The sequence below is a fragment of the Cohnella abietis genome, from assembly GCF_004295585.1.
In the GTDB taxonomy this organism is placed as follows: Bacteria; Bacillota; Bacilli; order Paenibacillales; family Paenibacillaceae; genus Cohnella; species Cohnella abietis.
In genome coordinates, this window is record NZ_AP019400.1 from 2,086,959 (window position 1) to 2,317,644 (window position 230,686).

The following is a 230,686-nucleotide window of genomic DNA, read 5'->3' on the forward strand; positions in this document are numbered from 1 at the left end:
TGGCTTGGCAATGTACGCAAGGTAAAGTGCTGTACGTAAATCTTGAGCTGGATAGAGCCAGCGCCTTGCATCGCTTTAAGGATGTGTACACGGCGTTGGGGGTTGCACCTAACAATATCCGCAATATCGATATCTGGAACTTGCGTGGTAAGACCGTTCCTATGGACAAGTTGGCGCCTAAGCTCATACGTCGATCAGCTAAAAAGGGATACATTGCGGTCATCATCGATCCGATTTACAAGGTACTGACGGGTGACGAGAACAGCGCGGATCAGATGGCCCACTTTACCAACCAGTTTGATAAGGTGGCCACGGAGCTGGGTGCCAGTGTCATATACTGCCATCATCATTCCAAAGGGTCCCAAGGCGGCAAGAAGTCCATGGATAGAGCTTCAGGCAGCGGCGTATTCGCACGAGATCCGGACGCGCTAATCGATTTAGTAGAGTTGGAGATCACGGAGGCGCTGCTCAAGCAAGAGGAGAACAAGGCCGTGTGTGCCGTGTACAAGCGGTACTTTCAGCAGCACAATCCTTCATACCTGCGCGATTCTGTCTCTCAGGACGATGTGCTCAGTGCTAAGGCGATGGAGGATCATGCTAAACGTGCCATCTACGACACAGAGCAAGCAGCCGCCCAAGAAGAGATTAAACGAGTGCTGCAGAGCGTTCGAATCCGATCAGCCTGGCGCGTGGAAGGCACGCTGCGCGAGTATCCGAAGTTTGCCCCCGTCAATATGTGGTTTCAGTATCCGATTCATAAACTTGATCAATCAGGCAGCCTGAAGGACATCGATCCGGAAGGGGAGTCGTCTGCACCACCTTGGCAGAAAGGTGCAAACAAACGTAAGGATAAGGCCAAGGAAGAGCGGCGGAGCAAGGCAGAGGAGTTTGAGGACGTTGTCAACAACTGCAACGTAGGCGATCCGCCAACGGTAAAGGATATAATTGATTGGTATTCCGGTACCGGTAAAGAGGTTGCTGAACGCACTGTAAGGGACTGGGTCAAGAAATTTGGCTACGTAATCGACCGAAATAACGGCAACGTCATTGTAAAAAGTGACGGCGGTGACCTTTAATTCCCCGCAATGAAAATTATGCCGTACGGCGGCGGCAATCATGTCTTTATGGTCAATGCCGTTCGGCGGAATATACGTTTTTAAGGTTTATGCCGAACGGCGGGGATTTGCTACGTCATGGTGGACGCCGTACGGCGGCGGGGAGCCTATATATAAATATATAGGGATAGGGAGGGGCGTGACGCAAGCGCCCCTCCCCCTCCCCCTGATATTTAAACGAAAATCTGCCGCTGACAAAAGTTGAAAATGAAAGTTGGTGACACAACAACACGATGACTGAATTCTTCATGCCTATGAAATCACCGCCAACAATCACGCACCAACAAAAGCAGGTTACAGTTGTGGACGGAAAGCCTGTCTTTTATGAACCACCTGAGCTGAAAGCGGCTAGGGCCAAGTTGATGGCACACCTTGGACAGCATGTGCCAGCGCGTAAATATACAGGAGCTGTCAGGCTGACGGTTAAGTGGTGCTTTCCAATCACCGGCAAACATGTTGATGGTGAATACAAGTACACTAGTCCGGATGCAGGGAATTCTAACAAACTGTTGGAAGACTGTATGGAGGACCTTGGATATTATAAAAATGACGCTCAGATCGCTAGTTTAATCGTCGAAAAGTTCTGGGCGAAGCTGCCCGGAATCTATATCAAGATCGAAGAGCTATAGCCTATGGATTATAAAGCGTTTTTCAGCGATGTGATGTTATGGATTGGACAAGCGAATCAAGCAGCCTCTCGATACGGAATGGAGAGCCCCGACTTTTGGAAGTGGGTTGCCGATTCATCTGGTAAGCTGTGCAAGAAATACCAGGATAACCGACTGGCCATCAAGCAAATGGTTATGCTGATCGAATGGCTCGAAGAAGTGCACGACAAAGGAAAAAATCGTAAAGCAGGGGACTCAACTTAGATACGGGGAGGGATAGAAATGGACAACACGGCATTGGTCGAGCAGATTACGAAGACAGCGGTGCAAGCTGCTCTCGAGTACATGGAAAACGAGAAGCATCGGAAACAGAAAGCTAATCGAGATCAGCGTCTCAGAAATACGAAACTACTGCTCAAGAACTATCGGTCGTTTATTGCTCATTGCGATGAGCTGCAGGAGAAGCTGTCTGCTATTCAAGAAGCTGAAACGCTGAATGAGCTGCATACGGAAGATTATGCGGTCGAGTCGATCAAACGTAGCAAGAAGAGGACAATGGTCATGACGAGGTTTATTCAGCAGATGGTTGGTGTATATCGATCGATGTGTGAATCATCTGGAACACCCGAGGACTCCAGGCGATATAAAATCATTGACGCGCTGTACATTTCAGATGAGAAAATGACCGCAGAACAACTTGCTGAATGTCACAAAATAGATTTGCGGACTGTATACAAAGACATTAATAATGCCGCTAAAGCCTTATCAGTATTGGTTTTTGGGGTAGATGGGATTCAATTTGATTAGTTCGAAATCAGGGCAAAAAGAGGGCATTTTAAGGGCAATCAATACGTGGTAATATGATATTGTGCAATAATAATACTTCTGACTAGGTCGTCCAAATACGGGCGGCCTATTCTTTTTATTCGGCTGCATCGCTGTAACTCCTCCTGCTGCGTATCGGGGCAGTTCGGTGTGGCTCCCGATAATAACAAAAAACCACGGAATTAGTCCGCGGTATCAGTCTGTGGCAGAATCTATCTACGGGCAAGATGATTAATCCATGTGCGAACAGCTTTTAGTTCGCTTTCTAATTGAGTTACACGATTCTCTAAAAGTGCATTTCTTTTTGCATGTCTGCGCCCCATATAGACCCACCTCCAATCTAGTAATATTTTACCAGATTGATAGAGGAGAAACTAGTATATTGTCGACTATGGTCGAAGAGTACCTGAAAGGAGTTGTCCATGATGGCAGGAGAACGGAAATCAAAGTATCATTCACATGTTGAGCCTAAGCTCCTGCTGATCGAAGCGTGGGCGCGAGACGGGGCGATTGAAGAGGATATCTCGAAGAAACTCGGAGTTGCCTACTCTACTTTCAAAATCTACAAGGATAAATATTCGGCTTTATCGGCTGCCTTAAAAAGGGGCAAGGAGGTTGCTGACGTTGAAGTCGAGAATTCGTTGTTCAAGCGGGCAATCGGATATGAGTATACCGAAAAAAAGTATGTTCAAGTTGAGATGTCAGAGGAAGAATACGACTTGCATCAGCAGATAGCCGTTAACAGATACAAGTTAGATCATCCAGAAGCCACTATGATTGAATTACGTGCTATTGAACTAGGTGTAACACGTTACAAGATGATGTTGGTAGAGGAAAAAACAAAAGAGGTTTCTCCTGATACTACGGCTCAAATCTTTTGGCTCAAGAATCGCAGACCGGATAAGTGGCGAGACAAACAGGAAGTCAATCACAGCGGCAGCGTGGATGTTAATAACCCTTATTCCGGACTCACAACGGATGAGCTCAGGAAGCTGATCCGCGATGGTTGATTTAGAGGTAATTAAGCGAGGGGCTAAGATTGAGCTCGCCAGGCGCGAGTTCTTTTATTTCTGTCAGGCAATGGCTCCGGATTTCTACCGGAGTGATCGTCAATATCTCATCGAGCTCGGTAACGAGATGCAGGACTTCTACCAGTCCGATGATGACATATTGATCGTTAACGAGCCGCCACGCCACGGTAAGAGCCGTACAGCTTCCATGTTCGCCCAATGGGTATTAGGCAAAAACGGCAATGAGAAGGTCATGACAGGCTCATACAACGAGACGCTGTCAACCACGTTCTCCAAGGCTGTGCGCGACGGAATAGGTACCGCCAAAGCTGATGAGAACATGATCGTTTATAGCGACATATTCCCCCATACACGAATTAAGCGCGGAGATGGAGCAATGAACCTGTGGAGCTTAGAGGGTGGCTATAACAACTACCTAGCTACGTCTCCTACGGGCACAGCTACTGGGTTCGGTGCAACATTGTTGATCATAGATGATTTAATTAAGTCAGCGTTGGAAGCGAACAATGCCGAGGTCCTGCAGAAGCACTGGGAATGGTTCACGAACACGATGCTCAGCCGGCTAGAAGAGGGCGGCAAGATCATCATTATCATGACCAGGTGGGCATCAGGCGACTTAGCTGGACGAGCATTGGAACATTTCGCAGCTGAGAAAAAGAAAGTACGGCATCTGAGCATGAAGGCATTGCAGGATGATGGCACAATGCTTTGCGCTGAAGTCCTTTCCCGCGAGAGCTACGACATGAAGGTTCGTGCAATGGGTGAGGACATCGCCAGTGCGAACTATCAGCAGATTCCAATTGATATCAAAGGTAAGCTATACAGCAGCTTCAAGACATACGAGCAGCTGCCGGCAGACGCCCAAGGCAGCCCATTATTTACGGGTATCTACTCTTACTGTGACAGTGCCGATCAGGGCGATGATTACTTATGCAATATCATCTGGGGCGTGTACCAAAGAGAGGCATACGTTCTGGATGTCATATATACCAAGCAACCGATGGAGATCACGGAGCCCGCTGTCGCGCAGGCTCTTTTTACGTTGCAGGTTAATAAAGAGCGCATTGAATCCAATAACGGTGGCCGCGCATTTGCCCGTAATATCAAGCGAATATTGGAGCAAGAGCTTAATAGCAATCGGACGGATGTTAGCTGGTTCCATCAAAGTAAAAACAAAGTAGCCCGAATTAACTCGAATGCTACCTGGGTGATGCAGCATGTCTATTACCCAACTAATTGGCGTGATCGTTGGCCGGATTACTATAAGGCGATGACGTCATATCAGCGTGAAGGTAAGAATGCACATGATGACGCACCAGACGCTACAACAGGAGTAGCGGAAACGATGTACTTATTAGGAGGGTGAGAAATGGATTACACTAAACCGCCGCTTGGACTTGTTCCGCGCTATATAAGAGCCCAGCAAAGGCTGGAGGAGATCAAGGATGCGGTATCGAGACGCATGGAAAGGAACCTTGAAATCCCGCTGGAATGGATCGAGGAATACAACAAGTTAGCAGCAAGCGGAGACTGGAGGGGCGAAAGTGGGGTGGTTTAAGAGTATGCTCATGAAAATGCTGCGGATTAACCCAGCTCCTGAGAATAGGATCATTACGATAACGGAGCCGCTAAGCTATCGTACTAACGTTTTACGTAATCGGCTTTGGTATCGTGGTGATCCTTCCGAGTTGGATCAGTTTTACAAACAGACAGCTAATGACGCAGTTAGCAAGTCGCGCTTCTGGGCTGCTGTTCCTAGCCCGGATCTTACCATTCGGAAGATCCATTCAGGCTTACCGGCAATGGTAGCAGAGAGACTATCTGATATCGTTATCGCAGATCTGGACAAGATCGAGTTAAAGCAGCATGAAGCCATTACAGAAATATGGGATCAGATCGAAAATGACAACGACTTCGATGAGCTGCTAGGCGATGCCATTATCGATACCCTCGTGGAAGGTGACGGCGCGTTTAAGATTACGCTGGATCCGGAAGTGACTGAATACCCGATCATTGAGTTCTATAGCGGCGACCAGGTAGAGTACAAACGGACACGCGGGAGACTCCAAGAGGTCTTGTTCTACACGGATTACACGGCCAACTCTAAGGACTATCGGTTGGAGGAGACGTTTGGACGCGGTTATATCAGATATCGGCTGCTGAATTCGGACGGTAAAGAAGTCCCGTTGGCTATGGTTCCTGAAACCGCTGGACTAAATCCGGTGACGTACCCAAGCGATTTTATAATGGCCGTGCCACTTCGATTCTTCAAGTCCAAGAAATGGCCTGGGCGTGGTAAATCGATATTCGAAAGTAAGTCTGACAGCATCGATGCGCTGGACGAGGTAATCAGTCAATGGTTGGACGCTATCCGCGCCGGACGAGTGCAGAAATACATTCCTGAGGATCTGATCCCTAAGAATCCCGAGAACGGCAGGCACATACGTCCTAATCCATTTGATAATCAATTTATCAAGATTGGATCCACATTGTCCGAAGATTCTAAGGGTCAAATCGACATGGTTCAACCTGCTATTTTGTATGAGGCATTTGTCGCGTCCTATGCAAGCGCGCTGGATATGTGTTTGCAGGGGATAATGAGCCCGTCTACGCTAGGGATCGACCTTAAGAAGACAGACAATGCAGAAGCCCAGCGCGAGAAGGAAAAAGCCACACTATATACCAGGGGTAAGATCATCGAGCGGTTAAACGAGGTGATCCCGCAGCTGGTCGATGTCGTGTTAAAGGTATACGACACGATGCGTAACAGAACTGCAGGCGTATACGAGACTACTGTCAAGTTCGGAGAGTACGCCAGTCCGTCATTTGACGCGGTAGTGGAGACGGTCGGTAAGGCACGGACGTATCAGATCATGTCAATCGAGCGTGGCGTCGAAGAATTATACGGTGATTCCTGGACCGACGACGAGAAGGCAGAGGAAGTGGCGCGGTTAAAGGCGGAGCAGGGAATTGTAGTTGTTGATGAGCCGGAGATTAATCGTGATCCTCCTCCTGATGAGCCCGGCGGTTCTGGTGGCGGTGGAGAATGAGCGCGTACGATGTAAAGCAAATATTCATCGATATGGAGCAGGACCTGATTAACAATATGCGCCGGAACCTTGCCCGTCATGAAGCCGAGGAAGCAGAATTGGGGTTCAACTGGGAACAATGGCAGCAACGTAAGATTGAGTCGCTGCAACGATACCGCAAGGAGAACCGGTTAATAATCAACAGGCACGGGACACAGGTCGATGCAGAGACAGGTGAGCTGCTTAAGGGGTCGTTTCTCGGAGGTGCGCAGAAGGCTGATGCAAAATTGTACAAAGCATCATATATCCAACGCATCGCCAGCAAGCTTACTGAGCCGATCACGCGAGTTGACGGTACTGATAGCACATTCTTTCAGATCAACGATCGCCGGCTTAATGCTCTTGTAACTGCCGTCACACAGGATCTGCAACGAGGGCGTTTTGCTATGTTACGTCAAGCTGATGACGTTTATCGTAAGACCATTTTTCGTTCTCAAATGTATTACAATTCCGGAGCAGTGACAGTAACTAAAGCAATCGATATGGCCACTCGGGATTTTCTGGACCGAGGTTTCAATTGCATCACGTATAGCGATGGCCGTACTGTTGATATTGCCGCTTACTCGGAGATGGTGCTGCGTACGTCTGCTATGCAAGCGTCCTTTGCTGGTGAGGGTGCACGGCGTAGCGAGTGGGGTATAAACACAGTTGTCGTATCCACACATGGGAATTGCTCTGATCGATGTATGCCGTGGCAAGGTAGAGTTTACATTGATGACGTTTACGGTAGCGACAATGGTAATGGCGGGGATTACCCCTTACTATCAACAGCTGTTGGTGGCGGGTTGTTTGGTCCTAACTGCCGTCATAATTCAGGGACATACATCCCTGGTGTCAGTTCCGAACCTGAACAGGTAGATGAAGGTAAAGCCGAAGATCTTTACGATGCCGAGCAGAAGCAGCGGTATATGGAGAGACAGATCAGGCAGTACAAACGGCGCGAGATTGGCAGCGTCGACCCGGATAATCAGGCTGCAGCAGCTGATAAAGTCAAACAGTGGAAAGGGAAGCTTACGAACCACTTGGACGAGTATCCGGATCTAAGGCGCGATCGTTCCCGCGAACGTATCGGTAACAGATATGTTCCACCGGTTGCGAATTGATTTTGGAGGTGAGTCTGTTGGCAAATAGTGTCCTTATTACGCTTATCATCTGCTCCACTATAGTGGTTATCAGTTTGATTAATAGACGACGCAAGTAAATAGCTTTTAGGTTAGGCTCTCGCTGAGACTGCGGGAGCCTATTTGCTCGTTAGCCGGAGCATCACGGCCACTCTAGCTGGCACTTACCAGCATAAAAAAGTATGGAGGTCATGGGATATGGAATGGTTGAAAGAGTTGCTTAAAAAAGCAGGGATTGAAGATGCAAAGATAGATGGGCTTGTTGGTGACATCAATAAGGAGATCCCGAAGTATCTCATCCCGAAAGACAAGTACAACGATCTGGCTACAGCCAAGACGAAGCTGGAGACCGACCTGGGTGAACGTGACAAGCAGCTCGAGACTCTCAGTAAGACCGCTGGTGCCAGCGAAGAGCTGAAGAAGGAAATCACACAACTGCAGACGGCTAATACGGCTGCTGCGGAGAAACACGCTTCCGAGCTTAAGGCGTTGACGCTGACTAATGCGATTAAGTCTGCTTTGAATGGCAAGGTGCATGATGAGTCCCTCGTTGCTGGTCTCTTTGATAAGGAGAAGCTGGTCATTGACGGGGATAAGGTCGTTGGTCTGGATGATCAGCTCAAGGGACTGCAAGAGTCCAAAGCGTTCCTCTTCAAGACTGAGAGCGCCGGATCTGGTGGCGGGTCGGGTTTCAAAGTGGGTGGCAGCGGTGGTAGTGGTGGTGGAGCAGCAACAAATGAGCAGCTCGCCAATATCTTCGGTGTAGCGGCTCAGAAGTAAAATCAAATTGAACGAGGAGTGATTTGCAAATGCCTACTAACTATGTAGATAGTTTTCAAACAGTACTAGAACAAAAATATTCCCGTGAGCTCACCTCAGCTGATCTCACGACACAAAGCGCCATTTTTGTTGGCGCGAAGACGATCAAGATTCCTCGTCTAGATGTGGGCGGGTATAAGGATCACAACCGTGCAGGCGGTTGGAACCGCCAGGTAATCAGCAACGACTTCGAGTTTAAAGTTCTCGCGTTCGACCGCGATGTAGAATTTTATGTAGACGCAATGGACGTAGATGAAACCAATCAGATCCTGTCGGCAGCCAATACGACGAATGTTTTCGAAGAGGAGCAGGCGATTCCAGAGCTCGACAAGTACCGGTATTCCAAAATCTATTCTGACTACGTGGCGTTTGGCAAGACTCCTGATAAAACGGTGCCTGACCTCGACAACGTCCTTAAAATTTTCGACAAACTGATGAAGAAAATGGACAATGCCGAGGTGCCGCAGGAAGGTCGGATCTTGTACGTTACGCCAGATATGCAGGAACTATTGAAACAGGCTAACGATCTTCGCCGTGTCGTCCTCGTCGGAAATAACAACGGGGTAGTGGACCGCGCTGTCCGCAGTCTTGACAGCGTGAAGATGGTCATGGTGCCGGACGGCCGCATGAAGACTGTCTACAACTTCACAAGCGGAGCCGTTGCTGGAGTTGGTGCGAAGCAGATCAACATGATCTTGATTCATCCGAAGGCGGTACTAGCGCCGATTAAACACAGCGCGATTTACTTGTGGGAACCAGGCAGTCACACAGGCGGGGACGGATACTTGTACCAAAACCGTCGTTACACGGATCTGTTCTTGATTAATCGTAAGGCAGACGGTATCCAAATAAACGTCGAGGCCTGATAACGGCTAATGCCAAATGAGAGGAGTAATACACAATGTTATATGCAATCAAAGGTAATAAGCAGCTGCAGATCGATCCGGCTGAGAAGGAAACGTACCTGAAGTTGGGCTACGATATCGCTGAGGTTGATGGAGATACGCTGAACGTCGTCGAGACATCGCCGGTTAAGACTATCCCTTATGTGGACTATAAAAGGCTGCAGGACGAGAACGAATTGTTGAAGGAGCAATTGGCCGGCGCTGGTGAAGGGGCGGATAAGGAAATCAAGGCCCTGAAGGAAAAGCTGGCCGAAGCGAACAAGAAGCTGAAGGAAGCAACGGGCGGGTGATCGCATGGCCTACGCAACGGATACTGATTATGCGGAGTACGGTGAGGGTGTAATCCCTGCAGATAAGCTGGATAGTGCGCTTAGTAGGGCCAGTGATCAGTTGGACAGCCTGACATATAACCGGATTGTGGCGAGGGGGTTCGATGACCTCTCGCCGTTTCAGCAGCTCAATGTGACCAAAGCGGTGTGCCAGCAAGCGGACTTTTGGTACAAGTATGGCGACTTTCTTAATATGCCTCTCGCGGGATATAGCGCCGGTAGCGTTTCCTTGTCATTTAAAGCGATCCAAGGTGCAGGCGGCATCCAGACAACGGAGAACGTAGTCAATCTGCTCAAGCCAACGGGCCTGACGAATAGGGGGCTAAGCTAATGCTTGGTAAGCTACCTTTTCCACATTGGATCCTGGTAACACCCGTTAAGGTATACCAAACTGAATTGTCAGAAGACGGGGAGTCTGTCGAGGAGTTAATCTTCGATGGGCTCTCTTGCTATGACGAGAAGATTAAGCAGACGCTTGATGCTGAGCGTCGCCTAGTCTCGCTCTCCGGGAAAGTCATCATCGAAGGTGACATTAACCCGGATAAGCTAATCGAAGGTGTTGTTCAGATCGGCAATGTTAAGAAGACGATCTTTCGTTCTGTTCGCCCGCGTAACCCAGACGGCACCGTATTTTCGACGGAACTGGAGTTGGTGTAATGAAGGTACGCACATCCATGAACAAAGGCGCGATCAGGCAATTGTCCGCAGCTCAAATCCAAGCGCTTAAAATGACGGCCGATGCGCTCAAGACGGAAGTCATGAACGCCGCTGTTGTTCCCAAGCAAAGTGGCGAACTGGAACGAAGCGCCCACATAGACGAGTCCCGAGCAGACCAAGGGCTGGTCAAATTGGTATACGACACGCCATATGCGCGGCGCTTGTATTTCCATCCGGAACTTAACTTCCGAACGGATAAGAATGCCAATGCCCATGGTAAATGGCTGGAGCATTGGATCATCGGAGGTAAGAAGGACTTTGCGGCAAAGGCATTCCGGAAGATATACCGGATGATTACGAGAGGGACTGTACGATGAGGCTGGCAGAGGTAAGGGATTGGCTTAAGACTCAAGTCGTTAGCCCTCAGTGGTACATCGGGAAGATAGACGGTAGCAAGCAGCAATGCATTGGCTTGTACAACGTAAACGGATCCGCGCCAGTGATTGCTGTAGGAGGCTTGGATAATACGTCATACGGGATTAAGTCTATTTCCATCCTCGTCCACTGGACCAAGAATGCGGATACAGCTGAGGTTAAAGCCCAGGAGGTCTATGCTGCATTGTTTGGCCAGTCGGCAACGATCGATGGAAAGCGGGTCGTCATGTTCCAGATGAGGCACCCTGAACCGCTCAGCGTTGGCACTGATTCAGAGGGCGTTTATGAGTACGTCATTGAAACGACAATTTACTATGAAAGGTAGGTTTTGCAAATGGCAGGTTCTGCGCCTACGGGAGTTTTCCCGGTCCATAACAACAAATTCAAAATCAACACGAAGGGGCGGGTTACGGCTCCTTCCAATATGGCTACTATTAAAGACCTGGAAACGTTCGGTCTTTCGGTAGAATCTAACACGGAAGAATGGACTCCAATGGATATGGAGGGCTGGGCACGTCAAGCTGTAACAGGTAAAAAGCTTACGGTATCGTTCTCGGGTAAACGTCATTACGGAGATCCAGGCAATGACTACGTCGGCGGTCTGCTTTTGGCTACAGGCCAGGGCGTTGAATCGCAGTTTGAGTGGGAGCTGCCGAACGGTGCGAAGCTCATTATGGATTGCGTTATCAACTTGACGACTCCTGCCGGCGGCGATTCCACGAACATTGATGCGCTGGAGTTCGACATCCTTTCTGATGGTAAGCCTACCTTCACTCCACCATCAGCTTAATTCACAAATAAAATACGAGGTGATAATCAATGGCTAAAATCATCAATATTACGGATAAATTCAGTTCAGAACAACCGGTCATCCAGATTGGCGAGAAAGAATACCCCATTGAAGCTACTATGGAAGCGGTCTTTATGTTTGAAGAGAAGGCTTCGCAAGGTAATCGGGGGGCATTTGAAGCTATCGAAGCTGCTCTGGGCAAAGAAGCCACAATAGAGCTTAATCTAAACAAACTTACGGTAAAGCAATTCAAAGTCTTGACGACAGCTATTGCGGCGGCCATGCAAGATATGACATACGAGGAAGCCGCTGCCCGATTTCAAACAAGATAGCGATAACAACAGGTCTTTTTACGACTTGCATGAGGATTGGCATCTAATCGAATCAAGTATGGCCAAGCAGTACGGCATTCGGATTAGGCAAGAAAAGCATATGCCCTGGTCGGAATTTGTTTCTTTGGTTTCGGGGTTGATGGCAGACACACCTCTGGGTCAGATCGTAGCGATTAGAGCGGAGAAGGACCCGAAAGCCATTAAGTCGTTCACTGTGGACCAGAGGCGGATCTACAACGACTGGAGAAGCAAGAGCGCCAAGAAACATTTAGAGAATCCAGAGAAGCTGGACCAGCAGATGGACGAAATAAGCAAAATGCTGGCTTTAATGTTCGGGAAAGGAGGTTGATTTATGTCCGCTAGTGTTGGTCAAGTTGACTTAGACCTCGGATTAAATTACAGCAAATTCGATAAACAGCTCAACGGTATATCGAGCACCGCCACCAATAAGGTAGGCGGTGCTTTTAAGAAGTTGGCGGTAATTATCGGCGGAGCTTTTGCAATAAAAAAGATGTTTGATTTTGGTAAGTCGGCAGTAGCTGCTGCTGATGAGGTAGCTGTAAGCGAAACGAAGTTGACAACTATTATGCGCCAGAGAATGGGCGCTACAGATGCGGCAATACAGTCTGTTAAGGATCTGACTGCAGCGCAGGAGGCTTTAGGGGTAGTAGATGCAGCTTCTCAGATTGCAGGAGCTCAGGAACTTTCTACCTACCTTGAGTACAGCTCTACGCTGAAAACGTTGATACCTGTAATTAACGATCTATCTGCTCAACAATACGGCTTAAACGCCTCCTCCGGACAGGTTGTCGGTATGGCCACAATGGTCGGTAAGGTCATGGACGGTCAGGTTGGCGCTCTATCTCGTTACGGCTTCACATTTGACGCAGCTCAAGAGAAGATTCTTAAATACGGCAATGAGGCTCAACGGGCTGCACTCCTCGCGGAGATTGTTAAGGACAGCCTGGGCGACATGAACGCTGCTCTAGGTGCTACTCCCGAAGGTAAAATGAAACAACTATCTTTTACATTGGGGGCAATAAAGGAAGAAATCGGCAGAGGTATTAAGCCAATGCTTCAAGCTGTTCTCCCTTATATTCAAGCAGTCGCTAACGCTTTTCTCAAAGCAGCTCAGTATGCAACGGCCTTCTCCAACGCGATATTCGGAACGAACAAAGCGGTTACTGCTTCAGCTGGAGTGGCAGCAAAGGCTGAGGCAGGTATGGGGGAAGCTGTTAAAAAAGCGGGTAAGAAAGTAAAAAATTCCTTGAACAGCTTTGATGAGTTAAATGTAATAACCCAAGCTACCGCAGATAATATGGACGGTATCGCAGGTGCTGACGTAGGGGGTGTAGATTTAGGGGGCGCTATGCCTGATTTAACTCCTGAGATTGATACGTCAAGGTTCCAGCCCTTCCTTGATATGCTTAGCGACATAAAGAACGGGGCTATATCTATAGCACAATACTTTGCAACCGAGTTTGGTCCTCCAATACAAACAGCCATAGATAGCCTTCTTGTACCTCTTCATTCTTGGAAAACTACGCTATGGGATACGTTCAACGAGATTGGCGGCTTAGGAGAACCGTTCAAAGCTTGGTTATCAGGCGATCTTGTACCATACATGAAGTTATGGATTGTCACAGCAGGAGACTTATGGGCAGGACTTTTGGAAAGTGCCGAAACTGTGTTCAAGGATATCAAGGACGCTGTTATGCCTATATTGTCTTGGTTTGTAACTGATGGACTACCCTTGGTTACAAACTTCGCTACAGGAGCTTTAATAATTTTCAAGTCTATATTTGACGGAGTTAAACACATATTCGATACCTTATGGTCAGAGGGCGTGAAACCGGGACTCGATCTGGTATCAAAAATCATAGTCGATACTCTGGGTATCATAAAAGGCTTTTGGGATACTTTTGGCGGCGATATCGTAGAAGGTATACAAAAAGCAATAGATGGGGTTGTGTCTATATTCGATAGCTTGTGGGAAGGATTCCTCAAGCCTATATGGGACAACTTGATAAAAGGTATGACTTGGCTTTGGGAGAAACATCTAAAGGGTCTAGTCGAGCAAGTAACAATTTTCGTTGGTAAGTTGGTTACCGGGGCTTTAGACATCTTCAATAAATTTATTGTTCCTATTGTTAACTTCCTCGTAAAGACTCTTGGCCCAACCTTCGCTGATATCTTCAGCTTTATTGGAGACGTAATAATGACTGTCGTAAGCGTTGTAGTTGACGTAGCCAAGTCTATATTCAAGATATTAGGCGGTATCGTTGACTTCATCGTAGGGGTATTTACAGGAGACTGGAAGAAAGCTTGGGGCGGAATCAAGGATATATTCAGCGGCATATTTGACGGGGTTGTAGCTATATTCAAAGGCGGTATCAACCTCATAATAGACGGGTTGAACTTCCTGATACGTTCTATGAACAAGATACACTTCGACATACCTGATTGGGTTCCAGGCATAGGCGGTAAGGGTTTCGGCATCAACATTCCTGAGATTCCTAAGCTTGCAAAAGGTGGTTTAGTAGGTGCACCGACTCTAGCTATGGTAGGAGACAATAGAAACGCTGCAGTTGATCCGGAGGTAGTAACTCCTCTCTCAAAACTACAAGATATGCTTGGAGCTAGTAACCAGATGGTTGTAGAGGTCTTGTATATGATTCTGGACGCGCTTGAGCGACTAGATCTCTCCGTGGACATTGACGGTGAGCGGCTAACGAGGGTAATTAGAGGACTGCTGAACAAAGAAAACGGAAGAGTTGGTAAAAGCTCAGTTACGGTAGGAGGCATACCAGTATGATGACTATAGTTAGGAACGGGGTAACAAAAGCAGCGCCTCCCCATTCATTATATGAAGCTATACTCAACCCGCAACAAAAGTCTGCTGAGAGAAACGGAAACGGTAGGTTGAATAGGGAGACTCTGCCCGATAAGTGGTCTATAAATCAAGAATGGGAGTTCGCTACTCCTCAAGAGTTTTACGACTGGTTCAACTATCTCAAGAGCTTAACCAGAATAGACTTCACCGCAAATTTCCCAGCACCAACAGGCAGGATTGAAACAGCAATCTTCTATGTAGCTCCTATATCGGCTAAGATGATCAACTATTCTAGGGGTGCTGGCGGTTGGTGGAAAACTCTGAAATGTAACTTCGTGGAGGTGTAGACTTGTTACCTACTTCTGATCAATACAAAAGAGCGGTAGTATCGGGTAACAGGTCTTCAGCCGCGATAATACTATTTGGGGTATATGACGTAACGGCTAAGGATGACGCTACCTTAACAGCAGCGTCTCAGCCGTTTACCTCGATTAACGCCGTTAAAGGAGATGTAAGAGAACCGGACTACAGAGCAGGTACTTTTGAGCAGGATTACCTAAACTTGGACGGCAGTTTCTATCTGATGCCTGACAACGTTAATCCGGCTCAAGATATATTGGGTTGGTGGTCTCAGCAGATGTCTAATTCACAAGGAACCTTTGATGAAGTTGACTGGGGCTTGAGCTTTAAGCAAACCGATTACGTTAGCGTACCTTACGACAGCAGACAGAACCTGACAAGCGTATTGAGTTTGGAGACTTGGATAAAATTCATAGACCAAGACAACCGCGTAATAATTGAAAAGAGTAATAACAATACTCATTTTCAGTTTCAATCGTTACAAGTTAATCAGGGATCGTTAGGCGCGGCAGGAAGAATAGCGTTTATGGTTTCTACGCAGCCGGGGGATTGGGTTACTAACGGGTCTGTAGCGACTACACTAGCTTTGAATGACGGCAAATGGCATCATTTAGTCGGTACTTACGACAAAGCCTCAAAAACTGCAAAGATTTATGTAGACGGTGTGCTAAACAATACGAATACAAACATCACAAATGTTCCTACATCAAACACAAGCCCGTTGCTAATAGGCTCAAGATCGGGAGTGTCTGGTTTTGGAGGTTCTCTGAAAGAGATAAGACTTTGGAATAAAGCTCTATCGTTGTCTGAGATTCAATACTCCATGACAAATAGCTTAACAGGTAGCGAGTCCGGTTTGGTCGGTTATTGGAGGTTGAGAGAGAAATCAGGCATATACGCAGCAGATTCCTCTCCTACAACAAACAGAGGAACGTTGGTTAACTCTCCTGATTGGATTCAATACATTCCAACGATAACTATACAGTTCGCGTCTCTCCACAGCAGCTTGGGTATCGGTTTATTCTTCGGGTCTAGCGATTGTTGCTCAGAATTTGACGTAACTTGGTACAGAGGCGCTTCCCTTATCGGTTACAAACAAGTAACAGATAATACCCTTCAAGATAGCAACGTGCCAATAGCAATAGAGAACTACAATAAGATCGTCATACGCTTAATCAAGACCGTAAAGCCCTACCGTTACGCAAGATTGATGGAGATAGGGTTTGGCTTGGAAGAAGCTTTTGATAATAACGAACTTACTATTGCTTCTATCACAGAGGAGATTGACCCAATAAGCTCGGCCTTGAGCGTAAATACGCTGAAATTCACGGTTTTGAATAAGAATCAAAGATTCAATATGCTCAACCCTGAAGGGGTATACGCGTTCCTGCAAAGACGCCAGAAGATAATAGCCAAAAGCGGTCTGTGGATGCCGGACGGTACTTATGAATACTTGCCTATGGGTACTTACTACCTGTCTGATTGGAAAAACGCAACAGGGCTAACAGCTACTTTGGAAGCCACCGACGTTATAGGGTTGCTAGATCGGACGACATACAGATCGTCTAAGTTCTGGGTTAATGAGCCAGTCGAGAACGTACTGCGTCATATACTCGACGATGCTGGGCAGTTTTCCTTGATAGTCTCCGCTTCAGCTGCGTCAGAGAAGGTAACGGGGTATATACCAGTGAAGAGCCACCGAGAAGCGATTTCTAATGTCTTAACGGCAACGAGAAACACTCTCAGAGTAGGGCGTAACGGGATTATTAACGTCATAAAAGTAGATTACGATACGGTTTTGGATACTATACGTAACGACACCTTGATAAGCGGCTCCCCTTCGATAGAGCAGAAGCCGCTAGTAACCTCGGTTGAAGCCAAGGAATACTCTTACGTACTATCACCTGATACTACTGAACTTAACAACTCAACGTTCAGCGTAGTAGGTACTCAAACAGTATTTATCGAATACGGCAAAGCAGCAGCAAACGTATCCGTAACGGTTACAGGATCGGGATCAATCGTAGGCTCCCCTGTATACTCAGCGGTATCAGTTAAGCTAACAATAACCGGAAATGGGTCTGTAACGGTTAAAGTAACAGGTAGAGCGTATACAGAAGCAGCAAGAACCGTAATAACTCAATTAGCGGTAATACCCGCAGGTGAGGTTCCCCAAACAGCTACAATCTCAGATAACAAGCTGATAACGGGAAATGGTTCTTTGGTAGCTACTCACGTATTGAACTACCTTCAGCGGCGTATATCGCAAAAGTTTGGCTATTGGAGTAATCCAGCAATACAAGCAGGGGATTGCGTATCAGTAGAGACAATGTTTGGTTCTAACCGTAGCGGCGTAGTGGAGCGTCAAGAAATAACCTTTGCTCCGAAACTAATAGCTACTCTGGAGGTGACGGGATAATGCCTTGGATGGGTACTGTAGTGTTTGACGGCGAAGTAAATAAATACTACAACGCCATAGACCTAACAAGAGAGCACGAAAACATCAAGTATATTCAAGAGCAGCTGGCTGCCAACGGAGTATATATCGCATTAACTTATCCTACTAAGTCTTGGGTAAGAACCGAATACCCAACGGTTACGGCGATAAACAGAACCAGGAAAAATATATTAGATATATATAACGGCTTTTATAAGCCTCCAGGCGCTCCTGATATAGCTGAGAACCCAGCAAGAAAGCAAATATTCAGCTACGCAGAGGCTAACAAACTTGAGCTGAGTTTACAACTTATCTACGATACGTTAAAGAGCTTGCTAGAGTCTTACAAATACTGTGGAACGTTTAGCTGCGGAGAGGAAGGGTTGTTGTAATGGCTTATACAAAAACAACTTGGAAAGATAGAGTTGTACAATTCGCTAGGAGATTTAAAAAGACTGGGGAGACTTCAACCGAAGTTACTCTAACACAAGATCCAGGCACAGTTACGGAAGCAGGAACTCCAGTCAACGCAGCAGCTTTGAATAAGATGGAGCAAGGGATTGCTGATGCTCATACTATAGCAGAGGCTGCACTACCTAAATATGGCGGTCAAATGACTGGGAAATTAACATCCAGAGCTACAACTGGAAAAATAGGAGATGCAACAGGAGATAGAGGCGGTATAGAAGCATATGGCGCGGGCGGTCCAAATGACGGCGCTTTTATTCAACTTCACCGCCCTGGTAATTATGCCGCTTACCTCGGATTAGACTTTGATAATAGGTTAAAGTTCGGAGGGTTCAGCGCTGGTAACAATGCTTGGGAGATATGGCACGACCAAAGATTAAGAGATAACGCAGGAGTGCTTGAATTTTTAACGGGAGGAGTGTGGAGACCAGTGGGAGGGATGAAAAACGTTCAAAGAGGTACTTATGCTTGGGGTCTGACTGCTTACGGCGTACCTCCCGGCGATTTTGATTGGAATATACCTAGAGATATAACGATATCTGCCGTCAACCCAGCAAAGTCTTGGGTACAAATAAGTGTAAGCTCTAGCGCAGGTTATAATAATATAGGGTTAGAGCTTATTAGAGGAGAACTTTTGAACGCAACAACGGTAAGACTTACGAGAGACAGCAGTTATTATTCAGCTGCTCACGGTATTATGAATATAGCATGGCAAGTAATGGAGTCCTACTGAGGAGGGTTGATAATTGAGACATTATGTTACATTAAACCAAGTGGGCTTATGTATAGGTTATCAATCCTCATCAGAGGAGATTTTAGATGATAGCTTAGTAGATGTATCTGAGATGGTAGAGGATGGTACTTCAATAGATGACTTCCTTTGGCGAAAGTATACTGAGGGCATTTGGTCTGAAGAGAAGTTTAAGCCAGATCCTCCAGCGCCTGCACCTGATCCAGAACAGAGAATCATCGCACTTGAAACTGAAAACGAATTGTTAAGAGAGCGCGTCGCCCAAACACAGGACGACGTTCTTTTTATATTTGAAACCATATTTGCATAAGAGGAGAAGTGATTAGAATGGCAGAGACAGCGCGTGAGAGAATGGTAAGAGGTTATGCTAACGCAATTTACTTGGATGGTACGAGACGGTTTGAGACAATCGTAGCAAGCTATGACACCGATGTTAAGATTTACGCCGGCACAAAATTTACATTGCCACAGATCGATGCTGCATTGGCGACAGAGAGAATTACCGAGGGCGAATACCTTGAAACTTTAAGATACACACCAGGCTCCGCATAAGCGGGGCTTTTTATTTTAATGAAGATGAGGTGGCAAACATGCCTGTTGATGATGTGCAGACAGAAATATTGCAACGATTAACGCGAGTGGAAACAAAGCTTGATATGCAGCTCAATGCAAAGGATTTAGCGTCCGAGGCTCTTGATAAGGCAAAGTCGGCCCATCATCGGGTTGATGATATAAACAAACGCATCGATGAGGTTGCAGCAGACATCAAGTGGTTATGGCGTACAGTCATTGCAACTATCATATCCGGAGCCATCAGTGGCGGTATTGCCCTACTCTGGAAAGGAGTCGGTTCGTAGGTATGGAAAACCAATTATTCACTTGGGAAGCTCTTTCCGCAATGGGGGGAGCTTCTTTGCTTACCTTTTTCGTGGTGCAGTATTTCAAGACTTTGCTTGATCGTTTGGTTCCAGCAATACCAACAGATCTATTTGCCGTTCTTGTAGCTTTCATCATACTTACGTTGTCACAACTGGCATTAGGGGCAGATGCAGGAGATTGGCGGGTTTATGCGTTATCCTTCGCAAATGGATTTCTAGTAGCTGCTGCAGCTGGACAGATGCAAAACAAAGCAGTCAATCCACCGGGGAAGAGTGGGAGGAAAGCAAATGGGTAATCTCGTCTACTACAGTCAAAAGGACAAACGATGGGGAGCAATACCCTACACCATCCGTAACGATCCAAAGCAAACCATTGCCACGTCTGCATGTGGGCCTACTTGTATGGCAATGGTAGCAGCGACATGGCGGGATACGTCGATTCTTCCACCGGAGACATCCAAGCTTGCGCTTGATCTCGGATACCGTACTGAAAACAGCGGCACAGATTGGGGCTACTTTAAGGCGGCAGCAATGCGGTATGGTTTGGAACAAAAGCAGACAAATAACCTTGAAGAGGTAAAGAACGCTCTTGCTGCAGGGTCACTTGTAATCGCATCTATGGGTCCTGGTCACTTAACGGGTGGAGGACATTACGTTCTCCTTGTCGGCATTAATGCTAAATGGATCGAGGTCCATGATCCAAACCATAGCTATAGATACCCAAATGACGGATTGGTAACAGGCATCAAAGGTGATGGCAAAATTAAGGTGGACGAGGGTGTATTTCGGCGTGAAGCTAAACAGTATTGGATATTTCCAAAGCCGGATAAAAATGAGGAGGATCAACCTATGACTGCATCAGAGAGAAAAGAATTTGAGGCACAGCGGTTGAAAGTTAACGAGTTGACCAGTATGGTGACCACACTTACGCTGAAGGTGAAGGATATAGAAACGAATATACCGGCTCCAAAGTGGTTTTTAACGGAGTTTGGCGACAAGCTGATGGAGAAGATGAGTGATCCAACCGGGACATTGGACTTTTGGAGGTCACTAGCGGTTTCTCTGAGGGTGCAAGGGTATAAGAAGGTAATTTAAATATTTTCCCGTTGGCTACGGCTGGCGGGCTTTTTTTTATTCTTTAGGACTTATGAAGCAGGAAGATCATAATGGATACAGAATATGTATATGTAAATATCTGTCGTAAAGGGGCGTTAAATGTGCGGTACCTGCTTTGCTTTATACCTCCACTGGCAATTTTATCGTGCGGTAAATTTGGTCAATTCTTTCTCAGCTGTATATTAACTGTGTGCCTATATGTGCCAGGAGTAATACACGCTATTCTGGTAGTTAACGCTTATAAAGCTGACAAACGTACTGATAGGATTGTTCAGGCAATTGAGCGCGGTAGAGCACAATAGTATTTTATTAAATTGATAGTTTACATTTATTTGCAGTTATGATATATTCTTTTTGACCGAAAGCATCGGCATATCAATAACAGCTCTGACAGACTTATTGTCAGGGCTTTTTATTTGCCTTGTTAAGAATGTATGTTCGTATTATAATGGGGTCAAATGTTTGTGATTGGAGGGGGTTACTATGTTTGACCCGACAAACGCCTTAAACGGTCACATTGCACTACTCACAATGGTCAAAGGTGTAGAGGGTGATATGGTAGGTGTTAAGGGGCTCATGCGATCCGTTATGAAAGGCGCGGGGCAATTAATCTATGCGGAGCTCGAAGCGAGTCGTAAACGTATGAGCGAGAATAGAATGTGGGTACAAGCTGAGCCAGTGGGCGATAGGTGCTATTCGTATGCGCTAAACGGTCGTCGTGAACAGATTGAGATATCTCAGTCAGATTTGAATCTACATGTCGGCATGGCACTGAAAAATATAGAACAACAGTTAGATAAAGCAAAAGCCCAAGCAAAATAGCTGGGGCTCTCGGGCTTCTAGCGCTCTCATGTTATTGATTATCCGCAATGAAATTATCTACTCGCTCTACTATGGCTGAAATTTCATCGAGAGATTCCTTTAAGGACTCAATGTCGTTTGTTATCTCATCTAGTTCGGTATGGTACTCTTCCCATTTTTCACGACGATCTACGAAGTTTTCTGGAATATTTTCGCTTGTTTCGTAAACTTCATCACGAATGTAGTCGAAATCAGAGTGCAGGCTTTCCAATGCATCGATAGGAATTTGTTCCTGAATGGCGGCTATGTCCTTAGCCAGTTGTTTCACTTTAGCCATGAGTTGGGTTTTCTTCATCCTCTTATACCCTCCATAGGGAGCCGGAGCTCCCGTGATTATTTAGCCGACTCCAATCTAAACATGTCCCGCTTCCCTTCCACGCAGCCGAATTTATTTTGTGAGATTAAAGACTAATGCCGCGATGCTGAGGACAAGCGCAACCATGGTCAGTGCGTAGGCAACTTTCCGTTTCATACCTTCAGCCCCTTTATGTTATAATGTGAAAAAGAAGAAGCCGCGCCTTTGGATTTCATTTTTGGTAGGAGAGAAGCCGCCTTTCAGCGACTTCCCTTGCCTTTGTGATTACCCTCGAATGAAGGTGATGATCGAGAGCGTTATGCTGATGACTGCAATCACTAGCATAACGTCTGCTCTCCAATCATACTCGCGCTTCTTCTTTTTCTTTTTGGCCATTTCCCTCACCTCCTTATATTCTTATTATACAACGTTTAACGTTATGTGTCAACGTTTAACGTAAAATTAATTACGAATAAATGTTGAAATTTATCGTTAAGTGATGTATATTTGAACGGGGGGCGATGAAATGTTGAGATTACGGCTACGTGAAATCATGTTTGAAAAGCGTTGGAACGCTAGACAACTGAGCGAAGCAACTGAAATACGGTGGAACAGTATTAACGATATGATGGAGAACCAATCAAAACGATGGACTGTTGAGAACCTAGAAATTATTATGAAGGTTCTGGAAATTAAGAGTGTAGCTGAATTAATTGAATATGTAGAGGATGACCCCGGAGAGTGAATCCGGGGTTTTGTTTTGTGCCGATTTCGTGCCGATTCTGTCAGATACTTTGCGATACCGTATGAGTTCAAGATTAGAAATAAGCTCAAATAATAAGCATTTCAAGGTATTGTGAGACTGCATGAAAACTGAAATTTATCAAATTTGAGATGGAAGGTTCGATTGGTTAATAGCAACCAGTTAAAGGTCGATTCCCGTTAAGGGGATCGGCCTTTTTTTGTGGGCAATTTTTGCAAGAAGCGTAGAGAGGACGTTGAAGTGATTTTGTTTGTCTCAGCGTGCAACCCCGCCGGTGCGTTATTGCGGCTGGAAGTGTGGGTTACGCCCGATAGTGAACGCTCGGTGCCTTATTGCGGCTGCCAGTGTGGGTTTGCGCCAGATAGTGAACGTGCGGTGCGTTATTGCGGCTGGAAGTGTGGGTTTGCGCCAGATAGTGAACGTGCGGTGCGTTATTGCGGCTGGAAGTATGGGATTGCGACCGATAGCGAACGCGCGGTGCGTTATTGCGGCTGGAAGTGTGGGTTTGCGCCAGATAGTGAACGTGCGGTGCGTTATTGCGACTGGAAGTGTGAATTTGCGGCTGATAGTGAACGCGAGGTTCCTTATTGCGGCAGAAAGTGTGAATTTGCGACCGATAGTGAACGCGAGGTTCCTTATTTCTGCTGAAAGTGTGAATTTGCGGCCGATAGTGAACGTGCGGTTCCTTATTGCGGCTACAAGTGTGGAATTGTGTCCGATAGTGAATGTGCGGTTCCTTATTGAGGCTGGAGGAGTGAATTTGCGCCCGATAGTGAACGTCCGGTGCGTATTGCGGCAGAAAGTGTGAATTTGCGCCCGATAGTGAACGTCCGGTGCGTTATTGCGGCTGGAAGTGTGAATTTGCGGCCGATAGTGAACGCGAGGTTCCTTATTTCTGCTGAAAGTGTGAATTTGCGGCCGATAGTGAACGTGCGGTTCCTTATTGCGGCTGCAAGTGTGGAATTGTGTCCGATAGTGAACGTGAGGTTCCTTATTGCGGCTGGAGGAGTGAATTTGCGCGAGATAGTGAACGCCCGGTACCTTACTGCGGCAGAAAGTCTGGATGTGCGAAAGCCGTTTATGCTTCGTTAAGCATAAACAGCGTGATTGAAAGTCATTCTATAGGGAGATGTACATCCCGAAGGAAGGCGGCGCAAATATGAATGTACTTAAAAGAAAGTTTCTCCTTCTCGTAGCTGGCGGTATTTTGCTACTTACAGGTTGTGTCCACAATCCAGGAGATACTACGATTGACTTAAAGCGTTCTACTGGTCCTGTGAAGGTGCAGTCAAATGGTGCATCTCCGTCAGATCTAACGGAAGGACGCCACATCGTACCTATTCGACAGCTTCAGCACACTGGGTACATTTCTCTGGAAGATCTGACGAAGGCTACAGGATATCGCGGGGCTTGGCTGAGAGATGGTTCCTATGGGGTAGGAGATCATGATGCTGCATGGATTTTCAAAGCAGGGCAGACTACAGTATCTATAGCGGGTAAGAAGATGAGAATGCCAGCATCAGCTATTAAAGAAGGAGAGCTGCTATACATTCCGGTCTCCGCTTTACAGAAGCTGTATGGAGACGTCACGGTCTTTAGGGTGGAGACCGACGACATCGCCTTTTTTCCAAAGCCTACCCCTAATGAGACGGGTGCTTCCGGCAAGAGCTTGAATTTCTCTAATGGAGAGCCTAATCTGCTGTCCCAATCGTCCACTCCTGCTGAGACCGCTGCTGCAAAAGATAGCAAGGGTGATAATGTCATTACGTTTGCTAAGAAATATCTCGGTGTTAAATATGAATTTGGTACGGGGAAGTACAGCGAGACAGGCAACTTCGACTGCTCATCCTTCACGCAATATGTTTTCAACCATTTTAACGTAGATCTTCCTAGGGTCGCTCAGCAGCAAGCAGATGGGGGAACTTATATTGCGAGGGACAATCTTCGGGCAGGGGATTTAATGTTTTTCTACGTCCCTGGACGGTTCAAGAGCAATGATACAGTCGGTCATGTCGGGATTTACATGGGGGATGAAAATATGATTCATGCAAGCCCATTGCCTGAAGACGGCGTTCAAGTTACCCCGATTAACAAGGCTTACTGGAAAGAAACTTTTATGTATGCCAAACGATTCCCTTTATAAAAAACAATTAAAAAATCAATGAAAAAGGGCTCTATCCTTAGGAAGTTCCTAGGGATAGAGCCTTTATGCGAGCGAACAAAGTTGGGTGCTACATGATAATTTCTTTAATTTCTATCGCACGGCTTACAGACAAATCAATGAATTCATCATCTACTCGAACTAGCGGGCGGAAATAGTCAGTCGGATGGGTCATTATAATGGTTCCGGACTGTCCGTTTGATAGCTCTACCTTCTTCCCAATAAAATTGGGGATCATATGTCTAATAAAAGTATGGGTGAAATCAGGGTCTAGTTCATTAAAGCTAAGCGAGTAGAGCTCCTTTAGAACAATGAGTAAATCTCTTTTCTCCTGATAAACGCGAGATGAGATCATGGCACTATAGACATCAGCTACCGCAACTACCCTAGCCAAAGGATGAATTTCATTCCCGCTTATTCCATTGGGATAACCGGTACCATCCAACCGCTCATGGTGCTGCAGGGCAGCTAGCGCGATGGCAGAATCTTTAAAAGATCTTTCTAATATATCGTACCCGTGCTGGGGATGATTTTTAATTTCCTCGTATTCCTCGTCTGAAAGTTTGGACGGCTTATTTAAGATGGCTTCAGCGATCTTACATTTGCCTACATCATGCAAGAAGCCTGCCTTGCCTGCTCTTACCGTCTCCTCCTCGTCCCAGTTGAGCCAACGAGCAATGTAATAGCTAAGCATGCCGACCTGAACGGAGTGCTGATAAGTATAGTCATCTTGGCTGTTCAGCATAAGAAGCAGGGAAACGACATCTCTTTCCGTACGGAAATTCTCAACTAGCGGCTGAAAGCTTTCTCTGACGTCTTCCTCATAAACACGACCCTCAATAAGTGCGCGCTCGAATAATTGCTCTGCCCCTGCAACTGCATCATGGTAGAGTGGGCGTAGCAATGGATTATAGTAACTATTAGTAGGTTCTGCTGCCGCTACTTCAGAAACCTTATTAGGGCGCAGCTCAATCTCTAAAAAATCTATTTGGTGCTGATACATCCTAGAAAGTTCTTTCTCATTAAGAGTTGTCCCTTTAGATAGGACGTGCAATCCGAAGGAGTTAAATATATCTTCCGATAATCGATCTCCTGATCGTACATCTGTAATATGGACTCGCATGTTACACCTCGACAGGATACTCGAATAATTGAGAGATTTCGATAAAATAATTAATATCTACATGCTACCAACTAAAGCGTTTTCTTGCAATAAAATACTTTATTTTTTTCAAATAAAATCAAAAAAATGATTGTAAATTTCACAACAAATGAAATATAATTTCATTATGTACTTTTCATTTGACAAGGAGTGGTTACTTTGACCAGAGGAATGCTAACACTTCCCGAAATCGGAGGACAGGCCGAAGCCTTATCCGCAGCATGGGAGCACTTAAAAGGGCAACAGGATTGGGTGGAGCAATATATAGGTAATTCAGCTTATGATGAGGTTGTATTCATAGGATCAGGTTCTTCCTATTATCAGGCACAGGCTATGGCTACTACTTACAGATTGTGGATAGGTCGGAGTGCAAGCGCGTTGCCGTCCTCCGATATTTTTCTGTTTCGGGATCAATCGGTTGCGCGGGATAGAAGCATTTTGCTAGTTGGTGTTTCCCGATCTGGGGAATCCTCAGAAGTGATTCTTGCGTTGGATTCGGTTAAGGAGCTGGCAAACTGGTCAACTTGTGGCATTACTTGTTATGAGGAGAGTCGCTTAGGCACCATGACAGCATGCTTAGTATCTCCGCTAGGCAAAGAGAAGAGTACCGTTATGACTAAATCATTCGCCAGCATGACCTACATGATGCAAGCAGCCATTGCGAAGAAGGCAGGAGTAGCTTTCGAATCTCAGATGGAAAGCATTCTCTCGCTTCATGCAGATGTAGTTACTCGCGGTAATAGCTTTGCTGAAAGCTTGGTAGAAGATAATGAATTCAATAAATATATTTATTTAGGGATGGGCTCCTATTTCGGACTTGCGCAGGAAGTATGCTTAAAGCTCAAGGAAATGTCCTATGTATGGACAGAGAGCTATGGCACGCTGGAGTTCCGTCATGGTCCAAAGTCTGTAGTCGAGCCCGGCACGCTTGTCTGCTTGCTCGTCTCTGAACAGGCCCGGTCTTACGAGCTTAAGGTAGCCGAAGAGATGAAGGCTTACGGGGCATTTGTTTTATTGGTTACTGCTGCTCGCGGTGAGGACACAAGCTTTGCAGATGCAGTGTTCGAAGTCGGTGGACAATCGCTTTCTGATGAAGCACGTGCGGTAATGTACCTTCCATTGTTACAGTACCTCGGCTTCTATACGGCTATGAAACGGGGAGTAGACCCCGATCATCCTAGAAATTTAACACAGGTGGTCACTATTTGATTTTAGAGGGAGCTTACTAAGATGGCACGCAACAAAACGGACCGGCAAGAGCTGGTACTCGCCTATCTAGAACGCTATGGAAGTATTTCATTGCCGGAGATGACAGAAAAGTTTGACTGCTCGGAAGCGACCGCAAGACGGGATCTTGAGGAGCTTGAGAAGACCGGTCGGGTCATCCGTACGATGGGCGGTGGGGCTAAATACGAAAGCAATGTAATTAGTCGCGAGGTTCCCTTTCATGAGAAGCAGAGCGAATTGTTTCGAGAGAAGGAAGCCATTGCTTACAGAGCAGCCTCTTTGGTAGAAGAGGGCGATGTCATCGGATTGACTGGTGGAACTACAACCTTTCTCATTGCGAAGGAATTGAAAAAGAGACGTAATATCACGGTCGTAACGAATGCGGTTAACATTGCCATGGAGCTAGCGGATAGCTATGAGCTACAGGTTGTATTAACCGGAGGCGTTCTAAGAAACAGAAGCTTTGAATTATGCGGCCCATTGGCAGAGCAAACCGTCAAAGCATTGAACATCCATAAGATGTTCATGGGAGTTGACGGGGTTACGAAGGATGGGGTCAGTACCTACTCTGAGCTTGAGGCTAATATTGCTAGCTTGCTTATGCAAAGATCAAGTAAAACGATAGCGGTCTTTGATCGCACTAAAATAGGTAAATCCTCACTTTTTCACGTAGCTTCCTTAAAGGAGCTTCATGCTTGTATTACAGATGAACAGCCAGAAAGCTCACTGAAAGATGCTTTGGAGCTAGCTAGTGTAAAGGTCTATATGGCGAATATGGACTAAGTGTGTGCGAGTACGGGAGGGAGGTAGGCTGTTCGATGAGCGTAACGATAGGTGTAGACCTCGGAGGCACTAACATCGTATGTGGTGCGGTCGATGAGACTGGTAGCGTGCTGCGCAAGCTGAAGCAGCCCACAGAAGCCCATCTGGGGCATTCTGATGTGCTTGGACGAATTGCAGCAATGGTACAAAGCATTCGTAAAGAGCTTGCTGGCGAGCACGAAGTGTCGAGTGTCGGTGTTGGAGTACCTGGACTTGTTGACCCACAAGCTGGCATTTCCCGATTCGCTGGTAATTTGAAGTGGCACGATGTTCCAGTTGCTGCAGAGCTTGAGAGTCGGCTTGGCATACCCGTCTACATTGACAATGACGTTAGGCTTTATATTTACGGAGAAGCGGTAGCGGGCGCGGGACGCGGCTTTGATCATATACTTGGCATTACAATCGGCACGGGAATAGCGGCTGCTATTATGATCGAAGGCCAATTTCATTATGGCTATAAGGCGATGGCTGGGGAAATCGGACATGTCCGGATGGAGGGTGTAGAAGAAGCGTGCTCATGTGGCCTGTATGGCTGTCTTGAGACTGTAGCGTCGGCATCCGGCATGGTAAGACAGGCAAGGAAGGCCATTCAGGAAGGGCGCAAAAGTGTGCTGGCCGATTGGTATCCGAGCGAATCCCTACACCTGTTAACGGCTGCGGACTTATCGAAGGCGATGGATCAAGGCGATTCATTGGCCACGGAAATTCTAACGCGAGCTGGAGCATTAAATGGTCGTGCATTAGCTGCTGCTGCTACCGTTCTCAGTCCCGAGATTATTATTGTCGGGGGAGGCGGGGCGCTTGCTGGAGAGAGAATTCTTGCCCCGCTTAGGAAGGAATTATATGAGCTGCTGTTGCCTGATTTTCGTGAGGGCTTAAAGGTTGTCGCTGCAGAAAATAACGACGATGCAGGTATTATCGGAAGCGCTTTGTTTGCGAGACATCGATTATTAAGCTAGTGCTCTATTAACGACATTATATTGGAGGAATATATCATGGCATTAGTATCATCTACTCCACTTCTTGAAGAAGCACGCGCCGGTGGCTATTGTGTTGGAGCTTTTAATGTTCATACGCTTGAAATGCTACAAGCAGTAGTAGAGGCAGCAGAAGAAGTGCAAGCACCACTAATTATTCAATCTACTGTTGGAACGGTTAAGCACTTGGGAGCAGACTATATTGCGGCAGCAGCAACGGTTGCAGCTAATAGAAGCTCGGTTCCAATTGCTCTGCATCTGGACCATTGCTCCGATTTCAATATTATCATGCAATGTATTAGAGCCGGATACACATCCGTCATGATCGACGCATCCCACGATCCGTTTGACTTGAATGTTGCGGCAACTCTTAAAGTAGTTGAAGCTGCAAGAGCGGTTGGTATTAATGTCGAGGCGGAGCTTGGTCGAGTTGGTGGAGTAGAAGACGATATTGTAGTTGATGAGCATGATGCTTTACTGGCAGATCCTGACGATTGTGCTAGATTCGTTGAATTAACGGGTGTTCATACGCTAGCACCAGCAATAGGTACAGCGCACGGAATCTACAAGGGTGATCCAAACATTGATTTCGACCGGATTGGTCGTATTGCATCTAAAGTATCCGTTCCTTTAGTGCTTCATGGGGGATCTGGAATTCCCGAGGCTCAGGTAAAGAAGGCTGTCTCTCTTGGGATGTCTAAAATGAACGTTGCAACTGAATTACGTATTGTATTTTCAGATGCTATTAAAGCGGTTTTTGCGAATAACCCAGATGAAAATGACCCGCGTAAATATATGGTACCTGCCAAACAAGCCTTGAAAGCAGCGGCAATTGAAAAAATGCGTCTATGCGGCTCAATCGGCAAAGCTTAGACGGAAGGTGGCCTATCGAGGATGAAAACTAAAATCACGACCGTCACCTTAAATGCAGCAATCGATAAAACGTATTACGTTCCTGATCTGAAGAAAGGCACTGTTATGCGTGCGGATAAAGTGCTGTCCATGGCCGGCGGTAAAGGTGTTAATGTCGCGAGGGTGCTCCACCAGTTAGGACATCCTGAGGTCGCGGCGACAGGCTTCGCTAGCGGGTATAACGGCAAATTCATCATGGATCAGGTGAAGGAGACTGGCATCGCCTCCGAGTTTGTCGGAGCATTAGGCGAATCAAGGCTTTGCCTGAATTTCCTAGACGGCCAAGATGGCTCTTCAACTGAGGTGCTTGAGCCCGGACCCGATATCAATGAGGAGCATCTGGACAATCTTAAACGGAAGCTGCGTCAGCTTTCAGAGGAGTCCAAGCTTGTTATTTTCTCAGGCAGCATTCCCAAAGGCTTATCATCGGGATTATATGCAGACCTGATTGAAATTTCCCGGTCGGCTGGGGCAGAAGTATTTCTGGATGCAAGCGGAGATCCGCTGCTGCAGGGAATAGAAGCCAAGCCTTCGTTTATTAAGCCTAACGAGGACGAGATTGTCCCGTTGCTGGCGGGTAATGGACAACAGCATTTGTATGATGGAGTGCAGTTACTCATGGCTAAGGGAATTCCTAACGTTGTTGTGACGTTGGGAGGCGAGGGTGCTGTCGCTGGTGTAGGCGGGAAGCTGTATCGTGTTCGGATTCCGAAGATTAATGCTGTAAATACGGTAGGTTGCGGTGATGCTTTTGTTGCTGGGTTTGCTTACGGGTATGTTCGGGACTGGTCCGCAGTGGAATGCTTGCGTTACGCGGCTGCAGCCGGATGCGCGAATGCATTATCAGCAGTCGCAGGTGACGTGCAGCAGACAAAGCACCAGGAGCTTCTAAAGCAAGTACACGTAGAAGAAGGGAATCGGTAGTGAAGTGAGGGACGCTCGTCCCATCATAGTCACGCTAACTGTTTCGCATGTTATAAGCGGGCCTCCGGCAGGAGGCTTCGCAAACAGGCGTTTTGACAAACCCATGTCCTAATAATTGCAGACCCCCCATGAAACCCTCAGCTGTAGTGCTTCTTACAATAAGCTCCATCCACTCTTCTCCACCCATTAAATAGCCCAAATAGTTATTTTCCTTGTGTTCATCTCCCTCCTGTGGAACATCAAATAATCCGTTCTTCCTGCATACCATATCGCCTGTGAAAATGTTATGCTATAGGTGTGCCAAAGCAGGCAATCTTATCCGTTCAAGATGCGTTGGCAGTGTCTTAATTGCTTACTATAATCGGATAAATTTCCACTAGCGATCGTTTTATTTTTACGGCTGATTACGTTTCTTCCTGAAATGTTAGTCACATACTTAAGGAGCGGCTGATGACGCAAATCGGCGATTAGGAGTGAAAATAGTTGTCCGTAAACAATGTGACGCTTACTCTCTTGCATACAAATGATTTACATAGCCATTTTGAAGAGTTATCCCGGATTGCCGGCTTTATTAAACAAGTCAGAGAGACTACAAACTCTGAGCAGCTACTAGTCGTTGATTGCGGTGATTTTCTTGATCGAGTGAGAGTCGAGACGGAAGGGACGCAGGCTTCTGCCAATCGTGCAGCACTAGAGTATATCGGTTATGATGCATTGCTGCTCGGCAATAACGAGGGCTTGAGCTATACGCCAGGACAATTAGAGCAAATATTCGAAGGAATGCCTATTCCGATCGTGTGCGCGAATATGACTCTGAGTAAATCAGGTCAATGCCCCCCTTGGATGATCCCAACATACAAAATCGTAAAGTCTGGAATTCGAATAGGTCTGATCGGCGTTACCGCCCCATTTAATGAATACTATGACCTGTTAGGGTGGAATGCGGCAGATCCGTTCGACACAGTGAGAAAAGAAGCTGAACGCTTGCGGCCGGAAGTGGACGTGCTAATTGTTCTGTCTCATCTTGGTCTGCGCCAAGACGAACGAATGGCTACTTCCATTGAAGGAATTGATTTTATACTTGGTGGTCATACGCATCATCTTCTTGAGGTCCCACTACTCGTAGGGAGTACCCAAATATGCGCAGCCGGTAAATTTGGTGGTCATATTGGTCATCTCAATCTTGAGTTTGATGCTAACAACAAGCTCATAAACATTTCTGGAGGTAGTAAGTCTACAGAAGACTTCCCTCGGGAAAGTGGATTAGACAGCCTAATCGAACGATATCGCGGGGAAGCTAGTCTGAAGATGAACAAGCAAATCGCGTATTTGTCCGAGTCGTTAGAATACCGGTCTGATCAAGAATCTGTGCTGCCAACACTACTTGCTTATGCCGTTCGCCAAGTAACCTCAGCAGAGATTGGGTTAGTAAATGCAGGTCAGCTACTAGAAGGGCTGCCAGCTGGTAAAGTTACCGAAGAAACCATTCACGCTATATGCCCCTCTCCAATTAATGCCTGTGTAACGATGCTACAGGGCTATCAAATCGTTAAGGCACTGGAAGAGAGCTTGCTACCCGAATTTCAGCAACTAGAAATTCGCGGCTTTGGCTTCCGAGGGCGGGTATTGGGGATGCTTTGCCTGGATGGTCTAGAGGTTACGGTTGATCCTTCCAGAGCACCCTTACATCGGATTACAGCTATTAAGGTCAACGGTGTAGCATTAGACGAGAAGAAAATGTATTCAGTGGGAACCCTGGATATGTTCACATTCGGAGTTGGCTACATTGGACTTAAGGAAGGAGTAGACACACGTTACTTCCTCCCTGATTTCATCCGAGATATTCTTTCCCGGGCACTTAACCAAAAGGAGTGGATTACGAACTGCCGGAAGCCGCGTTGGCTTCAGCATTCAATGAATTAAATAACGAAAATAATCTATCGCATCTCATAATGCACGTTAGAATTAGGAGGGAATGGATGTATGCTACATTGGTTTGATTCGATTATTCTCGGGATTGTCGAAGGTTTAACAGAATTTCTGCCCGTATCCTCAACCGGGCATATGATTTTGACCAATAAGCTATTAGGTTATGAGGAAACACCAGAGCAGCTCAAGACATTCGAAATTGTTATTCAGTTTGCAGCTATTCTTGCTATTGCGCTCGTCTATCGTAAAAGAATACTGCAAGTGTTCGGTCTAGGTAAAAAGGAATCCGTACGTGGGCTATCTGTAGACTCATTCCCTAAGAAACGTCTTAACCTCATTCATGTTGCACTAGGAATAGTACCTCCATTAGGCATTGCCTACATTTTCAAAGATTATATTAAAGAAATTGGCTTTCACACTGCACCTGTCCTATGGGCACTTGTCGTAGGCGGGATATATATGTGGATTACCGAAATTTTGTATGATTCGGGTAAAATCAAAAGGACAGCGGAAACGATGGATGATATTTCGTATAAGCAGGCTTTGCTAATTGGTGTGCTTCAATGTGTTTCTGCGGTATGGCCAGGTTTCTCGAGATCAGGCTCGACTATCGCGGCGGGTATGCTAGGTGGGGTTAGCTATCGGGCTTCAGCTGATTTTTCCTTCTTTATTGCCATTCCGATTATGACAGTTGCTACGGGGTATGAGGTGCTTAGCAATATTGACCAATTCCGCTCTGGAGAAATTGATTTAGGCTTTTTATTAACAGGATTTATCGTTTCCTTCTTTGTCGCATGGCTTGTTGTCGTAGTCTTCTTGAAAGCTTTGCAGAAACTCAAGCTGAAGTATTTCGCATGGTATAGATTTGTGATCGCAGCATTATTTTATTTGTTTATAATGAGATGAAAATAGGTTAATGTTGAAAAATGTCGGTTTATGTGGAAAAAAGACATTTTGTCACAAAAGTATCTAAAATGAATAAGGGGAATAACCGATGTATTACATAAGGATTTTTTTCCTTACTTTTAAAAGCATAGAAAGGAGGCTTATTACGGAATGCGCATGATGCCGATTTCTCTTAGTCGGCCGGGCATGAGACTGGCCAGAAAGATATATTCCGATGACGGAATCGTGTTGTTGGCTGAGGGAGTTGAGCTAACTGCTTCTCTCATCCGTCGATTGGGGGAATGCGGAATCAGTTTTCTCTACATTCAGGATGCTAGAACGGAAGGATTGGTCGTTCCGGAGCTGCTAAGTGAAGAAACCCAGCGTCGAACAATTAATACTATACGTCAAGCATTTCGTGATTTTACTGATCAGCCTCACAAAAGCAAAAGTACGACTTATCCATATATAGGTCGAAATATGCGTCAAGTCATGCAGCTTATCATGGATGAATTAGGCCAAAGTGAAGATGCAATGATTATGCTCATGAATTTGCATACGGTTGATCATTATTTATACATGCATTCGTTGAACGTTTGCGTATATTCAACCTTGCTTGGAATGGCTAGCGGCTATAATCATGATCAGTTGGTCACTTTAGGTCTTGGTGCCATGCTCCATGACATCGGAAAGACTCAAATTTCAATGCAGGTATTATTAAAGCCAGGCGCATTGTCGGCTTACGAATTTGACGAGATGAAGAGGCATACCGAACGAGGCTATTATCTTCTTAAAGACGAGCCTAACATTCCATTATTGGCAGCCCATTGTGCTTATCAGCATCATGAGAGAATTAATGGTTCAGGGTACCCAAGAGGAATTAAAGGGAATGAAATACATGAGTTTGCCAAATGGATTGGAATCGTTGATTCCTATGATGCCATGACAAGTCAAAGGACCTACAAGGATGCGATGCTTCCTCACCAAGCGGTAGAAGCCTTGTATGCAGGGAGTGATATTTTGTACGATACCTCAATGCTGCAGCTGTTCCGCGATAAAGTGGCAATCTACCCTATTGGTTTAACGGTGAAACTTAATACGGGACAATACGCCGTCGTCAGTGACATTAATTCAACTTGTGCGCATCGCCCTGTAATTAGGATATTAACGGATGAGGATGGCGTGGAGCTTAAGGCTCCATTCGATATGGACTTGTCCAAGCAGCTTAATATTCTCATCTCCAAGATTGAAATCGGTACTGAGGAAATCAATCCTATGCCCGCGTAACTTCCTCCATTTTAAGGCTGCCCTTCGGGACAGCCATTTTAGTCCCTCGTGGTTTCAGCCCCTGCAGGTTTCTGCTATATATCTTTAAGTAACGAAAGTTTGTTTTTATTGCTTCCGGACAGTACAATAAAAGGAACGTAATAAAAGACAGGAGTATTGATTATGCAGGCAATTTCCCAACAGGCAGCAGCGGGGCCCTTCGCACCGCCCTCAGGTTGGAAAGTATTAAATCCATCGTACGACCCATGGGATCCCATCCGTTCTTTGCAGCAGTTCGGCCAACACGAGCTGACAAGCGTCGAACTCACGGTAACCCATCTATGCAATATGAGATGTGAGCATTGTGCAGTAGGCGATAGCCTAACGATGAAGGAAGCACCCCATATCCCTATGGATCTTATTTTCAGAAGGCTGGATGAAGTAGAGCATTTGGAAACGATTAGTATGACCGGTGGGGAACCAACCTTCAGCATGGAGACGGTCAATAATATATTAATTCCTTTATTGAAATACGCTCGTGCACGTGGCATACGCACGCAGTTAAATTCAAATGTAACAATGGATTACGAAAGATATGAGCTTATCGCTCCTTTTTTGGATGTTATGCACATATCCTTTAACTATACAGAAGCACAGGATTTTCATCAGGTGGGGTTTGCTCGGAGCGGAAGGAATGTTGGAATTAATACGACTTCCAGAATGTACGAGAGAATGATTAATAATGCATTAAAGCTCTCGCAGGGTGGATTATTTGTTTCTGCTGAATCCATGATCAACTATCGTACGTATAACAAGATAACAGACATTCATAGGTTGATTGTCGAGATGGGCTGTCAGCGACATGAAGTGCATCCTATGTACCCAAGCTCCTTCGCTGCTGGACTTCCGGCTGTGACGCGGGATCAAATGTTTGAAACCGTGGAGACGCTGCTCGACAATCGCAATGAACATATTTGGATGCTGTTCGGTACGTTGCCGTTTTTTTCTTGCAGCGATAATGAAAAAGAAAGGCGGTTAGTTAGGAGACTGAGGGAAGAAACTAATGTTACCGTTCGTAATGATCCTGATGGACGAAACCGGATTAATGTAAATATGTTTAGTGGGGACGTTTATGTTACGGACTTTGCTTCAGTGCCTCCCTTTGGAAACATTAAGGACGATAAGTTAGATCATATTTTTGACAAATGGCGCAATCATCCTATGCAGCAGGCTGTTAACTGTCATTGTCCGGCTGCAAGCTGCTGTGGTCCGAATTTACTAGTTTCAGACATGTTCTATCGTGGTACAGATTTTACAAGTAGGCGCGCAATCCTCTAAAGCATCGGGTTATTAGGGTGCTGGGGGTAGACAAGGAGGAGCTCGATTTATTTTGGAATTACAATGGGATTTAATTTTTTGGAATGTTGTTCTTGTCCTGTTCTTAGTGCTTCTTAATGGTTTTTTTGTAGCCTCGGAATTCGCACTGGTGAAAGTACGGCAAACCAGATTACTTCAATTAAGCAATGAAGGTAATACCCGCGCCAAATACGCATTGAAGGTTAACAAAAGATTGGATGCTTACTTATCAGCGACTCAGTTAGGTATTACATTGGCATCATTGGGGCTTGGGTGGGTTGGAGAGCCTGCCATTGCGGATTTAATCGTTAATCCGATATTGCATAACTTCGGAGTAACCGACGAAAGAGTCATTCATACGGTTGCATTTACAGTAGCATTCTGTGTTATTACGTTCCTGCATATCGTACTAGGAGAATTAGCACCGAAATCTCTCGCGATTCAGCGTTCAGTTGGTGTATCTCTCTGGCTTTCTTGGCCACTGCTTATTTTTTATCGAATATTCCTTCCGTTCATCTGGTTCCTTAACGGTACAGCGAACCGTTTGCTTAAGCTTGTAGGAGTTGAGCCAGCCAGTGAGCATGAAGCGGCACATACAGAAGAAGAAATACGAATTCTCATGAGTCAAAGCGCCAAAAGTGGCATTATCGACAAAGATGAGATGACTTTGTTTGACAATGTATTTGAATTTGCAGACAGGGTTGCTCGCGAGGTTATGCTTCCAAGAACGGATATGGATTGCCTATTCGCGAATTTGTCATATGCAGATAATATGAAGCAGGTTTATGAATCAAAGCATACACGTTACCCTGTTGGTTTAGAAGACAAAGATCAAATACTTGGTTTCGTGCATATTACGGATTTGTTGACTGCTGACCCGGACGAAGAGCATGACCTCAAGGATTTTCTTCGACCGATTCTAAGTGTTCCTGAATCGATGGAAGTTAGTAAAATCTTAAAGCTGATGCAACGGAAGAAGTCACAGGTTGCCATAGTTATCGATGAGTACGGCGGTACTGCAGGTATGCTCACAGCTGAAACTATTCTTGAGGAGCTTGTAGGAGAGCTTCACGATGAATTCGACGATGAGCTTCCGGATGTAATAGTAAAAGGGGAATTAACTTCGGTAGATGGACGTATTCTAATAGAAGACGTAAATGTCCTGCTTGGTCTTGAGATTGAAGACGAAGAAGTTGACTCCATCGGTGGCTGGTTATTTAATCTCCTTGAAGGAAATATTTCCAAAGGGCAGAAGATCATACATGATGGTTACGTCTTCGAAATCACAGAGACTGAACGCTTACGGGTTCAGCGAGTGAGTATATATAAGAACAAAATCGTCATTGCTGATCCTCCTGCTGTTAGCTCAGAATCGAAGGAAAAGTCATAGTCGCAGGGGAATGGGAAGCGGGAAGGGGATAAGCTATGCCCGTTCGGGCTTTGCTTCTAATGGTAGGTTCGCTCGCCTTTTTGTATTTATTGTTTACCGTAGGCTCCCCATTCCTGTTAGCACTTGTGGTTGCGATTTTTTTAGAGCCATTAACGGTACTTTTAATGAATAAGACCAGAATAAATCGATTGGCTGCTTCGACGATCACAAGCTCTTTGTTCACAATAATATTGTTAGGGATGCTCGGGCTGATAGGAATGAAGCTTGTCAGTGAGCTAGGAAGCTTTTTCGAGAAATTACCTGACATACTTAAAAATGCGAATGTTTACATAAGACAGTTAATCGAGCAGGCACAGAAATATTCTAACAATGGCGATGCACCAGTGCCCGATCATTTGGAGCAATGGCTGTCAAATATTACTGCTGCATTGAGTCAGCTGTCAGCGAAGATTTCTGGCATACTGTTTGGATTTGCTTCTGGCATACCTGACTTCTTCATTTTCTTTATCGTATTCTTGGTTGCTGTCTACTTGTTCACCCTAAGCCTACCGATGATGAAAACCTCTTTTCTGTCTTTTTTTGAGGAAAAATCTAAGCGTCAGGTAGAAGAGGTATTGATTAGCTTAAGGAATTCTGTCTTTGGGTTTCTACGTGCTCAGCTTTTACTTAGTGTTATAACCTATGTGTTATCTTTCATCGGCTTGCTTATTCTCGGGACGGCTTATCCATTAGCTATTGCTTTATTGATTGTCGTCGTAGATATTTTGCCAGTGCTAGGTGTAGGCTCCGCGCTTATTCCATGGGCAATCTATCAGATTATTATTGGTGACACCTATACGGGAGTAGGATTAATTCTGCTATTCCTTGTCATTACAATCATCCGCCGAATTGTTGAGCCGAAGATACTTGGAGATGCGGTAGGTATTGGCGCTTTATCCGCTTTGATCAGCTTATACGTGGGCTACGAGCTCGTTGGGCTAATCGGAGTATTCTTAGGGCCTATTGTTGTTATCATGTTCATGGCTATGCATAAAGCAGGATTGTTTGATTTCAAAATTAAGTTTAATTAGGATGCTGTTTTTCCTTGTGCGGAGCGGGTTGGGGAGGTCACTAGCGGTTTCGCTGAGAGTTAAAGGGTATAAGAAAGTAAATTAATCATTCGCCCAGGGGCTTCGGCTTCTGGGTTTTTTCTTATTAAACTGCAGATAAAGCAGGAGAATCGACAAAAAACGCGAAAACATTAACAGTTGGAATATATTCTCAAGGAGTGGACTTGGTGAAATCTGTTTTAAGACTTACTGTACTTGTACTACTTATATCAGCTGCAGTTGGGTGTAGCGGGGGGAGTTTCAAGCCAAATACCTTTTCGTTGTCAGATATGTGTATTGTTAAGATCGATAACAAATCAAAGGTGTGTTACGGGGATACCCGGTCACAAGCTGAGAAAGTTTTGGGCTCCGGGACAAAATCCGTATTTGGTTACGACTATGATTTCGGGGTGAGTTTAGGGTTTCGGGATGACAAAGTTGTTCTCCTCTCTTTCGATGAAGATGCAAAAGGGGTTTACAGAACTGCACGCGGAGCCAAGATTGGAATTCTAAAGAGCGACGTTGAAAAGCTATACGGTGATAAGTATGCAGGCGAAGATGGAGAGTATCTACATTATTTATATGATTCAAAAGGCAATGAGTTTATTAGCGAAGTGCCACCGGGATGGGTAGAAACTGATTATGATGTTGGAGTGAACACTTTTGTATTACAAGTATATTTTGACGATAACGGTTACACAAATCAGATTGAGTTGATTGATTACCTATATTCAATGATAGCGGAATGACATTATCATGTTCTATGCAATCATATTACCAGACATTCGTGTCCATCAAAGAAAATCTATGTATTAAGAAATCTTTTGCAGGGTTCTTCTCGTTAAATCTGTAACTTTTTGTGGCCTGTAGGCTTCGGCTAACGGGCTTTTCTTGTTTTAAAAGAAACCCCCCGTCCAGTGATGAGGCTAAACGGGGGGTTGCATTTATTTAAGTCCAGATTGTGCTTTAGTGACGAGTTTATTGGCCTGAAACATAAAATTTGCATTAGCCCCTGTGGATCCCTTGCCGTTATATTGATACATAACCGTGTGGAGGTCGTCTCCTGGTGAACCTGATTCAGTTAACAATTCTCCCTCTCCACCTATGATCTTGACCACTTCTTTATAACTCATTCCGTCTTTGATTTGCTCAAATTGAGCCTTAGTGACCGTACCTTCACTTGTTGATACTTTGACATCTGTACAAGCAGTCAAAAGTAGTGCAAAGATTAAGATAAAAGATAATTGCTTCATTAATATACCACCCTTTAGCTGTTGTTTAACTGGCTTGCTGCAATTTCCAGATGTCACCATTTTATAACATTTGAATTTATTTGGCGATATATGACAAATAAAGATGGCAAACTCAACGCGAATTGTTCCGTTGATATATTTTGGTGAATTTTATTAAATGAAACAACACCACCTATACGGTCGGTAGGGTGTTTTATGTAGTTCAGGAAAAGTTTCCTTACCTCGTAAAATCATCAATGCAACCATATCTTCAAACGTCTACGAATTTACCCTTCGAAGTAAATCGGGATTTTCCAAACGGTGATGTTATTTCAGCATTGTTGCACAACAAAATCAGATTTACGATTCGTGATAATTTTACGAAAAGATACAAAAAACGCTATTGATTAGCATATCCACTATTGGTAACGTATAGGTGTAAAGCGAGGTCTTGATTTATTTTCTGTCTGAAATTTTTCATTTGTTCTCTTACTAATAAGAAGAGGTGTGTTCAGTTGACAAAAGTAAAAAAAATATTCGCAGCTGCAATTGTCTTTACTTTACTGGTAGGGATATTAATTAATAGTTCGATTGAAAAAGCAAATGCTTCAATTCAAAATATAGATGATTCAGAAACACAAATTAACTATATTCCAATTGAGGTTAAAGATTATGTTAAAGTACCTGACTTTATAAATAAATTATCACCAAAAGAGAGAGAAAGGTTTTTACTGGATTTAGAACTTTCGGAACAAATATCAAAACTTTCTAAATCAATAAAAGATAAAAACATTGATATTGGTGGGATTTACCAAGATAATACAAATCGAAAAATAGTCATTCAGGTGCTAAATGATAATCAGAAGCAAGCGATACAGGATCTAGGAGTAAGTGATAAATATCTTATATACGAATATGTTAAGTATTCAAATACTGATCTTAAAAAATTTGAAGCTAGTATAAACGACGCTGTAAGAAGTAAATTAATAGAAGGTGTAACAGCTTATTGGATTGATGTAAAAGAGAATAAATTAGTTGTAGCAGTTGATGATTACTCCTCCGAGAAGACACTGATTAATTATGTAAATCAAGATGCATTGAAGTTGGCTAAAATATCGTTAGTGACGGATTAAGTAAAATCTGGGGATGCGGTATCAGACAGTGGATTACGGGACTTCCTGTTCGTGGCTTTCCAAAGGAAAGCCTAGAGGTTGCTAGGCTTCGCTTGCGCATAATCTACTCAAGCAAGCAGCAGTTGATCAAAAACGAAAGGTGTTGGCACAGGAGTAACCTCCTGCACCAACACCTTTTCGTTTTGATAAAATTGGAAATAAGTTCAATTTTTTATAATTTAATGTTATGCTAAGAAAAGACCAACAACCATTTCGTTACCTACCGCAGGGGTGTATATTTTTGATCCAAGTATGATGATGACCGGATTGTCATCAACAACATGTCGCTTTCGAAGAGTAATGTTGTCCCAGATTTTTGGACCTGGACTGCATAAGGAGGAATCAAAATGATAAAAAAATTAAAATATCTATCGATAGTTGCAATAATCATTGCAGTTACGGCAACTGTAGCAACATCAGTTTTTGCTTCATCCCCAATTTCAATTGATTCATTATTCTCGGGCATGAAAGCTAATCTAAGTAAGCCTGGGGATTTGCCTGACGGAAATGTAATTGCAAAAGTTGGTTCAAAAGAAATAACTTATAAAGAATTTCGTGAGAACAGTGAAAATGTGAAAATGTTTGAAAAAAAAGCGGGGGCATCATTGAATCGAAGTAACAATGATATTCTCAACGATATGATTAAAAAACAATTGACTGTGCAATATGCAATTGAAAAAGGCATTGTGGTGTCTGATGAAGAGGTACAATCTTATGCAAACGAGCAAAGAGAGGCCCTTCAAACTGTTTCAGAAGAAGCAAAGGAAGCATTGAAGAACTTAATCAACATAAGTGGTCTTTCCGAAAATGAGTATTGGAAGAGTGATGTTCTGCTTTCCAAATATCGAAACTGGATAATAATTAATAAACTAATTGAATCTGATAACTCACTCTATACTCTCGAAGCATTTAACTCTTTCCAAGAATCACTACTGAAAAATTCCAGTCAAAATGTAGATATTGATCAACAAAATTTTGCCGCAATAAAATAGGTTAATAATGATTGCAGTTCGAATCCACTGGATAATTGCCGCAATCATTATTTTATTATCATGGAAGTAATTAAAAGTATAGCACCAATAACAATTACTACCATGACGGAAATGAAAAACCATTTTACAGGAGCTGGCATCGCGTTTAAATCCGCCTTCTTATTTGGCAGCCCAACGATGTTCTGCAAATGGTCTGTAGCATCGTTAAAGGGTTTGTAATTAAAAAGCTGCCCTCAGAAATGTGTGTATTACGCTTAAAGCGCGATACGTGCATTGAGAGGGCAGCTTTTATTGTGTATCCATTTACGGACAGAATGAATGATTACATACGTTCGAGGAGCGATTCCCTTAGAAAGGAATATTCTTTATTTTTACGAAGTGAGGCTATGCTCCCGCCATCTTCAAAGATCGGGTTAGCGATATCCGTACCGATTCTTCCTGGTGAACCATTCATGACGATGATTCGTGTTCCCAAGAATAAGGCCTCATCCACATCGTGAGTAATGAAAAAGACTGTTCGACGACTATTTTTCCAGATAAGCTTGAGCATGGATTGCAGATTTTCCCGAGTAATGGCATCCAGGGCGCCGAAGGGCTCATCCATGAGCATAATCCGGGGATCAGCCGCTAACGTTCTTGCAATAGCCGCCCGCTGCTTCATACCCCCAGATAGCTGGTAAGGTAAATAATGAGCGAATGGAGCTAATCCGACTTGGGCTATAATTTCGGAAGCAATCTCCTCACGTTGCGGCTTCGGCAATCGTTTCATTTTTAATCCGAATTGCACGTTATTCTGCACACTAAGCCATGGGAACAGGTTAGCGTGCTGGAAAACGACTCCGACGTCTGCATTGGGGGAAACCCGATCCTTGCCCAGTACATTGATTCGACCGGCACTTAGCTGCTCGTACCCAGCGAGAATACGGAGGAGCGAAGTTTTGCCGCAGCCAGATGAGCCTAACACGGCAACAAATTCTTGCTCGCGAATTTCTAAATTAATATGGCCAAGCACCTGTTTATTCCGTTTGCCTGAGCCGTAGCTCAAGGACAAATCCTCTACGGCTATGAGAAGCTCTCCATCAATAGATGGAGAGGCTTCAGGTAGCTGTGTGTGGGCAATAGAGAGAGCCATGCCGATCGCCTCCTATTTCTTTAATGCTTCCTGACGAATGGCTGCTTGGAAATCCTCCAGCTTAGGAACCGATGGAATTTGCTTCTGGTCAACTAGAAACTGTGCCGTTTGGAGAAGGACGTCAGCAAAGCCGCTTTCACTCTTTTTACTGCCCAAGTATTTGGCATTGCTTTGTTCTGCAGATGTCAGCCATACGAGCTGTTTCGTCTGGGCAAGAGCATCTTTCTCATCTGTGCTAAGCACAGGGGCTAAATCTTTTGCTACCTCTTCAGGCTTATCGCGGTAAAGCTTAACTGCCTCGTCGAGGACGGACACATAATCCTTTAAGAAATTAGGATAGTCATTCGCGAATGCAGTCCGAACGACACCTACGTCAGCGGTAATGCTACCTTTGTCTGCCAATTGCTGTGCAGTCACAAGAATTGAGCCATCATCGGCAATGAGCTTACTTAGGATCGGATTCCATACGAAGGCGCCATCGATATCTTTACGCTGCCATGCAGCAAGAATATCCTGAGGCTGAAGATCAAGTATCGTAACCTTAGAGGCGTCTAAGCCCTCTAATTTCAATGCGGACAGCAGGCTGAAATGCGCGGTGGAGCCGAAAGGTACGCCTACCTTTTTACCTGCTAGATCTTTAACACTCTTGACACCCGAGCTATTGCGAACAGCTAGAGATTCGGCTTCGCCGATAATATCATGTAGAAAATAGACCTGGTAGGGAAGCTTATTAGTAACTCCGATAGCGACGGGAACTGATCCAGCAAGGCCCAAATCAATACTATTTGCTGCAATAGCCGTATTCACATCACGTCCGGAATCGAATGCCTTCCAGTTAATTTTCACATTCGGAAACTTTTTCTCAGCTAACCCTTTTGTTTTAACCAATAGCTCTGCGTTAGGAATGACTTGATAGCCGATAGTCACTTCTTTCGGATATTTGTCCTTTCCTCCTGATTTGCTCGAATTGCAGCCTGATAGAATAGTGGATAGTACAACAATAATGGCAAGAATCCCAAGTAAACCTTTTCTTCTTAATTTGTTTGCTGGCATGATAGACCTCTCCTTATTTTTTGTATTATTCCTTGCCTTTCCAAGGAACGCGGTTATATTCGAGCCATCTAATCAACACGTCGATCAGAACGGCAATTAACCCCATGAGAATGATGCCTACGAAAATAATGTCGCTACGTAAAAACTTACTTGCATCTAGTACCATCCAGCCCATACCCGAAACGGCCGCCACCATTTCTGCTGCTACTAGTGTCGTATAGGTCATACCAATTGAGGTACGGATACCTGTAAAAAGATCCGGTAGGGTGGAGGGAAAGATAACGTGGACGAAAATGTCCCAATCCTTCGCGCCGAGAGATCTGGCCCCGTTAATCCTATCCTTAGGTACCTTAGATACGCCGGAAACAACGGCCAAGTAAAGCGGAGCGAATGCAGCCAAGGCTAATAGTGCAATTTTCGAGGAATCACCAATGCCCAGCCATAGAACAAGTATTGTGTAATAAGCAAGAGGAGGAAGTGGCCGGTAAAACTCGATAAATGGATCGACGAATGCTCGTACTTTGGCGAAATATCCACTTAACATCCCAATCGGAATGGCAGTAAGAAGAGCAATGGCAAATGCAATAGCTAATCGCTTGAGGCTTTCACCGATATGAGTAACTAAAGGACTACCCTTGTAGCCTTCGTTAATAACCTCCAAGAAAGCTTTCCACACTGCAACTGGGGTTGGGAGGAATAAATGGCTAACCGCTCCGCTTACGCTGACGATCCACCAAGCTGAGAAGGCGATAATGACTGCTAGCAATGATATTCCAAGATTGCGGGTATTCATCGACATAACACCTCCCTACCTCTGCAGAAGGGTGAATTCCTGCATGTTATTTCAGTTAGCTTTTGGAAAATGCTCATAAGCTACGATCTCCCCCAAAGCATTTTGTGTAGCTTGTTCTTTCGTCGGAGATGTAGAAGATTTCCGCGGCAATAACGGGAACAGAAGCTCCGCTACTCGATGCGCTTCTTCCAAATGAGGATAGCCAGAGAGGATGAATGTTTCGATACCTAAATCGGCATATTCTTTAATCCGCTCTGCTACTTGCTCCGCGCTTCCCACGAGTGCAGTTCCCGCGCCCCCGCGAGCTAGGCCGATGCCTGCCCATAAATTCGGGCTAATAACAAGGTTGGAGCGGTCTCCTCCATGCAGATCAGCCATCCTACGTTGCCCATGTGAATCCATTCTTGCATACACCTTCTGAGCTTTGGCGATTGTATCATCATCCAAATAGCGGATTAGGTTATCTGCAGCCTCCCAAGCTTCCTGTTCGGTTTCTCTGACGATGATATGAAGTCGAATGCCGAAGCGCAGCTTTTTACCACGAATCTCGGCTTGACGGCGAACATCATCGATTTTCTGCTTAACCTTTTCAGGAGGCTCCCCCCAAGTTAAGTACACATCGCAGTGATTTACAGCAACCTCAATTCCTGCCGGTGATGAGCCACCGAAAAAGAGCGGCGGATGTGGCGCTTGTACAGGAGGATAAAATATTCTCGCTCCAGTAACCTGTAAATGCTTCCCTTCAAAGTCAACGGCTTCTCCACTAAGTGTGCTGCGCCAAATGTGCAGAAACTCCTCAGTTAAGGCATAACGAGAGCTGTGATCGAGATAAACTCCGTCTCCCTCTAGCTCCTCTGGATCCCCTCCTGTTACTACATTGACAAGCAGTCTACCTTCCGATGCCCTATCGAACGTGGACGCCATTCTTGCTGCTAACGTCGGGGACATCAGACCGGGTCTGACAGCGACTAAAAACTTTAGCTTGCGTGTAATCGGAATTAGTGTAGATGCTAGCACCCAAGCATCCTCGCAGGCTCTGCCTGTCGGCAGTAGCACACCTTCATAACCCAAATCATCAGCTGCCAGTGCGACTTGCCGGAGGTAGGCGGGCGTTATTGCCCTGGCGCCATGGTTCGTACCAATGTGGCGACCATCTCCGTAGGATGGGATAAACCAGAACAGTTCCATGAGGTTTTCCTCTCTTTTCTCAAAATACTTAAATTCCAATTGGTTAAGTAAGAATTATGGCCATAAAAAAAGATTCATCCCCAAAAGCCAATTATGGCAATTACAGGGACGAATCTCCAGATAACTGGTAGATCCACTATTCTTATGAAAATGATGTTACCAAGATATTCCGATAAAGTCAATCGGAATTTAATTTGACTATCAGAAGGAATAAAGTTTGATGTCTTTATGCTCATCTGATAACTCGATACAAACGTGTATAGCCGTCCTAAGGATGGCAAAGCCGTTTTACTTGTACTATCAGAAAGTATAAAGTTCTAAGTCTTAATACTCATCTGATAGCTCGATACAAACGTATATAGCCGTCCTAAGGACGGCAAAGCCGTTTTACTTGTAACAAAAATGTCTGAATAACTTGTATTAGTGCATAGGATATAAGCGGGTATATGGGATGCCGTGAGCGCGTGATAAACATCAGAGGAGGAATAGACCATATGTATGATGCCCAGTGGCGAGATTACATGCCTTATGTCAGTCAGAATGATCCGTGCCCCCCAATTCGTGTAAAATGGTTCATCGTTCCACCGAATCAATTCATCAATTTTCAGCCAATGAATCTACCCCAATTTCCTTTAGAAGAAGCACTTCGTCGTGGTACGTTATGGCCAGCGCTGTACAGCCCTTATCCTTCTAGAAGATCGGCTAAGGGAGGGAAGGTAAATGGTTGAGCGATATAACAGAAACGATGATCGAAATGAACGAAACGTTCGGAATGATCCGAGCAATTACAATGAGCGGAACGATCGGAGTAATTTCAATGATCGAAATGATCAAAGTAATTACAATGAGCGAAATGATCGGAACGATCGTAATGAAAGAAATGAACGCAATGAACGCAATGAACGTAATGAACGCAATGAACGTAATGAACGTAATGAGCGAAACAAAAAGGCAGACAAAGGCTTGCGAGGAGACGAAAATTATTGTCAGGAGCTTGAAGAGCTTCAGAAGGTTGATTTTGCACTCGTTGAGCTAACCTTGTACTTAGATACCCATCCTACAGATATGCAATCCGTCCAACAATTTAATCAGCTTGCTCAGCGGCGTCAACAAATAGCCAACGAATTTGAGATGAAGCATGGTCCTTTACTGCAGTATGGTCATAGCTACAGTCGATTTCCTTGGCAATGGGTCGATAGTCCGTGGCCATGGCAGGTTTAATAAGGAGGCGAGAAGATGTGGATCTATGAGAAAAAGCTGCAGTATCCTGTTAGAGTAAGCAAGTGCGATCCTCGTATGGCTCGTTATTTAGTGGAACAATACGGGGGAGCAGATGGTGAACTGTCGGCTGCTTTACGTTATCTGAATCAACGTTACACCATTCCTGACAAAGTAATAGGTCTTTTGACAGATATTGGAACAGAGGAGTTTGCCCACCTCGAGATGATTGCGACGATGATTTATAAGCTGACTAAAGACGCGACACCGGAGCAGCTTGAGGTTGCTGGACTGGGGGCGAACTTTGTTAATCACGACGGCGCTATGTTCTATAATAATGCTTCTGGGGTACCTTGGACGGCTGCTTATATTGGAACCAAAGGCGATCCTATTGCCGATTTGTATGAAGACATAGCTGCGGAAGAGAAGGCCAGAGCTACTTATCAATGGCTTATTGATTACACGGATGACGTGGATCTCCAAGATAGTCTTAGATTTCTTAGAGAACGTGAAATCATACATTCCTTACGCTTCAAAGAAGCGGTGGAAATACTTAAGACAGACCGCGACCAGAAAAAGGTGTATTAAGAGAAGCTAAAGGCAATCTCCATTTGCTCAGGGGATTGCCTTTAGCGTACCCACGATCCACAAACTCTTCCACCAGCTTGAAAAAAGTAACAATAGAAATAAGCATGCCCACCGTTAACTAACCCTGCCGTCCGCCTATAAAAAAGAACCAATAGAGAACTCCCCGTTCGCTAACACCCGCACCAGCCAGCAAAAAGAACCAATAGAGAACTCCCCGTTCACTAACACCCCCGCCAACCAGCAGAAAGTAACAATAGAGAACCCAGCGTTCACTAACGCCCCCGCCAGCCCGCAAAAAAGAATCAATAGAGAACTCCCCGTTCACTAACACCCCCGCCAGCCAGCAAAAAGTAACAATAGAGAACCCAGCGTTCACTAACTCCCGCACCAGCCAGCAAAAAGAACCAATAGAGAACCCAGCGTTCACTAACACCCTCGCAAGCCAGCAAAAAGAACCAATAGAGAACCCAGCGTTCACTAACGCCCCCACCAGCCAGCAAAAAGAACCAATAGAGAACCCACCGTTCACTAACACCCCTGCCAGCCAGCAAAAAGTAACAATAGAGAACCCAGCGTTCACTAACTCCCCCTACAGCTAGCAAAAAGAACCAATAGAGAACCCAGCGTTCACTAACTCCCCCGCCAGCCAGCAAAAAGTAACAATAGAGAACCCACCGTTCACTAGGTCCTCCACTAGTCTCCGCTTGAATATCGACAAGCTCGTCAAACCTCCCGTAAGGGTGGCGAAAGTCGGGAAAGTGGTAGTAAGAAGTCGTAATTCGAGCAGAGTCGTTCGCGTGAACGTCTTACAATGAAATTAGTCTCAATAGACAAGGAAAAGGCGGGGAAGGACAACCAGGTTCCGATGATGGTAGGTGCGCTGTTCTCAACAACAATTAAAAGGAGGACTAATATATGAAGGAAATAAGGGATATTAAGGCGCTGATTGCTCAAATGACGCTGGAGGAGAAGGTGAGTCTGTGCTCGGGGTTGGATACGTGGCATACGCGAGGCATTGAAAGGCTAGGCATTCCATCTGTGATGGTGACGGATGGACCGCATGGCTTGCGTAAGCAACGAGCATCTTCGGATCATCTCGGGCTATTCGACAGTGTGCCGTCAACTTGTTTTCCATCTGCGGCTGGTGTAGCAAGCTCATGGAACCGACAGCTTATCCAGCGCATGGGCGAAGCGCTAGGCCGAGAGTGCCAGGCTGAAAACGTAGCCGTGCTGTTAGGTCCAGGGGCGAACATCAAGCGTTCCCCACTCTGCGGACGGAACTTTGAATATTTTTCTGAGGATCCATTTCTGTCATCAGAGATGGCGGCTAACCATATTATCGGCGTTCAGAGTCAAGGGGTAGGCACTTCACTAAAGCATTTCGCAGCGAACAACCAAGAGCATCGGCGTATGACATCCGACTCAATTGTAGACGAACGAACGCTACGTGAAATCTATTTGGCATCCTTTGAGGGAGCGGTGAAGCAAGCTCAGCCATGGACGGTCATGTGTGCTTACAATAAAGTGAATGGCGAATTCGCATCAGAGAATGAGACGTTGCTGACGGATATTTTGAAAAATGAATGGGGTCATGAGGGCTTTGTCGTCTCAGATTGGGGCGCTGTGAACGATCGGGCAAAGGGACTTGCTGCGGGGCTTGAGCTAGAGATGCCTGCTAGCTACGGCGAGGGTGATAAGCAGATCATTGAAGCTGTACGAAGTGGTCAATTGGCAGAGAAGAAAATTGACGAAGCAGTCGAGCGGCTTCTGAGTGTCGTATTTAAGTCGGTAGACAGCCGACGTCCTGATATTGTATTCGATATCGAGGAGCATCATCAATTGGCTCGCGAGGTCGCACGGGAAAGCATGGTGCTTTTGAAAAACCAAGACAACATCCTGCCACTGGCAAAGGGAGGCAAGATTGCGGTTATCGGAGCGATGGCTAAGGAGCCGCGCTACCAGGGCAGTGGCAGCTCTCAGATTAAGCCTACTCGGCTTGAGGACATTAGCGAGGAACTCGCAAAATCAGCCGGCGAGGGTGCTGAGCTACTTTACGCAAAGGGGTACAATTTGGACGCGGAGGAGTTAGACGCTGACCTGACCGCTGAGGCGGTGAGAGTTGCTTCAACTGCTAACGTTGTCGTGGTGTTCGCTGGACTTCCGAAGCGATACGAGTCCGAGGGCTTCGACCGTCAGCATTTACGTATACCAGCAAATCAGGTTGCTCTTATTGAGGCAGTAGCTGCGGCACAGCCGAATGTGGTTGTGGTGCTGAGCAACGGCGCACCAGTTGAGATGCCGTGGTTGAGCAGTATAAAGGGCGTACTAGAAGCGTACTTGGGAGGTCAAGCTCTTGGCGGGGCCATTGCCGATCTACTGTTTGGCGATGCTAACCCTTCTGGGCGGCTTGCCGAGACATTCCCTGTGAAGTTAAGCGACAATCCCTCTTATTTGTCCTTTCCAGGTGAGGGGAATAAGGTCGAATATGGCGAAGGGATATTCGTCGGATACCGTTACTATGAGAAGAAGGGGCTGGCACCGCTGTTCCCGTTCGGTCATGGGCTTAGCTATACGACCTTTAGCTATGCAGACCTAACTATAGACAAGAAGACATTGAAGGATACCGAATCACTGAAAGTATCAGTAAGAGTGACCAATACAGGTCTGCGGGCAGGTTTAGAAGTCGTGCAGTTGTACGTTCGTGACGTGGAGAGCTCAGTTATTCGGCCAAATAAGGAATTGAAGGGCTTCGATAAGGTCGAGCTGGAGCCTGGTGAGTCCAAGACGGTAACATTCAAGCTGGATAAGCGTAGCTTTGCCTATTACGATGTCGAAGTTAGCGAATGGACTGTGGAGACAGGGAATTTCGAGTTAATGCTCGGCCGTTCTTCACAGGATATCATCTTGTCCGAGACGGTGACTGTGCAGTCAACAGCAGTTCGCAAGACGGTGTTTCACCGCAATTCGACTTTGTCTGAGGTGGGCAAGACCCCGTTAGGAAAAGTACTTGTTCAACAAATTCTTGCCAATCTGCCTTTTGCAGCTGCAATTGGCTCCGAGCATGAGGCTATGGTGAAGGCTTTCATGGAGCACATGCCGCTTCGCGGACTGCTTTCATTCAGTGGAGGCAAGTTCACGGAGATTAGTCTCGCAGCAATGCTAAAGAAATTGAATGATGAGTAGGGCTAACGATGAAGTCTCCAGTCTAGTTGTATTAACATTCGCGTCTTTATAGAGCAACTATGGAAGCTTCCACAATTTAGATAGCGAACGAAAAAAAGTTGCATTTTCAGTATTCCGATTTTATCCATATTCTGAAAAAAATAAATCCTTCCGGCGTATTGCTCGGGAGGATTTATTTTTTAAAACAAACTACTAAATATCCTTGATTGAAACAAAATAGGGGTAACTTTCCAGCGGATTATGCGTATTACTTAGAAGAACCATCATCCTTAAGGGAGGGGGGAGGGAAAGCTTGGAAACTGTATTGATCGTATTGTTCGGAATCGGAGTTGGTTACGCAATTATTTCGGCTGTTGTGGGAGATTTATTCGGCTTGGAAATGCATACGGGAGACCTACCGTTCTTATCTCCAACTATTATTGCGACCTTCTTAACGGTATTCGGCGGTGTCGGTTATATGCTGTTACATAATACGAGTTGGTCCGCGCTTTCAGTGGCAGGCTTGTCGATGGTTGTAGCGCTCGGCGTCTCATCCCTAGTGCTTTTCCTAGTCGTTATTCCGCTTCATGCGGCACAGAAAGGGACAGCGCTATCGGCTAAAGCAATGATTGGGCTTGAAGCTAAGGTGGTTACTTCCATTGAAGCGCTGCGACTTGGGGAGATCGTCTATGAGCAGGGGGGAACCCGACATAGCGCTCCTGCCAAAGCCATCGAGGATGCCGTAATCCCGCAAGGCACTCAGGTCAGAATTTTGGATGAAATGGCAGGAACCTTCGTGGTCGAGAAAGTCTAATAGATTACACACAGAGAGGAAGATCATATTGAACTTGGACTCAACGATCTATATCCCAGTAGGCATTGTAATTGTCGTTATTTTACTGGTAATCGTATTTGCATCAAGATATCGCACGGTCAAAGCAGATGAGGCGATGATCGTGACAGGGGCACTAACTAAGGATGGTATGAAAATCGTCAAGGCAGGAGGAACATTTGTATGGCCTGTCGTGCAGAATGCATCCTTCCTAAGCCTTCAAGTACAGACGGTTGACGTACATACACCTGAAGTGTACACCGTCCACGGGGTTCCTGTTATGGTCGACGGAGTAGCCCAGATTAAGATCAAAGGTGATCAGGAGTCTATGGCTACCGCGGCAGAGCAGTTTTTAGGTAAGCCTGATGTGGAGCTGAAGAGTATCGCCACCCAGACGATGGAAGGTCACTTGAGGGCCATTCTCGGTACAATGACAGTCGAAGACGTTTATAAAAACCGCGAAGAATTTGCAAGAAATGTACAAGAGGTTGCGGCAAGCGACTTGAATAAAATGGGACTGCAAATCGTCTCCTTTACTATTCGCGACGTTAGAGATAAGAACGGATATTTGGATGCCCTTGGACAGCCACAGATTGCCTCTGTAAAGAGGGATGCGGAAATCGCCAAGGCTAATGCCTACCGGGATGAGCAGGTTGCCAAATCCAAAGCTTTGGAGGATGGCAAGAAGGCAGAGTTTACAGCTGAGACGAATATTGCCGAGGCCCATAAGACAATGGAAGTGAAGAAAGCGGTATTTAAGCAGGAGCAGGACATGAAGAAGGCTGAGGCCGATCAAGCCTATAAGCTCCAAGAGGCGCGTTCCATGCAGTCGGTAAAAGGTGAGGAAATGCAAATCCAGGTCATCGAAAGAGAGAAGCAAATCGAGCTAGAATCGAAGGAGATAGAGCGCCGGGAGCTTGAGCTCGTGGCTACGGTGAAGAAACAAGCGGAAGCTGAACGTTTTGCTCAAGAGCAGCGGGCTGAGGGTGACCGCTATCAGATTGAAGCGAAAGCGAAAGCAGAAGCGGAATCAGTCAGGTTGGCAGGTAACGCGAACGCAGATAAGGAAAGAGCAGAGGGAACTGCAGAAGCGGATGTTATTAGACTCAAGGGATTAGCAGAAGCGGAAGCTAAGGATAAAATCGCTGATGCTCTCAAGAAATATGGCGAAGCAGCTATTATTGAGCTTATTGTGGGCAAATTTCCGGAAATTGCAAGAGCAATCGCAGAGCCTCTCTCGAAGACGGAGAAAATCGTTATCGTTGATGGGGGTGGCAGCGGTCCAAATGGTGGTGCAGGTAAGGTAACAGGATATGTGACTGACTTGCTTGCTAAGATGCCAGAAACGGTTGGAGCATTAACTGGTGTGGATGTGAACCAGTGGCTTCGTAAGCTGGCGCAGGGAGATAATGCGGTTAAGAAAGATATTACTGGAGAAAGCACATCAAGCACTCCAAGCAATCCAAGCAATCCGCAATCATAGTGGTAACTTAGAAGGCAGCAGTAAGGACCCTTGAGGTCTTTGCTGCTGTATATAGTATCCCAAATAAAAGAGGCTGCCCAAAGCGTATCGCTCGGGGTCAGCCTCTTTTTACTTAATTAGAAACACATTCCCATATGTCCCCTTAAATACGGGCTGTCCATACTTCTCAATCATTTTATTGAATGGCCTGCCATAAAATTTGTTGCTTGTAATGACATATTCGGGCTTATCGTAAGCTACAATATCCGTCAAATAGTCTGAGAAGCCATTCATGGAGCGTTCGAAAGCCGTCCACCCGAATACTCCCTTGGATTCATCGGTGACGAATGGGTCCTGTCTACCATCGCACAATATGTCACCACCTCGGAAATTGACGTACCCAGATGAGCCATAAGGTGCCAGTACCTTAGGACGAACTCCATCTGGCTTTTGTTTCAAAATGTATGTCATTTCTTCAACTGGATAATCATGCTTATTGGTTTGTACAGGATACACGCTAACGAATATCAAATTTACGGAAAGGGCGGCAGCTAGAAAGATAGCTATCGATTTAGTGCTTAATTGAATGCGAATCTTATTCGTATAGGGCACGAGATCCACGACAGTTGCTGCAAAATAAGGGATAAACAGCCACATGAACAAATTCTGTTTGTAGCTAGCTATTCCCAAATAAACGATACCGAGCATGAACATGAATCGAAATAGCTTTTTATGCAATACAAATGGGATAATACACATAAACAGTAGCAGGAGAACGGTCCGCGGCAAGTTAATCCATTCACCGAAATTGATAGGCTGCCATTCGTCTATTCTCATGTTAAAATTATTTTTCGTCACCGTAAGGATATAAAAAATACTTTTTAGACCACCTACGTTAATAAGACCAGCTATATATACAAAAGCGAAGGCGATAATATTCCGTTTACCCAGCCTCTTTTCTGCCCAAGCTTCAATAATAGCCATTGCTGTAAACACAGCAATTACAGGCCAAACCCCTGCGTGGATGTTTGCGACACCCATAGAGATCAAAGCCATCAATATAGCGTATTTGCTTGACTGCTGCATTCGAAATTCCCTAAGGTAAACGAAAAACCAAACAATCAAAAAGGCAGATATCATTTGAGGCCTTGCTGTGAAATAGTAAAAGTAAATACAGCAAGTTACGGCCAGAACAAATAGATACATAACGGAATGGTGCTGCTCCAACCCCATTTCTTTCCGTGAAACGCGGGTCAATCGATATAAACCGAGTGTAAGCAATAGAAGGCATAGGGCGGTTAATATATAGGTTCCCGGCCATCCGAATGCCTTGTATAGCAATGCGATGATGATCTGAAAACCAAACTCATGAGGAACATAAGGCAATTGATCGTTATAGAACGTATTAATGGCATGATGCAATACTGTTCCATTCTGTAACATGTACTTTCCAAGCTCGATATGCCAAAATGTATCTGGGTCGTTGTAAGAAAATTTCGGAAATAGGCACAATACGACAATAAAGGTTAGAGCGGCATACACAAGTGTAGCGATTCGTTTATTTTTCATAGGCCATATGTATTCGAGCGAAATCTTTCATTTAGTCGTACTCCTCTAAATAATATTATGAATTTATTTCCATTTACCGGAAACTTGGTGCTTTAGCTATTATAGGGCATTAAAGCCCTCCAAAGCATCTTTTATAAATAATTCAATTGAATTTGTCATTGTGTGATGAAACTGCTCCATAGACAGGAGAGAATGGAAATCAGTATAAAAAACATTTTTGCACGTTCCTACATTATAAGCATCATTTGTGCATTGGGCTTTGCGGCTATCGCAACCTTGATTGGAGTGCATAAAATTGCGTGGTTTGATGATCGCATAATTACAGTAGTACAGGGTCAGGAGTCAGCTGGCCTTACGGCTTTTATGAAATTTTTCACTTTTATCGGAGAAGGAATACCTGTTGCTATAATAACTGTGGTTGCGATGGTTATTCTTTATTTCGGTTTGAAATTTCGTAGTGAGCTTATATTCTTCGTGGGTGTTGTGGTTGGCTCCGCATTGTTGAATACCGGATTAAAGCTAATCTTTCAACGTGCTCGTCCAACATTGCATCGGATTGTCGAAGCGAATGGATTTAGCTTTCCGAGCGGACACTCTATGGCAGCATTTAGTTTGTATGGTGTGCTATGTTTTTTGCTTTGGAAACACATGAGAAGCGCTTTTGCTCGAGTTGTACTCATTATTGCAGGCTGTCTAATAACTGTGACGATCGGAATCAGTCGAATTTATGTTGGCGTGCACTATCCAAGTGACGTTATCGGAGGATTTCTAGCAAGTGCTGCTTGGTTAGTCGCATCTATCGCTTATTATCAATATTGGATTGAACGTCGCAATCGCAAGCAGTCAGATGCCCAATAAGCATAATACAGCCCGTTTCTGTCTCCTTGTATTACGTCATTACATAAACTGAATTCAGATGGAGCAATCTGAGTTCAGGGAGAGTGAAAAGTGCCTCAGTATGTAGGTAGTAAATGGAGAAAAACAGCTGCTCTGCTGCATAGCACACAATTCAACAAAATCATTCCGAAAACCGTCCGATTTAATCGTCTACAGCTCAAGAGCATGCTTCAGAAGTTTTCTATGGTTTACGTGAAACCAGATATGGGTTCTCATGGTAAGGGTGTTATGAAAGTTGAACATTCCAATGGACAATACCGGTTTCAACTGGGGGAGCATCCTCGCACATTTCGAACGTATGAAGCGCTGTATGATGCGATTCGAAAGGAAACTAAGGGCAGGAGTTACTTGGTACAAAGAGGTGTTCATTTACTCACTCATAAAGGGCGTCGCTTCGATTTACGTGTCATGGTCCAATGGAGCCCGCGCAGGGTCTGGGAAACGACAGGCATTATTGGTCGGGTTTCTGCTCCCCGTAAAATCATTACCAACTATCATGGAGGGGGAAAGTTAACGCCGGTTAGAAAATTATTAGGAGGCTACTTAGCCAAACAGGCGGTGGAGAAAAAGATAGCTTCACTTGAAAGAATGGGTGTTCGTGCGGGACAGGCTATGCGTAGGAAATTTCCGAGGGTGTGCGAAATTGGGGTAGACGTGGGAATGGATAGAACGATGACGCCATGGGTATTAGAGGTTAATACCGCACCAGATCCCTACATTTTCAGAAAGCTATCCGACCCGTCCATATTCAAAAAAATTCGACGTTATGCCAAAGCCTATGGCCGATTAAAATAAAATCAGGCTGGGGGCTGTCCCAAAATTGACGAACTTATGGGTGCTTTTTTTATATCGATTATAGTTTTGCGGGGATGTATCTCCTTCCGGTTGTTGCTCCACCCCGTAAAGTGAAGATAAGCTTTGTAGTCATTTCCGAGTACTTTACGGGGACCCCGGGTTGAGATCGTGAAATCTGAATGGGTAAGCTCTTAACAAGGAGATTTCACGATCTCAAAGACAAACGCTTCGCTCCTACAGGAGATACTTCCCCTCTTTTTATCATCGATTAAGTTTTGAAGTAGAAAGGTAGCAATTTACATTCAATATGACAGTATATTTGTCGCAGTAATATTCAAAGGACAGTGCCTATGCGTACTGTCCTTTGACATTAGAACTGACAAAAACATTTACTTTTTTTCGGTATGTGGTCATATTTACCGAAATAAGACAAGGGTCAAGGAATATGAGAATAAAACGTCGAATAAGAAAAATATGTTAGTTTCAACTTGTTTATTGGCTGTAAATGAAACAAAAACCAAACTGCGACGAGCGTCCCTTTCATACTAAAGCTAATAGAAGATGTACCAACATACGTATTTTTAATAATCGTGTAATTTGGAGGTATATTAATGGAAGTTTCGTTGTGTAAAGCAAACTTAAAAGATGCAATGACTATTTATGAAATGCAAGTCAGAGCATTTATGCCCTTATTGGAAAAATATCAGGATTATGACACAAGCCCCGCGAATGAATCTGTGGAAAGAATTATTACTCGAATCAATCAATCCTTTACAGATTATTATATAATAAAAAACTTTGAGCTTGCTGTTGGTGGAATTAGAGTCGTGAAAAAGGATAATAAAGCTTATCGTGTCAGCCCAATATTTATTATGCCAGAACACCAAGGAAAAGGAATTGCCCAAAAGGTATTTGCAATGATAGAACAGATATATGATGATGCTAAGTCATGGGAACTTGACACTATCATGCAAGAAGAAGGAAACTGTTATTTATACGAAAAGTTAGGTTATAAAAGAACGGGTGAAACAAAAGCAATAAATGACAACATGACAATTGTGTTTTATGGAAAATCGTCTTTAGATTAGTAGCAATAAGGATTAAATTAACCGCCCACTGCAAGAGTGGTTAACTTTTGTATACAATCAACCTGCTCGGTTTGTTTTTGATGGATTCAACTATTTTCATTATTTCCCTATGCATTTCCCTGTCAACTCATGGGTCAAAATCGCGAAAAAGCATGGGTATCAAGTAAAACGGCTTTGCCGTCCTTAGGACGGCTATACACGTTTGTATCGAGCTACCAGATGAGTATAAAGACATAGAAATTTATACTTTCTGGTAGTCCAAAAGAAAAATGGCGTTCAAATTGATTGTCAATTTGAACGCCATTTGCTTTGTTAATTGCTGTTTTTCTACTTCAAATGGGAACCCGCAACTTCCTTATTTACGCAAACGGGAGTAAATATGGCTAAGCCGTTTAGCGGAAGCCTTCCAGCTAAAGCGTTCCAGGCAGTCCTTACGCGCTTGAAGGGCCATGCTCTTTCTCGTTTGCTTCTCGTTAATTAACCGTAGAATTGCAGCTCCGAATGCTTGCGGACGATGGTAGCTTTTAATTAGAATGCCGTTCTTGTTATTTCTAACAATTTCTTTGATTCCTCCGTTGTTAGAGGCTATGACAGGCAAGCCGGAAGACATCGCTTCAACATTAACCAAACCGAAGGCTTCGTGCTGCTGGGATGGACAGATGAATACATCCGCTTGGCGATATATTTTATGGATGCGGCTGTGTGGAACGGTACCAAGGAATTTGGTATTAACATGAAGCTTATGAGATAGGGCACGCATACTGTTCAAGTAGCCGGCTCGCGATGATCCTCCAGCAATAACGACATGTATAGGGCGTCTTGATGAGGCTTGAGCATGCTTGACCGCCTTAAGCAGAACAGGAACGCCTTTGCGAGGAATGACCCTGCCTGTGAACAATACTCTGAAAGCTTTGCTTTGCTTCGCATTGCTGGTAGGGTGAAACCGGTTTGTATCTACACCAAGCCAAGCCTTACGGATTTGTCCTGAGACTCTGGGAAACCTTGAAGAGAGCTGTTGCTTTAAGGACGAGCTGTTTGCAATGATGATATCCGCTTGAGCTAAATCTTTAGCAGCTGCTAGCCGGGAGGTAAAGGGTGGGCTAACAAAGGTTAAGGAATGGAGGAATAGGGAAATGGGAGTTCCCTTGAGCATTCGTTTCAATGGACCTACAAATTTTGGCCGATTGTCGACCTGAACTAAGTCGAAGCTTTTGCCTTTAATAAACTTTTTGACATGGGATAAGTAAGTCATTGGACTTCCGGTTGGCACACGGTAAATGTGAATTCCTTCAATTGTGGAGTGACGCGGATATCGGGAATGGGCCCTACTAATAATCGTCACACGATGTAAGCGGGCTAATTGCTTGGCGATTGCCAGTATCGATATTTCAACGGATCCTCCGAGTATTTGGGGAACAGGGATTTGCTCCGGTGCCACTATTAAAATGTGCATTTACATCCACCTATTCCACATATTTTTCTTTAGTATTACAAATCAAAATATGTATCGGACAGCTAATAAGTTTGGGACAAATACCATCGAAGGTGCACAATTGTTATAATAAGCTATATTAACAAGCTTAAAAGGAGCGGACTTGAGATGACGATTGTAAGCAGACTAGCTACTTCGCTTCACCGTAAGGATGAGGAGCCTAACGTGTTATTGGCTCAATTGATTGTTGAAGAAGGGGACAAGGCTGATGTGCAAGAGCTGATAGATAACCTTCGTCACAAGGACAAGGGCATTCAAAGCGATTGTATTAAGGTGCTTTATGAGATTGGAATGCTTAAGCCCACTTTCCTAGTAGAGCATGTTCAGACTTTTGTCGATTTGCTCACAAATAAGAATAATCGCTTAGTGTGGGGAGCAATGACGGCGCTTGACGCGATTGCGTCTGCCGATCCTCAAGCTGTTTATGAGGCGCTGCCATCTATTATGAATACAGCGAACACGGGATCCGTTATTACGAGGGATCATGGAGTAAGCATACTCATCAAGCTTTATTCAGTTGAGCGTTATACTGATCAAATTTTCCCCCACTTGATCAAGCAGCTTGAGAGCTGTCCGACTAATCAGTTGCCTATGTATGCAGAAAATGCTATGCCAGTCATCCATGATCGGGATAGAGCTTTGTTTGTAGAGACACTGTTGTCACGTTTAATAGAAATTGAGAAGGATAGCAAACGCAAGCGGGTAGAGAAGGTCATTAAGAAACTAAGCTAAACTGCAAGTTGTCCCTTAATTACATCAGATTATATTCATGTATGCGAATGCACGAATGTATTATATCGGGCATGATCTACTGGAGAAACCATAGCTGTCATTGATTTTGTAGGACTACATTTATAGGGTATGATGGAAAAAACGCTTTTAAGGAGATTGTTATGACTGCTATTAACTCAACATCTACTACAATGCCTCAAGCTATAATTTTCGACTTGGACGGCACATTATTCCAAACGGAGACACTGCTGGAAACTGTACATCGTCGAGTGTTCGAAACATTACGTGCAGAGGGCCTTTATGAGCAGCCGTTACCACCTATCGAAATTTTACTGGGATCTCTCGGCATGCTTCTGTCAGACATCTGGATACGTGTCATGCCGGATGGCTCACCGGCGGCCCATGAACGTGCAAATGTACTGATGCTGCAATATGAAATGGAAGAGTTGGCGGCTGGACGTGGCCAGCTGTATCCAGGAGTTGCCGATACGCTAAGCGAGCTGCGTGATAGGGGCATTAGGCTTTTCATCGCCAGCAATGGATTAGAGGATTATGTAAAGGGAGTTCCCGCAGTAAAAGAAATCGGGGATTGGTTCGAGGGGATGTACAGCGCGGGTGAATTTGCAACTACAACCAAAGTGGACTTAGTTCGTCAATTACTGGATACTTTCGACGTTCAAAGCGCATGGATGGTAGGAGATCGCTCTTCTGATGTGGAGGCAGGTAAGAGCAATGAGCTGTTCGTGGTTGGCTGCGATTATGCCGGCTTCCGTCGTGATGGGGAGCTGGATGGCTCGGATGCGATCATTCAGTCGTTTCCCGAGATATTAAAGCTTCTTCCTTAACGAAATATAGCCAAAGAAGCTGCCACATAAATAATTATGTGCAGCTTCTTTGCATTGTAAGAAATTAGAGCACTGACGGCTACATTAAATCAATTATCCTCAGAATCAGAATCCAAGTCTGAAAGTAGCCGCTGTTCCACTCCATCGCTATCATTAACAGATACTTTCGGGTTTCGTGCATCCTTGTTCTGACGGTAAGCCCAAAGGGCATATTCAATGGGACGAACAATCGCCCTACGGTATACCTCGTGCTCCCCTGCTTTCTTAAATACTTCACGAGACGGCTTCGGATTGACCTCTATAAGCCATACGTGTCCGCTTCGATCTATCGCTAAATCCAGTGCCAGCTCGCACAATGCATCGTATGAAGCTTCTAAGTGCCGAGCAATGCTTAATCCGAACTTCTCGGCATTTTCTCGAATTTGGGAAAGGGTGGCATCACTGCGTATCCATTGCCGCATAAGGGAGTTCATAGATGCAGCTTCTCCTCCCCCATGCAGGTTGGAGGTAATACTTCTAATAGGTCCAACACGTCCTGCGCATCCCGTTACTTCCCATTCCCCAGAGCTGTTTTTTTGCACCAGCATTCGATAGTCATGAATTCGACCGCTCGGCAGCCTAATATTGAGTCCTTGCTGCACGATGTACTTGTCGCCATGCATATCCCAGCTCCCAAGTGCCGAAGCCAGATTGCTTCGCGCTATTCTTCGAGGCTGCACAATACTTCGCGAATGGTTGCGACCCTGCAAGAGCAGAGCTCCGTCTTTTCCCCGGTCTATGCGTAGAATGCCACGACCGCCGGTTCCGTTAATCGGCTTTAAGTAAACGGTGTTGAATTTCTTTAGCAGCGCTAGTACATCATCTGCAGATTGATACAATCTTGTAATCGGTAGATGTGGTCGAAATAGTGCAACTTTACTAAGCGTGCGGTAAATCGTCCATTTGTTACGCAAGGGGCGATTGAGAAACAACAGGTGGGAATAACGTTTACGGAAAGCAAGCAGACGCTGGAAGCGTTGGCTTCTCTGAATGCGGCAACGGTCATAGATAACGTTGGGGAATCGTACCCAGCGTCTGCCCCAGCGCTTTTCTTCTGAATTGTATACCATCGCATGAATTTTACCGCTGCTTTCCTCAACATCTTCAGGAGTGAAGACAAACACCGATATGCCAATCCGCCTGCCAGCGGAAATCATTTTCTCATAAACGGGTCTTTCCTCTAGTACTTTGGAATCGTTCAAATATAAGGTCAGGATGCCGAGTACGGGCTGAGCCACTTAGGGTTCACTCCCCGACCGGCAAAGCCGGATTACAGATAAAGGAGTCGATACGACGGAAATTGGGAATGAAGTTCACGAGGTAACGCCTCCTTGGGCTACTGTATTCAACCGGTGCAAATAAAGGCTATATTGAAAAATTCGTTCGAGCGATTTGTTACGAATATGTGGCTCGTCGAATTTCATGGGCTTGGAATTAGCCTCGAAAAACCATACGTGTCCCGCCGTATCCACTCCGAGATCCATAGACATCTCGCATAGTCGGTAGCGCGCCGAACGTTCGATTTGCTTTGCAAGTATAAGGGTCGTATTTCGAACCTTACCGAGTACCTTACCCGTTTTTTCCTGTCCAAATATTGATGTGAGTAGCTTCTCTGGTTCATCGATATAGCCACCGCGGGGGACATGGGTTGTTATACTGGAATCTCCAGCAACACGTGCCCCAATTCCTGATAATTCCCACTGACCAGATCCGTTTTTTTGTATTAACGCCCTCAGATCAAAAGGTCGATCATTTACGGCAGCTAGAGTGATGCCTTGCTGCGCGATATAGGGTTCTCCAAGGACCGCAGACTGCTTAAGCACGCGATCCCACAATCTCTTCATCGTTCCGCAGCGATAGGTTCGACTTCCTCGTTCCTCTTGAATCTGTAGACGGTAAGGGAGCGTCTTTTCCGGCTGCACCATTACCGTCATGATACCAACACCTGCTTTGCCTCTCACGGGCTTCAAATAGAGCATTCGGTGCTTTCTCAGCAACTTGGCAAGGACGATCGGATCGGTTAACCTTTTTGTTTCGGGAATATAGGATTTGGTAGCTTTATTCTCATTAAGCCATTGAAACAATGACCACTTGTTGAAAAATCGGCGGTTGAAAAAACGGATTCCTGGTTGCTTCGTTAAAGAAGCCAGCTTCTTTTTCACTCGGGGCAACCGCTCGTCTTCCCTTTGGGGGATTCGATTATAGATGATGTTAGGACGTGGGAACCAGGATTTGACCCAGGTTTCATCATCTTTGCTATACGTAAACCCAAGAACTCGTGGTGCATGGAGCTTCAGATTTTTCACTGTTAAAACATAAGTGACAATGCCCATCACTTGGCCTGTATTAATGAGATCCGCAAAATTACTTCTGTTGCCGCGAAATAACTGGATGTCATCCTCTATGGTAAGAATCGCGACGACCGGTTTCTCGGTCGCCGCCTCCATTGAGCTGTGGTTATTAAAGAGAGATTTAGGAATCATCAAGATTCATCCCTCCTGCGAAATTTACTCAAGTACAAGCAATGATCCAGAATATATTCTAGTGAGGCTTTCCCTTGCTCCTTCAAGGCAGGATGCTTGAAGATGGATCTCCCAGGCTTTGCATTTGCTTCGAACATCCATACTGCGCTATCCCGGTCAATCCCGATATCAAGTCCAAGCTCACCTAAGGTGTGGGAATAATTTCTTTCTATCGCTTCCGATAGCTTGATGGCCACGGCTTTGGCTTCCTTAAGCACTTCCTCGGACTTGGTTCCAAAAGTACGGCTCAGTGCTTGCTCCGGCGTCATGAGGGAGCCACCATTCTTAATATGGGTTGTTACACTGCCACGTCCTGCTTTTTTGGCGCCGATTCCGGCAACGACCCAGTTGTTGTTACCGTCCTTGTGCATGTGAAACCTGAAATCAATCGGGCAACTATCGATTTCCACCAAACGAATACCCTGTTGGACGACGTAGCTGCTCAAATTACCGCCATGTCTGGTTCTAAGCATTTTCATCAAACTATTGAAGTTACTAAATCGCAGCAGCACATTACCGCCGTTGCGGCGATATCGGACAAAATATCCTTTACGTGGGTGATACGTGAGTCGATAAATTCCAATGCCAAGACTACCGGCAGTAGGTTTGTAATACAGGAATTGATGCTTTTCCAGAAGCTCTTTGATTTTTTCGGGTGAAGGATTGTTAATTGATTCTGGCAAATGCTGAAGAGCTTCTAAATCCTTGTCTAGCATGCTGTAAACGTCAGATTTATTGAAGAAGCTCCAATTAAAAAAGGGAATCTTCTTACGAACAAATCTTTCTCGTAATGTTGTCATGGCGGTGCCCGTTTCGGCACGTCGACTTGGGAGCCGGTTGTATACGACGTCTGGAAGAGGAACAACTCTTCGAGTCCAGCCTCCACCGCCGTCAAGAAAATAGCCATGTATCGTTTCTTGCTGCCAATTGATATCTCTAGGTGTAAAGGCGAAGAAATATGCTTTTTTCTGACCAAGATTAAGGAGCTGCTTGACGAATCCGCTTCTCTCTCCGAACGGAGCTGAAGAGGAGCGGGTAGGGCTGTCGGTCAATACACCGATTAACGGTCCAAGCTGAATATCTTCACCCTCGTCATTGGATAAATACACGTTGCCGGATTTAGGAACTCTTACGGAACGCCGAAGACCTGCGGACATGTAGACATGATGACCTTTACGTTTAATGGTCCGCACCGAAGCGGGTACGATGTCTTTGCCGAGCTTGACATTAACCGATTTGCGTCCGCCTAGCTTGAGCAGCTTCGCAAGCGGGCTGGAAAACCATACAATACGTTCCGGCTGCTGTGTGAAATGGACGTTACAGATGGTCAAACTCATGAATTACCCTCCCAGGTGGTCTAAGCAGGATAGATCTGGCGTAGGACAACGGTTGCTCTGCGGCTTTGTGAGCTGCCTCTTTGCCGGCTGAGCCCATGGCGGCACGCCCGGGCTTGGAGTTGGCCTCCAGAAACCATAACTTACCGCTACGCTCAACCCCGTAGTCCAATCCAATTTCGGCAAATCGTCCCAATGATTGTTCCAACCGAGTGACGATCAGGAAACACATTTTGTTTATTTCCTGGAGCAGTTCGCTTCCACGTTGTTCTCCGACGACAGTAGTTAATGCTTCCTTAGCAGATGCGGCAATTCCGCCTCCGTGCAGGTTGGATGTTACCGTACCGGGAGCGCCTACGCGGGCTGCGATGCCGGTTAACGTCCAACGACCTTTATTATTTTTCTGCATTAGCGCACGTAGGTCGAACGGTTCATCATCAAGTCCCTTAAGCTCTAGTAAGGGCTGCATGATATACCTTCGTTTCCCAATCCAACCGTCAAGGCGTTGCAAAGCTTCCGCTTCGTTAACTCGGTTTAAGGTAAAGGGACGGTTATCACTATGTCTACCGGATAAGGTAAGCATTCCGTCCTGTGAGCGGACTATCGCGATAACCCGCCTACCCTGGCTGCCTGCTACCGGCTTCAGAAACGCGGAATTTTCTTGTTTTCTAAGCCATGAAACAAGGGATTCTGGCCCTTTATAGAGCATTGTGGGCGGAAGAATGGGTCTCAATGCCCGCTCCTGTAATAAGAGCTGGTGCACTTTCTCTTTGTTAGGCAATTGATTGTTTAGAAAAGTGATTCGTTTAACGGCTCGAATACGTTGCAAGGCAAGCTGGTAACGCTGCTTTTCCTTTTCGGTTTCAGGCCAGGAGCGATCATACACGACTGTTGGAAGCTTATATTTGGAAGATACCCACAGCTGCTTCCGCTCGTTCCAAACCCAGCCTTTAACGGAGTCGGTGTGTGCATCCCAAGTCCATGGAGAGAAGGCGAACAACGTAAGGCCTTCCGCTGCTCCGATTAAGTTAAGACGTCTAATAAATGAGCTTTCTGCAAAGGGTGGATTTCCGTTATGCTCACATACGAGAACACCCAGAGCAGCAGAAGGACGGCTATGAATGGGAAGTCTAGAATCCGGATATATAGCGGGCATATTGTATGATCATCCGTACGGATGGACGGATTTTCCCTTCTTTAAGTGGTGTATTATCATTCTTAGATGGCTTGGAATTAACCTCTAGCAACCAAACCCGACCTGAGGTATCGAGTGCTAGATCGATTCCCAGCTCACCAAAATGGGCGGGAATATAAGTGTCAATGCCTATAGCTATGTCCAGTGCCGCCTTCGAAAGGCGTGAGGAAGCATCTCCCCGGAATTGGATGGGAAGATTAGACTTGGCTACTGAATCTCTAACGGTGGAAAGTGTACCACCTCTTGCGAGATTGGATACGAAATGGTGGGTTCCCGCCGTACGGCTGACGATAGAGGTAATTGCCCATTTTCCACTCGCATTTTTTTGTGTTAATGCTCGGAAATCGACAGGTCTCCCGCCAATCTCAATCAAAGTTAGACCTTGCTGGATCAGGTAACGAACGGATTTCATTTTCCCGGAAATGGTAGAGAACAGTTTAACGAGACTTGTGAATGACTGTCTCTTCGTTCCACTAACAGTGGCATACAAGGCTTGCCAATTATCCGGTCCAATGCGAGATAGACGAATGATTCCCTTGCCCAAGCTGCCTCTTACTGGCTTCAGAAATACGGAGCTGTATCTAGAGCACATATTCTTTAGCATCGTATAGCTCTGAAGGGAGTGAGATTCGGGCAAATATTTCTGCAAGGAAGCATCTTTCTTGAGCGCATTAAATACTTCAGATTTGTCGAGAAATTTCTCATTGAATACATGTGCGCCATAACGGGTTTTAATTTCCTTCATAAATTGTTGAACGACAGGACGGTTTTCCAGCTTACGGGAAGTTAAGCGATTGTTAACAACATCGGGCGCTGGGAGCATCATTCTGTGCCAACCCTTCGTGTAAACCCAGCCTTCCACGGAGGAAAGAGTGGATCCAATTGCATTCGGAGTGAAAAAATACACATAGGCTCCCTGGCTTCGGCAGGCATCGGTTAACTCACGACAGAACATCGTAATATCCCCAAACGGTTTATCCGATTGCTCTGGATTATCCCGGCTAATGAGGACACCGATCAGCGGACCGAGGGCTAGAGTTCTGGTTGTTGCTTGATACTGGATACGGAGCGGTGTTCCGGAAAAGATACCCATTCTACGAGCAAGCGTTTGGCTAATCCGCAGCCCGTCATACTTGGGAACAGGGACGATTGTGACAGAGTGGCGGAACGATCCGAATTGTAAGGCAAGATGCTGTTGGGCAGGTATTTTCCACTGTTTCATCAGGGATTCACCCAACATTAGGACGTCATCGGACAATATGCCTGAGCTGATGACCTGGACGTCGATTTTCGGGGTGGACATGGTTCGTACTCCTTCCACCTTTGCGTATGTCGTGGCGAAGGCTCTCGTAGGCTTCCTTCCCGGGGGCTAGCGAGAATACTCCATCATATGAGGACATCTATCTATCGGTGATAGCCCTTATTGGATTGGGACTTGGTGTACGAATGATGTTATGATTAGAATAGATAAGCAACAACGCATAAAGGAGTAAGAGTTCTATGGGTGATTGGTTTACTGAAAGCTTCGGCGAAGATTATAAAGTCGTATACCGTCATCGGAACTGGGAAAATGCGATGCAGGAAGTCAGCGCCATGATGGGATGGATAGGTTTAGAGCAGGGCTCCTCTGTTTTGGATGTTGGCTGCGGTATGGGTCGTCATGCCTTGGCGCTGAAGGGTCTCGGATATAACGTAACAGGATTGGATTTGTCAAAAGTGCTCCTAGAGGAAGCAAGAGAGAATGATCCTGAGGAGTCGATTGTTTGGGTGAATGGTGATATGCGGTGCTTGCCCTTTGAAGATCAGTCATTTGAAGCAACTGTAAATCTGTTTACTTCCTTTGGATATTTCAAGGAGCTTGAGGATAATGCACAGGTTCTGGGTGAAATTGAGCGAGTGTTAAAACCTCAGGGACGTTATTTAATCGATTTTCTGAATCCATCTTATCTTATTAAGCACTTAGTTCCTGTGACTGAGCGAGTAGATGAGCCTACAGGACTACAAATCATAGAGAAACGAACCATTGATGCGGAATTTGTTGTGAAGCATATCGAAATAAAGCCCCCGTTAGATGGGGTGGGCAATCAGGCAGCAAGTCGGCATTATGTAGAGCGCGTGCGTCTCATTAGTCTTGAGCAATTTCAAATGATGCTGTCCGATTCTGGACTGATATTGGAAAAAGTATACGGAAGCTACGATGGAAGTACATATGCGGAGGAAAGCTCCGAACGACTTATTTTAACGGGGAGACGCACGATATGATTGCAAATATTCAATCGATTACTCAACTGGAGGATGGCTGGCTCCAAGTTAGGGTTCCACTTCCCTTTTCTCTAAAATGGGTCAATGCCTATTTGTTACCGGAAGCTGAAGGGTGGACACTTATTGATCCAGGACTTCGGACAGAGGAGACAGAAGCGTTCTGGGGAGCTGTATTATCAGAGCAGGATATTGGGTGGCAGGATATTAAAGCCATTGTGCTGACCCATCATCATCCGGATCATTATGGCATGGCTGGTTGGTTTCAAGAGCAAACAGGAGCGAAGGTTTATCTTTCCCAGGCTGCTCTTAATAGTGCGGAAAGGCTCTGGGGGGAGAACGAAATCTTTTCAGAACAATTGACGCAGGCATTTCTCTGCCATGGGCTGGCTCAAGAGCTGACAGAGGATATGAGGGAACATATGCGAGGGTTTCGGGAGCGAGTTTCTCCGCAGCCTGCTGAAACAGTTATTTTGCAACCAGGCACAATTTTCCGAATGGGCTTGGTCGATTGGGAAATCTATAGCGGTGAAGGTCATGCACCTGGTCATCTCATTTTCTATGATCGTGCTAGTGGGAGGCTGCTGTGCGGCGATCAAGTGCTTCCGGATATTTCGCCCAATATTGGCTGGATGCCTGGTGGTGATCCGGACCCCCTTGGTTCATTTCTAATTAGCCTGCAAGAGCTGTTACCGTTAGAGGTGGGAATGGTGTTCCCAGGTCACCGTAATCCATTTCCACAGTATCGGCAGCGAATTCAAGAGCTACTGGAGCATCATGAGCGTCGGCTTGTGAAAATGACGGAGCTTCTCGGTGAAGAGGAGAGGAGTGCGTTTGAGCTGTGTGAGCTGATGTTTGGCACCAAGCTACGGGGTAATACGCATAATTTGCGGTTCGCTCTGGCGGAGACGATTGCGCATCTCATTCAGTTGGAGCAGAGGAAGCTAATAGCTCGGGTTGAGTTAGACGATGAGTCAGCGGGTGGGGTAAGTGAGTCTCTGGGTGAGCCAAGACTAATTAGGTATCGTCGAATTATCAGCTTGGCGTAAAGCTGAGATTTGAATTTCTTCACAATTCTAAAGTAAAGTGTTACGTCGATTGATGAATGCATATTGTGCGTCGGTTTTTCGGGATTTTCCCGGAAGGACCGGCGCTTATTTGTTGTGAAGGGCATGAGAAATTAAAAAGGCAGGTTTGTGGAGGAGCAATGAGCAATGAGCAATGAGCAATGAGCGATGAGCAATGAGCAATGAGCAATGAGCAATGAGCAATGAGCAATGAGCGATGGAGTTTGGAAGAGGCACGATTGGAGAGAGTAGTACGAAATTTTCGAGCAACGGGGTGTGGAAGAGGCACGATAGGAGGGAGCTATACGAATATTTCGAGCAACGGAGTTTGGAAGAGGCATGATTGGAGAGAGCAGTACGAAATTTTCGAGCAACGGGATGTGGAGGAGGCACGATGGGAGTGAGCAATACGAATATTTCGAGCAACGGGGTGTGGAGGAAGCACGATTGGAGTGAGTTGTACGAATATTTCGAGCAACGGGGTGTGGAAGAGGCATGATTGGAGTGAGCAATACGAATATTTCGAGCAACGGGGTGTGGAGGAGCCACGATGGGAGTGAGCAATACGAATATTTCGAGCAACCGGAGTGTGGAAGAGGCATGATTGGAGTGAGCAATACGAATATTTCGAGCAACGGTGTGTGGAAGAGGCATGATTGGAGTGAGCAATACGAATATTTCGAGCAACGGGGTGTGGAGTAGACACGCTAGGAGGGAGTTGTACGAATATTTCGAGCAATGGGGTGTGGAGGAGGCACGATGGGAGTGAGTTGTACGAATATTTCGAGCAACGAGGTGTGGAGGAGCCACGATTGGAGGGAGTTATGCGAATAATTCGAGCAACGGAGTGTGAAGAAGGCACGATGGGAGAGAGCAGTACGAAATTTTCGAGCAATGGAGTGTGGAAGCGGTTCGGTCCCCTAATTCCGGAGAGTATCCAAGTAAAACTGTTGTTATTATAGAATCCCATTCTTTTTCGCCGCTTTGCTCAAAATTACAGCACACGATCGAATTTTTTGAGGTCTTCTTTGGTACCTTTTAACCAGTTCATGAATGCTGCCGGTGAACGCTTCCCTAAGCTGCCGTGCATCCGACGTGCGTTGTAAAATTCGATGTAGTCCCGCACTGCCTGGTACGCTGCTTCGAATGTTTCAAACGACGTCTTGTCCAATACGTCGCGTTCCAATGTGGCATGAAAAGATTCGATGTAAGCATTCATATTTGGTGATTTTGGCGGAATACGCTCGTGAATAAAGGGCTCATTCTCATCTGCACTGAGCGCACCAAACGCCTTGCTTATAAACTGGGGGCCGTTGTCGGTCCGGATAATCGGCCTTGCTTCGCCCTGCGACAAGCGGGCTTTGAATGCAGCTTTCACTGTTTGACAGATATGGATAGCACTGCACGACGAGCCTAAGTGGTAACCGACAATGGTTCGGTCGTAGACATCGATCATGTCTGCCAAATAGAAGAACTGATCATAACCCTCGACGTACCCATACTTAATGTCGAGCTGCCACAGCTGATTTGAAGCAGTGATTGTATGGTTGCGGGCTAATCGCCTTGGGTAGTGAACAATTTTCCTGCGCTGAGGCTTCAAAATGCCTAGCTCCTTGCAAAAACGGTATACCTTCTTATCATTAATCAAAGCCTGGTACTGGACACGTAAGCATTCTGCGAGCATGCGGTAGCCGTAGATATATTCTTCGCCTGAAATGAGTTCCGTCAGCCATTCCTGCACCTGTGAATTGCTGACCTTATCGCCATTTTGCAGCAGGGTATGGGTGGACAGAGGTCTACCACGGACAGGTGGAGTCGAGGCAACGACTTCCAATTGGTTCTTCCTAAGACGGCGCTCATAGTACGTGGAAGAAGCCACTGCAACCAACTGTAATACGACTACAACTGCGTTTCCCCGCTCAATGAAGGTTGTGGCAACCTCTAGTTTGTCATCGAGAGAGGGTTCTTCTTTTTTATAAGTTCACGCAAAATCTCGAGTTCAAGTTCTTTCTCGCCCAAGACCTTCATAGCACGGGCATGTTTTTCCTCGAGTTCAAGATAGCGTTGTTCATCTGCGGCGCGTTCACTGAATGTAGGTATGGCATCATCGCCATGGGTTTCTTGAAACTCCTTCACCCAAGAGCGTATGGTCCCAGATGTAACCTCGTACTTACGTGCAACAATAGCTGGCTTTATACCAGATAAAGCTTCCCTAGCTGCTTGATGTCTTATAGCTTCAAAAGTGCGATTACGTCTCCTCATATATCCTCATCCCCCTATCTTAGTGTACCTTAACTTTGCAGGCACTCTCCAATCTATTTAGGGGGCTTAATAGGAAGAGGCATGATTGGAGTGAGCAATACGAATATTTCGAGCAACCGGAGTGTGGAGGAGCCACGAAATGCGCCTGGAGCTAAGGAAACGAGCGAATAGACCGCAGACAGCGTGTTAAATGGTCCCGGATTCGAGGAAAAGACCGATTAGTCCGTTGACAGCGTGTTAAATGGTCCCGGATTCGAGGAAAAGACCGGTTAGTCCGTTGACAGCGTGTTAAATGGTCCCGAAGTCGAGGAAAAGACCGATTAGTCCGTTGACAGCGTGTTAAATGGTCCCGGAGCCGAGGAAAAGACCGATTAGTCCGCAGACAGCGTGTTAAATGGTCCCGGAGTCGAGGGATCGAGCGAATAGACCGCAGACAGCGTGTTAAATGCGCCTGGAGCTGAGGAAACGACGGATTAGTCCGTTGACAGCGTGATAAATGGGTCCGGAGTCGAGGGAGAGAGCTGTACGAATATTTCGAGCAACGGGGTGTGGAGGAGGCACGATAGGAGAGAAGCGGCGGTCTAACGAGGCCAGAAGGGCCCCAAGCTACGTTTAGCTTAGGGCCCCCCGCTACTATTCTTTGCCTTCCTCCAAAGCTTCTTCAATCGTTTCGCGTTCCGCCTGGTTGCGGTGAGCGATACGACTAGAAGCTGCTGCAGCTATAGCGCCAACGATGTCGTCAAGGAAAGTATGAATTTCACCGCTGTTTTTGTCGTTTAATTTTCTGAGCACGCCTGGCTTAAGCTTATCAACATAGCCGAAATTCGTGAATCCGATACTTCCGTAAACATTAACGATACTTAGAGCTAATATTTCATCGCAGCCGTAAAGGCCTTCATCGTGGGCTATCATATTTTGTAAGGGGGGAAGGAGCTTGCCCTCTTCCGCCAGCATATCTAACTGGATACCCGTAAGTACAGCATTCTGAACCTCACGCTTAGATAATACCGATTCCACGTTAATAACGCATTCTGCCAAGGTTAGATCAGGAAAATAATCTTTTTGCAGCAGCATGACCAGCTGTCCGATCTGTTCCTTGGTCACTCCACGTTTCGTTAGCCATTCTTCCGTCGCTCTGGCTACTTCCTTGCTATTAAGACGGTACACGTTCGGTTGGGACATGAACAACACCTCTTTCCGAAGCCATAGGCCTCCGACATGAACTTGAATAGGACAAACACACATAATTATCCCAAGGGCTCGTATACATAGTACTACAAATAGGATGCCGTTGGAACGCAGCACGCTCTTATGGATACTCAGATGGGAGGATTTTAATGATGAGAACGATGGAGAAACGCAACAAAATGTTTAGAAGATGGGGTGCTATTTTGCTGCTTGTGCCCTTGCTGTCGGGATGCAGCCTAGCATCAACATCCAAGAAGGAAGGGGCAGAAAGTATAGATCCGCCGCAGTCCGCTATTGAGCAGACTCTAACTCAAGGAGACGGCTCTTTGTCAAATTCTTCACAAGACATAGTGACTGTCTACTTACTAGACCGGAATGGTTATCTTGCCCCGATGTCCCTGCGACTAGATTCAGAGCAAACGTCTTCTCAATCATCTTCTCAATCGTCCCCTGCCGAGAAAGCCATCGCTTGGATGACTGCGAAGAAACAATTAACGGATCAGCTACCACGTGGATTTAGTGCGATTTTACCTGAAGGGACAAAGGTAAGCTCTGTGGAGATAGACAAATCCGCAGAAACAATTTCGGTTGACTTCGCAGCTCCATTCCCTAATCTCGTTGCTTCGCAGGAGCGTAAGGTCATCGAAGCGCTTGTATGGACTTTAACGGAGCTGCCTGGAATTAATAAGGTAAAGCTGTCCATTGCAGGAAAGCCGATTCAATCGCTTCCGTCCTCTGGTTTGCCAGTCGACCACGTGTTGACACGCGGAGTAGGTATAAACGTGGAAGCAGCGAAAGGCATAGAAATCAATCGCTCAATGGCGGTCACCCTTTATTTTTCAGCCCACTCTACTGACGGCGATGGTTACTTCGTTCCAGTTACAAGGCTCATTACTCGCCAAGCAGACCCTGCTAAGGCAGCACTTGAACAGCTTATTCAAGGACCCCAAAACACGAAGGCATTAAATCCGGTCCTAACATCTGACATGACGATAGAAAAGCTTTCCCAAATGGCAGACACCGTGAATGTTTCTTTAAATGACGCAGGATGGATGCCTAAATCACCGATTCCTTCGGAAATGATGGAGGCGCTAGTGCTCACTTTAACGGAAGTAACGGGTGCGCCGCAGGTACGTGTCGTCATGAATGGGGACGATTCATTGGTTGACTCAGATCAACGCTCCTACGCTAGTCCTGTCACTCGTCCGACCAATGTGAATACTTTATCGCGCTAACCGGTTATTTTATTAGACCAGATTGCTCGATGAACACTTTGCTGTCCACGTGGAAGGTAACAGTGGGATAGGCACTCTTCCATTGCTCCCATTCCTTGCTCCGCCCGAAATAGGTTGCCAAGTAATGCTCACCGAAGCCATAGGGATCAATTCCTGCGTCACGGATTTTGTAGAGCAGGTCCTCTAGCTGGCTGTTAAACTCCTTTTTGATGAGACTTTCGATTTTCTTCATATCTCCGCCCATGAAATTAGGTGGACTCTCCTCTAAGAAGCCAGACACACGGATATGGTATGTGATTACAGGTATTGCTGCTTGGCTGATGCTAACGTGAGCTTTTACTTTTGAAAGGGCCATAACGATTTTGGTACCGTCGTAAGGGACTGTAATAACCGATTTAGCAAAACGTTTAGCGGATATGTTGAACTGCTGCGTCTCGTCTGGATTTAAGATGAGGCGCAGCTTTTGTTTGTCTAAAAATGCTACTTTATCCGTTCGATAAGAATTGCTGTCGATATCTCTTCTTACAACCGGTAAGTATGCATCCTGACCTGTCTCTTTTAGTCGGCGGACCCAATCGAACAAATATTCTGTCAGAGTGTAGGAGGATTCTGTTCCTTCACTACCGAATGTGAGGAAAAGAGCACTGCCAGGATAACGTTCGGATTTAGGATTTAATTTAAGCACACTTAAGGCATCAGGCTCTGCCATCCCGAGGAAGGCTACCATCTGTACGTCCCGCCGCCGAGTTAACCAATCAAGGGGTTTTGCGAAGCCTTGCTCCAATAAGGATTTACCAAGTAGATAGATTCGGCAGTGTCCAAAATCCAATTCTTTGTCTACATGTGCTTTAATGTGACGCACCCCCTCGGCAATAGTTGGGGCTTCAAAGGTTTCAATCTCTGTATGTGCTTTTCCGCTTTCAATCTTGGAGGCGGGAATCGCCAAGCGAAGCGTAATTTGGTACGTGTTTTCCTTGCTCCCGCGATCAATCCCCATGGCTACGACGAAGAACCTCTTGTCTATGTCTTTGAAGCCACAGCTAGTATTCATACATAGGATCAATATTAAGAGGATGAACCCCATTCCTTTTCGGTATCTCATCCAATTTTCCCCTCACATTTCAGGAATCAGAGATAACAGCGTCCATCGCATTGGGGGGCTGCTTCTTTTTTCTACGAAAGCCCTTTATCGTAAACCAGGCGAGCAGACAGGTTGTAAGAAGATCGCTAAACGTTCTAAGAATTAGCCAGTTTTGGTGTACCAACTGGTTGCGAGTAGAGTTCGTCCAGTAGGCATAGGCCATTGTTATAGCTCCAAAGGCTAAAGTGATCCACCAATTAACGGCAGGAACGGGATATTGCTCTGGCTGTGGCTTATGCTTGGGATGGCAGGCTTTAATGAATTCCATTGCTGTATGCCAAGTGTTCATGGCAAACATGAGCGAAAGTGCGGTATAGAGCAATAGAAAGACGTACAGAACTCTATAAACAAATCCGTACTCCATGATCATTGAGTCTGCTGTAATACTCCAAATATATAAATAATCAGCGGCACCTACTGTACCGTGAAAGCCAATAGGAATAAAAAATGAGACAAGCAAGAAGAATGTACAAAATACCGGAATGATCCATCGATACCGAAGCTTCGTCCCTGAGGGTAGCAGGCGGTTATAAATAGTCAGCGTGTTATATCCAGCAAAAACAAAGGTGGCGGCGCATAAGGAAATGAACGATGGTGGTGTACGCACATACCCGGCAGTAATGCGGATGGCATCCCAATCCAACCAAGAACTAAAAACGGCTTTAAATAAAATCATTAGTATAAGCGGCGCACAAAGTAACATTAATATCTCTTGAGCAAACTGTACGCTACGAGTACAGCGGCTTGCCCCCCACATACCAGCAACGGTCATAAGGAGTAGGAAAAGATACGAATTCATATCGGGATTAAAAAATTGTTGAATGGTCGATGAATACGCATATACGACTAGCATTCCTGCCAGAAACCAGATTAATGCACCAAACAAATTAAAGGCTATTGCAATGCCGGATGGCAGGCGACTATTAATAATATCGGGAAGTCCCATACCGGGAAAACGCAAAAATAGAGAAGTTGTGACATAGGCGAGGACGGTTCCAACGACTACTGCAATCACAATAGCAGATACAGCGCCGTTAAAGCGATGCTGAATGAGCGTCCAAGGCACAAATAACATGACATTGATCATGCCGACATAGATTACGTGGTAATAGAAGTAGCGTGCCATATTTCAGCCCTTTCTCTGACCTGTCAGATCATTAGCACGGGGGGTGAAGAGTGCAAAATAAGGCTCTCCGAAGCTCCGTAGATTGCATAAATAAACAATTAAAACAAAGAACAATACTGCAATACCAGTGATTCCGTAAATCATAGCGATGATAACGAACCAATATTTGATTAGTCGGATGGACTGGCTGAATGTCGAATTGGGGATAACGAAATTGGAAATCGCTACAACTGATGTGACGATGATCATAATGCTGCTGACTAGTCCAGCTTGCTGGGCCGCTTGTCCAAGAATGAGACCGCCTACCGTTGTTGCAGTTGAACCAACGAAACGGGGAAGACGGATGCTTGCTTCAATAAGGGCCTCGATCATAAACAACATAATGAATACCTCGACGAAAGAAGGATAGGGCACACCTGCTCGGCTACCGTCGATAGTAAAGGCAAGCTGAACGCGAAATATTTCTGGGTTGTAGGAGACGATCGCCACATACAAAGCGGGCAGGAGGATAGTTAAAGTAATTGCGCAATATCGCATAACAATGAGAAAGCAGCTAATCCAGAAGGATTCGTAATCGTCGTCCATGGCATGCATAAAGTCAAATAACCTAACAGGCAGAATAACGGCAAACCGACTGCCATTAAGCAAAATGACAACCTTCCCTCTGCGCAGCATGACGGCTACACGATCGGGGCGTTCCGTCTGCAAAAGAGTCGGGAAAAATCGGTGACTCTTATCTGTCAGCTCCTTTACCAGCTGTCCGGAGGCTTGGAGCAAATCGATGTTCATTTTGTCCAATTGCTTGTGGAGCAGCTTAAGAACCTTATCATTCACGAATTTCTTATCATAAAGAATCATAATAGCCGTATGCGAGTAGTTTCCCTTCTCGTACGGTACTGTCGCTAAGGATGGCACGTTATACCGTGTACGGATGAGGTATAGATTGACGTCTAGATCCTCAGTTAATGCAGATTGTGGACCTTGAAGCGAGGCTTCTACCTCAGTGGTATCAGCTTCTGTCACTAAGGAGCGATCAGATTTGAAGGAGTAGCATTGCTCCTCGATTTGGATGAGAACGTATCCTTTAAGTAGAAGGTTCGGCCAATCTTTATTATTATTTGCTTCTTGATATTTCGGATTTGAATGAAGCATTCTGCGAAACTCGTCCGGATCGAAACGGTAGGAGAAAGGGACTAGTAGCCCATCTTTAATTCGTTCATCACACAGGTTTGGAAAATAAGCAATTTCCATCTGCCAGAAGCCATTGTCTAAAGTATCCGTGAGCAAGTCAGAGGAGCCATCGAATAAACTTCTTATGTCCGCGAGCATTCCTTCATCATCACCCTTCATTTTCCATCCTTTGTATATTGCCCCAAGCCATTCGGATCATACGCTAAAGTGTGCACGAATCGAATATGCGACTTAAGATGCTTTTGTGGGCAACCTTTGGTAAAATGAGAAGGATTCAGTTACTGGGAGGCAGAAAAATGAGATCCGACGGCAGACAATACCGTGATCTGAGAAATTTTGCGGTCACGCTTCATCCGAATAAATACGCAGAGGGCTCTGTGCTCATCGAAGCGGGAAATACGAAGGTGCTATGTACTGCATCTGTAGAAGAGAGGGTTCCCCCGTTTCTGAAGGGACAGGGTAAGGGCTGGGTTACGGCTGAATATTCCATGCTTCCTCGTGCAACGCACACTCGTAATCAAAGAGAGGCGGTAAAGGGTAAGCTGACTGGACGTACGATGGAAATTCAACGTCTCATTGGGCGTGCTCTCCGTTCAGTTGTAAACCTTCATGCCCTTGGTGAAAGGACGATTACTCTCGACTGCGATGTGCTCCAAGCAGATGGGGGAACACGGACGACTTCCATAACGGGTGCATACATTGCATTGGCGTTAGCGATACATAAGCTTGCAGGAACTCATTCCTTCGACAAATACCCGCTTACTGATTTCTTGGCTTCCATTAGTGTTGGAGTCATTCAAAATCAGGCGGCAGTGGACTTAAACTACGAAGAAGATTCCAAAGCTAAGGTAGACATGAATGTAGTTATGACCGGCGAAGGCCAGTTCGTAGAAGTGCAAGGTACAGGGGAGGAAGCTCCATTTACTCGTGCTGAGCTCGATAATATGCTTTCACTAGCAGAAGAAGCGATCTATAAGCTCATTCAATTGCAGAAGGATACCTTGGGTGCTGCTGGAGAACGGATTGGCGGAGGAAAAGCATGATTTCGGAAGGTAGCACATTACTAGTCGCTACTCGTAATCGAGGTAAAGCGAAGGAGTTTCGCGAAGCCTTTCAGCAAATCGGGATAACAGTGAAGGATTTGTATGAGGTAGAAGGTATTCCGGATATCGAAGAGACCGGAGAAACCTTCGCTGATAATGCCTACTTGAAAGCAAAAACAGTAGCAGATATTCTAGGCTTGCCTGTGCTTGCCGACGATTCCGGGCTGTGCGTGGATGCTTTAGATGGAGCTCCAGGCGTATATTCTGCTCGTTATGCTGGTGAGGAAGCTAACGATGAAGCTAACAATGCGAAGCTGCTTCAGGAGCTAAAGAGCAGGGTCGAGGGCTATGCTCAGTCAGAGCAAGACGTTTCTGAACAGGATTCGGTACCTGCTCCAGAGCTGTTAAGCTCTGCTCGGTTTGTATGTACGCTAGTTCTATACGATCCGCAAGACGGGAGTAAGCTTGTGGCTGAAGGTACGGTGGAAGGTCATATTCTTCGAGAGGCACGCGGAAGCGATGGCTTCGGATATGATCCATTGTTCTGGCTTCCTGCGCTTAATCGCAGCATGGCAGAGCTATCATTAGAGGAAAAAAATGCGATAAGCCATCGCGGACAAGCTTTACGTCGATTGCTTGAGCTAATTGAGCGATAATGTTGCTTTATAAAATCCTCCAAAACCATTTTTTTAATGGGGTTGGAGGATTTTTATATAAGTGTTGCGGGGCAATTAGGGATGCTTATCTAATATACCTGATCTCCAGGGCAAACAAATATTAGCTCGAATTCGTAGCTTCACTTCTCCATACTAATTAACAGCACAATCTCATACGCGTCCTCTCTTCGCGGTAACCCCTCGAACAAAGGGGCTAGGGAAACGGCATGAATGGTAGGAGATATACAGAAATTTCGAGCAACGAGGCTAGGGAAGGGGCACGAATAGAGTGAGGTATACGAAATATTCGAGCAACGAGGCTGGGGAGAGGCACTTTTGGAGTGAGGTGTACGAAATATTCGAGCAACGAGGCTGGGAAGAGGCACTTTTTGAGTGAGGTGTACGAAATAATCGAGCAACGAGGCTGGGGAGAGGCACGACTAGAGTGAGGTGTACGAAAAATTCGAGCAACGAGGCTGGGAAGAGGCACCTTTGGAGTGAGGTGTACGAAATATTCGAACAACGAGGATGGGGAACGGCACGACTAGAGTGAGGTGTACGAAAAATTCGAACAACACGGTTTGGGAGAGGCACGACTAGAGTGAGGTGTACGAAAAATTCGAGCAACGAGGCTGGGAAGAGGCACTTTTTGAGTGAGGTGTACGAAATATTCGAGCAACGAGGCTGGGAAGAGGCACCTTTGGAGTGAGGTGTACGAAATATTCGAACAACGAGGTTGGGGAGAGGCACGAATAGAGAGAGGTGTACGAAAAATTCGATCAACAAGGCTGGGGAGAGGCACGAATAGAGTGAGATTTACGAAATATTCGAGCAACGAGGCTGGGGAACGGCACGAATAGAGAGAGGTGTACGAAAAATTCGAGCAACGAGTATCGTGAGGTCGGCAAACAAAAACCAGTCTAACACTTACTCGTGTTTGGACTGGTTTTCTTTTTTGGGATTGAATAGCCTTACTAGATGGTCTCATAGTCTAGCCGAATCAGCTTATAAAACAAGCTTCACTTTATAGTGCCTCAGCCAAAAATCCATTTGCAGCAAATAGGCGAATAGCTGTGGGCCGGACATGAGCTGTCCGAACCAGGGGAGGTGGGAGTTGGTATCGGATGCTGAGGCCAGCTCTCTAATTTTAGGTACATTGATAAGAGGCAGCAGGGGGCAGCTTGGATCATCAAGCCTTTCTAATAGCTGTGTCCGGACAGCAGTTAAATAGTTAGGGTTGTGGGTCTTGGGATAGGGACTTTTTTTGCGATACAGCACATCTTCTGGAAGAACACCCTCCAGAGCCTTCCGTAAAATACCCTTTTCACGGTTCCCAGCAATTTTAATGTTCCACGGAATATTCCATACATATTCGACAAGTCTGTGGTCACAGAACGGTACTCGTACCTCAAGGCCAACTGCCATACTCATCCGGTCTTTACGATCAAGCAGCGTAGGCATGAATCGTGTAATGTTCAGGTAGGACATTCGGCGCATTCGGCGTTGTGCTTCGTCCTCTCCGGGTAATTCAGGAACCTCTGCTACAGCCTGTGAATACCTGTCAGATAAGTATTCGTGTGGACGAAGCTTCTCCCTTAGCTCAGGAGAGAGTATGCTGGCTCGCAGGTCTGTTGCTAACGACCATGGAAAAGTATCTGCTTTCAGCGCTTCTTCCCGGTGAAACCAAGGATAACCACCGAATATTTCATCAGCAGCTTCTCCTGAGATCGCTACGGTTGCCTCCTTCTTAATTTCTCGACTAAATAAAAACAAAGAAGCATCAATATCAGCCATACCCGGTGTATCCTTAGCAAGGACAGCAGCTTCGAGTGCGTTAACTAACTCGGGAGTATCGAATTGGACAGGGTGATGAACTGTCGATAAGTGGTCAGTCATACGCTTAATCCAAGGTGCATCTGAATTGGGCTGAAAGTCATGCGCTTTAAAATGCTTATCATTATCGACGTAATCAACTGAGAAGGTGTGCACGTTTCCTTGATTGTTCTGCTTGTAGTAGTTTACTGCTAGTGCAGTTAAAGCACTGGAATCCAAGCCTCCCGATAGCAATGTACATAATGGAACATCAGATACAAGCTGCCTCTCGACCGTATCTTTGAGCAAAGCGCCAACCTTGTCGGCAGTTTGAGCCTCATCCTCCTCATGCTCGTTGCTTATTAGCTTCCAATAAGCGGATATTCTCATCCCATTCCGATCGTACTGAATGAAATGTCCAGGCTTTAATTCATGAAAATTTCGCCAAATTCCGTGTCCAGGAGTTCGAGCAGGTCCAATAACGAACAGCTCGGCAAGCCCCTCAGCGTCGACTTCAGCCGGAACGTCTGGATGAGCCAGTATCGCTTTGGGCTCCGAGCCAAAGATAAATCTACCCTCTTCTCTGCGATAAAACAGAGGCTTTACCCCGAGTCTATCCCGAGCTACGAACAGCTTTTCTTCATCTGTTTGCCAGATTGCAAAGGCGAATATCCCGTTCAGCTTCTCTACACAGCCCGGTCCCCACTCTACGTAAGACAAAAGCAATGCTTCTGTATCGCATGTCGTGCGGAAGCGATAGCCCAAGCCTTCTAGCTCTTTCCGAAGCTCCGGGGCATTGTATAGCTCTCCGTTATACACGATTACGCAATCGTGATTATCCGCGTCTTTGGCGGGTCGTACCATGGGCTGTGCTCCATTAGCAGGGTCCATGACAGACAATCTACGGTGGCCGAAGGCGCAATGCCGGGAAAGCCATGTTCCTGATGCATCCGGCCCTCGGAGCTCCAGTGTTTCGGTCATTTTCTCAATAGCATCCGCCTGAGTTGTCAAATCCTTTTTCCAGTCTATCCATCCTGTAATTCCACACATGTGCCTTCAGCCCTCCTCTAAGCCTAAAAACCGATCAATAAGATGGATATGCGAAATTAGGCATAAAATGTTTGTCCGCAGGGAGAAAATACGTAAAGAGTAACGGTCACTACCGACGGAGGGAGAAAGCTAACAAAATGAACGATAACATTCAAGCTTATGATTCGGAGAAAAAAACTTATTATGTATCGGTTGGAGCGGGACAGGTGCTGGAGGATAAGGAGGCGGCAGCCTTCGAGCTATCGATTTATGCCAATGAGGCGGAGCTGGACAAGCTTAAGGAGCTATTCGAGGAAACTCAGGACGCTGATGAAGACGAGGCTTTTCATTTCAGTGGATTGCCAACGGTAAGTGACTCGCCAGAGAATGATACATACGATGCGTTAATTAGCGATATTTATCGGATGATCTATGAGCTTGGCACAGATGAAACAAAGCGACATATTGAAACGATGGATATTTTGTAAAAGTGGGGAGGCTGGATCATTAAATGGTGAACGTACGAGAAGCTCAATTTCGCAGAAGGCTGGATCGTGGAGGGCAATATTTTGCTGAAGTGGAGGTGTTCACTGATCATCATCGAGACCCGCAGCTGTTAGCTTACTTTCGTAATGGTTCCAAAGGTTCTTATTCACTCGTAAGACTAATAGCCAATAATGCCGACTATGAAATCGATTGGTTTGATAATAATCTACATTCCGCATTTGAAGATTTGACGAAGCCAGTATCCTCTTCTTCTGACCATATGGAGGCAGACGAACGGAATCAATTCGCTGCCCAAATATTGGATTTCCCTGGTGTGTCAGAGGCATTAGAAAGGAATTTGTAACAGATAAGAAAATTGCAAACCTGGGAGGTGAAAAAAGAGATGGCGGATAAATTTAAGAAAAACAAAGGAAATCAAATGGCGAAAAAAGGGGAAGAGTTCGTTGAGCAAACTTTAAAGAACAATACCTTTCATCCTGCACAGAACAGCCCGGCTAACCCTCATAATCGTTAGAGATCGCCTTAATTAACGAATAAGCTGCCATCTTTATAAGGGATAGCAGCTTATTTGTGCTGGCTGGCTTACTTGTTAATCAAGAGTTCAGCCACTTGACCATATGCCAGAAAGGCTTATGCCCTATGGTGATTTCCTTGTCGGCTTCATAGCCTAGCTTCAGGTAAAGGGAATGGGCGCTTTCATTATCTTTATCTACGTTAAGTGCAATTTTAGTGTAAAATCTATCGAATGCTCTTTGCTCGGCAGCAGATATAAGCTCTTTAGCGAAGCCTTTTCCTTGGTGCGCAGGATCGACCGCTAGAGCATCAATGTAGTATTCGTCTTTATCGGCCTCTTGGTCAATGATAATGGCAGCGTCACCGTTGGGACTTAATTGCTTCAAATGCTCAATTATAGGCTCGTTGAGCTGGTCTGCGTCGCTGCCATGGTAGCATAGGATCATACCAGCGGGCTTGTCCTCGATTTGTTTAACGAGTATGCATGACGAGCTGAAACGGTTGCCATCGGCCGCGATAAAGGCTTCTAACTGCTTGAGAACGTCGGGTTCAGTCGTTGCGCCAGTCAACTGATAGGCAATGTCCTGTATAGCTAATAAAATGAGTTTAGCAATAGGGGCAGTATCTTGGGTTGTTGCAGATTTAATTGTAGTCATAGGCTCACCTAAGCTTCTCTAAATTTGAAATAAAAAAACCGCCAAGCGGCGATTTACGACGGTTGACGGGCTCGTTTATAGAAATATGGCGTCCCAGGAGGGATTCGAACCCCCGACCGACGCCTTAGAAGGGCGTTGCTCTATCCAGCTGAGCTACTGAGACACGCGAGAACTAGCATAACATATTATTTTTCGATAAGCAAGGATTATAATTCCAAAATATATTTATTAAAAGAAAAAGGGCTGGATAATGCTCCAGCCCTCAATGCTTGTACCATAAGAAAGCATAAAAATTGCCGTTTATTTTAATTATTTAAGCTTGAAGTATGTGAGGTAATCATCTGAGTTATTGCTCGATTTGTTGTCTTTAGAAATAACGAGATAGTTCTCTGCATTCTTATAAATTGGGAGGATGAATTTACCAGAAGCGGAGAAACTAGCAGATTCCCCAACCTTTAATTTCCTTAAATCCGTTGCAGTGTCAGTCGCTCTACCGAGAGAGCCATCAAATCCGGAAGTATTGCCACCGATAATACTGCTTTTCTCAGTTGTTTTTACACCCCAGATGGAAGGTTTGAAATAAACATTTAAGTATTCATCTTTATTTGAAGATTTAACTAATTTTGCGTTGTTAGCAGAAAATTTAATTGTAACTAGTAGATAGTCAATGGCCGCGTTTGCTTCTGGTTTTCTGAAGCCCAATTCTTGGATTTTATCTCTCGTGATTGGCTCTGTTTTCGTAACCGTGTAGCTGTAGGTTACTGATGTTTTAATGAAATCTTTTTTATCATTGGACTCATAGGAGTAGCTATCATTGAAAGTAAGGGTTTTGCCGAATGGAACTGGCTTGTCAAATGAGCCTAAGTTTCCTGTGGATACTGGTGCGTTATCATCCGAGTTGTCGGAGCTTGAAGAGTTATTCGAACCACTGGAATTAGAGCCACCGGAATTGGAGCTGCCAGAATTGGAACCGCTATTGCTTGATCCGTTAGAACTATTTGATGTGTTATCTCCGTCTAAGTAAGGGATTCCGGATTGGTCGCCGCCGCTATTGATTGTAATAGTCGTCGTTTTTGGGTTCCAGTCAACTTCTGCACCGAGGGCTTCGGATACTGATTTAAGTGGAACGTATGTGGAGCCATTGTAGACAAGGGCTGATAAATTATTGCCTTTTGGGTCTTTTGGCTGCCAAGAAGAGCCATCTAGAACGAATTTAATATTTTTATTTAATGCTGCCGTAATATTCTGTATTCCATTTGATGCTGTAACTCCGACTGTCGTGAATACGAGTGAACACGCTAATAATGTTGATACGAAAACTGATTTCTTGATCTGCACAAGCACACATCCTGTTCGTTATATTTGACCCGCAGCATATTACAATATATACCATATTTCATCAATGTTAGGGGTCATTAGACCCAATATATCATTTGTTTCGACAAATTGGGAATAGATTTGGGCATTTTTCCCGTTTAAAGAATACCTTAAGATTTTGTCGAAAAGTGTAAAAAACAAAAAACACCCTATTACAAATAAGGTGTTTGAGTAAATATTAATGGAGCGGGTGAAGGGAATCGAACCCTCGCCTCAAGCTTGGGAATTTCGATTTCAACACCGGAATAACATGGGGCAAAGCCGTGGATACCTGATTTATATAGGTTTTTGCTTCTTCCTCTTTGGGTTAAATGGCGCTATCTGGGAAGAAACTGTAGAACCTTGTCCCCAATTTGTCCCCACCGTCACCAATGTCTGCGGATCAAATTTTTCGAAATGGTCAGCAACGGCGCGTCCCGCCTTATCTGTAAAGTGGGAATAAAACTCATCGGTTGTTTCGTTCGAGTCATGTCTAAGATGTCCTTGTATTAAACTGAGTGACACACCATCCTCAGCGAGTAGCGTGGCAGCCGTGTGGCGTAGTCCATGAAGTTTGATGTGGCGTAAGCCATGACTTTTAAGAAATCGTCTCCAGGTAGCTGTTGGTGTGTCGTGGTAATAAGGTTTCCCCGATCCACTGTGGAATACATATTGGTACTTGTCGTTCCCAAATTCATCCTGACCACCATACCACTCACCATTAGATACTTTTAGGCGTTCTTCGCGCCACGATAAATAAAAATCTGCTAGGTCACGCATAAACCATTTTGGCATCGCTACCCACTCTTCATTTTCTTCTTTTGTACCCCTCACCATCGGCTTTCCTTTTTCAGTCCACGCAATACTTCTGGATATGTAGAATCTATTTTTTGAAAAATCAACCATGTCCCATTCTAAAGCAACCAGTTCGCCACGTCTGTATCCTCCAAACATAGCTGCAAAGAAATACAACCTCCAGAGCTGCACGTAACGAAGCAAGGCAATCATAACTGTAATTGCTTCTTTTTCGCTATATACATCCTTCGCTTTCTTTTTGTTCTTTGGTACTTTTGGCGCTGCTATCGATTCAGATGGATCTTTTGTGATTACATTAAGGTCTACGGCAGCGCCCAGAATGGCTGTGAGCACCTTAAAGATAAATAACTGCGAACTAGGAGACAAGAGTATATCACGACCATCCTTGCGCGCCTCAGGGGTTGCTAGGTAGTTCTTGAACTCCAAGATGTGCAGCGGTGTTATCTCGCTCATATAGAGACGTTCAAAGAAAGGGTCAACGTGACTGTCTAAGCGCTCGGTATAACCCTTAAATGCTCGAGCCGAATATTTACTGGGCGCATATTCTTTCCGCCATAGCTTAGAAAATTCACTAAACTTCATTCTCTCCGGCTTTTTTTGAGTTTCTCCAGATTCTATTTCAATTTTGAAACGCGCCAGTTCCATATCTAAATGTTCTTGCAGTTTTTTTGCTGCTCGAACGATAGAGACATCATCCGACTCTTGGGCCACCTCTAAATTGCGGATATCTTTTAATAGTTTTGACGCTTTGATAAGGTTTGGATCTTCTATTTTGACCGTTTTCTTTTCTCTTTCTCTTCCCCCTAAGGCGTTAACCCCTAATTCAGCATAGAGCCTCCATGATAACAGTCCGCGCCTTTCGTAGCTCCCTTTAGCCAAATGGATCACACCTCTCGAATGTATGTTAAGTAAGAAATCCTATTTGTCATATTTTGCGTGATGATTCTCTGGATATATGCCCGTACAATTTGCTTAACATCATGCAAAGACAGCGAGGGAATATTGTGAAAATGATAGGCATTAAATTAGATGGAAGAACCGGAGAGGAATCCGATATTGTTGAGTTTAGGTTGTCGGAAGTTAATTACATAACGGTTCGCAGGGCCACAAAACATAATTTACAAATCCCTATTTACCATACACAATCAGATGCGTTGTTGCCTTTAAGGACGATCGGTGAAATGACAAGGGCATATGTGCAATATGGATTCATAGCTGCGGATAAGTCTAACATCGTAAACACAAGAAGGATTAAAAAAATGATCCAGGAACGAAAGGGTTCTTATATAGAGTTTATAGACGGAACAACAATACAAATTTCGAATCGAAGAAAATAGGTATTTAGTCCTGAAAAGTGACATTTCGCTGGTGGTATCTTGTCACTTTATGGCGACACTTATCGACAGACAAATTTATGCAAACGCTATATAATTGTCTTAATATACAAATGATGCGTTTTAGTTTTGTGGGAAGTACACATTATTATGTACTTTTTAGCTGAGAGCAGTTTATAAACTACTCCCTGCCTATCCCAACTACGCCCAAACGTATAAGTCATCAATATGGCAGCCTAAGAGTAATGCAAGCTTTCGTCCCTTCCTAACAGAAACAACCCTTCCATCTCTCATGTTTATGATGTCGGACAATTGTTGTTTACTTTGAGAAGATTTTTCAGCAAGCCATTCTTGAGACTTTTTTATTCGTTGGAGGTGTTCGGGGATACGGCAACGTACGGGATCATCACCCATATCGATGCCACCCTATTTAATTAATTTTACGAAACACGAACACTAGTTCCCAAATTTACAGCCACATGCTATCATGTATTTAACATATTTAAGGCGGCTGCATCACGATAAGGGAGATGAACGAATGGAGGACGAACTAACCATACTCGCTAAAACAGTCATAAATAAGACGAAACTAAACATTAGTGCGCTTGAGTACATACGGAAGGTTGATTCATTCATTTATCCTTCTTCGCTTGCGCCAACATCTCAATCATTTGCTTCATTGCAGCTAATACCACAGGATCGTCTCGAAGATTAACGCCATAATGCGACTCAGTTTCCATAATGACTCTATCAATTTCACTCGAAGGGAGCGCATATACACTTCCTTCCTTTTTTTCATTCCCTGTTATCCAATCAATGGATACTTCGTACAACTCCGAGAGAATCATTAAAGTTTCTAAGTCCGGTTCGCTCACCGAGTTTTCATAGCCGCTCAAAGTCTTATTATTTATGCCTGTCCTCTTTTTTACATCAACTTGTGTTAAATTTTTCCTCTCCCTTGCTGCCCTCAATCTTTTTGCTATCACAGAAAAACCTCCCAAGCGCTACCTAAGAACATTTTAACCGTTTCTTCGATTTTAAGAATTTATTTCTTAAAAAAATTGAATTATGTGTTGACTCTTAGAAATTAAGAATGTATTATTTGGTTATGGTTCTTAAAAACTAAGAGTTGGCGAGGTGATTGAATGAATATGAATCAATGTATCCGAAGCTTCATCGAGGACAATAAACTTACTTTTACTTTAGTATCTGATCGTTCAGGTATTAATATGAAAAAGTTTTCTCGCATGATGACTGGGAAGCAAAAAATTAGTACCGATGACTATGAAACGATTTGCCTTAAAGGGTTAAACATTTCTCCAGCATTTTTCTATGCGAAAAAGTTCTTAGAAACAAAGAATACAGCATGAGGAGGTTCATTTATGAACGAACAAATTTTTGAATATATCCGCCAAGAGGTAGCTCGTCAAGTTGCAGAAGCTACAAAGGTTAAACGAGCTACAATGTCCGCTGAAGAAGCTGCTGTTTATATCGGAGTTTCTATCGACTCCCTGATGTTGGATGTACACGCTAAGAAGGTTCCATTTGTAATGGTACGTCGTCGTTATTTGTTTACCCAGTCCGGTCTTGATGAGTGGATGTCCGAGCAAGCAAGAATTAACTCAGGACGCGCCTCCTAGATGATAAAAGGAAAGCCCACCCATACAGGGCAGGCAACATCAAGGGTGTGGGGTGTTGGGTACGACTTAATCATACAGTCAATGCACTGACAAAAGTATTCCAATATGGAATAAAGGGAGGGAACCAAGGTGAAATACGGCTCGATATTACAAGCTTGCAGAGAGCGAATGGGGTGGAGCCAGGAGGAACTAGCGCATAAATTACACTGCTCACAGAGCGACATCAGCAAGATCGAACACGACCGTAAAGGATTGGATCTAGATACCGTCATCGCATGGACAGAAGCCACAGCAGCCAAAGAGGTACTCGTAGCATTTATTTGCGGCATGGACGGCATTACGATCATGCAACAGTTGTTTCAAAACGTTGTGCAGATTGTAACTGGTTAAGGGGGTGGGAAATTGTTTCAGGGCGTAAATCACACACAGCGTGCTACTAGTCACATAGCTAGCGCCATTGAATTATTGAGGGAAGCGAAGTATAACCTGCTCAAATCGAAGAGTGTCCAGCATGTTCATTTAGCAATGAATCTTGGATCTCTTGAGGAAATCTACGGTAATTTGATGGACCCGGAAATCACGCCAGAAATTATGGAAGGAGTTGAGATTATTGGATTCGAAACTGATCTTGTTGTCAGTAAAGTTATTCCAATTAACGATTGAACTGAATCAAGTTGCTAGCCTTTTCGCTTCTCTTGAATATAGCGGTCCCACGAATTATCTTCATTTTTATCTGTGGAAAAGACATGGTAGACCCAAAATTTTATATCACGTAATAATCAATGTGCCCCAGAGGACTTCCCAGCAAGCTTCAGAGCAGAAGATTTCTTGGTTAATCAACCTCGTCAAGCACCTTATCGAGCTAGAGACGGAGGTGTCATGGAATGCCGAGACAAGAAATACAAGAGCGGATATCAGAGCTTCAAGTGATGAGATGGAGGCTTAGTACGTTCCCGGGCTATTCAGACCCTTCGGTCACTCCGGCCGCTATCGATCTTATTAATTCTGAGATATCTGAGCTACTCCTATTGTTGGATATCCAAGTATTCCGAAAGACGGCATAAAAAAACTCTTTGGATTAAGGCTCCAAAGAGGTCAGGCGTATTACAAAATTTTCTATCGCAATTATACCATATCGTTCGACCGATGGGAACAGGCTCCCAAACGGAGGGGGTGATTTCTTTTGAAAGAGGCCTATTATTTCTCGCATGACAGTAACGCACGGCACGACCCTAAAATCATCCCCATGCGCGGCGTTTATGGCTCAGCTGGATATGGTTGGTATTGGATACTCATAGAGATGATGCGTGAGGCTAATGGGTACAAATTAGACATCCAAGGCAAATACATTTGGAATGCATATGCACAGCAAATGGGATGCAATAGCCCGGAGGAAGCATGTAGTTTCATAAACGACTGTATTAACGAGTTCAATTTATTTTCGTCCGATGAACACTCATTTTGGTCTGAATCACTTATACGAAGGATGGGGAAGAGGGAGGAAGTAATTGAAAAACGGAAGCTCGCTGCTAACGCTAGGTGGAACAAAACGCAGGAAAAAGAGGCGTCAAATCAACCTGTCGGTGCAAATGGTATGCATATGCATGATTCTGACGATGCAAATGGAATGCAAGGAAAGGAAAGGAAAGTAAATGAAAGTAAAAGAAAAGAAAGGAAAGTAAAAAAAGAAGAAGTACCTACTCGGGAAACAAAGCGTTATCCCGAGGACTCGATTCCTTATCAGATAGCTTTATATCTTCACTCCAAAATAATGGTGCATGCAGCTGATTCTAGCGTCTCACACCTGATAGAACGATCTAACCTACAGAAGTGGGCGGACGATTGTCGCAAGCTGCTGGAGATAGACAAAGCCAAGGAAAACGTGATTAGAGATGTAATCGACTGGGCTACATCGGATGAGTTTTGGAAGAAGAACATACTCAGCGCTTCGAAGCTCAGAGAAAAATTCCAAGACCTTGCTATCAAGATGACCTTGGAACGGAAGCAACCCATGAGGTCTGCCGGGTCGTTTAAGTCAGTTAATAGCAGACCCAAGATGTCTGTCGTAAAGGACGATGGACAAGCCCCTCAGGTAACTCCTGAGGAACTAGAGAAGATGCTAGAACTAGCCAGAGAGCTTAAAGGGACAGGACAGGGGGCAAGAGATGGAATACCTACTCATTGACCCCAGACCCGACCTACCAGACACCAAGCAATGGCGACTACTATTCCTACACATCCCTCTGCTAGAGGACAAGCCTAAAGCCTGTAAGATTCACTTAATCCTTTGGTCCCTACGCTGCTACGGTATGATTCTAAAGCTTAATTCAAGCGGTTTCTTTTTCTCAGCAATCATAGATCCCAAACAAGGCTTTGATTCAGCCGATGAGTTCCGCGATATGAGAGATAGATTCCTTCGCCCTCACAGCGAAGAGATAGCATCACTCCTGCGAAAGGTGGCAGGCAATGAGTAACCGACATGTACACAACAGCGCACAAGAAGTATGGGAAAGCTACGAGTGGCTCATACGCCAACGACTAGAAGACCTTGATAACCTTTCGAGAGAAATGTTCAAGGACATGCGACTTGCGCGGATCAATACGAATGTCGCATATCACGTAATATCGCAATCTTTCGCGGATTTATGGGCGGAGGTTGCTGAGGAAAATAGAATAAGTGGCGAACAGCACCAAGTTAGGAGGGAGCGCCTTGCGAGAGACGAAGCAACGCAGAAAAGTTCTTGATGAAAACGATCGGATGGACGGAATTACGTTCGACAAGCTCGGACGCATGAACTATCATCCTGATTTTCATACGAATCATAAGTCTCGAATGTCGCTAGATGAAATTATCTACATGTGCAAGTATTACGAAATCGATGGCCCCAGAACAATATCGTTTGCAATCGGGCGCACTGAACATACCGTTATGAGCAAGGTATATCTCCTTCGTAAAGCAGGAAATTTCGAAAAATACAAATTTATGACCGACGATGAGTGGTTGGAGCTGATATCATGACATCCCGCATACTACACTACCCCGGCAGTAAGTGGTCAATGGCTGAGTGGATTATTAATTACTTTGTCCCACACGTCACGTACTTGGAAGTCTGCTTCGGCAGTGGCGCGGTACTCTTCACGAAAGAGCGCAGCCAGCTCGAGACGGTAAATGACATAAACGGGGGAATCGTTAATCTATTCAAGGTCATCCGAGATAGACCGGACGAGCTGGCACACGCAATCAGATTTACGCCACATAGCAGAGAAGAATATTACGATTCTTACGAAGAGTCCTCTGATGATCTAGAACGAGCTCGCCGCTTAGTCGTAAAGCTGTGGCAAGGCAGGGGGGGTAAAACGTCACACCGAACCGGATGGCGCAGCATGATAGAGCGCAATGGACCTCTGCCCGGTAAAGAATGGGTTCGATTCCCTGAAAAAATTGCCGAAGCCGCAGAACGACTTATAGGTGTTCAAATTGAATGCCAACCTGCAGCAAAATTGATAGAACGTTATAAGAGGTCGGACGTGCTCATTTATGCAGATCCGCCTTACCTACTTTCAACCAGGACAACGAGTAGTTATGAGTGCGAAATGTCGAACGGAGATCATGAGGAATTGCTCGAACTGCTGGATGCTCATCCGGGCCCAGTGCTGCTGTCTGGATATACACACCCGATGTATGATAGCCGCTTGAAGCATTGGAACCGAGAAACAAAGGTGGCCAAAGCCGAAAACGGAGCAACGAGAACCGAAGTCCTTTGGATCAACCCAATAGCAGCAGAACATACCGGGAGGCAATTAACTCTGTGGTAACGAGAAAATCGACGAGAATTGTTCCAAAAATTATTTCCAGAGAGGAAGGAATAGAAGAATGAAAGGACTCATCATAAAACCGAATTGGGCTGACTTGATTCTCTCGGGAAAAAAGACCTGGGAAATACGCGGGAGTAACACAAAGATTCGAGGCACTATAGCGTTAATCAAAAGTGGTACAGGTATGATTTTCGGCACAGCAGTTCTGACGAAGAGTTTCCACGTTACTCAGACGGCACTTGATCAAGGATTCCGAAATCACCGTATACCTGAAACAGTAGAAATAACCTACGAGAAACCGCATGTGTGGGAGTTGACTGCAGTAAAGAGATTTGAAGAACCCATACCATACACCCACCCAAAAGGCGCAGTCATATGGGTTAACCTGCCGGATGAATTATTTTAACCCCCATATAAGGAGATGAAGGATAGATGTCAGTAGAAACGGTACTCATGAAATGCGTTAACTCCGAGTGCGGTGATACTTGGAAAACAGGAAATATCAAACTTTCGGAACACGAATACCAGTTAATCGATCCGAATTGCGATAAGTGCGGTACATCTGGATTTATTGAAGAGTTTCTCAAAGTGATTGAAGAGACTCCCATGAATGAGATAAAGAGGTTAGTAGAAGAAGCGAAGTCCATATACTCAGCTTGGAACTGGGACATGATAGAAGCTGAAATGGGAAGCAGTCATGATCGTGGAGCATTCCGCGAATTGGTCACCATGTATACGAAGATGGTTAAACATATCGAATCCCCATCCAATCAGGGAGAAGCTACAAGGCTGCGTGAGGCATTGACAGAAGTTTTCAACCTCTTAGAGGAGCATCAACCTGACTGGTACTTGGGCGGACATTACAGACGGATGAAGGCAGCCCTCTCCTCCCATACAGAGGATACAGGGATACAAAAGGTACGAACAACCGATGAAGGAGAAGTCGCCGAATACATCATGGACAGCTTAAAGAAAAACGGCTTCAACGGAACTACGTTGGAAATGATCGATCTGGATGAAGAACCAATTGATCGTCTATATGCCGGAAGAATAACTATAGTATTCGATTTCCCAGATCCGAACGCCATACCAGGCATTAACACTGAGGAGGGGCAGTAACATGATGTGGTCCTTATCTAATAGAGCGGACACAAAAGCTAGGTTAATAGCAGACAGGCACTATAACCGTCAAAAGATAGGATCACGTCAATTTGTCCCACCTGGTAGATGCTTGGTCCTGTACACGGATAATGACAAAGGCAGAGCATTTTGGGTAACTTCATTCCCATTCGCTGAGTACGTTAAGCATGAGTGGGCTGGCGCGTGGATATGCTCTGCTTTTCGAAACGAAGGAGCTGGTACAGCTTCGGAAATGATCACACAGGCGATTGCGGCAACTCGTGCACACTTCGGAGATCCGCCAGAGCTCGGAATGATAACCTTCATTGATCGAAAAAAGGTCAAGCCCACGATTGTTCGTGGCAAAGAGATATGGGGATGGACATGGATAAAGGCGGGATTTAAGCAAGTAGGGGAAACGAAGGGCGGTCTACTAGCCTTTCAACTACTTCCTGCTAACATGCCGCAGTCCCAGCAAGCTATAGGCACACAGCAACATTTATTCTAATACCACTGAGGGGGATAAAGGACATGATTAAACTGATCGAGGTTAGCGGTGAAGATCGAAAGTTCAAAACACCGATATGGATTCCTGCTGATGTTGTTGTACGAGACAATGGCGGAGGAACAGCACAGTTGAAGATTACGAATATTCCGGGGTGGATCACCGTAGCAGAATCCCCCGAAGAAGTAACCCGCAAGATACTAGAGTTTAAGTTGGCTATGGTGCGGTATGAGGCATCATCGTATGCGGCGTATGAGCACATAGCCACGGAAGAGTTGGTACATCCTTATGCACCACCATTGGATCAAGTGCTAATACTCAAGGGACTAGCTGGTCTAGAGGGATAGAGTCTATCTGGCGTAGTAGACACATTAAGCGTAATAGAAGGGGGCTGCAAACTTGGCTTATAAAAAACCGATTTGTGAATGCGGGGAAGAACTCTTATTTGAAGTTGAAGAAGTTCAAGTCGTTCAATATGAGATTCTCAAGAACGGATTTGTAGCAAAACGCCCCTTTCACAAAGGAATCCACGGGGACAACAATTGGGGCGTTCTCGTTTGCAACACCTGTCGCAAGCAATATGAATTTAATAGATCGTTTGTAGGTAAGGATAAATTTAAGATGCTTCGAGATGAAGAGATTTCATGACGCAGCACAAAGATCAGCAAAGGAGTGAAGACCTTGAGAAGATATGAATGTCTTGAAAGTTTTTATATCGACAAGAAGGACGACAACGGTTTTTCTACCGATTCTGAAATCGTGATTGAGGCTGGCGGTGTATGGACTGACAGTGAAGAAGAGTATCGTTTCGTCGGTGGGGAAGTTCGCCTTGAAACTGCTGATGGCTTGTGGATTGAGCTTCCGAGACGAATGGTCAACCAGTATTTCAAGGAACAGTGATGAACATATCAAAGATAGCAAAGGAGGGATAGGCATGGATAGCGGGACAGTAACCCAAGTGACCAAACCTAAAGTACAGAGAGCGTGGAATGACTACCAACGTGTAAACAAGACTCGTAAACTCCACCTGTGTGCGATGACTGGTAAAGTCATACCGATAGGATCAAGCTGCTGGCACTATACAGGAGAGTTCGAGGGAGATTTTCAGTCATGGTACTGCACGGACGAGGCGAAAGCCTTTGCTGATACCTACGACAATGGTGAAGGAAGCTGGGAATGCCAAGAGATTGGCGAAGCAATGCGGGAGAAGGGATTGATATCATGACCCAACAATATACACGTGATCAGATACTGGCTATGGAGCCAAAGGAATTGAGCATTGCAGTTGCCGTTGAAGTAATGAGATTCGAACCAGGAACAGTCACGCTCGGAGGATGGAATCCAGCAGAGGACATATCCGCAGCATGGGAAGTTTTAGAAAAATTCGAGGATTATGGCGTATTATTTACGCAAACAAGAGCTTATTACTGTTTTATCCAAACAACGAAACAGAGATATCAATCATCAAGCTGCTTAACAGCCCCCGAAGCCATATGTAAAGCTGCTCTATTGGCGGTGATGGAGCTATGACCCAACCTAATATTACCGCAGTCTATAAACTTGAGGAAACAGGCAGCCAGACGATGGGGTTCGCATCCATGGAAAGATACTTCCTAAATCAAAAGGATGCTGTAAAAGCTTTTATATCAAAGATAAAAGAGTACCGAAAAAGTGAGGATTTGGCTTCTAAAAAAGATTTGGACGGGAAAAAGCCTATCAAGATTACAGAGAATCCCAAGTCATTCGGTGGTCACAAAGTAATAAAAGAGGCTTGGGCGTCAGTGTGGGACTCCTACACGATCCCTGAAGAAGGAACAGAATGGGAAATCGGTTCGTTAAGACTTCAAGTCCTTGAAATAAAGCTGGAGGTATCTCATGACCCAACCTAAAGGAATGATAATCGGCGTAGTCGGACACGGAGGCAATTCTATGGTTCAAGCGATGTTATCCATGGCACAGGAATCTATTAATAGAAGGGAAGAGGATCCGTTGACCCAAACTAATGAGCAGTTAAAGAAATACGAAGTATTATGCCTACTACACATCTACAACGGATTATCAACAACAGTGTCAAAACGCTTAATAACGGTAGAGGCTGAAAGCGAGGAATCAGTCGGAAATTTCGCGAGCGAGAAAATGCGGCTTGAGTATAAAAGTAGTGTGGATTGGAGTTTAAGCGGCGTTACCATTATGTCCATAAAAGAAATTGTACCCAATGAGCAACTAGACCACGAAAAGAAGCTGGCAGAGATAAAATCATACGATGATTCTTGGTGGCTGCGGTATTTGGAGGAAAAAACAATCTTCGATGCAGACAACATAAAAGCTCATAAGCAATGGTTAATCGAAGAAGTTGATCGGCTGCTGGAAGAGAACAAACGACTAAGTGATCTATTGAAAATGAAAGAAACTAATTTCTCTGATGAGGAAGTAAGCGAACACGATTTCACAATGCAACAATTACACATTGAGTCAAAGCGAGTTAGAGAAGAAAACAAGAAACTTCACTCCCGAATCCAAAAGAAAATTCGCAGCATTGATAATTTACAAAAAGACTATGAATACCTACGTGCAGAGCTAACAGTCGAACAAAAGAAGAATATAAACCTTAGCATAGCGTATGGGAAACAATCTGATCATTTAGAACAGGTAATGCAAGAACGGGAAAAAGCAGAGAACAATTTAACTGACGCCCTAAACTCAATCATGCATTCAGACAAAGAATTAGAACAGCTTAAGGCAGAACTATCCGCAAAGGATAAGGTACTGGATCTTCTGTCCAGTTACCTACCCGGGTCGGACGGTGACATTATCCGTACCATCCTATCTCAATATACCAAAGGAGATACATCCAAATGAGCAATCTTAGTGCCACAGTATCTATTGTAGGTAACTCTATATCGATCAAGTCCGATTCAAAGCTTATAGCAATGCCAGCAAATGACTGGGTCAGCCTCGCAGAACGAGCGCACCTAGCAGAGTGGAAGCTCCAACAAATAAAAAATCTTGTCGGACCCATCGAACTAAACGAGCCAATCAATGAAATAGTCCTTAAGATATCAAAGATACTCCCTATCATTAGGGGATAAGGAAAACCCCCGAACCTATGCTGGGGAGCCGGTCGGGGGAACGTATATTCCTACACACCAATTATATCATAAAAGGGTGTGGGGAGCGTGGGTATCTTGCAGCTTGAATTTTACGAAGAGGCAACAGCGGAAGAGGTCAAACAGGCCAAGTCGCTTTTAACTAGGTACAGACGGCATAAGGATCTGATCGCGGAGCTTGAAAAGATAAATGATCTTGCTCCAAAGCAGAAAAAGGCGTACAATGCGTTTTTAGCAGCTAATCAAGCGGTGGAACGAGCTGTAAGGCTTGTTGTAGATCAAGAGATTAAGAAAGCTATCCATATGCGCTATATCGATGGATTTCGTCGTAAAGATGTAGTGACACACTATCGGTTCCTTGATCCATCGACAGTCGATCGCCGCATTAACCGCGGTATCGAATCGGTAGCGAATAGCCTCAAATTCTTCGAATAGTTCGCACCAATAGCGCTTTCGAAAAAGTAGAGGGAATAAAGGAATAAAAATGCGTGTAAAGTGCGCGTTTCATGCTTGTAGGTCGCTTCTCATATGCACGTTTTATAGGGGTACAGTTGAATCAATAGAGGGAAACCTCAGGCGATTCCGCTGTGCCTTTTTGATTTTGCGGACCCGGTCATGCGGTGGGTTGTAGACAACCTTAGGCGCTAGTCGCCAAGCGTGTGGAGATGGGGCTGGGTTTGAGACCCGGTAGGCGATAAATGATCGCTTGCGCTGAAGGTGACTTGTCCCTTCTTCTCTGTTTCGGCACGTCCGAAGTGGAGCAGAGGAGATAAACGTTATGGAGTCCTGCGGGACTCTTTTTTGATTCTAACAAATAGGAGTTGAGTCCGTTGGTTAACAGGAGTAAACGTAAAAAAGATGGCGGACTCAACCTATACAGAGACCGCAAGATGTCATTCCCTGAAAAACCGCCAGAGAAGTGTGTCGGTTGTCCGTATGGAAGATGGCAAGATACAACGCATTATTGCCTGTGGGTTAATTGTCCAAAAGAGAAACCACCCGCGGAGGTGGTCACATGAACTTTGTCCAACCAATCCGAGACCCACTACTGATATCTGAAGTTAAACAGTATTACAGGATTAGGTCGGATAGAGACTACATGCTTTTTGTGTTTGGGGTTAACATCGGTTTGCGAATCTCAGATATTCTTCCTCGTAGAGTAAGGGACGTTCGTGGTCGAACGCATATACTCCTGCGGGAAAAGAAGACAGGGAAGCAAAAGCTAATGGCTATTAACAACAAGCTCCAGAAAGAATTGAAAAAGTATATCGAAGGAAAAGCAGACGACGAGTATTTGTTCCCATCTAGACAGAAAGATAAGCACGGCTTACAGAAACCGATTGGCCGTGAGCAAGCTTATAAGATTTTGCGGAAGGCAGCTGACGAATTTAATATTGATCAGTTTGGCACACATACGCTGCGGAAGACATGGGGATACAATGCCTATGAACAAGGTATGACACTTGCTGAGATTAAAGATGTTTTCAACCATTCAACTGAGGCTATGACGAGCAGGTATATTGGCTTAACCCAAGACTCCATCGACTCTAAAGTGAGGAAGATTTGGGTGTGAGTTACACATAATTACTGACCATGTAACTCAATGGGGTTAAGATGGGGAATCCCTTACTGGGCGTGGGAAAGAACGTTAATCCCAATGCAACAGAATATAAGATATGGGTAACTCGTATTTTATGCATTATATACATTTTCGTTCGATATCGTAATTGTTTCGAATAGTTTTCATGCCTTTATTGATATGGCTTGCGAGGGAATTTCCAGTTGATAAACGGTATGTATACTTATGCATAGAGAGGGGGGTTGATAGGATGACTCATCCATTTTACTTATCGGCAACTTGAAAGAGGAAGAGGTCATGTATATTAAGGCGCGATGAGTACAGGTGCCAGCAGAGTAAACGGTATGGTAAAACCTTGGCTGCCACAACGGTACATCACATCTATCCACTGGAACTTTATCCAGAGCTGGCGCTGGTTGACTGGAATCTAGTGTCCCTCAGTCACAAGTGGCACAACGCTATGCATGATCGTGTAACACATGAGATAACTGCTCTTGGATTGACTTGGCAAGAGCGCGTTCGAGAAAAATTCGAAAAATGGGAATTGTCGAGAATTTAACAGAATTTTTGAGGATGAGGATACCCCCCCATTCTTTTTTTATTTTTTTGAAAATCTTAATACCGGCTGGGGGAGCTTTTTCCAATAGTGCGAGTCGTGGGAAATTTTTTTTGGGGGGTGGTGGAATGAGTGCTATAAACAAGGAAATTGATAAGGATGCCATTAAGCGAGCTACAATTCGCGATATGAAGGCGCTCCGAATTTATAAAAAGCAATATGATCGCATCATCGACATTTATGCGGAGTTGGTCACGCAATACAATAGGCTCACTGATGATTTCGCAGACAGTGGATATCAGGTCGAATCCGAAACCGCACAAGGCGGAGCTAAGAAGTCTCCCATCGTTGCAACGCTGGAAACATTACGAAAAGATATTCTGGCATATTCAGACAGATTGTGCCTTAATCCTAAATCGCTCGAAACGGTAACGGCTGAGAAAACAGAAACATCCAAGCTTGCCGCTTTGGTTAACAAACGAAGATGAAGCCGGATAAGAATTATTTTGTTGTCATGGAATATGCAGTTAGCATTGCGGATGGGAGAAAAGCCGCTTGTGAAGAGTTGATCGAGGGCGCGAATAGATTTTTAGGAGACCTCGAATCAGATTTATATGATTTTAACCCTGCAGATGCTGAATACGTGATCGAAATAATAGAAACGACCTTCGTCCACGAAAAGGGAGAACGTTTAGATGGTACACCGTTAAGGGGAACGCCGTTCCTGTTAGAACCATGGCAAAAGTTCATTATTTATAACTTGCTTGGATTTTTCCTCAAAGGTAGCATTTTGCGCAGATTCCAAGAGGCATTCTTGTACGTTCCGCGCAAAAATGGGAAAACCCCTTTTTCTGCTGCATTAGCATGGGCGTTGGCGCTCCTGAGCATCAAGTCCAGTTCAACGATTTATATTGTGGGAGCAGCACTACGCCAGGCGCTTCAAAGCTTTGGTTTCATCTTATACAATCTTCGACAAATGGGCGAAGAGAAGAATTTTAGAATTCTAGACAACAATCAGAATCACAGCATTTCAGGGGATTTCGGCGAAGGGTCGCTGCACATTGAAGCATTGGCCGCCAACCCCGATGCACAAGATTCGTTGAATTGTAACTACGCCATTGCGGATGAACTTCATGCGTATACGAAGGCGAAGCAATATAACATCATCAAGGAGGCGATGAAAGCCTATGCGAACAAGTTAATGATCGGCATTACCACGGCTGGAGACGACATGACAAGCTTCTGTTACCAACGCCTCCAATATTGCAAAAAGATTTTGAAGAAGACGGTAACAGCAGAGCACTATTTTGTGTTTATCTGCAAAGCAGATCAGGACGAAAAGGGTGATGTGAAATATACATCTGCCATTGAACATGAAAAGGCAAACCCTAATTATGGGGTAAGCATTCGTCCTGCGGATATTATGAAAGAAGCAGAAGAAGCGCATAACGATCCCCAGCAGCGCAAAGATTTTTTATCCAAGTCACTAAATATTTATACATCTGTTACACGGGCTTATTTCAATCTTGATGAATTTAAGGCGAGTGACAAAAAGTATAAGTGGACTTTGGAAGAGTTGTCTAAGTTGCCTATCCACTGGTACGGCGGTGCGGATTTATCGAAGGTACACGATCTTACAGCTGCTGCGCTTTACGGCAATTACAACGGCGTTGACATTGCGATAACGCACGCTTGGTTCCCAAGAGTTGCAGCCCATACCAAGGCGGAGGATGACGGTATACCTTTGTTCGGATGGGAAGAGGATGGTTGGTTAGATATGTGCAATACACCAACTATTAATTACGATGACGTTATTAAATGGTTCGTCAATATGCGGGACATGGGATTCCGCATTCGAGAAATCGGCTTTGATCGAAAGTTTGCCCGCGAATTTTTCTTGGGAATGAAGAAGAAAAAATTCAGGGTGATCGATTTGCCTCAGCTCTATTTCTTGAAAAGCGAAGGATTTCGACGCATTGAAAAATATGTGAAGGACGGTAATTTTTATTACCTTCATTCTCAAGCATTTGAATATTGCGTAGCGAATGTTCACGCGATAGAAAAAACGGATGATGCCGTTATGTACGAAAAAGTATTGCCCGATCATCGTATCGACATATTTGACGCTACTGTTTTTGCCAGCATGAAATATCTTGCCAGCATCGGCGAAATCAAAACAGACGTCCAAAAATACCTGAATGGAGGAGATGGCGATTAGCAAGAGGAAGCGACGAGGTAAGGTCAACACACGAGCTGCGCCGGAATCGCAGGTAGGTTGGTTTTTGACCTCTGACGCTCACGATACGCTTTGTGTGCCAGGATATACACGGCTGTCACAAAACCCTGAAGTTAGAATGGCTGTCGATAAGATTGCTGATTTGATTAGCAGTATGACGATCCATTTAATGATGAACACAGCAGACGGAGATGTGCGTGTTAAAAACGAGCTAAGCCGGAAGCTGGACGTAAACCCCTATAGCCTGATGACACGTAAAGCGTGGTTGTACAACATTGTATATACCATGTTGCTGGATGGTGACGGAAACAGCGTTGTGTACCCGAGTGTGTCAAACGGGATGATCGACGAGATGATTCCACTTAAACCATCGGGTGTAAGTTTTGTGGATACTGACCGAGCTTATCAAGTCCATTATCAAGGAAATATTTACGACTATGATGAGGTACTACACTTCACCATTAACCCTGATCCTGAACGACCTTGGATTGGAACGGGTTATCGGGTAGTGCTGCGAGACATTATTGACAATTTAAAGCAGGCTTCCAAAACTAAAAACAGCTTTATGTCTGACAAGTGGAAGCCTTCACTGATTATCAAGGTTGATGCCGCAACTGCGGATTTCGACAATGAAGAAGATCGGGATAAGCTGCTAAACCGTTATGTTTCAGACACTGGCGGCGGTAAGCCTTGGGTCATTCCAGCCGACTTGCTTGATGTGGTGCAAATTAAGCCGCTATCTCTTAATGACTTAGCGATAAATGAGACGGTACAGCTCGATAAAAGGACGGTTGCGGCCATGATTGGCGTACCGCCTTTTTTTGTTGGGGTGGGCGAGTTCAAAAAGGATGAATACAACGCCTTTGTAGATAGCCGGATACTTCCTCTTGCCCAAGGGATACAGCAGGAAATGACACGGAAATTACTGTTTAGCCCGGACTATTTCATTCGGTTAAACCACAGGACGCTGTATTCTTACAATTTGATGGATCTAGTTACAGCTGGTACTGCACTCGTAGATCGTAATACATTGCGTCGCAATGAATTGCGCGACTGGATTAGCATGAGTCCAGATGCAGAAATGAACGAACTGATTGTTCTCGAAAATTATCTGCCGGCCGACCTCCTTGGAGAGCAGAACAAGCTCAAAAATATCAAAAAAGGGTTGAGTGAAGGGGGTGATGACGATTAGTAGAGATCTGCAGCAAAAGCGTAGTTTGAAGACGGAACTGAAGACGCGATCCGAGCCTGAAGGCAACGATTTATTTATTGAAGGTTATTTCGCAGTTTTCAACCGTGAAACCGAATTGTGGCCAGGAGCGCATGAAGAACTTGCTCCAGAATCATTTAACACTACATTGACCAATGACATTAGGGCGTTGATCAATCACGACACCATGTTTGTGTTAGGTCGCAATAAATCAGGCACGTTGGAGCTAAAAGTAGACGAGCACGGTCTTTGGGGGAGGGTGCGCATCAACTCCAAGGATAGCGACGCCATGAACCTGTACGAGCGCGTGAGGCGGGGGGACGTGGATCAATGTTCGTTCGGATTCAACATTGTTCGCGAAGAAACAGAATGGCGGGAAGATGGAACCGTCAAATGGATGATTCGCGAAATTGATTTGCACGAAGTGTCGGTTGTTACTTATCCCCAGTATGAAGAAACAGGTGTCCAAGCGCGTAAGGCTGACGTGGCACAGCATCGTTCCCGTCAGCTCCTTCAGCGCAAACAAAATGTGAAAGCGAGGTTGAAAAAATAATGTCTTTAAAACAACTGATGATCGGAAAGAAATTGCGTGGGGCTCAGGCGGATTTGGAGGAGCTGCGCAAAAAGGAAGCGGGATTTGCCACGCGTACAGCTGAGCTTGAAGCAGCAATCGAAGAAGCAACTACTGAAGAAGAAACCACGGCCGTTGAAGAGAGTGTCACCGAGCTGGAGGCTTTAAAGGAAGAGTTCGAGCAGCAAAAAACGAAGCTCGAAGAAATTATTACTACGCTATCTACTGAATTGGAACAGCAGAACAGCAAGGTACCGAACAACGAATCGCGCAGCAAAAATAACGAAGGTGGAAGAGGTGGCGAAAACATGCCAGCAGCTAGATCAAAAAAGGAATACTTCACTCGCGAGGTAGAGGATTTTTATAGTGAGCTTCGCACACGGCTGAAAACAAGGGCTAACGGAAATGTATTACCTCCCGGTGATGCAGGCGCCGATTTGGTTATTCCAGATATCGTTGTAAACCGAATCCGCGAACGTATCGGAGATTTCACAACCTTGTATCCGCTTGTTGATCTTGTTCGTGCCGGTGGTCGCGTTAAGTTGATTCTTGATGTCGACACAAAAGAGGCTACGTGGATTGAAATGCGGGGTGTGATTAAGGAAGATGACGATTCGAAGCTTACTGCGGTCGAATTTGACGGCTTCAAGGTTGGGCGTATCGTTTATATCGACAACTCGCTGCTGGAAGATAGCATTATCAACCTTGATGATTACCTAACTAAACGCATTGCCAGATCCATCGCCAAGGCACTGGATAAAGCAATCTTGGTAGGAACAGGTAAAGATGACAAGCAACCAGAAGGTATCTTACCGGCTATTCCAGCAGCCAATAAAAAGAAAGCTAATACGGATTACAAAGAACTCATTCCACTATTGGGGTTGATCGATACTGGTGAGGATGCAACAGGAGAGATCATCTGCGTCGTGCACCGTCAAACGTATTATGCCAAGCTAGCCAATTTGACGTTACACGTCAATTCTGCCGGCCAAGATGTTGTGATGTTGCCGAACCTCGCGCAGCCTAATTTCTTAGGTCTTCGCGTGGTGTTCAACAACTATTTGCCGCAAGATAAAGTACTGTTTGGTGTGTTTGACAAGTACACACTTATTGAACGCGAGGGCACGCGGATTGATATGTCTGCGCATTACAAATTCCGTGAGGATCAGACGGCCATTCGTGGTATTGGACGATACGATGGAAAGCCAGTCATGCCAGAGGCATTCGTCCTTGTCGATATCTCCGAGCCCGTGAGCGGTAGCACAGTGCCTGAGAACAATGGTTCGGGGGAGTAACAGCTTTCAGCGCTCCCCCTGAAATGCCTAATCTGGATGCCATGACCAAAGCAGAACTGTTACAGTTTGCGGATGATCATGGTATTACAGGCGTGGTATCTAGCATGCTGAAAGCTGATGTTATCGCCGCCATTAAGGAGGCGAAGGGGTGGACATAGAAATTGTTGTTGCGCTTGTGAAAGAGGGCCTTGGCATCAGGACAACCGTTAGAGATAGCTTTATCACGGCGATTGCCGCTGGTGTAATCAAGGAATTAGAAGATGAGCAGGGGTTGAAGCTATCTAAAAGCAACCCCCATCATCTTATTTTTGTTGTGGACTATGCAACCTGGCGTTATCAAAGCCGGGGTAGCAAAGAGGGTACGCCGCGACATCTTCAATTTCGGCTTAATAATTTAAAAGTTCGAGTGGGTGGCAATCGTGCTGTGGAATGACGAAGTAGATCTCATACATGTAACCCACTCCAACGACAGTACCGTTGTTGTTTCTGAGACTGTTAAAACGGTTTTTGCCAACAAGAAATCAGTAACACGCAGCGAGTTTTATCAAGGGGTAGCGAATAATCTTAAGCCTGTCGCTGTATTCGAAGTTAATAGTTTTGAATACGAAGATGAACAAAAACTACGGCATGAAGGCTCGGACTATATGATCATCCGATCGTATCAGATCACACAAGACCTTCTAGAACTCACGTGCCAAGCCTATAGCGACGTGGAAACAAACCTTGCCCGTTTACGGGATATGGTCGAAGTTTGGCATAACACATTCAAAGATAACAGCATGGGCGAAAAATCGCCGTTTGCTGAACTTCTCTACACCTTGCCAGCCCAAATCGAGTACAAGGGAGGCGGCGCATCCGAATTGGACGGCGTAATCGAGACGACGAACACCGCAACGATTACCATCCAATATCGCGAAGGCGTCTCTTCAAACATGTGGATCGTGATAGATGGGCGGCGCTACGATATTAACCACATCGAAGATCCCTATAATCGACACGAGACGCTTGTTCTGTATGTGGAGAGGGTGACGCCGTGATGTTAACGAGAGCACAGATCAATAAGGCAATCAATGATCGGGTCAAAGCAGAGTTCGTAGGCATTCCAATTCAGAGTAGCGATGTGCAGGAGGGGTTTGAACGCCCCTCCTTTTACGTGTCGTTGGAGACGAGGGGCACGGAGACATTTCAGTTCAATCGTCGCCGTGAATTCACGTGTCGCATTAAATACTTCCCGAAGGATCGCTATGTTTACAAAGAAGAAGCATACGACGCACAGGATCGACTAGAAGTAATGTTCGGTCTGAACTTTCCTATCAATGATCGCGTGATCACGATAGACGGCGCAGAAACAGACTTGATCGACAAGGTGTTGCACTACGATTTTGATTTTGTTATCACCGAGTTAATTAAGCCTGATGATCCTGGACAACCAATGGAGGAGCTGGTCGTCGATGGCGGACTTTGACATTGATACTCGTGAGTTAGATCTGTTCAGTGAAGAATTGGAAGATCTCCAGCGTCTATTTCCCAAAGAGTCCCGGAAGCTTATGCAGCGCAGCGGGAACAAGGCGCGATCGGTAGTCGTTGATAAAGCGAAGCAGATCGTCAAGAAGAAAACGGGTAACTACCTCAAGTCGATAAAACGAGGCAAGGTGTGGGTGTCCGAGGACGGCACAAAGGTCCGGGTGTACTCTGCTGCCCCTCATGCTCATCTAATCGAAAAGGGGCATAGGATCGTTGACAAGGACGGGACTGAGCACGGATTTGTAGCAGGCGTCCACGTCTTCGACAAAGCGGAGCGGGAAATCGAAAGCCAGTGGGGAACCATCTTGGAACAAGAATTCAACCGCATTATGAGTAAATTATGAAAGGGTGACAAGCATGGGTTTACCTGAAATATCTATCAGCTTTACAAGTCTGGCCGTATCCGCAATACAGCGGAGCCAGCGCGGCATTGTGGCGCTTATTCTCCAGGACAACACGGGGAATTTTGACAGCAAAGAGTATAAGGCGATCACCGAAGTGGAGACGACCGAATGGACGCCTGCGAATCTGGACCTGATCCAGAAAACGTTTCTGGGTGTGCCGTCTAAGATCATCGTCGAGCGGATCGCCATCGGGTCGGGGGAAACGCCAGCCGACTACGCCGAAGCGCTTAATCGTTTGGCTGGGAAGCGCTGGAACTACCTAGCTGCGCCAAAGGCAACCACAACGGACGTGACGAAGATCGCCACGCAAATTAAGACGTGGCGGGACGCGAATAAAAAAACGTTCAAGGCTGTATTGCCGAACAGCGCGAACGACCACGAAGGCATTATCAACTTCACGACGGGCGGGATTGTGGTGGGCGAAACGATCTATACCGCGTCCGATTATACAGCTCGCATCGCGGGTATCCTGGCAAGTCTGCCACTCACGCGCAGCTCGACGTATTATGTACTTCCTGAAGTGGAGACGATCACTGAAAGCGTCGATCCAAAAGCGGACATTGATGCAGGAAAGCTGATCCTGATCAACGACGGTGAAAAAATTAAGATTGGGCGCGGAGTAAACTCTTTGACCACACTTTCAGAGGGAAAGACTGCTGATTTTACCAAAATTAAGATTATTGAAGGACATGACCTCGTTCAAGATGACATCTCGCGGACATTTTCCGATAATTACGTCGGCAAAGTCAACAACAGTTATGACAATCAAGCGCTATTTATTACGGCGGTCAATTCTTATCTGCGCAGGCTGGAAGGGGATGTCCTCGATCCAGCTGCAGACAATCGAGCAACTGTAGACATCGAGGCGCAGCGTCTCGCGTGGGAAGACATCGGCGAGGATACAACCTCCTGGAATGACCAAAAGGTCAAAGAGACAACTTTTCAAGCTAAGGTATTTCTCGGCGGGGCGCTTAAATTTTTGGATGCGGTCGAGGATTTACAACTTAAAATCGCGGTTTAAGGGAGGAAAGAAAGTTGAAAGATCCGAATCGAATTATTAACGGAACATACGGACAGGTCTGGGTGGATGATGAGCTTTGGGCAGAAGTGGATAGCTTCGAGGCGAAGGTTAATATCTCCTATGAAGATGTTAACTTTGCAGGCTCCGGCGCCACCCACAAGAAGCCAATTGGATGGACAGGCGAGGGCAGTATGACATTCAAGAAGATCTATTCCCGTGTTCAGCGCGCCATGGCAGATAAGGTTCGGAAGGGGATTTATCCGCGCTTTAAGTTTGTTGCGAAAGTGGCTGACCCTAACGCATTCGGAGCTGAACGTGTGGCCCTACACGATGTAACACTTAACGAATTCAATTTGTTAAAGTTTGAGCAAAAAACGCTCGGAAGCGAGACGATTCCATTTGCCTTTAGCGATTACGAAATGATTGATAAGATCGCATAAACAATTCAAAACCAAATAAAATCCCAAACGTTTGGGAAAATGGAGGCTTTACAATGAGTAAAATTGTTACGATCCAACAGTTGCTTGAGCAAAAGGAGCAATTGAAAAAAAAGCAGAAAAGGAAGCAACGTCTTTTTATCGAATCTCTTGACGGGGAAATCGTCATACAGGAGCCGGATCGGGCGATTGCGCTGGAAGGTGTCGAGATGGCACAGGGCGATCGCGCCGACTATGCAGACGTACACATCGCGTATCATAGCGTGATTGATCCCAACTTACGAGATCCGGAGTTGCAAAAAGCTTTTGGATGCAGTGAGCCGACGGATATCGTCAATCTCATCTTCAGGGCAGGCGAAATCACAGCGATAAGCGGCCACGCTTTACAATTGGCTGGGTTTGGTCAAGGCGTTCGGAAGGTTGACGAGACAGTAAAAAACTAATCAAGTCCGATGGCGACCTTTACTTTTTGCATCACTATGTGCAGCGTGGTCATAAGCTGTCGGACTTACTAATGCTGGATGCCTCGGAAAAACATTTTTTTAAGGTCTCTATGCTGTTACATTATGAAGAAGAAGCAAAGCACGGGGAGAGTCGGTGAAGCCGGCTCTTTTCCGCGTTTAAAGGAGAGGGGCGACTGTGGGCGCAAGAGATATATCCAAGACACTTGTCCTTAAAGATGGAACAACATCTACTTTAAATAAGGTTGGGGCCGGGACAGTCCGCTATAAAAAGCAACTACAAGACCTTAAAAAGCAAGGCGAAGCCACATGGTCGAGTCTGCGCAACGGCATCGCTGGAGCCGCTACTGCTATCGCCGGTTATTTGAGTGTTCGATCACTGATATCGTATGCTAACTCATCTGCAGCAGCTGCTAAGACACAACTAGAAGCGGAAGCAAAGTTGTCTGTCATTATGCGTCAACGGATGGGAGCGACTAACGATGTGATTACATCTGTTAAAGATTTGGCGGACGCACAAGAGAAGCTAGGTGTTGTATCTGCGGACGCTCAAATATCAGGCGCGCAGGAGCTGTCTACCTATCTCGAAAAGTCAGACACACTTAAGACACTCATACCAACAATGAATGATCTCGTCGCTCAACAATACGGAGTTGCAGCTTCATCCGAACAAGTGACAGGCATGGCATCGATGCTGGGTAAGGTTATGGATGGACAAGTTGGAGCGCTATCTCGGTATGGCTTCACCTTTAGTAAAGCCGAGGAAAAGATACTCAAGTTTGGCAAGGAGTCTGAGCGAGCGGCGTTGCTGACGAGGATCGTTAAGGACAGCATCGGAAACATGAATGCAGAGCTCGGAAAAACGGATGATGGAAAGCTTAAGCAAACTAGCGATGCGCTGGGTGGCCTGCAAGTAACTCTCGGAAAAACAGTCATCTATCTTAAAAAGCAGTTTGCCGGAGTAATCTCGGAGTATCTTCCAGGCATCCAAGCAGGTGTGCAGGGTGTAGCGGATAGCATTCGTTCGTGGGCTGACAATGGCGGTATTAATCGTATAGCCGAAGGAGTAAAGTCCGTCTGGGAATGGATCACAACAGCGTGGGACGTTGCGGTCGGTATGTATAATTTTGTTTCGAACAACTGGTCGTTAATCGGCCCAATCGTCTACGGGATTGTCGGTGCGTTTGCTGCCTACAAGTTGGGGCTTATCGGCATGCGCGTATGGACGATGGCTACAACAGCAGCTACGTTTATTGCGACTACAGCTCAACTTGGTCTTAATGCAGCCATTAGAGCCAATCCACTCGGTTTTATTATTACCTTAATTGGACTTGCGATAGCTGCCGGCACATTATTGGTTCAAAATTGGGAAACCGTCAAACTGGCCTTAATGAACACTTGGAATGTCGTTGTCGGTGCTGCTGAATGGGGTGTAAATCAGTACCTTAAATTTGCAAACTTCATGATCCGCGTTTATAAGTTTGCGTGGGACAGCATTAAGTTCGCGGGGATAAGTATCTGGAACGGCATTTTGTCGGCTGGTGAGGCTGGAGTCAATGGTTTTATCCGGCTCGTGGAATGGATGGTCCAGAAGGCACTCGATGGTGTAAACGGCATGATCCGAAACATAAACAGTATGTCGTCTTGGCTCGGACTAGGTGACATGATGGGCGAGCTGACCTTTGGCGGTCTTGGTAGAGTTGATTTTTCTGGCGCCAAGGGAGAAGCGGAGGCCCCGAAATGGGACAACAACTATAATGCCATATCGGACGTTGATTTCAGCGGTGCAAAGTTCAGCGGCGATTCGATTGCTAAACAGTCTCAAAAAGCCCAGGACGAGCGCAACAAGAAAAAGAAAAAAAGCGAAGAAACTTTAGCGAATGCTCTCGATCAGAATACCGCTGCGATAGCGGGTAATACGAAATCGACGGATGACAATACCGGAGAGACGAAGAAGAACACAGCTAAGTTAAATGGTAATCAAAGCGCGATGGATATTGCTGATGGTCTGCTCGGGCGGATCGAGCGGCATATGTATGCGACATAAAGGGGGCGAGTGGCTTGATACAAGTTTTTTTGAGCATTAACAACAACAAGGAAGTCATTCAGCTCCCTGTGCCTCCGCCTGAGTATGATGTCGAAAGCCCTTGGAAAATAGACCAAGTAGATGGGTTGAATCAATCGCTGAGCCTTATTGGTCTGCGTGGATTGCGTGCGATTGAGATCAAATCCTTTTTCCCGGCAGCCGATTACCCGTTTTTGCAAAACAGGACGATGTGGGGCATGGATTACGTAGCGGCCATAGAACGCTGGCGCTCTCTGCGGCTGCCACTAAGATTGGTCATTACTGGCACAGACGGAAAGCAACGCCTTAATATGCCGGTTGTGATCGATGAGTTTAAGTATGGGACGGAACGTAACGGGGATGTCAACTTTTCGTTGCATCTGACGGAATTTGCGATGGTTAATACGAAGAGAAAGAAGTGACCGTATGTTCAAACTAATCCTTGTGAAAAACGACGGTCAAAAATCGTATGACGTGACCGCATTGTGTGCAGCGATATCTTGGGACGATAACCTCTCATTGATGTCTGCAATGCAGTTTGAGATTGCCTTTTCCGACGCCAAGCTCATCCCGACAAATCCATGTGATCTAGGAGACGCTGCAATCCTTTACGATAACGAGGTCGAGGTTTACAGGGGTATCATTGTGACGGAGGGGCGATCCGGACGGGATACAATCAAATATACAGTCTATGACTACGCATGGTACCTCGGCAAAAGTAAGTCGGTCTATCAATTTAACAAGATCACAGCATCGCAGGCGATTACTCGTATCCTTAATGATTTCGGCATGCTAATCGGACATGTGCCACAGATGCTAACGCCGATCAATGATATTTTCCTAGAAAAATCCCCCGCTGAAATAATTGAGGATATTTATAAACGCGAGGAGCGCCGGACAGGCAAGCGGTTTAATGTTGAAATGCGATCCGGACGGATCTATTTTGAAGATATGAAGGATCTCGTTATAAAAGGTACATTCCGATTAGCGGATAACCAGAAGTTGCAGGACGTCATGGACAACCCCCTTGCCGCCGAACGTACCAGGTCTATAGAGTCAATGCGTAATGTTGTTAAGATTTTGGTCGAACGCAAGGAGAATAAAAAAAAGAAAAAAGACCAACCAGATCCCAAACCACCAACGGACCAAACTGACCCGAAAAGTCAAAAAAGTCAAACGAGCTACGACATCGTGGCTATCACAAAAGATGAGCCATTAATAAGGAAATACGGCTTACTGGAAGAGGTTTATAAGATCGATGCGGAGGATGCGGCTAAAGCGCGGGAGGTTGCTCGTATCCTGCTTAAACGATTGGCACGTATCCAGGAAACTAACAGCATCAAACTTATAGGTGATTCCTCTTTTAAGGCTGGTCGGTTACTCGACATCGACGAGCCGATTACGGGTATGTCCGGTCGCTTTATGATCGTAACAGCCAAACACACCGTCACCAACCAGATACACATAATGGATCTGGAGCTTGCACTTCCGGAGGATGTTAAGTGATGGATAATATAGATAAGCTAGCGCAAAAGCTAGCGGAAATGTTCAAGGCAAACCAGAATCGACCAAGTACAGCGCCTAGGGTCGGTGATGTCGTGGAGACAACCCCGCTTAAAATACAGTGGGGCGATCAAATCTTGTTGACCGAGGATAAACTTCTTTTGCCTCGGGGGTTGGTGCTGGAAATAGGCGATCAAGTTGTAATCCAGCCAGATGAGTTTTTTAAGGATTTTTATGTACTACATGTGCTGGCATAAGGGGGGATGACGGTGCTTCCGCAGATTACGCAGCTCATGTTTGACAACAACGAAGAGACCGCCACGGAGACCGTTCACAAAACGTTCGATTGGGACTTCGATGTAGGCGACTTTCGGACGCGTGACGGACGAATCGTCGAATTAGAGGGCCTTGAATACCTCAAGGTATGGATACAAAAGGCGATCAGAACAGTCCGGGACACATTGATCTATGATGGCGAAGACTACGGCAGTGAGCACACTTCGTTGATTGGCCGCAATTTTAACAAATCGTTTGCGCAATCCGAATACGAACGCATGATTCGCGAGGCGCTTGTCGAAAATGACGCGATTTCCGGCGTCGAAAATTTTGCGTTCGGGCAGGCGGGATCTCGATTAGAAATCTCCTTTGATGTGCGTAGCATTTACGGAGATATGAGAGAGGCGGTGCTATCCGATGAGTAGTGTGATTTTGTCGCAAATGCTCGCAGCCATACCGGAAACTTACGACAAACGTCCGGGCAGTTTTATTTATGATTCACTGGCTCCAGTAGCAGATCAATTAGCGCAGACTGACACACGCCTGGAAAGTGTAGCATCCGAGCTATCGATCGAACATTTAAGTGGCCCGGAGCTAGCGCAACGCGTTCGTGAGAGGACGGGGATTGAACTCAAGGCAGCGACGAGAGCAGTTGGCACAGTGTTGTTAACTGGCACGGGCGAGATTCATCCCGGCGACTTGTTTGAGACAGCTGGAGGGGTGCAGTTCAGAGCAACAGAGGCAAAGGCGATTACTCTATCCGGATACGCGTCAATCGAAGCTGTAGTATCCGGAACGAGTGGTAACGTAGCGGCTGAAACCATCATTCTTTTCCCCGTGACACTGGCCGGATTTACTGCCGTGATCAACCCGCAATCAACACACGGGGGTTTTGAACAGGAATCCGACGCAGACTTGCTTATGCGATACTACGAGCGCATTCGGACGCCATCTACGAGTGGCAACAAAGCTCACTATCTCAATTGGTCAAAGGAGGTTCCGGGGGTCGGTGACGCAAGGGTCATTCCCCTATGGAGCGGCCCTAATACGGTTAAGGTCATTATCATCGACGCCAATCGCCAACCGGCTTTCCCGCAGCTTGTCACTGATGTGCAAAACCACATCGACCCCGGAGGCACAGGGCTTGGAGACGGGGTGGCTCCGATCGGCGCACACACAACGGTTGTTAGCGCTGCGCCGGTTGCGATCAACGTGTCAGTCAAGATCGTTCCGGACGTTGGCTATGATGATGCGCATATCATTGATAGTTTGATTAAACATCTGTCATCCATTGCATTTGTCGAGGACATCGTAAGCTATGCGCGTGCTGGAGCTGCTATCCTAGCGAGTCCCGGCGTAGCCGACTATTCCAATTTGTTGATCAACGGCGGATCAATCAATGTGCCAATTGCGTATAGCCAGGTTGCAGTTTTAGGGGCGGTGGTAATTGATGTCCATTAGCGCCGATATGATCCGACAGCTTCAGGCATTCCAACGAAAATCAAAAGTGTACAAAGCGTTATTTGATGCGGATGCGCAGCAACTAGACAGTCGATCCATTGCGATTACTGATCTCAGATTACAGATGTCTGTGGATACAGCAACCTGGGCACTAGGGATTTACGAGCAAGAGTTGGGTATCCCGACGGACGAGCTGAAGCCGGTATCCGAGCGTCGGGCCGTTATCAAATCCAAGATGCGCGGCACCGGAAAGGTAGATGCGGCACTTATCAAGCTAGTTGCGGATAGTTACACCAACGGGGATGTAAAAGTGATTTTTGACAAGGAAATCCGAATCACGTTTACGAGTACTTTGGGGATACCGCCTAACATTAGCGATCTACAGGTAGCTGTCGACGAGATTAGGCCGGCCCACTTAGCTGTGATTTATTATTTTTTATACTACGTATACGCTCAGCTTAAAGGATATACCTACGGACAGGTACGCGCATCCGGCAAAACGTATGGACAAATTTATAACGGAGGGATGTAATCGTGGCAACTACGCCAAACACTAAGCTACCGCTTATCGACCAAAGTATGACAGCGGATATCCCGCGTGATTTCAATGCATTGGCACAATCGGTGGATGCGGTTGTCGGTGACATGTCGACCGTCCCTACTATAGCCAAGGACGCAGCTGGGGCTATTAAGGAGCTACAAGAAGCGATAAGCAACGCAGATATTCCCGATGCCACACTGACTAAAAAAGGCAAAGTCCAACTCTCCAGTGCTACAAATAGCACATTAGAGGATAAGGCCGCTACCCCTAAAGCTGTTAAGTCTGCATATGACTTGGCTACAGCTAATGGTACCACATTGGCAGAACACATTTCCGACCTAGTCCGTCAACCTGCAGATGGAGGGACTACCGGGGGAACAGCAACTGCTTACACGTGTTCTTCAACTCCTACCCCCACAGCATTTGTTGACAAGATGGGCGTTGTTATCGCAGCTCATTTGGATAGTGGAGCGAATCCGACTCTTAAATGGGGTTCGCTCGCTGCAAAGCCAATGTTAAAGGCGAATGGGAGTCCGGCCGCAATCAAAAAAGACGGAATATACACCTGGCGTTACAGTGTCATAAAAGGGGCTTTTATCTTACAGGGTGAAGGGGGGGAGTACGGAACGGCTGGGGCCGCTGACACGTTGGCCCCTAAAACGATCGGGACGGACGCAGGATTAGTGGCGGGGACGATGCCTGATAGAAGCGCGGCATATCAAACTCCAGTAGCAATCGAAGGATCATATCAACCGAAAAAATTATTTGTATGTCCACCAAAGGGATATTATAGTGGCTCCACCGAAGGATTGTCTTATGTGGTTGTGGACGATGCTGAGTTTGTTGCGGCCAACTGGCCGACTACTAAAACTATATTTGGGTTACGAGGTACGATGCCCACCCATGACAATGAGGAAGTTGCCGTGGCTGTTTTTGGGACAACGACACCGCAGAGACTATATCTCACTCCGGCTAATGGATATTGGTCTGGTCGCGCCGTGTGGGCCGATGAACCCAACTTTATCCCAGCTAATATCCTGGCAGGAAAGTCTATGTTTGGTCTTGCAGGCACTCTTGTAAAAGGGAGAGCTTTTGCTAGTGGATCAGGAACTAGCGATAGTTCAGGGGTGATAACCGTTACCGGACTGGCTTTCGCCCCTGACTTAATAGAGGTTGAGATTCAGAATGGTAGGTCGATATGGATTTTAGGAAAACCGGATTCTATTAATAATCGGTGGTATGACGCATCTGGGAATATAGCGTTATATGGTGGATGGGCTATTGGAGCTAATTCGTTTTCGCTAAGACCTGTAACAAGTAGCTACGCGTTTACCTACAGAGTATATGGAGCGTGATAATAAATGGATATCGGAAGACGGATTTACTACGAACTAGCAACAGGAAACGTTATCCAAGATACCGGTGAGCGTTCCGGTTCAGTGATCGAAACAACAAATGAACAGGACTTCGAAACGTATGTCTCACTAGCCGAACGGATACCGGAAACAGTCGGATGCTTGCAATTGGAGTATGGTGAATATGCTCAGGACTTTGCGGAATGTAACGGATATAGAGTAGATGTGAGCAACGATATCCATTCGTTGCTTTTTTCACACCCAGATCCAAATGAGCCGGAGTTACCACCTATTTATCGTAAGCCACTATCCGGAGAAGTGGCAGAGGTCAAAGAGCAGCAGGCGTTAATGCAGGCAGCTTTAGATGATCTTATCTTGGGAGGTGGCTTGTAATGGCCGCATACATGGGACAAAGGATTATTGATGGTTTTTACACGTACGGGTTTGTTATTGGTAAGCGCCCCGATCTACAGGCGGGGATTGACACTTATCTGACGGATAAAGGCAGAGGGGATTTAATTGAGGGCTCCGCATAAGCGGGGCTTATTTTATTTGGGGCGGTGGGGTGTGGGTGAGTGATCCCGAAACACAAAAACTTAATGAGATAGCCGTTCAGGTCGCTCGGGTGGAAGTGGGGCAAGAAGCCACCAGCAGGGCAGTAAGCGATATGGCCGCTAACGTAAATAAGTTAGTCGATAAACTGGAAAAGTCAGACGTGCTAGCACGACGGGCAGAGGATAGAGCAAGCTCTGCGCATCATCGCATCGATGAGGAACGCAAGCGCCTAGATGATACTAACCGACATTACGATAACGAGATCAAATCGCTAAACGCTAGGATTGACACCGAAAACCGCGAACGCAAGTTAGACAAGCGATGGATGATCGGTACCACGTTGTCTGCTGCTGGGCTTATTATTGCAGTTATTAAACTATTTTGAGAGGATGATTATTTTGTTACAACCATATATTGATGGCATCGTAGGAGCTCTTATAGGGCTCCTTGTTACGTTTATGCTTGGATTGATCGCTATGTTACGGGTTAGGGTTAATGCTTGGTTGGATGCTAAGACAAACCTCCAGCAACGCGAGATATTGCACCGATTGGCGCAAGAGGGTATGTCATTGGCCGAGAATTTATTGAATGAAGCTGATGGTCCGAAAAAGTTTGACGAGGCTCTTGAATACGTGCGAAGTCGTGCAACGAAATATGGTATTAAGCTTACTGGCGTTGATATCAGAGCTGCGATTGAAAAGGCTGTGCTCGACTATAACGCAAAGGTTAAGGGTGGCGGTTAAATTGAACGAGATAGTCTACTATAGTCAAAAGGACAAGCGTTGGGCTTCTATACCTTACACAAAACGTAATGATCCCAAGCAAACAATAGCGACGTCTGCGTGCGGCCCGACTAGTTTCGCAATGGCCGCAAGCACGCTTAGGGACCAATCCATTTTACCGCCAGAGACATCTAGGTTTGCTATAGACCGTGGATATCGCACCGATAACAGCGGCACAGATTGGGGCTACTTCATTGCAGCGTCAAATTATTATGGACTGGCCTGCAAACAGACGGGCAATTTTGAAGAGGTCAAAAAAGCACTCTCCGATGGAGCACTTGTTATCGCATCTATGGGTCCTGGTCACTTGACGGGTGGAGGTCATTACGTGCTGCTTGTCGGCATTAATGCTAAATGGATCAACGTTCACGACCCTAATCATAGCTATAGATACCCAAATGACGGATTTGTCACTGACGTCAAGGGAGACGGAAAAATCAAAGTAGACGAGGTTGTATTTAGGCGCGAGGCTAAACAATATTGGGTATTCCCACAACCAGTTAAAAATGAGGAGGACAAGCCAATGACAGCAACAGAGGCAAAAGCATTCGAGGCGCAGCAAAGGAAAGTGGGTGAACTAGAAAGCGCAGTTACTGTACTGGCGCTTAAGGTAAAGGATTTAGAAGCGAATGTACCGGCTCCAAAGTGGTTTGTAACGGAGTTCGGGGATAAGGTTCTGGAGAAGATAAATGATCCAAAAGGGACATTGGACTTCTGGCGCTCACTTGCGGTGTCGCTGAGGGTACAAGGTTATAAGAAGGTAGTTTAATTGTTAATCTGTTGGCTCTAGTCAAAATCCCCGCCTAGCCATATGGCCAAGCGGGGATTCATAGGTTTAAAGTTGAATAACTCCATCGTCGGTTGTTTGGAATTGTGCAATAGAGTTGTTTAAGTCGTTGCAGAATTTTTGCATTTTGAAGATGTTGAGATTGTTTTTAAAGGTTACAGCCTGTAATTCTCCTGTCGATCCCACATAGTTCAAAATCAAATAGTGGTTCGGGGTTCCTTTCTTTTGCTTAGTTCCGATACCGGACATTCCCCCGATAATTGTTCCAAGTCCCGGAACGAGTAATGTTCCGATCACCGCTCGACCAACCACACTCTTGCCCTTCTCGATCAATTCCTGCTCATTTTTAACGACAGCTACTTGCAGCTTATCGTTTTGTATCTCATACTTACGTGTTTCTCCGGCATCAATTAAAATTTTATCATCACACCGATAAACCGTGCACAAAGTACCCTGACGCAACCCAACTAACCCCTCGTGATGCAAACAGGTGAAATAATCTTTAGCCCCCAGCTGAGCAGCCTTTGCTTTAACAGCTTTTCGATTTTTTACCCCTGACCTAATCATAAAAATAATCAAAACAAAAAATAAGAATAGAATAATCAATACAATGTATGGAGCCATTACATATAATACCCCTTAAACTGTCTCCATCGGTTGGAGGATTTGCTGTCACATAATTAAATTTAGTCTACAATATTAGTTGCAATTTGGCGATATGTGGAATAAATACAAACAGAAGGAACCATGCTAACCCATGTGGCCGGCGGGGCTCTTTTTAGTTCAGGGAAAGTTTCCTTACCTTCAAATTCCCAAACGTTTGTGAATTTAAAGAATTGTGTAAAAAATTATCTCTTGCACGCGAACAATCGCTCGTAATATGATAAGTAGAACAAATGTTCGTAACGGAGGTGTGGTAGCGTGTCGATGGAGGGGTATGATCCAACAATTTTACTACAATTACATATTGCTCTCTTAGAGATGCTAAGAACTGCCAAAGATAACACTAAAGAAACAAAAGGCTTCCAGTTGGGGATTGTAAATGTTGTTGGTCGATTCCTGCAGGAAGAGGTACAAAGATCAAAGGATAAGCTCCGACAACATAAAATGTGGGTGCAGGACACGCCAGTTGGAGAGAGGCAGTATGTTTACAACTCAAATGGTAAGAGAGATATATACGAAATATCTCCAGTTGATTTGCAGATTGCAGTTATTAATCAAATACGTAATATAGAGAACAAGATTAAAAGCCCTGGGTGATTTAGGGGCTTTTTTTTGTTTCTCAACGCCCGTCCCCAATCCGTCCCCAACAGCATATTTATTAGTGATTTGAGAGCTTGTCTTTTGAAGTATAAAAATAAAAGAAGCCCATGGTTCTAGGCTTCTCAGGTTCTTAATTATGGAGCGGGTGAAGGGAATCGAACCCTCGCCTCAAGCTTGGGAAGCTGGCGTTCTGCCACTGAACTACACCCGCATGTTGTTTACAGCAAGCAATATCATAGCACAATCATATTCTTAAAATCAACCAAATAATTGAAGAAATTGATCAAGTATGAAATGAAAAAAGGCTCAGCATTCATTCAATCTCAGAGGATACTGGCTCGTCTTGGAAAAACACTGTCCTTCCTTTTTATTTTGCTTACCGTTCGTGATATAATGCGATAGAACTGAACCTGCTGCTTAAGGCTGATCTTACAATTAGGAAGGTTGATCCACGCGCTTAATTCGGTTCACTTTGGAAGGGGAATACTCCATGACGGAACGGACGAAAGACAACTTGGTGCTATTTCCGAAAACATTGGATTATTATCAAATACAATTGACAAAGCTGTTGGAGACAGAAGGTTACGGCGATGCCAAAGCGCTATTGATGTTTCTTCTTCAATGTCACGGAGAAGCTGATCGACATCATACAGAGTGGCAAGCGTTGCTTGGTTGGCTTGAGGCTGCCTTCCCAGAAGCTCTAAGTGGCTCCGAGTCCGGAGCTTATTATAGTGCGGATGAAGATGAGGAGCAGGACGAAGAGGAATTATATAGACGTCATATTACAGACCGTTCCGAGGCAGATGCTGAATATATCCCACAGCTTTTAGCTTCGTTATATAACGGGAATGATCCTGAGCAGCGGATGTTAGTATTAGGGCAATTGATGCATGTCAATCATCCTGATATTGAGTTATCCTTGAGGCAATGGCTTACTCGTGAGGAATATATTCCTCAATTGCAGTTTCGAGCATTACAAGCCTTGCGGAAGCAGGGGGCGACGGGCTCTGTTTCTTTCTGGCGAGACGGTGAAAGCTTGACCGTTGAAGCAGGAGATACTCCGATAACATTCGATGAGTATCCTAAAGGTATTCATCAGGTTTTGGATCGGGTCCATCAAACAGCTGAGGTCTCTGACCCTACTCTTTCTTATTTTGCAGATGAAATGTGGAAAGAATGTGTTGAGGTAGCTTATGGGACCCCGATTTACAGAAGTATGATAGAAGATGAGGATAGTGCTTCAGATCTTTGGGGGGCGGCTCTGCACCAGTTAATTATGGAAAAGCTGCATGGCAAACACGGCGACGAGTGGATAAGGGAGCAGTATGGGATAACGGGTGAACTGCGTTTTCGTTATGAGCAGGCGCTTCGCTGGCTGCGACAATATTCCATGGAACCACGTTCGTCACTCCAATAATAGAAGTTACGCCTTGAATGGTGCACCATGTTGTTCTATAATAGAGTGGTTTATGTGAATGGCCGCATTGAAGCGGCAAGATGTTACGGAGGGGAAAGCATAAAATGACAGCAAATTGGGAAAAGATAGAGAAGAACGTCGGGGTTCTTGAGGTTGAAGTGGATGCAGAGCAGGTTGCTGTAGCATTAGACAAAGCATTTCGCAAAGTTGTTCAGAAGGTAAACGTACCAGGATTCCGTAAAGGAAAAGTGCCGCGCGGCATTTTTGAAGCTCGTTTCGGAATTGAGAGCCTCTATCAAGATGCAATCGATATTCTTCTTCCAGAAGCGTATACGAAAGCAATCGACGAAGCGGGCATTGAGCCAATTGATCGTCCAGATGTGGATGTTGAACAATTCGGTAAAGGTCAATCGTTCAAATTCAAGGCTAAAGTAACAGTTAAGCCTGAAGTTAAGCTCGGAGATTATAAGGGCTTGGTTGTTCCTGTTGAAAATGCAGAAGTTACAGACGAGGAAGTTGCTGCTGAATTAGAGCGTCTGCAACAACGTCACGCGGAATTGGTTGTTATTGATGAAGGTCCTGCTCAATTGGGCGACCACACATCAATCGATTTCGAAGGCTTCTTGGACGGCGTGCCTTTCGAGGGTGGCAAGGGTGATAACTATGCGCTTGAGCTCGGATCCGGTTCTTTCATTCCTGGATTTGAAGAGCAAGTTGTAGGCTTGAACATTGCTGAGGAAAAAGACATCAATGTTACTTTCCCAGAAAACTACCAAGCAGAAAATCTTGCTGGTAAAGCAGTCATTTTCAAAGTGAAGTTGCACGAAATTAAACGTAAAAATCTGCCTGCCCTTGACGATGAATTTGCTAAAGATGTTAGTGAATTCGATACATTGGACGAATATAAAGCAGATTTGTCGAGCAAGCTGAAAGAACGCAAAGTTAAGGATGCTGAACTCACTCGTGAGACAGCTATCGTTGATAAAGCTACTGAAGCTGCTGAGCTTGAAGTCCCTCAAGTATTGGTTGATTCCGAAATAACACATATGATGAAGGATTTCGAAAACCGCCTTCGCCAGCAAGGTATGAACCTTGAGCTGTATTTCCAATTCAGCGGTCAGGATGAAGCTGCATTGAAAGGACAGATGCAAGGGGATGCTGAAAAACGCGTTCGTAATAACCTAGTTCTTGAGGAAATAGCGAAGGCTGAGAACCTTGATGTATCTGAAGCAGATATCGAAGAGGAGCTTGAGAACCTGTCTAAGCTGTACAGCCGTCCAGCAGACGAGCTTCGCAAAATCTTTGCAGATAACGGCTATTTGGACAACATGGGCGCGGATCTGAAGGTTCGTAAAGCTGTTAAGTTTATCGTTGATAGCAGCCTAACTGCTTAATTAAACACCTTAGGATAAGGCACGTGTAACCCGCGTGCCTTATTTTTCACCCCGAATACATAATCGCTACATCGTACAAGGGCTAGCGTTCGCCTGAGCGGAACTCGTCAACATGACATTCCGATTTGAACGTGTTAAAATATTACCGAGATTTGAAGTCCAATTGGAAAAGGGGTTGGTAACATGTTAGTACCTATGGTCGTCGAGCAAACGAATCGCGGAGAGCGGTCGTACGACATCTTTTCAAGGCTCTTGAAGGACCGGATTATTTTTCTCGGAAGCGCGATTGACGACGATGTCGCCAATCTTATTATCGCTCAACTGCTTTTCTTGGCAGCAGAGGATCCAGAGAAGGACATCCATCTTTACATTAACTCCCCAGGCGGCTCGGTAACGGCCGGTATGGGAATATTCGATACGATGCAATTTATCAAACCAGATGTCTCGACTATTTGCGTTGGTATGGCTGCTAGCATGGGCTCCTTGCTCCTCACTGCAGGTGCTCCAGGCAAACGGTTCGCATTGCCAAACAGCGAAATCATGATTCATCAGCCGCTTGGCGGGGTAAGAGGTCAGGCGTCGGATATTAAGATTCATGCCGAATGGATTATTAAGACCAAACAGAAGCTGAATCAAATCTACGTTGATCGCACTGGTCAGTCCTACGAGAAAATCGAACGGGATACTGATCGCGACAATTTCATGAGTGCCGATGAAGCCATGCAATATGGTTTGGTTGATAAAGTGATAACTGCACCGATCGCGACTGACGCTCCGAAAGCTTAACAACATCTGAGTCATGCGCAATAGAAAGAAAGAAGCGGTTTATTAAGGAGGGTTTACATGTTTAAATTCAGCGATGAAAAAGGTCAGTTAAAATGCTCGTTTTGCGGCAAATCGCAGGATCAGGTTCGAAAGCTGGTTGCCGGTCCTGGCGTCTATATATGTGATGAGTGTATTGAGCTTTGCACGGAAATCGTAGAGGAAGAGCTCGGTCATGAAGAAGAGCTCGATATGAAGGATATTCCGAAGCCGAAGGATATTCGCAATATTCTCGATCAATACGTTATTGGTCAAGAGCAAGCGAAGAAGTCTTTGTCGGTTGCGGTATACAATCACTACAAACGGATTAATTCTCAAGCTAAGATCGAGGATGTTGAGCTTCAGAAGAGCAATATTATGCTTGTAGGACCAACAGGTTCAGGTAAAACCTTGCTTGCACAAACGATGGCCAAAATTCTAAACGTGCCTTTCGCGATTGCAGATGCCACTTCATTAACCGAAGCGGGTTATGTTGGTGAAGACGTTGAGAACATTTTGTTAAAGCTCATTCAAGCGGCTGATTATGATGTTGAGAAAGCCGAGCGCGGCATTATTTATATCGATGAAATCGATAAAGTAGCCCGTAAATCCGAGAACCCTTCGATTACGCGTGATGTCTCTGGTGAAGGCGTTCAACAAGCATTGCTGAAAATTCTTGAAGGTACTGTTGCTTCTGTTCCTCCGCAAGGCGGACGCAAGCATCCTCATCAGGAATTCATTCAGATCGACACAACGAACATCCTATTCATATGCGGTGGGGCTTTTGACGGTTTGGAACAGCTTATTAAACGTCGTATCGGCAAGAAGGTTATCGGCTTCAGCTCCGCTCTTGAGGGAGCGAAGGATATGAAGCCAGGTGAGTACCTGTCTCTTGCACAACCGGAGGATCTGCTTAAATTTGGTTTGATTCCTGAGTTTGTTGGCCGGTTGCCCGTTATATCGACACTTGAGCCTCTTGATGAGCTTGCTCTTGTCCGTATCTTGTCAGAACCGAAGAACGCATTGGTGAAGCAGTATCAGAAGCTGCTTGAAATGGACAATGTTAAGCTCGAGTTCGACGACGGTGCGCTTGAGGAAATCGCTCGCGAAGCGATCAAGCGTAACACGGGAGCCCGGGGATTACGTGCTATCATCGAGGGCATTATGCTTGAAGTGATGTACGAGGTGCCTTCACGTGACGATGTTGTTACATGTCTGGTTACTGAGAAGGTCATTAGGGATAAAGTAGCACCAGAGCTAACGACCAAAAAAGGTAAGAAAAAAGAAGAGAGCGCGTAACGGGAGCAGGACGAAAGCCGCCATCTAGGCCTTTCGGCCGTGCGGAGTTCGCCTAGAATGCCGGTTCCACCCTGCCTAGATGCGGGGTGGACTTTGGCTTATACAGGGGAGAAACCATTATGTTCAGACGTACGGATACAGTAGCCGTTCAGGTCGGGAATTTAACGATCGGCGGGAACAACCAAGTGATTCTTCAAAGCATGTGTACAACGAAAACAGCTGATGTCGCCGCCACTGTCGCTGAAATTAAACGACTTGAAGAAGCGGGATGCCAGCTTGTTCGTGTGACGGTAAATAATAAAGAAGCCGCGGAAGCTATTAAAGAGATTAAGCGGCAGATCAGTATCCCACTTGTCGCAGATATCCATTTCGACTACCGACTTGCATTACTCGCTATCGAGAATGGCATAGATAAGGTTCGTATCAACCCAGGTAACATAGGTCGTCGTGAGAAGGTCGAAGCTGTTGTTAAAGCCTGTAAGGAAAAGAAAATTCCGATTCGGATAGGTGTCAACGCTGGTTCTTTAGAAAACCATTTACTTGAGAAGTACGGTTATCCTACGGCTGAAGCTATGGTAGAAAGCGCGTTATTTCATATCGGCATTCTAGAAGAGCTAGATTTCCATGATATTATCGTATCTCTTAAAGCATCCGATGTTCCAATGGCTATTGAGGCTTACACGAAAGCCGCCGAGGTTATTCGTTATCCGTTACATCTAGGTATAACAGAGGCAGGAACGTTGTTCTCCGGTACTATAAAAAGCTCTGCTGGTCTCGGTGTATTGCTTAACCACGGAATTGGTAACACAATGCGAATTTCCCTTAGTGCGGATCCTGTTGAAGAAATTAAGGTGGCCAGGGAAATGCTTAAGGTATTCGGTCTGATTACAGACGCTCCTACGCTCGTTTCCTGTCCGACCTGTGGTCGTTTGGATATCGATTTGTTCGCTGTTGCTAATGAAGTAGAAGAGTATTTGTCCAAGCTTAAGGTGCCTATTAAAGTATCTGTGCTTGGTTGTGCTGTTAACGGGCCTGGTGAAGCGCGCGAAGCCGATATCGGCATTGCAGGGGCTCGTGGAGAAGGTATGCTATTCCGTTACGGAGAAATGATTCGGAAAGTGCCTGAAGCGGAGCTTGTTTCTGAGCTGAAGAAGGAAATTGATCAGATTGTTGCATCCTATGCCGAGACTGGCGTTATCCCGGGGCGCAAACATGGATAAAATAAAGAAGATAACCTTTGTGATCCTTGGTCTCGGTGCACTCGCTCTCTCCGCATGTGCAGCGAAAGAGACCGTTTCCCATACGGAGCACGCACCGAATGGCGATTTAAGGGAAGTAACCGCATCAACTGAGAAGCTACCTAACTTTTTAAATAATCAACAAAATGCAGTGCGGGTAGCTTATCAGGTGGCTGGAGTATTAGGGGACACCATGAAGTGGATCCCGTGCTACTGTGGCTGTGGGCAAAGTGCAGGACACAAGAGCAACTTAAATTGTTTCATCAATGAAATTCGAGAAGATGGCTCTATCGAGTGGGATGACCATGGAACAAGATGCGGTGTATGTGTGCAAACCGCGATGGAAACCGCCGAGTTAAAGCAGCAGGGAAAGTCTGACCTTGAAATACGCCAGTATATTGACAATAAGTATAGTAAAGGGTTTGCCAAACCGACGGATACGCCTATGCCTATCAGCTGATTTAAACGGAATGCGGGATGATGAACAATGGTTCGTATGAGTGACACGAGAGAGTTTAATATTAATAAACAATCGATTCAGGAGCTTTGCGGACCCGCTGCTTATATGAGAGGGGATGCATATTTCCGCTCTGGTCAAGTGCAAGCCATAAAGAGAGAAGCTGATGGCGCGGGTTATCGGGCCATTGTGAAGGGCTCTAGTCGCAATCGATACGAGGTTGAAGTTGCAATTAACGAAGATGGTGAAATTGGTGCATCATGCGAATGTGCAGACTATTCACCCTTGTCCTTCTGTAAGCATATCGCTGCCGTCCTGCTTTCACTGGCTGATGCAGTAGCAGAAGAGCCACCTGCTCAGGAGGAGGTCATTTCCGAAAAGGACACACACCTTACTAAGCAGGTTATTTTTTTGTTCGATCGGGCCTTAAGTCGTCAGGCCGAAGATTCGCTTAATGCTAGTGATGATGATTTTCTTGACACACAGTCACTTGAGGTGGAGTTTTCCTGTAAAATCGTCAAAAGCTTCTCTAGCAAGCCAATGTTCGCGGTCTCAATGAAAATAGGGCTTAGTCGGCTTTATATCGTCCAAAGAATTAAAGATTTTCTTAAGCATGTTGATGCAGGCACCGCAATGGTGTTCGCAAAGCATTTCTCCTATGATCCGATGGAGCATGCATTTAAGGAATTTGATAATCGTTTTATTAAGCTTATGGTCGAAGCGATGCATGCTGAGGAGATCTATAAGGATTTGTTCCATTCCTTCTCTTCTTACTCGCACAGAGAAGAGCGGATTCTAATGATACCTCCTGCGATTTGGGAGGAAATGCTTCCGCTACTGGAGCACGTCAATATCAGCTTTGAAGATAAACATGTCGGCACCCACCGCATGGAGCTGATGGAAGGGACGCTTCCCATTTCCGTGCAGCTGAATAAGGCTGGGGGAGAGGGTTATCAGCTTGAAATCGAGGGGCTTAATCATTCGATTTTTATGGATAATTACGGGGTTGCCATTGTAAATGGACTTCTCTTTAAATCTGATCCCGAGCAGTTAAAGCGGATTTCCGAGCTGAAGAAAATGTTCCATTACGAAAAAAATACCCGTTTGCTCATAGCTCCTAATCAAATAGAAGAGTTTATTGATCGGGTCGTCAGAGGTTTAAAACAGTTCGTTCATGTTGAGATCTCTCCACAAATCGCCGATCGCATCGTTAATCCACCGCTTAACGCTCGCTTGCATTTAGATTTCGAGGACGAGCGGCTACTGGCAAGGCTCGAATATGTTTATGATGATATGATCATTACACCATTGCCGCAGAAGGCGATGATGAATGCTCGCGAAGATGTCATTCTGATGAGGGATCTTGATCGAGAGAATCGAATTATGACGCTTATCGAGAGGTCCTACTTCAAGTTCAATGGGAAAGATGTGTACTTGGATCAGGAGGACGACATTTACGATTTTCTCTATTCTATCTTGCCTCAATTGGGCGACGATGTAGAGGTTTATGCAACAAGCTCCGTGAAAAATGTCATGCGAACCGTCGACTACCAGCCTAAAGCTCGACTTGATGTTGATGTTGGGACTAATTGGCTGGAAGTGTCGTTTGACATGGAGGGGATGGACGAACAGGAAATTCAGAATCTCCTTCGTAATCTAGTTGAGAAGAAGAAATATTATCGCATGCCAACCGGAGAATTTCTTTCCCTAGAGCAGGAACGATTCAGAGAAATTAACCGTTTGTTTGAGGAGCTTGATCTGAGAAAGCCGGAGATGAATGGCAATCGCATCCGTATGCCGGCCGCTCGTGGATTCCAGCTTATGGACCAGTTCAGCAAATCTTCAGGCGTGCAGCTAGGCAAAACATTGCGTAAGCTCTGGGATAATTTGCGGAATCCAGACAATCTTGATTTTGAGATGCCTACCGGCTTAGATCCGATTCTTCGCGATTACCAGAAGTATGGTTTCCAATGGCTAAAGACGTTGTCCTATTACCGTCTAGGCGGCATTCTGGCAGACGACATGGGTTTAGGTAAAACCATACAAAGTATTGCTTACATTGTGTCTGAGACGGCTAAGCCCCTTGAAGAGGGCAGCGTAGCTTCTCCTGTGCTTATCGTTTCTCCTGCCTCGCTTATCTATAACTGGGAGCGAGAGTGCAAGAGGTTCGCTCCAGAGCTTAGAACTGTAGTGGCAGCAGGGGATCGCCAGGAACGTAGCGAGCTCATGTCCGATATGAAAGATGTGGACGTTTGGATTACCTCGTACCCGTTGTTGCGTAGAGATATTGAATGGTATGAAAAGCAAAATTTCAGTACTCTATTTCTCGATGAGGCACAGGCTATTAAGAATCATGCGTCCTTGACCTCTCATGCTGTTAGACGTTTGCAGGCTGGGCAACGCTTTGCCTTGACGGGGACTCCTATCGAAAATTCAATTGACGAGCTATGGTCGATTTTTGATGCGATTTTCCCAGGCTTATTCAGCGGCAAGAAATCGTTCTCGGATTTACCTCGAGAGAAGGTTGCCAGAATTGTGCGTCCTTTTATTCTTCGCAGGCTGAAGAGTGAAGTGCTCACGGAGCTGCCTGATAAAATCGAGAGCGTACAGCCTTCTGAGCTGTCCACAGAACAGAAGCAGCTCTATCTCGCTTATTTGGAGAAGCTCCAGAACGATATTGTTCAGGATTTGGCTACGGAAGGCGGCTTCCAGAGAAATCGGATGAAAATTTTGGCTGGTCTCACCCGGTTGCGGCAGCTGTGCTGTCACCCTGCGTTATTCGTCAGCGGATACGAGGGGACTTCCGGGAAGCTGGAGCAACTTCTTGAAATCATCGAGGAATGTCAGGGCAGTAACAAGCGGATGCTTATCTTTTCCCAGTTCACATCGATGCTGGACATTATCAGGAAAGAGCTTAACGGACGTGATTTGCCGTACTTCTACTTGGATGGCTCAACACCTTCCGTTCAGCGCTTGGAAATGTGCGACGAGTTTAATGGAGGAGCGCGGGACATTTTTCTTATCTCTCTTAAAGCGGGAGGCACGGGTCTGAACCTCACGGGGGCTGACACCGTAGTTCTATTCGATTTATGGTGGAACCCCGCTGTGGAGCAGCAGGCGGCTGACCGAGCGCATCGTATCGGGCAGAAGAAAGTCGTGCAAGTCATTAAGCTTGTCGCGCAAGGAACGATTGAAGAGAAAATGCTTGAGCTCCAGCAACGCAAAAAGGATTTGATCGACGAGGTCATCCAGCCGGGCGAAGCCGCATTATCAACACTGACTGAAGATGATATACGTGAGCTGCTAGAGATTTAAGCTTCTCGTCTCATAGGCTGTCTGCGAGGGAATAACTCGTGGGCAGCTTTTTCATTTGGGTATTCCATTCCCTTCCTATCGCCTGACTCATCTCGAGTACCGTGTACCGCCGCCTAACGCAACTCGAGTGCCGGGTATCACCATCTAAAGGATCTTGAGTGCCGTATTACAACGCCTACCGCCTTTCGGGCTTCTTGGCTAACGAACCGTGTTGTGCTTATTATCGATAAAATGACTATATATTTTTTCTAATGAACTTCATTGGCGTTAATGAGTCATAAATAGGAGGAACGGAGTTACTTTGCTGGATATAAGGTGTCTGGAGTTTGTTACAATATAAAACCATTAGATTTTGAGCAAATAAGAGTTATTGAGTTCGTAAGCAGAATGTTAACTGCCAGAAGAGCAGAAGCGGTGAAAAACATCGCTAATCTCATTTCAAGTCCTCCGCCAAGCAGTAAGTACGATGAAAAACATCGTACTGCGGGGCAGCGACATTTATTTAAGCAACCAAACCAGCAGGAAGCGATGAAAAACATCGCTAATCTCATTTCATGCCCTCCGCCAAGCAGCGAGTACGATTAAAAACATCGTACTTCGGGGCAGCAACATTTATTTGAGTAACCAAACCAGCAGTAAGCGATGAAAAACATCGCTAATCTCATTTCAAGCCCCCCACCAAGCAGTAAGTACGATTAGAAACATCGTACTTCGGGGCTACGGCAGTCACTTGAGTAACCAATCAAGCAGGAAGCGATGAAAAACATCGCTAATCAAACATCAATCCCCCTCCCTACCACCAAGCCAGAAGTACGATTAACATCATCGTAGTTACCTCAATCCCACACCAGCATATCGTTTTTAATTACTGCACAAAAAGATGGAAGTTGTGGCTCTTTAATGACTATATCCACCTGCATTCGGGCAATACTACCATGTATAGCCCGGGTGCCGGTTTTTTTGACTTATCAGCAAGTATAGAATTTCAATACTTCTCTGATATGTCTCCGACATAAACGTTGAACGCCGTGAAAGGACGACGTCAGCCATTTATGCTTGTCTTTGCAAACAAAAGCCGTACTCACTAAGGCGTGATCGGGGAGGATGATTCAAATGACTTTAGGTACAATTCTTATGCTTGTTCAAGTCTTTTTCGCCGTTGTTATCGGTATATACTTTTGGAATTTACTGCGCAATCAGAAGAGCAATCGAAGCGCGGTAGACCGGGAGTCGCGCAAGGAGATGGATAAGCTAAGAAAGCTTCGTTCGATTTCCTTGACCAAACCCCTTTCCGAAAAAACAAGACCGGCCTCGATAACGGAAATTGTTGGGCAGAAGGAGGGGCTGCGAGCGTTAAAAGCTGCTCTATGCAGTAGCAATCCGCAGCACGTTCTTGTGTATGGACCTCCCGGTGTAGGCAAAACAGCAGCGGCAAGGGTCATTTTGGAGGAAGCGAAGAAAAATAAGCTTTCCCCCTTTCGCTCAGAAGCCAAGTTTACTGAAATCGACGCCACTACGGCTCGATTCGATGAGCGTGGAATAGCCGATCCTTTAATTGGCTCCGTGCATGATCCGATATATCAAGGAGCAGGAGCAATGGGTGTTGCGGGAATTCCGCAGCCTAAGCCAGGCGCGGTGACGAAAGCCCACGGAGGCATACTTTTTATAGACGAAATCGGTGAACTGCACCCCATTCAGCTGAATAAGCTGTTGAAGGTGCTGGAAGATCGCAAGGTTTATCTGGAGAGCGCATATTATCATGCCGAGGACTCTAACATCCCGATGTACATTCATGATATTTTCCAAAATGGGCTTCCTGCTGATTTCAGGCTAGTTGGTGCGACAACAAGATCGCCTAACGATCTTCCTCCTGCTCTTCGTAGCCGGTGTATGGAAGTTTATTTCAGACCTCTGCTTCCCTCAGAAATTGGCCAAATTGCAGAAAATGCGATACACAAAATCGGGTTTGGTCCCCAGCCGGAAGCCTTGGAGGTCGTTAAGAGGTATGCAACGAATGGACGGGAAGCGGTTAACATCATCCAACTAGCTGCAGGGCTAGCGCTATCGGAAAATCGAGATGAGCTTAGTGCTTCAGATGTGGAGTGGGTAGTCAACAGCAGTCAATTGCCTCCTCGTCCTGATCGTAAAATTCCATTAATGCCACAAGTCGGACTTGTGAACGGGTTAGCGGTATACGGTCCAAGCATGGGGGCTCTTCTGGAAATCGAAGTAACGGCTATTCCCGCTGTAGCAGGACGAGGTCAATTTAATATTACGGGTGTCGTGGAGGAAGAGGAGCTTGGTGGTGGTCAAAGGACTTTGCGTCGTAAGAGCATGGCTAAAGGGTCCTTGGACAATGTACTAACCGTATTAAGACGTAATAACTTCCAGCCGGAAAACTATGATTTACATATTAATTTTCCGGGTGGGACACCCGTTGATGGCCCTTCAGCAGGGGTAGCGATGGCTGTTGCAATTGCTTCTGCAATTATGAAGCAGCCTGTCGACAATAAGCTAGCTATGACAGGTGAAGTAAGTATACACGGAAGCGTTAAGCCGGTTGGGGGAGTCGTCGCTAAGGTTGAAGCGGCTTTTCAGGCCGGGGCAGATACTGTTATTATTCCGAAAGAGAACTGGCAAGTTATTTTCGAAGGGCTTGAAGGGGTTAAAGTTATCCCGGTTGACAGAATGGAGGACGTATTCCTTCATGTGTTCGGGGAGCAGATGACCTGGATGGAGCCGGAATGGCAGGTTAATGAGCTACCTGTTGCTGTTGATGCCTTCGCTGCAGCTCCAACAGGATCTGTTCTTCATGCGCGCACGTCCCATGCAGAGTCCCGTGTAATAGACGGATTGAATCACCCGATTGAAGGGTAAACTTTAAGTGAATTTCAAAGAGTCATCCATTGAGATGGCTCTTTTTTTGCGGCGAGCGAATACATTTGATACAATGACTGGAGTGTTTGAATTCGTTCCAGAACTGCGAGGTGCGTCAATTATGGGTTCGAGCAAACAGAAAAGCCGTTCCATTCCCCTGCTACCCTTAAGAGGGCTGCTCGTGTATCCAAGCATGGTGCTTCACCTGGATGTCGGTCGGGAGAAGTCCGTTAAAGCATTGGAGCAATGTATGATCGATGATCACATGATATTGCTTTGTTCCCAATCGGAGATAAATATCGAAGAACCGACACAGGAAGATATTTATCAGGTCGGTACGATAGCTAAAGTCCGTCAAATGCTAAAGCTGCCTAACGGAACGATCCGTGTTCTTGTTGAAGGCGTTAGTAGAGCGGAGATTGAGCAGTATCTGCCCAATGAGAATTATTATGAAGTGCTTGCCCACGAGCTACAAGAAGGACAAACAAATGATTCTGAGCTAGATGCTTTAATGCGTGCTGTGCTCAGCCAGTTTGAGCATTATATTAACTTATCCAAGAAGGTGACTCCGGAGACGCTTGCCGCTGTTTCAGACATTGAGCAGCCTGGTCGGTTAGCGGACGTTATTACCAGTCATCTGTCGCTGAAAATAAAAGATAAGCAAGAAATTCTAGAGACCATCGAAGTCCGTCCGCGTCTTGAGAAGCTGCTTGATTTCCTGAACAATGAACGGGAAGTGCTGGAGCTTGAGCGCAAGATTAGTCAGCGCGTCAAGAAGCAGATGGAGAAAACCCAGAAGGAATATTACCTTCGCGAGCAAATGAAGGCTATTCAGAAGGAGCTAGGCGATAAGGAAGGCCGCGCAGGAGAGGTCGAGGAACTGAGGTCCCAGCTTGCTGAGGCTGAGCTGCCTGAGAAAATTTTCGCCAAAGTCGAGAAGGAAATCGATCGACTGGAGAAAATGCCTGCATCCTCTGCAGAAGGAGCAGTTATCCGGACATATGTAGAGTGGCTGCTGGCTTTACCTTGGAGCAAGCTAACAGAAGATGATCTTGATATCGCTAATGCAGAGAAGATCTTGGATGATGAGCATTATGGTCTAGATAAGCCGAAGGAACGCGTGCTAGAATATTTGGCCGTGCAAAAGCTTGTTAAGAAGCTCAAAGGTCCGATCCTATGCTTAGTAGGCCCTCCGGGAGTCGGTAAAACATCCTTAGCTAAGTCCATTGCTAAGTCTCTAGGACGCGAATTCGTTCGTATTTCCCTTGGGGGCGTACGGGATGAAGCAGAGATTCGTGGCCACCGCAGGACATATGTCGGCGCGATGCCGGGTAGAATTCTCCAAGGAATGCGTAATGCCGGATCCGCTAACCCTGTATTCCTTCTAGATGAGATTGATAAGATGGCCATGGATTTCCGTGGAGATCCTTCGTCTGCATTGTTGGAGGTACTGGATCCTGAGCAAAATGCCACATTCAGCGATCATTATATCGAGATGCCCTTCGATCTCTCTAATGTCATGTTCGTAACTACGGCTAACGTCGTGCACAATATTCCTCGTCCTTTGCTGGATAGGATGGAGCTTCTTCACGTTCCCGGTTATACTGAGCTTGAGAAGCTACAAATTGCAGAGCGTCATCTTCTTCCGAAGCAGAAACGGGATCATGGACTTGAAGAAGACCAACTCGTGCTGGATAGCGATGCACTTATGGCCTTGATTCGTCATTACACTCGCGAGTCTGGTGTCCGTAACATGGAGCAGCAATTAGCTTCTTTGTGCCGTAAAGCAGCCAAAGCAATTGTCGCAAACGCTGAAGCATCCCCATTCGTTATCAATACGGAGAGGCTGAAAGAGCTTTTAGGGCCACCGAGATTCCGGTTTGGAATGGTTGATGAAGAAGATCAGATTGGTGCTGTTACAGGTCTTGCCTGGACTGAGGTTGGCGGGGATACTCTTGTCATTGAGGTCACGGTTATGCCAGGAAGCGGAAAGCTGACATTAACGGGCCAATTAGGCGACGTGATGAAGGAGTCAGCACAGGCTGCATTCAGCTATACCCGCAGTCGGGTGAAAGAGCTTGGCATTGATCCGCAGTTCCATGAGAAGAATGACATCCATATTCATATTCCTGAAGGTGCCATTCCTAAGGATGGACCATCCGCGGGTATAACACTTGCTACAGCTTTAATATCAGCGCTAACCAATCGGAAAGTATCTCGAGAAGTAGCAATGACCGGTGAAATTACGCTAAGAGGACGTGTACTGCCAATTGGCGGACTCAAGGAAAAATCATTGGCTGCGCATCGAGCCGGGATTAAGAAGGTATTAATGCCGCACGACAACGAACGGGATTTAATCGATATTCCAGAGAGCGTTCGAGCTGGTATGACATTCGTGCCCGTAGCACATATGGATGAAGTGCTGCTTCATGCCTTATCCGAGTCGTCAAGCCCTGTTTCTAGCGATGCCGGGCAAGAAGAGAATGAATTGCAGGCGGACGCTTCGGCTATCCGGACTAACGTGAACGACGAGCCGGAAGAAACGCCGCCGCTGGGCACACACTGATAGGAGACGTCATGTATTATGAAGATCAAGCAAAGCGAATTTGTAATTAGTGCGGTAGGTCCGAGCCAATTTCCGGAAGATGGTATTCCGGAAGTGGCTTTGGCTGGTCGTTCTAATGTAGGTAAGTCCTCCCTCATTAATAAAATGTTACTTCGCAAAAACCTAGCACGAACAAGTGGGCAACCAGGTAAGACACAAACACTGAACTATTACAAAATTAATGGAGACGGTGTGCTTTATTTCGTTGACTTTCCAGGCTATGGCTATGCTAAGGTTTCTAAAACCGAACGCGAGGCTTGGGGGAAAATGATTGAAAGATATTTAAGGGGACGGGAACCCCTTAAATTAGTGTTGCAATTAGTAGATCTGCGTCACCCTCCGTCTGCTGAAGATCAAAGAATGTATCAATGGCTTTCTCATTACGAGATTCCAATGGCAGTTGTGACAACAAAGGCGGATAAAGTATCACGCTCTCAGTGGCCTAAGCATATTAAAATTATTCGCCAAACATTGGGAATGCCTGGACATGTTCCGCTCGTCTTATTTTCCTCGGAAACGGGACAAGGTAGAGATGAATTGTGGAGCTTGATCATAAAATCGGCAGAAATACAGCTTAATTCCCCCTCTGAACCCCTTAATATTGTGCAGGAAACAGAGGATAACGGTTAAAGTTCTGGCAGGAACGCGGAATGAATCGTTAAATAAGAATGCCTGGGAAGCCATGGGGCCAATGCTCCATGGCTTTTTCGCACATTTTGAAGGAAAGAGCTAGGCTATCTTAGTCTCTTCTTGCTATTAAGGAATACTAAGGCAGGAAGTCGCCGACAATAGGATGAGGTTATTTCATAAAGTTTTCATATTTGAAGCTAATGAGGCTGTCTTACTGTGCTATAATAATCGTTGACATACAGGTTAGCTCTTACTCCTACGCAGAAAGTCAGGTGAATGTTCGTGCATCTTATCGTTGTCGGATTAAATTATCGTACTGCTCCGGTGGAAATACGGGAACGCTTTGCGCTATCGGAACGGGAGATGCCGCTTGCCCTCCAGGCATTTAAACGGACGACTGGCATTCTTGAAGGAGTTATTGTAGCAACCTGCAACCGGACGGAAATTTATGCTGTGGTTGACAGACAGCAATTATGCGGCCATTATATCCGAGCTTTTATGGAGCAGTGGTTTAAAATCTCTCGCAAGGAATTTAACTCGCATCTATACATGTACGAGGATGATCGTGCTGTTGAGCACCTGTTCCGGGTTACAAGCGGATTGGATTCTATGATCATAGGCGAAACGCAAATATTAGGACAGGTTAGAGATGCGTTCCTGCTCTCTCAGGAGCAGCAAGCTACGGGGACAATATTCAACCGACTATTCAAACAGGCGATCACATTGGCTAAACGTGCCCACTCGGAAACATCAGTTGGAGAGAGCGCGGTATCTGTCAGCTATGCGGCTGTAGAGCTTGGTAAACGAATATTCGGACGCTTCGATGATAAGAAGGTTATGATTATGGGTGCCGGCAAAATGAGTGAATTAACGGCCCAGCATCTTCATAGCAACGGTGCTAAAGAGGTTTTCGTTGTAAATAGAACTTTAGAGAAAGCCCAGGAGCTTGCAGAAAAGTTTCAAGGCTCCGCTATGGGTATGGAAGAAGCAGTCAATCGGCTCAAGGATACAGATATCGTCATAAGCAGCACAGGGTCTGAACAATTTGTTATTACTCGTAAGCAGATTGAGGCAGCAATGGCTGGACGTAAGAAAAAGCCGTTATTTCTCATTGATATCGCTGTACCACGTGATATCGAGCCATCGTGCGGAGATGTATCTAATGTTTTCCTCTACGATATCGATGATCTGGAAGGTATTGTACAAACTAACATGGCTAAACGTCGTCAGGAAGCCACTATCATTGAAGAGATGATCGTTGAAGAACAGGAAGCTTATCGGCAATGGTATTCGACTCTTGGAGTTAGTCCTTTAATTCGGGCGTTGCAGGAGAAGGCCGGAGCCATCCAAGAAAATACGATGGAAAGCTTGCTTCGGAAGCTTCCTGAGCTTGATGAGCGTCAAGTAAAGGTTGTGCGTAAGCTTACTAAAAGTATTGTTAATCAAGTTATCCATGATCCTATTTTACGGATTAAGGAGCTTGCTGCTGAGAAACGTAGCGACGAGGCATTAAAGCTTTTCGTTCAATTGTTTGCCTTGGAGGACGAGGTAGCACATCTGAAAGCGGAAGAAAAAGCCGTGGAGAAATCGAGGAAGGAAGCAACCTCTTCCAAAGGCTTGGAGGCTACATCGAGCTCGGGCTTGGATGTCGAAAAATTGCTTTCGCAGCTTGCGGGAGCCCTTCGATAATGCGAGGGATGCTGGAGGCGTTGCTCCCATGATCACACAAGATTTATTAACCGATGCTGTACTTTATATATACGCCCTGAGTCTGCTTTTTTTCGTGTCCGACGCCGCTTCTGGCAACCGGAGCGCCAAGAAGGTAGGAACAGGGCTACTTATTTTTGTTTGGGTTCTGCAGGGTGCCTTTCTATTAGACTTGTTAATCGAACGATTTTCCGCACCAACCTTAACGTTGAAAGATTATTTGTTTTTCGTGTCATGGCTGCTCGTTTCGGCCTCATTCGTGCTTAATCGGATAATACGTGCTGAAATACTTGTGTTGCTAGTTAATGCAGTCGGGTTTGCAGTGCTTGCACTCAATTTAATAGGGCGTTCGAAGAGGACGGTGGAGCTGGCGCCTTGGGAAGTGGCAAGACGTCTGCTCATTGTCCATGTCAGCCTAATTACATTGGCTTTTGCCATCCTTACAGTAACAGCGTTGCTCGGAGCCATGTATATTTTCCTCCATCGAAGACTTAAGGCTAAGAAGTGGACGCACGTGATGAGTAGGATGCCTAGCTTGGAATGGATCGATCAATATGCTTATAGAACTGGACTGATAGGGGTTCCCTTGCTGCTGCTGTCTTTATCGACAGGAACTGTAGCTCTCTTGTTAGGGAGTGATCCGATACAGCTATGGGATGGGAAGGTACTACTATCATTCGGAGCAGGGATATTGTACGTGATTTATTTGATTCGCAGACTAGTCTCGAATGATGACGGTGCCAAGCTAGCCTTATGGAATTTGTTAGGGTATGCTTTATTGGTTGCCAGCTTTTTCGTAAGCTCGTTATCCTCCTTCCATCGTTTGGTATAGATTCATTGTGAGAGGTGAGTTAACCGTGTCAGAATGGTATCCCATGATGATGAAGATTGAGGGACGAAGGTGTATTGTTGTTGGTGGTGGCAAGGTTGCTGAGCGCAAAACGGAAGGGCTTTTGCAGGCTAAGGCCAATGTAACAATAGTTAGTCCCAGGCTAACTCCCCTTCTGCAGCAATGGTCTGAGGCAGGCTCACTGCATTGGATAAAGCGTGAGGCGGTGGAGGCTGATCTTACAGGTGCCACTCTCATTTTCGCAGCGACAGATCTTCCAGAAATAAATAAATGGGTGTTCGAGGTGGCAGAAGGGCTAGCTATTCCCGTAAACATTGCGGATGATGGTGAATTAGGGAGCTTCATTAACCCAGCGGTACTGCGAAGAGGGGAATTAGTGCTAACCGCTAGTGCTTCAGGTGCAGGACCGGCGTTAGCCACTCGAATTATTCAAGAGCTGTCTGCTCAATATGGTCCCGAATATAAGAGGTATATAGAGACTTTAAGAGCCATCCGAGCAATTGTAAAAGATGAGGTGGCGGATGCATCTGAACGGCGCGCACTTCTTAAGGCTGCCGTGACGGATGAAGCATTGCAGGAGTGGCAATCAGGTTCCTTGCTTCAAGACAAGGAAAGATTGATTGCTCGATTAAGGCAGAGAGCAGATGAGCTGAAGGGATAGATAACATATGCGGAATATTATAGTTGGAACAAGACAGAGCACGCTTGCGGTTACACAAACGAATCAAACGATACAATTGCTAAAGGATCTCTGTACTCAAGAGAATTTGCCCTATACATTTGAAGTGAAGTCTATTCTGACACGTGGCGATCGTATATTGGATGTTACTCTTTCGAAGGTAGGCGGAAAGGGTTTGTTCGTTAAAGAGATTGAAGATGCACTAATGAACGGTGAAATCGATCTAGCTATTCATAGCATGAAGGACATGCCTTTTGAGCTTCCTGAAGGCTTAAGAATAGGCGCTGTGCCGAAGAGAGAAGATCCTCGTGATTGCTTGATTAGCAAGGATGGCAAAAGCTTGAAGGATTTACCACAAGGTGCTCGGATTGGAACAAGCAGTCTTAGGAGGGCCGCACAATTACATGCTTATCGCCCGGATCTGCAAATTGAGTCCCTTCGGGGCAATATTGACACGCGCCTTCGCAAGCTAGTGGATGAAGGGTTTGATGCAATTCTATTAGCTGCAGCAGGCTTGCATCGGATGGGCTGGAAGGATCGCATCACGGAATATCTTGAGCCAGAAGTATGTTTACCAGCAGTAGGACAAGGGGCTTTAGCGATCGAGTGTCGTAGCGACGATTCTGATGTACTTGGCTTGCTTAGTCGTGTGAATGACGCTGTCACTGAACGTACGGTTGCAGCAGAGCGTCGGTTGTTAGGGCTATTGAACGGCGGATGTCAGGTGCCGATTGGTGCTTACGCAGAAATAGAAGCGGCTGGTCAAGATGCTGAGCTACACTTAACGGCAATGGTTGCTTCCCCAGACGGTGCTCGTGTGTTAAAGAAAGTGGCTACCGGTTTCGATCCGGAGCAGGTGGGCTCTGAGGTTGCGAAGCAATTGATTGAGCTCGGTGCGGACAGCATTCTTGCGGAAGCGAGGGAATAGTCGTATGACCAAAGGTAAGGTTTATTTGGTCGGTGCAGGTCCAGGTGATCCGAAGCTCATTACGGTGCGTGGCCTAGAAGCGCTCAAGCGGGCTGAGGTTGTTGTGTTTGATCGTTTGGCAGGGCCTCAACTGCTTAACCACGCGCGTCCCGATGCTGAACATATATATGTTGGTAAGCTTCCTGATCGGCATACGATGAAGCAGGAGGAAATAAATCAGCTGCTAGTGGATTTGGCTCTCCAAGGCAAAACCGTCGTACGATTGAAAGGCGGAGATCCTACCGTTTTCGGACGAGTGGGGGAAGAAGCCGGCTTACTGCAGAAAAATGGCATTATTTTCGAGATCATTCCAGGAATTACATCGGCTATAGCAGTACCTGCATATGCAGGAATTCCCGTAACTCATCGCGATTGGGCATCTTCCTTTTCTGTTATTACAGGTCATGAAAGCCCGGACAAGCTAGATCACTCTATCTATTGGGATAAGGTTACGAACGCAACGGGCACATTGGTGTTTCTAATGGGCGTTGCCAAGATAGGGTACATTAGTGAGCAATTAATTAAGCATGGTCGTTCGTCAGATACGCCAGTAGCGCTCGTTCAGTGGGGCTCAAGGGCAGAGCAGAGAACGCTTGTGGGCACGCTTGAGGATATCGCTGACAAGGTGAAAGCTGCCAATCTAAAGCCGCCTGCGGTTATTGTTGTAGGTGATGTCGTTCGGCAACGCGAAACATTATCTTGGATTGAGAAAAAGCCGCTATTCGGTCAGCGGATATTGGTTACTCGTGCTCGCTCACAAGCAAGTGATTTAGTTTCCAAGATTGATGAGCTCGGTGGAGAGCCTTATGAGTTTCCTATTATTGAAATAAAGCTGCCATCATCCCAAGATAAACTACAAGCAATCGAAGCAGCTTTAGGACGAGCAGAGGAATACGATTGGGTCATGCTGACTAGTGTGAACGGTGTGGATTATTTTTTCCAGTGGTTAGATCGTTATGGAGTCGACATCCGACGGTTTCACCGCGCTAATTTCGCAGCAGTTGGACCTAAAACAGCTGAAGCGCTTGCTTTAAGAGGCATTCGGGCAGATTTACTTCCTGAAAGCTATCATGCGGAGAGCTTACTGGAGAGCTTGGACAGCTTAATCGGTTCTGGGGAAACGGCATTGCTCCCAAGAGGAGATCTTGCTAGGGCTATGCTTCCTCAGGAACTGAGAGAGCGAGGCGTTCAGACGGTTGAGATCGATATCTACGAAACAGCTATGACCGCTCCTCGCGACCTATGGCTCCCGGAGATGCTGGCAAACGGTGAAATTCACGTCATTACTTTTACAAGCTCATCCACCGTCATAAATTTACTTGAAGCGCTGCGTCAATTAGGTGTTACTAACCCTGCTGAGGCTTTGCAAAATATAGAGATTGCCTGTATCGGTCCAGTAACCGCGAAGACGGCTGAAGATAATGGGCTAAAGGTAACTGTTGTTCCGGATAAGGCAACAATAGATGGGTTAGTGGAAGCGCTCGTGGACAGACGACGCGTATTGAAAGGAGAATGAGAGTATGGCTTATCCTTTAGTTAGAAACCGTAGATTAAGAAGCTCGACTGCGTTGCGCAATCTCGTCAGGGAAACAACGATAGGGGTAAACGACTTTATAGCGCCTATATTCGTTACGGAGGGCGTAGGAGTTAAAGATGAGATTACATCGATGCCGGGCGTTTACCATTGGTCGCTGGATACGATGGAACAGGAGCTTCGAGAAATTGTAGACTTAGGAATTCAAGCGGTTCTCCTATTTGGAGTTCCTGACCATAAGGATGCGACTGGTACGTCGGCGTATGAGGATAATGGAATTGTACAGAAGGCTATTCGGAAAATAAAATCTATTTATCCAGATTTGGTTGTCATCGCGGATACCTGCCTGTGCCAGTTCACGGATCACGGGCATTGCGGCGTTGTCCATACAACAGAGTGCGGAGCACAAATCGACAATGACGAATCGTTAGTGCTACTTACTAAAGCTGCAGTTTCGCAAGCGAAGGCAGGCGCAGATATTATCGCTCCTTCCAATATGATGGATGGCTTCGTAGCTGCAATCCGCCAAGGGCTTGATGAGGCAGGCTTTACTAACATCCCGATTATGTCTTATTCTGTTAAATTTTCATCTGCCTATTACGGTCCATTCCGTGAAGCGGCTCATTCCTCGCCTAAATTCGGTGACCGGAGAACCTACCAGATGGATTCTGCGAATGCTCGGGAAGCTTTGCGAGAAGCACAGGCCGATGTGGAAGAAGGAGCAGACTTCTTAATGGTGAAGCCTGGATTAGCCTATCTTGACATCATCAGAATGCTTAGGGATCGTTATACTTTACCTATTGTTAGTTATAACGTGAGTGCGGAATACTCTATGGTTAAAGCAGCTGCTATGCAGGGATGGATTGACGAAAGAGCAATCGTGCTGGAGACGTTGTTAGGTATGAAACGTGCGGGTGCTGACCTGATCATAACTTATCATGCTAAGGACGCTGCTCGTTGGTTACAAGAAAATTAGACAGTAGGAAGTGACGAATATGAGTGATAACTATCGAACACGCGTGGATTCGCGCTCTAAAGCTGCTTTTGAACAGGCAAAGCGTTTCATTCCAGGGGGAGTTAACAGCCCGGTACGCGCATTTAAATCAGTCGGTCTAACTCCTCTTGTCATTGATCGAGGGGCAGGAAGCCGCATTACAGATATCGATGGCCAAACCTATATCGATTACGTGTTATCCTGGGGGCCGCTAATTGCAGGACATGCTCACCCCGAGGTAGTGGAGGCTATTAAGCGCACAGCGGAGAAAGGGACGAGCTTTGGAGCCCCTACAGAGCTGGAAACCTTAATGGCTGAGCTCGTCTGCGAGCGTGTGCCATCCGTTGATGTTGTAAGGATGGTCAACTCTGGGACTGAAGCGACGATGAGTGCGCTTAGACTGGCCCGGGGTTACACTAAGCGGAGTAAAATACTGAAATTCGAGGGCTGCTATCACGGACATGCAGACAGCTTGCTCATTAAAGCTGGCTCCGGTGTCGCTACGCTAGGTCTACCAGACAGTCCAGGAGTGCCTGAAAGCGTTGCTTCTCATACACTAACGGTTCCTTACAATGACTTAGCTGCCGTTAAGCTAGTATTTGAGCGTTATGGTGAGGATATTGCTGCGATTATTGTTGAGCCGATAGCAGGAAATATGGGGGTTGTGCCACCGTTGCCTGGGTTCCTAAGTGGATTGCGAGAATTGACGACTGCTTATGGTAGCCTGCTTATTTTCGATGAGGTTATGACTGGCTTCCGTGTTCACCGCAATTGCGCACAGGGCTTATACGAAATTACGCCAGATTTGACCTGCTTAGGTAAAGTCATCGGAGGCGGGTTACCGGTAGGCGCTTATGGTGGTAAGAGAGAAATTATGGAGCATATGGCTCCGGTAGGTCCTATCTATCAAGCAGGGACGTTATCAGGAAATCCCCTTGCCATGGCAGCTGGCTACACGACGCTGAAGCTAATGACTGAGGATGCCTATCAGCTATTGGAGCGCTTGTCCGTTCGTCTTCAAGCTGGACTTGAGCGCAATGCAAGTGAAACCGGTATTCCTATGACCATCAACCGTGTAGGGTCCATGGTTTGTCCTTTCTTCACGGATAAGCATGTCATTAACTATGATGTAGCTAAAACCGCCAATACAGAGCGCTTCCGTACCGTCTTCCGCAGGCTGTTGGACAATGGTGTCAATATTGCTCCATCTCCGTTCGAAGGATGGTTTGTGTCCATCGCCCATACCGAAGAAGATATCGATCAGACCATTGCTGCACATAGAGCTGCTTTGTTAAAATTATAGTCGTTTAATTAAAGCAATCCCTTCTAAGTTTTGAGGGGGTTGCTTTTTTTTTTGAGGAATGCAACCTGTCTGGCAGCATATAGATAATTAGTGAATTGTAAAAGCCCCGCTCTAATCAATCGGGCGCTTATGCCGAAAGGAGGACTTCGTCGTGACGGACCAGTTGAACGGGTTGCGATTCGATATTTACGAGCGTGTACACCTGCCTGACGATGTAGCCGCAATCGAAGAACTGGAAGAAATTGAATTGGTGCCCCATATGCAGGCACTGCCGCAAGACGATCAAGTGCTGTTAAGAGGTCATTTGTTATTATCGGGAATTTATCGATCGCAGGACTCGCCGGGTGTGTCCCAACTGGAGCATTGGATTCCAGTAGAAATTTCGTTGCCGCTGAATCGGATTCAAAGCGTTGAAGAATTGGCTGTAGAAATTGATAACTTTGACGTAGATTTACTGACGACTCGGTCTTTGAACGTAACGGGTGTACTGGCTTTAAGAGGATTACAGGTTCAATCCCCTCAGGCTCCGATTTGGAGGGATGACAGCTTTACGGTAGTGCATCAAGCGGAGTCGCTGCATGAAGAAAGTGAACTGCCGAGAGAGCAGCTTGGACTGGCTGAAGCACAATCTTTAAGCATAAATGAGTATGTGCCAGCAGGAGATGTGGAATTAACGGAAGAGGAACGCGATGATGATTGGTACTTGGAGTCCGAGACAGAAGCTTTAATCGGTGACAGCCCTCAAGAAAACACTTGGCTTACGATGTTTCAGAATTCAGAGGAATTTAGGAAAGGGCTGGAGGCTAATCCCAATTCCGAATTTAATGCGAATCCCAATCCCAATCTTGCCGCTAATAACGATCCGTTCAAGGCGTCTCAGTGGGGAGATGTAACTCAAGTACGTGTTGAAGAGCAGCGAGAACGTGTTGAAGGGCTGCAAGAGCATGCTGTAGTGCAGCAAGAACATGTTGGAGAGCATCAAGAGTATATTGACGTGCATCAAGAGCTGGTTGTGAATCAGGTAGCTGAATATGAAGATAGGCCAGAGCTGAAGGTTGCATTGGGCGGTAAACCTCTAGATTCGAATGTACAAGTGCAGCAACTACAACAGCAATCTGGTGTCGGATTATTGTCTCAGCTGGGTGAGAAGGGTGCGAAGCGAGAGGCGGAGCTCAAAATATATGAGGCTGCACAAGCTGAGGAAAAAGCACTTGCAGCAACTCATCCAACGAGCAGTAGTGGCGATGAGCTTGAATGGACCAGGCTATTTTTAACGAGCAGTGCACAAGCCCAGTCCTTCCGTAAAGTTAAAATGTGCATTGTACAGCGTGAGGAAACGTTGGATTTAATAGCTAATCGTTACAATGTGCAGCCACGAGAGCTTCAGCTCCATAATCGCCTGAACGACCCTTACTTATCGGAAGGCCAAGTCCTCTATATTCCATAAAGTCCAAGACAAACCGCTGCTCCTCTCAAGGGAGTTAGCGGTTTTCTTGCGTAATTAGAAGTTTATTAGTCCGTTCTCAGCGGCTCACCAAAGCCCGGATTCCCACCAATAGTCCGCTCTGAGCGTCTTGCAACTCCTCGAACCCCGGTTTTCCACCAATTAGTCCGTTCTCAGCGTCTTGCAGCTCACCAACCCCCGGATTCCCACCAATTAGTCCGTTCTCAGCGTCTTGTAGCTCACCAAAGCCCGGATTCCCACCAATTAGTCCGTTCACAGCGGTCTACAGCTCACCAACCCCCGGATTCCCACCAATTAGTCCGTTCTCAGCGGCTTGCAGCTCCTCGAACCCCGGTTTTCCAGCAATTAGTCCGTTCTCAGCGTCTTGTAGCTCACCAATCCTCGGTATCCCACCAATTAGTCCGCTGTCAGCGGCTTGCAACTCACCAATGCTCGGTTTTCCACCAATTAGTCCGCTGTCAGTAGCTTGTAGCTCACGAATAGCCGTTTTCCTGCCATTTAGTCCGCTCTCAGCGGATTGCAACTCCTCGATCCCCGGTTTTTCACCAACTAGACTGTTCACTGCAGTTTGCAGGCACCTGAATACGCAGGTTTGAGTAGCAGTCAGTGCTCTGTAACCCGCTGCTGCTGGAATCTGCCGATCTTAGTAGCCCTCAGTGCGTTATTAGCGTGAAGATGCCGAAAAGCGAGGTTCTTAGTAGCCCTCAGTGCGTTATTTGGGTGCTGATGCTTAAAAGCGTGGTTCTTAGTAGCCCTCAGTGCGTTATTAGCGTGCGGATGCCTAAAAGCGAGGTTCATAGTAGCCGTCAGTGCGTTATTTCGGTGATGGTGCCTAAAAGCGAGGTTCATAGTAGCCGTCAGTGCGTTATTTGCGTGCAACTGCCTAAAAGCGAGGTTCATAGTAGCCGTCAGTGCGTTATTTGGGTGCTGATGCTTAAAAGCGCGGTTCTTAGTAGCCGTCAGTGCGTATTTGCGTCCAGATGCCTAAAAGTACGGTTCTTAGTAGTCTTCAGTGCTCTATTTCAACTCAGGAGTAAGTGTTGGTGTTGGATGGAACACAGACTTGCACGTCATCGGCTCGTGGAGCAGTAAGCATACAATTTATAACTAATGCCCCAACCAGCGCGGCTCCGGGAGCATTAACCATCAAATCTATAGCTATTGGTCCATCCAACGCGGCTCTGGGAGCATTAACCATACAATCTATAGTTAATGCCTCAATAAACACGCCCCGGGGCCAGCACCAACTACAGCCAACGAGGCGCTAACCCAAAGGGCAGCGACATCTGCATATGCTTGCGCAATAATGGTGCCTCTCAATGGCATTCAAGCGCCCACTCCAGACAGCCTTATCTGTTGTAACAACCCCCGTATTGACTCTCTTACAGGTGGAGGGTAAAATAAGGAACAATGGCATGGATAGGGAAGAGTACGTAGTTCACCCATCAGAGAGCGGAGCCGCTGCTAAGACAGCGCTGAGAGGCTGCGCGGGAAACAAAGAATTGCTACAAGTCGCCCTGGAGTTTCCTGTTTGAGAATTATCCATTTCGGGATAATTGATTAGATCAGGACGGTAGCAACCGTTATTTTGCAACGAGTGCCGTTACGGTGAATATTACCCGAACGGAACGAAGGTGGTACCACGGAAGTTTACCTTTCGTCCTTTGCGACGGGAGGTTTTTGTGTTTTTTTAAGCCGCTTTACAAGGGAAGTCCCTGTGTAAAAGTGGACGAATGATGTCTGATGGAGGCTATGTCACTTATGTCCGAATCCCAAGAACGGCTAAATGTAGAAATGCCGACGACTTACGATCCAACAAGCGCAGAGCAAAAATGGTATGAAACCTGGCTCCGTAACGGTTATTTCCAGGCGGGAAAACGTCCGGATGCTCCTAAATACACCATTGTAATCCCGCCACCGAATGTTACTGGAATGCTTCATATTGGTCACGCGCTTGATTTTACTTTGCAGGATATCCTTATCCGTTTTAAACGGATGCAAGGGTTTGATGCGCTATGGCTCCCGGGTACCGATCATGCCGGAATTGCCACCCAGACTAAGGTGGAGCAGCAGCTCCGCGAAGAAGGGCTTAGCCGCTACGACCTTGGCCGCGAGGCTTTCTTAGAGAAGGTATGGGAGTGGAAGGAACATTACGCGGGGACAATTCGCGAGCAATGGTCCAAGATGGGACTCAGCCTAGACTATTCCCGTGAGCGGTTTACGTTAGACGAAGGGCTGTCAAAGGCTGTTCGTGAAGTATTCGTTCGTCTGTATAACAAGGGAATGATTTACCGCGGCAAGAGAATTATTAACTGGGACCCGGCTGCACGTACGGCGCTGTCGGATATTGAGGTTGAATATAAAGAAGTAAATGGACACCTCTACCACCTTCGTTATCCTCTAGCTGACGGTAGCGGTCATCTGACTGTGGCTACAACTAGACCTGAGACGATGCTGGGCGACTCTGCTGTAGCTGTTCATCCCGAAGATGAGCGTTATAAGCATTTAATTGGCAAGATGCTTCTTCTCCCTATCCTCAACAGGGAAATCCCGATTATCGCTGACGAGTATGTTGACAAGGATTTCGGTAGCGGTGCGGTTAAGATTACGCCAGCTCATGATCCTAACGACTTTGAGGTTGGGTCTAGACATGACCTTCCGCAAATTACTGTTATGGATGAAGGCGGCAAAATGAACGAGAATGCCGGTCCTTACCAAGGACTTGATCGTACAGAATGCCGTAAAGCCATCGTAAAGGAACTGCAGGAGCAAGGAGTTTGCGTTCTAATCGAGGATCACGTCCACCAAGTGGGTCATAGCGAGCGATCTGGCGCGGTTGTTGAGCCGTATTTGTCTACGCAATGGTTCGTTAATATGAAGCCATTAGCGGAGAAGGCAATTGAATCCCAGAAATCGGGTCAGGGCGTAAACTTTGTTCCCGATCGTTTCGAGAAAATATATTTGCACTGGATTGAAAATGTTCGTGATTGGTGTATTTCCCGTCAGCTATGGTGGGGGCATCGTATTCCAGCATGGCATCATGAAACGACTGGAGAAATCTATGTTGGCACACAAGCTCCTGAAGGAGCCGATCAGCCTGATTCTCCTTGGAAGCAAGACAATGATGTGCTCGATACTTGGTTCAGCTCGGCGCTTTGGCCTTTCTCCACATTGGGGTGGCCTGAAGACAGCGAGGACCTGAAAAATTATTACCCAACAGGCGTGCTTGTAACGGGTTACGACATCATTTATTTCTGGGTTGCCCGGATGATCTTCACTGCGCTAGAGTTTACGGAGCAAATTCCGTTTAAGGATGTTCTTATCCACGGTCTTGTAAGAGATGCGGAAGGCCGCAAAATGTCCAAATCACTCGGTAATGGCGTCGATCCACTGAACATTATTGCTCAGTATGGTGCAGATGCTATGCGGTTCATGATTTCGACGAGTAGCACGCCAGGGCAGGATTTACGTTTCCGCCTAGAGAAGGTAGAGCAAGCCCGTAACTTTGCAAACAAAATATGGAATGCCTCCCGTTTTGCATTAATGAATTTGGAAGGCTTTACCTATGAGGATATTGATATCAGCGGACAGTTATCAACGGCAGACCGTTGGATCCTGCATCGCTTTAATGAAACTGCACGTGACATTACCCGTTTGATGGAGAGCTACGAGTTCGGGGAAACCGGTCGTTTGCTGTACAACTTTATCTGGGATGATCTGTGCGATTGGTATATCGAGTTTTCGAAGCTTACGCTGTACGGCGACAACCCAGCTGCGAAACGGAGCACGCAATCCGTGCTTGCTTACGTGCTGGACCGCACTCTGCGTCTGATCCATCCTTTCATGCCGTATTTGTCCGAGGAGATTTGGCAGCATCTGCCGCACGAGCCGGGTGAGACGATCATGCTGGCTTCATGGCCAGAATATCGGGCTGATTTCGAAGCCGTTAACTCGGTGAAGGAAATGGAGCTCCTAATGGAAGCTATTCGTGCTGTGCGAAATGTTCGCGCAGAGGTTAACGTATCGCCAGGGAAAAAAATCGAGCTGCTGTTGAAACCGACAGGAGAAGCGGAGGAAGGCATTTTCCGGCGTAATGAAATTTATGTACAGCGGTTCTGCAACACTTCGTCCTACACGCTTGACATTGGCCTGACTGCACCAGACAAAGCAATGACCGCGATCATAACGGGAGCTGAGCTTTATTTTCCGCTTGCGGGATTAATTGATATCGGTCAGGAAATCGCACGTCTTACGAAAGAAGTCGACAATCTAAATGCCGAAGTAGACCGTGTGGAGAAGAAGCTCTCCAACGAAGGCTATTTGGCTAAAGCACCAGCTAACGTAGTTGAGCAGGAAAGAATCAAGGGACAGGATTACCGGGATAAACGGGATAAGGTTATGGCAAGAATTGCTGAGCTTCAGGGATAAGGAGGAAGAAAACAACATGAGCGAGGATAATTTCTCCCCTGCTGCAACGACGTCATTTCACACGGCTGAGGAAGCGATGACCTGGATTACGGGTCTCACTTCCTTCGGCATCCGTCCTGGTATGGATCGAATTGCTCTTTTACTTGAAAAATTTAATCACCCGGAGCGGAGATTAAAATTTATTCATGTAGCCGGAACGAATGGGAAAGGCTCGGTTTGTGCGTATTTAACAAGTGTGCTTAGACAATGCGGATATGATGTAGGAACGTTTACTTCTCCTTATTTGACCTCGTATTCCAATCGTCTCCAATATAATGGGCATGATATTGAGGATGACGTTCTGATTAGGCTTGCTAATCAATTGAAGCCTGCAACCGATGAGCTTGCTCAAAGCGAGTGGGGATCCCCGACGATGTTCGAGGTGACGACAGCTTTAGCTTTACTCTATTACGGAACGGTCGCTTATCCTGACTTTGTCGTATGGGAGACTGGACTCGGCGGCCGCTTGGACGTTACGAATATTGTGACGCCTATCATAAGCGTCATTACCAATGTTGGTCACGATCATATGGATGTGCTTGGTCCGACACTCTCGCATATCGCCAAGGAAAAAGCGGGGATCATTAAAGCGGGTGTTCCCGTTGTTACCGCAGTCAGTCAGGCTGAAGTGATGGAAATCGTTAAGGAAACAGCTGTGGCCAAGAAAGCATCATTGTATCAGCTTGGCGGTAACTTCTCATATGAATTGTTATCTGCCGAAGAAAATGAGCAAAAGTTTTCTTTTCAAGGACCGTTTCGTGCTTTACAATCGTTAACTGTGACGTTAAACGGAGCACATCAGGTTTCCAACGCGGCTGTTGCGGTTATGACACTTGAAGTACTTAGGCAGTATTACGCTTTAATTGTTGAGGATGAGGATCTGGCTGTCGGTTTACGTAATACGACTTGGCCAGGTCGACTAGAGATGGTATCCAATCATCCTCGAATTTTACTCGACGGAGCTCACAATCCTGAAGGGATGGAAGCTCTGAAAAATGCGCTTAACGACATTTACAAGTTCGATAAGCTAAATGTGATGATGGCGATGATGCCGAATAAGAATCATGAACATTCCCTACGGCATATACTACCAATGGTGGATACGCTTGTAATCACGGAACCTGATTTTCATAAGAAAATGAACGCCGCTGACTTGGCCGCCGTCGCTTCGAGGCTGCGTAAGGAGATCGGGCAGCCGCGGAACGTTATCGTGGAGCCGGATTGGCGACGTGCGTTAGAGCTTCTGCAAGAAGCTTCTGCATCCTCTCAAGACGAGAACACGTTAAACGTCATTACTGGCACTCTTTATTTGATTGCCGACGTCCGTTCGTGGCTGCTCCATGGAACGAAATCTGAAAAAGGCTGGTGAAGCTTTGTTGCGGACCGCTGAGCATGTACATTTTATCGGTATCGGAGGATATGGGATGAGCGCCATCGCCCGGGTAATGCTGGAGATGGGCTATCAAGTATCCGGTTCCGATGTGGTACGTCAGGAGTTAATTGAAAAACTGGCTGCCAAAGGAGCACAAATTTATATTGGTCATGAACCCGAGAACGTTCGGGGAGCTGATCTTGTTGTTTATTCAACGGCCCTATCCAGGGATAACGTTGAACGTCAGGAAGCTGAGCAATTAAACATCCCGATTCTTCATCGGGCGCAGATGTTAGCTCGTTTGCTCAATGCTCGCAAAGGAATCGCGGTTGCTGGAGCGCATGGTAAAACAACCACCTCCTCCATGATTGCTCTTGTAATGGAGAACTGTGGGCAGGACCCAACCTATATTATTGGCGGAGAAATTGTTAATGTAGGCACGAACGCCAAAGCGGGTAAAGGGGAGTACGTCGTAGCCGAAGCTGATGAAAGCGATGGCTCATTCCTGCAATATGAATCGGCTATTGGAGTCGTTACAAATATTGAAGCCGATCATCTAGAAAATTATGATGGGGATTTCAATAAGCTCAAAGAGGCTTATGTTTCTTTTCTGCAAAATATTCGACCGGATGGATGCGCGGTAGTGTGTGCGGACGATGAGAATATTCAGGAGCTGCTTCCGAAGGTAAACGGCGCACGAGTTATTACTTATGGTTTAGATGCTAAGGATGCAGATTATACAGCTACCGAGCTTGTTCTTGGTGATCGTTGTGCAACCTTCACCGTCAGTCATAAAGACGATGTCCTCGGCTCGGTTACCCTTTCTGTGCCAGGACGACATAATGTGTATAACGCCCTTGCAACGGTAATCGTGTGTCTTGAGGCGGGTGTGCCATTCGGAGCTATCGCGGAAGCCATTCGTGAGTTTCAAGGCGCTAAGCGGCGCTTTCAGGTACTTGGCGAAGTGAAGGACATGCTGGTCATCGACGATTATGCCCATCATCCAACAGAAATACAGGCAACGATTCAAGCTGCCAAAGCAACAGGCAAAAGAATTATCGCAGTATTTCAGCCACAGCGCTATACGAGAACTTTTTTCCTATTGGATGCTTTCAGTCGTGCATTTGCGGATGCAGATGAAGTCATCATCACGGATATCTATTCTCCTGCTGGTGAGCAAAGGATCGAAGGGATTAACTCGCGTAAGCTTGTAGAGCTGATTTCGCAGAACAGCAATGCCAACGTGACCTATATCCCGACCAAGGAAGAGGTTCATGATCTACTTGTGGAGCGTATAGCCCCAGGTGATCTTGTGTTAACGATGGGGGCTGGCGATATTTGGAAAATTGCTGTTGAGCTCTCCCGCAACTTACGTGAGCGTGAGTAACTGGCACAGTAGATAATAGAAGTACTTTAGAAACCAGTCTGCGGGGTGATTCCTGTGGATGGTTTCTTTGTTCTACTATCAGAAAGTATAAATTTCTATGTCTTAATACTCATCTGATAGCTCGATACAAACGTGTATAGCCGTCCTATGGACGGCAAAGCCGTTTTACTTGGTCAATGTAAACATAATTCTCTCTTTACTCTCATATTCTAATTACTAGAATGAGGGACAAGGGGAGACTTAGCATGCAACCAAAAGCAAGAATGACCATTCGTTTCGAGCCTCAAGCTAAGCCGGGACTAGCGTCAGCACCTATCGTACAAACTCTTGTTTCTAAAAATGAGCTTTTAATTGAGAAGATAGAGTCAGTTAGTGGAGGTAGTCAAGGTAATGAAGGTGGCTTTACTTCTTGGAACAGCCCTTATCAGGATGATATCCATGCATTAGAAGAAATTATTCGAACAACAGAAACCGTAAGGGGCAAAGTCCCTTTGTCTAAGTCTGCACTGGCACTGGAGCCTACTTTAATGGATATCCCTCATGATGAGCTATCGGAACCGAAATGGACCAAGAGATTACCTCAATTTGAGAATGAAAATGAAAATGAAAATGACGATGAGGATAAGAATGAAGCTAAGCTGGGAGTAGGCTGGTACAATCAAACGGCAACGATACATGAGGAGAGAGGGCCATCCTGGGGAAGGGTATTCCTTTCTGTAGCTGGTGCGATAGCAACGGGAGCTTTATTCGGATATATGGTTCTGAGCTTATTTACTGGAGAGTCCCTATTCCCGGGGAAAACGAATAGAGGCACACAGCTACCTGTACAAGCAGCACCGGGAAAATCATTTAATTCTTCTTTACCTACTGCGGATAAATCTGTTGAAGCTAAGAGCGTAGACGGTAAAATATCTTCCAACGAGTCCTCCGGCAAGTCCGTGGACGAGGGAACTCTTACTCAAGTAGCAACTGACGCTTACTATATGCTTCAATTTGGAGTATTTAAGAATGAAGAGAGCATGCAGGCAGCGGTTAAACAATTAAAAGATCGTGGGCTGGCTCCTGCTACAGAGACGAGAGAAGGTTATCGAGTCTATGTTGGAGCGGCTAGATCACGAAATGAAGCAGATCTGTTGGCTGCGCAGATGCCCGACTTAGAGGTTTACATTAAGCCGTTAGAGGAGACGACCTTAGCCATTTCTTCTCAAACGCTTTCCGAGGAAGCGGCCGATTTTCTTAATGCCAGCGCCAATTTAACCCGAAAGCTGACTGAGTATGCGGGCACCGGTTTATTGGATAAGCTTCCTCAGAAAATGAACGATGCTGATATTACTGCACTAGAAGAAGCCCATCAGCAGTGGCTAAAGACGATTCCCGCTGCCAGCAAGCTTAATGATACAATAGCAGAGCAGGGGCAAGTTATTGTTCAGGAGTTGAATTCTGCTATTCTCTCTATGAACGATTTTAATCGAAAGCCCTCGCGATTCCACTTGTGGCATACTCAAGCAGATGTGATGAAAGCTATACTGGCAGACCGTCAAATACATTTGATTTTACAGACCACGGCTCGTTAATAATGAGAAGAAAATAAGTTTCGGGACTTTTGAACTGAGGCAGCCTGCTTCCTAGGGGCTGTCTTTGTTTTATACATTGTGTGACTTGTTCGGGGGACGTATAATGAATAGACGGGTGTCAAAAAATGGTGGGGGACGGGGAATTATGAAGAAAAACGGATGGATATTACTATTGTTCATTTTCTTGGGATTGCTGGCTGGTGCTTTAGTGGCTATCTGGCTAAAGGATGTCCCTGGACTCACCTTTTTAACACGTGCGATCGAGCTGAATTGGTCGCCTGCCGGAGATTTATCGGTTATTAAGTATAGCTTAGATATAAATGTTAAAATTAGCTTGCTTAGTGTAATCGGTGCGATTGTTGCGATATGGTTATACCGTAAAATGTAATGCTGAAAGGGAGTTCCACAACGATGTCGGTTAAACAATCTAGCGCTCCAATGCTTGTTCTCGCTTCCTCCTCTCCTCGTAGAAAAGAGCTTATCTCGTTATTAGGACTTCCCGTTCAGATTTCGCCTAGTCATGTGTCCGAGGACACTCCGGATGATTGGTCTCCCTTGCAAATCGTAGAGGGTCTTTCTCTACGAAAAGCGCTTGCCGTCAAGGAAGAGCTTGCCCACTCCTTCGATCCTTCTTCCATTATCGTAGGTAGCGATACTATTGTTGTGTTGAATGGTAAAGTGATGGGAAAGCCTAGAGACGATGAGGATGCTGAACATATGCTTCAGCAGCTTGCGGGCCAAATCCATGAGGTCTATACAGGAGTATCTTGTATTCGGATTTCTGACGAGAAGACGGTTACTTCTCACCGTATAACAAAGGTAAAGATGAGAAATTTATCACCTGAGCAAATTTCTCGCTATGTCGCAACTGGTGAGCCCCTTGATAAGGCTGGAGCCTATGGCATTCAAGAAATTGGCTCCTTGCTTGTTGAATCCATTGATGGATGTTATTTCAACGTTGTCGGATTGCCGGTTTCTCTTCTCGCCGTTCAATTGGAGCAGTTCAATATTACAATTCCTTGACTGAATAAGCCACTCCCGCGGCCGACGCGGCTTTCGAAGGTAGGAAAATTCTTTGGAGCAACGATCCTTTCGATTACGTGAGATTCCCTCTCAGGAACGACCGCGGGAACGTATGCAGCAATTCGGAGCAGAGGCACTTAGTCATGCAGAATTACTAGCTATTCTAATACGGACGGGGACACCGAAAGAATCGGCCATACACCTTGCCCAGCGCATTCTTAACGAAAGCGGAGGCTTGCGGAGATTAGCAGAGAGTAAATGGGAAGAGCTGACACAAATACACGGAATCGGACCTGCGAAGGCGCTGCAGCTTCAAGCTTCTATTGAGCTTGGGCGAAGAGTGGCACGGTCTAAATTGCCGGAAACAGTCAAAATTACAAGTCCGCAGGATGCCGCTGATCTCCTTATGGACGAGCTTAGGCATTACCGGGAAGAGCACTTTGTCTGTTTGTTTCTTAATACTAAAAATCAAGTTATCGGTCGCCAGACGTTATCCATTGGCAGCTTAAACGCATCTATTGTTCACCCCAGAGAGGTTTTTCGTGCGGCTATAAGAAGAAGCAGTGCTTCCATTCTGTGCGCTCATAATCATCCAAGCGGTGATCCAACACCGAGCGCTGAAGATATTCAGCTTACAAAGCGGTTAGCCGAAGCCGGACAATTGATCGGGATCGAGCTTCTAGATCATTTGGTAATAGGTGACAATCGCTTTATAAGTTTGAAGGAGATGGGCTGCTTGTAATATAATGATAAGGATTGTCCCGACGACTGGTGCTCCGATAAGGTGTCAACAAAGCAGTCGCGGTCAAAGCAGGAGGTAGCAGAATGGTAGGAGGATTTACACGGGATCTTGGTATCGATCTTGGAACTGCAAATACGCTGGTGTACATTAAGGGCAAAGGAATCGTTGTCAGGGAACCTTCAGTGGTAGCCCTGCGTACCGATACGAAAAAAATTGTGGCGGTTGGCTCAGATGCCAAAAAAATGATTGGCCGTACGCCAGGCAATATAGTAGCTATTCGTCCTATGAAGGATGGGGTAATTGCTGACTTTGAAACAACGGCTACTATGATTAAGTATTTTATTCGTAGTGCTCAGAAGCCTCGCTCTATGTTCCCTCGTCACCCTAATGTTATGGTTTGTGTCCCATCGGGTATTACAGCGGTTGAGAAACGCGCGGTTGAGGATGCAACAAAGCAAGCAGGTGCTCGTGAGGCATATATTATCGAAGAGCCGTTTGCAGCTGCAATTGGGGCTGATTTACCTGTATGGGAGCCGACCGGAAGCATGGTCGTGGATATCGGCGGCGGTACAACTGAAGTTGCCGTAATCTCGCTTGGAGGAATCGTAACAAGCAAATCGATCCGTATTGCAGGAGACGAGATGGATGATGCGATCATTGCTTACATCAAGCGTTTCTACAATTTGATGATCGGTGAGAGAACCTCTGAGCAGCTGAAGATGGAAATAGGCTCTGCAATGCCGCTTGATAAAGTAGAATCCATTGAAATTCGTGGACGGGACTTGGTCTCCGGCTTGCCTAAGACATTGGCTATTACTTCGGATGAAATTACTGAAGCCTTGTCTGATACAGTCAATTCCATTATTGATGCAGTTAAAGTAACTTTAGAGAAGTGTCCGCCTGAGCTTTCAGCGGATATTATGGATCGTGGTATCGTGTTAACAGGTGGAGGAGCTTTGCTTCGCAATCTAGATAAGATGCTTACCCGTGAAACGGGTATGCCTGTGCTAGTTGCTGACAATCCACTTGATTGTGTGGCTATCGGAACAGGAAGAGCACTTGAAAATATTCATCTCTTCAAAACCAAAGGCGGGAATTCCCGATCCGGCCGCTAATGCAATAACGATTCAGAAAGGCTAGGTATCATCTTTCCTTTCTGAATCGTCTCCAAGTACAATGGTATGTCACCGCCCTTAGCGTAACAATCAATTGCGATGCTTATACTTTTGCAAGCTTGTTATGATAGGGTCGGTGAATATTGTACGTTGGGGTACTGATTTATAGGACGGGAAAGCAGGTGAGCGGGATCTTTCGATTAATGCGTAACAAACGGTTGTTCATCCTCATGATAGGGCTTATTGTATTTATTGCTCTAATGGGATTTACCTTAGGTCGGAATCGCTTAACCTGGCCAGAGAAATTTCTCAATGATGCTTTTGGGACTGTGCAAGGAGTTTTGTACCGGCCGGTCGGAGCGGTTGCGGAATTTTTTCGTGACCTCGACCGGCTTTCCGCCGTGTATAAGGAAAACGAACAGTTTCGTCAAACCGTAGCACAATATACACAGGATCAAATTAAATTTAATTTGCTTGAAGCCGATAATAAGCGGCTCCAAGAGGAGCTAAACTTCACAGAGCGGCAGAAAAACATGGACAATTATCGCTATTTAATTGCTCAGGTTGTAGGGAGCACATCCAATCCCTACGAGAGAACCATAACCATCAACCTAGGCTCCCGCGATGGGGTCAAGCCTGAGATGGCAATAAGAACGGTGGACGGATTAGTAGGCTTGGTTAGTAAGGTTAAGAACTTTACATCCACTGTAACTCTCATTACGGACTTGAATCCGAGCTACTCCAAAGGAACCCCCGTATCCGCTACATTTCTGGGCATACCTGAATCATTTGGAATTATCGAATACGATGATGAAACCGGAACACTTCAAATGACCAAAATTGATGAAAAAGACAAGCCGATAGCTGGAGATAAGGTAATAACCTCGGGGCTAGGAAGCTTATTTCCAAAAGGAATTATTGTTGGGACAGTCAAAAGCAGTCAGGTTGGAGACTCTGGATTAACTTATACGGCCATCATTGAACCGGCAGCAAAGTTTAATCACCTTAGAGAGGTTTTCGTTGTCGTTGTTCCTGAGGTGGAAGAGCCGTGAATATGCGAATGAATTGGGTTGTCTTAGGCGCAATTATATTATTAATTGTTGAGAATTCAGTCATGCCCTGGATTGTTCCTCCCGGCTGGAGTGAACGCCTGCTTCCTCACTTGTGCTTTATAATGACCTTGTTCGTTGCTGGATTTGGTGGACGTCATCCTGCATTTCTTTGCGGTCTTGGATTTGGATTGCTGCAGGACTTGTTGTCCTACGGACATTTGATAGGTCCATATGGCTTTGGTATGGGACTTATCGGTTATTTGGCTGGACTTGCTTCCGAGAGGAAGGGCATGACCATAGGCTTCTTCATTTGGATTGTCCTAGTAGGCGGCGTATTGTTAGATACGGTAGTCTACTCCATATATAAGCTGTTCGGGCTAACAGATTTGCAGTATGCATACGTATTCTATTGGCAGGTGGCTCCAACAGCTTTGCTTCAGCTATTGATTGCACTCCTTATGTATGTTCCCGTCCGCAAATTCCTGGTCAAACCGTCGCTTTCTTCGGGGGAAGAAAGTCCCGAATAAATCCGATTTGACCTGACAGGCAGGAATTCGGCTTCATCAAGCAGAATTTCAATTACCGTAGGGAGGAGCGGACAAAGTGACCGGCAAATCATACATTACAATTAAGGGCAGTAAAGAAGGTCTCATTTTTCTATTGGATGACCAATGTGAATTTATAACTCTGTTAGATGAGTTGAATGCAAAGCTGGACAAGCATGTTCAGCAATTCACTGGACCCATCGTGCATATTTTCATTAAGCTAGGCGCTAGACAGTTGGAAGAGGAAGATAAGGAACGTATTCGTGCTATTTTACGAAGACAAGGCAATTTGTTAATCCAGTCCATCGATAGTGATACTCCTGAAGTTGATCCAACTCTTATAAAGGTGCCTAGTTTACATACGATGTCTGGAATTATAAGATCTGGACAAACGGTGGAATTCGATGGACACCTGCTGCTGCTAGGAGATGTTAATCCTGGCGGTACGATAAGCTGCACCGGGGACGTCTATGTGCTGGGAGCACTTAGAGGAACCGTTCATGCAGGTAGGGATGGAGATCAAGGGGCTATTATTGCGGCTTCACTGATGAAGCCCACCCAGCTGAGAATAGCAGAAATCATTAGCCGACCACCGGATGAATGGGCATCCGCAGAGCCGTGGATGGAATATGCATTCTTACGTGAAGGTACGATGGCCATCGATAAAATGACGAGTCTAAGTCGTCAACGCAAGGAAGTCATGCAGTTCAAAGGAGTGTAAAATCATGGGAGAAGCGATCGTTGTCACCTCAGGCAAAGGAGGAGTTGGTAAAACAACTACTTCAGCTAATTTGGGCACAGCTCTAGCAATCATGGGGAAAAAGGTATGCATGGTGGATACCGATATCGGTTTGCGTAATCTTGATGTCGTCATGGGACTCGAGAATAGAATTATTTATGATCTCATTGATGTAGCCGAAGGCCGCTGCAGGGTTAACCAAGCACTGATCAAAGATAAACGGTTTGACGAGCTGTACATGCTCCCAGCAGCTCAGACAAAGGATAAGAATGATATTACACCGGATCAGGTTCGCCAAATTATCGAGAGCTTAAAGCCGGATTTTGATTATATTATTATTGATTGTCCAGCCGGTATCGAGCAGGGCTTCCGGAATGCTATTGCGGGTGCTTCTCAAGCTATCGTTGTTACTACGCCGGAGAATGCTGCTGTTCGCGATGCGGATCGGGTAATCGGGTTACTGGAGAAAAGCAATTTTCCATCACCAAAGCTTATTATCAATCGAATTCGCCCGAACATGGTGAAAAACGGCGACATGTTGGAAATAGACGACATTTGCCAAGTGCTCGCCATTGATTTGATTGGGATTGTTCCAGATGATGAGCTTGTCATTAGAGCGGCTAATTTGGGAGAACCAACGGTTATGAATGTTAATTCGCGTGCGGCTATTGCTTACCGCAATATTGCACGACGTATACTGGGTGAGACGGTTCCTTTATCACAATTAGATGAGAAGTCGGGAATGTTTCGTAGAGTTAAGAAGCTATTAGGAATGGGATGATCGGAGCTTGTTGAACCGATTGAAGAAAATAGACTGGATGATGGTATTAATTCTCATGTTATTCATGGGAATGAGTGCCCTCCTTGTGCGTAGTGCGACACACAGTAATCCAATGTATCCGAATTTTGATATAAAGACTCTCATTTTCTATGGGATAGGGTTCGGTGTCATCATTATCGCAACATTAGTTGATTACCGTCTGATTTTAAAGATTTGGTATGTATGGTACGCCATCGGATTAATCCTGCTTGTGTTAGTCTTTTTCCTTGCAGGAGAAACGAATGGTGCTAGAAGCTGGTTTAATTTGGGCCTCTTTTCCTTTCAGCCAGCGGAGATGATGAAGCTATTTCTGATCATAGCGATAGCAGGGGTGCTGGGGAGACGGCAGGGTGATCCGTTACGGTTGCGCAGCGATGTAATGGTCGTAGCGGTAGTTGTATTCGTTCCCTTCTTGTTAGTTATGATTCAGCCAGACTTGGGTAATGCGATTATTTATATTTTTATCGTATTAGGCATGTTATGGATCGGGAATGTTCGCTATACGTATGTCATGATTGGCTTAACCGTCGTAGTCGGGGGGTTATTGTTATTCGTGACGTTATTCAATACGTATAATACCGAAATTCGTGATTATTTGAAGGAGCATAAAAAAGTCCACTGGTATGATCGTATTAATACGTACATTCATCCTGAGCTAGCATCTGCTGATGATCGTCGTCAATCCGAATATGCCAAAATTGCTATTGGATCGGGTGGGTTAGCTGGAGACGGCTACATGCAAGGGGAATCTAAAAACCGCAAATTCATCCCATATACTTACTCTGACTCCATCTTTGTAGTTATCGGCGAGGAGTTTGGCTTCCAAGGTGCGGCGGTGCTTCTGCTGCTGTATTTCCTCTTCATCTACAGGATGATTCTGATTGCGTATCAGTGTTATGACTTGCGAGGCTCATTTATCATCATTGGGATTGCGTCTATGATGGTGTTCCAGATTTTTGAGAACATTGGAATGATGATCGGGTTAATGCCGATAACGGGTATTACTTTGCCATTCATTAGCTATGGCGGTACTTCTCTCTTGCTTAACATGATGTCGATTGGACTAGTGTTTAGCATTCGGGCGCATCAGGAGAAGTATCAGTTGGAAAGTTAAGAGAATAAAAGGCTGGAGAACAGGTTTGGTTGCCTGTTCTTTTTTTGTATTCTAATCGCCGCTTGTCCGCCATAAGGTAATAACAGAGTGCGGACAAGGGGGGCTTGTGTTGCAAATACGGGATAATGTTCGTGAGCGCAGGCGGGAGCGGATTGAGCAGCTCATTGGGAAGCATGCGATGGAGGAAGCCAAGAGATCAGAAATAATGAGCTCAGAAATCATAAGCGAGGAAGTTTCTCAAACAAGCCTAGACGATGTTGAAACGGAGCTCCCTCGTTATGATTCGAGTCCAGTGCAGCTGTTCCCGGATAGACCACGCCAGGACTTACAGCATAAGCTGGATACATTCAGCTCGGATCCTGATCCAGAGCTGTGGTGGAAGGAACGGGAGAAGAGCATGAAGGCTGGACAAGTACCTGGATGGCAGGGACTGAAAGGGATACCTTCATCTTCACGTCGGACGGATAATCCAAGCTTGGATACTGGGTTTAATTTTACTAAGCTACTGCGCGGCTTTTCTCTTCGTCTTGTGTTCTCCATCGTTGTATTCGCTGCAGTGTGGGGCTGGTTTAAGCTTGATTTGCCCGGTAGCTTGCAAGCGCGAAGCTGGATGGTAGGCTCGATCTCGCGAGATATGGATTTTCAAGCTATTGAAGCTTGGTATGGTGATACTTTCGGTGGCTCTCCTTCCTTCTTTCCCTTTTCTCGTAATGAGGTGCAGACGAAGGAAGTATCAGCTGTATTAAATCCAAATGAAACAGCAGCTCCTGTTCATGGAAGACTCATGCAGAGCTATGCCCAAAATGGGACAGGCGTCAAAATTGCAGCAGCTGGTGGAAGCGAAGTTGTCGCTATATATACAGGAAGGGTTCAACAGGTCACAACAGAAGATCAGGATGGAGGAGTGACCATATTAATCCAGCACGAGAATCACATCCTTAGTGTATATGGAAATCTCAAGCATTCCGTCGTTAAGCCAAATGATTGGGTTAAAACAGGGCAGCAACTAGGACAGCTCAATACAGCTTCAAAAGCTGGTGGAAAAGAAGTATTATACTTTGCGGTCCAGCAAAACGGGAAAGCATTAGATCCGGCGGATGTGGTTACTTTTGATTAAATGGCGCAGCATTCAATTTCGGTTTCATCCGTTATTCGTGCTTGTGATGATTGCCTCTATCGCAACAGGTCGATTCGCGGAATTGGTCACCTTGTTCGCTATTGTTCTATGGCATGAGCTGGGCCATCTAGCAGCTGCACTGCGCTTCGGTTGGACAGTTAAGGAAATAAAGCTGCTCCCCTTCGGAGGCGTGCTCGAGGTAGAGGAAGCGGGAACTCTACCTGCAATGGAGGAAATTTGGGTGGCAATTGCTGGTCCGGCTCAGAATGTCATTCTTGCAGTAATTGGCTATTTATTAGGGCAAGCTGGCTGGATCGATCAGGGATGGGCGGGCGATTTTGTACGTGCCAACGTGCTGATCGGCCTTTTTAATTTATTGCCTGTTCTGCCATTAGACGGTGGAAGGATGCTACAGGCTTGGATTAGTATTCAAGTACCGTATCATCGGACATTAATGTGGAGTGCTAAAATTAGCTTGCTATTCAGTGGATTAATCGTTGTTTTTTCGTTGTATCCTCTCTGGTATGGGGGATTAATTCATTTAAATCTTTTGGCTGTGGGTCTCTTTTTGTGTGCAACGAACTGGACTTATTTACGCAATGTCCCATTTGTATTTTTGCGGTTTCTAGTCCATCGGAGTGAAAGGTCAGAGAAGCAATTTGATCGTGGTGTGCTTTCTCGTCCAATCGTTATCGCGGAAAACCGGCCATTGTCTCATATTATGAAGCTTTTCATGAAAGAGCAGTATCACTTGGTTTACGTAATGAAACGAGGTAAGATCGCAAAGGTTGTTCCGGAGAAGACAATTATAGATGGAATTTTAGGTCGATTGACCACAGGGAATGCAGATATGAAGTTTTTCATGTAAAATGGAGAAAATAGCATCTAGCGGGAGGTTTGCATGAAGCAGCTGTTTATCCATTGTTCGCAAAATGTAACTCAATCCGCACTTATGGAAAATGGAAGGCTGACAGAGTTCAGCGTGGAGCGGATGGAAGGAACATCGCTGATTGGGAACCTTTACAAAGGTCGTGTTGTCAATGTGCTACCTGGTATGCAGGCAGCTTTCGTCGATATAGGTCTACCTAAAAATGCATTTTTATATGTAGACGATGCTCTTCATCCCCATCTGGATAAGCAACCGAAGGTGAAGCCAGCGATTTCTGACCTGCTCAAGCCAGGTGATGAGCTACTTGTTCAGTTGATGAAGGAGCCGCTTGGAGGTAAGGGCGCAAGGGTGACTACACATTTTTCTATACCAGGAAGATGGTTAGTTTACATGCCTAGCGCGGATTATATCGGGATATCTAAAAAGATAGAATCAGAATCTGAACGAAGCAGATTAAAGGGCTTGGCAGATGCTATGCGTATTGAAGGTGAAGGCGTAATTATGCGCACAAATGCGGACGGGGAAAGTCGTGAGGCGCTAGAGGGGGATCTTAATGTTCTCCGCACAACGTGGCACAATATCGTTAGCCGCAGCAAGCTAGCCAATTCACCCTCCGAAATTCACAGAGATTCTGGCCTAGTTCAGCGTATGGTTAGAGACGTTATTACACCGGATACCGAGCAATTAATTATAGACGATCAAGCTAGCATGCAGGCCGCGCAAGCCTACTTGAGGCAAACGGCACCCGCATTGGTAGAGAAAATAAGGTTTTATAACGAGTCGAAGCCTTTATTCGATAAATACGGGATTAAAGAGCTGCTGGATAAAGCCTTTCAATCAAGAATTTGGCTGCCCAGTGGTGGTTATCTCATATGGGATCAGACAGAGGCTTTAACGGTTATTGATGTAAATACCGGGAAGTACACCGGCTCCGTAGATCTCGAAGAAACGGTTTTCCAGACGAACAAGGAAGCTGCGGATGAGGTTGCCAGATTACTCCGATTACGTGATGTTGGCGGAATTATCATTATTGATTTTATTGATATGGAGACTGAAGAGCACCGGCATCAGATCGAGCAGCAATTGGAGCTGACTATAAAGCGCGACCGTACGAAATGTCAGGTTGTCGGCTGGACGAGGCTCGGGTTGATGGAAATGACCCGAAAAAAAGCACGTGAAAATGCGATGAACTTTTTTTATGAGACATGCGCTTCCTGTAAAGGTAGAGGAAAAATATATGTTCGTTAAAATAAATAATGTCAATAAAAGTTGAATTTATTTAAACGACATGGTAGAATACCAAAGTGCGTGCAATCTGAAGATTTTGCAGGCTACAACCGCACTCCACCGGGTCGACAAGACCGGCGCTGCCTTGACTGATTTATGTTACGGCAACCGGCACCCTATGAGGCGAGTCTTAGACATGAGGAGGTGCACCAGATGTACGCGATTATTGAAACCGGCGGTAAACAGTACAAAGTTCAAGCAGGCGACGTAATTTTCATCGAGAAGCTTTCTGCTAATGCAGGCGAAAGCATCACTTTTGATCGCGTGTTGGCCGTTTCCAAAGACGGCAGCTTGACGACAGGATCTCCAATCTTGTCCGGCGCGTCCGTAACGGGCAAAGTTGAACAACACGTAAAAGGCGAGAAAATTATCGTTTTCAAGTACAAGCCAAAGAAAAACTACAAGCGCAAACAAGGCCATCGTCAACCGTACACGAAAGTGACGATCGAGAACATTAAGGCTTAAGGCCGATATGATCACGATAACGATCGTGCGTAACGTTGAGAGGGTTATCATACGATTTACCGTTTCGGGTCATGCTTTTCATAACGATCCTGGCAAAGACATTGTCTGTGCTGGAGTATCGGCTGTGACGATCGGAGCAGTTAACGCGATTGAGAAATTAACAGGTCTAGTGCCTCGTTCTTATGCTAAATCCGGTCTGCTCAAGGCGGAAGCCCCGCAAAGCTCTGATCCGAAACGGCACGATCAGGTCCAGCTTTTATTAGAGGGAATGATCGCGGCTCTCGAGTCTATTGTAGAAGAATACAGCCAGTACGTAAAAATACAAGAAACCTTTGTAGAAAAAGGAGGTTGACACCATGTTGAAGTTAGATCTTCAGTTATTCGCCTCGAAAAAAGGGGTTGGATCGACGAGGAACGGACGGGACAGCCACTCTAAGCGTCTAGGCGCTAAAAGAGCGGATGGTCAAGTCGTAACTGCTGGTAGCATCTTGTTCCGCCAACGCGGTACTAAGATTCATCCAGGAACCAACGTAGGTATCGGTAAAGACGATACGCTCTTCGCACTAGTGCAAGGCGTCGTTAAGTTCGAACGTTGGGGACGCGATCGTAAGAAACTAAGCGTATACCCTGTAGCGGAAGCACCAGTTGCAGCTGCTCTGGAAGTATAATACGGCAACCAGAACCCCGGCCAATGAAAGTTGGTCGGGGTTTTTGTGTAAATGAAACGAAATGGGTAATTCATGGTTAAGCTGTTACGCTCATGTTATACTAATGATGTGAACTGAGTTTTCCAGGAATTGAAAGGAACAACGAAACGGGGAAGTCGCATAATGTTGAGAAAAATGACACTGTGGGGACTTGTGGCGTTGTTATCGCTCATTATACCTGCTGCGGCCATATTCATATGGCAACGTTCATGGTGGACGCTCGTGCTATTTGTCCTTTGGACAGCTACAACTTGGATCATTGTCTGGCTTATGGAAAGGCGCAAGCATCAGGAGCATTGTGATCGATTACTTATGCATGCCCAATTGTCGTCCATTCGGACGTTAAGCCACCATCGGCATGATTGGTTGAACGAGCTGCAAATTTTGTATGGATATCTACGACTGAACAAGCTAGATAAAGCAGTGGATGTCGTGGACAGAATAAGAGCTAGAATGGAACAGGATAGTAAGCTATCCCAGATCGGATTACCTGATCTCGCTGCATTCCTGCTGTCGTTTCGTACTGTATGCGATACTATGCGTCTGGATGTGGATGTAGAGGATGGATTGTACTTAAATCGTATGGCTTATGAGTCTGAGAAGCTTTCGAGGACAATTATCGGACTTGTTAATGTCATTCGGTTTCGTGCAGTTAATCCGTTCGGTGGGGAAAATGTGCTAAAGCTCATCTTCTACGATGCAGAAGGCGAGCTTAAGATCAAAATGATTTATGAAGGCGAGCTTGCAGCAGCGGAAAGTGTAGTCGTAGAATTAGATAAGTGTTTGGAAGGCATTGGTCTTGTAGACCAAGGAGACGAGCTAGCAGAGAAATCGCAGCATGCGAGGACAATGGTTATCCATTTCCCTCTGCCGGCATAACGGAGTGAACTCAACATGTTTGTGGATAAAGCGAAGATTTATGTTAAAGGCGGAGACGGCGGAGACGGCCTAGTTTCCTTCCGCAGAGAATTGTACGTGCCTGAGGGCGGACCAGCAGGTGGAGACGGCGGCAATGGCGGCAATGTTGTTTTCCGGGTTGATGAGGGCTTGCGTACATTGATGGATTTCCGGTATCAGAAGCACTTCAAAGCAACTAGAGGCGAGAAGGGCAAGAACAAATCTATGCATGGGGCTAATGCCGATCATATGATTGTTCGTGTTCCACCTGGTACTATCGTTGTAGATGATGATACAGGCGAAACCATTGCAGATTTAACTCGTCATGATCAGCAGATCGTCATTGCTAAAGGCGGTCGCGGCGGCAGAGGTAATATTCGATTCAAGAGTGCAGTAAATACAGCGCCTGCCATTGCGGAGAACGGTGAGGAAGGACAAGCTCGCTGGGTAACGCTAGAACTCAAAGTAATGGCGGATGTCGGATTAGTAGGTTTTCCGAGTGTTGGAAAATCGACGCTACTATCCGTCGTTTCGGCGGCACAGCCGAAGATCGGTGCTTATCATTTCACAACCATTACCCCTAATCTAGGGATGGTGGATTTGGGGGATGAACGCAGCTTCGTCATGGCGGATTTGCCAGGATTAATTGAAGGTGCACACACTGGAGTAGGTCTCGGACATGAGTTCCTAAGACACGTTGAACGTACGCGAATTATCGTGCACGTCGTAGACATGTCTGGGATGGAGGGTCGTGATCCATTCGAGGATTGGGTCAAGATCAACGATGAGCTTAGGTTATACAACATTAAGCTTGCAGATCGTCCGCAGATTGTTGCAGCCAACAAAATGGACATGCCGGAATCGGAAGAAAATCTCGAAGCATTCCGTAAGCAGGTTAGCGAGCTGAATGTCGACATTCAGATTATGCCGATCTCATCCCTGACTAAACAGGGAGTGAAGGAATTGCTGTACCGCGTAGCGGACCTGCTTGATTCGCTACCTGAGCTATCAGAGATCGAAGAAGCAGAGAAGCTGGCCAAAGCTGAGGAAAATGTTGTGTACCGTTTCGAATCTACGAAGGACAACGACTTTACAATTACAAGGGATAATGAAGCCTTTGTCATTGAAAGCGAGGCCATTGAAAGATTAATGAGACGGACTCAATTTAATTCCTACGATGCGGTAGTTCGTTTCGGACGGATATTGCGGGGAGTCGGTATTGACGATGCGCTGCGTAAGCGCGGAGCTAAGGACGGCAGCATTATTCGTATTGGGAAATTCGAGTTCGAGTTCTTCGAGGGCGGCTCGGATGAGTACTTATACGACAAAGAATAATGGATTTCGTGTAATAGGGGTTGGGCAGGATATTACATCTGCTCAATCCTTTTTTGTGCTATAGAGACAGTAAAGCGTTAATTGCCTATTGCCGCTTGTCCGCCTATTTTGATATAATGTCCACTATACACAAACAATCGTCTTTCCTGGGAGGACGTAAAATGGCTGAACGTTATTATGTCGTCCGAGAGGATTTGTTGCCGGAAGGCATACTCAAGACGGAGCAAGCCAAAGAGCTTCTGAGAAGAGGTGAAGCGGCAACGGTTAACGAAGCCGCGGAGCGAGTTGGCTTAAGCCGCAGCGCCTTCTATAAATATAAAGACGGTGTCTACATGCTTGAGCAGGCATCGCGGGAAACGATCGCTACTATATCGATGGATCTTGAGCACCGCTCAGGTGTATTGTCCAAGGTTCTTGGAATGTTAGCGGTCAGCGAAGGAAACGTACTGACGATATCCCAGTCCATTCCGCTTCAAGGGATGGCGAATGTCGTTGTTTCAATCGACACTTCTCTCATCAATGGAGCTTTACCGGAGCTTCTGGATAAACTTCGTTCTTTAGATGGCGTTAAGCGGGTTACCGTAGTAGGCCGCAGTTAAATAAATTCAAATCGTATGGTGGCAGCTGGGAGCGGAGGAATATGATGAAGCCAGTAAAAGTAGGATTACTTGGATTAGGTACTGTAGGTACAGGGGTTGTTAGAATCGTGGAGGGCCATCAGGAGGATCTATCGAACCAGGTGGGCTCGTCTATTTCAATAGCGCAAATTTTAGTAAAGGATCGCACGAAGAGCCGTAATATTCCCGTGGATGCCTCTAAGCTAACTGAAGATCCGTGGGACATCGTGCGAAATCCGGAAATTGACGTCATTGTTGAAGTTATGGGTGGAATAACTCAAACTAAAGAATATATTCTGGAAGCGCTGGAGCGGGGCAAGCATATCGTAACAGCAAACAAAGATTTGATGGCTTTGCATGGCCCTGAGATTCTGGCAAAAGCTCGTGAAAAGGGCTGTGACGTTCTGTACGAAGCTAGTGTTGCAGGCGGTATTCCCATCATTCGTACGTTAATTGAAGGCTTTTCTTCCGACCGTATTACGAAAATTATGGGTATTGTTAATGGAACGACAAACTATATTTTGACTAAAATGACTCAAGAAGGCGCTGCATACTCCGATGTGCTGAAGGAAGCTCAGGAGCTCGGCTACGCGGAGTCCGATCCGACATCCGATGTTGAAGGTCTAGATGCTGCTCGCAAAATGACGATTTTGTCGACGCTTGGTTTTAGAGCAAATGTATCTTTGGACAATGTGAGCACGAAGGGGATAAGCAACGTTACTCAAGAAGACATTCAATATGCCAAACGTCTTGGGTATGAGGTGAAGCTGCTTGGTATTGCCGAACGCCAAGACGATTTCATAAGTGTTAGCGTCCAACCTACAATGATTAAGCAGACTCACCCTATTGCATCGGTCAATGGCGTATTCAATGCAGTGTACGTGCATGGAGAAGCAGTTGGGGAAACGATGTTCTACGGGCCAGGGGCAGGAGAAATGCCAACGGCAACCTCTGTTGTAGCTGATATTGTTGCGGTAGTTAAAAATATGAAGCTTGGTGTTAATGGGCGTCAGGCACAGCTTTCTTATAATGTGGTGAAGCTTAAGACGGATGAGCAAATTGCTTCGAAATTTTTCTTGTTACTTCATGTAGAAGATCGGGCAGGCGTTCTAGCTCAAATCGCACAAGTATTTTCAGACTGCGATGTCAGCATTGAATCCGTTATGCAGCCTACCACTCCTCATAAATCGAGTACAGAAATTATTATTATTACGCATGAAGCAAGCAAAGCAGCTATGAATAACGTGCTGAAGGCTTTTGAAGGCTTAGCTGCAGTACGTAAAATTAAAAGTGTATATCGGGTTGAAGGCTAATCTTATTTGATTATTTCGTGACTATAGCATTAAAGGAGCTTTGTTATGCGTAATGCAAATATTAAATCCGGACGTGTCGTCGTTAAGGTTCCTTCAAGTACAGCCAATTTAGGCCCGGGGTTTGATTCACTTGGAATGGCATTATCCTTATTTGCTTGGGTTAGTATGGCGCCTGCTGAGAAAACCCGAATTACTTTGGTAGGAGACAATCTACAAGGCGTGGCAGAGGATAAAACGAATTTAGTGTATGAAGTCGCTCAAGCTGTCTTTAACAAGGCTGGAATAGAGCTTCCTGAGCTGGACATCGGCATTCGGAGTGATATTCCCTTAACAAGGGGACTGGGAAGCAGTGCCTCTGCTATCGTTGGAGCACTTGTCGCTGCGAATACCTTGATTGGTCAAGCTCTTACCGATGATGAGCTATTCCAAATGGCTACTGCACTAGAAAAGCATCCAGATAATGTGGGAGCCTCTCTCTTCGGAGGAATTGTAGTGGCGGCTTGGGATGGATTAAGAGCCGAGTATATCCGGATCGAACCGCCTGCATTGTTGGATGTACTAGTAGCAATCCCTGAATTTGAGCTTTCGACGAAAAAAGCGCGAAATGTTCTGCCGGAGCAAATTTCGATGAAGGATGCTGTATTTAACGTTACTCATAGCTCGCTGTTGACAGCGGCTTTGGCAACAGGTCGGCTAGACTTGCTTGGCCACGCGATGAGGGATCGGTTGCATCAGCCTTATCGTGCGTCGCTTATCCCGGGAATGGAGAAGATTTTGCACGAAGCAACAGAAAACGGGGCTCTTGGAGCTGTACTTTCCGGTGCGGGACCTACACTGCTGCTTCTTGCTGACTCTGAGAATTCCGATAAAAGGATAATAGAGGCATTTGTTAAGAAGGTTATGGACAATGAAGGAATTACGATAACAACCCGCTGGTTAGAGCCTTGTCTACACGGACCAATAGTTAGGCTTGTAGACGAGAATGATGCTGACTACAAGCTGGAGCCGGGTCAATTATTAAGATCAGCAGAAGCAGAGGTGGGCGCATGAGCCAACGCAAATCCGTCGCATTATTGCCCCAAGGAACGGTATCTGACGAAGCAGTACGGTACATGTTCCGCAATGAAGATGTAGATTTTGTATATTGTAAAATGATTGCAGATGTATTCCAATCGACTGCCCGCGGCCTTACGGATTGGAGTGTCATTCCGATTGAGAATACGATTGACGGCTCAGTGAGCTTACACATAGATTGGCTCGTCCATGAAGTGGATTTGCCGATTCGTGCAGAATGGGTATTTCCGTCTATTCAAAATTTGATTGGATCTGCAAGCGAATTGTCGGCAGACGATGGACAGTGGGATCCGAGTAAAATTACGAAGATCATGAGCCACCCGGTTGCGATGGCACAATGTCTTCAGTTTATACGTGCTAGGATTCCACATGCCGAGCTAGAAACCCTTAGCAGCACGACTGAGGCTGTAAGGACGGTCAAGAATAATCCTGGTCAAGGCTGGGCTGCGCTGGGGACCCAATCGGCGGCAGCTTTTCTCGAGCTAGATGTGCTTGAAACAGGTGTAACGGACCATGACAATAATTTCACTCGTTTCTTGCTGGTAGGGAATACTCCGTACGAGCTGCAGGGTGCTCCACTTCAGAAGACAAGCATCTTGATTACGCTGCCAGAGGATTATCCGGGTGCGCTTCATCAAGTGTTATCTGCATTCTCTTGGCGCCGAATTAATTTATCTAAGATCGAGTCGAGGCCCACGAAGAAGAAGCTAGGCAACTATTACTTCTATATCGACATCGAATTATCGATGGATACTGTACTGCTGCCTGCTGCTATTGCCGAAATTGAAGCCATTGGCTGTCAGGTTAGACTGCTGGGATCATACCCTAGCTTTCCTTTCCTCGGGAAATAACGTTAGGCTAAGACAAGCTTATATCTAATTATCAAAATCCGACATGGCTCTATGGCTGTCGGATTTTTATTATAAAGGATGTCAAATGCCCATCTCCTGCATAGGATGTAAAGATTGCGCGAGGGCTTCCGCCCGCTCGTGAACTAAGTCAATTCATCAGGAGGGAACGGCGTGAAGATCCATATGGTTAAGCAAGGAGATTCGCTGTATTCGATTGCTAAGAAATACAATGTATCATTGGAAGATATCATTAAGGCAAACCCGGAAATTAGCAACCCCGACGTTATTGATGTCGGGATGAAGGTGAAGGTTCCTTCACAGTCAAAGCCTGCACTTGAAGTCATTCATCATCATATCGTGCAGCAGGGAGATACTTTGTGGAAGCTTTCTAAAGCTTGGGGAATCCAGCTTGTGGATTTAATTAAAGCCAATCCACAACTTAAAAATCCTAATGCTTTATTGACGGGAGAAGTCGTCAATATTCCAAAAACAGCGAATGGCACCGCCGTGTCTCCTGCTGCCACAATGCATGAAGGGGCTGCACATGGAAAAGCAAATACAGGTTTAAAGCCAAGCACAGGAACGAAAGCAAATACGGGTATTCAGCCTATCCCCACGCCACTCCCGGCGCCGATTACGCCGACAGCTGTTACGCCTGCAACTCCTGTTCCGACACCAATCGCTGTACAACCGCCAGTAGTCGTAACACCAATCGCTGTACAACCGCCAGTAGTCGTAACACCTATTATCGAAACAAAGCCGATCTACGGTAGTGCGACGGCTCCAACTATTCAGTCTCCATCTTATGGGCATGGATCACATTATCAAGTACCAATGCCTTACAGCTCCGAAACGCAGCAGTCTGTCGTAAGCCCAGAGAGCACGTACGAAGGACATGGTTATGGACACGGCTACGGAATGCAGCAGCAGCCTGTCGTTAGCCCAGAGAGCACGTATGAAGGACATGGCTACGGACACGGCTACGGAATGCAGCAGCAGCCTCTTGTTAGCCCAGAGAGCACGTATGAAGGACATGGCTACGGATACGGAATGCAACAGCAGCCTGTCGTTAGCGCAGAGAGCACGTATGAAGAACATGGCTACGGACACGGCTATGGAATGCAGCAGCAGCCTGTCGTTAGCCCGGAGAGCAACCATGAAGGCTATGGCCATGGACACGGCTATGGATATGGTCTCCCGCCAGGTATTGGCCCTCTAGGTGGTCACATTGGTGGGCATATTGGCAGTTTGCCAGGGCTTCAGGGATACTCTTACAGTCAGCCCAATAATCAGGTATATGGGCAAGGAACGGCCTATCCGATGCCAGTGGCGGGCGTGAAGAAAAAGTCAGGATGCAACTGCGGAGGACCGTCTTCCTATTCTGTACCAACGGAGGCCAATGCGGGGTTGGCACCTTATGCTGATGGCTATCAAGGAATGGCTTATTCTGCAGATCGATTTTCTTATGGAGCTCCCGCATATGGGGTTTCCCCGATAGCGAACGGTCCTTTTGGAAATGCACCGCAATCGGTCAATCCATTCGGCAGCTACCCTGGCATGCAGTATAGTCCTTATTATGGAGCGCCGATGGGGGATGTTCCTTTGGGAGCCAATCAAGGGCTAGCAACGGTAAATGGAGCTAACTATGGTCAACAATTTGATCCTTATTTCGGAGCAATTCCGCCTATTCCACCTTTACCGCCTTTAGGCCCGCTAAGAGAGAATGAGAATGAAAATGACCGTTCCTCCGAGAATGAAGATGACTTAATCAGTCAATCGCCTTCTGTAAAGAAACGTCAACTTCAAAATAAGCCAAAGGCAAAGCTAGCAGCATCAGCAAGGCAAAGCAAACCAAGACGGAAGGAAAACCTGCCTTGGATTAAATGGTAATAAAATACGCATAGCGCCGGAATTCCCAGGGAATAATAAAGAAAACAGCAGAGAAGGGGATTCCGGTGTCTCGCTTTCGTATATTAAAGGAAATAAAGAAATCGCTAAAGAGGAAACGTCGCCATGTCTGGTCTCTAGGAGCGGGTGTCGGGTTTTTTCTACTTGCCACTCTGGCAGGCACCTGGTTAGCCCATAGAATAATAACAAACAATCAATCAGGGATGTTTGCACAGATCGACACTGTCCCTGTATGGGTGGACAACCTGGATGTTAAGGATGAACCAGCAAAAACTGAGCGTGAACAAGTCATACGTTCCCTTAAAGAATGGGGGGGACAGGTAGAGCTTGTCCTACACAGAACCTATTTGTGCGGGGAAGAGACGCGTAAGCTAGGGAGACATACGGCTGCCGAAGCAGAAGAGCTATTAAAGTCACATTGGGAGTGGCAAGTAAAATTTAACCCTTCTGGTCAAGTATTGATCGAGGAGGCTGTAGATGATTTGTCACCGGAATGTCGCAAGACGGCATATTTCGGTATGGACAAGGATGGCAACCTATCGTTATATGAGGGGCCACCCTGGCGTGAAAAAGTGTTAAGGACCTTCTTCCAGCTGGATGTCAATATGCTCGAAACCCGCATGCCGCTGGAACGTGTGCATGAGCTGACCACTGGTATTCGGGTTGCAGACAAAGATGAATATAACAGCGTATTATCCACCTTTAATGATTTTGCCCGTTTGAAGTCACAGGCTTCACGTCAGTAAACGGCAATGAAGGCTAACAAATTCACATCTAATTTCAGGTCACCAGAGCTTTCTGGCTGGCCTCTTTTTGTTGTTTTGTTTGATTACAATTAGATTAATGTGTTCTCCTTCTGTTCTCATGGGGGCGAACATTTGTTATAATCAAATGAAGTATGTATGGAAAGCTTGAAAGCGGGGTATCGCATTCATGAGGATTTTGGGAATCGACCCTGGAATAGCCATCATGGGATTCGGTTTTATTGATAAAGTGGGGCACAAATTAACCCCGGTTCAATATGGGTGTATAGAAACGGCGGCAGGAACACCGCAGGAATTACGCTTAAAGCAAATTTATGATTCGGCTTGTACCTTATTGGACCAATATAAACCGGATACGGTAGCTGTCGAGAAGCTGTTTTTCAACAAGAATGTAACGAATGCATTTAGTGTTGGACAAGCCCGTGGGGTTTTCATACTGGCAGCGGCACAACGAGGTTTAACTATTGGGGAATACACCCCGATGCAGGTGAAACAAGCCGTTGTAGGTTATGGGGCCGCCGAGAAAAAACAAGTTCAGGAAATGGTCAAGATGCTGCTTAAATTATCGGTAGTACCTAAGCCGGACGATGTTGCTGATGCGCTCGCTGTAGCGATCTGCCATGCGCATTCCATCGTCTTAAATGATCGATTGAATGGAGTGATACGCTAATGATCGATTATTTACGAGGAAAAGTTGCTCATATAGAAAGCGAATACGTCGTTCTTGATGTTCATGATGTTGGTTATCGTGTATTTACACCTAACCCTTATGGATTGTCTCGGAACGAAGATCAAGTGCAATTATTTATTCATTATCATGTTCGCGAGGATGCTACTCAGTTATTCGGTTTTACGACAAGAGATGAGCAAGCCTTATTCCGTAGATTGCTGGAAGTATCAGGAATTGGCCCTAAGGTTGCGCTTGGAGTGCTTGTTGGAGGCCGACCGGAAACTGTAGTTGCAGCCATTCAGCAAGAAAATATCGCTTTTCTCACGAAGCTTCCTGGGATTGGTAGGAAAACTGCACAACGAATGATTCTTGATTTGAAAGATAAGCTGGGTACTTTAGATAGTCGTTGGGCGGTTGCGTCCATGATAGATCTTGAAATGCCAGGCGTAGCATCCGACAGCAGCTCGGCGTGGGCAGCGGCACGTGAAGCGCTAACTGGTCTTGGCTATCGTGATGTGGAATTAGATAAGGCATGGCTGGTTCTTAAAGACAAGGTAACCGGAGACGAATCCCCGGATGTGCTAATTAAGAAAGCTCTGCAGCAATTGTTTCAAGGATAGATAGCTGATTAGCGGTAGAGGAGGCGGGAGCCATGGAGGAAGACCGAATCATTACCGCGCATTTAATGATGGAGGATCAAGCGGTTGAATATAGCCTGCGCCCTCGTTACTTGGCAGAATATATTGGCCAGGCGCAAGTAAAGGACAACTTAAAGATATACATAGAAGCTGCTAAAATGCGGAAAGAGCCGCTCGATCACGTTCTGCTGTATGGTCCACCAGGCTTGGGGAAAACAACGCTTTCCAATATTATCGCGAATGAGCTTGGCGTTAACATCCGTACAACAAGTGGTCCTGCTATTGAACGTCCTGGTGATCTTGCTGCGATCCTGACTAATCTTCAAGAAAACGATGTTCTATTCATTGATGAAATTCATCGGCTGCATCGAACGGTTGAGGAAGTGCTTTATCCTGCGATGGAGGATTTCGCGCTTGATTTTATAATAGGTAAAGGGCCAAGCGCACGTTCGGTACGCCTTGATTTGCCTAAATTTACTTTAATCGGGGCAACAACAAGAGCGGGCTTGCTCTCGGCACCTTTACGTGATCGCTTCGGGGTTGTAAGCCGGTTGGAATTTTACACAGAAGATGAGCTATCATACATCGTTACGAGAACAGCAGAAATATTCGGAGTAGGTATGGTTGGAGAAGCATCGAGAGAGATAGCAAGGAGAGCACGAGGAACGCCAAGGATCGCTAACCGACTGCTGAAGCGAGTACGTGATCATGCTCAGGTTAGAGGGGATGGAATCATTACGGATGCCGTGGCGGGTGATGCGTTGGAAAGAATCCAAGTCGATCCCATGGGTCTTGATAGTATCGATCACAAGATGCTTCGTTCCATGATTCAGAACTATGGTGGCAGGCCAGTTGGTTTAGATACGATAGCGGCTTCCATCGGTGAAGAGAGCCAAACGATCGAGGATGTCTACGAGCCATATCTCATGCAGATTGGATTTCTGCAACGTACGCCGCGTGGTAGAATCGTTACGGCAGCAGCCTACCGACACTTGGGCCTGCCTGTTCCGGAGCTTAATGGATGAAGAAAACGTCGTTGAAGCCGCAGCTTACGGTTGTATATGACGGGCAGTGCAAGCTGTGTTTAGCAACAGTTGATAAATTAAAGAATTTGCCCATTCGTGCGCAATTAACCTTCGTTTCCCTGCAGTCTTTAATAAGCGGACAAGTCAAGATTTGGCCAGGTATAGAGGATGTCACGCTAGATGAGCTTTCTGCGCAAATGCACGTAACTGATGAGCAGGGACGAAGATTTAGCGGGAGTGAAGGCTTACTCTTCCTTATGCGACAAATTCCTTCTCTATCTTGGCTTGGACGGCTAGGAGCATTGCCGGGGTTCAACGGATTGATACGATTAATATATCGCATTGTAGCCCGATATCGATATCGATTGTTCGGTAAGATAGCTTGCTCGGACGGTGTTTGTGAAATACCGCAACGAGCACAAGAGGACGGAGGAGAAATGAATGATCCTAGACGCTAAGCGATCTTATTCCCGAATTATTATACTCGTTCTATTGCTTACAGTAGTTGTATCCAGTTCAACTCGTATTCTGGTACATGCTGCTGTAAAGGTTCCCGATAATATACGTGTTGCGTTCTTTATTAACTTAGGCGCAGGCAAATATCAAAGCCTTACCTCATTTGCGACTTTACAGTCTACGACAGGTTTGAAGCTTGTCTGGCGTGATCCTCAGGTGAGCATACCAATAGGCTCCGTTCCCGCGGGGCAAGGCGTTCGATTTGCGATGGATGGCTATCGTGCACTTGTTCTGGAGACAGCTGATTTTAATGCGGCTAATACAGTTCTTAAGAAAATTCAAGCTTCATCCTCTGCTGCTTCTGTAACACAGCTGTGGAAGTCAGGCAAAGCGGTCTATCAAGTTACAGAAGGAACATACTCTAGTGCAGCAGGAGCCGCTTCTGCTCAAACTAAGTGGACCAATGCTGGAGTAGCCGCAGGCATACAAAGCTTATTAAGTGCACGTGTGGCAGGCCCATGGGCGGTAGAGGCAGGCCCCTATGCTAGCGCAGCGGATGCAGCTGCAGCCGCAGATAAGATAGGGAATTCAGGCTTGGATGCATTCGTAGCTCTTAAGCCGCGAGAGGGCTCTATGGGCTATTATGTGCGAATCGGTCAGGAGAAGGATTCGACAACGCTCCCAGCCTTACAGCAAGCGGCAACGGCAGCAGGTGGTCTGAATGTGAGGGTTCCTGGTGCAACCGAGCCCTATGTGCTTGTAAAAAATGATTTGACCTATAACGGAGCAGTCAATAAGCCGATTTCGTTATATGCTATTCCTTCAGGAGCGGGTGCTGTTCTTAGAGCAGATCCAGAAGGAACAGGCGGTATTCAGCTTATCGAACGTAGTAAAAGGACATATCGTGGTAGTATGGAAATGAGTGTGTTAAATCAATCGTTGGCTGTCGTCAACGAAGTGAATTATGAGCAATATTTGTACTCAGTCGTTGGAGCGGAAGTAGGCTCAAAATGGCCTTTGGAAGCTCAGAAGGCACAGGCAGTGGCAGCACGAACCTATGCGATTTTCTCAGGTGTAGGCTACCAAATTGCAAATGTAGTCGATACAACGCTTAGTCAGGCTTATTATGGCATCGCTTATGAGAACCCTAATGCTATTGAAGGCGTCAATCAAACGACTGGCGAAGTATTGACTATGGACGGTAAACCTATCAATGCTATATTTTCAGCCAATGCAGGTGGCATAACAGCAGATAATAACTTGGAAATATGGGGCGGTGACAATTCCTTCTTGGCGACAAGTGTACCGAGTCCTGACGAAGGACCGCAGGCTGGATTGTTGGATTGGTATTATGTTGCTCTTCCTTCAGGCCAATCGGGGTATATTCGTTCTGATCTTGTCACCAACAGCGATCAAGTTCATATTAGCGGAGCTAGATATCTTAAGGTTAATGCGGAAGGGGCAGCTATCCGTTCGCGTCCACAAATCATATCTTCTGTTGAACCGGTCGCGCGAGTTGGAAATGGAACGCTTATTATAGAGCTCAATAAAGTACCGGAGTATACGGATTACAGCTGGGTGGAAGCATCAATGAAGCCCAATGACTTGCTTGTTAGCTTAAATAAACGTGCAAAAACCCCAATTGCTGGTCCCTTGCTTACGCTTGAGGTTTCAAGCAGAGGTCCTTCTGGGCGGGTAACAGAAATTAAAGCTAATGGAGTAGCTGTAAACGTTGGGTCTGGAGACAACTTACGAGGAGCGCTTAACGGCTTGAAGAGCACGTTATTTTCCATTGAAGAGACTGGTCGCTATTCAATAATGAATGGGACTGGATTACTTCGGGAGCTTCCTAAGCAAAGTGGGGCTGTTCAAGTAATGGGCAGTAATGGAGCTACACGCGCCATTTCAGAGGGTAATCTCTACATCATGGACGGAAACGGTCAATTGCGCGCAGCAACGACCTCACCTGGGTTTATTATTTCAGGTAAAGGGTACGGTCACGGTGTAGGTATGTCGCAATGGGGTGCAAAGGGTTTAGCAGATCAAGGGTATGACTACCAATACATCCTGAAATACTATTATAAGAATGTGTTGATTGAAAAGGATGCTTAGACATGAATGTTAGCGATTATGATTTTGAATTACCTGAGCAATTGATTGCTCAGACTCCGCTGCTGGAACGAACTTCATCACGTTTACTTGTACTTGATTCAATAAGCGGACACATGGAACATCGTACCTTCACTGACTTGGCAGAGTACTTAAGGCCTGGGGATACTCTTGTGTTGAACGACACGAGAGTACTCCCTGCACGTTTGTTCGGAGTCAAAGCGGATACGGGTGCTAAAGCTGAGCTATTGCTGCTGAAAAGAATTGAAGGCGACCGATGGGAAACATTGGTGAAGCCAGGTAAGAGAATTCGAGCGGGGGCAAGGCTAAATTTCGGGACATCCTCAGATGATGCCCCTCTTCTCTCTGCGATTGTCGAAGAAGAAGGCGATTTAGGAGCTCGTACAATTCGATTCGAATATGAAGGCATCTTTAACGAATTGCTGGAACGGCTCGGCCAGATGCCACTGCCGCCCTATATTAAAGAACGTTTGTCAGATCGCGAACGATATCAAACCGTTTATTCACGCAACGAGGGATCCGCGGCTGCTCCAACTGCAGGGCTGCATTTCACTGAGTCATTCTTGAATGATTTGCAATTAAAGGGCGTTAAGCTTTGTCCTATCACATTGCATGTAGGTTTAGGTACATTCCGGCCAGTCTCCGCAGATTCTATTGAGGAGCATGAGATGCATGCGGAATGGTATTCAGTGAGTGAAGAGAGCGCAAAGCTATTAAACGATGCTAAAGCCAGTGGAGGTCGAATTGTTGCAGTGGGAACGACGTCCTCTCGTACACTTGAGACAATCGGTCAACGGTTTAAGGGTGCTCCAATTCAAGCTTGTAATGGATGGACGGACATATTCATCTATCCAGGCTACAAATTTCTTATGGTGAACGCACTTTTGACTAACTTTCATCTTCCCCGCTCTACTCTTGTCATGCTGGTCAGTGCACTTGCAGGACGGGAAAATGTGTTAAACGCCTATCATGAAGCAATTAAAAACGAATATCGCTTTTTCAGCTTCGGAGATGCGATGTTTATTAACGCATAATGGATTTACAGCTACACACCAATAATAGGTCACTCAGAGAGGAATACCCGAATGGCAGTAAAATACGAATTAATTAAAACCTGTGCCCAGACTGGCGCCAGACTCGGCAGATTGCATACTCCGCACGGTGTTATCGATACTCCAACCTTTATGCCGGTAGGCACGCAGGCTTCCGTCAAGGGCATTAGTCCTGAAGAACTGAAAGCTATTGGGGCAGAGATAATTCTAAGCAACACCTATCACTTATTCCTTCGCCCAGGGCATGAGCTGGTTAAGGCTGCTGGCGGACTGCACAAATTTATGAATTGGGACCGTCCAATCCTTACAGATAGCGGTGGCTTCCAAGTGTTCTCGCTGAGCGAGATGCGCAAGATAACAGAACAGGGCGTTGAATTCCGTTCACATATTAACGGAGACAAGCTTTCTCTGACACCAGAGAGCGCTACACAGGTGCAGAATGCACTTGGCGCCGATATCATCATGGCTTTTGACGAGTGTCCTCCGTATCCGGCTGAATATGAATATGTTAAACAATCAACCGAGAGAACGAGTCGCTGGGCGGAAAGATGCTTGAAGGCGCATGGTCGTCCATCAGATCAAGCTTTGTTCGGTATTGTCCAAGGTGGAATGCACAAGGATTTACGTAAACAGAGCGCTTTGGATTTGACTTCCCTTGATTTTCCGGGGTATGCTATGGGTGGACTAAGCGTGGGGGAACCTAAACCACTGATGTACGAAATGCTGGAAGAGACCATACATTTATTGCCTAGCAATAAGCCCCGTTATCTGATGGGAGTCGGTTCACCCGATGCTCTTCTGGACGGAAGCATTCGTGGTGTGGACATGTTCGATTGTGTTCTACCAACACGGATAGCCCGCAACGGAACGCTGATGACTAGTCAAGGACGAATGGTCGTTCGTAATGCAAAGTACAGCAGTGACTTCGGTCCTCTGGATCCGGAATGTAATTGTTATGCTTGCCAGAACTATTCCCGTGCTTATATTCGACACCTGATCAAAGCGGACGAGATGTTCGGTCTCCGTCTCACGACCATACATAATTTACATTTTCTTGTTAATCTTATGGCTCAGGTTAGAGAAGCAATTCGGGAGGATAGACTGGGAACGTTCCGTGATCAGTTTTTCGAGAAGTACGGAATGGCCAACAACGAAAGCGGTTTTTAAGAAAGGGGGGAAAACAAATGTGGTTAGCGGAATCTGGCGGCGGTAGTAATCTACTTATTACTGTAGCACCCTTTATACTGATGTTTGCCATTTTTTATTTCCTGCTAATTCGTCCTCAGCAGAAGAAGCAACGGCAACGTGGCTCCATGCTGAACGCTCTTCAAAAGGGCGATAAAGTAGTGACGGTTGGCGGCTTACACGGAACAATTGCAGAGATTTCTGATGACACTGTAGTTATTAAAGTCAACGATGTAACGAAGTTAACGTTTGATCGTTCTTCCGTAAATAACGTGTCAGCACGATCTGATGCTAAGAGCGAAGGAAATGCTTAGGAATTTCCTTCCTTGCTTACAAAAAAGCCATTGTATCCTGGATATTATTCCATGATCAATGGCTTTTTTATTTTAGCTTCGTGAAGCACCGTTAGCGACCAGAGGATTGGGAGCCAACAGGGCTTGAGGCTTCGAGCTTAGCCTTAGCACGGGCCGCACCAAAGGAGGTACGATCTGCCCAAGCGCCAACCTTAATACCAACACTTGCTGCGAATAATGCGAGGGCAACTCCTGCAATCATATCTGTGAACCAATGAATTCCTAAGTAGAAAATCGAGAAAATAATAATCGCTGCATTAATCCATGTGAATACTGCCCATCGGCGTATACCAGACTTGCTAGCTATTAAGGCTACTGTAACTGAAATAGAGGTGTGAAGGCTTGGAAAGCAATTATCCAATCCCGAAAGAGAACGATATTCCCGTTCAAAGGATGGAAATACGTCGAGCATTAGAAATTTAACCTGCGGGTGCACAGACCAAACTTCATTAACTGGAACGAATAGGTAAAAGGGAACTGCAACAAAATAATTGATCAATATGGCAACGCAGAACGCGTAATAAAGCTTCATTTTCTGATGATGGGTGTAAATCCCAACAGATGCAATCATAGCAGATTGAAACATGACTAAATAAAAGAAAGCACAGAGGGCTGTAAGAAGATTGGACTGAAATGTCGTTTGTAGCCAAGTAGGCCAAGTGCCTTCCCATCCAGTAATCGTAGAAGTAAGGTCATAGGGCACATTTAACCAATTTTCTAGCTTTAGCTCATTCTTATTTAGAATCATGATTGCCAATACGGCCACGAAAAAAAATAAATATTTGCGTGACACAACTATTGACTTAAGGAGCGACCAAGCAGCAACAAAGGGTTGTTTTCCTGTACCGAAGGAAATTAGACCACCGACAGCAATAACCGAGCAGACCGCGACGGTCGACATACTTTGAAACAAAATCATGGGCACCCTCCGACTACTCTTGATGATTCAAGTATTACCTTATTATAGCACAAATGTGTAATTCTTAATGCATCATCTCTGCCCAGAGCTGGCATTAACTCCAAGCATACCACCGAATGCTCCGGCCAGTGCAGTTATGATAAATAAAATTGGGACGATCATTGACCAGTTAGCATTAGTTGCAAGAAAGCTAATCGTAGTAAGGAGAAGAGTGTACAACAGGCCATTAGCCATTCCGAAGTACCATCCTCGCCTCCCAGATCTCTTAGCGGATACAAACCCCCCGGCCAACGCTGCGCAGCTATGAACGCCGATTACCCAAGGCAGCATATTGGACTCACTAAGGGAAGAACCCATCAACATAATCGATAATACAGTTGCCCCGATGGAAAGCCATATTCCAGACCAGTATAGACCAGATGCTACAGGAGATGCGTTGCGTAAGCCGAATACGCGAGAAAGGGTGTTCAAGGGACTTCACTCCTTATCATAATTGTTTGTATCAGCTTATGGCGATGACTTGCAAGCTAGTACAGGCTAGACTAAAACAAATTACGTTTGGCTAGCTGGACAAGACGAATTACCATATTTTCTGCGGAGAACATTGGGATGAGTAGTTCAGTCCACGGTGACAATAGTTAGTGCAAGGAACCCTAAACAGGCAGAATGAGCCTTAGCAATGGATCTGGAGGGGGAAGTGTGGAGCTAACATCAATTTTGCTTAGAACATTAGTCATGTACTTTTTTGTATTTCTGGTCATGCGATTTATGGGCAAGCGAGAGATAGGCAAGCTTTCAGTCTTTGACGTGGTCATTTCAATAATGATTGCGGAAATAGCCGTTATTGCAATCGAATCCACAGATAAGTCAATACTTCTTTCCATTACCCCTATATTGCTCCTTGTCATTATCCAAATTGGCATGTCGTTCCTTTCACTCAAAAATAGGAAGCTGCGCATTTTGTTTGATGGCAAACCAAGCGTGCTAATAAGCAATGGTCACTTGAACCGTGAGGAAATGAAAAAGCAGAAGTATAATCTAGACGATTTAATGCTCCAGCTTCGAGAAAATCAGGTAACAGCTATTGGGGACGTGGAGCTAGCTGTATTAGAATCAACAGGCAAACTGTCTGTAATCGTAAAAGACAACAGCACCAGTAGCGACCAGACAACGGCCCAAACTACGAGCAATAGCTCTAGTGAGAACAATTATTCTAAAACAGACAGTCTTCCCAATATTCGCTACGAGTTACTCCCAATAGCCCTCATATTGGATGGACAGGTCCAAGATGACAACTTGGAGAAGCTAGGAAAAACACGATTTTGGTTGAAAAGTGAATTACAAAACCATAATGTAGACAATTTCAAAACTGTATTCTTTTGCAGTATTGACCACAAGGGAAAGCTTTACATTGATAAAAAATAATTATTTACGGAGTAGTTTTTGAAGTGAAAAATCTTCCGATAATCGGCACTCGGGCAACATCGTGGCGGTCAATGAGCTTAAGTAAAATAAGCAGAAGCAAGTAAGCGATAACGGCAATAAAGCTCACAAGGATTAGATTTAGACTTGTTTGTTCAAACAGGTCTAAGTTCCAAAGCCATAAGGCTACGGCGCTCATTACGATCATGGCGGTAGTAACCTTAATAAAATCTAGAGATTGCATTCTAAAGCCTGTACAGCGAGCGACACTGATCCAATGAAGCATGGTAACAAGAACCATGTTTATCCCTATTGCAATGACTACTCCAAGAATACCGTAGTCAGGATTGGTGGCTAATTGAACAATGAGTATTAATTTGATAGCAGCTCCTACGAATGTATTAAATAATGCAATACCTGGACGATTCAGTGCTTGCAGTGCGGCCTGCAATGGCGCCTGCATGTACAAAAATATGGCAAGTGGTGCCATCCACCTTAACATCCCCGCCATGGAATCATTTCCGTAGAGTAACGTACAGATAGGACCGGCAAGTAATCCCATAAGAACTACGAAAGGTGCTCCCGATACAACTGCAAGCCTCATAGATTGGTGTAGCCTAATATGAACGGTAGACCAATCTCCGCGAGAAGCAGCTTCAGAGAGGGCGGGTACAAGCGATACAGCCAGTGAATAAGTTAAGGCTCCAGGTAGGAGAAGTAAGGGGATGACCATACCTTGCAAAGCCCCATACTGCGCTGTTGCTCCCGCAGCTGCTATCCCAGCAGCAGTTAAGCTTCTTACGGTTAAAATCGATTCCAGCAAATAAGACAGGGAACCAATCATCTTGTTTCCAGTCACTGGAATTGCCGTTTGCAGCAAGCTTCTTAAATATCCTCTATGATTCATTTTCTGACTAAGATTTGTAGGTGTTTTATTGTGGGGCTGGGGCACAAGGTTAGGCTTTTCATGCCGATCATTAATGAACTGTATCCATAGTACGATTAATCCTACTAGTTCTCCGACGACCATACCCAGTACAGCACCCGCTGCAGCAAGCTCAAGTCCATAGGGTAGCAGCATCCAAGCGAATAGAAGCGTCAAGACAATGCGAAAAATGGTTTCGCTCGTTTGGGATAGAGCGGTAGGAATCATGTTCTGCTTGCCTTGAAAATACCCCCGCCACACGGAAGATACTGCAACAAGCGGAAGAATGGGAATCATGACTAGAAATGCAGTGTGTACACGAGAATCCGTCATAACATGGTTCGCGATAATTTCTGAAAGCCCTAAGCAGATTACTGATGCTATCAAACTGATTGTAAGAGCCAGAATGACGGATGTTCGTAATATTTTGCTAACGGAATACTGGTCGTTTCTAGAGTCTGCTTCAGCAACTAGCTTGGCAACGGCAAGAGGAATGCCCCCAGCAATTAACGTAATCATGACGATGGTGAAGGGATATACCAGTTGAATGAGTCCGACTCCTTCGGCTCCAATCATTCGTGGTAAAGCGATTCGCGGAATAAATCCAAGAATTCTGTTAAGGAGTCCAGCAGCCAGTAGGATCATGGCACCCTGGATAAATGATTGTTTACGCACAGACAATGAGATCCCTCTTCTCTGAGGTGGGTTAGTCCATATGTATGCGAGGGTTGTCCGTCTTCATGCCATTGGCAGGAATATAAGCTTTAGCGAAGAAATACATAGAGTGATACAATGTGAATAGTTGCACTTTCATCAGGCAGGAGGGAATTCATAATGGAAGAGCATAAAGAGGAGCTAGCAGTCGTTGATTTTGAGGGTAAGAATGAAGACTCTGCTGAAGAAGTGGTTGATAGCAAAATGACCGACATCGAGTTAAGCGATACACTTGAGCAGCTCTGCTTAAGCAAAGCTGAGGAGTTTCATCTCATCGGATATGAGCATGTCACTGGAGCAGATGTGTGGGAGTGCGTTAGTGATAAATATCATAAAAAAGGTACGCCACAGCTCTATGAAATAGTTAACGATATTCTTTCTCTTAAGGTGACACAATTTATGAATTTCGTAACTTTAAGCATGTATAGAGGCGAGGCGCGTAAACGATAAAGGGTTATGGATAAAGCCTTCTCGGCCTGAGAAGGTTTTATTTTTGACTTCCATTTGATGACGTAGGTATAATAGGAACATTGAGAATCGAAAGGGGACCGCAACAAAGATGAAAAGATTAGTGGCTTTCGTGCTCGTTGTTATCGTTAGCTTCGGGATTATGGGAGCCTTCACGCCCGGACTACTGAACGGAACGAAGCTTGGGCTCGACCTGAAAGGCGGCATTGAAATCTTGTATGAAGCGCATCCGTTAACAGAAGGCGGCGTCATTACGAAAGAAGCGCTTAAACAAACTGCGCTTAGTCTGGAAAAACGGGCAAACAAGTCTAACGTTGCGGAGCCGGAAGTAACAACGGAAGGTAAAAACCGGATTCGTCTAAAAATTGCGGTCTCAACCGGATCGACGGACAAAGAGCGCGATGAAGCTATTCAGAAAATTCGCGATCTAATGAAAAAGCCTGCAGAGCTTCAATTCCGCAGTGCTACAGGCTGTGCAGATGGGACTTATTGTAAAATCGAGCTGCTAGGCAGTGATTTTAAGGAAGGCGCTGCTAAAGTTGAGTATAACAACTTGAATCAGCCCTTGGTTAGAATTGTAGTCAAAGATAAAGGTAAATTGACTAAGGTTTCCACCGAACTTACGGGTAAAAACTTAGCCATTTACCTGGACGAGGATTTACAGTCGGATCCAACTGTGGAGCAACCACTAACAGATGGTACTGCTGTAATAAGCGGTCAAGGAACAAGGGACAAAGCTCAAGCTCTTGCTGATGTTATTAATTTGGGTGCTTTACCACTGAAGATAACTGAGAAATACACACAAAGCGTTGGTGCAACGCTAGGTAAGCAGTCGCTCCATGATACTTTATTTGCGGGCGGACTAGCCTCTGTGCTCATTCTTGTGTTCATGCTGTACTTTTATCGGTTACCTGGTGCTGTTGCTAGCATATGTCTTGTCGTTTTCGTATGGGTGCTGCTACTCGTATTCTACATGATGGGAGCCACATTAACTCTCCCGGGTATCGCAGCCTTCGTGCTTGGTATAGGTATTGCAGTTGATTCGAATATCATTACAGCTGAGCGGATTAAGGACGAGCTTCGTAGTGGAAAAACGATTGCTTCATCACTGCGTGCAGGAGCGAAGAACAGCTTCAGAACGATTATTGATGCGCATATTACTACATTAATCGCAGGCTCAGTGTTGTATTTCATGGGACATGGTATCGTTAAGAGCTTCGCAATTGTTCTCATTGCGAGCATAGTCGTTAACATTCTAACAAACGTGTTCCTTCCACGTTATTTGCTTACTCTGCTTATCAAAAGTGGACGTTTTAACAAGCCAGCGCACTATAGCGTGAAGGGGAGTGAAATCGATGCGCTCTAAACGTACCTTTGACTTTGTTAAGTCAAGCCGTCGGTTTTTAATTATTTCCGCGATTATCACGCTTCTAGGTATCGTGGCTGTCAGCATTTTTGGATTAAATTATGGCATTGACTTCAGTTCCGGAACATCGGTAGATGTCTCAACTAAGAAACCAATTGAGGTTGAGAAGTTAAAGATTTTCCTTGATGATCAGAAATTAGGCGACTACTCACTTACAACTGCTGAGAATCGCGATTCAATTCGTTTTAAGGCGGCGCTTAACGAGCAGCAAGAGAAGGATTTTAAAACTGCCTTCACTGAGCAGATTGATCCTGGAGCTTCCTTCGAGATTAATATCGTTGATGTCGATATTGCTCGTGAGCAACAAAACAGTGCTCTAATAGGTATGTTAGTTGCCTGCCTTGGTATTGTTATTTACGTCAGTATTCGTTTTGAATGGAGATTCGCTATTTCTGCCGTAATTTCTCTTATTTATAGCGCATTTTTCGTTATCACGATGTTCTCGATCTTAAGGCTAGAGGTTAATTTACCTTTCATCCTTGCGGTGTTGACTATTATCGGTTACGCCATTAACGATACTGTCGTTATTTTCGACCGTATTCGGGAAAATCTACGGTTTGCTAAGCTCAAAACTTCGGCAGATCTAGACGCACTTGTCAACAGGAGTATCTGGCAAACCTTGGCGCGTTCCATTAATACTGTTATTACGGTATTGATAGCTGCTGTTTGTTTGTTTGCTCTCGGTGGAGAATCGATTAAATTGTTCTCGTTGGCGATGATTTTTGGTCTCGTGAGCGGTGCATATTCTTCTATCTTTATCGCCAGCCAAATCTGGCTGTATCTTAAGAAAAAACAACCGCTTAAGAAAGTGGCTGTTAAACCGCAAGGCACGCTTTAAGCAATAGGAAAGGAGTGGCTCTAATGGCAATGGAACAACGCTCCGTATCTGCGGAACGCGGCGCTCTGGTTTCCCTTTGGGGGCTACTCGGCTTGTTTGTAGTAAAAGGCACGGTAGGTTGGCTGACAGGCAGTAAGGCTTTGCTAGCAGATGCTTGTCATTCGGCTGCAGACTTTGCAGGGTCAGTGACCTCCTACCTTGGTATTCGCAAAGCAAAGGTGGATCCGAATGCGAAGGCTTCCTCCAGGCAACAGCCGGAATCTGCTGCAGCAATCGTTCTGTCGGCTTTGCTGCTTGTAGCAGGGATTGAGGTTGGGGTTTCTTCAGTTCGATCTCTAGCTAATGGTGTAGACGAGGCTCCAGGTGTTAGTGCCGTAATTGTTATTGCTGCGGGTATCGGAGTTAGAGAAGGTCTCATTCGGTATAAACGGGTTCGTGATATCCGTTCAGGGATACGCGGAGATAGGAATGGAGACAATCGCTCAGATATATTTGCTTCCATAACTGCCTTAGTCGGAACTTCTGGCGCTGTTATCGGGGGCATGTACGACATGCCTTTTCTATACGTATTAGATCCTGCAGCAGGGATTGTCATATCCGTATTCGTTGTCAGGATGGGGTATCGCATGACATCCGGAGTTCTTAGATCCCCTGATCGCTATAAGATGGACGACACAGATGCTCAAACCCTGCTTGAAGCGGTTCAACGGGTAGACGGTGTTGTTGCCGTGGACGAGGTGAAGGCTAGGGAGCACGGGCATTATCTCGTATTAGATATCGTTATATGTGTGAACCCAAGAATTAGCGTGTTTGAGGGACAGGATGTCGCTCATCGCGTACGGCGTCATTTAACGAAACGGTTTATACATGTTATGGATGTTAATGTGAAGGTACAGCCCTATGATCCTGGTTATCCTTATAAATCAAATCATCACGAAGAGGAAGTTTCTTCTCTTCTACAATGATTTACATTGCTTTAACGAGCCAAACAATCCGCCGCCAATAGTCGGCGGATTGTTTGTTGTGTAATTGGACTTGGAAAGGAGACTTATGATGATCAAATCCAAGTATAGATGGGATATTTCGGAGCCTAATCATGATTTGGTTACGTCTTTCATGCAAGGCTTAAAGGTTGACCGATTAGTGGCGAGTGTTCTCGTTGCCAGAGGATGGAGCTCATTGGATCAAACGGCTCATTTTCTCCAAGCTGACATAGAGCATTTGTTAGATCCTTTTGATATGAAGGGAATGGCGGTCGCAGTAGAGCGAATAAAAGAAGCCGTTCGCAATGGAGAGCAGATTCGTGTGTATGGGGACTATGATGCTGATGGCGTAACGTCTACCGTTCTTATGACTCGTTTACTTAGTGAATTAGGGGCTACCTATGATACTTATATTCCGCATCGTAGCCGAGAAGGTTATGGGCTTAATATTAATGCGATAGATTTGGCTGCTGAAGCCGGTATCCGATTGCTTATAACGGTTGATAATGGGATTAGCGCGGTAGAGCAGATTGCTTACGCTACGCAAAGAGGGATTGATGTTATCGTTACGGACCATCATGAGCCCCCGGAAGTATTGCCAGAGGCGATAGCTCTCGTAAATCCGAAACAGAAGGATTGCACTTATGCCTTTAAAGGACTATGTGGTGCAGGAGTCGTATTCAAGCTTGCGCATGCGATGCTTGGACGTCCTATGCTTGAATACGCAGATTTGGCTGCAATTGGTACGATTGCGGATTTAATGCCGCTTACAGGTGAGAATCGAATTATTGCCCGTCTAGGGCTGGATTTAATGCGCCGTCAGCCTAATGCTGGTATTCGAGCACTCTCCAAGGTTTGTGGCATTAAACCTGAGGAACTAAACAGCGGTCGCATCGGATTTTCTCTGGCTCCAAGGTTAAATGCAGGGGGACGGCTAGAGCATGCGGATACTGCCGTGAAGCTTCTTGCTGCTACTGGAGATGAAGAAGCGGATTTGTATGCGGCAGAGCTGGATAAGCTGAACAGTGAGCGTCAATTATTGGTTGAGCAAACGGTTATTGAGGCAGATGAGCTGTGGCAGAGCATCTGTCAATTAGAGGGAAGCACGAAGAGGAATGTAATTGTTCTCGCTAAGGAAGGCTGGAACGCAGGAATTGCAGGGCTTGTGGCCTCTAAGCTTGTAGAACGTTATTATCGCCCTGTTCTTATTCTTGCTGTTGATGAGTCGACAGGGCTGTGCAAAGGCTCTGCGCGTTCAATAGACGGCTTTGATCTCTATGCCGCATTGTCCGAGAATGCAGAGCTCATGGTGCATTTCGGTGGACATCAGGCTGCTGCGGGATTGACTATTTCCCGGGAAAAGGTAGATGTGCTTGCGGATAGACTGCATATTCTTGCAGAGCAATGGCTTAGCCCTGAGGATTGGAAGCCAAAGCGTCGGATTGATTTAAGTATTCCTTTATCCGAAGCCTCTCTAAAGGCTGTTGAGCAATTGGAACGCTTGGAGCCGTTCGGTAATGCCAATCCAAGACCACGTATCGTCATTCAGGATGTATTCGTTAGAGAAAGTCGTACAATGGGGAAGGACGGCAGCCACCTGCGTTTAACGATAGAGCAAGCTAATCAATCCATGGAAGTAGTAGCATTCGGAATGGGTGAGCAGCGAGATCGCTTGGCGCCAGGAACGATGATTGATCTGTTAGGAGAGCTATCGATCAATGAATGGAACGGTAATCGTAAGGTGCAGGTTATGCTCCATGATTATCGATCCCAGCATATTCAGTTACAGGACAGACGTAAGGATAACAAGATGTGGAGCACTGTTGAAGAGCATATTAATAATCAGTCATCAGGTCTTGTTATCGGTTGTGGCTCTAAAGCTATATTTCAGGAAGCTATTTCTCAATTTAGTCATACAGGAGTTCCGATTCGTTTATTATCAGAGAGTAGCCTCGATGCCCGTCTAGTTATGGAGACTGCGGTGGCATCAGAGGAGAATAGTGCAGAAGGCGCAAATCTGTTAGAGGAATGGCGACATTTAATATTACTTGGATTGCCTTGCACTCAGCAGGAGGTCAGTACGCTAGAGCAGTGGCTCTCTCCTCAAGTAGGCGGGGAGTGTGTTACCGTTTTTTCAGATTTAGCAACAAACCAACAGGTTACTGAGGGCAATGCAGCTTTCCCTGATCGAAAGCAATTTGGCGAAATTTATGCGATGTGTCGGGCCCGAGGATCGTGGCTAGACAGTCCGAATGGATTTGTTCAAGAAATAGCATTAAAGACGGGAAAGCCTTTATCCACTCTTCGAATGATGCTGGATGTATTCACGGAGCTTGGCTTCATCGCTGCAGAAGGGGCCTCTCGTAAGTTTGTTAAAGAGCCTCCCCGTAGAGACTTAGAGCAGTCTGAGCGTTATCGCAAAGCTCGGGAGCAATCTAATAGATTAAGATTATCAGAGATGACAACGGAAGAGCTACAGCAATGGCTGATAAGTTGTCATTCCAAGGTCCCATCGTGATACCGCGGAAGGGCAACCCTCTCTAGCCAAACGCCAAAGAAAAAGTGTATAATTCTGTCGTGTGTTATCGTTACGATTAAGCTTCATCCCTATAAAGGAGTATGATATCGTGGACTTCAAAGACTATATTCGTGTTATTCCTGATTATCCGCAGCCAGGCATACGCTTCAAAGATATTACGACCTTGCTAAAGGATGGTCCTGCTTATAAAGCTGCCATTGATGCGATGAAAGAGCTTGTAAAGGACAAGGAAATTGATCTTATTGCTGGACCTGAAGCTCGCGGCTTTGTTATTGGAGCTCCGTTGGCGCTAGCGCTAGGCATTGGCTTCATTCCGATTCGCAAAAGTGGGAAGCTACCTGGGGAAACGGTAGAGGCTACTTATGATTTGGAATATGGCAATGACCGTCTCGCTATTCATAGCGATTCGATAAAGCCTGGTCAGAAGGTATTAATCGCTGATGATTTATTAGCTACAGGGGGGACGATTGCAACCTCTATAGACCTCATCAAACAGCTTGGCGGGGACATTGTTGGTGCAGCGTTCTTAATTGAGCTTGGATATTTATCTGGACGCGATAAATTGTCCGGAATTGATGTTGTCTCATTAGTTACTTATTGAGTGTAGACAATACCTTGGTAGGTAAATAGGCATTTAAGCATAAGACGGGGCTTCTCTGGTCAGCAGACTATTGAGAGGTCCCGTTTATATTTGCTTGCTATGCAAAGTCTTACATTAACTGGCTGAAGGTTGACGTTTCCCGTCGCAAAGAGGCATAATGGTAGCAATAACTTCAGGGAAACTCGCGGTGGATGACGCCGGCGGAAAGGAATTTGGCATGGGCATGGAACTGCTTCTCGAGAAAGCTTCTACTTATATGAAAGAGCAAGATCTGCAGAAAATCCGGGAAGCTTATGAATTTGCCGAGGAAGCTCATCGCGGTCAGGTTCGTAAATCCGGTGAACCTTATATTTTGCATCCCGTTGCAGTAGCGGAAATCTGCATGGGCATGCAAATGGATGTCGTTACAGTTATGGCGGCATTGCTTCATGATGTCGTAGAGGATACGAACGTTACAGTCGAGGACTTGCGCAGTCGTTTCGGTGAGACGCTAGCTGGCCTAGTAGACGGCTTGACCAAGCTAGAGCGGATTCAATTCCAGTCCAAGGAAGAGCAGCAGAACGAGAACTACCGCAAAATGTTTGTGGCAATGGCGAACGACATTAGAGTTATTCTCATCAAATTGGCCGATCGGCTGCACAATATGCGGACACTTAAGTTCCAATCAGAGGAAAGCCAGCGCCGTATTGCTCACGAAACACTGGAAATTTTCTGCCCTATTGCGCATAGGCTTGGGATTAGTGCGATTAAATGGGAGATGGAGGATATCGCATTGCGATTCCTCAATCCCCAGCAATATTATCGAATTGCACATTTGATGAAGATGAAACGAACAGAGAGAGAGCTGCACATTACCGAGCTGATAGAGAAAATTCGGGAGAAGCTCGAGGAAATGGGCATTCAAGGCGATATTTCTGGTCGTCCGAAGCATATTTATAGTGTTTATAAGAAAATGTCTTCACGGAACAAGCAGTTCAATGAGATATATGATTTGCTTGCTATTCGGATTCTGGTTGACAATGTTAAGGATTGCTATGCCACGCTCGGTATTATTCATACTTTATGGAAGCCTATGCCGGGACGGTTCAAGGATTATATTGCTATGCCGAAGGCGAATATGTACCAATCTCTTCATACGACAATTGTTGGCTCCACAGGCGAGCCGACAGAGGTTCAGATTAGAACTTGGGAAATGCACCGAACAAGTGAAATAGGGGTTGCGGCTCACTGGGCATATAAGGATGGGAATAGCACAGGTGTGACACCAGGCAGTTTCGGGGATAAAATGAACTGGTTCCGCGAAATTATCGAGCTGCAGCAAGAAACAAGAGATGCGGCAGAGTTCATGGAATCGCTCAAAATGGATTTCTTTACGGATCTCGTATTCGTATTTACTCCTAAAGGTGAAGTGTTTGAGCTGCCTGCAGGATCAGTACCTCTTGATTTTGCTTTTCGCGTTCACACTGAAGTAGGTAACCGGACCATCGGCGCTAAAGTTAATGGCCGTATCGTTCCGCTGGATCATAAGCTTAAAACCGGTGACATTGTTGAAATTTTAACCTCGAAGCATTCTTACGGGCCGAGCCAGGATTGGTTAAAGATCGCGCAGTCCTCTCATGCCAGAACGAAAATTCGGCAATGGTTTAAGAAGGAGAAACGCGAAGAAAGCGTTGAAAAGGGTCGTGACCTGCTAGAGCGTGAATTGAAGCGGCTTGGCTTGGAGCCTCATGAATGGATGACGGATGACAAGCTTCAGGAAGCGGCTAAAAAGTTTACGTTTAACGACTGGGAAGACATGCTGTCGGCAATTGGATTCGGCGGGATAACAGCAGCACAAATATGTACGAAGCTGACAGAGAAGCTGCGGAAGGAAGCCGAAGAAGCGCAGCAAATTCAGCTGACTACCGAAGTGAAGGAAATGAAGGCTCCTTCCAATGGAGCCGAGAAACGTCGTCAGACACATGGCGTGAAAGTTAAAGGTGTTGACAATCTGCTCGTTCGATTTGCACGCTGCTGTAATCCGGTTCCGGGAGATGACATTGTTGGGTACATTACCCGAGGACGGGGCTTGTCCGTCCATCGTTCGGATTGCCCTAACATCCCTACGTCTGAGGACGGGGAAGAAGCAGCACGTGTCATTGAAGTAGAATGGGAAGCTACTGTCGAGTCAAACTATAGTGTTGAGATTGAGATTTTGGGTCATGATCGCCGGGGCTTGCTTAATGAGGTGCTACAAGCTGTTTCGGAAAGTAAGACGAACATTGCAGCTGTATCGGGCAGATCAGATAAGAATAAGATGGCTATTATGCATATGACGATACTTATCCGGAATGTAGATCATCTGCAATCTGTAGTCGATAAAATTAAACGTGTTAAAGATATTTTCTCCGTTCAACGGATGATGCAATAGAGCGGCGCAATGATATAGCATGTGGTTGACCGCCGTCGTGCAAGGTCACTCCGCCGTTGTGCAACGCCACAACGCTGTCGTGCAGCTTCCAACGCGCGCGTTGGAAGCTGTTAGTGTGTTGCGAAAATAGAAAGCCGGGGGTAAGGTAATGAAAGTTGTTTTGCAGCGGGTATCCGAAGCGAAGGTATCCGTCGAGGGTAAAGTCGTGGGAGAAATCGGCGTCGGATTAATGCTGCTTGTTGGATTTGGACATGAGGATGGCGAGCAGGATCTCATTTGGATGGCGGACAAGCTTGCTGGCTTGCGGATTTTTGAGGACGACGCTGGTAAAATGAATTTGTCCGTGGAGGATGTCAAGGGAGCGATTTTGTCGGTGTCCCAGTTCACCCTTTACGCGGACTGTCGTAAGGGAAAGCGTCCTAACTTCATGGCAGCTGCCAAGCCGGAAATTGCAGAGCTTCTGTATGAGCAATTTAATGAGCGTTTGCGTGGCCGAGGTCTTATAGTAGAGACGGGCAAATTCGGTGCAATGATGGATGTCTCTTTGGTGAATGATGGTCCGGTAACATTGATCTTAGATAGCCGGAACGGTTGAAAATGGCGTGATAAGGCAACACTACTTGTCGAACCCTTCTCTGAACTAGAAAGGAAGTCGGCAGGTTATGAGACAATCGCGCAAAGAAGCAAACTTAGAGTGGATGATGCGGGAAGGCTTAATACCTGAACGCAGAGAAGCGATAGCTTTGGCTAGTCAGATTCGCGAGGAATTCGGAAGCGAGCTGGGCTCTATCTCATCCGCGGGCGCTGCCCATGGACGACGTCATCCACCTGGTGGACGGGGGTAGTCAGATCGGCTAGGAGTTCGGAAGCGAGCTGGGCTCGAATTCATCACGGCTAGTCTTCTTTTGAGGCTGAGAAAATAACGTGTTGGCTATCCCTCTTGATTCATTTGATGAGTCGAGGGATAGCTTTTTTTTGATCTTTTTTGCCCATAATCCTCTATGTTTGTTGGGTAAAACTCCGCCAATTAACGTTTGTTTTCTGAGGATGGAGGAGGCTACAGCAAGTGTATTGTAGCAGCAAGGAGATAACGCTTACTTTTTTGTAACCTAATTGTAATCTCCCTATCATGCTTCCTTAAAGTAAATAGACTAATCTATAGACGACCCCCTTTTTCAATATATTTATAAAATGAACCTGTCGACATGTCGGCAGGTTATTTTCTGCCTTGCGACATTAAGTCGAAGGGCTACTGAGTAGTGAAAATCATGAACGACCCCCTCTATTGCTGCAAAAAATGATAATGAGAGTTGCACCAAGGAGAAATCCCACGTCATCGTCGCAAAATGCAACGATAAGAGCCAAGCTAAGGAGAAAGCCACCGTTATCGTCGCAAAATGCAACGATAAGAGCCATGCCAAAGAGAAAGCCACCGTCATCGTCGCAAAATGCAACGATAAGAGCCATGCCAAAGAGAAAGCCCCCGTTATCGTCGCAAAATGCAACGATGAGGGCCACGCCAAGGAGAAAGCCCCCGTCATCGTCGCAAAATGCAACGATAAGAGCCACCCCAAGGAGAAATCCCCCGTCATCGTCGCAAAATGCAACGATAAGAGCCACCCCAGGGAGAAAGCCCCCGTCATCGTCGCAAAACGCAACGATAAGAGCCATGCCAAAGAGAAAGTCCCCGTCATCGTCACAAAACGCAACGATAAGAGCCATCCCAAGGAGGACTTTCTTTTCTTTTTCACAAACATCCGCTCTTCGGGATAATCTCAGATTTTGATCCACCGATGCAACAATAACTTCGGTGAATAGCTGCTGGAAGCGACGTGGTCGGTGAACGGTGTACGATTTTTCAGGCAACGTGGGCTGGTAACGACTCGCTTGGTGGGTGGTGCACGATTTTTTTATGCAAGGTGGGCGGGTAATTCTAGCTTGGTTACTGAAGAGAAGGCGGCTTTGTGCTTGATTGGTAGGGATATGTTACTGCGAATTCAAACAAATGTAATGGGGTTACCCTAGTCGCACAAAAACAAAAACGCCGCACAAAAAATCCAGAGCATACAAAATCGAGAGCACGCCTTGACATGCTCTCGGCAACAGACTACAATTAATTACAATTGAAATTTGCCTTTAATTCTATGACAGGGAACAGTACTCCGGCCCCACGCCCCCAGAGAGGAAAGCCTTTTGGCTGCAAGCTTTCCGGCGATGATTGGACGAACGACACCCTCGAGAACCTGATGTGAAAGACACTGGCTCATTATTGATGACCTAGAGTCAATTAGCATTAAGGCGTAGCCGGGCGTTAACCGGATTAAGCGCAAGCTGTGTAACGACGTTTCTTGGAACGGATAGCACGGTTTGAATGACGGGTGGCACCGCGGGAGCATATAAAACACGCTCTCGTCCCTGACGATCTTAGGATCGTTATGGGACGAGAGCTTTTTTGACGATTCAGAAAGTATAAAATTCGTATACTTATCCTGAATCGTCTCCGACACAAACGTGATCGCCGTGAAAGGGACGGCATTAGCCGTTTATGCTTGTACGATCAGAAAGTATAAATTCCTATGTCTGTATACTCATCTGATCGCTCGATACAAACGTGTACCGCCGTTCAACGGACGGCGAAGCCGTTTACTTGTTTTCTGGAGAAGGAGTGATCGTAATGAATTTTCAAAAACCACCAGGTACGCAAGATATTTTGCCTGGGAATTCGGAGCTATGGCAGTACGTAGAGAATACCGCACGCGACGTCTGTCGGCGTTACGGTTTTAGCGAAATCCGCACTCCAATATTTGAAGCGACGGAGCTGTTCAAGCGCGGAGTAGGCGAAACTACAGATATTGTAGAGAAAGAAATGTACACTTTTGAAGACCGCGGCAAGAGAAGTATGACACTGCGACCAGAAGGTACAGCAGGTGTTGTTCGTTCCTATCTAGAGAATAAGCTTTTTGGAGAGCCTGACTTGTCTAAGCTTTATTATATCGGACCTATGTTCCGATACGAGAGGGCGCAGGCAGGGAGATATCGCCAGTTCCACCAATTTGGCATAGAGGCCATCGGTTCGGCAGATCCTGCTCTGGATGCAGAGGTTATCGCTCTCGGGTACACCTTCTATCGTGAGCTCGGGCTTACTGGAGTTACAGTAGACTTAAATTCTGTTGGTACGCCAGCTGTTAGAGCAGAGTTTCGTGAGAAGCTACTTTCTTTTCTAACGCCAATAAAAGATACCCTGTGTAAGGATTGTCAATCACGAATGGAACGAAATCCACTTCGGGTGCTTGATTGTAAAGTGGATCAAGACAAGTTCGCGGATGCTCCTTCAATCGTGGACAGCCTCGACGAGGAATGCCTAGCTCATTTCTTGCGGGTACGCGAATGCTTGGATGAGATGGAAATACCGTATAATCTCAATTCTAGATTAGTTCGTGGATTGGACTATTACACGCACACCGCTTTTGAATATAAAGCTCAAGGCATCGGTGCTATTGATACCATTGGCGGCGGTGGTCGATATAATGGGCTTGTATCTGAATTCGGTGGGGATAATCAGCCTGGTGTTGGGCTTGGCTTAGGCTTAGAAAGAACGCTGCTATTGTTAGAAAGCCAAAAAGTTAAAACTAATGTAAACAGTGGCATTGACGTTTATATCGTTGCTCTCGGGGAACGGGCGGAAAAGGCAATACCAGCTTTGCTGCAGCAGCTACGGAATGCGGGCTTATCTGCGGAACGAGATTATCTTGGCCGTAAGACAAAAGCGCAATTCAAAGCAGCTGAGCGCAATGGAGCTCGATTCGCGGCAGTGCTTGGAGATGACGAGCTGGAGCGCGGGGAAATTTCCTTAAGGGCAATGACGTCAGGAGAACAGCAGGCGGTTAAGCTGGGTAGTCTGGCTGAAGCGATAAAAACATTTACTTTCACAGATGAAAAGGGGAACAACAAATCATGATGCTCAAAAACATCGATTGCGGTAAGTTATCCAAGGAAAACGTAGGTCAAACGGTTATTTTGAACGGCTGGGTTCAAGGCTGGCGAGATTTCGGAGGTATTCTTTTTATAGATCTCCGTGACCGTACAGGTATTGTGCAAATCGTCTTCAACCCTGAATTCTCTGGTCAGGCATTGGATCTTGGAAGCCGTGCGCGTAATGAGTTCGTTCTAGCTGTAAAAGGTAAAATTGTTGAACGTGATCCAGCTACATTTAATCCAAACCTTGCAACCGGTGAAATTGAAGTTCAGGTTGTAGAAGTGGAAATCATTAATGCTGCGAAAACACCACCATTCCCGATTGAGGATGGAGTAGAAGTGGACGAGTCGCTTCGACTGAAATATCGCTACCTTGATTTGCGTCGTCCGGAAATGCAGAAGACGCTCCTGCTTCGCTCTAAAGCGACTAAAATTTTCCGTGACTTCTTAGATGATAATGGTTTTATTGATGTGGAAACACCGATTCTAACGAAGAGTACGCCGGAAGGCGCGCGTGATTATTTAGTGCCAAGCCGGGTTCACCCAGGTGAGTTTTTCGCATTGCCGCAATCTCCGCAATTGTTTAAGCAATTGCTAATGGTCGCTGGTATTGAGCGCTATTATCAAGTTGCTCGTTGTTTCCGTGACGAAGATCTTCGTGCTGACCGTCAACCAGAATTTACGCAAATCGATGTTGAAACCTCCTTCCTATCACAGGATCAGCTTCTTGGTATGATGGAGGAATTGATGTCCCGTTTGTTCCGTGAAACAATCGGCGCTGAAATCGCAACTCCTTTCCAACGCTTGACTTACCATGACGCTATCCATAAATATGGCTCCGACAAGCCAGATTTGCGGTTTGGCCTTGAAATTGAAGATGTTACGGATATCGTCAAGGAAAGCGAAGTTAAAGTATTCGCCTCTGTTGCAGCTTCAGGCGGTGTCGTAAAAGCATTAAATGCTAAAGGCTGTGCAGGCTGGAGTCGTAAGGAGCTAGATGAACTACAACCGTTCGCTGCTCGTTATGGTGGTAAAGGTATTGCGTGGATAACTGTTAAGGACGGCGAATGGAAAGGTCCGATCGTTAAATTCTTCAAGCCAGAAGAAATTGCAGCCTTAACTGAACGCTTAAACGTTGAGGATGGAGATTTGCTAACCTTCTCTGCAGACAAGCTGAAAACAGCTGCAGATGTCATGGGTAACCTTCGCTTGAAGGTAGGTAAAGAGCAGGGTCTCATCGACAACAAAGCATACAAATTCCTATGGGTAGTTGATTTCCCATTGCTTGGATGGGACGAAGAAGGCAAGCGTTTCGTAGCCGAGCATCATCCGTTCACTCGTCCAGTAGAAGAGGATGTTCCATTGTTCGATACCGATCCAGGTGCGATTCGTGCACAAGCTTACGATATCGTGCTTAACGGGTATGAAGTCGGTGGTGGCTCGATGCGGATCTACAAGCGTGAGGTTCAAGAAAAAATGTTCCAAGCGCTTGGTTTTTCCGCTGAGGAAGCCCAAGAGAAATTCGGCTTTTTCCTTGATGCTTTCGAATATGGAACGCCTCCACATGGCGGTATAGCTTTTGGTTTAGACCGTCTAATCATGCTGCTAGCTGGACGTACAAACTTGCGGGAGACGATTGCATTCCCGAAAACCGCAAGCGCTACGGATCTGTTAGTTGATGCACCGTCCACTGTTACTGATCGTCAATTAGATGATTTGCATGTCCGTCTATCTGCTAAGGCTATCGCTGCTCAAACGAAAAATACTGCGCCTGCTGAAGGAGTCGCTGAGTCGGGCGAGCCTGCTGCTGAGATCAAAGGTTAATTAAAGGAGAGAGCTAACCGATGTTGCATCAGTTCTCCAGAACAGAATTAGCTATCGGGCCGGAGGGACTGGAGCTGCTTAAAGGCAGCACAGTCGCCGTGCTAGGTATTGGTGGAGTCGGCGGAATTGCAGCTGAGGCTTTAGCGCGCTCAGGGATAGGCCGTCTTATCCTTATCGACAAGGATGTTGTTGATATTACCAACATTAATCGTCAAATTCATGCGCTAACGACAACTGTCGGACAGCCTAAGGCAGATCTGATGAGAGATCGGATAAAACAAATTAATCCAGAGTGTGACGTTATTTCACTTCGGATGTTTTACACCGAGGAGACGTATGAGGAGCTCTTCAAGTATGAGCTTGATTATGTTGTCGATGCATCAGATACAATTTCTTACAAGATACATCTCATTAAGCAGTGCTTGGACCGCAAAGTTCCTATCATTTCAAGCATGGGAGCTGCCAACAAGACAGATCCAACTCGTTTTCAGGTTGCGGATATTTCCAAAACTACGGTAGACCCGATTGCTCGAGTCATTCGGAAAAAGCTGCGTCTTGAAGGCATTAAAAAAGGCGTTCAAGTTGTTTTCTCTACAGAGCTTCCAATTAAGCCGAGAGAAGATGTCACTCAGAGAATTGTTCCGGAAACAGCGCCTGAAATACGCAAAGCGCAGCAGCCACCGTCAAGTAATGCCTTTGTTCCTCCAGTCGCTGGCTTAATTATGGTTAGCGTGGTGTTTAAGGATCTGCTTGCAAAAGTAGACAAACCTTATGGATGAAGCGTTGATCAAGAAGCTTAAGCTGCCGAAGGATGGTAAGATTGCAATCATTGAACCACCGGAAGGCTTTTTGGAGCTTATTGGGATAACACTTGAGGATTCGCTGTTGGAAGAGAATCAACCAGGCGCGTATGATTATGTGCAATTATTTGCGACAAGCGTTGCCGATGTTGAGCGACTGGCTCTACAAGCTATTCGTTTGGTAAAACCAGATGGCTTACTTTGGATGAATTACCCTAAAGGTACTTCAAAGTTGAAGGCAGATTTAAATCGTGATCGCGGATGGTCTGTCGTCTCTGAGGCGGGCTGGGAAGGTATTGCTCTCGTTTCTATAGATGAAACGTGGTCAGCTATGCGTTTTCGTCCATTGAGCGCCGTAGGCAGAACGCGAGTTACTCCAGCAGAACGTCGGGCGGCAGGCACCGTTTCGCCGGTGACGTTAGATGTCCCGGACGATTTGCAGAAAGCTCTTGATACGAATCTAGATGCAGCTACATTCTTTGTTAATCTTGCTCCCTCGCACAAGAAGGAGTATATCCGCTGGATTATGGATGCTAAGCGTGAGGAGACTCGAATTTCCCGCGTCAAGAAGGCAATAGAAAAGCTGGGTGGCGGGTTAAAGCGTCCATCTGATAAATAGCATCTCATTAAAATATTGTGTCAGTTAAAAAAAAGGCTATTCCGAGTGCATTATGCACTCGGAATAGCCTTTAAGCATTGAGGAGGAGGTAAAGCATAATGCTAAGGTCGGTGAATAGTCTTGACGTGATCAAGATGGATAAAGGTGCTGGCGCCATCCGCGGTGACCAATTCAACGAGATTGTTGTGAACGGATTTGAGTAAGCCTATTTTCTCAGGATGTTCTCCTAAGTCCAAAATGACGAACTCGTTCTCGAACTTTCTCAATTGCTGATCAAAGGTACGCGCGAGCGAGGCGGTTGAAGGATGGATAGGGAATTTATCTTGCTCCAGTGCGTAAGGTGTCGTATGTGGATCGTAGGGTACCAGTATTTTTAGATGCCGCATCGACACATATAGCGATCTAAACATTGGAGAGTAGAATACGAAAAAGTCATTCATGATGCTTGTGACATAACCATGAACCGTTTGACTACCAGCGATGTGCAGCTCAGAGAACATTCCTTTGGCGTTAAGCAGTACCTTACGGTAGGATAAATCCATTGTAGGGTCAAGCGGCGGCTCGGTCGGTTCACCGAAATTGGATTCGTGAGCAGGGCAGCGGGTCAATTGCTGGATATGAACGAGTGGGACATATAGAAATTGGAAGCCGTTATGCAGGACAAGGATGTCGGTTCCGAGATCAATAAGCCTTCCTTTTATGGGAAGCCGAGTTCCGGATACGGTTAACGATACGGATTGGTTCAAGTAAGTTTTCATTGGTTCAGCGGGAGCACCTCCTTTGCGACTATGACTGATACTTGCGATAGGGATGAGTTAACGACGTGCGTTTCCTTTGCTCCGGTTGCGTTCTCCGCCTTGCCCGCTCTTATTTTTGTTGCCGCTGCTTGATTTCTTATTATTCGATTTGTTATTGCCGGATTTGTTATTGCCGGATTTGTTATTGCCGGATTTGTTGTTGCCAGACTTGTTATTGCCAGACTTGTTATTACCAGATTTGTTGTTGTTTTTATTGTCATTTTTGTTATCGTTTTTATTATTTTGATTTTTACCGGATAAGGAAACATTTTTGATGTGGAATACGGGAATTCTTACTAGCTCGCGGTCAACGATCAATAACACATTGTCCTTAGATATTTCCGCTAGGAAACCATCGAGCTTTTCAGGTCCACCGCGGTTGATCTGAATGTGTTTATGGCGTAAACGATTAAGCAGTGATTGGAAGTTAGGGGCGCTTATAAAGCTTCTATGGGCAGATCCTCTTGTCCGATTGCCACTGGAATTGCCGCCGCTTTTTCCACCATCATTTCCACCTTCGGTAATACTTTTTACATGAGTACCATTAACATAGACGATAACATTTTCTGATAGAACGACTAAAAAATTACCGGGTATTGCAATAAGGACACCTAATACGCTGTCGGGTCCGCCACGGTTAATACGAACCTGTTGACCAATCAAGTGATTGGCTTGCACTGCATGATTATGCTGTCCGGTTTGAGAGTGATGCTGGGCTGCCTGCTGTTGTGACTGATAATTAAATAACATTGATGCATTCTCCTTCCATAATAGGGGAAATGGGTCGTTGATAGATTCGCTAAACTAACTATCCAAGAAGTGAAAGAGAGACAAATGTCTTCTGATCCAGATAAGCTTTTGATTCCTTATCCTTTGTCCCTCCTTTGCACTTGTAGGGGAAGTAAGTTTGTAATCTATATGTATGTGTCCCCTTATAGAAGGGATACGGTTGGTTGTCCAAGTAGAGTAATAAATCCGCATTTAATAGTAGAGAACAGCCCCTTTTAGTCTGTATTCTGCGCTTGTCCCTATCAATATCATGCCTCCTCTCATAGATTAAATAGTCTTCAAATAGGAGGTGTAGCATAAATGAGTATTGAATTGCATGGAAACCAAGGTAACACTCGCTGTCGTCCAAAACGCTTCAACTGTAAATGCAAATGCAGACGGACAGTTAATGGTGGAAGGAATAACGGTGGTCAGAAAAGGATTTGCAAACCAATTGGAGGTCAACAGAATGTAGCGCCACAATATGGTCATAAAACTTGGGGTAATTGGGGCGGTAATGAATCCAATTCAGGGACAAGCGGTCATAACCATAGTAGTGGACACAGCAGCGGACGTAGTGGTGGACACAGCAGCGGACGTAGTGGTGGACACAGCAGCGGACGTAGTGGTGGACACAGCAGCGGGCGTAGTGGAGGACACAGCAGCGGGCGTAGTGGAGGACACAGCAGCGGGCGTAGTGGAGGACACAGCAGCGGACGTAGTGGTGGACGCAGCGGCGGACGTAGTGGAGGACACAGCAGCGGACGTAGTGGTGGACACAGCGGCGGACGTAGTGGTGGACGCAGTGGAGGACACAGCGGCGGGCGTAGTGGTGGACGCAGTGGCGGACGTAGATAATAGAAGTTAGATGTTTTTAGGAAGTGAAGAACGGTAGAGGCTAACTTAAGGCAGCTGTAGCTGCTAAGAGAAAGCCTCTTCTTTTTGTCTTGCCTCATAGACGAATGCCGTTTCCGCGAATGTCGGGGCTACATACGCTGATTTGACGATTCGATGCTGTACGAGGAAAGGCGGATTGACATGCTTCTACCTATCAGAAGGATTAGCGTTGACGAGACGAATTATGAAGCATTAGAAAAGAACCTCTGGAACGATAAATACGTCTCCGCCAAAATGACAACTAACGGTAAACAAGTGAAGGTGTCGCTACGATATCGGGGTGGTCATAATCGGGGATACCCTAAGCGTTCCTATGAGGTAGTGCGGAAAAACCAAGCCTTTCATTATAATGCAGAGTTTGACGATCCTTCGATTGTTCGCAACGCGCTTTCGTTTGCCTTTTTTCCGATGATAGGGGTCGCTGCGCCAAGAACGAAGCATGTACAACTGATGATTAATGGCGAATCGTTAGGGGTGTATCACGAAATTGAAGGTGTTGAGAAATTGTTTTTCCGCAGGAGAAGTATTGGTGCATCTTCATTGTTCTACGCAGTAAATAATCAAGCTGATTTCGGTCTCTACGCTCCTGAAACGAGTCAGCTGAAATCGTCGCTTCTAAAAGGTTATGAATACAGATTTGGGAATTTATCAGAGAAAACTAAGCTTAAAGCATTCATAAAGGGATTAAATACTTACAATGGCAAGCGAGGAGAGGCGTTCCTAAGCTCAAGTCTTGATGTAGACAATTATCTTCGTTGGCTGGCGGGTGCAGTGTTGACCGGGAACTATGACGGATTTGAGCAAAATTATGCTATTTACCGCAGCAGCAAAACAAGAAGGTTTCGAATGATTCCTTGGGATTATGAGGGGACTTGGGGGCGTAATTGCTACGGTAAGCTCGTCGATAGTGATTTGGTAAAAGTCACGGGATATAATTACTTGACGAGTAAGCTACTGGAATACCCGAGTTTCACAAGACGTTATAAAACTATTTTACAAAGTGCTTTGAACGGGCCATTCACGGAAAAAAAGTTAATGCCTATTGTGGAAGGGATGCTAAAGAAAGTATCCAGCTATGTTCGAGAAGACAGTACGCGTCGATGGTCTTATGGGGATTTTCTTGGAGAGTCGAGTGTTATACGCCAGTATATTAAGGAAAGAAGGGCTATTATCAAAGCTGAAATCCTTCGCCTATAGCGGGAACGTAAGTTCCTATAACCTTCCTGTCAGATCATCTTTCTGATATGATGGAAGGATAAGAAAGGCGGTTTGACAATGGATTTATTCAGCTTTCGTGAGGGGACAGAGCCGCGGGCGCGGTTACTAGCAGATCGAATGCGTCCAGAGACGCTAGAGGAATATATCGGACAGGAGCACCTTATTGGTGAAGGGAAATTGCTGCGCCGGGCGATCGAAGGTGACGTGGTTTCCTCCATATTGCTTTTTGGTCCCCCAGGTTGTGGGAAAACAACTCTCGCGCATATTATATCGAAGCAAACGAAAGGCGACTTTGTCCGGTTAAATGCGGTCGATGCTACGGTGAAGGACGTCCGTGAAGTGATTGAGCAGGCGGAAAATAACAAGAGCATGTATGGTCGTAAAACGATTCTTTTTCTAGATGAGGTACATCGCTTTAATAGTGCCCGCCAAGATGCGCTTCTTCCTGCTGTCGAGCGGGGGATTATCGTATTTATCGGGGCGACAACAGAAAATCCTTTTCATTCCGTTAATGGAGCTTTGCTGTCACGTTCGACTTTGTTTCGACTAGAGCCGCTCGAGAAAGAGCATTCCATGCTAGCTGTAAGAAGAGCACTAGCGGATTCTTCTAAGGGTCTTGGTTTTATGAAGCTGGAAGTAGATGAGGAAGCTTTGGAGCATATCGCATCTATGGCAAATGGAGATATACGTCGCGCCTTGACTGCCTTGGAGTTAGCTGCGGTGACGACTCCATCCGAGCTTGACGGTGCAGTACGAATTACACTTGATGTCGCGGTGGAATCTATTCGCCAGCCAACGGTTAAGGCAGATGAATCTACCCAGTACGATGTGCTATCAGCTTTTCATAAGAGCTTGAGAGGATCTAGCGATGCAGCTTTATTCTGGTTTCTGTATGCGGTTGAGAAGCTAGGGATGGATCCTATGGTGTTTCTAAGGCGCTTGACCGTTGCTTGTAGTGAAGATATCGGTTTGGCTAATCCTCAGGCTATGGTACAGGCTGTAAGTGCTATGGAGGCTTATCACCGGATTGGCTGGCCAGAATCCAAATATATCGTATCACAGGCTATTTTGTTTGCTGTGGAAAGTCCCAAATCCAATGCTATTGCCGTTACAATTGGGCGAATTATGGCGTCGTTCGATGCGATTAAATCGGCAGAGGTGCCATTTCATCTGAGGGATGCACACTACAGTGGTGCTCAGAAGCTAGGACATGTTGGTTACCAATATCCGCATGATTTTCCAGGTCATTATGTAGAACAGAATTATTTGCCGGACAAGCTTGCTTCTAAAGTGTTTTACGAAGCTACTGCACAGGGAATGGAAGATAAAATACGTCAGAATCAATCTAAACGCAGAGAAAAACGATCGGGAAAACTTTAAAATGAGTCAATTTATTATGAAAAATCAGTAAAATCGTTAGATTCGGGGATATATAGCCTTTTCGTTCGAAAAATCGGCATAGGTGGCAGGCTCAAGCGAATAGAGATGGGTACTACGGCGAATTACGCAGTCAGTCGCTGTTTGACGGACTGCCTCAAACCGTCTAAGCTATATAAAAGCCTTATATCTAGCTATTCTGAATTATTGTAAGTATCTTTCAAAATATAAAGGAGGTGTACCTATCCTCTCTAATCGGTGAGGATAGGGAATATTTGGACGGTGACCCCTTTCCATTAAGCGTGGACTTGGTCCTAATTTTTATCTTGGTGTTTCTGAACGGCTTCTTTGTGGCCGCAGAATTTGCCATGGTTAAGGTACGTGGCTCAAGAATTGATACATTGGTGCAAGAAGGGCACAAGAAAGCTAAGGTCGCTTCTCATCTAATGGACCATCTTGATGCTTATTTATCGGCCTGTCAGCTTGGAATTACTCTTGCTTCTCTCGGCCTTGGTTGGATCGGTGAACCAGCGATCGCAAGAATGCTGGAGCCTCTTTTCGTATCCATGAACCTAAGCAGCAGTTTCGTTCATCCTGCATCTTTCATTATCGGCTTTACATTTATTACGGTGCTGCATATTGTGCTTGGAGAATTGATGCCCAAGTCCGTTGCAATCCGCAAAGCTGAGATGGTTACGCTTTGGACAGCGACTCCGCTTATCTTTTTCCGTAGGGTGATGAGTCCTTTTATATGGGCGCTTAATGGAATAGCTGGTTTATTGCTTAAGCCCTTCGGAATCGATACCTCAGAAGTTTCATCCTCTGCTCATACGGAGGAGGAGATAAGGATACTTGTTAAAGAGAGTCATAAGAGCGGGTTGATCGATAAGACCGAATTAACGCTAATGGACAATATTTTTGAATTTGTGGAAACGAATGCTCGCGAAATTATGATTCCACGGACAGATATGAGCTGCTTGTACGGTAACTTATCTTTTGAAGAAAACAAAGCCATGGCCCTTAGGGAAATGCACACTCGATATCCTGTATGCGAGAAGGATAAGGATAACATTATCGGATTTGTTCATATTAAGGACTTATTGAAAGTATCTGATCATTCGATTCATGATATACGTGATGTTATGCGTCCAATAACAACGATACCCGAGAGCATGCCGATTAGTACGCTTCTTAAGCTCATGCAGAAGAGGAAATCGCAAATCGCGATACTTATCGATGAGTATGGCGGAACTTCAGGGTTAGTCACATTGGAAGATATTATGGAAGAAATTGTTGGAGAAATTCAAGATGAGTTTGACGAAGAACGCCCTGATCTAGAGCAGCAGGATGAAAGCACTTATTCCATTAATGGTATGATGCTCATTGAGGAAGTTAATAGCTATTTCGGACTGGATATTTCCACGGACGATTATGATACGATTGGCGGCTGGGTCTATTCCCAGATTGAGAATCCACCAACGAAGAGCCAGTTTGTTGAATCAGTTGATGGCTACCGGTTTACAATTGAAGAGACGGACCATATGCGGATTTCAAGGATAACTGTATCACGGGCAGGTAATTCTCGGTGGGAGTTACAGGCTGAGACAGGTTAAAGCGAATAAGGTTGTATGGGATGCAAATCCTATACAACCTTATTTTTTTGTGGGCGGAAGATGGGGGAGGACGCGCTAGGTACTTTATCTCCCAGCAATGTGGGACTATGCTGCGCGACGAAGATGAGTGAACAAGAAGCCGCAGGCACCGACTAGTGCGAATAGGGCGCCGGTACGGAAGACGTAGGCGAGGCCCATCGCATCATAGAGGTAACCGCCGAGGGTACCGGCGATTAGACCTGCTAAGCCTGACCAGACGACGGCAAACACGGCTTGGCTGGACGAGCGGTATTCATCCGGGATTAGCACTTGCAGATAGCGCAAAGCCGTTATATAGAAGATGGCAAAGGTGAGAGCGTGCATCATTTGTAAGCATGCCATCATCCAAGGCTCGTTCGCGAAGCTGAGCAGCACTAATCGAATAACATACATAAAGCTTGCCATTGCCAGCAATGGCAGCTCTTTAAAGCGATGTCCATACTTGGCCAGCAAGAAAAACATCGGTATTTCACTAACAGCGGAAGCTAGAGAAGCATAACCGATAATCGAGTCGTCTGCACCGATTTCTCTCATGGCAACAGCCAGAAACCCCTCATTCATCCGATGTCCCACCGACACGATCATAATAAAGATGAAGAAAAGGACTGTTTCTTTTTTACGGAGCAAAATCAACAAGCCCTTAAATTCAAATTTCTTCAAGGTAGCTTGGAAATCACTAATAAAAAGAGAGAAGACCAACGAAGCTCCGATTGTACATAGGGCGAGTATGATAGTTAGATCGGAGCCGTATATTTTGAGCAAATAGCCGAAGGCGACAGCACTAAGCGCATAACCGAGAGAGCCGAACATTCGAATCGTCGGGAAGCTAAGCTTCATTTTGTCAGCAGCAAGTAACGATACACTATCGAGCATGGAATTGATCGGAGTTTGGAACAGGTAGAAAAACGCCATAATTCCAGCCATGAAGCCGAATTCCTTCTGGGGTAGCAGCAACGCTAACGCTAAAATTTGAATGACGTAAAGCAAGTTAAGGATGCGGCGCAGATTCTTAGTCCGGTCGCTTATAACACCAACAGCTATATTGGAAACGATAGATAATAATGGCCCGATGGAATAGATAGCTCCGATTTGAAGCTTGGTAAATCCAAGTGACTCAAAATAAAGCGGGAAGTAGGAGACGAGTAGTACCATTGTAGAATAGTTGACAAACTGCATAGCACGAAGAATGAAAAGCTGATTTTTATAAGTTTGAACGTGTTCCACCGCAGGCATCTCCTGTTCTTGAAGCTTTTCTATATGTTAGCTAACGGATCGATGAGTACGCCTAAATATCCAAGCCAGGAAAACCAATTCTGCGATTAATCCTCCCGATTGAGCTAAGGAACCAAGCACGCCACTCCAACTCGGCAATAACAATACAAGAAGGACAATGAGAATTGCCGTTACAATAGCATTGGCGATTTGCGAACCAAACATGAGCTTCGTTTCCCCGTGAGCCATAACAATACCGTTTAAGGTATCGAGCCAAGGGAACACGAGCACGAACGGGAAAAACCCTCTCAAAGCATGAATACAGGCTTGAAGCAGCTCACCTTTAACCCCGAGCACATGTGAGAACATCCATGAACCGATAGGTGTATAAGCCAACAAAATCATAAGTAATGGAGGAATGAATCCAAGCGTTAACGTAAATCTACGAACAAGATCAGGATGAGACCTTACGAAGAGCAAGGCAATCTGGTGGAAGTACGTAAAGAAACCAAGGATAAGATTCATTAGGCTACCCGCCACCGCAAAGGATGCCACCGCAAGAGTCCCTCTATGAGTCGTTCCCAGAAGTGCGTTCAATATCGGCAATAGCCATACGACAATAAGAGTTGAATACAGCAGCGGGCTGTAAAATTTCTGTACCTGTTTAGGCTGTGTAATCTCACAAGCCTCGTCCTTGAGTGGCATTTCTTTAAGTAGTCTATTGGCTTCCCAGTAGCTAATGGCGGCTTCAATCATCATGCCGAATACAAAAATAGTTGTCCCTTGCAGAGCACTGGTTACACCAATATGTAGAAAATATTGGGATAAGAGAAACATTCCCCCGAGTCGAAATATCATCGCGATCATTAGCCAGCGAGTTCTCATTTTATAAATGATAACCCCTTGATATAAGCAGCGTACTCCGGAAAATACAGATAAGAACATTAATGCGTAATAAGCATGAATAGCCTCCCGCTCAACAACGGGATCAGCACCGTAAGCGCCTCCGAATATCCAATGTCCAAGCGGAGTATAAGCAATTAGTGCCCCGAATACGAGTGAAGCTCCGAATACATAATAGCTTACGTGTTTTACAGCCTTGAAGGAGATTCGATCTCGAACTAAGGCGGAGCAGGTCTGGCGGAACAGGACCGCAGGCTTTTCCGATACGATAAGTAAGCTCATAGCAAGCGCATAGCCGGCAAGAATGATTTCCGGGTTGCTAGATCTTGCCAAAGTGCCGTTAATAATGACATGAGACATGTTAATTAATAGAACCGAAATGCCCATCGGAATGAAAAACAGGAAAAGCCGTCTCATTGAGACCGGCTCAGTAGCTTTTGACATGATAACTCCCTTTAGAACGTAGTAAATTGCATTTTTATGTCGCTGTTTATTAAGATAGGTAGTATTATATCAGATTTTGAAAGGAAATCGGGGAAGGATTTTGGATAGGCGTGCTGCTAGACAGCTGCCAGACATTTGTGCTGGATTTCAACGGTGTGAAATGATAAATTAAAGAATAATGCTTTTTGATAGGCTCTAAGGCTGAAGATTGGGTGAAAAACGATGCGGATAAATTCAAGGTGGCTTGACAGCCAGTTCGAATATAGCGCAAGACATGGGATTTCAATTCCTTGCTTAAGCACGGATTGGGATGAGCTAAATCTTGAGCATCAGACTGCCATACTAGCTAAATGGGAAATGATTCGCGGCAATATTCCGGATCATATTATGCGTTTCGAAGCAATAATTAGACTCAAGCAGCAGCAGCTGTTTGAAGAGGATGATTTCGCTCAATCGTGCCTAATCAATGGAGACATCGCGGATCTGGCCAGCCGGATTAACGATCTCAATATTTGGTTCCGCACACAGCAGGATTTAGATAGCGATTCTAAAAGGCATAGCGGTTAGAGCATAGCGGAGGACCCAAAGCAATGAATAACAGATCCCTATTGGTAGGCCGTTCCCCTAGTGGAGCGATTTCATTGATGAAAAGAGTCTATAAGTACATTTTGCCGGAGGTTCGCGCAGAACTGGGACGATGGCGATCAGTAGCCAATCACATTCCTGATTTAGAGCTACGCAAGCAAGCGTTAGACAGTATGAATACGAAGCAATTTCATTGCGAGGGTGGAGGCGTATATGCTGCCGCCAATCTGGAGCAAAGGCATGTTCTGATTCCGCTTATCGTAGCCTTGCAGACCATTAGCGATTATTTAGATAATTTGTGTGACCGAAGCACCTCCTTGGATCCGAAAGATTTTCGGCTCTTACATCAAAGTATGTTAGACGCAGTTACACCTGAGGCGCGGACCCAGAATTATTATGCCTTTCGCGAAGAACAAGACGATGGTGGTTATTTAGAGGCGTTGGTCATGCAATGCCGAGCATCAATTGCTAAGCTGCCCACCTATCGCCATGTGCAGAAGCATGTGACAGAGCTAGTTCAGCTTTATGTAGATTTGCAGGTTTACAAGCATATTTCCCATTCGCAACGTGAAAAAGAGCTGTTGAACTGGTGGGATAAACATTCTTCTCATTATCCGCAGCTGAAATGGAATGAATTTGCTGCAGCTACGGGCTCAACTCTAGGGATGTTTATGCTATTCTTGGCTGCCAGCGACCCATTGCTGGAGGAGGATCAGGCTGCGGCAATCAAAGCTAATTATTTCCCATCGATATGCGGCTTGCATATCCTTCTCGATTACTTGATAGATCAGGCGGAAGATCAAGCGGGCGGAGATCTAAATTTCTGCAGCTACTATGATGATCAACAAATGCTCAATGATCGTATGAGACAATTGGTTCAAGCCGCTAGAAAATCTGCTGACGAGCTACCCTTTGGACATTTTCATCGGATGATTGTAGAAGGGCTTGTAGCTTTGTATTTATCAGATCCGAAGGTAAAGGACCAGGCTGATGTCCGCAAGACGGCAAAGCTGTTGATGAAGGGCAGTCCTTGGACTAGAGTGTTTTTCTGGCTAAATAGCCATTGGATAAGGAAGGCCATGTGATTAAGGGCAAGGACACATTAGGGAGGCATTGGATATGAGTGAAGTTAAAAAAATAGCCGTATTAACAAGTGGCGGAGATTCACAAGGTATGAACGCGGCCGTTCGGGCTGTAGTAAGAAGCGCACTATATCGTGGGTTAGAGGTATATGGCGTTCAGCGGGGCTTTCAAGGTCTATTGAATCAAGATCTCAGACCGATGGATTTACGTAGTGTTGGAGATATTATTCAACGTGGGGGTACGATTCTACAAACTGCTCGTTGTAAGGAGTTCATGACACCTGAAGGTCAACAACGAGGAGCTGACGTGCTGCGTGAGCAAGGCATCGATGGCTTAGTCGTTATCGGCGGCGATGGCTCTTATCAAGGGGCTAACAAGCTGAGCAAGCTCGGTATCAAAACGATGGGGCTGCCAGGAACAATTGACAACGACATCCCTTTCACAGATTTCACAATCGGGTTTGATACTGCAGTAAGTATCGTTGTTGATGCCATTAACAAGCTACGTGATACAATGACATCTCACGAGAGATCTTCTATTGTTGAGGTCATGGGCCGTCATTGCGGAGACATTGCTCTATATGCAGGACTGGCAAGTGGAGCAGAAGCTATTCTTGTCCCTGAGGTTCCGTTTGATCTTAAAGATATTTCCTTGCGCATGAAGGAAAATTTCCAGAAGGGCAAAAGACATGGTATTGTCGTTGTTGCTGAAGGAGTTTGCTCTGGTGATGAAGTAGCGCGGAGTATTACGGAATATAGCGGTATCGAGCCGCGTGTGACCGTATTAGGACACATTCAACGTGGAGGCTCTCCAACCCACAATGACCGGATACTGGCTAGCCAGCTGGCAGATTTCGCGGTTCAGCGCTTGCTCGAAGGAGATTCAGGTAAGGGTATCGGTATTATTAAGGGCGAATTCGTGGCCACGGATATAGAAAAGGTAGTTTCCACTAAGAAATCCTTTAATTTAGATTTATACAATTTAGCATTAAGATTAGCGCAATAATAGGTATACCGGGACTGAATAGAGACCTTAATGGTCACTTCTATTCGGTTCCTCTTGTTATTTGCCTGCTAAATAAATTGGACTTATAGGAGAAATGATACATATGACAGCTGATCAAATTGCAGGAATGATTGATCATACCTTGTTAAGCGCGGTGAGTACTGAGGCGGAAATTGTTCGAATTTGTGGGGAAGCCAAGCAATATGGTTTTGCAACAGTATGCGTCAATCCTCATTGGATCCCTGTTGCTTCTCGTGAATTGGCTGGCAGTAAGGTTGGTCTAACGACTGTAATAGGATTTCCTCTGGGTGCAAGTCGTACGGAAGTAAAAGCGGCAGAGGCAACGGATGCCATTCTGGCTGGTGCTACTGAAATCGATATGGTGCTGAACATTGGTGCTCTAAAGTCGGCCAATACGGACGCAGTGAAGCGGGATATTGAAGAAGTGGTAAAGGCTTGTAAAGGGAAAGCGAAGGTTAAGGTCATCATTGAAACCTGTTACTTAACAGACGAAGAGAAAAAACAAGCTTCTCTATTGTGTAAAGAGGCTGGAGCAGACTTCGTCAAAACCTCCACGGGCTTCGGTACAGGTGGGGCAACGGTAGAGGATATCGCTTTAATACGTAGCGTCATAGGGCCGGATATGGGAATAAAGGCTTCTGGTGGTGTACGTGATTTGGATATTGCACACAAATTGATTCAAGCCGGAGCGACAAGACTAGGAGCAAGCTCCTCTATAGCAATTGTGACAGGTGGAGTCGGACAAGGGTATTAAACGGACTTAGTGCTCTCCCAAATGTTGAGTTGAGGAGGAATACAACGTTGAGAACGGTTGATTTAATCACGAAAAAGCGCGATGGCGGCGAGCTAGAAAAGGATGAAATTAATCATCTCATCAGTGGATATACGGATGGTTCAATCCCAGATTATCAGATGTCGGCAATGGCGATGGCTATTTTCTTCCGTGGAATGACACCGACAGAAAGAGCAGATTTGACGATGGCGATGGTTCATTCCGGTGAAACGATTGATTTATCGGGGGTTTCAGGAGTCAAGGTGGATAAGCACAGTACGGGAGGCGTTGGAGACACAACGACACTCGTGTTAGCTCCTCTGGTCGCTTCTATAGGCGTTCCAGTAGCCAAGATGTCCGGTCGGGGACTTGGACATACTGGAGGCACTATAGACAAGCTAGAAGCCGTTCCTGGCTTTCATGTAGAAATCGATAATGCGGAGTTTTTGGAGCTTGTTAATCGCAACGGAGTTGCGGTTATTGGTCAGAGCAATAATCTAACTCCAGCGGATAAGAAGCTGTATGGTCTTCGGGATGTAACAGGGACGGTGAATTCTATACCGTTAATTGCAAGCTCAATTATGAGCAAGAAGATCGCTTCTGGAGCAGACGCGATTGTGCTCGATGTGAAAACAGGCGACGGTGCTTTCATGAAGACATTGTCTGAGGCAGAGGATTTAGCTGCTTGCATGGTGGATATCGGAAACAGGGTCGGTAGACAGACTGTTGCTGTATTATCTGACATGAGTCAGCCGCTTGGTAATGCCATTGGCAATGCTTTAGAGGTGAAGGAAGCCATAGACACGCTTAGAGGTGTTGGCCCGAAGGATCTTACGGAGCTATGTTTAATTCTAGGGAGCCATATGGCTGTCTTAGCTGGAATAGCAGCTAGCAAAGAAGAAGCTCGTCAGATGCTCCAGCAATCGATAGCCAGTGGGCAAGCGATAGAGAAATTTAAGACCTTTCTTGCCGCGCAAGGTGGAGACGCTACAGTTGTTGACCATCCAGAGCATTTGCCTACGGCTAAGTATCAGATAGAGGTGCCGTCGAAGGAATCCGGCTATGTTGCGTCAATAGCAGCAGAGAATGTGGGTCTGGCTGCTATGCTCCTTGGAGCGGGACGGGCTACGAAAACCTCTGAGATTGATTTGGCTGTTGGTATCGTTCTGCATAAGAAAATCGGGGACGCTGTGCAAAGTGGGGAATCACTTGCGACCATTCATGCGAATAAAGAAGCGGTAGAAGATGTGCTAGCTAAAATGTATGAGTCTATTCAAATCTCAGCTATAAGAGTTACTCCGCCGCCTTTAGTAGTGGGGGAAATAAATTAGGTAGCAGTTAGAAGCTGTGGCGAATCGTACTAGGCTGTCGATTAACTGTTAGCAAATTAAAACGTCTACTAAAGCCGACTATAAATTCCAGTTTTATGTGCTTATTTCGGTTTTCAGGGGTGAAAAGCGACGTTTTTCACAAGTAATCGATTTTTAGCAGCTAATTTTTTTATTCCACAGTTAATCGACAACCTAGCTCGGTACCTTATCGCGGCTGAAAGTGGGAAAAGGCGGCTCATAGTGAACGCTCGGTACCTTATTTCGGAATAAAGCGTGGATTGGCGGTTCATAGTGAACGCTCGGTACCTTATTGCGGCTGAAAGTGGGAATTGGCAGCTCATAGTGAACGCTCGGTACCTTATTTCGGAAGAAAGCGTGGATTGGCGGCTGATAGTGAACGCCCAGTACCTTATTGCGGCTAAAAGTCTGAATTGGCGACCCATAGTGAACTCGGAGGCTGTCGATTAACTGAGGACAAAATCTCTTCGTACATACGCTATTTGCATCATATGGGGTGAAAAGTAACGTTTGAGGGGCAAATAAGGTGACTACGATTCGAAATTCAAACCGCTGTTTTTTCGCTAAATAGGGTGTTCAGGATTCGTCAGAATCGGATCGAAGTCGAAAACCATCATACCACTGTGGCAATAATAACGCCCAAGTGCTCTCTAACCGTAAAGCACTCATTTTGAAGCTGAGTCCATAAAGCAACAACAAATTAGGGCTAATCTCAAGGTCAGTGACGACCGAGATTAGCCCTATTATTTGTCTAAAACTTAACACCTTCGGTATATTTATTTCCAGCATTCCAGAGCAAGTACTCTTCGACTCCACTGTCGTTAAGTGCTTTGATTTGAGCTTGTACTTCAGCGGCTCCATATTGAGAATAATGTCCTTTACCTAGCCACTTAGCAGTAAAATCCTGTATCCAAGGACGAATGATCGGTTTCTTATCGCCCAGAGGATCTAATTTCTTATGCGTATCATCCATAGCCCCTTTAATCGTTTCATACGGAGCTTTATCCGGATCCTTCTGTTTGAACCAACCGGTGCTGTAATGACTAGGGTAAATCATTGGGCTAATAACGTCGACTGCATTGGAAATTTTGACGAAGTCCTGCCCGATTCCTTCAGCTGCTGGTACAGATGCTGCATAGCCGAAGATGTCTACAGAAACTCTTACTCCCAGTGGTGACAATTCTTTTTTTGCATATTCTACAAACTCAGCAACGATATCGACACGGCTTAGCTTATTTTTAGTAAATGTTAAGCTGTCTGCTCGCTTCTCAAAGCCTTCCGGAAAACGCACGTAATCGAATTGAATTTCTTTGAAGCCAAGCTTTACAGCTTCCTTGGCGACTTCAACGTTGTACTCCCACACCTCTTTGCTGTAGGGATTTACAAATCCATCCTTGTTCTTGTTTTGCCAGACCGTTCCGTCCTTCTGCACGAAAGACATCTCAGGATGCTTCTTTGCTAATACGCTGTCCTTAAAAACAACAACCCTAGCAATCGGATAAATGTCATGCTCCTTAAGAGTAGTCATGAGCTTGTGAATATCTTTAATATAAGGCTGGGGACTGCCGAGCTTCTGCAAGGTCGTGTTGTCTGTTTTGTATGTAATATTGCCTAAATCATCTTTGATATCGATGACCATCGAATTAAGAGCTGTTTTGTCTAAAAGATTTAATAGGGAAGCAAATCGCTCTCCACCAGCGCTGTAAGCTGTTACATAAATCCCTTTTACAACAGGTGCATCCGGCTGAGGGTCATCTGCAATTGGCTTAGCTTGGCCTGGTGTTGTGGATTCATTCTGGGACTTAATGGCGGTGCTGACTGAGTGTAATAATTTCTCTAATGGTTTCTCGCCTTGGTGTGAACCACCTAATGATGCTTGTAGAAGTAAAAATAAAGTAAGTAAAATATTCATCCATATCTCTCCCCAATATACTCTGTAAAAAGAGTATAAACGAGATAGGGGGGGTTAGACACAGGTATTTTGTAGTATTTTGTGGAATTATACTAGAATTTATAGAAAATATTTATCGACGCCGGAATTCTCCGATTACATCAATCGTTTGAACAATATTTACAAATGCTTTGGAGTCAATTTCGATAATTGTTTTGCGTAGCTCAGCTAGTTCATATCGAGTTGTCACCGTCATCAGCATATCCCGTTCCTCGCTAGTAAAAGCACCCCGTGTTTTAATAATTGTTACCCCCCGTGGGAGCTTTAGAAGCTTAGAAGCAAGCTCTTGAGTATGGTTAGTTACAATAAAGGCGGTAATTTTATGATGAGGGGTATATACCGCATCAATTATTTTTCCCGTTAGGTAGATCGACAGCATAGAATAAAGAGCGGCATTCCAATCATTCTTTAGATAGCCCAGAATGGCAACAACAAAAGTATTAAGTAAAACCGTAAGCAAACCGATGGGTAAGTCTCTATAACGTGATATAATGGAAGCGATGATGTCAAAGCCACCCGATGAGCCTCCATAACGTAGCGTTACTGTAGTTCCTAATCCGACCAGTACTCCTCCGAAAACGGAAGCTAGAAGCCGATCATCTGTCATCTTGATAACGGGAATGACTTGCAGAAAAAATGCCACGGACAAAACGGTTACGATACTAAGCACTATAAATCGTTTTCCTAAAATCCGATATCCCCAGAGCAAAATCGGGACATTTAGGGCAAAATACAACCAGCCAATATTCCACTCGCTTAAGTAACCGATCACCATGGCGACCCCGGAAACCCCGCTACTAAGCAGTTGATTGGGGATCAGGAGCAGTTGAAACCCAGCAGCCACAGCGGCGGCACTGATTATCATCAAAAATACGGGGCCTATTATGGCAACTCTTTTCATTATGCAGCACTCCTTAGCGGTTAGGGAGGGAACCGATTTGTATATTTAGGTTCCCCTCGGAGAAGCCGATCATGCAATAATTGGTACTCTTTTCCTGAGACTAGAGTTTTCCAGCATGTTTGTGCTATAATGAACTGATCATTTTTTTGGAAGCCGTAATTTGAAGGCCCAACACAGAAGGAGATTGAAAAAGTTTGAGCACATTTGCAGAGTTTGGTTTGGAGCCGGACGTACTTCAAGCCATATCAGAGATGGGATTTGAAGAGGCGACCCCAATCCAAGCGAAAGCTATACCCGTTGCCTTAGCAGGCAAAGACATGATTGGTCAGGCCCAAACAGGTACAGGCAAAACAGCAGCTTTCGGAGTACCGCTTATTAGCCGCATCGCTACAACGGAAGATCGTATCGTTGCCCTGATTATGGCCCCAACCCGTGAGTTGGCCATTCAAGTATCAGAAGAAATCGAGAAGCTTGGACGTTTCAAGGGACTTCGTTCCTTGGCTATATATGGCGGTCAAGACATCTCACGTCAAATCCGCTCCTTGAAGCGGAAGCCGCAAATCATTATCGGAACACCTGGTCGTTTGTTAGACCACATTAACCGTAAGACAATTCGTCTAGACGATGTACGTACAGTCGTTCTTGATGAAGCCGATGAAATGCTGGACATGGGTTTCATGGAGGATATTCAATCCATCCTGAAGCTAGTACCGGAAGAGCGCCAAACTTTGTTGTTCTCAGCTACAATGCCTACGAACATCCAGAAGCTTGCACAGCAATTCCTGCGTGATCCAGAACATATTAAAGTCGATTCAAAGCTGCTTAGCGCACCTTTGATTCAACAATTCTATGTTGAAATTCAAGAACGCATGAAGTTTGATGGTCTCTGCCGTCTTCTAGACATGGAGCCACCTGAGTTGGCCATTATCTTCGGTCGTACTAAACGTCGCGTAGCTGAATTATCCGAAGCGTTGATGAAACGTGGATATGCATGTGATGGACTACATGGTGACTTGTCGCAGAATCAACGGGATACTGTTATGCGTAAGTTCCGCGACGGCAGCATCGATGTATTGGTTGCAACAGACGTTGCGGCTCGTGGACTAGATGTTACTGGTGTAACTCATGTTATTAACTTCGATTTGCCGCAAGATCCGGAAAGCTATGTTCACCGGATTGGTCGTACGGGCCGTGCAGGTAAAGAAGGAACTTCTTGGTCCTTCGTAACTGCTCGTGAGACAGATCACCTTCACTTCATTGAGAAGGTTACTCGTCACCGTATTTCCAAGAAAATTTTGCCAACCTTGTCCGAAGCGATGGAAGGCAAGCAAAAGCTGATGGCGGAACGTATCATGGATACGGTTCGTGCAGAAGAAGACGTAACTCCATTCAAATGGGTTGCTATGCAATTGCTTGAGCAATATGATTCCGTTCAATTGTTAGCTGCAGCAATGAAATTGTTGACTGGCGACAAAAAAGATGTGAACATAGAGCTTACACCTGAAGATCCTATCCGTTCCAAGAAACGCAAGTTTGAAGGAAACCGTGGTGGATCCGGCAGCAGCTATGGTGGCAGCGGACGTCGTTATGGCGGCAGCAGCTCCGGTGGTAGCAGCTCTGGTGGTGGAGCTTGGCGTCAAGGAGGCCAAGGACGCAGCGATTCTCGTGGCTCTAGCAGCTACGGTGGTCAACGCAAGCCTTACCAAGGTAATCGTTCAAGCACGACTGGCCGCGATGATAGCAGCTACCGTGACGCAAACCGTGGTGGACGTCCAGAACGTAAGGATGATTCCCGTGGCAGCAGCCGCTCACCGAGCGAAGATTTCGTAAAAATCTAAACCAATAGCTTACTGACGATTGTCATCAGGGAGGAAACCCCATGGAAATGCGGGGCATGATGGGTGGCTTCTATCGGCTATCCGAATGGATCATGAGGTTGTCGGTTACGAATGTATTGTGGCTTATCACATCATTTCCGTTTTGGCTAATGGTGATCATTTTTCTTGGGGCTAAAGATACCGAGCAATTAAAGGCGGTTATCATTCCGCTTGCAATTGTAGCCCCCTTTACTCTGTTTCCGGCGACTTCGGCAATGTTCTCAGTCGCCCGGAAATGGGTTCTGGGCGATACTGATGTTCCGCTCTTTAAGACTTTTTTCCGTAGCTACAAGCAAAATTATTTGCAAGCTATGATCGGCGGCATCATTTATGCGCTATTGTTCGCGATATTGATTATTGACTTCCAGGTTTATTTAAAACAAATATCTGGATTTCAAATTATCGCGTACTTATTTGTAGCATTGCTGCTGTTACTGCTTATTTCTTTGTTGCATTTCTTCTCCCTTTTGTCTCATTTTCACATGAAAACGATTCAATTGCTCAAAAACGCCCTTATCTTGACGATTGGTCGTCCAATTCGTTCTCTGATAATGGCAATCGGAGCGGCTGCGGTTATTTTCATGAGTACTAGGTTCACGTTTCTGATCCCATTCTTCTTCGGAAGTATGATTGCGGTTTACACCTTCTACAACTTTAATCTGGTTATCCAGAAAATGATGCTGTTGAAGGATGCTGCTGAGGCAGAGACGTCCGAAACCGAAGAAGACGAAGAAGAGAAGAAAGCCTAAGGCAATGTGATTTTACTTTTCTTATCCACCTGCTTATAATGAGAATACTCCTGCCATGTTCGTTACGACGCTTAATTGTTTTGAACCAATGTTTGTTTCAAGGGAGCTCTAGATTTCTTAGTGGCTGACATGCCCCCGAAAAGGGAAGTCAAAAGCTGAGCTGCGGGCACCCACCTGCCAAAGCAGGTTCAGAAACATGCACGTCGGACGGCATGGCGGGTTTTCTCTATCCTTGGACTTTATTCCCCGGGTTAGGCGTGGTAAGATAGAATATAGCGCCAAGGGTACCCGGAGGGAGAGAGAGCATTGAAGCGTTTGCTGCTCGGTTTAATTCGCAGTCATGAAAACACTAGCGATAAGGCAAAAGATCCAAAGCTTAAATCTCATTATTATCGTCTGTCAAAGGACCGTGCTTGGGATGAGGTAACTTCCATTCTCAAGAAGATGAAGGGCTATAAAGTTCTTCACGAGGTTCAGACTGTCGGTGAGATCGTAATGGAGAAGAAATCAATGTCTGGCCGTACAATGGATATTACTATTCAGGTGGTCGGTACAAGCCCTGGTAATACAGCGGTTGATATCTACTCGGCATCTCGTGGATCGCTTGGCGATCTGGGTGCTAATTATCGAATCATTCAAGAGATTTACTCTGTATTAGATCGTAAGCTGTCCTCATATAAAGCATAAGTAAGCGGTTTAAACCAAATTAAAAGCGAGGAAGGCGCATGGCCTTACCTCGCTTTTGCTGTATTTTTTTACAATTTAGATCAGGCTTTTTACAGCTGCAACTGCTGCTTCGTAGTCTGGGTGATCAGCCATTTCATTCAGTACTTCTACATAAGTAATTTGATCATTTCCGTCTACGACGAAGATAGCTCTCATATCCAAGTGAAGCTCTTTAATTAGAACGCCATAAGATTTGCCGAAGCTGTTCTCTTTGTAGTCAGATAGTAGTACTACGCGATCTACTCCAGCTGCTCCGCACCAACGAGCTTGTGCGAATGGAAGATCTGCGCTTACTGTAATAATAACTACGTTGTCACCTAGTCCGGATGCTTCTTCGTTGAAACGACGTGTTTGTGCGTCGCATACACCTGTGTCGATAGAAGGAACAACGCTAATTAATTTTACTTTTCCTGCGAAATCCTTCAAGGAAGATGTTTCAAGCAGGTTCTTGTTAAGGGTGAAGTCTGGAGCTGCATCACCGGCTTTAAGTACGGGGCCAACAAGTGTAATCGGGTTACCTTTAAGTGTAACTGAACGTTCTTGGGACATGAATATGTTCCTCCTTCATTGATAAGGTTAGCCGTTATTATTATAATCGTTATCGAATACCCTTGTCCAATCTCTGGAACAAGCGGATGGACATGAAAGGGGATAGAATAGTGGAACTGCGTCAGCTTGAATATTTCGTACAGGTCGCGCGGCTTCAGCATGTTACGAAAGCGGCCGAGGAGCTTCATGTAGCCCAGTCGGCAGTCAGCAGGCAGATTCATCGGCTAGAAGAAGAGCTGGGCATACGTCTGTTTATGCAGCGTGGTCGCAATGTTCAGTTAACACCTGTAGGTCAGCTTTTTCTTAAAAGGGCAGAAGCCATACTCGGCGACTTAGATCGTGCGGTTATGGAAATTCATGAATTTTTAGATCCAGAGGTTGGAGAGATCCGGCTTGGATTTCCTCATAGCTTAGGCATTAACCTTGTCCCGCAGGTCGTGGCAGCGTTTCGCAAGCTTCATCCCAATGTGAAATTTAAGTTTCGACAAGGGATGTATCCCTCATTAATTCGCGATGTAGTAGATGCAGAGGTCGATATTGCTTTTATTTCTCCTTTTCCGGACAAGAACGATCAAGTAATTGGAGAGGTTGTGCTGACAGAAGAGCTGTTCGCCATTCTTCCGGAAAATCATCGCCTTGCTCATGAGGAGTCCATTAAGCTTGGTGATTTGAAGGATGAGACATTCGTTCTGTTCAGCTCTGGCTACTCTCTCAGACCTATTGTTTGGGATGCTTGCAGAGAGGCTGGCTTTACGCCGAAAATAGGCTTCGAGAGCGAAGAGGCAGGCACGATAAGGGGGCTTGTGGCAGCGGGGATGGGCGTCAGCTTGCTCCCGGAGATGGCGATGTATGAAACTAGCTCCATGATGCCTGCGGTCGTTAAAGTGAGCGAGCCGAGGATTAATCGGACAATTGGTTTAATCCGGAGGTCGGGTGAAAAGCTACCGCAGGTGGTTCATATGTTTCATACCTTCTTGCTTGATTTTTTTCAAAATGAGTATAAGCCACGTTGAGAAATGTTCAAAATTAGCGAAAGGGCCTGTCCAACTACCGAGGTAGTTGGACAGGCCCTTTGTTTATTTTCAAACCTTAATCCCGATTGCTTGTGAATATCATGATGTACTTCACTAATTCGAGAAGTGCGATCAGTGCGGCTGCTACATAAGTTAAAGCTGCGGCATTTAATACTTTGGCTACCCCTCGTTCTTCATCCTGGGTGATAAAGCCTTCAGATATCATGATGTCACGGGCACGTGAGCTTGCATTGAATTCAACTGGCAGTGTTACAAGTTGGAATGCGACTGCTGCTGAGAAAAATATGATTCCGACTCCGATAAGATTTAGTGATTGTAGCAGGAAGCCTCCAATAAGCAAGAGGGGTGCAAATCCTGAAGCGAAGCGGACGACTGGAAACATTCGGTGTCGCATGACGAGCATCGGATATGAGCTCTGGTGCTGAATGGCATGGCCTACCTCATGGCAAGCAACGGAGATAGCTGAGATAGAGTTCTCATAATATACTGGCTCTGACAGTCGTACGACGCGGTTGATGGGATCGTAATGGTCAGTGAGCCTGCCTGGAACAGGTTCGATCGGTACATCGTGCAGTCCGTTGCGATCGAGCATGCGTCTTGCTGCTTCATAACCAGTTAATCCGGTGGCGCTTTTCACTTCTGACCAATGATTGAATGTGGTTTTTACTCGGTATTGGGCCCATAGCGATAAAACAAAAGCAATAATGATGAGAAAGTCCATTGGGTGAAAGAAAAGCATGGGAGAAGTCCCCTCCAATTATTATTATTATTATTATAGTAGGTCTAAGTTATTGGGCATTACATGAAATTACCTTTTCCTAAAAGAAGAAGCAAAGCTTCTACACAGGCAGCAGTCTGTGGTGTAATAGCTCGAAAAAGTCGTTTGGCTTGCTGTGGCTTCAACTGCTCTAAAACAGGCTCTAGCTCCTTGACTTCGCGTTCCAGCATGGCTAAGTGTACTTGTAAGTCCGAAAGCTTACGAGATACCGCTTCATTCGTTACGACGTGATTAATGGAAGTGAATTGGTCACGAATTTCTTCCAAAGAATATTTCTGCGCCTTTAGCTGCTCGATACGGCGAATGCGTGTCAATGTTTCATCATCATATAGTCGATAATTTCCAGTAGATCTTTTGGCTGGAGCCAAAAGACCCAAGCCAGTGTAGTAATCAATGGTACGAGGGCTTATACCGGCCAATGTGGAAAGTTCTCCAATCCGGTACAGGCGAGCATTTATCGATCCATTCCTCATCGATATCACCTTTCCTTCCTGCGCGTTTCTTCATAGCTCTATCATACCGAATCGCGAACCATACAGTCAAACGTAGTGCTTTAGCCGTTATCATGGATCTCGTATGCAAAATGGTGCTATATGAGATGTGATGTTACATATAATGCCGTAAGTTGAGGTTTTCGAATGCTTGCTAATGAAAAAGGGGGAGGAGAACGTTTTTTTAGTGGGTTATGTAGGCTATTTCCTAACATTGAGCAGTTAAATCATGGTTAATGTTAGATTTTTGGTGTATTTTATTAATATTTTTATGAAAACTGTATTGTCAAATCGTCGATATCACCCTATAATGACATTAAGTCTTTCTTGATATGTCAGGAAACATTACACACTTAGGGAGTGGTTGTTATGATTAAGAAAAGTTTAATATCGCTAGGTGCATTGCTACTATTGTTTCCGACAATGGCGTTCGCTGAGGATCCATCAGCAAGTCAGCTTAACATGGGGCTTAACGCATTATGGGTGATGCTAGCTGCAATTCTTGTTCTTCTCATGCAAGGCGGATTTATTCTTCTGGAAGCTGGATCCACTCGAATGAAAAATGCAGGTCATGTTGCTGGTAAAACGATATTTACACTTGGGCTGGCTTCGATCGTTTATTGGGCAGTCGGATATGGAATCACATTCGGGGGCGATGCATCCGAATCACTAAATAAATTTATTGGTATAGGAGATTTCTTCTTCAATCCTAGTTTCGCTGCATTAGCTGGAGATGATTATCCATCGTCCGTATTCTTCGTTTTCCAACTTGCTTTTGCAGCAGTATCGCTTTCCATCGCATGGGGCGGCTTCGCAGAGCGAGCTAAATTATCGGCTTACCTCATCTTTACATTATTTTTCGTTTCTGTAATCTACCCAGTTGTTGCTCATTGGATCTGGGGCGGTGGTTGGTTAGCTGAAGATGGAGCGCAAGATTTCGCGGGTTCAACTGTTGTTCATTTAACAGGTGCAATGGCTGCATTTGCAGCAACTATCTTGCTGAAGCCTCGGATTGGGAAATTCAATAAGGATGGATCTGCCAATGAAATTCTTGGTCATAACCAAGTGTTTACTGCTCTAGCGGTTTTGATTCTGTGGGTAGGTTGGTTCGGGTTCAATGCAGGAAGCACAGCTGCTATAGGTGACGGATTCTTCGGCTTTGTAGCATTTAACACGCAGCTTGGCGCTGCAGCAGGTGCGGTATCAGCTCTGTTGATTTCCTGGCTCGTGAACGGTAAAGCAGATATTACGGCTATGCTGAACGGGGCTCTCGCAGGCCTGGTTGCTATCACAGCGTCTTGCGCATTCGTTGATCCTTGGGCAGCGGTAGTTATCGGTCTAGTTGCTGGTGTGCTTGTGTTCTTCAGTGCTAAATTTTTCGAGAAAATGAAAGTAGATGATCCTATCTTCGCTCTTTCGGTTCATGGAGCAGCAGGAGTTTGGGGAACATTGGCGAATGGTTTGTTTGCAACAGAAGAGTTGTCCGCTAAAGTAGGTGTTGGTAAAGCTGGTTTGTTTGAAGGCGGCGGATGGGGACAATTGTGGGTACAATTTGAATCGGTTGTCGTTTGCGGAGCATTCGCATTCCTTGCATCTTACATCGTATTGTGGGTTGTAAAACAAGTAATCGGACTCCGTGTAACAGAAGAACAAGAAATTATTGGTTTGGATTTGAGCGAGCATGGTAACTACGGCTACCCTGAGCAATTGAAAAAAGAGAATGCATCTGTATAATCAAATTGTCCATTAACTAGCTTAACTTAACGTAAATACAGGAGGGGTAGAAGCCGCATGCATAATCCCCAGCGGGAGAAGCGGTTGCTTGATATCGCCAGCGCCGAAGAGCTTGGACAATTAAGGTTCATAAGAGAAACAGAGCAGGATCAGTTGGCGACGGAGCTGTCCACCTCTCCAATAGATGAAGTAGTAGAGAGATTAAATGCGCTTCATGACTCTCTCATTACTCAAGCATTAAAGCTAGCGGAGGCTGATATGGCACGGTTGGGGCATGGGGCCCCTCCCGTGCCTTATACGTATATGCTGTATGGCAGCGGTGGGCGTTTTGAGCAGACGATGTGTAGTGATCAAGATAGCGGTCTTGTCTATGCGAATGCATCCGATGAGCAGGAAGATGAACGCTGTCGTAGCTTTTTTCCTAAATTTACGGAAACGGTGGTCCAATATTTAATTAAGCTTGGGTATCCCCCCTGTGAAGGCAAGGTTATTGCATCGAACCCAGAATGGTGCTTGTCATTGAAAGGCTGGGAGGGAAAAATAAATAGCTGGTTTACTGAACCGAGCTGGGAAAATGTACGCTATCTTCTCATTGCAGCAGATGGTCGTCCTATAGCTGGAAGCTTGGAGTTAGCGGGCAGGCTGCAGGAGTACTTTTTCAATGATCTAATTGAAAATCCAGTCATCGCACAGAGAATGATTGAAAATACGATTAGGTATAAGGTGCTAGTTGGAGTATTCGGTCAATTATTGACTGAACAGTATGGGGAAAATGCAGGTAGCTTAGATATCAAATATGGGGCTTACATTCCTATGGTTAACGCATTTCGGCTGCTTGCTGTACAGGCTGGCATCAGAGAAACAAGCACACTTAAACGAATCGAAGCCCTTCATAGTGCTAGCTTGCTGACACGGGAGGAAGCAGATGAAGCCTCTGAAGCATTTATTTTTTTCCTAAAGATGAGAATGCTTACGATTGTCACTGATGACAAGGGTCAATGGGTCGGAACGGGAAAAATCTCGCGTGAGCAATTAACAAAGGAAATAAGATTGCCGCTCAAAAAAGCGCTAAAAGCAGGTAGAAAAATTCAGCTTAGAGTTCAACGGGAGTTGCAGCACCGCTTCGGCGGGAGGTGGAGGCAATGAAGGAGCCCAAGGATACAAATTCAATGGGGCGAATGTGGAATTTATACAAGATGGGTGGGCTTACTCCTGCTATTGCATCTATGCTCGGTTCTTCCAATGCTCAGCAAATGGCCTTTATCCGTTCCATGTCACGTGATCAACGTAAGGAAAGCTCCTTAGAGATGCAGTTATCGGATATGGAGGCAGTTGTTTTCGATTTGGAAACAACCGGATTCTATCCGTATAATGGCGATGAAATTCTGTCTATTGGCGGAGTTATTATCCGTGGGGACAATTTTGAAGAAGCTGCACCGTTCTATCAGCTTGTGAATCCGAAGAGAAAAGTTCCTCGACATATAACGGAGTTAACGGGGATTACGAACGAGATGGCTGAGAATGCTCCCGATCTCATGCAGGTGCTGCATGATTTCATGAATTTTGCTGGAAAAAGGGTGCTTATTGCGCATGGTAGCGGACATGATAAGCAATTTCTGAATTCTGCACTCTGGCGGACGTCAAAGATTAATCTAACACACCGCATATTGGACACGATGATGATTGCTAAATGGTTGGAGCCCAAAGCCATCCATTATGGCTTGGATGAAGTGCTGGAACGCTACGGGGTTGAAGTAACAGAGCGCCATCATGCGCTTCATGATTCCGTAATGACTGCGAAGCTCTATTTTCGCTTCCTAAAGCTAATTGCTGACCGTCAGGTTACAACGCTCGGTGAGCTATATGCTTATTTAAGCCGCCATTGATCAATGACCAACAACCAACGGGTCGCTTAGTAGCCCTCAGTGCGTTGTTCGCATATGGATGGGTCAATAGGGCTCTCTTAGTAGCCGTGAGTGCGTTATTCGTGGGTGGAAGGGTCGATGCGACAATCATAGTAGCCGTGAGTGCGTTGTTTGTGTGCGGATGAGTATTTGAGGATGTCTTAGTAGCCCTCAGTGCGTTATTTGTGTGCGGATGAGTATTTGAGGTTGTCTTAGTAGCCGTCAGTGCGTTATTTGAGTGAGGGAGGAAGAATTCGGCTATCTTAGTAGCCGTGAGTGCGTTAATTGAGTATGGAAGGGAGAATTCGGCTATCTTAGTAGCCGTGAGTGCGTTATTTGTGTGCGGAGGGAGAATTCAGCTATCCTTAGTAGTCAGTGTGTTATTTGTGCGTGGAGTCTGGTTACGAGTATCAGTTTGTTAATAAAATAGGTATTTCAATAGAATGAGTGCCCATAACCTTTATGCCATCTTTTTTGTCGGAGCCGACTTCAACGCCAATTTTGAATGTTGCTGGTTGATGTGAGGCATTATTATCAGAAACTAAATCGATCACAACTGTTCCTGTGCCGCCACCTGTTGAAATGTAACTGTGATTTCTTCCGACTTCTATAAAAGTATTCCATTTATTAACCGAACCTGCAGAAGTCCACGTCGTTATGAAGTTCGATTATCTTTTACGACTTTTTGAATCAAGCCAAACACACCTCCTCCATAATGTAACTTCACATAATTTCACCAACTTATACCATATTACGGTAAGCGTCAAATAGCTCCCAACTTATCGTGAAGATGAGGGCTTCCTCCAACTAAATTTCACCACCGGTGCACGCGGGATAGAGAAGAGCGGCGATACCGACTAATTCGGGTCAGCAAGGCAAGTTTGAGATAGAGTAAAGCGGAGGGACCGACTAATTGGTGCTACAGTGGCACGTGTGAGATAGAATAGAGCGGCATCACCGACTAATTCGGGATACTGAGGCGCGTATGAGATGGAGAAAAGCGGGGATACCGACTAATTGGCGAGACAGTGGCACGTGTGAGATAGAATAGAGCGGCATCACCGACTAATTCGGGTCAGCAAGGCAAGTTTGAGATAGAGAAAAGCGGCGATACCGACTAATTGGCGCTACAGTGGCACGTGTGAGATAGAATAGAGCGGCATCACCGACTAATTCGGGTTACCAAGGCAAGTTTGAGTTAGAGTAAAGCGGAGGGACTGACTAATTGGCGCGACAGTGGCACGTGTGAGATAGAATAGAGCGGCATCACCGACTAATTCGGGAACCTGAGGCGCGTATGAGTTAGAGAAAAGCGGTGAAACCGACTAATTGGTGCGATAGTGGCACGTGTGAGATAGAATAGAGCGGCATCACCGACTAATTGGCGAGACAGTGGCACGTGTGAGATAGAATAGAGCGGCATCACCGACTAATTCGGGTTACCAAGGCAAGTTTGAGTTGGAGTAAAGCGGAGGGACCGACTAATTGGCGCGACAGTGGCACGTGTGAGATAGAATAGAGCGGCATCACCGACTAATTCGGACAGCAAAGCAAGTTTGAGATAGAGAAGAGCGGCGCCCCAGACTCATTCCCACCACCAAGGCGCCTTCCAGACAGAGCTGAGGTGAAGCTCGCCGAAACAATCCTTTACTGGACTTGTTTTCCTGGCTTAACCATGAAAAACACAAGGCCCAATGCGATGAAAGACAATGAGGAGACGGT

249 protein-coding genes, 2 tRNA genes and 1 other RNA gene (2 of these 252 only partly in view) are annotated in these 230,686 nt (G+C 45.7%); 207 read left to right on the top strand and 45 right to left on the bottom strand.

The window, feature by feature from the left end; all coding sequences use genetic code 11:
• From KCTCHS21_RS08640 to KCTCHS21_RS08790, 31 genes are all read left to right on the top strand, one after another.
• Nucleotides 1–1,076, top strand: the final stretch of a protein-coding gene (locus KCTCHS21_RS08640) for an AAA family ATPase (protein ID WP_130606815.1). It extends 1,186 nt beyond the left edge of the window; only the last 1,076 of its 2,262 coding nucleotides appear in the window; the start codon falls outside the window, past its left edge; the stop codon is at nt 1,074–1,076.
• A 287-nt stretch (nt 1,077–1,363) separates the two neighbouring features.
• Nucleotides 1,364–1,744: a RusA family crossover junction endodeoxyribonuclease gene (locus KCTCHS21_RS08645; RefSeq protein ID WP_232058125.1), complete on the top strand. Its 381-nt coding sequence runs from the start codon at nt 1,364–1,366 to the stop codon at nt 1,742–1,744.
• Nucleotides 1,745–1,747: 3 nt separating this feature from the next.
• Entirely contained in the window at nt 1,748–1,987 is a 240-nt protein-coding gene (locus tag KCTCHS21_RS08650; RefSeq protein WP_130606819.1) for a hypothetical protein, read from the top strand.
• Between the two features lie 18 nt (nt 1,988–2,005).
• Nucleotides 2,006–2,530, top strand: a complete 525-nt coding sequence (locus tag KCTCHS21_RS08655; protein WP_130606821.1) for a hypothetical protein — start codon at nt 2,006–2,008, stop codon at nt 2,528–2,530.
• A gap of 443 nt (nt 2,531–2,973) precedes the next feature.
• Nucleotides 2,974–3,558: a transposase gene (locus KCTCHS21_RS08660; RefSeq protein WP_130616410.1), complete on the top strand. Its 585-nt coding sequence runs from the start codon at nt 2,974–2,976 to the stop codon at nt 3,556–3,558.
• On the top strand, nt 3,551–4,945 hold the full coding sequence (terL, locus tag KCTCHS21_RS08665; protein ID WP_130606823.1) for a phage terminase large subunit: 1,395 nt from the start codon (nt 3,551–3,553) through the stop codon (nt 4,943–4,945). The genes KCTCHS21_RS08660 and terL overlap by 8 nt, the downstream gene beginning before the upstream one ends.
• 3 nt (nt 4,946–4,948) lie before the next feature.
• Nucleotides 4,949–5,137, top strand: coding sequence for a hypothetical protein (locus tag KCTCHS21_RS08670; protein ID WP_130606825.1), 189 nt, complete (start codon nt 4,949–4,951; stop codon nt 5,135–5,137).
• Nucleotides 5,124–6,629 (top strand): capsid protein, encoded by a 1,506-nt coding sequence (locus KCTCHS21_RS08675; protein WP_130606827.1) that lies wholly within the window; start codon nt 5,124–5,126, stop codon nt 6,627–6,629. The genes KCTCHS21_RS08670 and KCTCHS21_RS08675 overlap by 14 nt, the downstream gene beginning before the upstream one ends.
• Nucleotides 6,626–7,771, top strand: coding sequence for a phage minor capsid protein (locus KCTCHS21_RS08680; protein WP_130606829.1), 1,146 nt, complete (start codon nt 6,626–6,628; stop codon nt 7,769–7,771). The genes KCTCHS21_RS08675 and KCTCHS21_RS08680 overlap by 4 nt, the downstream gene beginning before the upstream one ends.
• A 141-nt stretch (nt 7,772–7,912) precedes the next feature.
• On the top strand, nt 7,913–8,569 hold the full coding sequence (locus KCTCHS21_RS08685) for a phage scaffolding protein (RefSeq protein WP_232058127.1): 657 nt from the start codon (nt 7,913–7,915) through the stop codon (nt 8,567–8,569).
• 29 nt (nt 8,570–8,598) lie between these two features.
• Nucleotides 8,599–9,474 (top strand): capsid protein, encoded by an 876-nt coding sequence (locus KCTCHS21_RS08690; RefSeq protein ID WP_130606830.1) that lies wholly within the window; start codon nt 8,599–8,601, stop codon nt 9,472–9,474.
• A 35-nt stretch (nt 9,475–9,509) separates the two neighbouring features.
• Nucleotides 9,510–9,803 carry a hypothetical protein gene (locus KCTCHS21_RS08695; RefSeq protein WP_130606832.1) on the top strand — a complete coding sequence of 98 codons (294 nt, stop codon included), beginning with the start codon at nt 9,510–9,512 and terminating at the stop codon, nt 9,801–9,803.
• 4 nt (nt 9,804–9,807) lie between these two features.
• Nucleotides 9,808–10,173 (top strand): head-tail connector protein, encoded by a 366-nt coding sequence (locus KCTCHS21_RS08700; protein WP_130606834.1) that lies wholly within the window; start codon nt 9,808–9,810, stop codon nt 10,171–10,173.
• Nucleotides 10,173–10,499, top strand: coding sequence for a hypothetical protein (locus KCTCHS21_RS08705; RefSeq protein WP_130606835.1), 327 nt, complete (start codon nt 10,173–10,175; stop codon nt 10,497–10,499). Before KCTCHS21_RS08700 ends, KCTCHS21_RS08705 begins: the two co-directional genes overlap by 1 nt.
• Entirely contained in the window at nt 10,499–10,876 is a 378-nt protein-coding gene (locus tag KCTCHS21_RS08710; RefSeq protein ID WP_130606837.1) for a hypothetical protein, read from the top strand. Before KCTCHS21_RS08705 ends, KCTCHS21_RS08710 begins: the two co-directional genes overlap by 1 nt.
• The gene (locus KCTCHS21_RS08715; protein WP_130606839.1) at nt 10,873–11,259 is read left to right on the top strand and encodes a phage tail terminator protein; all 387 of its coding nucleotides are present in this window, start codon (nt 10,873–10,875) and stop codon (nt 11,257–11,259) included. Before KCTCHS21_RS08710 ends, KCTCHS21_RS08715 begins: the two co-directional genes overlap by 4 nt.
• Nucleotides 11,260–11,268: 9 nt before the next feature.
• The gene (locus KCTCHS21_RS08720; RefSeq protein ID WP_130606841.1) at nt 11,269–11,724 is read left to right on the top strand and encodes a phage tail tube protein; all 456 of its coding nucleotides are present in this window, start codon (nt 11,269–11,271) and stop codon (nt 11,722–11,724) included.
• Nucleotides 11,725–11,753: 29 nt separating this feature from the next.
• Nucleotides 11,754–12,056 carry a hypothetical protein gene (locus KCTCHS21_RS08725; RefSeq protein WP_130606843.1) on the top strand — a complete coding sequence of 101 codons (303 nt, stop codon included), beginning with the start codon at nt 11,754–11,756 and terminating at the stop codon, nt 12,054–12,056.
• Nucleotides 12,057–12,081: 25 nt separating this feature from the next.
• Nucleotides 12,082–12,405 carry a Gp15 family bacteriophage protein gene (locus KCTCHS21_RS08730; protein ID WP_232058128.1) on the top strand — a complete coding sequence of 108 codons (324 nt, stop codon included), beginning with the start codon at nt 12,082–12,084 and terminating at the stop codon, nt 12,403–12,405.
• A gap of 3 nt (nt 12,406–12,408) precedes the next feature.
• A complete protein-coding gene (locus KCTCHS21_RS08735; RefSeq protein WP_130606847.1) occupies nt 12,409–14,871 on the top strand; it encodes a phage tail protein in 2,463 nt (820 codons plus the stop codon).
• Entirely contained in the window at nt 14,868–15,236 is a 369-nt protein-coding gene (locus KCTCHS21_RS08740) for a hypothetical protein (RefSeq protein ID WP_130606849.1), read from the top strand. The genes KCTCHS21_RS08735 and KCTCHS21_RS08740 overlap by 4 nt, the downstream gene beginning before the upstream one ends.
• 2 nt (nt 15,237–15,238) lie before the next feature.
• The gene (locus KCTCHS21_RS08745) at nt 15,239–17,668 is read left to right on the top strand and encodes a LamG domain-containing protein (protein ID WP_130606851.1); all 2,430 of its coding nucleotides are present in this window, start codon (nt 15,239–15,241) and stop codon (nt 17,666–17,668) included.
• Entirely contained in the window at nt 17,668–18,078 is a 411-nt protein-coding gene (locus KCTCHS21_RS08750) for a hypothetical protein (RefSeq protein ID WP_130606853.1), read from the top strand. Before KCTCHS21_RS08745 ends, KCTCHS21_RS08750 begins: the two co-directional genes overlap by 1 nt.
• Entirely contained in the window at nt 18,078–18,887 is an 810-nt protein-coding gene (locus KCTCHS21_RS08755; protein WP_130606855.1) for a hypothetical protein, read from the top strand. The genes KCTCHS21_RS08750 and KCTCHS21_RS08755 overlap by 1 nt, the downstream gene beginning before the upstream one ends.
• Nucleotides 18,888–18,900: 13 nt before the next feature.
• Complete coding sequence (locus KCTCHS21_RS08760) at nt 18,901–19,215, top strand: hypothetical protein (protein WP_130606857.1); 315 nt, start codon at nt 18,901–18,903, stop codon at nt 19,213–19,215.
• 17 nt (nt 19,216–19,232) lie between these two features.
• Nucleotides 19,233–19,457: a hypothetical protein gene (locus KCTCHS21_RS08765; RefSeq protein ID WP_130606859.1), complete on the top strand. Its 225-nt coding sequence runs from the start codon at nt 19,233–19,235 to the stop codon at nt 19,455–19,457.
• A gap of 38 nt (nt 19,458–19,495) precedes the next feature.
• A complete protein-coding gene (locus tag KCTCHS21_RS08770) occupies nt 19,496–19,762 on the top strand; it encodes a hemolysin XhlA family protein (protein ID WP_130606861.1) in 267 nt (88 codons plus the stop codon).
• A 2-nt stretch (nt 19,763–19,764) separates the two neighbouring features.
• Nucleotides 19,765–20,079 (top strand): hypothetical protein, encoded by a 315-nt coding sequence (locus KCTCHS21_RS08775; protein ID WP_130606863.1) that lies wholly within the window; start codon nt 19,765–19,767, stop codon nt 20,077–20,079.
• Complete coding sequence (locus KCTCHS21_RS08780; protein WP_130606865.1) at nt 20,072–20,878, top strand: C39 family peptidase; 807 nt, start codon at nt 20,072–20,074, stop codon at nt 20,876–20,878. Before KCTCHS21_RS08775 ends, KCTCHS21_RS08780 begins: the two co-directional genes overlap by 8 nt.
• 122 nt (nt 20,879–21,000) lie before the next feature.
• Nucleotides 21,001–21,201: a YqaE/Pmp3 family membrane protein gene (locus tag KCTCHS21_RS08785; protein WP_130616412.1), complete on the top strand. Its 201-nt coding sequence runs from the start codon at nt 21,001–21,003 to the stop codon at nt 21,199–21,201.
• A gap of 181 nt (nt 21,202–21,382) precedes the next feature.
• Nucleotides 21,383–21,721: a hypothetical protein gene (locus KCTCHS21_RS08790; RefSeq protein ID WP_130606867.1), complete on the top strand. Its 339-nt coding sequence runs from the start codon at nt 21,383–21,385 to the stop codon at nt 21,719–21,721.
• Between the two features lie 31 nt (nt 21,722–21,752).
• On the opposite strand, the gene KCTCHS21_RS08795 is transcribed toward KCTCHS21_RS08790, so the two are convergent.
• Nucleotides 21,753–22,055, bottom strand: coding sequence for a hypothetical protein (locus KCTCHS21_RS08795; protein ID WP_130606869.1), 303 nt, complete (start codon nt 22,053–22,055; stop codon nt 21,753–21,755).
• 526 nt (nt 22,056–22,581) lie between these two features.
• On the opposite strand from KCTCHS21_RS08795, the gene KCTCHS21_RS08800 reads away from it, so the two are divergent.
• The 4 genes from KCTCHS21_RS08800 to KCTCHS21_RS08815 all read left to right on the top strand — a co-directional run bounded on the left by KCTCHS21_RS08800 (nt 22,582) and on the right by KCTCHS21_RS08815 (nt 24,961).
• Nucleotides 22,582–22,800, top strand: a complete 219-nt coding sequence (locus KCTCHS21_RS08800; protein WP_130606871.1) for a helix-turn-helix domain-containing protein — start codon at nt 22,582–22,584, stop codon at nt 22,798–22,800.
• Between the two features lie 258 nt (nt 22,801–23,058).
• On the top strand, nt 23,059–23,466 hold the full coding sequence (locus KCTCHS21_RS08805) for a hypothetical protein (protein WP_130606873.1): 408 nt from the start codon (nt 23,059–23,061) through the stop codon (nt 23,464–23,466).
• Nucleotides 23,467–23,640: 174 nt separating this feature from the next.
• On the top strand, nt 23,641–23,910 hold the full coding sequence (locus KCTCHS21_RS08810) for a hypothetical protein (protein WP_130606875.1): 270 nt from the start codon (nt 23,641–23,643) through the stop codon (nt 23,908–23,910).
• Between the two features lie 67 nt (nt 23,911–23,977).
• Nucleotides 23,978–24,961, top strand: coding sequence for a C40 family peptidase (locus tag KCTCHS21_RS08815; protein WP_157993990.1), 984 nt, complete (start codon nt 23,978–23,980; stop codon nt 24,959–24,961).
• 88 nt (nt 24,962–25,049) lie between these two features.
• Here KCTCHS21_RS08815 and KCTCHS21_RS08820 read toward each other — a convergent pair whose 3' ends face one another.
• Nucleotides 25,050–26,102 (bottom strand): HD-GYP domain-containing protein, encoded by a 1,053-nt coding sequence (locus KCTCHS21_RS08820; protein WP_130606880.1) that lies wholly within the window; start codon nt 26,100–26,102, stop codon nt 25,050–25,052.
• Nucleotides 26,103–26,312: 210 nt separating this feature from the next.
• Between KCTCHS21_RS08820 and KCTCHS21_RS08825 the strand changes: the two genes are divergently transcribed.
• The 12 genes from KCTCHS21_RS08825 (at nt 26,313) to KCTCHS21_RS08880 (ending at nt 39,666) form a co-directional block, all read left to right on the top strand.
• Complete coding sequence (locus KCTCHS21_RS08825; protein ID WP_130616413.1) at nt 26,313–27,350, top strand: SIS domain-containing protein; 1,038 nt, start codon at nt 26,313–26,315, stop codon at nt 27,348–27,350.
• Nucleotides 27,351–27,371: 21 nt separating this feature from the next.
• A complete protein-coding gene (locus KCTCHS21_RS08830; RefSeq protein ID WP_130606882.1) occupies nt 27,372–28,151 on the top strand; it encodes a DeoR/GlpR family DNA-binding transcription regulator in 780 nt (259 codons plus the stop codon).
• A 35-nt stretch (nt 28,152–28,186) separates the two neighbouring features.
• A complete protein-coding gene (locus tag KCTCHS21_RS08835) occupies nt 28,187–29,149 on the top strand; it encodes an ROK family protein (RefSeq protein WP_130606884.1) in 963 nt (320 codons plus the stop codon).
• Between the two features lie 36 nt (nt 29,150–29,185).
• Nucleotides 29,186–30,040: a class II fructose-bisphosphate aldolase gene (locus tag KCTCHS21_RS08840; RefSeq protein ID WP_130606886.1), complete on the top strand. Its 855-nt coding sequence runs from the start codon at nt 29,186–29,188 to the stop codon at nt 30,038–30,040.
• A gap of 21 nt (nt 30,041–30,061) precedes the next feature.
• Complete coding sequence (locus tag KCTCHS21_RS08845; RefSeq protein WP_130606888.1) at nt 30,062–31,003, top strand: 1-phosphofructokinase family hexose kinase; 942 nt, start codon at nt 30,062–30,064, stop codon at nt 31,001–31,003.
• A 483-nt stretch (nt 31,004–31,486) separates the two neighbouring features.
• The gene (locus KCTCHS21_RS08850) at nt 31,487–32,926 is read left to right on the top strand and encodes a bifunctional metallophosphatase/5'-nucleotidase (RefSeq protein WP_232058129.1); all 1,440 of its coding nucleotides are present in this window, start codon (nt 31,487–31,489) and stop codon (nt 32,924–32,926) included.
• Nucleotides 32,927–32,986: 60 nt separating this feature from the next.
• A complete protein-coding gene (locus KCTCHS21_RS08855) occupies nt 32,987–33,838 on the top strand; it encodes an undecaprenyl-diphosphate phosphatase (RefSeq protein ID WP_130606890.1) in 852 nt (283 codons plus the stop codon).
• Between the two features lie 150 nt (nt 33,839–33,988).
• Nucleotides 33,989–35,104 (top strand): HD-GYP domain-containing protein, encoded by a 1,116-nt coding sequence (locus KCTCHS21_RS08860; RefSeq protein WP_130606892.1) that lies wholly within the window; start codon nt 33,989–33,991, stop codon nt 35,102–35,104.
• A gap of 162 nt (nt 35,105–35,266) precedes the next feature.
• The gene (yfkAB, locus tag KCTCHS21_RS08865; RefSeq protein WP_130606894.1) at nt 35,267–36,421 is read left to right on the top strand and encodes a radical SAM/CxCxxxxC motif protein YfkAB; all 1,155 of its coding nucleotides are present in this window, start codon (nt 35,267–35,269) and stop codon (nt 36,419–36,421) included.
• Between the two features lie 52 nt (nt 36,422–36,473).
• Nucleotides 36,474–37,829, top strand: coding sequence for a hemolysin family protein (locus KCTCHS21_RS08870; protein WP_408621771.1), 1,356 nt, complete (start codon nt 36,474–36,476; stop codon nt 37,827–37,829).
• Nucleotides 37,830–37,888: 59 nt separating this feature from the next.
• The gene (gene ytvI / locus KCTCHS21_RS08875; RefSeq protein ID WP_232058223.1) at nt 37,889–38,899 is read left to right on the top strand and encodes a sporulation integral membrane protein YtvI; all 1,011 of its coding nucleotides are present in this window, start codon (nt 37,889–37,891) and stop codon (nt 38,897–38,899) included.
• A 206-nt stretch (nt 38,900–39,105) separates the two neighbouring features.
• A complete protein-coding gene (locus KCTCHS21_RS08880; protein ID WP_130606901.1) occupies nt 39,106–39,666 on the top strand; it encodes a hypothetical protein in 561 nt (186 codons plus the stop codon).
• A 195-nt stretch (nt 39,667–39,861) separates the two neighbouring features.
• Here the strand turns inward: KCTCHS21_RS08880 and KCTCHS21_RS08885 are convergent, their stop codons facing one another.
• Nucleotides 39,862–40,170, bottom strand: a complete 309-nt coding sequence (locus KCTCHS21_RS08885; RefSeq protein ID WP_130606903.1) for a DUF3862 domain-containing protein — start codon at nt 40,168–40,170, stop codon at nt 39,862–39,864.
• Between the two features lie 494 nt (nt 40,171–40,664).
• On the opposite strand from KCTCHS21_RS08885, the gene KCTCHS21_RS08890 reads away from it, so the two are divergent.
• Both KCTCHS21_RS08890 and KCTCHS21_RS08895 read left to right on the top strand, forming a co-directional pair.
• Entirely contained in the window at nt 40,665–41,282 is a 618-nt protein-coding gene (locus KCTCHS21_RS08890; RefSeq protein ID WP_157993991.1) for an alpha-lytic protease prodomain-containing protein, read from the top strand.
• A gap of 386 nt (nt 41,283–41,668) precedes the next feature.
• Entirely contained in the window at nt 41,669–42,313 is a 645-nt protein-coding gene (locus KCTCHS21_RS08895; protein ID WP_130606907.1) for a SurA N-terminal domain-containing protein, read from the top strand.
• A 322-nt stretch (nt 42,314–42,635) separates the two neighbouring features.
• Here the strand turns inward: KCTCHS21_RS08895 and KCTCHS21_RS08900 are convergent, their stop codons facing one another.
• Genes KCTCHS21_RS08900 through ssuD form a run of 4 tightly spaced genes read right to left on the bottom strand, consistent with a single transcriptional unit; the run spans nt 42,636 to nt 46,479 of the window.
• Entirely contained in the window at nt 42,636–43,445 is an 810-nt protein-coding gene (locus KCTCHS21_RS08900) for an ABC transporter ATP-binding protein (protein WP_130606909.1), read from the bottom strand.
• Nucleotides 43,446–43,457: 12 nt separating this feature from the next.
• Nucleotides 43,458–44,498 (bottom strand): taurine ABC transporter substrate-binding protein, encoded by a 1,041-nt coding sequence (locus tag KCTCHS21_RS08905; protein ID WP_130606911.1) that lies wholly within the window; start codon nt 44,496–44,498, stop codon nt 43,458–43,460.
• Nucleotides 44,499–44,523: 25 nt separating this feature from the next.
• Nucleotides 44,524–45,291 (bottom strand): ABC transporter permease, encoded by a 768-nt coding sequence (locus KCTCHS21_RS08910; protein WP_232058130.1) that lies wholly within the window; start codon nt 45,289–45,291, stop codon nt 44,524–44,526.
• 51 nt (nt 45,292–45,342) lie between these two features.
• The gene (ssuD, locus tag KCTCHS21_RS08915) at nt 45,343–46,479 is read right to left on the bottom strand and encodes an FMNH2-dependent alkanesulfonate monooxygenase (RefSeq protein ID WP_130606915.1); all 1,137 of its coding nucleotides are present in this window, start codon (nt 46,477–46,479) and stop codon (nt 45,343–45,345) included.
• A gap of 494 nt (nt 46,480–46,973) precedes the next feature.
• Between ssuD and KCTCHS21_RS08920 the strand changes: the two genes are divergently transcribed.
• The 3 genes from KCTCHS21_RS08920 to KCTCHS21_RS08930 all read left to right on the top strand — a co-directional run bounded on the left by KCTCHS21_RS08920 (nt 46,974) and on the right by KCTCHS21_RS08930 (nt 48,285).
• Complete coding sequence (locus KCTCHS21_RS08920; RefSeq protein WP_130606917.1) at nt 46,974–47,207, top strand: spore coat associated protein CotJA; 234 nt, start codon at nt 46,974–46,976, stop codon at nt 47,205–47,207.
• A 235-nt stretch (nt 47,208–47,442) separates the two neighbouring features.
• On the top strand, nt 47,443–47,700 hold the full coding sequence (locus KCTCHS21_RS31655; RefSeq protein WP_232058224.1) for a spore coat protein CotJB: 258 nt from the start codon (nt 47,443–47,445) through the stop codon (nt 47,698–47,700).
• 15 nt (nt 47,701–47,715) lie between these two features.
• Nucleotides 47,716–48,285, top strand: a complete 570-nt coding sequence (locus KCTCHS21_RS08930; protein WP_130606921.1) for a manganese catalase family protein — start codon at nt 47,716–47,718, stop codon at nt 48,283–48,285.
• Nucleotides 48,286–48,403: 118 nt separating this feature from the next.
• Here KCTCHS21_RS08930 and KCTCHS21_RS08935 read toward each other — a convergent pair whose 3' ends face one another.
• Nucleotides 48,404–48,865 (bottom strand): hypothetical protein, encoded by a 462-nt coding sequence (locus KCTCHS21_RS08935; RefSeq protein ID WP_130606923.1) that lies wholly within the window; start codon nt 48,863–48,865, stop codon nt 48,404–48,406.
• Between the two features lie 335 nt (nt 48,866–49,200).
• On the opposite strand from KCTCHS21_RS08935, the gene KCTCHS21_RS08940 reads away from it, so the two are divergent.
• From KCTCHS21_RS08940 to KCTCHS21_RS08950, 3 genes are all read left to right on the top strand, one after another.
• Nucleotides 49,201–51,468, top strand: coding sequence for a glycoside hydrolase family 3 C-terminal domain-containing protein (locus KCTCHS21_RS08940; RefSeq protein ID WP_130606925.1), 2,268 nt, complete (start codon nt 49,201–49,203; stop codon nt 51,466–51,468).
• A gap of 292 nt (nt 51,469–51,760) precedes the next feature.
• Nucleotides 51,761–52,261 carry an NfeD family membrane protein gene (locus KCTCHS21_RS08945; RefSeq protein WP_130606927.1) on the top strand — a complete coding sequence of 167 codons (501 nt, stop codon included), beginning with the start codon at nt 51,761–51,763 and terminating at the stop codon, nt 52,259–52,261.
• Nucleotides 52,262–52,295: 34 nt separating this feature from the next.
• On the top strand, nt 52,296–53,762 hold the full coding sequence (locus KCTCHS21_RS08950) for a flotillin family protein (RefSeq protein WP_408621796.1): 1,467 nt from the start codon (nt 52,296–52,298) through the stop codon (nt 53,760–53,762).
• A gap of 108 nt (nt 53,763–53,870) precedes the next feature.
• Here KCTCHS21_RS08950 and KCTCHS21_RS08955 read toward each other — a convergent pair whose 3' ends face one another.
• The gene (locus KCTCHS21_RS08955) at nt 53,871–55,310 is read right to left on the bottom strand and encodes a hypothetical protein (RefSeq protein WP_130606931.1); all 1,440 of its coding nucleotides are present in this window, start codon (nt 55,308–55,310) and stop codon (nt 53,871–53,873) included.
• A 192-nt stretch (nt 55,311–55,502) separates the two neighbouring features.
• Here KCTCHS21_RS08955 and KCTCHS21_RS08960 point away from each other — a divergent pair, with 192 nt between their 5' ends.
• The 3 genes from KCTCHS21_RS08960 to KCTCHS21_RS08970 all read left to right on the top strand — a co-directional run bounded on the left by KCTCHS21_RS08960 (nt 55,503) and on the right by KCTCHS21_RS08970 (nt 58,090).
• A complete protein-coding gene (locus KCTCHS21_RS08960; protein ID WP_130606933.1) occupies nt 55,503–56,168 on the top strand; it encodes a phosphatase PAP2 family protein in 666 nt (221 codons plus the stop codon).
• Nucleotides 56,169–56,258: 90 nt separating this feature from the next.
• Nucleotides 56,259–57,002: a YheC/YheD family protein gene (locus KCTCHS21_RS08965; protein ID WP_130606935.1), complete on the top strand. Its 744-nt coding sequence runs from the start codon at nt 56,259–56,261 to the stop codon at nt 57,000–57,002.
• A 611-nt stretch (nt 57,003–57,613) separates the two neighbouring features.
• Nucleotides 57,614–58,090 (top strand): GNAT family N-acetyltransferase, encoded by a 477-nt coding sequence (locus KCTCHS21_RS08970; protein WP_130606937.1) that lies wholly within the window; start codon nt 57,614–57,616, stop codon nt 58,088–58,090.
• A gap of 355 nt (nt 58,091–58,445) precedes the next feature.
• Here KCTCHS21_RS08970 and KCTCHS21_RS08975 read toward each other — a convergent pair whose 3' ends face one another.
• Nucleotides 58,446–59,543, bottom strand: a complete 1,098-nt coding sequence (locus KCTCHS21_RS08975) for a glycosyltransferase family 4 protein (protein ID WP_130606939.1) — start codon at nt 59,541–59,543, stop codon at nt 58,446–58,448.
• 147 nt (nt 59,544–59,690) lie between these two features.
• On the opposite strand from KCTCHS21_RS08975, the gene KCTCHS21_RS08980 reads away from it, so the two are divergent.
• Both KCTCHS21_RS08980 and KCTCHS21_RS08985 read left to right on the top strand, forming a co-directional pair.
• Nucleotides 59,691–60,314 carry a sister chromatid cohesion protein PDS5 gene (locus KCTCHS21_RS08980; protein WP_130606941.1) on the top strand — a complete coding sequence of 208 codons (624 nt, stop codon included), beginning with the start codon at nt 59,691–59,693 and terminating at the stop codon, nt 60,312–60,314.
• 191 nt (nt 60,315–60,505) lie between these two features.
• Nucleotides 60,506–61,159: an HAD-IA family hydrolase gene (locus tag KCTCHS21_RS08985; RefSeq protein WP_232058131.1), complete on the top strand. Its 654-nt coding sequence runs from the start codon at nt 60,506–60,508 to the stop codon at nt 61,157–61,159.
• 89 nt (nt 61,160–61,248) lie between these two features.
• On the opposite strand, the gene KCTCHS21_RS08990 is transcribed toward KCTCHS21_RS08985, so the two are convergent.
• The 5 genes from KCTCHS21_RS08990 to KCTCHS21_RS09010 form a co-directional block, all read right to left on the bottom strand.
• Entirely contained in the window at nt 61,249–62,436 is a 1,188-nt protein-coding gene (locus KCTCHS21_RS08990) for a YheC/YheD family endospore coat-associated protein (protein ID WP_170211422.1), read from the bottom strand.
• A gap of 75 nt (nt 62,437–62,511) precedes the next feature.
• Nucleotides 62,512–63,681: a YheC/YheD family endospore coat-associated protein gene (locus tag KCTCHS21_RS08995; protein ID WP_232058225.1), complete on the bottom strand. Its 1,170-nt coding sequence runs from the start codon at nt 63,679–63,681 to the stop codon at nt 62,512–62,514.
• Complete coding sequence (locus KCTCHS21_RS09000; protein ID WP_130606945.1) at nt 63,681–65,057, bottom strand: YheC/YheD family endospore coat-associated protein; 1,377 nt, start codon at nt 65,055–65,057, stop codon at nt 63,681–63,683. The genes KCTCHS21_RS08995 and KCTCHS21_RS09000 overlap by 1 nt, the downstream gene beginning before the upstream one ends.
• A complete protein-coding gene (locus tag KCTCHS21_RS09005) occupies nt 65,038–66,210 on the bottom strand; it encodes a YheC/YheD family endospore coat-associated protein (RefSeq protein WP_130606946.1) in 1,173 nt (390 codons plus the stop codon). The genes KCTCHS21_RS09000 and KCTCHS21_RS09005 overlap by 20 nt, the downstream gene beginning before the upstream one ends.
• Entirely contained in the window at nt 66,185–67,552 is a 1,368-nt protein-coding gene (locus KCTCHS21_RS09010; RefSeq protein ID WP_130606948.1) for a YheC/YheD family endospore coat-associated protein, read from the bottom strand. The genes KCTCHS21_RS09005 and KCTCHS21_RS09010 overlap by 26 nt, the downstream gene beginning before the upstream one ends.
• A 197-nt stretch (nt 67,553–67,749) precedes the next feature.
• On the opposite strand from KCTCHS21_RS09010, the gene KCTCHS21_RS09015 reads away from it, so the two are divergent.
• The 3 genes from KCTCHS21_RS09015 to KCTCHS21_RS09025 all read left to right on the top strand — a co-directional run bounded on the left by KCTCHS21_RS09015 (nt 67,750) and on the right by KCTCHS21_RS09025 (nt 70,277).
• The gene (locus tag KCTCHS21_RS09015; RefSeq protein WP_130606950.1) at nt 67,750–68,511 is read left to right on the top strand and encodes a class I SAM-dependent methyltransferase; all 762 of its coding nucleotides are present in this window, start codon (nt 67,750–67,752) and stop codon (nt 68,509–68,511) included.
• Complete coding sequence (locus tag KCTCHS21_RS09020) at nt 68,508–69,557, top strand: MBL fold metallo-hydrolase (protein WP_232058132.1); 1,050 nt, start codon at nt 68,508–68,510, stop codon at nt 69,555–69,557. The genes KCTCHS21_RS09015 and KCTCHS21_RS09020 overlap by 4 nt, the downstream gene beginning before the upstream one ends.
• A 522-nt stretch (nt 69,558–70,079) precedes the next feature.
• On the top strand, nt 70,080–70,277 hold the full coding sequence (locus KCTCHS21_RS09025; RefSeq protein ID WP_130606952.1) for a hypothetical protein: 198 nt from the start codon (nt 70,080–70,082) through the stop codon (nt 70,275–70,277).
• A 292-nt stretch (nt 70,278–70,569) separates the two neighbouring features.
• Here the strand turns inward: KCTCHS21_RS09025 and KCTCHS21_RS09030 are convergent, their stop codons facing one another.
• The 3 genes from KCTCHS21_RS09030 to KCTCHS21_RS09040 all read right to left on the bottom strand — a co-directional run bounded on the left by KCTCHS21_RS09030 (nt 70,570) and on the right by KCTCHS21_RS09040 (nt 73,019).
• On the bottom strand, nt 70,570–71,499 hold the full coding sequence (locus KCTCHS21_RS09030) for an IS3 family transposase (RefSeq protein ID WP_130606954.1): 930 nt from the start codon (nt 71,497–71,499) through the stop codon (nt 70,570–70,572).
• Nucleotides 71,500–71,516: 17 nt separating this feature from the next.
• Nucleotides 71,517–71,837, bottom strand: a complete 321-nt coding sequence (locus tag KCTCHS21_RS09035) for a transposase (protein ID WP_130606956.1) — start codon at nt 71,835–71,837, stop codon at nt 71,517–71,519.
• Nucleotides 71,838–72,470: 633 nt separating this feature from the next.
• Nucleotides 72,471–73,019, bottom strand: a complete 549-nt coding sequence (locus KCTCHS21_RS09040) for a phosphatidylglycerophosphatase A family protein (RefSeq protein WP_130606958.1) — start codon at nt 73,017–73,019, stop codon at nt 72,471–72,473.
• 155 nt (nt 73,020–73,174) lie between these two features.
• Between KCTCHS21_RS09040 and KCTCHS21_RS09045 the strand changes: the two genes are divergently transcribed.
• Complete coding sequence (locus KCTCHS21_RS09045) at nt 73,175–74,260, top strand: GerMN domain-containing protein (RefSeq protein ID WP_130606960.1); 1,086 nt, start codon at nt 73,175–73,177, stop codon at nt 74,258–74,260.
• A 4-nt stretch (nt 74,261–74,264) separates the two neighbouring features.
• Here the strand turns inward: KCTCHS21_RS09045 and KCTCHS21_RS09050 are convergent, their stop codons facing one another.
• The 3 genes from KCTCHS21_RS09050 to KCTCHS21_RS09060 are packed head-to-tail and all read right to left on the bottom strand — an operon-like array spanning nt 74,265 to nt 77,877.
• A complete protein-coding gene (locus tag KCTCHS21_RS09050) occupies nt 74,265–75,362 on the bottom strand; it encodes a Ger(x)C family spore germination protein (RefSeq protein WP_130606962.1) in 1,098 nt (365 codons plus the stop codon).
• A gap of 19 nt (nt 75,363–75,381) precedes the next feature.
• Entirely contained in the window at nt 75,382–76,527 is a 1,146-nt protein-coding gene (locus tag KCTCHS21_RS09055) for a hypothetical protein (RefSeq protein ID WP_130606964.1), read from the bottom strand.
• A 3-nt stretch (nt 76,528–76,530) separates the two neighbouring features.
• Nucleotides 76,531–77,877, bottom strand: a complete 1,347-nt coding sequence (locus KCTCHS21_RS09060; RefSeq protein ID WP_232058133.1) for a spore germination protein — start codon at nt 77,875–77,877, stop codon at nt 76,531–76,533.
• Nucleotides 77,878–78,014: 137 nt separating this feature from the next.
• Between KCTCHS21_RS09060 and rph the strand changes: the two genes are divergently transcribed.
• A complete protein-coding gene (gene rph, locus KCTCHS21_RS09065) occupies nt 78,015–78,761 on the top strand; it encodes a ribonuclease PH (RefSeq protein ID WP_130606966.1) in 747 nt (248 codons plus the stop codon).
• Nucleotides 78,758–79,417, top strand: a complete 660-nt coding sequence (locus KCTCHS21_RS09070) for an XTP/dITP diphosphatase (RefSeq protein ID WP_130606968.1) — start codon at nt 78,758–78,760, stop codon at nt 79,415–79,417. Before rph ends, KCTCHS21_RS09070 begins: the two co-directional genes overlap by 4 nt.
• Before the next feature lie 1,005 nt (nt 79,418–80,422).
• On the opposite strand, the gene asnB is transcribed toward KCTCHS21_RS09070, so the two are convergent.
• Nucleotides 80,423–82,279 carry an asparagine synthase (glutamine-hydrolyzing) gene (gene asnB, locus KCTCHS21_RS09075; RefSeq protein ID WP_130606970.1) on the bottom strand — a complete coding sequence of 619 codons (1,857 nt, stop codon included), beginning with the start codon at nt 82,277–82,279 and terminating at the stop codon, nt 80,423–80,425.
• A 137-nt stretch (nt 82,280–82,416) separates the two neighbouring features.
• Between asnB and KCTCHS21_RS09080 the strand changes: the two genes are divergently transcribed.
• The 3 genes from KCTCHS21_RS09080 to KCTCHS21_RS31925 are packed head-to-tail and all read left to right on the top strand — an operon-like array spanning nt 82,417 to nt 83,279.
• Nucleotides 82,417–82,746, top strand: coding sequence for a hypothetical protein (locus KCTCHS21_RS09080; protein ID WP_130606972.1), 330 nt, complete (start codon nt 82,417–82,419; stop codon nt 82,744–82,746).
• A 23-nt stretch (nt 82,747–82,769) separates the two neighbouring features.
• Nucleotides 82,770–83,108 (top strand): hypothetical protein, encoded by a 339-nt coding sequence (locus tag KCTCHS21_RS09085; RefSeq protein ID WP_130606974.1) that lies wholly within the window; start codon nt 82,770–82,772, stop codon nt 83,106–83,108.
• 39 nt (nt 83,109–83,147) lie between these two features.
• The gene (locus tag KCTCHS21_RS31925) at nt 83,148–83,279 is read left to right on the top strand and encodes a hypothetical protein (protein ID WP_269472748.1); all 132 of its coding nucleotides are present in this window, start codon (nt 83,148–83,150) and stop codon (nt 83,277–83,279) included.
• 79 nt (nt 83,280–83,358) lie between these two features.
• On the opposite strand, the gene KCTCHS21_RS09090 is transcribed toward KCTCHS21_RS31925, so the two are convergent.
• The 4 genes from KCTCHS21_RS09090 to KCTCHS21_RS09105 all read right to left on the bottom strand — a co-directional run bounded on the left by KCTCHS21_RS09090 (nt 83,359) and on the right by KCTCHS21_RS09105 (nt 86,985).
• On the bottom strand, nt 83,359–83,934 hold the full coding sequence (locus tag KCTCHS21_RS09090; RefSeq protein ID WP_130606976.1) for a GNAT family N-acetyltransferase: 576 nt from the start codon (nt 83,932–83,934) through the stop codon (nt 83,359–83,361).
• Nucleotides 83,935–84,020: 86 nt separating this feature from the next.
• Nucleotides 84,021–84,097, bottom strand: a tRNA-Arg gene (locus tag KCTCHS21_RS09095).
• 146 nt (nt 84,098–84,243) lie between these two features.
• Complete coding sequence (locus tag KCTCHS21_RS09100; protein WP_162309298.1) at nt 84,244–85,272, bottom strand: stalk domain-containing protein; 1,029 nt, start codon at nt 85,270–85,272, stop codon at nt 84,244–84,246.
• 315 nt (nt 85,273–85,587) lie between these two features.
• Nucleotides 85,588–86,985: a tyrosine-type recombinase/integrase gene (locus tag KCTCHS21_RS09105; RefSeq protein ID WP_130606980.1), complete on the bottom strand. Its 1,398-nt coding sequence runs from the start codon at nt 86,983–86,985 to the stop codon at nt 85,588–85,590.
• A gap of 131 nt (nt 86,986–87,116) precedes the next feature.
• On the opposite strand from KCTCHS21_RS09105, the gene KCTCHS21_RS09110 reads away from it, so the two are divergent.
• Nucleotides 87,117–87,443, top strand: a complete 327-nt coding sequence (locus tag KCTCHS21_RS09110) for a LytTR family transcriptional regulator DNA-binding domain-containing protein (RefSeq protein WP_232058227.1) — start codon at nt 87,117–87,119, stop codon at nt 87,441–87,443.
• 629 nt (nt 87,444–88,072) lie between these two features.
• Here KCTCHS21_RS09110 and KCTCHS21_RS09115 read toward each other — a convergent pair.
• Nucleotides 88,073–88,426, bottom strand: a complete 354-nt coding sequence (locus tag KCTCHS21_RS09115; RefSeq protein ID WP_179952667.1) for a helix-turn-helix domain-containing protein — start codon at nt 88,424–88,426, stop codon at nt 88,073–88,075.
• A 165-nt stretch (nt 88,427–88,591) separates the two neighbouring features.
• Here KCTCHS21_RS09115 and KCTCHS21_RS09120 point away from each other — a divergent pair, with 165 nt between their 5' ends.
• The 49 genes from KCTCHS21_RS09120 to KCTCHS21_RS09365 all read left to right on the top strand — a co-directional run bounded on the left by KCTCHS21_RS09120 (nt 88,592) and on the right by KCTCHS21_RS09365 (nt 118,228).
• Nucleotides 88,592–88,810 carry a hypothetical protein gene (locus KCTCHS21_RS09120; RefSeq protein WP_130606986.1) on the top strand — a complete coding sequence of 73 codons (219 nt, stop codon included), beginning with the start codon at nt 88,592–88,594 and terminating at the stop codon, nt 88,808–88,810.
• A gap of 12 nt (nt 88,811–88,822) precedes the next feature.
• Nucleotides 88,823–89,080, top strand: coding sequence for an excisionase family DNA-binding protein (locus KCTCHS21_RS09125; protein WP_130606988.1), 258 nt, complete (start codon nt 88,823–88,825; stop codon nt 89,078–89,080).
• A 129-nt stretch (nt 89,081–89,209) separates the two neighbouring features.
• Entirely contained in the window at nt 89,210–89,470 is a 261-nt protein-coding gene (locus tag KCTCHS21_RS09130) for a helix-turn-helix domain-containing protein (protein WP_130606990.1), read from the top strand.
• A 12-nt stretch (nt 89,471–89,482) separates the two neighbouring features.
• A complete protein-coding gene (locus tag KCTCHS21_RS09135) occupies nt 89,483–89,743 on the top strand; it encodes a hypothetical protein (protein WP_130606992.1) in 261 nt (86 codons plus the stop codon).
• Nucleotides 89,744–89,964: 221 nt separating this feature from the next.
• Nucleotides 89,965–90,144: a hypothetical protein gene (locus tag KCTCHS21_RS09140; RefSeq protein WP_130606994.1), complete on the top strand. Its 180-nt coding sequence runs from the start codon at nt 89,965–89,967 to the stop codon at nt 90,142–90,144.
• Nucleotides 90,145–90,263: 119 nt separating this feature from the next.
• Nucleotides 90,264–91,265: a DUF4373 domain-containing protein gene (locus tag KCTCHS21_RS09145; protein ID WP_130606996.1), complete on the top strand. Its 1,002-nt coding sequence runs from the start codon at nt 90,264–90,266 to the stop codon at nt 91,263–91,265.
• Nucleotides 91,246–91,554, top strand: a complete 309-nt coding sequence (locus tag KCTCHS21_RS09150) for a hypothetical protein (RefSeq protein ID WP_130606998.1) — start codon at nt 91,246–91,248, stop codon at nt 91,552–91,554. Before KCTCHS21_RS09145 ends, KCTCHS21_RS09150 begins: the two co-directional genes overlap by 20 nt.
• Complete coding sequence (locus tag KCTCHS21_RS09155; RefSeq protein WP_130607000.1) at nt 91,547–91,825, top strand: hypothetical protein; 279 nt, start codon at nt 91,547–91,549, stop codon at nt 91,823–91,825. Before KCTCHS21_RS09150 ends, KCTCHS21_RS09155 begins: the two co-directional genes overlap by 8 nt.
• Nucleotides 91,791–92,099 (top strand): DNA-entry nuclease, encoded by a 309-nt coding sequence (locus KCTCHS21_RS09160; RefSeq protein ID WP_130607002.1) that lies wholly within the window; start codon nt 91,791–91,793, stop codon nt 92,097–92,099. The genes KCTCHS21_RS09155 and KCTCHS21_RS09160 overlap by 35 nt, the downstream gene beginning before the upstream one ends.
• Nucleotides 92,096–92,896: a DNA adenine methylase gene (locus tag KCTCHS21_RS09165; RefSeq protein ID WP_408621773.1), complete on the top strand. Its 801-nt coding sequence runs from the start codon at nt 92,096–92,098 to the stop codon at nt 92,894–92,896. The genes KCTCHS21_RS09160 and KCTCHS21_RS09165 overlap by 4 nt, the downstream gene beginning before the upstream one ends.
• A gap of 58 nt (nt 92,897–92,954) precedes the next feature.
• Nucleotides 92,955–93,302 (top strand): ASCH domain-containing protein, encoded by a 348-nt coding sequence (locus tag KCTCHS21_RS09170; RefSeq protein WP_130607004.1) that lies wholly within the window; start codon nt 92,955–92,957, stop codon nt 93,300–93,302.
• A gap of 26 nt (nt 93,303–93,328) precedes the next feature.
• Nucleotides 93,329–94,015, top strand: a complete 687-nt coding sequence (locus KCTCHS21_RS09175; protein WP_130607006.1) for a hypothetical protein — start codon at nt 93,329–93,331, stop codon at nt 94,013–94,015.
• A gap of 1 nt (nt 94,016) precedes the next feature.
• Nucleotides 94,017–94,523, top strand: a complete 507-nt coding sequence (locus KCTCHS21_RS09180; RefSeq protein ID WP_130607008.1) for a hypothetical protein — start codon at nt 94,017–94,019, stop codon at nt 94,521–94,523.
• 23 nt (nt 94,524–94,546) lie between these two features.
• On the top strand, nt 94,547–94,867 hold the full coding sequence (locus tag KCTCHS21_RS09185) for a hypothetical protein (RefSeq protein ID WP_130607010.1): 321 nt from the start codon (nt 94,547–94,549) through the stop codon (nt 94,865–94,867).
• 52 nt (nt 94,868–94,919) lie between these two features.
• Nucleotides 94,920–95,168, top strand: coding sequence for a hypothetical protein (locus tag KCTCHS21_RS09190; protein ID WP_130607012.1), 249 nt, complete (start codon nt 94,920–94,922; stop codon nt 95,166–95,168).
• Nucleotides 95,169–95,192: 24 nt separating this feature from the next.
• Nucleotides 95,193–95,420 (top strand): hypothetical protein, encoded by a 228-nt coding sequence (locus tag KCTCHS21_RS09195; protein ID WP_162309299.1) that lies wholly within the window; start codon nt 95,193–95,195, stop codon nt 95,418–95,420.
• 34 nt (nt 95,421–95,454) lie between these two features.
• A complete protein-coding gene (locus KCTCHS21_RS09200; protein ID WP_130607016.1) occupies nt 95,455–95,745 on the top strand; it encodes a hypothetical protein in 291 nt (96 codons plus the stop codon).
• The gene (locus tag KCTCHS21_RS09205; protein ID WP_130607018.1) at nt 95,697–96,050 is read left to right on the top strand and encodes a BC1872 family protein; all 354 of its coding nucleotides are present in this window, start codon (nt 95,697–95,699) and stop codon (nt 96,048–96,050) included. Before KCTCHS21_RS09200 ends, KCTCHS21_RS09205 begins: the two co-directional genes overlap by 49 nt.
• The gene (locus KCTCHS21_RS09210) at nt 96,047–96,409 is read left to right on the top strand and encodes a hypothetical protein (RefSeq protein WP_130607020.1); all 363 of its coding nucleotides are present in this window, start codon (nt 96,047–96,049) and stop codon (nt 96,407–96,409) included. The genes KCTCHS21_RS09205 and KCTCHS21_RS09210 overlap by 4 nt, the downstream gene beginning before the upstream one ends.
• The gene (locus tag KCTCHS21_RS09215; RefSeq protein WP_130607022.1) at nt 96,396–97,379 is read left to right on the top strand and encodes a hypothetical protein; all 984 of its coding nucleotides are present in this window, start codon (nt 96,396–96,398) and stop codon (nt 97,377–97,379) included. The genes KCTCHS21_RS09210 and KCTCHS21_RS09215 overlap by 14 nt, the downstream gene beginning before the upstream one ends.
• A complete protein-coding gene (locus tag KCTCHS21_RS09220; protein ID WP_130607024.1) occupies nt 97,376–97,609 on the top strand; it encodes a hypothetical protein in 234 nt (77 codons plus the stop codon). The genes KCTCHS21_RS09215 and KCTCHS21_RS09220 overlap by 4 nt, the downstream gene beginning before the upstream one ends.
• A 96-nt stretch (nt 97,610–97,705) precedes the next feature.
• Entirely contained in the window at nt 97,706–98,062 is a 357-nt protein-coding gene (locus tag KCTCHS21_RS09225; protein WP_130607027.1) for a hypothetical protein, read from the top strand.
• Nucleotides 98,063–98,642: 580 nt separating this feature from the next.
• A complete protein-coding gene (locus tag KCTCHS21_RS09235; protein WP_130607031.1) occupies nt 98,643–99,200 on the top strand; it encodes a site-specific integrase in 558 nt (185 codons plus the stop codon).
• Nucleotides 99,201–99,890: 690 nt separating this feature from the next.
• Entirely contained in the window at nt 99,891–100,250 is a 360-nt protein-coding gene (locus KCTCHS21_RS09245; RefSeq protein WP_130607033.1) for a P27 family phage terminase small subunit, read from the top strand.
• Nucleotides 100,247–101,980: a terminase large subunit gene (locus KCTCHS21_RS09250; protein ID WP_130607035.1), complete on the top strand. Its 1,734-nt coding sequence runs from the start codon at nt 100,247–100,249 to the stop codon at nt 101,978–101,980. Before KCTCHS21_RS09245 ends, KCTCHS21_RS09250 begins: the two co-directional genes overlap by 4 nt.
• Nucleotides 101,970–103,190: a phage portal protein gene (locus KCTCHS21_RS09255; protein ID WP_130607037.1), complete on the top strand. Its 1,221-nt coding sequence runs from the start codon at nt 101,970–101,972 to the stop codon at nt 103,188–103,190. The genes KCTCHS21_RS09250 and KCTCHS21_RS09255 overlap by 11 nt, the downstream gene beginning before the upstream one ends.
• Entirely contained in the window at nt 103,180–103,761 is a 582-nt protein-coding gene (locus KCTCHS21_RS09260; RefSeq protein WP_130607039.1) for an HK97 family phage prohead protease, read from the top strand. The genes KCTCHS21_RS09255 and KCTCHS21_RS09260 overlap by 11 nt, the downstream gene beginning before the upstream one ends.
• A gap of 17 nt (nt 103,762–103,778) precedes the next feature.
• Entirely contained in the window at nt 103,779–105,074 is a 1,296-nt protein-coding gene (locus KCTCHS21_RS09265) for a phage major capsid protein (protein ID WP_232058135.1), read from the top strand.
• 23 nt (nt 105,075–105,097) lie between these two features.
• A complete protein-coding gene (locus tag KCTCHS21_RS09270) occupies nt 105,098–105,232 on the top strand; it encodes a Rho termination factor N-terminal domain-containing protein (RefSeq protein ID WP_130607043.1) in 135 nt (44 codons plus the stop codon).
• Complete coding sequence (locus KCTCHS21_RS09275; protein WP_130607045.1) at nt 105,223–105,507, top strand: hypothetical protein; 285 nt, start codon at nt 105,223–105,225, stop codon at nt 105,505–105,507. The genes KCTCHS21_RS09270 and KCTCHS21_RS09275 overlap by 10 nt, the downstream gene beginning before the upstream one ends.
• Nucleotides 105,494–106,111, top strand: coding sequence for a phage head closure protein (locus KCTCHS21_RS09280; RefSeq protein ID WP_130607047.1), 618 nt, complete (start codon nt 105,494–105,496; stop codon nt 106,109–106,111). Before KCTCHS21_RS09275 ends, KCTCHS21_RS09280 begins: the two co-directional genes overlap by 14 nt.
• On the top strand, nt 106,111–106,539 hold the full coding sequence (locus KCTCHS21_RS09285) for a phage tail terminator family protein (RefSeq protein ID WP_130607049.1): 429 nt from the start codon (nt 106,111–106,113) through the stop codon (nt 106,537–106,539). Before KCTCHS21_RS09280 ends, KCTCHS21_RS09285 begins: the two co-directional genes overlap by 1 nt.
• A complete protein-coding gene (locus KCTCHS21_RS09290; RefSeq protein WP_130607051.1) occupies nt 106,526–106,942 on the top strand; it encodes an HK97 gp10 family phage protein in 417 nt (138 codons plus the stop codon). The genes KCTCHS21_RS09285 and KCTCHS21_RS09290 overlap by 14 nt, the downstream gene beginning before the upstream one ends.
• Nucleotides 106,943–106,955: 13 nt before the next feature.
• Complete coding sequence (locus KCTCHS21_RS09295; protein ID WP_130607053.1) at nt 106,956–108,023, top strand: phage tail sheath subtilisin-like domain-containing protein; 1,068 nt, start codon at nt 106,956–106,958, stop codon at nt 108,021–108,023.
• A gap of 14 nt (nt 108,024–108,037) precedes the next feature.
• The gene (locus KCTCHS21_RS09300; protein ID WP_130607055.1) at nt 108,038–108,463 is read left to right on the top strand and encodes a phage tail tube protein; all 426 of its coding nucleotides are present in this window, start codon (nt 108,038–108,040) and stop codon (nt 108,461–108,463) included.
• 53 nt (nt 108,464–108,516) lie between these two features.
• Nucleotides 108,517–108,903 carry a phage tail assembly chaperone gene (locus KCTCHS21_RS09305; protein WP_130607057.1) on the top strand — a complete coding sequence of 129 codons (387 nt, stop codon included), beginning with the start codon at nt 108,517–108,519 and terminating at the stop codon, nt 108,901–108,903.
• A gap of 196 nt (nt 108,904–109,099) precedes the next feature.
• The gene (locus KCTCHS21_RS09310) at nt 109,100–110,968 is read left to right on the top strand and encodes a phage tail tape measure protein (protein ID WP_130607059.1); all 1,869 of its coding nucleotides are present in this window, start codon (nt 109,100–109,102) and stop codon (nt 110,966–110,968) included.
• A gap of 14 nt (nt 110,969–110,982) precedes the next feature.
• Nucleotides 110,983–111,408: a hypothetical protein gene (locus KCTCHS21_RS09315; RefSeq protein ID WP_232058136.1), complete on the top strand. Its 426-nt coding sequence runs from the start codon at nt 110,983–110,985 to the stop codon at nt 111,406–111,408.
• 4 nt (nt 111,409–111,412) lie between these two features.
• Entirely contained in the window at nt 111,413–112,492 is a 1,080-nt protein-coding gene (locus KCTCHS21_RS09320) for an XkdQ/YqbQ family protein (RefSeq protein WP_130607061.1), read from the top strand.
• Complete coding sequence (locus KCTCHS21_RS09325; protein WP_232058228.1) at nt 112,492–112,746, top strand: DUF2577 family protein; 255 nt, start codon at nt 112,492–112,494, stop codon at nt 112,744–112,746. Before KCTCHS21_RS09320 ends, KCTCHS21_RS09325 begins: the two co-directional genes overlap by 1 nt.
• Before the next feature lie 6 nt (nt 112,747–112,752).
• The gene (locus tag KCTCHS21_RS09330) at nt 112,753–113,190 is read left to right on the top strand and encodes a DUF2634 domain-containing protein (RefSeq protein WP_130607063.1); all 438 of its coding nucleotides are present in this window, start codon (nt 112,753–112,755) and stop codon (nt 113,188–113,190) included.
• Nucleotides 113,183–114,226 (top strand): baseplate J/gp47 family protein, encoded by a 1,044-nt coding sequence (locus KCTCHS21_RS09335; RefSeq protein WP_130607065.1) that lies wholly within the window; start codon nt 113,183–113,185, stop codon nt 114,224–114,226. The genes KCTCHS21_RS09330 and KCTCHS21_RS09335 overlap by 8 nt, the downstream gene beginning before the upstream one ends.
• Nucleotides 114,216–114,758, top strand: coding sequence for a putative phage tail protein (locus KCTCHS21_RS09340; protein ID WP_130607067.1), 543 nt, complete (start codon nt 114,216–114,218; stop codon nt 114,756–114,758). The genes KCTCHS21_RS09335 and KCTCHS21_RS09340 overlap by 11 nt, the downstream gene beginning before the upstream one ends.
• Nucleotides 114,759–114,760: 2 nt before the next feature.
• Nucleotides 114,761–116,122 carry a phage tail protein gene (locus KCTCHS21_RS32165; RefSeq protein WP_232058137.1) on the top strand — a complete coding sequence of 454 codons (1,362 nt, stop codon included), beginning with the start codon at nt 114,761–114,763 and terminating at the stop codon, nt 116,120–116,122.
• A 6-nt stretch (nt 116,123–116,128) separates the two neighbouring features.
• A complete protein-coding gene (locus tag KCTCHS21_RS09350; protein ID WP_130607069.1) occupies nt 116,129–116,515 on the top strand; it encodes a hypothetical protein in 387 nt (128 codons plus the stop codon).
• A complete protein-coding gene (locus tag KCTCHS21_RS31355) occupies nt 116,515–116,658 on the top strand; it encodes a hypothetical protein (protein WP_170211423.1) in 144 nt (47 codons plus the stop codon). The genes KCTCHS21_RS09350 and KCTCHS21_RS31355 overlap by 1 nt, the downstream gene beginning before the upstream one ends.
• 35 nt (nt 116,659–116,693) lie before the next feature.
• Entirely contained in the window at nt 116,694–117,062 is a 369-nt protein-coding gene (locus tag KCTCHS21_RS09355) for a hypothetical protein (RefSeq protein WP_130607071.1), read from the top strand.
• A gap of 13 nt (nt 117,063–117,075) precedes the next feature.
• Nucleotides 117,076–117,420, top strand: a complete 345-nt coding sequence (locus KCTCHS21_RS09360; RefSeq protein WP_157993995.1) for a phage holin, LLH family — start codon at nt 117,076–117,078, stop codon at nt 117,418–117,420.
• Between the two features lies 1 nt (nt 117,421).
• A complete protein-coding gene (locus KCTCHS21_RS09365; protein WP_157993996.1) occupies nt 117,422–118,228 on the top strand; it encodes a C39 family peptidase in 807 nt (268 codons plus the stop codon).
• A 66-nt stretch (nt 118,229–118,294) separates the two neighbouring features.
• Here KCTCHS21_RS09365 and KCTCHS21_RS09370 read toward each other — a convergent pair whose 3' ends face one another.
• Entirely contained in the window at nt 118,295–118,870 is a 576-nt protein-coding gene (locus KCTCHS21_RS09370) for a hypothetical protein (RefSeq protein WP_130607077.1), read from the bottom strand.
• 297 nt (nt 118,871–119,167) lie between these two features.
• Between KCTCHS21_RS09370 and KCTCHS21_RS09375 the strand changes: the two genes are divergently transcribed.
• A complete protein-coding gene (locus KCTCHS21_RS09375; RefSeq protein ID WP_130607079.1) occupies nt 119,168–119,506 on the top strand; it encodes a hypothetical protein in 339 nt (112 codons plus the stop codon).
• 140 nt (nt 119,507–119,646) lie between these two features.
• Here the strand turns inward: KCTCHS21_RS09375 and KCTCHS21_RS09380 are convergent.
• Nucleotides 119,647–119,720 (bottom strand) — tRNA-Gly (locus KCTCHS21_RS09380).
• A 279-nt stretch (nt 119,721–119,999) separates the two neighbouring features.
• Between KCTCHS21_RS09380 and KCTCHS21_RS09385 the strand changes: the two genes are divergently transcribed.
• From KCTCHS21_RS09385 to KCTCHS21_RS09475, 19 genes are all read left to right on the top strand, one after another.
• A complete protein-coding gene (locus KCTCHS21_RS09385; RefSeq protein WP_130607081.1) occupies nt 120,000–120,926 on the top strand; it encodes a hypothetical protein in 927 nt (308 codons plus the stop codon).
• A gap of 104 nt (nt 120,927–121,030) precedes the next feature.
• On the top strand, nt 121,031–122,320 hold the full coding sequence (gene tig, locus KCTCHS21_RS09390) for a trigger factor (protein ID WP_130607083.1): 1,290 nt from the start codon (nt 121,031–121,033) through the stop codon (nt 122,318–122,320).
• A gap of 183 nt (nt 122,321–122,503) precedes the next feature.
• The gene (gene clpP, locus KCTCHS21_RS09395; protein WP_130607085.1) at nt 122,504–123,106 is read left to right on the top strand and encodes an ATP-dependent Clp endopeptidase proteolytic subunit ClpP; all 603 of its coding nucleotides are present in this window, start codon (nt 122,504–122,506) and stop codon (nt 123,104–123,106) included.
• A gap of 57 nt (nt 123,107–123,163) precedes the next feature.
• Complete coding sequence (clpX, locus tag KCTCHS21_RS09400) at nt 123,164–124,420, top strand: ATP-dependent protease ATP-binding subunit ClpX (RefSeq protein ID WP_130607087.1); 1,257 nt, start codon at nt 123,164–123,166, stop codon at nt 124,418–124,420.
• A 119-nt stretch (nt 124,421–124,539) separates the two neighbouring features.
• Nucleotides 124,540–125,640, top strand: coding sequence for a flavodoxin-dependent (E)-4-hydroxy-3-methylbut-2-enyl-diphosphate synthase (ispG, locus tag KCTCHS21_RS09405; protein ID WP_130607089.1), 1,101 nt, complete (start codon nt 124,540–124,542; stop codon nt 125,638–125,640).
• Nucleotides 125,633–126,118 carry a PCYCGC motif-containing (lipo)protein gene (locus tag KCTCHS21_RS09410; protein ID WP_130607091.1) on the top strand — a complete coding sequence of 162 codons (486 nt, stop codon included), beginning with the start codon at nt 125,633–125,635 and terminating at the stop codon, nt 126,116–126,118. The genes ispG and KCTCHS21_RS09410 overlap by 8 nt, the downstream gene beginning before the upstream one ends.
• A gap of 27 nt (nt 126,119–126,145) precedes the next feature.
• Entirely contained in the window at nt 126,146–129,430 is a 3,285-nt protein-coding gene (locus KCTCHS21_RS09415; RefSeq protein WP_232058138.1) for a DEAD/DEAH box helicase, read from the top strand.
• Nucleotides 129,431–129,817: 387 nt separating this feature from the next.
• A complete protein-coding gene (locus KCTCHS21_RS30860; RefSeq protein WP_130607093.1) occupies nt 129,818–130,015 on the top strand; it encodes a hypothetical protein in 198 nt (65 codons plus the stop codon).
• A gap of 528 nt (nt 130,016–130,543) precedes the next feature.
• Complete coding sequence (gene lonB / locus KCTCHS21_RS09425) at nt 130,544–132,307, top strand: ATP-dependent protease LonB (RefSeq protein ID WP_130607095.1); 1,764 nt, start codon at nt 130,544–130,546, stop codon at nt 132,305–132,307.
• Nucleotides 132,308–132,428: 121 nt separating this feature from the next.
• The gene (gene lon, locus KCTCHS21_RS09430; RefSeq protein WP_130616425.1) at nt 132,429–134,873 is read left to right on the top strand and encodes an endopeptidase La; all 2,445 of its coding nucleotides are present in this window, start codon (nt 132,429–132,431) and stop codon (nt 134,871–134,873) included.
• A gap of 18 nt (nt 134,874–134,891) precedes the next feature.
• Nucleotides 134,892–135,542, top strand: coding sequence for a ribosome biogenesis GTP-binding protein YihA/YsxC (gene yihA / locus KCTCHS21_RS09435; RefSeq protein WP_130607097.1), 651 nt, complete (start codon nt 134,892–134,894; stop codon nt 135,540–135,542).
• Nucleotides 135,543–135,824: 282 nt separating this feature from the next.
• Nucleotides 135,825–137,231, top strand: a complete 1,407-nt coding sequence (gene hemA / locus KCTCHS21_RS09440) for a glutamyl-tRNA reductase (protein ID WP_130607099.1) — start codon at nt 135,825–135,827, stop codon at nt 137,229–137,231.
• Nucleotides 137,232–137,259: 28 nt separating this feature from the next.
• The gene (gene ccsA / locus KCTCHS21_RS09445; RefSeq protein WP_157993998.1) at nt 137,260–138,081 is read left to right on the top strand and encodes a cytochrome c biogenesis protein CcsA; all 822 of its coding nucleotides are present in this window, start codon (nt 137,260–137,262) and stop codon (nt 138,079–138,081) included.
• 25 nt (nt 138,082–138,106) lie between these two features.
• Nucleotides 138,107–138,760: a precorrin-2 dehydrogenase/sirohydrochlorin ferrochelatase family protein gene (locus KCTCHS21_RS09450; RefSeq protein ID WP_130607103.1), complete on the top strand. Its 654-nt coding sequence runs from the start codon at nt 138,107–138,109 to the stop codon at nt 138,758–138,760.
• 7 nt (nt 138,761–138,767) lie between these two features.
• Nucleotides 138,768–139,706, top strand: a complete 939-nt coding sequence (gene hemC, locus KCTCHS21_RS09455) for a hydroxymethylbilane synthase (RefSeq protein ID WP_130607105.1) — start codon at nt 138,768–138,770, stop codon at nt 139,704–139,706.
• A gap of 4 nt (nt 139,707–139,710) precedes the next feature.
• Nucleotides 139,711–141,261 carry a uroporphyrinogen-III C-methyltransferase gene (cobA, locus tag KCTCHS21_RS09460; RefSeq protein ID WP_130607107.1) on the top strand — a complete coding sequence of 517 codons (1,551 nt, stop codon included), beginning with the start codon at nt 139,711–139,713 and terminating at the stop codon, nt 141,259–141,261.
• Between the two features lie 4 nt (nt 141,262–141,265).
• The gene (hemB, locus tag KCTCHS21_RS09465; RefSeq protein WP_130607109.1) at nt 141,266–142,255 is read left to right on the top strand and encodes a porphobilinogen synthase; all 990 of its coding nucleotides are present in this window, start codon (nt 141,266–141,268) and stop codon (nt 142,253–142,255) included.
• 19 nt (nt 142,256–142,274) lie between these two features.
• Nucleotides 142,275–143,576, top strand: coding sequence for a glutamate-1-semialdehyde 2,1-aminomutase (gene hemL, locus KCTCHS21_RS09470; RefSeq protein WP_130607111.1), 1,302 nt, complete (start codon nt 142,275–142,277; stop codon nt 143,574–143,576).
• 151 nt (nt 143,577–143,727) lie between these two features.
• Nucleotides 143,728–145,023, top strand: a complete 1,296-nt coding sequence (locus KCTCHS21_RS09475; RefSeq protein WP_232058139.1) for a LysM peptidoglycan-binding domain-containing protein — start codon at nt 143,728–143,730, stop codon at nt 145,021–145,023.
• 76 nt (nt 145,024–145,099) lie between these two features.
• Here KCTCHS21_RS09475 and KCTCHS21_RS09480 read toward each other — a convergent pair whose 3' ends face one another.
• Complete coding sequence (locus KCTCHS21_RS09480) at nt 145,100–145,297, bottom strand: hypothetical protein (RefSeq protein ID WP_130607113.1); 198 nt, start codon at nt 145,295–145,297, stop codon at nt 145,100–145,102.
• A gap of 6 nt (nt 145,298–145,303) precedes the next feature.
• On the bottom strand, nt 145,304–145,603 hold the full coding sequence (locus KCTCHS21_RS09485) for a hypothetical protein (RefSeq protein WP_130607115.1): 300 nt from the start codon (nt 145,601–145,603) through the stop codon (nt 145,304–145,306).
• 757 nt (nt 145,604–146,360) lie between these two features.
• On the opposite strand from KCTCHS21_RS09485, the gene KCTCHS21_RS09490 reads away from it, so the two are divergent.
• The 36 genes from KCTCHS21_RS09490 to yajC all read left to right on the top strand — a co-directional run bounded on the left by KCTCHS21_RS09490 (nt 146,361) and on the right by yajC (nt 181,685).
• Entirely contained in the window at nt 146,361–146,576 is a 216-nt protein-coding gene (locus KCTCHS21_RS09490) for a hypothetical protein (protein ID WP_130607117.1), read from the top strand.
• A 226-nt stretch (nt 146,577–146,802) separates the two neighbouring features.
• Nucleotides 146,803–149,469 carry a valine--tRNA ligase gene (locus tag KCTCHS21_RS09495; protein ID WP_130607118.1) on the top strand — a complete coding sequence of 889 codons (2,667 nt, stop codon included), beginning with the start codon at nt 146,803–146,805 and terminating at the stop codon, nt 149,467–149,469.
• Nucleotides 149,470–149,485: 16 nt separating this feature from the next.
• Entirely contained in the window at nt 149,486–150,877 is a 1,392-nt protein-coding gene (locus KCTCHS21_RS09500) for a bifunctional folylpolyglutamate synthase/dihydrofolate synthase (protein WP_130607120.1), read from the top strand.
• Nucleotides 150,878–150,884: 7 nt separating this feature from the next.
• The gene (gene murC, locus KCTCHS21_RS09505; RefSeq protein ID WP_130616427.1) at nt 150,885–152,267 is read left to right on the top strand and encodes a UDP-N-acetylmuramate--L-alanine ligase; all 1,383 of its coding nucleotides are present in this window, start codon (nt 150,885–150,887) and stop codon (nt 152,265–152,267) included.
• A 245-nt stretch (nt 152,268–152,512) separates the two neighbouring features.
• Nucleotides 152,513–153,841: an SPOR domain-containing protein gene (locus KCTCHS21_RS09510; protein ID WP_157993999.1), complete on the top strand. Its 1,329-nt coding sequence runs from the start codon at nt 152,513–152,515 to the stop codon at nt 153,839–153,841.
• 103 nt (nt 153,842–153,944) lie between these two features.
• Complete coding sequence (locus tag KCTCHS21_RS09515) at nt 153,945–154,229, top strand: DUF4321 domain-containing protein (RefSeq protein ID WP_232058140.1); 285 nt, start codon at nt 153,945–153,947, stop codon at nt 154,227–154,229.
• Nucleotides 154,230–154,252: 23 nt separating this feature from the next.
• On the top strand, nt 154,253–154,864 hold the full coding sequence (locus KCTCHS21_RS09520) for a Maf family protein (RefSeq protein WP_130607124.1): 612 nt from the start codon (nt 154,253–154,255) through the stop codon (nt 154,862–154,864).
• A gap of 52 nt (nt 154,865–154,916) precedes the next feature.
• On the top strand, nt 154,917–155,606 hold the full coding sequence (radC, locus tag KCTCHS21_RS09525; protein ID WP_269472749.1) for a RadC family protein: 690 nt from the start codon (nt 154,917–154,919) through the stop codon (nt 155,604–155,606).
• 83 nt (nt 155,607–155,689) lie between these two features.
• On the top strand, nt 155,690–156,721 hold the full coding sequence (locus KCTCHS21_RS09530; RefSeq protein ID WP_130607126.1) for a rod shape-determining protein: 1,032 nt from the start codon (nt 155,690–155,692) through the stop codon (nt 156,719–156,721).
• Nucleotides 156,722–156,924: 203 nt separating this feature from the next.
• Entirely contained in the window at nt 156,925–157,773 is an 849-nt protein-coding gene (mreC, locus tag KCTCHS21_RS09535) for a rod shape-determining protein MreC (RefSeq protein WP_130607128.1), read from the top strand.
• Nucleotides 157,774–157,775: 2 nt separating this feature from the next.
• The gene (gene mreD, locus KCTCHS21_RS09540) at nt 157,776–158,300 is read left to right on the top strand and encodes a rod shape-determining protein MreD (RefSeq protein ID WP_232058229.1); all 525 of its coding nucleotides are present in this window, start codon (nt 157,776–157,778) and stop codon (nt 158,298–158,300) included.
• Nucleotides 158,301–158,376: 76 nt separating this feature from the next.
• Nucleotides 158,377–159,039 carry a septum site-determining protein MinC gene (locus KCTCHS21_RS09545; protein WP_130607132.1) on the top strand — a complete coding sequence of 221 codons (663 nt, stop codon included), beginning with the start codon at nt 158,377–158,379 and terminating at the stop codon, nt 159,037–159,039.
• 4 nt (nt 159,040–159,043) lie between these two features.
• A complete protein-coding gene (gene minD / locus KCTCHS21_RS09550; protein WP_130607134.1) occupies nt 159,044–159,838 on the top strand; it encodes a septum site-determining protein MinD in 795 nt (264 codons plus the stop codon).
• A 7-nt stretch (nt 159,839–159,845) separates the two neighbouring features.
• Nucleotides 159,846–160,991 (top strand): FtsW/RodA/SpoVE family cell cycle protein, encoded by a 1,146-nt coding sequence (locus tag KCTCHS21_RS09555; protein ID WP_130607136.1) that lies wholly within the window; start codon nt 159,846–159,848, stop codon nt 160,989–160,991.
• Nucleotides 160,992–161,100: 109 nt separating this feature from the next.
• Entirely contained in the window at nt 161,101–162,108 is a 1,008-nt protein-coding gene (locus tag KCTCHS21_RS09560) for a M23 family metallopeptidase (protein WP_130607138.1), read from the top strand.
• Nucleotides 162,101–162,976 carry a M50 family metallopeptidase gene (locus tag KCTCHS21_RS09565; protein ID WP_130607140.1) on the top strand — a complete coding sequence of 292 codons (876 nt, stop codon included), beginning with the start codon at nt 162,101–162,103 and terminating at the stop codon, nt 162,974–162,976. The genes KCTCHS21_RS09560 and KCTCHS21_RS09565 overlap by 8 nt, the downstream gene beginning before the upstream one ends.
• Nucleotides 162,977–163,009: 33 nt before the next feature.
• Nucleotides 163,010–164,245, top strand: coding sequence for an Rne/Rng family ribonuclease (locus tag KCTCHS21_RS09570; protein ID WP_130607142.1), 1,236 nt, complete (start codon nt 163,010–163,012; stop codon nt 164,243–164,245).
• A gap of 192 nt (nt 164,246–164,437) precedes the next feature.
• Nucleotides 164,438–164,749, top strand: coding sequence for a 50S ribosomal protein L21 (gene rplU / locus KCTCHS21_RS09575; protein WP_130607144.1), 312 nt, complete (start codon nt 164,438–164,440; stop codon nt 164,747–164,749).
• A 7-nt stretch (nt 164,750–164,756) separates the two neighbouring features.
• Nucleotides 164,757–165,101 (top strand): ribosomal-processing cysteine protease Prp, encoded by a 345-nt coding sequence (locus tag KCTCHS21_RS09580; protein WP_130607146.1) that lies wholly within the window; start codon nt 164,757–164,759, stop codon nt 165,099–165,101.
• Between the two features lie 4 nt (nt 165,102–165,105).
• Entirely contained in the window at nt 165,106–165,417 is a 312-nt protein-coding gene (gene rpmA, locus KCTCHS21_RS09585) for a 50S ribosomal protein L27 (protein ID WP_130607148.1), read from the top strand.
• Between the two features lie 162 nt (nt 165,418–165,579).
• On the top strand, nt 165,580–166,335 hold the full coding sequence (locus KCTCHS21_RS09590; RefSeq protein ID WP_130607150.1) for a Spo0B domain-containing protein: 756 nt from the start codon (nt 165,580–165,582) through the stop codon (nt 166,333–166,335).
• A 15-nt stretch (nt 166,336–166,350) separates the two neighbouring features.
• Nucleotides 166,351–167,688: a GTPase ObgE gene (obgE, locus tag KCTCHS21_RS09595; protein WP_130607152.1), complete on the top strand. Its 1,338-nt coding sequence runs from the start codon at nt 166,351–166,353 to the stop codon at nt 167,686–167,688.
• A gap of 161 nt (nt 167,689–167,849) precedes the next feature.
• Complete coding sequence (locus KCTCHS21_RS09600) at nt 167,850–168,287, top strand: ACT domain-containing protein (RefSeq protein WP_130607154.1); 438 nt, start codon at nt 167,850–167,852, stop codon at nt 168,285–168,287.
• Nucleotides 168,288–168,331: 44 nt separating this feature from the next.
• Nucleotides 168,332–169,618: a homoserine dehydrogenase gene (locus KCTCHS21_RS09605; protein WP_130616430.1), complete on the top strand. Its 1,287-nt coding sequence runs from the start codon at nt 168,332–168,334 to the stop codon at nt 169,616–169,618.
• 45 nt (nt 169,619–169,663) lie between these two features.
• Complete coding sequence (gene thrB, locus KCTCHS21_RS09610; RefSeq protein WP_130607156.1) at nt 169,664–170,668, top strand: homoserine kinase; 1,005 nt, start codon at nt 169,664–169,666, stop codon at nt 170,666–170,668.
• Nucleotides 170,665–171,543, top strand: a complete 879-nt coding sequence (pheA, locus tag KCTCHS21_RS09615) for a prephenate dehydratase (protein WP_130607157.1) — start codon at nt 170,665–170,667, stop codon at nt 171,541–171,543. The genes thrB and pheA overlap by 4 nt, the downstream gene beginning before the upstream one ends.
• A 171-nt stretch (nt 171,544–171,714) precedes the next feature.
• Nucleotides 171,715–173,433, top strand: a complete 1,719-nt coding sequence (locus KCTCHS21_RS09620; protein ID WP_130607159.1) for a LysM peptidoglycan-binding domain-containing protein — start codon at nt 171,715–171,717, stop codon at nt 173,431–173,433.
• Between the two features lie 65 nt (nt 173,434–173,498).
• Nucleotides 173,499–174,197 (top strand): BofC C-terminal domain-containing protein, encoded by a 699-nt coding sequence (locus tag KCTCHS21_RS09625; protein ID WP_130607161.1) that lies wholly within the window; start codon nt 173,499–173,501, stop codon nt 174,195–174,197.
• 187 nt (nt 174,198–174,384) lie between these two features.
• Complete coding sequence (ruvC, locus tag KCTCHS21_RS09630; RefSeq protein WP_130607163.1) at nt 174,385–174,885, top strand: crossover junction endodeoxyribonuclease RuvC; 501 nt, start codon at nt 174,385–174,387, stop codon at nt 174,883–174,885.
• On the top strand, nt 174,885–175,505 hold the full coding sequence (gene ruvA / locus KCTCHS21_RS09635) for a Holliday junction branch migration protein RuvA (RefSeq protein WP_130607165.1): 621 nt from the start codon (nt 174,885–174,887) through the stop codon (nt 175,503–175,505). Before ruvC ends, ruvA begins: the two co-directional genes overlap by 1 nt.
• 32 nt (nt 175,506–175,537) lie before the next feature.
• The gene (ruvB, locus tag KCTCHS21_RS09640) at nt 175,538–176,548 is read left to right on the top strand and encodes a Holliday junction branch migration DNA helicase RuvB (protein ID WP_130607167.1); all 1,011 of its coding nucleotides are present in this window, start codon (nt 175,538–175,540) and stop codon (nt 176,546–176,548) included.
• A complete protein-coding gene (locus KCTCHS21_RS09645; RefSeq protein WP_130607169.1) occupies nt 176,545–177,006 on the top strand; it encodes a thiol-disulfide oxidoreductase DCC family protein in 462 nt (153 codons plus the stop codon). The genes ruvB and KCTCHS21_RS09645 overlap by 4 nt, the downstream gene beginning before the upstream one ends.
• Entirely contained in the window at nt 176,990–179,116 is a 2,127-nt protein-coding gene (locus KCTCHS21_RS09650) for a SpoIID/LytB domain-containing protein (RefSeq protein ID WP_130607171.1), read from the top strand. Before KCTCHS21_RS09645 ends, KCTCHS21_RS09650 begins: the two co-directional genes overlap by 17 nt.
• 2 nt (nt 179,117–179,118) lie before the next feature.
• Nucleotides 179,119–180,168, top strand: a complete 1,050-nt coding sequence (gene queA, locus KCTCHS21_RS09655) for a tRNA preQ1(34) S-adenosylmethionine ribosyltransferase-isomerase QueA (protein WP_130607173.1) — start codon at nt 179,119–179,121, stop codon at nt 180,166–180,168.
• Nucleotides 180,169–180,219: 51 nt separating this feature from the next.
• Nucleotides 180,220–181,353, top strand: coding sequence for a tRNA guanosine(34) transglycosylase Tgt (tgt, locus tag KCTCHS21_RS09660; protein ID WP_130607175.1), 1,134 nt, complete (start codon nt 180,220–180,222; stop codon nt 181,351–181,353).
• 17 nt (nt 181,354–181,370) lie between these two features.
• Nucleotides 181,371–181,685 carry a preprotein translocase subunit YajC gene (gene yajC / locus KCTCHS21_RS09665; protein ID WP_130607177.1) on the top strand — a complete coding sequence of 105 codons (315 nt, stop codon included), beginning with the start codon at nt 181,371–181,373 and terminating at the stop codon, nt 181,683–181,685.
• A gap of 91 nt (nt 181,686–181,776) precedes the next feature.
• Here yajC and KCTCHS21_RS09670 read toward each other — a convergent pair whose 3' ends face one another.
• Nucleotides 181,777–182,643 (bottom strand): phosphatase PAP2 family protein, encoded by an 867-nt coding sequence (locus KCTCHS21_RS09670; RefSeq protein ID WP_130607179.1) that lies wholly within the window; start codon nt 182,641–182,643, stop codon nt 181,777–181,779.
• Nucleotides 182,644–182,715: 72 nt separating this feature from the next.
• Nucleotides 182,716–183,114 carry a TIGR04086 family membrane protein gene (locus KCTCHS21_RS09675; protein ID WP_130607181.1) on the bottom strand — a complete coding sequence of 133 codons (399 nt, stop codon included), beginning with the start codon at nt 183,112–183,114 and terminating at the stop codon, nt 182,716–182,718.
• A gap of 228 nt (nt 183,115–183,342) precedes the next feature.
• Here KCTCHS21_RS09675 and KCTCHS21_RS09680 point away from each other — a divergent pair, with 228 nt between their 5' ends.
• Nucleotides 183,343–184,068, top strand: coding sequence for a YetF domain-containing protein (locus KCTCHS21_RS09680; protein ID WP_130607183.1), 726 nt, complete (start codon nt 183,343–183,345; stop codon nt 184,066–184,068).
• A gap of 4 nt (nt 184,069–184,072) precedes the next feature.
• On the opposite strand, the gene spoVB is transcribed toward KCTCHS21_RS09680, so the two are convergent.
• Entirely contained in the window at nt 184,073–185,665 is a 1,593-nt protein-coding gene (spoVB, locus tag KCTCHS21_RS09685) for a stage V sporulation protein B (RefSeq protein WP_232058230.1), read from the bottom strand.
• Between the two features lie 159 nt (nt 185,666–185,824).
• Between spoVB and KCTCHS21_RS09690 the strand changes: the two genes are divergently transcribed.
• From KCTCHS21_RS09690 to KCTCHS21_RS09730, 9 genes are all read left to right on the top strand, one after another.
• Nucleotides 185,825–186,154 (top strand): post-transcriptional regulator, encoded by a 330-nt coding sequence (locus KCTCHS21_RS09690; RefSeq protein ID WP_331872028.1) that lies wholly within the window; start codon nt 185,825–185,827, stop codon nt 186,152–186,154.
• A gap of 109 nt (nt 186,155–186,263) precedes the next feature.
• Nucleotides 186,264–187,538, top strand: coding sequence for a protein translocase subunit SecD (gene secD / locus KCTCHS21_RS31660; protein ID WP_130607185.1), 1,275 nt, complete (start codon nt 186,264–186,266; stop codon nt 187,536–187,538).
• Nucleotides 187,528–188,436: a protein translocase subunit SecF gene (gene secF, locus KCTCHS21_RS31665; protein ID WP_130607187.1), complete on the top strand. Its 909-nt coding sequence runs from the start codon at nt 187,528–187,530 to the stop codon at nt 188,434–188,436. Before secD ends, secF begins: the two co-directional genes overlap by 11 nt.
• A gap of 23 nt (nt 188,437–188,459) precedes the next feature.
• Nucleotides 188,460–189,401: a cation diffusion facilitator family transporter gene (locus KCTCHS21_RS09705; protein WP_130607189.1), complete on the top strand. Its 942-nt coding sequence runs from the start codon at nt 188,460–188,462 to the stop codon at nt 189,399–189,401.
• An 85-nt stretch (nt 189,402–189,486) separates the two neighbouring features.
• Nucleotides 189,487–191,937: a single-stranded-DNA-specific exonuclease RecJ gene (gene recJ, locus KCTCHS21_RS09710; protein WP_130607191.1), complete on the top strand. Its 2,451-nt coding sequence runs from the start codon at nt 189,487–189,489 to the stop codon at nt 191,935–191,937.
• Between the two features lie 109 nt (nt 191,938–192,046).
• Complete coding sequence (locus tag KCTCHS21_RS09715; protein ID WP_130607193.1) at nt 192,047–192,559, top strand: adenine phosphoribosyltransferase; 513 nt, start codon at nt 192,047–192,049, stop codon at nt 192,557–192,559.
• Between the two features lie 217 nt (nt 192,560–192,776).
• Nucleotides 192,777–194,969, top strand: coding sequence for a RelA/SpoT family protein (locus tag KCTCHS21_RS09720; protein WP_130616433.1), 2,193 nt, complete (start codon nt 192,777–192,779; stop codon nt 194,967–194,969).
• Between the two features lie 148 nt (nt 194,970–195,117).
• Nucleotides 195,118–195,564: a D-aminoacyl-tRNA deacylase gene (gene dtd, locus KCTCHS21_RS09725; RefSeq protein ID WP_130607195.1), complete on the top strand. Its 447-nt coding sequence runs from the start codon at nt 195,118–195,120 to the stop codon at nt 195,562–195,564.
• A gap of 67 nt (nt 195,565–195,631) precedes the next feature.
• On the top strand, nt 195,632–195,814 hold the full coding sequence (locus tag KCTCHS21_RS09730; RefSeq protein WP_130607197.1) for a hypothetical protein: 183 nt from the start codon (nt 195,632–195,634) through the stop codon (nt 195,812–195,814).
• 421 nt (nt 195,815–196,235) lie between these two features.
• Here the strand turns inward: KCTCHS21_RS09730 and KCTCHS21_RS09735 are convergent, their stop codons facing one another.
• Nucleotides 196,236–196,835, bottom strand: coding sequence for a hypothetical protein (locus tag KCTCHS21_RS09735; RefSeq protein WP_130607199.1), 600 nt, complete (start codon nt 196,833–196,835; stop codon nt 196,236–196,238).
• A gap of 808 nt (nt 196,836–197,643) precedes the next feature.
• On the opposite strand from KCTCHS21_RS09735, the gene hisS reads away from it, so the two are divergent.
• From hisS to KCTCHS21_RS09755, 4 genes are read left to right on the top strand one after another with little or no spacing between them, the layout of a single operon-like run.
• Nucleotides 197,644–198,927, top strand: a complete 1,284-nt coding sequence (hisS, locus tag KCTCHS21_RS09740; RefSeq protein WP_130607200.1) for a histidine--tRNA ligase — start codon at nt 197,644–197,646, stop codon at nt 198,925–198,927.
• Complete coding sequence (aspS, locus tag KCTCHS21_RS09745) at nt 198,924–200,768, top strand: aspartate--tRNA ligase (protein WP_130607202.1); 1,845 nt, start codon at nt 198,924–198,926, stop codon at nt 200,766–200,768. The genes hisS and aspS overlap by 4 nt, the downstream gene beginning before the upstream one ends.
• A gap of 20 nt (nt 200,769–200,788) precedes the next feature.
• Nucleotides 200,789–201,547 carry a tRNA threonylcarbamoyladenosine dehydratase gene (locus KCTCHS21_RS09750; RefSeq protein WP_130607204.1) on the top strand — a complete coding sequence of 253 codons (759 nt, stop codon included), beginning with the start codon at nt 200,789–200,791 and terminating at the stop codon, nt 201,545–201,547.
• On the top strand, nt 201,540–202,187 hold the full coding sequence (locus KCTCHS21_RS09755; protein ID WP_130607206.1) for a YdeI/OmpD-associated family protein: 648 nt from the start codon (nt 201,540–201,542) through the stop codon (nt 202,185–202,187). The genes KCTCHS21_RS09750 and KCTCHS21_RS09755 overlap by 8 nt, the downstream gene beginning before the upstream one ends.
• A 101-nt stretch (nt 202,188–202,288) precedes the next feature.
• Here the strand turns inward: KCTCHS21_RS09755 and KCTCHS21_RS09760 are convergent, their stop codons facing one another.
• Both KCTCHS21_RS09760 and KCTCHS21_RS30865 read right to left on the bottom strand, forming a co-directional pair.
• Nucleotides 202,289–202,945, bottom strand: a complete 657-nt coding sequence (locus KCTCHS21_RS09760; protein WP_130607208.1) for a DUF2642 domain-containing protein — start codon at nt 202,943–202,945, stop codon at nt 202,289–202,291.
• A 57-nt stretch (nt 202,946–203,002) separates the two neighbouring features.
• Entirely contained in the window at nt 203,003–203,734 is a 732-nt protein-coding gene (locus KCTCHS21_RS30865; RefSeq protein ID WP_157994000.1) for a hypothetical protein, read from the bottom strand.
• Between the two features lie 355 nt (nt 203,735–204,089).
• Between KCTCHS21_RS30865 and KCTCHS21_RS30870 the strand changes: the two genes are divergently transcribed.
• From KCTCHS21_RS30870 to KCTCHS21_RS09785, 5 genes are all read left to right on the top strand, one after another.
• The gene (locus KCTCHS21_RS30870; RefSeq protein WP_157994001.1) at nt 204,090–204,227 is read left to right on the top strand and encodes a hypothetical protein; all 138 of its coding nucleotides are present in this window, start codon (nt 204,090–204,092) and stop codon (nt 204,225–204,227) included.
• Nucleotides 204,228–204,236: 9 nt separating this feature from the next.
• On the top strand, nt 204,237–204,620 hold the full coding sequence (locus KCTCHS21_RS09770) for a hypothetical protein (RefSeq protein WP_162309300.1): 384 nt from the start codon (nt 204,237–204,239) through the stop codon (nt 204,618–204,620).
• Between the two features lie 170 nt (nt 204,621–204,790).
• A complete protein-coding gene (locus KCTCHS21_RS09775) occupies nt 204,791–205,846 on the top strand; it encodes a CotH kinase family protein (RefSeq protein ID WP_232058141.1) in 1,056 nt (351 codons plus the stop codon).
• Nucleotides 205,847–205,924: 78 nt separating this feature from the next.
• Complete coding sequence (locus KCTCHS21_RS09780; protein WP_130607214.1) at nt 205,925–207,247, top strand: replication-associated recombination protein A; 1,323 nt, start codon at nt 205,925–205,927, stop codon at nt 207,245–207,247.
• 305 nt (nt 207,248–207,552) lie between these two features.
• Entirely contained in the window at nt 207,553–208,857 is a 1,305-nt protein-coding gene (locus tag KCTCHS21_RS09785; protein WP_408621798.1) for a hemolysin family protein, read from the top strand.
• Between the two features lie 105 nt (nt 208,858–208,962).
• Here KCTCHS21_RS09785 and KCTCHS21_RS09790 read toward each other — a convergent pair whose 3' ends face one another.
• Nucleotides 208,963–210,120 (bottom strand): MFS transporter, encoded by a 1,158-nt coding sequence (locus tag KCTCHS21_RS09790; RefSeq protein WP_232058142.1) that lies wholly within the window; start codon nt 210,118–210,120, stop codon nt 208,963–208,965.
• Between the two features lie 36 nt (nt 210,121–210,156).
• A complete protein-coding gene (locus KCTCHS21_RS09795) occupies nt 210,157–211,428 on the bottom strand; it encodes a multi antimicrobial extrusion protein MatE (RefSeq protein ID WP_232058143.1) in 1,272 nt (423 codons plus the stop codon).
• 249 nt (nt 211,429–211,677) lie between these two features.
• On the opposite strand from KCTCHS21_RS09795, the gene KCTCHS21_RS09800 reads away from it, so the two are divergent.
• The 5 genes from KCTCHS21_RS09800 (at nt 211,678) to KCTCHS21_RS09820 (ending at nt 216,252) form a co-directional block, all read left to right on the top strand.
• Nucleotides 211,678–212,022 carry a hypothetical protein gene (locus KCTCHS21_RS09800; protein ID WP_130607220.1) on the top strand — a complete coding sequence of 115 codons (345 nt, stop codon included), beginning with the start codon at nt 211,678–211,680 and terminating at the stop codon, nt 212,020–212,022.
• A gap of 23 nt (nt 212,023–212,045) precedes the next feature.
• On the top strand, nt 212,046–213,125 hold the full coding sequence (locus KCTCHS21_RS09805) for a tetraprenyl-beta-curcumene synthase family protein (protein WP_130607222.1): 1,080 nt from the start codon (nt 212,046–212,048) through the stop codon (nt 213,123–213,125).
• 34 nt (nt 213,126–213,159) lie between these two features.
• Nucleotides 213,160–214,128 carry a 6-phosphofructokinase gene (pfkA, locus tag KCTCHS21_RS09810; protein WP_130607224.1) on the top strand — a complete coding sequence of 323 codons (969 nt, stop codon included), beginning with the start codon at nt 213,160–213,162 and terminating at the stop codon, nt 214,126–214,128.
• A 103-nt stretch (nt 214,129–214,231) separates the two neighbouring features.
• Nucleotides 214,232–214,903 carry a deoxyribose-phosphate aldolase gene (deoC, locus tag KCTCHS21_RS09815; RefSeq protein WP_130607226.1) on the top strand — a complete coding sequence of 224 codons (672 nt, stop codon included), beginning with the start codon at nt 214,232–214,234 and terminating at the stop codon, nt 214,901–214,903.
• 47 nt (nt 214,904–214,950) lie between these two features.
• Entirely contained in the window at nt 214,951–216,252 is a 1,302-nt protein-coding gene (locus tag KCTCHS21_RS09820; RefSeq protein ID WP_130607228.1) for a pyrimidine-nucleoside phosphorylase, read from the top strand.
• Nucleotides 216,253–217,021: 769 nt separating this feature from the next.
• Here KCTCHS21_RS09820 and KCTCHS21_RS09825 read toward each other — a convergent pair.
• Nucleotides 217,022–218,182, bottom strand: a complete 1,161-nt coding sequence (locus KCTCHS21_RS09825; protein ID WP_130607230.1) for a putative glycoside hydrolase — start codon at nt 218,180–218,182, stop codon at nt 217,022–217,024.
• A 112-nt stretch (nt 218,183–218,294) separates the two neighbouring features.
• Nucleotides 218,295–219,122, bottom strand: coding sequence for a YitT family protein (locus tag KCTCHS21_RS09830; protein WP_130607232.1), 828 nt, complete (start codon nt 219,120–219,122; stop codon nt 218,295–218,297).
• A gap of 194 nt (nt 219,123–219,316) precedes the next feature.
• Between KCTCHS21_RS09830 and KCTCHS21_RS09835 the strand changes: the two genes are divergently transcribed.
• The 4 genes from KCTCHS21_RS09835 (at nt 219,317) to KCTCHS21_RS09850 (ending at nt 222,435) form a co-directional block, all read left to right on the top strand.
• Nucleotides 219,317–220,960, top strand: coding sequence for a degradosome RNA helicase CshA (locus KCTCHS21_RS09835; RefSeq protein WP_130607235.1), 1,644 nt, complete (start codon nt 219,317–219,319; stop codon nt 220,958–220,960).
• A 41-nt stretch (nt 220,961–221,001) separates the two neighbouring features.
• Entirely contained in the window at nt 221,002–221,748 is a 747-nt protein-coding gene (locus KCTCHS21_RS09840) for a YesL family protein (RefSeq protein WP_130607238.1), read from the top strand.
• Between the two features lie 44 nt (nt 221,749–221,792).
• A non-coding RNA gene (gene ssrS / locus KCTCHS21_RS09845) (6S RNA) lies at nt 221,793–221,974 on the top strand.
• Nucleotides 221,975–222,054: 80 nt separating this feature from the next.
• Nucleotides 222,055–222,435, top strand: a complete 381-nt coding sequence (locus KCTCHS21_RS09850) for a DUF1499 domain-containing protein (RefSeq protein WP_130607240.1) — start codon at nt 222,055–222,057, stop codon at nt 222,433–222,435.
• 75 nt (nt 222,436–222,510) lie between these two features.
• On the opposite strand, the gene tpx is transcribed toward KCTCHS21_RS09850, so the two are convergent.
• A complete protein-coding gene (gene tpx, locus KCTCHS21_RS09855) occupies nt 222,511–223,023 on the bottom strand; it encodes a thiol peroxidase (RefSeq protein ID WP_130607242.1) in 513 nt (170 codons plus the stop codon).
• A 110-nt stretch (nt 223,024–223,133) separates the two neighbouring features.
• Here tpx and KCTCHS21_RS09860 point away from each other — a divergent pair, with 110 nt between their 5' ends.
• Complete coding sequence (locus tag KCTCHS21_RS09860) at nt 223,134–224,036, top strand: glutamate biosynthesis transcriptional regulator GltC (RefSeq protein ID WP_130607244.1); 903 nt, start codon at nt 223,134–223,136, stop codon at nt 224,034–224,036.
• A gap of 76 nt (nt 224,037–224,112) precedes the next feature.
• Here the strand turns inward: KCTCHS21_RS09860 and KCTCHS21_RS09865 are convergent, their stop codons facing one another.
• Together KCTCHS21_RS09865 and KCTCHS21_RS09870 are read right to left on the bottom strand one after the other, a co-directional pair.
• Nucleotides 224,113–224,796: a zinc metallopeptidase gene (locus KCTCHS21_RS09865; protein WP_130607246.1), complete on the bottom strand. Its 684-nt coding sequence runs from the start codon at nt 224,794–224,796 to the stop codon at nt 224,113–224,115.
• Nucleotides 224,797–224,855: 59 nt separating this feature from the next.
• Complete coding sequence (locus KCTCHS21_RS09870; RefSeq protein WP_130607248.1) at nt 224,856–225,308, bottom strand: MerR family transcriptional regulator; 453 nt, start codon at nt 225,306–225,308, stop codon at nt 224,856–224,858.
• Nucleotides 225,309–225,695: 387 nt separating this feature from the next.
• Between KCTCHS21_RS09870 and KCTCHS21_RS09875 the strand changes: the two genes are divergently transcribed.
• From KCTCHS21_RS09875 to KCTCHS21_RS09885, 3 genes are read left to right on the top strand one after another with little or no spacing between them, the layout of a single operon-like run.
• On the top strand, nt 225,696–227,060 hold the full coding sequence (locus KCTCHS21_RS09875) for an ammonium transporter (RefSeq protein ID WP_130607250.1): 1,365 nt from the start codon (nt 225,696–225,698) through the stop codon (nt 227,058–227,060).
• Nucleotides 227,061–227,117: 57 nt separating this feature from the next.
• Entirely contained in the window at nt 227,118–228,206 is a 1,089-nt protein-coding gene (locus KCTCHS21_RS09880; RefSeq protein WP_130607252.1) for a DUF294 nucleotidyltransferase-like domain-containing protein, read from the top strand.
• Entirely contained in the window at nt 228,203–228,946 is a 744-nt protein-coding gene (locus KCTCHS21_RS09885; protein WP_130607254.1) for an exonuclease domain-containing protein, read from the top strand. Before KCTCHS21_RS09880 ends, KCTCHS21_RS09885 begins: the two co-directional genes overlap by 4 nt.
• 1,665 nt (nt 228,947–230,611) lie before the next feature.
• On the opposite strand, the gene KCTCHS21_RS09890 is transcribed toward KCTCHS21_RS09885, so the two are convergent.
• Nucleotides 230,612–230,686: the 3' portion of an MFS transporter gene (locus KCTCHS21_RS09890; protein ID WP_232058231.1), read on the bottom strand. 1,173 nt of this gene lie beyond the right edge of the window; only the last 75 of its 1,248 coding nucleotides appear in the window; its start codon lies beyond the right edge, outside the window; the stop codon is at nt 230,612–230,614.

Bases quoted from the DNA above. Each gene is read 5' to 3' on its own strand.
- KCTCHS21_RS09165 (WP_408621773.1), top strand. From the start codon at position 92,096: ATGACATCCCGCATACTACACTACCCCGGCAGTAAGTGGTCAATGGCT.
- KCTCHS21_RS09255 (WP_130607037.1), top strand. From the start codon at position 101,970: ATGGCGATTAGCAAGAGGAAGCGACGAGGTAAGGTCAACACACGAGCT.
- KCTCHS21_RS08800 (WP_130606871.1), top strand. From the start codon at position 22,582: ATGTTGAGATTACGGCTACGTGAAATCATGTTTGAAAAGCGTTGGAAC.
- KCTCHS21_RS09730 (WP_130607197.1), top strand. From the start codon at position 195,632: ATGAGACAATCGCGCAAAGAAGCAAACTTAGAGTGGATGATGCGGGAA.
- KCTCHS21_RS09720 (WP_130616433.1), top strand. From the start codon at position 192,777: ATGGGCATGGAACTGCTTCTCGAGAAAGCTTCTACTTATATGAAAGAG.
- KCTCHS21_RS08720 (WP_130606841.1), top strand. From the start codon at position 11,269: ATGGCAGGTTCTGCGCCTACGGGAGTTTTCCCGGTCCATAACAACAAA.
- secF (WP_130607187.1), top strand. From the start codon at position 187,528: ATGCGCTCTAAACGTACCTTTGACTTTGTTAAGTCAAGCCGTCGGTTT.
- KCTCHS21_RS09885 (WP_130607254.1), top strand. From the start codon at position 228,203: ATGAAGGAGCCCAAGGATACAAATTCAATGGGGCGAATGTGGAATTTA.
- KCTCHS21_RS09125 (WP_130606988.1), top strand. From the start codon at position 88,823: ATGAACGAACAAATTTTTGAATATATCCGCCAAGAGGTAGCTCGTCAA.
- recJ (WP_130607191.1), top strand. From the start codon at position 189,487: ATGATGATCAAATCCAAGTATAGATGGGATATTTCGGAGCCTAATCAT.
- KCTCHS21_RS09335 (WP_130607065.1), top strand. From the start codon at position 113,183: ATGAGTAGTGTGATTTTGTCGCAAATGCTCGCAGCCATACCGGAAACT.
- KCTCHS21_RS09330 (WP_130607063.1), top strand. From the start codon at position 112,753: ATGACGGTGCTTCCGCAGATTACGCAGCTCATGTTTGACAACAACGAA.
- ruvA (WP_130607165.1), top strand. From the start codon at position 174,885: ATGATCGATTATTTACGAGGAAAAGTTGCTCATATAGAAAGCGAATAC.
- KCTCHS21_RS09110 (WP_232058227.1), top strand. From the start codon at position 87,117: ATGATAGGCATTAAATTAGATGGAAGAACCGGAGAGGAATCCGATATT.
- KCTCHS21_RS09205 (WP_130607018.1), top strand. From the start codon at position 95,697: ATGCCAAGAGATTGGCGAAGCAATGCGGGAGAAGGGATTGATATCATG.
- hemL (WP_130607111.1), top strand. From the start codon at position 142,275: ATGAGTGATAACTATCGAACACGCGTGGATTCGCGCTCTAAAGCTGCT.
- ytvI (WP_232058223.1), top strand. From the start codon at position 37,889: ATGGTAGGTTCGCTCGCCTTTTTGTATTTATTGTTTACCGTAGGCTCC.
- KCTCHS21_RS08920 (WP_130606917.1), top strand. From the start codon at position 46,974: ATGTATGATGCCCAGTGGCGAGATTACATGCCTTATGTCAGTCAGAAT.
- KCTCHS21_RS09010 (WP_130606948.1), bottom strand. From the start codon at position 67,552: ATGTCCACCCCGAAAATCGACGTCCAGGTCATCAGCTCAGGCATATTG.
- ispG (WP_130607089.1), top strand. From the start codon at position 124,540: ATGTTCAGACGTACGGATACAGTAGCCGTTCAGGTCGGGAATTTAACG.
- KCTCHS21_RS09215 (WP_130607022.1), top strand. From the start codon at position 96,396: ATGACCCAACCTAAAGGAATGATAATCGGCGTAGTCGGACACGGAGGC.
- KCTCHS21_RS09750 (WP_130607204.1), top strand. From the start codon at position 200,789: ATGTTGCATCAGTTCTCCAGAACAGAATTAGCTATCGGGCCGGAGGGA.
- KCTCHS21_RS08715 (WP_130606839.1), top strand. From the start codon at position 10,873: ATGAGGCTGGCAGAGGTAAGGGATTGGCTTAAGACTCAAGTCGTTAGC.
- KCTCHS21_RS09775 (WP_232058141.1), top strand. From the start codon at position 204,791: ATGCTTCTACCTATCAGAAGGATTAGCGTTGACGAGACGAATTATGAA.
- mreC (WP_130607128.1), top strand. From the start codon at position 156,925: ATGCGTAACAAACGGTTGTTCATCCTCATGATAGGGCTTATTGTATTT.
- KCTCHS21_RS09015 (WP_130606950.1), top strand. From the start codon at position 67,750: ATGGGTGATTGGTTTACTGAAAGCTTCGGCGAAGATTATAAAGTCGTA.
- obgE (WP_130607152.1), top strand. From the start codon at position 166,351: ATGTTTGTGGATAAAGCGAAGATTTATGTTAAAGGCGGAGACGGCGGA.
- KCTCHS21_RS09590 (WP_130607150.1), top strand. From the start codon at position 165,580: ATGTTGAGAAAAATGACACTGTGGGGACTTGTGGCGTTGTTATCGCTC.
- KCTCHS21_RS08680 (WP_130606829.1), top strand. From the start codon at position 6,626: ATGAGCGCGTACGATGTAAAGCAAATATTCATCGATATGGAGCAGGAC.
- KCTCHS21_RS08705 (WP_130606835.1), top strand. From the start codon at position 10,173: ATGCTTGGTAAGCTACCTTTTCCACATTGGATCCTGGTAACACCCGTT.
- KCTCHS21_RS09825 (WP_130607230.1), bottom strand. From the start codon at position 218,182: ATGAATATTTTACTTACTTTATTTTTACTTCTACAAGCATCATTAGGT.
- yajC (WP_130607177.1), top strand. From the start codon at position 181,371: ATGTGGTTAGCGGAATCTGGCGGCGGTAGTAATCTACTTATTACTGTA.
- KCTCHS21_RS08690 (WP_130606830.1), top strand. From the start codon at position 8,599: ATGCCTACTAACTATGTAGATAGTTTTCAAACAGTACTAGAACAAAAA.
- KCTCHS21_RS09340 (WP_130607067.1), top strand. From the start codon at position 114,216: ATGTCCATTAGCGCCGATATGATCCGACAGCTTCAGGCATTCCAACGA.
- tgt (WP_130607175.1), top strand. From the start codon at position 180,220: ATGGCAGTAAAATACGAATTAATTAAAACCTGTGCCCAGACTGGCGCC.
- KCTCHS21_RS09530 (WP_130607126.1), top strand. From the start codon at position 155,690: ATGGTAGGAGGATTTACACGGGATCTTGGTATCGATCTTGGAACTGCA.
- KCTCHS21_RS09840 (WP_130607238.1), top strand. From the start codon at position 221,002: ATGGAAATGCGGGGCATGATGGGTGGCTTCTATCGGCTATCCGAATGG.
- KCTCHS21_RS09080 (WP_130606972.1), top strand. From the start codon at position 82,417: ATGAACGATAACATTCAAGCTTATGATTCGGAGAAAAAAACTTATTAT.
- KCTCHS21_RS08700 (WP_130606834.1), top strand. From the start codon at position 9,808: ATGGCCTACGCAACGGATACTGATTATGCGGAGTACGGTGAGGGTGTA.
- hisS (WP_130607200.1), top strand. From the start codon at position 197,644: ATGAATTTTCAAAAACCACCAGGTACGCAAGATATTTTGCCTGGGAAT.
- KCTCHS21_RS09645 (WP_130607169.1), top strand. From the start codon at position 176,545: ATGAAGAAAACGTCGTTGAAGCCGCAGCTTACGGTTGTATATGACGGG.
- KCTCHS21_RS09170 (WP_130607004.1), top strand. From the start codon at position 92,955: ATGAAAGGACTCATCATAAAACCGAATTGGGCTGACTTGATTCTCTCG.
- KCTCHS21_RS09650 (WP_130607171.1), top strand. From the start codon at position 176,990: ATGATCCTAGACGCTAAGCGATCTTATTCCCGAATTATTATACTCGTT.
- KCTCHS21_RS08995 (WP_232058225.1), bottom strand. From the start codon at position 63,681: ATGATTCCTAAATCTCTCTTTAATAACCACAGCTCAATGGAGGCGGCG.
- KCTCHS21_RS09600 (WP_130607154.1), top strand. From the start codon at position 167,850: ATGGCTGAACGTTATTATGTCGTCCGAGAGGATTTGTTGCCGGAAGGC.
- KCTCHS21_RS09605 (WP_130616430.1), top strand. From the start codon at position 168,332: ATGAAGCCAGTAAAAGTAGGATTACTTGGATTAGGTACTGTAGGTACA.
- minD (WP_130607134.1), top strand. From the start codon at position 159,044: ATGGGAGAAGCGATCGTTGTCACCTCAGGCAAAGGAGGAGTTGGTAAA.
- secD (WP_130607185.1), top strand. From the start codon at position 186,264: ATGAAAAGATTAGTGGCTTTCGTGCTCGTTGTTATCGTTAGCTTCGGG.
- KCTCHS21_RS09415 (WP_232058138.1), top strand. From the start codon at position 126,146: ATGGTTCGTATGAGTGACACGAGAGAGTTTAATATTAATAAACAATCG.
- KCTCHS21_RS08970 (WP_130606937.1), top strand. From the start codon at position 57,614: ATGGAAGTTTCGTTGTGTAAAGCAAACTTAAAAGATGCAATGACTATT.
- yfkAB (WP_130606894.1), top strand. From the start codon at position 35,267: ATGCAGGCAATTTCCCAACAGGCAGCAGCGGGGCCCTTCGCACCGCCC.
- KCTCHS21_RS09370 (WP_130607077.1), bottom strand. From the start codon at position 118,870: ATGGCTCCATACATTGTATTGATTATTCTATTCTTATTTTTTGTTTTG.
- KCTCHS21_RS09510 (WP_157993999.1), top strand. From the start codon at position 152,513: ATGCAACCAAAAGCAAGAATGACCATTCGTTTCGAGCCTCAAGCTAAG.
- KCTCHS21_RS30865 (WP_157994000.1), bottom strand. From the start codon at position 203,734: ATGTTATTTAATTATCAGTCACAACAGCAGGCAGCCCAGCATCACTCT.
- KCTCHS21_RS08860 (WP_130606892.1), top strand. From the start codon at position 33,989: ATGCGCATGATGCCGATTTCTCTTAGTCGGCCGGGCATGAGACTGGCC.
- KCTCHS21_RS08660 (WP_130616410.1), top strand. From the start codon at position 2,974: ATGGCAGGAGAACGGAAATCAAAGTATCATTCACATGTTGAGCCTAAG.
- queA (WP_130607173.1), top strand. From the start codon at position 179,119: ATGAATGTTAGCGATTATGATTTTGAATTACCTGAGCAATTGATTGCT.
- KCTCHS21_RS08955 (WP_130606931.1), bottom strand. From the start codon at position 55,310: ATGAAAAATAAACGAATCGCTACACTTGTGTATGCCGCTCTAACCTTT.
- KCTCHS21_RS09515 (WP_232058140.1), top strand. From the start codon at position 153,945: ATGAATAGACGGGTGTCAAAAAATGGTGGGGGACGGGGAATTATGAAG.
- KCTCHS21_RS08900 (WP_130606909.1), bottom strand. From the start codon at position 43,445: ATGGCTCTCTCTATTGCCCACACACAGCTACCTGAAGCCTCTCCATCT.
- KCTCHS21_RS09770 (WP_162309300.1), top strand. From the start codon at position 204,237: ATGGTCATAAAACTTGGGGTAATTGGGGCGGTAATGAATCCAATTCAG.
- deoC (WP_130607226.1), top strand. From the start codon at position 214,232: ATGACAGCTGATCAAATTGCAGGAATGATTGATCATACCTTGTTAAGC.
- KCTCHS21_RS31925 (WP_269472748.1), top strand. From the start codon at position 83,148: ATGGCGGATAAATTTAAGAAAAACAAAGGAAATCAAATGGCGAAAAAA.
- KCTCHS21_RS09045 (WP_130606960.1), top strand. From the start codon at position 73,175: ATGATGAGAACGATGGAGAAACGCAACAAAATGTTTAGAAGATGGGGT.
- KCTCHS21_RS08735 (WP_130606847.1), top strand. From the start codon at position 12,409: ATGTCCGCTAGTGTTGGTCAAGTTGACTTAGACCTCGGATTAAATTAC.
- KCTCHS21_RS09000 (WP_130606945.1), bottom strand. From the start codon at position 65,057: ATGAGTTTGACCATCTGTAACGTCCATTTCACACAGCAGCCGGAACGT.
- yihA (WP_130607097.1), top strand. From the start codon at position 134,892: ATGAAGATCAAGCAAAGCGAATTTGTAATTAGTGCGGTAGGTCCGAGC.
- lon (WP_130616425.1), top strand. From the start codon at position 132,429: ATGGGTTCGAGCAAACAGAAAAGCCGTTCCATTCCCCTGCTACCCTTA.
- KCTCHS21_RS09150 (WP_130606998.1), top strand. From the start codon at position 91,246: ATGGAATACCTACTCATTGACCCCAGACCCGACCTACCAGACACCAAG.
- KCTCHS21_RS08770 (WP_130606861.1), top strand. From the start codon at position 19,496: ATGCCTGTTGATGATGTGCAGACAGAAATATTGCAACGATTAACGCGA.
- ruvC (WP_130607163.1), top strand. From the start codon at position 174,385: ATGAGGATTTTGGGAATCGACCCTGGAATAGCCATCATGGGATTCGGT.
- KCTCHS21_RS09760 (WP_130607208.1), bottom strand. From the start codon at position 202,945: ATGAAAACTTACTTGAACCAATCCGTATCGTTAACCGTATCCGGAACT.
- KCTCHS21_RS09140 (WP_130606994.1), top strand. From the start codon at position 89,965: ATGCCGAGACAAGAAATACAAGAGCGGATATCAGAGCTTCAAGTGATG.
- KCTCHS21_RS08845 (WP_130606888.1), top strand. From the start codon at position 30,062: ATGAAAACTAAAATCACGACCGTCACCTTAAATGCAGCAATCGATAAA.
- KCTCHS21_RS08825 (WP_130616413.1), top strand. From the start codon at position 26,313: ATGCTAACACTTCCCGAAATCGGAGGACAGGCCGAAGCCTTATCCGCA.
- KCTCHS21_RS08780 (WP_130606865.1), top strand. From the start codon at position 20,072: ATGGGTAATCTCGTCTACTACAGTCAAAAGGACAAACGATGGGGAGCA.
- KCTCHS21_RS08855 (WP_130606890.1), top strand. From the start codon at position 32,987: ATGCTACATTGGTTTGATTCGATTATTCTCGGGATTGTCGAAGGTTTA.
- KCTCHS21_RS09385 (WP_130607081.1), top strand. From the start codon at position 120,000: ATGACGGAACGGACGAAAGACAACTTGGTGCTATTTCCGAAAACATTG.
- ruvB (WP_130607167.1), top strand. From the start codon at position 175,538: ATGGAGGAAGACCGAATCATTACCGCGCATTTAATGATGGAGGATCAA.
- KCTCHS21_RS09050 (WP_130606962.1), bottom strand. From the start codon at position 75,362: ATGAGATACCGAAAAGGAATGGGGTTCATCCTCTTAATATTGATCCTA.
- KCTCHS21_RS09090 (WP_130606976.1), bottom strand. From the start codon at position 83,934: ATGACTACAATTAAATCTGCAACAACCCAAGATACTGCCCCTATTGCT.
- rplU (WP_130607144.1), top strand. From the start codon at position 164,438: ATGTACGCGATTATTGAAACCGGCGGTAAACAGTACAAAGTTCAAGCA.
- KCTCHS21_RS08645 (WP_232058125.1), top strand. From the start codon at position 1,364: ATGCCTATGAAATCACCGCCAACAATCACGCACCAACAAAAGCAGGTT.
- KCTCHS21_RS09795 (WP_232058143.1), bottom strand. From the start codon at position 211,428: ATGAGACGGCTTTTCCTGTTTTTCATTCCGATGGGCATTTCGGTTCTA.
- KCTCHS21_RS09570 (WP_130607142.1), top strand. From the start codon at position 163,010: ATGAAGCAGCTGTTTATCCATTGTTCGCAAAATGTAACTCAATCCGCA.
- KCTCHS21_RS30860 (WP_130607093.1), top strand. From the start codon at position 129,818: ATGTTAACTGCCAGAAGAGCAGAAGCGGTGAAAAACATCGCTAATCTC.
- mreD (WP_232058229.1), top strand. From the start codon at position 157,776: ATGCGAATGAATTGGGTTGTCTTAGGCGCAATTATATTATTAATTGTT.
- KCTCHS21_RS09870 (WP_130607248.1), bottom strand. From the start codon at position 225,308: ATGAGGAATGGATCGATAAATGCTCGCCTGTACCGGATTGGAGAACTT.
- KCTCHS21_RS09220 (WP_130607024.1), top strand. From the start codon at position 97,376: ATGAGCAATCTTAGTGCCACAGTATCTATTGTAGGTAACTCTATATCG.
- KCTCHS21_RS08790 (WP_130606867.1), top strand. From the start codon at position 21,383: ATGTTTGACCCGACAAACGCCTTAAACGGTCACATTGCACTACTCACA.
- KCTCHS21_RS08815 (WP_157993990.1), top strand. From the start codon at position 23,978: ATGAATGTACTTAAAAGAAAGTTTCTCCTTCTCGTAGCTGGCGGTATT.
- terL (WP_130606823.1), top strand. From the start codon at position 3,551: ATGGTTGATTTAGAGGTAATTAAGCGAGGGGCTAAGATTGAGCTCGCC.
- KCTCHS21_RS08985 (WP_232058131.1), top strand. From the start codon at position 60,506: ATGCCTCAAGCTATAATTTTCGACTTGGACGGCACATTATTCCAAACG.
- KCTCHS21_RS09690 (WP_331872028.1), top strand. From the start codon at position 185,825: ATGGAAGAGCATAAAGAGGAGCTAGCAGTCGTTGATTTTGAGGGTAAG.
- KCTCHS21_RS09250 (WP_130607035.1), top strand. From the start codon at position 100,247: ATGAAGCCGGATAAGAATTATTTTGTTGTCATGGAATATGCAGTTAGC.
- rpmA (WP_130607148.1), top strand. From the start codon at position 165,106: ATGTTGAAGTTAGATCTTCAGTTATTCGCCTCGAAAAAAGGGGTTGGA.
- clpP (WP_130607085.1), top strand. From the start codon at position 122,504: ATGTTAGTACCTATGGTCGTCGAGCAAACGAATCGCGGAGAGCGGTCG.
- KCTCHS21_RS08905 (WP_130606911.1), bottom strand. From the start codon at position 44,498: ATGCCAGCAAACAAATTAAGAAGAAAAGGTTTACTTGGGATTCTTGCC.
- KCTCHS21_RS09350 (WP_130607069.1), top strand. From the start codon at position 116,129: ATGGATATCGGAAGACGGATTTACTACGAACTAGCAACAGGAAACGTT.
- KCTCHS21_RS09805 (WP_130607222.1), top strand. From the start codon at position 212,046: ATGAATAACAGATCCCTATTGGTAGGCCGTTCCCCTAGTGGAGCGATT.
- KCTCHS21_RS09185 (WP_130607010.1), top strand. From the start codon at position 94,547: ATGATTAAACTGATCGAGGTTAGCGGTGAAGATCGAAAGTTCAAAACA.
- KCTCHS21_RS09490 (WP_130607117.1), top strand. From the start codon at position 146,361: ATGGCATTCAAGCGCCCACTCCAGACAGCCTTATCTGTTGTAACAACC.
- KCTCHS21_RS08830 (WP_130606882.1), top strand. From the start codon at position 27,372: ATGGCACGCAACAAAACGGACCGGCAAGAGCTGGTACTCGCCTATCTA.
- KCTCHS21_RS09070 (WP_130606968.1), top strand. From the start codon at position 78,758: ATGATTTCGGAAGGTAGCACATTACTAGTCGCTACTCGTAATCGAGGT.
- thrB (WP_130607156.1), top strand. From the start codon at position 169,664: ATGCGTAATGCAAATATTAAATCCGGACGTGTCGTCGTTAAGGTTCCT.
- KCTCHS21_RS09670 (WP_130607179.1), bottom strand. From the start codon at position 182,643: ATGATTTTGTTTCAAAGTATGTCGACCGTCGCGGTCTGCTCGGTTATT.
- pfkA (WP_130607224.1), top strand. From the start codon at position 213,160: ATGAGTGAAGTTAAAAAAATAGCCGTATTAACAAGTGGCGGAGATTCA.
- KCTCHS21_RS09290 (WP_130607051.1), top strand. From the start codon at position 106,526: ATGGCGGACTTTGACATTGATACTCGTGAGTTAGATCTGTTCAGTGAA.
- KCTCHS21_RS09020 (WP_232058132.1), top strand. From the start codon at position 68,508: ATGATTGCAAATATTCAATCGATTACTCAACTGGAGGATGGCTGGCTC.
- KCTCHS21_RS09155 (WP_130607000.1), top strand. From the start codon at position 91,547: ATGAGTAACCGACATGTACACAACAGCGCACAAGAAGTATGGGAAAGC.
- KCTCHS21_RS08975 (WP_130606939.1), bottom strand. From the start codon at position 59,543: ATGCACATTTTAATAGTGGCACCGGAGCAAATCCCTGTTCCCCAAATA.
- lonB (WP_130607095.1), top strand. From the start codon at position 130,544: ATGACTTTAGGTACAATTCTTATGCTTGTTCAAGTCTTTTTCGCCGTT.
- KCTCHS21_RS08930 (WP_130606921.1), top strand. From the start codon at position 47,716: ATGTGGATCTATGAGAAAAAGCTGCAGTATCCTGTTAGAGTAAGCAAG.
- KCTCHS21_RS09060 (WP_232058133.1), bottom strand. From the start codon at position 77,877: ATGAAGGGTGATGATGAAGGAATGCTCGCGGACATAAGAAGTTTATTC.
- KCTCHS21_RS08820 (WP_130606880.1), bottom strand. From the start codon at position 26,102: ATGCGAGTCCATATTACAGATGTACGATCAGGAGATCGATTATCGGAA.
- KCTCHS21_RS08910 (WP_232058130.1), bottom strand. From the start codon at position 45,291: ATGAATACCCGCAATCTTGGAATATCATTGCTAGCAGTCATTATCGCC.
- KCTCHS21_RS09305 (WP_130607057.1), top strand. From the start codon at position 108,517: ATGAGTAAAATTGTTACGATCCAACAGTTGCTTGAGCAAAAGGAGCAA.
- KCTCHS21_RS09705 (WP_130607189.1), top strand. From the start codon at position 188,460: ATGGCAATGGAACAACGCTCCGTATCTGCGGAACGCGGCGCTCTGGTT.
- KCTCHS21_RS08795 (WP_130606869.1), bottom strand. From the start codon at position 22,055: ATGAAGAAAACCCAACTCATGGCTAAAGTGAAACAACTGGCTAAGGAC.
- KCTCHS21_RS08775 (WP_130606863.1), top strand. From the start codon at position 19,765: ATGGAAAACCAATTATTCACTTGGGAAGCTCTTTCCGCAATGGGGGGA.
- KCTCHS21_RS09325 (WP_232058228.1), top strand. From the start codon at position 112,492: ATGGATAATATAGATAAGCTAGCGCAAAAGCTAGCGGAAATGTTCAAG.
- KCTCHS21_RS09880 (WP_130607252.1), top strand. From the start codon at position 227,118: ATGCATAATCCCCAGCGGGAGAAGCGGTTGCTTGATATCGCCAGCGCC.
- KCTCHS21_RS08835 (WP_130606884.1), top strand. From the start codon at position 28,187: ATGAGCGTAACGATAGGTGTAGACCTCGGAGGCACTAACATCGTATGT.
- KCTCHS21_RS09295 (WP_130607053.1), top strand. From the start codon at position 106,956: ATGGGTTTACCTGAAATATCTATCAGCTTTACAAGTCTGGCCGTATCC.
- KCTCHS21_RS09755 (WP_130607206.1), top strand. From the start codon at position 201,540: ATGGATGAAGCGTTGATCAAGAAGCTTAAGCTGCCGAAGGATGGTAAG.
- KCTCHS21_RS09580 (WP_130607146.1), top strand. From the start codon at position 164,757: ATGATCACGATAACGATCGTGCGTAACGTTGAGAGGGTTATCATACGA.
- KCTCHS21_RS09875 (WP_130607250.1), top strand. From the start codon at position 225,696: ATGATTAAGAAAAGTTTAATATCGCTAGGTGCATTGCTACTATTGTTT.
- KCTCHS21_RS09495 (WP_130607118.1), top strand. From the start codon at position 146,803: ATGTCCGAATCCCAAGAACGGCTAAATGTAGAAATGCCGACGACTTAC.
- KCTCHS21_RS08840 (WP_130606886.1), top strand. From the start codon at position 29,186: ATGGCATTAGTATCATCTACTCCACTTCTTGAAGAAGCACGCGCCGGT.
- KCTCHS21_RS31355 (WP_170211423.1), top strand. From the start codon at position 116,515: ATGGCCGCATACATGGGACAAAGGATTATTGATGGTTTTTACACGTAC.
- tig (WP_130607083.1), top strand. From the start codon at position 121,031: ATGACAGCAAATTGGGAAAAGATAGAGAAGAACGTCGGGGTTCTTGAG.
- KCTCHS21_RS08695 (WP_130606832.1), top strand. From the start codon at position 9,510: ATGTTATATGCAATCAAAGGTAATAAGCAGCTGCAGATCGATCCGGCT.
- KCTCHS21_RS08895 (WP_130606907.1), top strand. From the start codon at position 41,669: ATGATAAAAAAATTAAAATATCTATCGATAGTTGCAATAATCATTGCA.
- KCTCHS21_RS09180 (WP_130607008.1), top strand. From the start codon at position 94,017: ATGATGTGGTCCTTATCTAATAGAGCGGACACAAAAGCTAGGTTAATA.
- KCTCHS21_RS09210 (WP_130607020.1), top strand. From the start codon at position 96,047: ATGACCCAACCTAATATTACCGCAGTCTATAAACTTGAGGAAACAGGC.
- KCTCHS21_RS09410 (WP_130607091.1), top strand. From the start codon at position 125,633: ATGGATAAAATAAAGAAGATAACCTTTGTGATCCTTGGTCTCGGTGCA.
- asnB (WP_130606970.1), bottom strand. From the start codon at position 82,279: ATGTGTGGAATTACAGGATGGATAGACTGGAAAAAGGATTTGACAACT.
- rph (WP_130606966.1), top strand. From the start codon at position 78,015: ATGAGATCCGACGGCAGACAATACCGTGATCTGAGAAATTTTGCGGTC.
- KCTCHS21_RS08655 (WP_130606821.1), top strand. From the start codon at position 2,006: ATGGACAACACGGCATTGGTCGAGCAGATTACGAAGACAGCGGTGCAA.
- KCTCHS21_RS08940 (WP_130606925.1), top strand. From the start codon at position 49,201: ATGAAGGAAATAAGGGATATTAAGGCGCTGATTGCTCAAATGACGCTG.
- KCTCHS21_RS09320 (WP_130607061.1), top strand. From the start codon at position 111,413: ATGTTCAAACTAATCCTTGTGAAAAACGACGGTCAAAAATCGTATGAC.
- KCTCHS21_RS09035 (WP_130606956.1), bottom strand. From the start codon at position 71,837: ATGAGGAGACGTAATCGCACTTTTGAAGCTATAAGACATCAAGCAGCT.
- aspS (WP_130607202.1), top strand. From the start codon at position 198,924: ATGATGCTCAAAAACATCGATTGCGGTAAGTTATCCAAGGAAAACGTA.
- KCTCHS21_RS09245 (WP_130607033.1), top strand. From the start codon at position 99,891: ATGAGTGCTATAAACAAGGAAATTGATAAGGATGCCATTAAGCGAGCT.
- KCTCHS21_RS09270 (WP_130607043.1), top strand. From the start codon at position 105,098: ATGCCTAATCTGGATGCCATGACCAAAGCAGAACTGTTACAGTTTGCG.
- hemB (WP_130607109.1), top strand. From the start codon at position 141,266: ATGGCTTATCCTTTAGTTAGAAACCGTAGATTAAGAAGCTCGACTGCG.
- KCTCHS21_RS30870 (WP_157994001.1), top strand. From the start codon at position 204,090: ATGGAAACCAAGGTAACACTCGCTGTCGTCCAAAACGCTTCAACTGTA.
- ssuD (WP_130606915.1), bottom strand. From the start codon at position 46,479: ATGGAACTGTTCTGGTTTATCCCATCCTACGGAGATGGTCGCCACATT.
- KCTCHS21_RS09200 (WP_130607016.1), top strand. From the start codon at position 95,455: ATGGATAGCGGGACAGTAACCCAAGTGACCAAACCTAAAGTACAGAGA.
- KCTCHS21_RS09780 (WP_130607214.1), top strand. From the start codon at position 205,925: ATGGATTTATTCAGCTTTCGTGAGGGGACAGAGCCGCGGGCGCGGTTA.
- KCTCHS21_RS08740 (WP_130606849.1), top strand. From the start codon at position 14,868: ATGATGACTATAGTTAGGAACGGGGTAACAAAAGCAGCGCCTCCCCAT.
- KCTCHS21_RS08765 (WP_130606859.1), top strand. From the start codon at position 19,233: ATGGCAGAGACAGCGCGTGAGAGAATGGTAAGAGGTTATGCTAACGCA.
- tpx (WP_130607242.1), bottom strand. From the start codon at position 223,023: ATGTCCCAAGAACGTTCAGTTACACTTAAAGGTAACCCGATTACACTT.
- KCTCHS21_RS08885 (WP_130606903.1), bottom strand. From the start codon at position 40,170: ATGAAGCAATTATCTTTTATCTTAATCTTTGCACTACTTTTGACTGCT.
- KCTCHS21_RS09830 (WP_130607232.1), bottom strand. From the start codon at position 219,122: ATGAAAAGAGTTGCCATAATAGGCCCCGTATTTTTGATGATAATCAGT.
- KCTCHS21_RS08755 (WP_130606855.1), top strand. From the start codon at position 18,078: ATGGCTTATACAAAAACAACTTGGAAAGATAGAGTTGTACAATTCGCT.
- KCTCHS21_RS08960 (WP_130606933.1), top strand. From the start codon at position 55,503: ATGGAAATCAGTATAAAAAACATTTTTGCACGTTCCTACATTATAAGC.
- KCTCHS21_RS09040 (WP_130606958.1), bottom strand. From the start codon at position 73,019: ATGTCCCAACCGAACGTGTACCGTCTTAATAGCAAGGAAGTAGCCAGA.
- KCTCHS21_RS09120 (WP_130606986.1), top strand. From the start codon at position 88,592: ATGAATCAATGTATCCGAAGCTTCATCGAGGACAATAAACTTACTTTT.
- KCTCHS21_RS08710 (WP_130606837.1), top strand. From the start codon at position 10,499: ATGAAGGTACGCACATCCATGAACAAAGGCGCGATCAGGCAATTGTCC.
- KCTCHS21_RS09265 (WP_232058135.1), top strand. From the start codon at position 103,779: ATGATCGGAAAGAAATTGCGTGGGGCTCAGGCGGATTTGGAGGAGCTG.
- KCTCHS21_RS08650 (WP_130606819.1), top strand. From the start codon at position 1,748: ATGGATTATAAAGCGTTTTTCAGCGATGTGATGTTATGGATTGGACAA.
- KCTCHS21_RS09520 (WP_130607124.1), top strand. From the start codon at position 154,253: ATGTCGGTTAAACAATCTAGCGCTCCAATGCTTGTTCTCGCTTCCTCC.
- KCTCHS21_RS09260 (WP_130607039.1), top strand. From the start codon at position 103,180: ATGACGATTAGTAGAGATCTGCAGCAAAAGCGTAGTTTGAAGACGGAA.
- hemC (WP_130607105.1), top strand. From the start codon at position 138,768: ATGCGGAATATTATAGTTGGAACAAGACAGAGCACGCTTGCGGTTACA.
- KCTCHS21_RS09175 (WP_130607006.1), top strand. From the start codon at position 93,329: ATGTCAGTAGAAACGGTACTCATGAAATGCGTTAACTCCGAGTGCGGT.
- KCTCHS21_RS09500 (WP_130607120.1), top strand. From the start codon at position 149,486: ATGAGCGAGGATAATTTCTCCCCTGCTGCAACGACGTCATTTCACACG.
- dtd (WP_130607195.1), top strand. From the start codon at position 195,118: ATGAAAGTTGTTTTGCAGCGGGTATCCGAAGCGAAGGTATCCGTCGAG.
- KCTCHS21_RS09085 (WP_130606974.1), top strand. From the start codon at position 82,770: ATGGTGAACGTACGAGAAGCTCAATTTCGCAGAAGGCTGGATCGTGGA.
- KCTCHS21_RS09865 (WP_130607246.1), bottom strand. From the start codon at position 224,796: ATGCTTTTCTTTCACCCAATGGACTTTCTCATCATTATTGCTTTTGTT.
- KCTCHS21_RS09005 (WP_130606946.1), bottom strand. From the start codon at position 66,210: ATGCCCGCTATATATCCGGATTCTAGACTTCCCATTCATAGCCGTCCT.
- KCTCHS21_RS08980 (WP_130606941.1), top strand. From the start codon at position 59,691: ATGACGATTGTAAGCAGACTAGCTACTTCGCTTCACCGTAAGGATGAG.
- clpX (WP_130607087.1), top strand. From the start codon at position 123,164: ATGTTTAAATTCAGCGATGAAAAAGGTCAGTTAAAATGCTCGTTTTGC.
- KCTCHS21_RS08670 (WP_130606825.1), top strand. From the start codon at position 4,949: ATGGATTACACTAAACCGCCGCTTGGACTTGTTCCGCGCTATATAAGA.
- pheA (WP_130607157.1), top strand. From the start codon at position 170,665: ATGAGCCAACGCAAATCCGTCGCATTATTGCCCCAAGGAACGGTATCT.
- KCTCHS21_RS09285 (WP_130607049.1), top strand. From the start codon at position 106,111: ATGTTAACGAGAGCACAGATCAATAAGGCAATCAATGATCGGGTCAAA.
- ccsA (WP_157993998.1), top strand. From the start codon at position 137,260: ATGATCACACAAGATTTATTAACCGATGCTGTACTTTATATATACGCC.
- KCTCHS21_RS09055 (WP_130606964.1), bottom strand. From the start codon at position 76,527: ATGGCACGCTACTTCTATTACCACGTAATCTATGTCGGCATGATCAAT.
- KCTCHS21_RS08725 (WP_130606843.1), top strand. From the start codon at position 11,754: ATGGCTAAAATCATCAATATTACGGATAAATTCAGTTCAGAACAACCG.
- KCTCHS21_RS09800 (WP_130607220.1), top strand. From the start codon at position 211,678: ATGCGGATAAATTCAAGGTGGCTTGACAGCCAGTTCGAATATAGCGCA.
- KCTCHS21_RS09235 (WP_130607031.1), top strand. From the start codon at position 98,643: ATGAACTTTGTCCAACCAATCCGAGACCCACTACTGATATCTGAAGTT.
- cobA (WP_130607107.1), top strand. From the start codon at position 139,711: ATGACCAAAGGTAAGGTTTATTTGGTCGGTGCAGGTCCAGGTGATCCG.
- KCTCHS21_RS08750 (WP_130606853.1), top strand. From the start codon at position 17,668: ATGCCTTGGATGGGTACTGTAGTGTTTGACGGCGAAGTAAATAAATAC.